Below are 230,686 nucleotides of genomic sequence, written 5' to 3'. Positions count from 1 at the left end.
CTTGCGGACAGCCTCATTGGAGGTTCGAAGGAGTCTCCGCTGTATGCATCGAACGAGCCTATACAAGTTTATGACACGTCAGGTTCATACACTGACTCAAGCCATAATGTGAATGTCTATTCTGGTCTACCTAAGGTAAGAGATGCGTGGATAGAAGAGCGTGCTGATACTGAGCTCTTAGAAGGTGTTAGTTCAGTCTACTCGAAAGGGCGACTAGAAGATGAAACACTGAATGATCTGAGATATGGGAACTTGCCAAGTATACGCCGTGCCGCAGCAAACCAGTGTGTGACACAATTGCATTACGCACGTAAAGGCATTATCACCCCAGAGATGGAATTCATTGCGATTCGAGAAAACATGGGCCGACAGAAATTCTCTGATGGCCAGTTAAATCACCAACATGCAGGGCACAGCTTTGGTGCTAACTTACCCAAAGAAATCACACCTGAATTTGTGCGTAAAGAGGTTGCTGAAGGTCGAGCGATTATTCCTTCAAATATCAACCACCCAGAATCCGAGCCAATGATCATTGGTCGAAACTTTCTTGTTAAGGTAAACGCCAATATAGGTAACTCATCAGTGAGTTCATCGATAGAAGAAGAAGTTGAAAAACTGATTTGGGCAACTCGATGGGGGGCTGATACTGTCATGGATCTCTCCACTGGTCGAAACATTCATGAGACACGTGAATGGATACTAAGAAACAGCCCTGTACCTATTGGCACCGTTCCAATGTACCAAGCGCTAGAAAAAGTGAATGGCATTGCTGAAAACCTTAATTGGGAGGTGATGCGGGATACATTAATTGAGCAAGCTGAGCAGGGCGTTGATTACTTCACCATCCATGCGGGTTTGCTTCTTCGTTATGTGCCTATGACCGCTAAACGTGTTACAGGCATTGTTTCGCGCGGTGGTTCAATCATCGCTAAGTGGTGTTTAGCGCATCATCAGGAGAGTTTCCTCTATACTCATTTTCGTGAAATTTGCGAGATTTGCGCCAAGTACGATGTTGCTCTTTCTCTCGGAGATGGTTTACGACCGGGTTCTATCGCTGATGCAAATGATGAAGCACAGTTCTCTGAATTAAAAACATTAGGTGAGTTAACTAAAGTTGCATGGGAATACGATGTACAAGTAATTATTGAAGGCCCCGGACACATTCCAATGCACATGATTAAAGAGAATATGGACGTGCAATTGGAGCACTGTCATGAAGCGCCATTTTATACATTGGGGCCACTGACTACTGACATTGCACCAGGTTATGATCACATCACTTCAGGTATTGGTGCTGCAATGATAGGTTGGTATGGCTGTGCGATGCTCTGTTATGTCACCCCGAAGGAACACCTTGGTCTACCAAATAAAGAAGATGTCAAAACAGGGATGATTACTTACAAGCTTGCCGCACATGCTGCCGATCTTGCTAAGGGGCATCCTGGGGCTCAAATTCGTGATAACGCGTTATCGAAAGCTCGATTCGAATTTCGCTGGGAAGATCAGTTTAACCTAGCACTCGATCCCGAAACCGCACGAGCATTTCATGACGAAACCTTACCCCAAGAGTCGGGAAAAGTAGCGCATTTCTGTTCAATGTGCGGCCCTAAATTTTGCTCGATGAAGATATCTCAAGAAGTCCGAGAATATGCGAAAGACACCAAGCAGGTAGCGGCAGATCAAGCAATTGACATCAAGATGCTGAATGATCCTTTAGAAGGCATGCGTCAAAAATCACACGAGTTTCTATCTTCAGGTTCTGAGTTGTATCACCCTATATCTTCAGCTCAACCTAAACCAAGTATGAACGTGATTGTGGAGGAGGAGTAAGCATGAAATTGCAAATTCCTGCTCAGCACGTTGAGTTAACAGGGAAGGTGCAGCGATGTTTGCTGATAGCTGAACAGCATGGGTTTAGCATTGGGGATATCGAGTTGGGTGTTAGCCAAACTCGTGCCTTCCGACTTTTATCCGATGATACGAATGTTGAATTTGCTTTAGCGAGTGCTTTGAAGGCTGAAGAAAGAGCAACTCATATACTCAAATTTGTGTTGGATTACGACTCGCAACCATCGTTGTTTGACGCAACGAATCTTCTCGCCGAAAAGCCATCTGTCATATTTATTGGTAGTTTTCACGAAAATCATGCTGTTGATATTTGGCGATGTGGCGATGAAACTCGCAGTCAAATCACTTCTGATAAACAAAAAGACTTGCGTGATGAAAGCCAAGGAACTCATTCTACTTTGGAAAGTCACCTCGCTTGGTTGATTACATCGTTATGTTTAGGCTTTCCAATTGAAGACGCGCTTGTTCTGGCGAGAGCGAGTATCTCCGTAAAAACAGATTCAGATGTTTATGATGTTTCACGTGAAACATGGCCAGTCGATTTTAGTAGCTTTCCTGTACCTGCTTTGATGCCGAGTAAGCTCAATGCTGAACTGAAACCATCACAAGCTGATACATTGCACCAGTCTCAATCTATCTCACCTATAGTTTTTAAGGCATTGAGTAAAGATAGTTTAGGTTTGTACCCGGTCGTGAGTAATGCCGAATGGATTGAAAAGTTACTATTACTTGGTATTAAAACCATTCAACTCAGAGTTAAAGACCCATCAACGGCCGATTTAGAAGAGCAGATCGTTCAAGCTATTCGACTCGGAGAAAAATATCAGGCTCAGGTATTCATCAATGACTATTGGGAGCTGGCTATCAAGCATGGCGCTTTTGGTGTGCACTTAGGACAAGAGGACATCGAAACTGCCGACTTACAGAAGATTGCCACAAGCGGAATGTGTTTAGGCGTTTCCACGCACGGGTATCATGAACTGCTCCGAATTAGCCAACTGTCACCAAGTTACATTGCGCTAGGGCATATTTTCCCAACCACGACGAAACAAATGCCATCTAAACCTCAAGGCCTTACGAGGTTGAAACTGTATCAAGGTTTGATTAATCAGATGAATGACAACTCTCAGAAGTCCGGTATACCGACAGTAGCGATTGGTGGTATTGATTTATCGACCGCAAACATGGTCTGGTCGTGTGGGGTTTCAAGCCTAGCGGTGGTTCGAGCGATAACCCTATCAACGAATCCAAAGGAAACCATTGCAGACTTCAACAATATTATGAATGCGAACCATGAGCGTACAGAGGAGGTTTTATGCTAAGTCCTTCTCTTACTGACCAACAATTTTTACGCTATCAGCGACAGATATCACTGTCTGAGATACAAGAAATAGGGCAATCAAAATTAAATAAAGCGTCAGTACTTATTGTGGGATGTGGTGGCTTGGGTTCTGCTTCAGCCCTTTATCTCTCAGCTTCTGGGGTAGGACAACTCGTCATCGCAGATAGTGATGCGGTCGAGAGTTCTAATTTACAACGACAGGTCATCTATCAAGAGAAGGATATTGGCAGTCAGAAAGTCATCGCGATGAAGCGCCAACTATCGGCATTGAACTCTGATACTAATGTTCGGAGTGTGGATGCTCTTCTTAATGGTCAGCAATTGGATATAGAAGTGATGATGGCGGATATCGTCGTCGATTGCAGTGATAATATAGAAACTAGACAGGCAATAAACCTGGCTTGTTATCAGCATAAAACGCCACTGGTATCAGGTTCTGCGATTGGTTGGAAAGGGCAGTTAACAACATTTAGCTATCAAAAAGGTACCCCTTGCTATCACTGCTTGTTTCCCTATCAGAACCTCCCTCAAGCCAGTCGCTGCAATGAACTGGGGATTATGGGGCCAGTGGTTGGCGTCATAGGCAACCTTCAAGCACTGCAAGTCATCAAGTTGCTTACTCAGCCTTGCCGAATCAATTCCGGAGAAATACACCTGTTTGATGGACAGGAGCTGAGCTGGGAAACATTAACTTTCAGCCAAGACTCCGATTGCTCTGTTTGCCAAGTGACAACTCAGTCAGTTCAACAACATCATATAAAGGAATAATAAGTTGATGATCAATCTAACACTCAATAATAGGCCAATCACTATTGAGTCATGCCAGACACTTGCTTGGCTGCTTAATGATCTAGGTTTGAAGACGGAAGGCTGCGCGGTTGCTGTGAATGAGAGCATTATTGCAAAGTCACAATGGCAGCATTTCACATTTAATGACGGTGATTCAATCTCGCTGTTTCAAGCTATTGCTGGAGGTTAATAATGCTTACGATTGCAGGAAAAAAATTTCGTTCTCGTCTTTTTACCGGAACTGGAAAATTCGCAAGTAATGAATTGATGACGCAAGCGATACTCCAATCTGAATCTGAGTTGGCAACTATAGCGCTTAAAAGAGTCGATATTAATGACCAGTCAGACAATATTCTCCAGCCATTGGCGCAGTCTGGAATTAACCTTCTCCCCAACACTTCGGGAGCTAAAACCGCGCGGGATGCCGTTTATGCTGCTCATCTTGCAAGAGAGGCTCTTGGTACAAACTGGTTAAAGTTGGAGATACACCCAGATCCGAAATATCTAATGCCAGATCCTATTGAAACATTGAAGGCCGCAGAGCAACTCGTCGATGATGGATTTGTTGTGCTGCCTTACTGCCATGCCGATCCTGTATTGTGTAAGCGGCTTGAAGAAGTAGGTTGTGCAGCTGTCATGCCGTTAGGATCGCCAATAGGGTCGAATAAAGGGATCGCATCGAAGGATTTTCTGGAGATTATTATTGATCAAGCAAACGTACCTGTTGTGGTAGACGCTGGCATTGGCGCTCCATCTCATGCCGCGCTGGCGATGGAAATGGGTGCGGATGCTGTTCTTGTGAATACCGCTATTGCTTCCTCCCCAAATCCTATCCAGATGGCAATCGCATTTAAGCTGGCAGTAGAGTCAGGTCGTTTGGCTTATGAATCAGGTCTGGCAGGAGTTGTGAAGCAAGCTGTTGGGTCAAGTCCATTAACCTCGTTTCTAGATTCAGTTTAGGGGCGATGATGAGCTTTATTGATGAATTTAAAAAACTGAAGTGGGATGACGTCAGACTGTCTATTTATGCTAAGACCGCTGCCGATGTTGAGCTGGCGTTGAGTAAACCGAAATGTACATTAGAGGACTTTAAAGCCTTAATCTCTCCTGCTGCGGAACCTTACTTAGAGCAGATGGCACAACGGTCACAGGCTATGACTCGGAAGAGATTTGGTAATACTGTCTCCTTCTATATACCTCTTTACCTGTCAAACTTATGTGCGAATGCATGTACTTATTGTGGGTTCTCCATGGAGAATCGAATAAAGCGTAAAACACTCGATAGCAAAGAGATAGCTGAAGAGGTTGAAGCGATTAAGCAGATGAATTTCGATAGTGTCCTGTTAGTGACGGGAGAGCATGAATCGAAAGTTGGGATGAGTTATTTTCGCAAAACATTACCTGAGATTAAAGAGCGATTTAGCTATGTGGCAATGGAAGTTCAACCGCTAGAGTGGCAACAATATGTTGAGCTCAAATCTCTGGGCTTAGATGCTGTCATGGTATACCAAGAAACCTATCACCCTAGCACCTATTCACAACACCATCTTCGAGGAAACAAAACCGACTTTCAGTTTAGGCTTGAAACGCCAGATCGGCTTTCAAAGGCTGGCATAGATAAAGTGGGTATTGGTGCATTGATTGGTTTAGAAGAGTGGAGGACGGACTGTTTCTTTACTGCTACTCATTTGGAGTATCTGGAGAGAAAATACTGGAAAACTCGCTACTCAATTTCATTTCCTCGATTAAGGCCATGTGAAGGAGCATTGCAACCAAAGTCTGTGATGACAGATAAACAGCTGGTTCAATTAATATGTGCGTATCGAATACTGAACCCTGAAGTGGAGCTTTCTCTATCGACGCGGGAATCCGCAGTGTTTAGAGATAATGTTATCCCTCTGGGTATTACCAGTATTTCAGCCGCTTCAAAAACACAGCCGGGAGGCTATGCGAACCCGGCAGTGGAGTTGGAGCAATTTTCTATCAATGATGAACGCAGTGCCGAAGAGGTTGCCGAATCAGTGCGGTCTATTGGGCTTGAGCCGGTTTGGAAGGATTGGGATAAAGCTTATTCAGGCTGATGAAAGGTTCACTAATCTTGATTCTCCAAAAGGTTTCACGTGAAACATAAGAGCCCCAAGCGATTACTCATTTGGGGCTTTTTACATATTGGTGTGAGTGGTTAACCGTTGTTATGGCTTAATGGTGCCGTTGCTTGTTTTAGCCACTGTTTCACATCACCTTCAACCAGAGGGCTCACTTCATCCCATACTATTTGATGGTACTGGTTAAGCCATGCCAGTTCAGGACGAGTCAACATATCGACATTAATGTTTCGTTTGTCGATTGGACAGCGAGTTAAAGACTCAAATGCAAGAACAGAGAAGTCACCTTGTGTTTCAACTTCCTGTACTAACTCTAGGTTTTCAATTCGAATACCAAACTCTTCAGCTCGGTAGTAACCAGGCTCATTAGAAAGGACCATGCCTTTCAATAACGCTACGGGTATCATTTTTTTAGAAATACTTTGTGGGCCTTCGTGAACACTTAAGAAGTGTCCAACACCGTGACCAGTGCCGTGATCGTAATCGTATCCATTTGCCCATAAGTGTTGACGAGCTAATACATCAAGGTGGCAACCAAATGTCCCTTTAGGGAAGCGAGCACGAGCGATACCAATATGGCCCTTTAGTACTAAAGTAAACTGTTGAATCATTTCAGCAGTAGGTTGGCCAATCGCAATAGTACGTGTGATATCTGTTGTACCATCTAAGTACTGGCCACCTGAATCAACCAAATACAAGGTGTTCATTTCTAGTTGACCTGGTTCAGGTTGATTCTCATGATTGTAATGACACATTGCCGCGTTGCCGCCAGCAGCCGAAATCGTATCGAAACTTAAATCCATTAATGTTGGGTCTTGTTGGCGAAAGCTTTGAACTTTATCTGCTAGCTCAGCTTCGTTATGCAGTTTGCCTGCTGCTACTTCAGCATCAATCCAAGATAGGAATTTTGCCATCGCTGCACCATCACGAATGTGACAAGCTTTCATTCCCGCAATCTCAACATCATTTTTTTGTGCTTTCGGTAGCAGGCATGGGTCGGCAGCTTCAATGATAATGGCATCGGCATTTTGCAGAGCAAGGGTAAACCAAGCATTACTGGTCGCAGGATCCACGCAGACATGTTTGCCTTTTAAACCATCAAGGTAATGCTTAAGGTTATCTGGGTGGTGGACACGAACATCAGAACCAACATGTTCGATGAACTCACTGACAACGCGTGCAGGGTCTAAAAAGAAATCTACACTCGCATCGCGGTGAATAATGGCATGTGAGAGCAAGACCGGTAGTCGAGAAACATCAAGACCACGAATATTCAAAAGCCAGCAGATCGAATCAAGCTCGGTTAGAACGGCAGCATCCGCTTGGTTGCTTTCAATAATGGCAGCAATCTCTTTGCGTTTAGATTGGCAAGATTGGCCCACTTTATCGGTTGGCATTAAACGCATCTCAGATACAACAGGTTGCGGTCTGTCTTTCCATGCTAACTCTATCGGATTCTCATCAATGGCCGATAGGGCGTAATTTGAACCTAATTGAGATTGTGCTGATTTCATCCAAGCAGCGGTATGCATTCGAGGGTCAAATGCAATGCGGCTTCCATGAGGAAGGCTGTCCGTAATCCAGTTTAGAGCTGGCTCATCAATCAAGTGACGATATTCAAATAATTCAGCGGGTACTTGCTTACGAACTTGAACGGTATAGCGGCCATCGACAAAAATAGCGGATTTTTCTTTGGTGATAACCGCCGCGCCAGCAGATCCTGTAAAGCCTGTTAGCCAATGAAGTCGTTCATTATGAGCGGGTACGTATTCACCTAAATACTCATCTTCGTGAGGAACGATAATTGCGTCGAAGTCATTGGCAATCAGCCATCCACGAATGGCATCCACTCGTTCAGAAATCATGTTTTGCATTTCTCTTTATCCTTATTGGTAGGAGTCCCTTACTCTCGCTCCTGTCATGCAAGCGCATTTGGACTATTAGGACAATAAGCTAGCGCTTTTACTCTCTGGCTGCAATTGCTCAGCATGATATTTATCTAAGATGTAAGGTTTTATCTTTGATTATATTTCGTAGCCAGTTTAATGCGGGGTCATTCTCTCTGTCTCTATGCCAAAATAGAGTGTATGCCATAGGAGGGAATTCCATCGGTAGAGGCAGAACCACTAGATCCATCTGTTTGGCTATCCAATCGTTGAAATGACTTGGTGCGGTGAAGATAAAATCAGTATAGGTACATAAGCTCGCAGCACTATTGAAGTCGGGAACCGTGATGGCAATATCACGCTCTTTGCCAATATCAGCTAAGCGATAGTCAAGAAGCCAACGATCGTTACCATCGCATCGAACTTGTACATGACGAAGGGATAAGTAATTCGCCATGTTCCAGGGTTGCTGAAGTATTGGATGATCTCGACGAACAATGCATTTTTGTTCATCACGATAGATCTCCTGCTCACAAATATTACTTGGAGGCAGCATGGTGAGCTTGGCATCATTGATATCGATATCCTTACCCGTGATACCAAAATCCAATTCACCAATTTGCAGCTTACTGAAAGTATCTTCTGCCCATGAATGGGTGCTGATGTTGATGTTCGGTGCTTGCTTGAAAATGGCGGGCAAGAAATGGGGAAGTATCAGCGGATAGACACTTTCCACTGCCGCAATATGAAATCGATATTCACTGGTTGCGGGCTCGAAACTTTCCGGTTGAGTGATGAGCTCCAGTTGGTTTATCAATATGTCGAGCTTAGGCTTCAAGAATAATGATTTTGGTGTTGGCCTTAATCCGTGCGCATGTCGAATGAAAAGAGGGTCATCAAATTGCTCTCTTAGCTTTGCCAGTGATTTACTGACCGCGGATTGGCTTAAACATAAACGGTGGGCCGATCTCGTTACACTGAGCTCCTCAATAAGGACATTGAGACAAACCAACAAGTTGAGATCAATTCGCGCCAACTTTCCTAAATCCATAATCAAATTTCCATTTTGGAATAATACGCATGAGTATATGCCATTATGATTCATATCTGTAATTCTCTATGATGGCGGCACATTCGACATGATTGGAGAGAGTCGTGCAAAACCTGACCCCACAAAGAAACAGCAAAATGCAAATGGCATTACTGACAATGTTAGTGCTTTTTAGTCCGTTAGCGATTGATATCTATTTACCAGCACTACCTCTGATCTCAGAAACGTTTCACGTGGAACACGCTCTTTCACAAGACACAATCACATATTTCTTATTTGCGATGGGTATTGGTCAGCTGTTTGCTGGGCCTTTGGCAGATAAAATAGGACGTCGAACTGTTGCATTAGGGGGAATTAGTATCTACGCGATGAGTGCTTGCTTGGCGTGGGCCGCTCAAAGCATAGAGTGGATGCTAGTCGCTCGGCTGCTACAAGGCTTCGGTGCGTGCGCGACATCGGTAGCAGCATTTGCAACAGTTCGCGACATTTTTGGACCGAAGAAAAGTGGAAAAATGATCAGCTACCTAAATGGCGCGATCTGCTTTATTCCTGCTTTGGCTCCAATTCTTGGCAGTTGGTTAACTCAGCAATTTGGTTGGCGCTCCAACTTCAGCTTCATGGCGGGCTTTGCTGTTCTTGCTGGTTTGGCTATTTTGTTGAAGATGAAAGAGACGAACCCTGCAACAGAAAAGCAGGCGGTATTTAAGCTTTCTCGTTATTGGGCTGTATTGAAAACACCAACATTTATCTTCCACGCTTCTCTGTGCATGTTAGCGATGTCAGTGATCCTTGCTTACGTTACCTCTGCTCCTGTTGTGCTCATGGAGCAACTTGGACTAAGCATGAATGAGTTTACGTATTGGTTTGGTATTAATGCGGCAATTAATATTGCAGCGGCTTTCTCTGCTCCAAAATTTATGGACAAATTTGGTACCCATAAAACGTTATTGGTTGGAATATCAACGTTAACTATTGCTGGTCTCGTGATGTTCTTGCTTGCGGAACAAGCGACAGCCTTCTCATTTATGTTTCCAATTTTCATGTCTTCTGTTGGTTTTGCTTGGATTTTAGGCGCATCAGCAGGCAAAGCTCTCGAACCGTTTGGGGATAAAGCTGGAACTGCGGCGGCACTGCTAGGTCTGTTTCAAATGAGTGGTTCTGGTTTTATTGTTGGCTCAATGCAAAGGTTATCACTAGAACCGCAAATGATGATTGCCCTGCAAATGTGGCTCATTGCACCTGCATTGTTGATTCTATTTTCTAAAGCTGGTCGTGATTGGCATTATGCTGAAGCTTAGTGATGACGAGCGGCAATTATCCTTATATTGGTTGTTTTCCTAATACGTAAACAAGTGTATATTTGTCGTTCAAATAATCGTGTCTCACACAGCGGAAACTAGAAACTAATGTCGTTAACAACCTATGAAATGGCTCGCGTCCTAGAGCAAATGGAAGAGTCGCCTGAAAAGGTTATGTTCGGTAAGTTACTCAGTGAATTAGGCAATCAAAGCGAAGAGCGTATTCGTAGCGCAGCTAAGCAAGTGCCACTTCATACACTGCGCGATATCATTTATCAATTTCAGCAAGTGGCTGAATCTCGCAAAGGTGAGCAGGTTGGTTTGTTAGCGAAAGAGCTAGCAGAACAAGGTATTTCTGCTGACGAATTGAAAGATTTTATTGAGCAATCAAAGCGAAAATAACGCTTATCTGAATAAAATAAAAAAGCGCGATCATTATGGTCGCGCTTTTTTTAGGTCTGTGTCATGGGTTAGCGAGTCAGCTTCATCTTTAGATACTTGTCAGCAGAAAGCGGACCTGGGCCCCATACCACTACAATTAAAATCATCAATCCCCATAATTGGTGATCAAAGAAACCTTGCTCCCATAGAACAGGATAAGACACCACGGCGATAATGTTGAATACAAATAGAATGGCCGCCATTGGTCGAGTGAGTAATCCCAATGCTAAAAAGATGGGGAGGATCAATTCTGCAGCGGTTCCCATATAAGCCGCAATTTCCCAAGGTAACAGTGGAACTTGATATTCCAACTCGAAGAGATACAGCGTGCTATCCCAAGTCGCGATTTTTGTGAGTCCTGAATTGAAGAATACCCACGCGACCCAGAGTCGGCAAAAGAGCAGCAATAATGGGACGAAACCACATTGAGCCTTTGCGACTAAATCATCGTATATTTCTATCCATCTTGATATTGAATTGAGCATAATGGTTATCCTTATTATTGTGTGGCTGTTCTACTCGCTTGCTAACAAATCAAATCCCGTGATGGAGGATAGGGCAACTAAGTTATTTAGCTGCGAGAGAGAGTCGGGAGAGATTTGTCCCAAAGGTAGCCCCGCTTTTAAATCTAAAACAAGCTGGTAGCTCATCTCTGAAAGTGGTGAGAGTTGAATTTCACCTTGAGCGTTGCACCACATCATTCCAGATTGTGGGGTGTGTATTTCTAGTCCATCAAAATCATTTTTTTGGATAGCATCATGAAGAGAAAAAAGCGCATAGCAGGAATTGAAACTGATCAGTGACGGCTCAAGCTGCAATTGAATATTGGGCTGTTGCTGTTCTGAAATACTCGCGAGTTGCTCAAGCGTATGAGTAGGATGTGAACATGAGATCGCAAAGCGTTGCTGAGTAATATCGATGCTCCATTCGAAACGAGCCACTTCAGGCAAATAGGGCGCGGCCTCTATTACCGTAGAAAACTGAGTGATTGTGGAATCAAAACCTTGACCATAGGCAGTGACATCTCCTTCTAATAATGGATTAGTTAGGACATGCTGACGCGCGAGCTGCTGAAAACATTCATCACCGACAAGAGCAAATACCATCGGATAGGTAGCTTCAAGTACTTCACTTAAGCTGATAATGAAATTATTACGATAGATCTGAATACGCTGTTGTGAGGTAAAGTGATCGCTATTGATGTCACAATCATCACCTGAAGAGTGGTGATTCAGAGCATTGGCAAAATTATGCTGAATTTCAGCTAATGAAAGATTCATGACACCTTCCTTGATTCCTGCTGGTGGAAAAGGATCTGACTCGCTTTCGTGGCTTCATCTAACAACACTTGTGGTTCTGGAATGTCTAAATCCCACTCAATTAAGGTGTGACGCTCTCCGTGCTGGGTTGTCCATGAATTAAAGAGTGCCCACACTTCATCATTGACTGGCTTACTGTGAGTATCTATCCATATTTCACCTTGCTCTAATTGTTTGATGGTGAAGCCTGCAAGATGGATCTCATCAACAGCATGTGCAGGTATTCCTTCTAGATAAGTGTCACAACTAAAGCCATGATTGAAAGCGGAGACATGGATGTTGTTGAAATCGAGAAGCAGTCGGCAATCGGTTCTTTTTTGCACTTCACTCAGAAAATCCCACTCACTAATGGTTGAGTGGTTGAACTTCAAATAACTGGAAGGATTTTCGATAAGCAGTGGACGCTTAATTGAATCTTGCACTTCAAGTACATTACGGCAAAAAACCTGTAACGCCTCTTCTGTGTATGGCAATGGAAGGAGATCATTAAAGTAGTGGCCGCCATTTTCGCTCCAACTCAAATGATCTGAAACTAAAATTGGATCCACTTCTGAAATAAGCGCATTAAGTTGAGCAAGGTGTGTCGAACTTACCCTTGATACAGAACCGAGAGAAAGGCCAATGCCATGACAACTTATTTGATGGTTTTGCAAAATGGAACGTAGGCTCTGTCGAGCGATTGAGTTTGGTTGAAAGTAATTTTCACTGTGTATTTCTAGCCAAGTCAGTTGCTCATGGTGCTGTTCAAAGTAGTTAAGGTGAGGCATTCGCAAACCAACCCCAACTTTTGGATGAAAAAGAGGTGAATTCACAGTGTTGGCTCTCCTAATTCTATCGTGAACTTAACGTGTTAAATTTAAAGGAGTATTACGTTGAGCGGTAATACTCCTTTAATGGCTAGTGAAAGCGTGTTTATGAAGATTGAGTGCTTCCGCCAGCAAGTTTTCCGCATAGCCCTTTAGGAACCACAACAAATGCATCTTTTTGATGATCTTCTTTCGCTGTGCCTGCACACGAGCTCGTTTTGGTTGCACAGTCATTTTTACCTGCTTTTGTCACGCCATAGCACTTCTCTTTTTCTGCCGCGACAGCGTGAGTAGCAGTAAGCATTGTTCCACCAAGAGCCAGTAAACCAGTAACAGCAGCAGTAACAGCAAGATTAGATTTTTTCATAGTAATTCCCTCAAGACTTTATTTTAGTTTCCAATATGACAAGTTAATTGTTTGTTAATAATTTAACTTGCTTATCAAATAGGATAGGAAAGAGCGCAGAAAACTTTCATGAAATGGATGAAAAAATTTCAAATTTTTATAGGTCTTAATCTAATTCTTTGATTTTTAATCAAAAAGTGTAATGCGCTTTGGTGAATGTTTTCTGAAAATTAAAATGAATTCGGGTTATAATCTGCTCTTATGTATAAATAACCAGTAGCTGACTCTCATGATTGATGCATCTTTATTACTCGATGGCCTAAATGACAAACAGCGAGAAGCCGTAGCGGCTCCGCTAAGCAATTTACTTATCCTTGCCGGTGCGGGCAGTGGTAAAACCCGAGTGTTGGTGCATCGTATTGCTTGGTTACAGTCGATAGAGCAAGCTTCTCCGTTCTCTATCATGTCGGTAACCTTTACCAATAAAGCTGCCGCTGAAATGCGGGGTCGTATTGAAGAGTTAATGATGGGTAGCGCTTCTGGTATGTGGAATGGTACGTTCCACGGGATCTGCCACCGTATTTTAAGAGCACACTATTTAGATGCTAGATTGCCTGAAGGTTTTCAGATTTTAGATTCTGAAGATCAAGTTAGATTACTAAAGCGTTTGATTAAAGCGCAAAACTTGGATGAAAAGCAGTGGCCTGCGAAGCAAGCATCCTGGTGGATCAACGGTAAAAAAGATGAAGGGCTGCGTCCTAAACATATTGATAGTTATGGTGATCCGGTTGCGAAGACGTGGCTAAAAATTTATACCGCTTATCAAGATGCTTGTGATCGTGCAGGTTTGGTTGATTTCGCTGAAATTCTATTACGTGCACATGAACTGCTGCGCGATAAACAACATATCCGCGAGCATTATCAAGCTCGATTCAAACATATTCTGGTGGATGAGTTCCAAGATACCAACAACATTCAGTACGCGTGGCTACGCATGATGGCAGGGCCTGATTGTCGCGTGATGATTGTTGGTGATGATGATCAGTCCATTTACGGCTGGCGTGGGGCGAAAATTGAGAACATTCAGAAGTTCTTAGATGAGTTTCCAGGGGCATCAACTATTCGATTGGAGCAAAATTACCGTTCAACCAAAACCATTCTTCAAGCTGCGAATGAGTTAATCTCGAACAATACCGAGCGAATGGGTAAAGAGCTGTGGACGGATGGTAATGATGGTGAGCCAATTTCTGTCTACTCCGCTTATAACGAATTGGATGAAGCGCGTTTCACGGTCAGTAAAATTAAAGAGTGGCAAGATAAAGGCGGGATGCTGGAAGATTGCGCGATGCTCTACCGAAATAATGCTCAGTCACGAGTATTGGAAGAGGCTTTAATTCAAGGCGGACTCGCGTATCGAATTTATGGGGGTATGCGATTCTTCGAACGATTGGAAATCAAGGATGCCTTGAGCTATCTACGTTTGATCGGTAACCGTAACGATGATGCCGCGTTTGAACGTGTGGTGAATACTCCAACTCGTGGATTAGGTGACAAGACGCTAGAAACCATTCGTTTTGCTGCTCGTGAGCGTGGGGCAACCATGTGGGAAGCCAGTACCGCATTAATTGAAGAGAAAGTATTACCAGGACGTGCGGCGACGGCATTGAGTCGATTTATCGAACTGATTGTGGCACTGGAAGACGACACCTTAGAACTGCCTTTACATGAACAAACCGACCATGTAATCAAATACTCCGGTTTATTTGCAATGTATGAGCAAGAGAAGGGAGAGAAGTCTAAGGCTCGAATTGAGAACTTGGAAGAGTTAGTCACGGCGACTCGTCAGTTCGAAAAGCCAGAAGAGGCGGATGAGATGTCGATGCTTACGGCATTTTTGACCCATGCGGCTCTAGAGTCAGGCGAAGGGCAGGCAGATGAATTTGATGATGCAGTGCAGCTAATGACCCTACACAGTGCTAAGGGACTAGAGTTTCCGATGGTATTTATGGTTGGGGTGGAAGAAGGTATGTTCCCAAGCCAGATGTCGGCAGAAGAAGCGGGGCGTTTAGAAGAAGAGCGCCGCCTATGCTATGTCGGTATGACACGTGCGATGGAGAAGTTATACATTACTTATGCTGAAACACGCCGTTTATACGGGCAAGACAAATTCCATAAACCGTCTCGATTCATTCGTGAGTTACCTGAAACCTGTTTAGATGAAGTGCGCATGAAGGCACAAGTGAGCCGACCAACAAGTTCGGGTCGATTCAGTCAGTCTGCAGTGAAAGAGAATTTTAATGAGACTGGATTTAGCTTGGGTTCACGTGTGAAGCACCCTAAATTTGGTGAAGGGACCATTATCAACTTTGAAGGAAGCGGTCCTCAAAGCCGAGTCCAAGTTGCTTTCAATGGTGAAGGTATTAAGTGGTTAGTTACTGCATATGCTCGTTTAGAGCTGTTATAGCGAGACTTACTACTGTTCGCTTGATTTTCTTGCTGCGGTAATTTGATTCTAGATTGCTAAAAAGTCACGTTGATGTGGCTTTTTTTGTTTTTGAGATTTGATAGATGGTCATAAAAAGCGCAGGAAAAATGCTTGAGAACAAGGCAGAAATTTTCGATAAGTAGTTATTCTATAATCAAAATTTCTAACACCGTTATCGAGTATTTTAACAAGCTAGGATGACCAGTTATTTACTACGATTGGTATTAGGTTCAGATAAAGAAAAACCCCGAGAGCTTGCGCTCTTCGGGGTCGTAGTCTTACTTGCAGCAATCCAGCTACTAAAGTGCTCCATGCATCAAATCCATGATAGTGTGCTGTAATCCGTCAGCGTATTCCTTTCGTCGCCATCCTAGCGGTGTCCATGATCTTATCCTGATCTGCCAACAATCCTCGTTAGCTCGCTTCACTTGATCCTTGAGCGGTGTCCTTTACATCGTCCTGATGTTCAATCCTTTCCTCGTCCAGAGGTGTCCATTGTCTTTCCCTAGTAGCAACCATCCTAGTTACTATTGCGTCCATTCAATGTCCAATTTGCTTTCCATGCCGACTATTCATCCTGAATAATCGAATCTTCATCCTGAAGATAACCTAATCCGTGGCTGTTTCCTGTTCCGTGTCAGACTCCTTCCGACAGGGTTAATATTACGTTTTTTCTCAATCGAGACAAGATAACGAAAACGTTTTCTTTATCGACATCTTGTTTAAATAATAGACATACCTTTATTTATCAGTGCTTTAAATTGATTGTGATTACAAGCTCTTAGAGACAAAGCGAGTTTCACTCACGCTCTTGTAAGAGATCTCGCACAAAGATGATGCACTATGACTGAGTAAGGCTGCTGAGTGAATAAATAGCTTGGTAGAGAATTCCGCCACCAACGATTGAAAAGACCAGTCCACATAGCCCATCAATGTAGGTTGTTGCTTTGATTAGGCGCTGTTGAAGTCTATTGGTTGATAGTACCCAGGCTAAAAAAGAGAACCAAGCGAGTGATAATCCCCATAAGATCACTAGAGCGGTCCCTTTTCCGGCTAAAGACATGCCCGCAGGAATTAAGCTCGACATGAGACTAACAAAAAACACCAGTGCCTTCGGATTCAAAATATTGGTCGTCAGCCCACGCGAGAAAGCTTGTCTTTTATTACTCAATATTAGGTTTGGCTTGGTTTCTGGTTGCGATTGACCTGGATCTTGATCGTGTCGATTCTGCCAGGTGCCTTTTAAAGCGTTCACACCAAGGTAAAGCAAGTAGCTCCCCCCCGCCGTTTGTAATAGAGAAAAGAGAACGGGCTGCTGGTGGACTAAATAACTTACTCCGGTGAGGCTGAGAATCGAGTGAAGTAAAATGCCACAAGAGAGGCCAAGCGCAATATACAGACCCGTTTGTCGACCATGGCGACTGGCATTTTGTACAACTAAGGCGAAATCTGGGCCGGGACACATAAGGGCGATAAAGTGGACGGTAGCGAGTGTTGCTAAGATGGAGAGTTCGTTCATAACGTAATTTAGACTTGTCGTGAGTGCTTTTAAGTCACGCATCATGTCAAAATAATAGAGGAGGAGCTTGTAAATTCTAGACAGTAACTTAAATCGCCATATGAAATTTCCCTAGATTGCCTAACCATGTTTCTACTAATACGAGTTCAACGCACTTCCGATGGCGGTATACCGTAGGTCTGTTTAAAGGCTTTAGTGAAATGAGCTTGGTCATAAAATCCGACTTGCTGAGCGACATCTGTCCCGCATACCCCAGATTTAATCAATTTCATCGACTGTTCCATTCGTAATCGACTTAGCCATGCATAAGGGGCAATACCCATTTTACATTTAAAGTGGCGTTGAAACTGGCTAGGGCTCAGTTGGCATAGTTGAGATAGGCTCTCTAACCGAATCGGCTGGTCTAGATTTTCCATCAGGTAATCTTTCAGTGTTAACAGGGTTTGGTTGCCTAAACCTATGATTGGAGATGGTTTTATTTGAGCATAACGATCTAACATGATCGAAAATTGGTCATATGGTAAACAATCTTTAGCAAGCTGACTGAGGTTGTCTTGGATAAGTAACTCATGAAGGTTACTTAATTGTGAAAAAAGCACAGGATCCGAGATGATCAGCTCAGAAAAGCTTACTATTTGTCCGTTTTGGGTAAGATCTTGTTGATCGCTAAACCAGTGCGGAGCGATCGAAAACACGCGAACTTGGTAGCCTGAATCTAATAAAGAGTGACCGTCATGCAATTCATCAGGTGGCATGATTACCATTTGCCCATGACCAACACTGTGGTGGTTGCCTTTATAGATAAACTTCTGCTGGCCGTGAGTGATTAGCCCTATGTGGAAATCGAGATGATAGTGACGTTGGAAAGCAAATTTGTGGTAATTCGCCTGAATAAGTCCAATATCTTGATCGGCTGTCGAATAGTGAGAAATGTTATCCATAGGGAATAAAAAAGCTTGACCAAATTGATGAATATTTGGTCAAGCTTAGCGGTGTCATTGCTGATTGTCTTGTAAAAAACGAACACTCATCAAATGTGATTATGATTTTTTCTTTTTTCTACTACTTTTAATGCCATCAAAACTAAATACAAACAATGCTGCCCATATGAAAGCAAAAGTGATCGCTTTATCGCTGCTGAACGCTTCGTTGTAGACCAATACCGCGAGTAAAAACATTAAACTCGGTCCAATATATTGGAAAAAACCGAGTGTTGAGAGTTTCAATCGTGTCGCGGCCCCAGTAAAACACAACAAAGGTAAAGTAGTGATGGCACCTGCTGAAACGAGCAATAGGTTTAGTGTCATCGGGTTACTTGCTAAATCTGATGTTGCGGTGTCTGCAATAAACAGTAAGTAGAAGGCTGCGATAGGTAATAAAACCAGAGTCTCAATAAATAAGCCGGTTTGAGCATCTAAACTCACTTTTTTGCGTAACAATCCATATAAACCAAAACTCATTGCAAGAGAGATGGCGATGATCGGCACTGAACCGAAAGCGATGAGCTGAATTAAGACTCCCACCGCCGCGAGAGCCACAGCAAACCATTGGAGTTTTCTTAATCGCTCTCCTAGAAAGACCATTCCTAGTATCACGTTAAATAACGGATTAATGTAATAACCAAGGCTGGCGTCTAACATTTTGTTGGCATTGACTGCCGATATAAAAATTAGCCAGTTGGCTCCAACCAATATTGAGGTTGAAACGAGGTACATCATTTTTGGCTTCGAGCGCAATGTGTCACGGACCGTTCGCCATCCGTGATTAAAATGGATCAAAAAGGCAAGTAAAAAGAATGACCAGATAATTCGATGACTGAGGATCTCTAAAGGGGAGACTTCCGCAATGGATTTGAAATAGATAGGGGCAATACCCCAGATGGTGTAAGCGCCGATGGCGAGAAATATGCCTTGGCGAGCTCTTTGGTCTTCTTCTTGTGTCATTGAGTGCTTCTCTGGTACGAATGTACCTAGTTATAAGATTTATAAACGGAGTTGGTCAGTATAGAAGCGATAATCGTATACGCCTAACAATTTGCGGTTTTATTCACCATCATTCCCCACTACAATGTGGCGCTCACTGATTTGACGTGAATGCAATCTCAACCCCTATAGGATTTTCGATGACCGCAACCTTAACTGCTGAACAGACCCAACCCCAGCCAAGTAGCGCAAAAGATATCTTACAAGATGTTTTTGGTTACCAGAGCTTTCGTGATGGGCAGCAAGAGGTGATTGACTTGGCTATCTCTGGTCAAGATAGCTTAGTGATTATGCCGACAGGTGGTGGTAAATCTCTGTGTTATCAGATCCCAGCTTTGGTGAGAGAAGGTATTACGCTGGTGATTTCACCTTTGATCTCATTAATGAAAGACCAAGTGGATCAGCTTAAAGCCGATGGTGTCGCGGCTGAGTGTATTAACTCAACCATGTCGCGCGACGATCTGATTAGCGTTTACAACCGCATGAATTCGGGGCAGATTAAGTTAGTGTATGCTTCGCCTGAGCGAGTTTTGATGCACGACTTTATTGATCGTTTGCATAATTTACCGTTGTCGATGATTGCAGTGGATGAAGCGCACTGTATTTCACAATGGGGGCACGATTTCAGACCTGAGTACGCACTGCTAGGTCAATTGAAACAGCAATTTTCTCATGTCCCATTTATGGCGTTAACTGCAACCGCTGATGATGCAACACGTGTCGACATTATCCATCGTTTACAACTTAATGAGCCGCATACTTATCTTGGCAGCTTTGACCGACCAAATATCCGCTATAACTTAGTCGAAAAACATAAGCCTGTTTCACAGGTGATTCGTTACCTTGATACTCAGAAAGGCAACTGCGGCATTATCTACTGCGGTAGCCGTAAAAAAGTCGAAATGCTGACTGAAAAGTTATGTAACAACCATATTCGGGCGGCGGGTTATCACGCTGGTATGGACATGGATGAGCGCGCGTATGTTCAAGAAGCTTTCCAGCGCGATGATATTCAAATTGTTGTGGCGACCGTTGCTTTTGGCATGGGAATAAATAAACCCAATGTTCGATTTGTGGTGCATTTTGATATCCCACGCAATATTGAATCTTACTATCAAGAGACAGGTCGAGCAGGGCGTGATGGCCTACCTGCTGAAGCGATGATGTTGTTCGATCCTGCTGATATTAACTGGCTCCGTCGGATGTTGGATGAAAAAGACGATGGGCCGCAGAAACAGGTCGAGAGCCATAAGCTTAATGCGATGAGTGCATTTGCCGAAGCGCAAACGTGCCGACGCCAAGTGTTGTTAAACTATTTTGGTGAATATCGAGATAAGCCGTGTGGTAACTGTGATATTTGTCTCGACCCACCGAAGCACTTTGATGCAACGGAAGAAGCGCAAAAGGCACTTTCTTGCGTGTACCGAGTGAATCAAGGTTTTGGTATGGGTTATGTGGTGGAAGTGATGCGTGGGATGCAGAATATTCGTATCCGCGAAAATGGCCACGACAAACTAACGACTTATGGCATTGGTCGTGATCATAGCCATGATTACTGGATCAGTATTGTGCGTCAACTTATCCATAAAGGACTGTTGTTTCAAAACATCACCCGAAACTCGACTCTGCAACTGACGGAAGAAGCAAGGCCACTATTACGTGGTGAGATGGCGTTAGAACTTGCGGTTCCTCGTCTAGACACCGCCGTACGATCTGCCAAAGCCGATAAACTGTCTAATCGTCAATACGATAAAAAACTGTTTGCGAAGTTACGTAAGTTACGTAAAACCATCGCAGACAAAGTGGGTCTTCCTCCATATGTGGTCTTTAGTGATGCAACATTGATTGAGATGGCCGAAATGCTGCCGACCTCTTACGGTGAAATGCTGGCTGTTAATGGTGTTGGACAACGTAAACTGGAAAAATATGCCGATCCTTTCTTAGATTTAATTCAGGAGCACATTACCACTCATGGCTGATTTTGGACTGCGAGAATACCTTGCCGAAGATGGGCGTCTGCTTATCACAACACCAAGTTTCGACTTCGATACTTTTCCTCTGCTGGGGGACAAACTTGTGGGTTTACTCTCTGCTACCGTGATAGAAAAACAGTGGGATGCCGATATGCATTCATGGTTAATCGATTTTGAAGGTTGTCAGTTATTTCTGCGCTCTGAGCATTACAGTGAATCTGTATGGTTTGAAACCTTATCGGTTCTAGAAAGTCGTGAAGAACTTGATTATTTAGCGGGACTATTTGCTCAAGGTTTTTAACTTAGAGGGTCGTTAGAGAAGGAAATACCACGCTTAAACGTTTGCTATTTCATCATCTATTGTCGTGCTAATTGATTAATGTATAATCGCTCGCCGCTGAACATTAGAGTTTGGCGACTTTAAATAATTGGAAGAATTGTTCTTCAATTTGGGTTCCCTCAACCCCAAACCAAACTAAAAAGGTACAATATGAGTAACTTTACCCCTGCGCAACAGCGCAAAGCCCTAGCATTTTTAGTTTTGTTCCATTTAGTGATCATTGCATCAAGTAACTATTTGGTTCAGCTACCATTTACCATTTTTGGTCTGCATACCACATGGGGCGCATTCACTTTTCCGTTCATCTTTTTAGCTACCGATCTCACGGTTCGTGTGTTTGGCGCTAAACTTGCGCGTAATATTATCTTTTTGGTGATGATCCCTGCGTTAGCGGTGTCTTACTTTTTATCTGTCGTCTTCTTCGAAGGGCAGTTTCAAGGTTTTGCACAGCTAGGTGAGTTTAATTTGTTTGTGGCGCGTATTGCCATTGCAAGTTTCATGGCTTATCTGCTTGGTCAGATCCTGGATGTTCACGTATTTAATCGCCTGCGCCAAATGAAGCAGTGGTGGATAGCACCAACGTGCTCAACACTGTTTGGTAACGCATTAGATACCGTGGCTTTTTTCGCGATTGCATTCTATCAAAGTCCAGATCCATTTATGGCTGAGCATTGGACGGAAATTGCGATGGTAGACTACGGCTTCAAACTCGTGATTAGTTTAGGCTTGTTCGTACCTATGTACGGCATGCTATTGAACTACCTGACGAAGAAATTAACGGCTGTAAACCCGGAATTTAAAGTCACTGGTGTGAATGCTTAACGTTGATTGCGTTGGTTTCGTTGACTTCTTAGGCGTCTGAGAGTTAAAAGTTGTCTGAGAGTCAAAAGCCATGTGAGTGTCAAAAATAAAAAGAGCCCATCGTGATGATTGGGCTCTTTTTTTTGTCGATAATTAGGCTAGTGGCTATTTAGTAATAATAGTCAGTGGCCAACCGATATCCGTTTGACGGTTCGACTCTAATTCTAGTTCAGCGGCAGTTAATGGATTGCTGTTTAGCCATTTCTGGTCAATCGTCAATGTTAGCTTGTCGCCTTTTGCAGACAGTTGAACTTGAGGTTGGAGATCGATACTACGACGATGGCTAAGTAATACCGCCAGGCGAAGCAATCGAAGTACTCGCTTACCGCTGCCACTTGATAGAGCATGTTGCTCTGGAAGTGACGTTAATTGTTCGCGGTAGCGTCGGGCCACTTCTGCAATAAAGTGTTTCTGTGCTCGGGTATAACCGGGTAGATCTAAATGTTGCAAAAGGTAAGCGCTGTGCTGGCCACCTTTTTTGAAATCGATGGTTAAACCAATTTCATGTAAATTCGCAACAGTATGCAGTAGCGTTGCCGCTTGAGGTTCCTCAATCCAGCGTTCTCCGCCACATTGAGCGAGTAGAGTGCTGGCAAGAGTTGAAACTTGCTGTCCATACTGTGTATCGAGTTGGTAGCGAGCTTGTACACTACAAATGGTTCTGGCACGAATGTCAGTTTGACGCAGTTCATCAACCATTTCGTAAACCAAACCTTCACGTAATGCACCACCTGCGAGTGTCATTGAATCGATTTCAAGCAGTTCAAATATAGCGATAAGAATAGAAAGGCCACTTGGGAAAACTAATGCTCGTTCTAAAGTTAGCCCCTCTATCTCTAATTCTTCTAAGTGATCAGCAAGCATCGCCTGTTTCTGCAATCGCTTAAGTTTGGAGTGAGTAATTACTTCGTCCATACCTTGCGCTAGCATTATTTCTTGAAGTGCTTGCACGGTTCCGCTAGCACCAACACATACATCCCAACCCAAATCTGTATACTGTTCGAGGATTGGAGCCAGTGTTGCTTTCGCTGCTTCAATAGCATTGTTGAAATTCATCTGGGTGAGCTGTCGATCTTTAAAGTGGCGTTCAAGCCAAGTAACACAGCCCATCTTTAAGCTCGTTAATGCGTTAGCTTCAAATCCTTCACCAATAATCAGCTCAGTACTCGCGCCACCAATATCAACGACTAATCGACGGCCTAAACCGCCTGAAGTATGCGCGACACCTTTATAGATAGTTGCCGCTTCTTCTTCACCTGCAATCACTTCAATGTCGTGACCTAGGATTTGGTTTGCCTTTGCTAAAAACAGATCGACATTTGTTGCGGTACGCAGCGTTGCAGTACCTACGATGCGAATGTTTTCAGTCGGAATATCTTGTAATCGTTCTGCAAAAAGACTCAAACAATCCCAGCCGCGCTGCATGGCTTCTTGGCTCAGAGCATTACTATCGTCTAAACCGGCGGCTAAACGAACCTTTCTCTTAATCTTGGCCATGGTTTGGACGCTGCCGTCTATATGACGTACAACGAGCATATGAAAGCTATTCGATCCTAGATCGATAGCGGCATAAAGCGGAGATGAAATTGTTTGGCTCATAGACGAATTAAGCTTCCTTTCTAGGGCGGTTCGAATGAGGGCGACGTTGAGAATTACGGTTCCCAGAACGTTGACCACCATTATTAGTACGACGCTGTTGAGGGTTACGAGTGCGCATACGAATTGGCGCAGGTAAATCTTCAATCAACGCTGATGCATCGTAATCCGACATTGGGATTGCGTGCTCAATGTATTCTTCGATTGCTGGAAGGTTAATGGCGTAATCTTCACAAGCAAAACTGATTGAATGACCACTTTCGCCAGCGCGGCCAGTACGGCCAATACGGTGAACGTAATCTTCACAATCATCAGGTAAATCAAAGTTAAATACATGCGTTACTTGAGGGATATGCAAACCACGAGCGGCAACATCTGTTGCAACGAGGATATCAACTTGACCTTTTGTGAACTCTTCAAGAATCTTCTCGCGTTTCTTCTGTGGTACATCACCAGTTAATAGACCTACACGGTGTCCATCGGCTGCAAGGTGTCCCCAAACTGAATCACACTTATATTTAGTGTTAGCGAAAATAATCGCACGATCCGGCCACTCTTCTTCGATTAACGTTTGTAGTAAAGCCATCTTGTGTTCATTTGAAGGGTAAAACAACTCTTCTTGAATTCGATGACCTGTTTTTTGATCCGGTTCAACAACCACATGTTCAGGGTTATGCATGTGTTCAAAGGCAAGTTCTTGTACTCGGTAAGACAAGGTTGCAGAGAAAAGCATGTTCAAACGGTCTTTAGGTTCAGGCATACGACGGAACAAAAAGCGAATGTCTTTAATGAAACCAAGATCGAACATGCGATCCGCTTCATCAAGAACAACAGCTTGAATACAGTTTAGATCAAACGCTTTTTGCTTGTAGAAATCGATAATACGTCCAGTTGTACCAATTAATACATCCACACCGTCGTCAATTTTAGCAAGCTGCTTGTCGTAGCTTTCGCCACCGTAAGCAAGTGCTGCTTTAATACCAGTCGTCGCAATGATCGACTCTGCATCGTTATAAATCTGGATCGCTAACTCACGAGTTGGCGCCATGATTATTGCACGAGGCTGGTTTGGCTTACGTCCTTCAGGCGCAGCTGTTTTTAGTAAATGGTTAAAAGTAGCAGTAAGAAACGCAAGGGTTTTACCAGTGCCCGTTTGGGCCTGGCCTGCAATGTCTTGGCCGGTGAGCAGTACCGGCAACGCCAAGGCTTGGATAGGGGTACAAAATTCGAACCCTTTTTTGTCCAATCCTTCAATGACTTGGGGGTGTAAATCCAAATCGGCGAACTTTTGCTCTGTGATATGTGTCTTTTTCATTGCTATAGAATATCAGCTTAAGCTTGCAATACGAAAGTAAATACATTCCAATAGGGCATCTATTTACTGGTTATCATCCAACCAGTTCAGAAATAAACATTGGAGTGGAAGATGAGTGATAAGATTTTGCAGCTAACTGATGACGGTTTTGAGAACGATGTGATCAAAGCTGCAGGCCCTGTACTTGTAGATTTTTGGGCGGAATGGTGTGGTCCTTGTAAGATGATTGCGCCTATTCTTGATGAGATTTCTCAAGAGTACGAAGGTAAGCTCACTATCGGTAAATTGAATATCGACCAGAATGCAGGTACTCCACCTAAATTCGGTATCCGTGGTATTCCAACGTTGCTTTTATTTAAAGATGGCGGCGTAGCAGCAACTAAAGTTGGTGCATTATCTAAAACTCAACTTAAAGAGTTTTTAGATGCAAACCTGTAAAATAGGTTAATAATTGAAAAAGAAACCGTGCATCTTAACAAATGCGCGGTTTTGTTTTTTCAAAACTAGACTAAAATAACTTTTAGTGCTAATTTATCGCACGTTAATTGAGCAAATCTCTCCTCTTGGTCGCTCCTTAGACCAAATCCATCTTAACTAGAAAACAGATCTTATTTTGACTAAACAAGTATCAACTACAATGAATCTAACAGAACTGAAGAACAGACCTGTGTCTGAGCTTGTGAAGCTTAGCGAAACATTAGGCCTTGAAAACCTAGCTCGTCTAAGAAAACAAGACATCATCTTCTCCATCCTTAAAGCACACGCTAAAGGTGGCGAAGACATATTCGGCGATGGGGTTCTGGAAATTCTTCAAGACGGCTTTGGTTTCCTACGTAGCGCAGACAGCTCCTACCTTGCTGGACCAGATGATATTTACGTATCTCCTAGCCAAATTCGCCGTTTTAACTTAAGAACTGGCGATTCAATCTCTGGAAAAATTCGTCCACCTAAAGATGGCGAGCGCTATTTTGCATTGTTGAAAGTTAACATGGTTAACCACGACAAGCCTGATAACGCACGTAATAAAATCTTATTCGAAAACTTAACACCTCTTCACGCGAACGAGCGTATGGTGATGGAAGTTGGTAATGGTGCGACTGAAGATATTACCGCTCGAATTCTTGATCTTGCCTCTCCGATTGGTAAAGGTCAGCGTGGTTTGATTGTTGCTCCGCCAAAAGCGGGTAAAACCATGCTATTGCAAAATATTGCACAGAGCATTTCTCGCAACCACCCTGAATGTGAATTGATGGTTCTACTTATCGATGAGCGTCCAGAGGAAGTAACGGAAATGCAGCGCTTGGTTAAAGGTGAAGTGGTTGCTTCTACTTTTGACGAACCAGCATCTCGTCACGTACAAGTGGCCGAAATGGTGATTGAAAAAGCGAAACGTCTAGTTGAGCACAAAAAAGATGTTGTGATTTTGCTGGACTCTATCACTCGTTTAGCTCGAGCTTACAACACCGTTGTTCCTTCATCAGGTAAAGTTCTTACTGGTGGTGTTGATGCGAACGCTCTACACCGTCCTAAGCGTTTCTTTGGTGCGGCTCGTAACGTAGAAGAAGGTGGTAGTTTAACTATCATCGCAACCGCATTGGTTGATACGGGTTCTAAAATGGATGAAGTTATTTACGAAGAGTTTAAGGGGACAGGTAACATGGAACTGCACCTAAACCGTAAAATTGCAGAGAAACGTGTTTTCCCTGCTATCGACTTTAAACGTTCAGGTACTCGTCGCGAAGAGCTATTAACGAAAGCCGACGAGCTGCAGAAGATGTGGATCCTGCGTAAGATTGTTCATCCAATGAATGAAACAGACGCAATGGAATTCCTTATCGATAAGCTTGCTATGACGAAGACTAATAATGAATTCTTTGACGCGATGCGTCGTCAATAAATTTTATTGAAAATATTCGTTTATGAACGCTGCCTTTATTGGCAGCGTTTTTGTTTGCATTTCTTGTTATTAGCCTGCAAAATGAATGCAAATGTTACAGGGAGGTTAACATGCAACAAGGAATGTTGTCGTCACTACTCCTGTCTATGTCATTAGTGTTTGGTTCTTCTGGAGCTTACGCAACGGAAATGAAACCAGTAACGGCTCAACAATGGCTTCAGGATGAGCAAATTAATACGAAAGTATCGGAACTTCTATTGCTTGTGATGCAAGATGAGGTCGAGACTCTTCGCTTTTCACTCCAACGTTTAGCTCTTCCTCAGCAGGAGGTTGCACGCTATCTCTTATTACAAAAAATTGAACATCAAAATATTAGCCTGACACCACGAATGGCTATATTTATTGAATCACAGAGCCAGTTAGTACCAACCTATCAGATCCTAGAAAGAGGTGATGGATATGAGTTTACTGTACCTGCCTTTAATTTCCCCGTGATTGCAAACCGCTTACTTCAGCACTGGAAAAAAGATCAAAACACCTTGGCTTTTGTTATTAAAGCAGAACAGAAAGAGTTGGTACTTCAAGAGTGGTTATCAGGTAGTGAACACCAAATTAAAGCACGCGAAGCTCTGTTGATTCGAGAGTTGGATGGACTATCTGCTGAAGCGGTTGATGCTCTGGCCAAACAGTTAACGCAAGGTCTTGTTATTAGTTGGTTACCATCTACCTCTGTTGTCGTTCGCTTAGCTCAGGTCAGTCGAGATGCTGATGTGTATAAAATGCTGTGGCGCATGAAAGCGGACAGTGATAGCCAATATGAACTACAGCGCCTTGCTAATGATGGTGACTCTTTTTCTGTTGAGCAATTAATGAATGCGACTCAAAACCCAAGCCTTAAGCGGCAAGCGATTGAAAAACTCACCCAACTTCACCCTTTACCTGAAAATGTAAAAGTATTTCTGATCTCCCGCATGGGGCTTGCAGAAGAAGCTTCTATGGTGGCACAAGAGCTAGTCAATCAAGGTCATCAAAGCTGGTTGCGTGAGTTGGTCTCTAGCAATAGGCAAGTTAAGGTGATTTCGATTCAAAAAGTTCTTTCAAATTAGCCTTACTAAAAAAGGGGGGTAGGGCTACTCTCCTTTTTGATATACTGCTTGCAGTTTAACCAGTAAATTAGAAGGCCTATGAGTTTGAAGGATTTACGCGACTTTATCGATCATCTTGAAGCAGATGGCAAACTTAAGCGCATTACTCACCCGATTGACCCACATTATGAAATGACTGAAATCAGTGATCGAACCCTACGAGCTGGTGGACCCGCATTACTGTTTGAAAACCCCATTGGTTATGAGATGCCAGTATTGACCAACCTGTTTGGCACTCCTGAGCGAGTCGCGATCGGAATGGGTCGTCAAGATGTGAAAGAGTTACGTGAAGTAGGAAAACTATTGGCGTATTTGAAGGAGCCAGAGCCACCAAAAGGCTTTAAAGATGCAATAGATAAGCTACCAGTTTTCAAACAAGTCTTAAATATGCCAACGAAGAAGCTTCGTAAAGCCGCATGTCAGGAAGTGGTGTGGCAAGGTGACGATGTTGATTTAGATAAAATACCAGTGATGAGCTGCTGGGCGGGTGATGTCGCGCCTTTATTGACATGGGGGCTGACTATTACAAAAGGCCCTAACAAAAAGCGCCAAAATCTTGGGATCTATCGCCAGCAAAAAATCGCAAAAAATAAAATCATCATGCGATGGTTAGCTCACCGAGGTGGTGCTCTTGATTTACGAGATTGGATGGAGACTTATCCTGGGAAGCCCTTTCCAGTATCCATTGCATTTGGTGCTGACCCCGCAACAATATTAGGCGCGGTAACCCCTGTTCCTGATACATTATCTGAATATGCTTTCGCAGGGTTACTCCGTGGTAGTCGAACTGAAGTTGTTCAATCTATTAGCAATGACCTTGAGGTACCAGCCAGCGCTGAAATTGTGATGGAAGGTTACATTGATCCTTCCGAATTTGCCGATGAAGGCCCGTATGGGGATCATACTGGCTATTACAATGAAGTTGAACAGCACCGAGTATTCACAATCACTCACGTCACCATGCGTGAGAAACCGATTTATCACAGCACTTATACAGGGCGTCCACCAGATGAACCGGCTGTGCTTGGCGTTGCTTTAAATGAAGTTTTTGTTCCTATTCTGCAAAAACAATTTCCTGAAATAGAAGACTTCTATCTACCTCCAGAAGGTTGCTCGTACAGAATGGCGATTGTGACCCTGAAAAAACAGTACCCAGGACATGCCAAGCGGGTAATGATGGGGGTGTGGTCATTCTTACGACAATTTATGTATACCAAGTTTGTCATTGTTTGCGATGAAAGTGTGAATGCTCGTGATTGGAGTGAAGTTTGTCGAGCCATTTCTGTCAATATGGACCCTAAGCGTGACAACACCTTTATTGATAATACACCAATAGATTCGCTCGATTTTGCTTCACCTGTAGTTGGGCTTGGATCCAAAATGGGACTTGATGCAACAATAAAGTGGGATGCCGAACTGGCAATGGGAAATAAGCTTCATTCAGTTACAGATAATCAGCAAGCCGTAGAAAATCTTGTCCATGAGAAAAACAAACAAGTTGAAGCGGTATTGAATCACTTTCCTGAGGTGATTGATTTTCACTTTCCTGAAGGTTCAGATGGTGGAGAAATTGCCATCGTGACCATAAATAAAAAGCATGAAGGACATGGGCTGAAAATTATGGATGATATATGGTCTTTGATTACGCCGTATGTTGATAATAAATGCTTAATTGTGTGTGATGAAGATGTGGATGCTAAAGATTGGAATGACATTATTTGGGCGGTAACAACGCGGATGGATCCTGCTCGCGATACAATAATGGCATCGAGCCGGATGGGATTAGACGCAACAAACAAATGGGCAAGTGAATCTCATCGAGAGTGGGGTACACCAATAAAGAAAGATCCTGAAGTTGTGGCTAAGATCGATAAGATTTGGAATCAATTAGATATTCTATGACCTACCAAGTAATCTTGTTACCCGATAATCTTCAGTTTGAAGTGCGAGATGGTAAAACGGTGTTGGAAGAGGCGCTCAACCAAGGTATTAATTTCCCTCACCGTTGCCAAGTTGGGGCGTGTGCCATGTGTATGTGTCGAAAAATTGAAGGCTTGGTAAGTTACGACCTTGAACCAATGCTCACAGAGAAAGAGCAACAGCAAGGTTGGATATTTCCCTGCCAAGCATTTGCAGAAAGTAATTTAATACTTACCTTTGCAGATTAAGTAGAGAGTAAGCTCAGAGGAAGAAGATGACCATTAAATGTAAAGTAAAGTCTATTGAGCCTTTAGCATGTAACACCTTTCAGATTTTGTTGCATCCTGAATCACCAGTCCCTTTTAAAGCGGGACAATATTTAATGGTAGAAATGGGAGAAAAGGATAAGCGTCCTTTTTCAATTGCCAGCAGTCCTTGCCGTCATGAAGGCGAGCTAGAATTGCACATTGGTGCTGCAGAACATAATGCTTATGCGCTGGAAGTTGTTGAAGCCATGAAAATGGCGCTAGCAAGTGATGGCAACATTCTTATTGATGCACCACATGGTGATGCGTGGATAAAGGAAGAAAGTGATCGCCCACTGCTGTTAATCGCAGGTGGTACGGGATTCAGCTATGTACGTTCTATTCTTGATCACTGCATTAGCCAAAATATGCAAAACAATATACATCTATATTGGGGCGCTAAAGATGAAAATCAGCTTTACGCGAAGCAAGAGTTAGATGCGATTGCCCAAGTAAACCCAAACATACAATTTATACCTGTTGTCGAACACGCATCTGAACCGTGGGATGGACAGGTAGGAAATGTATTACAAGCCATTAGTGCTGACTTTGAATCTCTTGAAGATTATGACATCTATATAGCAGGAAGATTTGAAATGGCAGGCGCAGCCCGAGAATTATTCACTCAAACCAAACAGGCAAAGAGTGAGCGTATGTATGCTGATGCTTACGCTTTTATCTGATTGTTAGTGATATGTAAGAAAAGAGAGTGTATTTATACGCTCTCTTTTCATTTTGATGAATTAAACAGCGATTAAACTGAAAAAAACAATTAAGTAAGAAAAGGGGTTGCGTCTGAGGATATTCTGCCTATAATGCGCAACTCCTAACAACGAGACCTTATTCAATAAGGGATTAGCAGTTAGGTTAGACGAAAATTTGAAGTGAAATAAATTAAGAAAGTGTTTGACACTATCGCTTATATCGCTAAAATGGCCGTCCACTTCAAACGAAAGCTGAAAGGCTTAAAACTTGAAGTAAAGCTCTTTAACAATTTAGACCTATCAATCTGTGTGGGCACTCGTTGATGATAATCACTAGTTTCGTACTGTTTGTTTTCGCTTTTTAAAGCGAAAGTAAATTAAGTCGAAACAAAAGATATCAATGAACTGAGTGACCAATACAAGTTCTTAGAACTTGGCACAGTCAATTCATTATCATTCTGTTGGAATGGTAATAGCTTTAAAATTACATAGTAGTTTTGAAGTCAGTATTCATTGAGCCGCATCTTAGGATGCAAAAAACTTTAATTGAAGAGTTTGATCATGGCTCAGATTGAACGCTGGCGGCAGGCCTAACACATGCAAGTCGAGCGGAAACGAGAAGTAGCTTGCTACTTCGGCGTCGAGCGGCGGACGGGTGAGTAATGCCTAGGAAATTGCCCTGATGTGGGGGATAACCATTGGAAACGATGGCTAATACCGCATAATGCCTTCGGGCCAAAGAGGGGGACCTTCGGGCCTCTCGCGTCAGGATATGCCTAGGTGGGATTAGCTAGTTGGTGAGGTAATGGCTCACCAAGGCGACGATCCCTAGCTGGTCTGAGAGGATGATCAGCCACACTGGAACTGAGACACGGTCCAGACTCCTACGGGAGGCAGCAGTGGGGAATATTGCACAATGGGCGCAAGCCTGATGCAGCCATGCCGCGTGTATGAAGAAGGCCTTCGGGTTGTAAAGTACTTTCAGTCGTGAGGAAGGTGGTGTTGTTAATAGCAGCATCATTTGACGTTAGCGACAGAAGAAGCACCGGCTAACTCCGTGCCAGCAGCCGCGGTAATACGGAGGGTGCGAGCGTTAATCGGAATTACTGGGCGTAAAGCGCATGCAGGTGGTTCGTTAAGTCAGATGTGAAAGCCCGGGGCTCAACCTCGGAACTGCATTTGAAACTGGCGGACTAGAGTACTGTAGAGGGGGGTAGAATTTCAGGTGTAGCGGTGAAATGCGTAGAGATCTGAAGGAATACCAGTGGCGAAGGCGGCCCCCTGGACAGATACTGACACTCAGATGCGAAAGCGTGGGGAGCAAACAGGATTAGATACCCTGGTAGTCCACGCCGTAAACGATGTCTACTTGGAGGTTGTGGCCTTGAGCCGTGGCTTTCGGAGCTAACGCGTTAAGTAGACCGCCTGGGGAGTACGGTCGCAAGATTAAAACTCAAATGAATTGACGGGGGCCCGCACAAGCGGTGGAGCATGTGGTTTAATTCGATGCAACGCGAAGAACCTTACCTACTCTTGACATCCAGAGAAGCCAGCGGAGACGCAGGTGTGCCTTCGGGAACTCTGAGACAGGTGCTGCATGGCTGTCGTCAGCTCGTGTTGTGAAATGTTGGGTTAAGTCCCGCAACGAGCGCAACCCTTATCCTTGTTTGCCAGCGAGTAATGTCGGGAACTCCAGGGAGACTGCCGGTGATAAACCGGAGGAAGGTGGGGACGACGTCAAGTCATCATGGCCCTTACGAGTAGGGCTACACACGTGCTACAATGGCGCATACAGAGGGCAGCAAGCTAGCGATAGTGAGCGAATCCCAAAAAGTGCGTCGTAGTCCGGATTGGAGTCTGCAACTCGACTCCATGAAGTCGGAATCGCTAGTAATCGTAGATCAGAATGCTACGGTGAATACGTTCCCGGGCCTTGTACACACCGCCCGTCACACCATGGGAGTGGGCTGCAAAAGAAGTGGGTAGTTTAACCTTTCGGGGAGGACGCTCACCACTTTGTGGTTCATGACTGGGGTGAAGTCGTAACAAGGTAGCCCTAGGGGAACCTGGGGCTGGATCACCTCCTTATATACGAAGATTTTCACGATGAGTACCCACACAGATTGATTAGGTTTAAAAAGTAAAAGAGACGATATTGGGTCTGTAGCTCAGCTGGTTAGAGCGCTCGCCTGATAAGCGGGAGGTCGGTGGTTCAAGTCCACTCAGACCCACCAATCCTTTTTAGGTTTGGAACAATATCGACAAACACAGATGGGGCTATAGCTCAGCTGGGAGAGCGCCTGCCTTGCACGCAGGAGGTCTGCGGTTCGATCCCGCATAGCTCCACCATCTTTAAGCACACTTCTTTGAAATATGAAGAATTAAGTGTTTTTAAAAATGGTTTCGAAAGCTTTATGTTTAGAAATCAAGCTCTTTAACAATTTGGAAAGCTGACTGATTTGATTACTTACGAGTAACTCAAATCAAATTTAAAAGTTCTCAATGTTTATCTTTATTGATAAACACACAAACACATTCAAGTGTCTTGTATTCGGAATAATGTTTACATTGTTCCATTATTGAGTCCGGCAAACAGTCATTGAGAATTAACCCTTCTTAATGACAACCAAAAACCTTGGTTAGTTGCCATACACAAGACCCTTTCGGGTTGTATGGTTAAGTGACTAAGCGTACACGGTGGATGCCTTGGCAGTCAGAGGCGATGAAGGACGTATTAACTTGCGATAAGCCCAGATTAGACAGTAAAAGTCTTTTGAGTCTGGGATTTCCGAATGGGGAAACCCACTAGCATAAGCTAGTATCGTTACGTGAATACATAGCGTAACGAGGCGAACTCGGGGAACTGAAACATCTAAGTACCCGAAGGAAGAGAAATCAACCGAGATTCCGAAAGTAGCGGCGAGCGAAATTGGATTAGCCCTTAAGCTTTTAATGATGCAGGTGAAGACTCTGGAAAGTGTCGCAGCAAAGGGTGATAGCCCCGTAACCGACGCATCATAATCAGTGAAATCGAGTAGGGCGGGACACGTGATATCCTGTCTGAATATGGGGGGACCATCCTCCAAGGCTAAATACTACTGACTGACCGATAGTGAACCAGTACCGTGAGGGAAAGGCGAAAAGAACCCCTGTGAGGGGAGTGAAATAGAACCTGAAACCGTGTACGTACAAGCAGTAGGAGCACCTTCGTGGTGTGACTGCGTACCTTTTGTATAATGGGTCAGCGACTTATATTCAGTGGCAAGGTTAACCGTTTAGGGGAGCCGTAGGGAAACCGAGTCTTAACTGGGCGACACAGTCTCTGGATATAGACCCGAAACCGAGTGATCTAGCCATGGGCAGGTTGAAGGTTGAGTAACATCAACTGGAGGACCGAACCGACTAATGTTGAAAAATTAGCGGATGACTTGTGGCTAGGGGTGAAAGGCCAATCAAACTCGGAGATAGCTGGTTCTCCCCGAAATCTATTTAGGTAGAGCCTCGGACGAATACTACTGGGGGTAGAGCACTGTTAAGGCTAGGGGGTCATCCCGACTTACCAACCCTTTGCAAACTCCGAATACCAGTAAGTACTATCCGGGAGACACACGGCGGGTGCTAACGTCCGTCGTGAAGAGGGAAACAACCCAGACCGCCAGCTAAGGTCCCAAATTATTACTAAGTGGGAAACGATGTGGGAAGGCTCAGACAGCCAGGATGTTGGCTTAGAAGCAGCCATCATTTAAAGAAAGCGTAATAGCTCACTGGTCGAGTCGGCCTGCGCGGAAGATGTAACGGGGCTAAGTAATAAACCGAAGCTGCGGCTGCACACTTAGGTGTGTGGGGTAGGGGAGCGTTCTGTAAGCGGTTGAAGGTGGTTCGTAAGGGCTGCTGGACGTATCAGAAGTGCGAATGCTGACATGAGTAACGATAATGGGAGTGAAAAACTCCCACGCCGGAAGACCAAGGGTTCCTGTCCAACGTTAATCGGGGCAGGGTAAGTCGACCCCTAAGGCGAGGCTGAAAAGCGTAGTCGATGGGAAACGGGTTAATATTCCCGTACTTCTTATAATTGCGATGGGGGGACGGAGAAGGCTAGGTGGGCCTGGCGACGGTTGTCCAGGTTCAAGTGCGTAGGCTAAGAGTTTAGGTAAATCCGGACTCTTGTTAGGCTGAGACACGATGTCGAGCACCTACGGGTGTGAAGTCATTGATGCCATACTTCCAGGAAAAGCCTCTAAGCTTCAGATTATAAGAAATCGTACCCCAAACCGACACAGGTGGTCGGGTAGAGAATACCAAGGCGCTTGAGAGAACTCGGGTGAAGGAACTAGGCAAAATGGTACCGTAACTTCGGGAGAAGGTACGCTCTTGGCGGTGAAGTCCCTTGCGGATGGAGCTACTAGGAGTCGCAGATACCAGGTGGCTGCAACTGTTTATTAAAAACACAGCACTGTGCAAAATCGTAAGATGACGTATACGGTGTGACGCCTGCCCGGTGCCGGAAGGTTAATTGATGGGGTTAGACTTCGGTCGAAGCTCTTGATCGAAGCCCCGGTAAACGGCGGCCGTAACTATAACGGTCCTAAGGTAGCGAAATTCCTTGTCGGGTAAGTTCCGACCTGCACGAATGGCGTAATGATGGCCACGCTGTCTCCACCCGAGACTCAGTGAAATTGAAATCGCTGTGAAGATGCAGTGTACCCGCGGCTAGACGGAAAGACCCCGTGAACCTTTACTACAGCTTGGCACTGAACATTGACCCTACATGTGTAGGATAGGTGGGAGACTTTGAAACCGCGTCGCCAGATGCGGTGGAGTCAACCTTGAAATACCACCCTTGTATGCTTGATGTTCTAACGTAGGTCCCTTATCGGGATTGCGGACAGTGCCTGGTGGGTAGTTTGACTGGGGCGGTCTCCTCCCAAAGAGTAACGGAGGAGCACGAAGGTGGGCTAAACACGGTTGGACATCGTGTGGTTAGTGCAATGGCATAAGCCCGCTTGACTGCGAGAATGACAATTCGAGCAGGTACGAAAGTAGGTCATAGTGATCCGGTGGTTCTGAATGGAAGGGCCATCGCTCAACGGATAAAAGGTACTCCGGGGATAACAGGCTGATACCGCCCAAGAGTTCATATCGACGGCGGTGTTTGGCACCTCGATGTCGGCTCATCACATCCTGGGGCTGAAGTCGGTCCCAAGGGTATGGCTGTTCGCCATTTAAAGTGGTACGCGAGCTGGGTTTAGAACGTCGTGAGACAGTTCGGTCCCTATCTGCCGTGGGCGTTGGAAGATTGAAGGGGGCTGCTCCTAGTACGAGAGGACCGGAGTGGACGAACCTCTGGTGTTCGGGTTGTCACGCCAGTGGCATTGCCCGGTAGCTAAGTTCGGAATCGATAAGCGCTGAAAGCATCTAAGCGCGAAGCGAGCCCTGAGATGAGTCTTCCCTGGCACTTTAAGTGCCCTAAAGGGTTGTTCAAGACTAGAACGTTGATAGGCAGGGTGTGTAAGTGCTGCGAGGCATTGAGCTAACCTGTACTAATTGCCCGTGAGGCTTAACCATACAACACCCAAGGGGTTTTGATGGACTCGATATATACAGACAAACTTGAATGAGTTTAGAGAACAAAAACAGCTTTCCAGATTACTTTTCTGAAAGAAAATCAGAGAAGAAAGAATTTGCTTGGCGACCATAGCGTTGCGGACCCACCTGATCCCATGCCGAACTCAGAAGTGAAACGCAGTAGCGCCGATGGTAGTGTGGGGCTTCCCCATGTGAGAGTAGGACATCGCCAGGCTTGTTTACTTGTTTTTAGATTTTGAAAAATCTAAAGGCAAAACTAGATAAAGCAATCTAACCATAAGACTTTATTTAGTAAAAGATACCACTGCGGAGTGGTAGTTCAGTTGGTTAGAATACCGGCCTGTCACGCCGGGGGTCGCGGGTTCGAGTCCCGTCCACTCCGCCACTTATTTTAAAAAGCCCTAATCGAAAGATTAGGGCTTTTTTACGTCTGTAACTTAGACAAAATTATAGTCTTTATGCTTATATAGACGGTATAGGTGATACTACATGTGTCGCTAATACAAAAGCCAAAGTGGATCAATCTAGACCTAGAATGCATTTGAAACACTAAGACATCCTACCTCGACGAGCTCGAGATGTTATGCGATTGGTTATCCGTTGATCTTTTGGATGTATGCAAAGATATTCTTTACATCTTTTTCTTCCAATACACTTCTCCAGGCCGGCATGCCTTCATTACCGTTTAGCACAGTATCGATAAGTTCATACTCAGGCTCAAACCACGAGTTTAGACCTTCGTAAATATTTGAGGGTTGCTCTGATAAAGCCTTTCCAGCTAGGCCGTCGCCATGACCTAATTCACCATGGCAAGAAACACATAGGGTTTTGTAAGTACTCTCACCTGCGCTGATATTAATGTTGTCGGCATAAGCACCAGTACTGATAGTTGCAATTAGTAAAATGGCAGTGATCTTTAGCATAAGCTAGGCCTTCTGTATAATTGGATTACCTATAGTGTATGCTATGTTTGATGAATGAAGACTGAATGAAATGTTCAAAAAAGCCGATGATAAACATCGGCTTAATCACGATAATGGCTAATGATATTTTAAGCGGGATTCATTAGCTCTAGAGCTTTACGAGACACCTCATGGGCTGCTTTCGTTAAGTTTTGCTTCTCTAGCGCGTCAGAAAGATAACTGTAGTCAGACACGCTTGCACGTAACTCTAGTGCTTTTTCAAAGTGGTCTTGTGCTTCTTTCCACTTTTGATCTCGTAAGTAGAATTGAGCTAGAGCACTGTGCGCTTCCGCATTGCTACTGTCCTTATTCAATGTTTTTTCCAATAGGATCGTCGCAGGATATGCATCAGGAAGATTCATTTCAGGCAATAGGGTAAAAAGCTCAGGGCTTGGGTTCTTTTTCAGAGCTTCTTTGACAACCGTATAGGCTTCAGAATCAGCTTTTCTTGCAATAAGCTGTTTAACAAAGCAATGAGTTAGATGTTGGCTCTGCTTTACTTTGCGAGGTAGGGAGTCCCAATGGCTAATTAAGCCTTCACTTCCTTGTTGTTGAGCAACCTCTGTTAATAAACCGCACTGCGCCGTTTGAGTTAAGCTCGCGTGCTCTTCACTATCGATTTGCTTAGCTTTAACAAGTTTAGGCAGCAAATCCAATAGTGGTTGCCATAGGCTTAATTCCATGTAGGTGGTTTTCAGTAGGTTCAATACAATGCTGTTATTTGGGTAACTTGATTTAAGTGATGACAAGATATCGAATGCTTTATCAAATTCACTATCGCGTACCGATTGCTTCGCCTTAGTTAGCTCAACAGCAAGGTGAGAGTTTTCTTCTTTACTTGCTAACGCTAAATAGTTATCACGCTTCTCTTTATCGCCCATGCCTTGTGCTGCTTCAGATGCGACTAAATAGCAGAGTAAAGGCATATCGTGGTGGTTTGCCCAGCGAGTGACTTTTTTCTCAGCCCCTTTCCAATCACCTTCTAGCAATTTTATGATGCCTTCGTTGGTATAGCGGCGAGAACGCTTCAACTTACGGACGCTAAACCAGTTCCATGTTGTTGAGCTTGCGTACAATGCTTTTTTAAATAGGAACTCTAAGCCAAATAAGATAGCAAGCAGTGCAATAATCATTAGCACTAATGTAGTGACACTCATCTCTATGGTTTTTTCAGCGATAGAGATCAGTACGTAACCCTGCTGTCCTGAAAATTGGGTTCCGACGAATAGTCCAGCCCCAAGGATAATGAAAAGAAAAATCCAACGTATCATTATTTCTCCTCCGTAATGATGGTTGTCACTTCACGGCGCAGACGATCGGTTATTACATCGGATAGAACATTTTGTGTTTGCAGTTTCACTGGGTATTCAACCTGAACATTCTGCTTACTTAGCTGATTCAAACTCTTATTGAACTCTTTTACGGCATTATCATCTTGATTGAAGAAAGCTTGAGACCAATCATTCGCGACCGATAAAGCCGTGGTGTATATCTCTTGTTGGTCAACATAAACAGCTTTGATTGCTGTTTCTAATTTGGCTTTAATGTTCTCTCTTAAATAGAAGTGCTGCTCAGGAGAGAGAAGAGGGATGACATTACCATCACGAGTTCGGAAGGTAATAAACTGCTCGGAGAATGCTTTGAGTGAGGTCGTTAAGTTAGTCTGCCAATCATTGATATCTTGAGATACTTCTTTTTTAACTTCTTGAGGTGCGTCAGGAAGAATTGCATTGGCTAATGGAAGTTTATTCACTTGCTGTTGAAGGCTTGTTAAGCGTAGAACGAGACCATCTCTATCAATGAGTGGAATGGTTCTTAATTTGGTGATGTCGTTAGCCATTGCTTGACGCAGAGGGACAAGGCTTGGATCATTCAATGCCGCTATGCGCTGATCCGCACTTTCCATTAGCTTAGTTGCACTTACCACGTCCTGTTCTAGGAATAATTTACGGCCTGCAAGTTTTACTAGGTAATCGGCTTCTGCTAGCAACCAATCATTTGGTCGGCGGCCTTTAACATCGGCAATCGCAAGTTGAAGGCTTTCAATGCTTTTTTGTTGTTGACCTAAAATGACTTCAGCTTTATGGCTCGCAACCGTCGCTTTCTCGATGGTTTCATTTTTAACGTTATTAAGCTCACTCTGCATTGATGTTTGAGCTTGTCCTAGCTGATCTTTTAATGCTGAGATTTGTTGTTGGTACTCGGCATCTTTTTGCTGCATTTGGAATGTTAATCCGCCACCAAAAATAATGGATAAAATAATCGCAACAGTACCGAGTTTGACGCCGCGTTTTCCTTGTTTTTCTACAAATTCAGCAGGTTGTGCTGGCGCATTTTCTTTCTCAGGTTGAGGAGGCATGCTTTGCTCTTCTTGCTTGGCTTCAGGCGTAAGGCTTTCGGCTTCAACAGAAGTTTCGTCAACTACGGGGTGGTTTTTTTCGTTCTTATCTTCAGGTTCAATATGCTGATTGTTTTTTTTACTTGTCATACTTATATCCTGTTGTGCTATGGCTGGAGAGTAGCCAGTAAATCTGAATTTGATGCGCTACCTACGTTCAGCGCGTTTATAAAGCCTAAATTTATTGCTGTTTCTACAATACGTTGACTTGGAACGAGCAGTTGAAGGTTAAACAGCCAAGTCTGATAAATTGGTGGTGTTTGAGAGACAAGAAACGCGAGTTGTTCACTACTTGTTATCACAATGCGAGTAACGTCATGTTGTTGCCAATAAGGGAATGCTGATTCTGCAGAAAATGAGATAAATTCTCTGCAGTAGGTTTCACAATATTCAACCTTTGCTTGGCGTTGAACTAAGCGTTGATAAATTAACTCACGGCCACCATTACCGCGTAAAATTAAAATTCTTTTTCCATCAACATCTTGTAGTTCTGGTATTTCCAACAAGTGCTCACTATCCCCTACAAGCGGATAGTTTACTTTTTGTTTCGATAGTTTGCTTAAATAGTGTGCTGTTTTTTGACCAACGCCAAGGTAAATAATACCCGCAGGCCAGTTTGAAGAAGCATTTGAGAGCAATTGCTGGGCGAAATTTACAGCGTGTTGGCTTATGGCTATTAAGATGTCACATTCCGCAAGTTGGTGAGCTAAATTGTTTCCATTAGGGTTTGCGACAATATTAATGAGCGGATGGTGGATTGCAGGAATCCCCACCCCCACCAATTGCTGGCAAAGTTCTCGCCCTTGTTGATCGGGTCTAGTGACCAACACAGTCATGATTAATCGTGTTCAGAGTAAAGTTTTTCTAGAATTTCACGCGCACCATCTTCTAAAAGTTGGTTGGCTAAAGTCACACCTAGAGTTTCCGCGTCTTCTCTATGGCCTTTAATTTCACCACGTACAATTTTTGAACCGTCTGGTTCGCCAACAAGCGCACGTAGCCAAATATCATCGCCATCGAGTAAAGAGTAACTGCCAATAGGAACTTGGCAGCCACCTTCTAAGGTGAGGTTCATCGCTCGCTCACATAGAACGCGATCGGCTGTGTCTTTGTGATTTAATGCACTAAGTAGTGAAATAACGCGTTCGTCATCTAGGCGACATTCAATACCAACAGCACCTTGGCCAACAGCAGGCAATGATTGTTCCGGTTCGATAAAGCTGCGAATGCGTTCTTCAAGTTCAAGGCGCTTTAGCCCCGCAGCCGCAAGTACAATAGCATCATAATTACCAGCATCGAGTTTGCCTAAGCGAGTTCCAACATTACCGCGCAACTCTTTGATGATTAAATCAGGACGCTGCTCTTTCAATTGACATTGACGGCGTAAGCTACAAGTCCCAACGGTTGCACCTTGAGGTAAGTCTTCAATGCAATCATAAGTATTTGAAACAAAGGCATCACGTGGGTCTTCACGTTCACAAATCGTCACTAAGCCTAAGCCTTCAGGAAAATCGACTGGCACATCTTTCATTGAGTGAACAGCCAGATCAGCACGGCCTTCTAGCATCGCGACTTCAAGCTCTTTTACGAACAAACCTTTGCCGCCAACCTTTGCAAGTGGTGTATCAAGAATGATGTCACCTTTAGTTACCATGGTAACCAATTCGACTTCTATACCTGGATGGGCCGCTTCAAGTTCGGCTTTAACAAAGTATGCTTGCCATAGTGCTAGAGGGCTTTTGCGAGTCGCAATGCGGATAGGGGAAGAGTTTGTCATTTGAGTTCCGATACTTATCTATTAATGGGGTAATCGTACCATTCAAATATCGAAAGTATTACTGTTAGATCGAGTCTGTGATAATTCGGTGATTGAATATGAATAATTAGCCAAAATAGTGTGACAAAGTTCTCATTTGATAGATGGACTATTATTAGTGAAGAGCATTAGAGTGGACACTATCGGCGCTCAAGCGTTTGTCAGTTTTTATCTCTTTGTTCGCTGAGATATGAAATTGCAAATTCTTTACCATTCAGGATAAAAGTGTTAAATTGATCACGTTTTGTTGTCGCTTTAGAATAAAACATAAACAAAACGTGCGTTTATACTCAAACCAAGGAAACACCTTGCAGGCTTACACTCAAACGTTAATCCAAAGATTAGATAACCTTAATCAACAGCGCATTGATCGTGCGTTAGCTCTCATGGATTTAGCCAGTCAGCGAGTGTTCCATCTCATTCCTACCCTATTTCATTTTAATCACCCTGTGATCCCTGGTTACTTCGATCAACAAGTGCCTTTTGGTATCCATAATTTTGAACTTAATGATATTCAATCGCAGTTTATTGAAGATACCCAACTAACTATTTCCCAAGAGCTTAATACAGCAGAAAAGCCTGCGATATTGGGCTTGTATACCATGGGCAGTACTTCATCTATTGGGCAAAGTACATCAAGTGATTTAGATATTTGGGTATGTGTATCACCACAAATGAGTAGTGATGATAAAGAGAATCTGAGTAATAAATGTTTACTAATCACTGATTGGGCGAAAGGTTATGGTGTTGAAGCGAACTTCTTTTTAATGAATGAAGAGCGTTTCAGAAGTAACCATTCTGAGGAGATGACCGGAGATAACTGCGGGTCTTCTCAGCATTTACTTTTGCTTGATGAATTCTATCGTTCGGCTGTGCGCTTGGCGGGCCAGCGATTGCTGTGGCAAATTGTGCCTCCAGAAATGGAAGAGTGCTACGACGAATATGTGCAAGGCTTGTGTGACCAAGGTTACATTGATTGTTCTGACTGGATTGATTTTGGCCAATTGAACCATATTCCAGCAGAAGAGTATTTTGGCTCAAACTTATGGCAGTTATACAAAAGTATCGATTCGCCATACAAATCCGTATTGAAAGCCATTTTGCTTGAAGCCTATTCGTGGGAGTACCCTCACACTCAGTTATTAAGTATTGATACAAAGCGTCGTTTTTTCGCCCATGAACCCGATCTCTATGGCATGGATGCGTATTACTTGATGCTTGAGAAAGTGACTCGTTACTTGGTTCGTATCAATGATACGACTCGCTTGGACTTAGTTCGACGTTGTTTCTACTTAAAAACCCATGAGAAGTTGTCCCGAGAGCCTAGTATGGGATCGGTAGCTTGGCGTCGTGAAGCGCTCAGTGACATGATCCAAAAATGGGATTGGAATGAGTCGGTTATTGAAGAATTAGATTCACGCCGTAATTGGAAGGTTGAGCTCGTTCAAATTGTACATCATTCATTACTAGATGCTTTGATGTTGAGTTATCGAAACCTGATCCAATTTGCTCGTCGTAATGGCATAACGTCTGCGATTAGTCCGCAAGATATCAGCATATTAGCTCGAAAACTGTATGCCGCTTTTGAAGTGCTTCCAGGAAAAGTCACCTTACTTAATCCACAGATCTCGCCAGATTTACATGAAGAAGATCTTAGCTTTATTGAAGTTCGAGAAGGGCGCAGTAATAAAGCCGGTTGGTATCTATATAAACAGCCGTTGATCGCTCATCGAATTATAGGTCAACCAGCGTTAGAGCATCATGAATACTTAAGCAAGCTAGTTGCGTGGTCATTTTTTAATGGCTTGATCACGGAGTCGACCCGTTTGCATTCGGTTGTTCGTGACGCGCATATTGATATTGATAAGTTTTACCAGATGGTCAGCGACTTGAGAAATACCTTCTCGCTTCGTAAGCGTCGCCCAAGTATGCAAGCGTTAGCGAGCCCGTGTGAAATTAGCCAACTGGCGATGTATATTAACTTTGAAGATGATCCGACTGCTGAATTAAGTGGTAAGTCTCTTAAGGTTGATTTGAAAAATATCGATATTTTTAGTTTCGGGCCTGAAGCAAAAAGCTTAGTGGGCAGTGTGGATTTGGTGTATCGAAATTCATGGCACGAAGTCAGAACCCTGCATTTTAAGGGTGAAACCGCCATGCTAGATGCATTGAAAACGGTACTCGGAAAAATGCACCAAGATGCGATTCCCCCTGAATCCGTTGATGTGTTCTGCTACAGCAAGAATTTGCGCGGTGTGATGCGTAATATGGTGTATCAGCTTTTGGCTGAATGTATTGATTTGCGCCTTAAACCCGTAGAGCAAGAGAAACGTCGCCGTTTTAAAGCGATTCGTCTGGCTGATCAAATGTATGGCCTGTTTTTTGAACGCCGTGGCGTATCGGTACAAAAACTCGAAAATTCCGTCGATTTCTATCGCAGCATTTCGACCAATAAGCTGAAAGGCTCACCGCTGTTGATGTTGGATCGTGATCAGGAGTTCCAATTACCACGAGTAGTGGATGGCTTTGCGAGTGAAGGTTTGATTCAGTTTTTCTTTGAAGATACAGATCAAGGTTTCAATATCTATGTATTAGATGAAGCGAACCAAGTGGAAGTGTATCACCAGTATAATGGTGAAAAAGATGAAATGATCGCAAGCGTAAACAGCTTCTATACCTCGGTTAAAGATGAGAACCAAGTTTCGTCGAAATACATTAACTTCAACTTACCGCAGTACTACCAAATCGTACATCCGGAAGATGGAGAAGCTTACGTCGTGCCTTATCGTAATGATTCATCACCGCACTCTAAACCCTCTAAAGCGGTGAATGCTTAGGTTTCAGCTTTTGGGTATGAAAAAGGAGTGATGATTCACTCCTTTATTGATTTCATTGCTTATCAAGTGATCTAAATGAGCAGGTTAAACCCAATCAATCGCTTCACCAGCGTGTTTTACGCACTCTTCCTTAACCATCTCAAAGAGTTCGATACCCGTTTTCGAGCATGTCCATTTATCATCAATTAATTTGAAGTGAAAACCACCCGAACGAGACGCTAACCAGATCTCATGCATTGGCTCTTGGCGATTAATGATGATCTGACTGCGATCATCAAATTCAAGCGTCATCACATTGCCAGATGTCTCAAAATCAATATCCGCACCCGATTCATCGATCGCTTCTTCAATGTTTTGCATCTGTGTATCTACAAGTTGATGAAATTCCGTATCGTTCATCCCGTCTATCCTATTGCTTTTCTTGAGTGTGGTGCGATTATAGGGGGCATTGAATCAATAATCACGATATGCAAAATGAAAAAATCAATCGCAGCCTTGTTTATGCTCTCTTTACTTGCCCTTTCAGGGTGTGGTCAAACCGGTGCGCTCTATCTACCAGAGCAAGCTCAACCAAGTGAACAGACGCAGTAATTGCAGTCGTTTTTTATAAGGGAAAAGAATTTTGGATTACTTCAACTATCAGGACGATGGCCAACTTTGGGCCGAAGATGTGGCGCTTTCAGAGCTTGCTCAGCAACACGGAACACCTTTGTACGTATACTCTCGCGCAACATTAGAGAGACACTGGAATGCCTTCGATCAATCTGTTGGAGAGCATCCGCATTTGGTGTGTTATGCCGTTAAAGCGAACTCTAACCTTGGAGTACTTAATGTTTTAGCTCGTTTAGGCTCGGGGTTTGATATTGTCTCTGCGGGCGAACTTGAACGAGTGATCGCTGCTGGTGGTGATCCCGCTAAAGTCGTTTTTTCTGGTGTGGGTAAAACTGAAGCAGAAATGAAGCGAGCTTTAGAGTTAAAAATAAAATGCTTTAATGTTGAATCTGAACCAGAGTTAGAGCGATTAAATGACGTTGCGGGAGAATTAGGGGTGAAAGCACCTATTTCACTTCGTATTAATCCCGACGTTGACGCTCATACCCACCCTTATATTTCGACGGGCTTACGTGATAATAAATTTGGTATCGCTTTTGATCGAGCACCACAGGTTTATCAGTTTGCGAAAACGTTAAGCAACCTAGATATCCAAGGTATTGATTGCCATATTGGTTCCCAACTGACAGATCTTGCGCCATTTATTGACGCGACAGACCGTTTGCTTGCACTGATTGATCAGCTTAAGGCGGATGGGATTAATATCAAACATCTCGATGTTGGCGGAGGCTTAGGGGTAACGTATCGTGATGAATTACCGCCGCAACCGTCTGACTACGCAAAAGCGCTACTTGCTCGTTTAGAAAAGCATGCAGATCTAGAGCTGATTTTTGAGCCAGGACGTGCGATTGCGGCAAATGCTGGTGTACTATTGACGAAAGTTGAGTTCTTAAAACCAACAGAGTATAAAAACTTTGCCATTATTGATGCGGCCATGAATGATTTAATGCGCCCAGCACTTTATCAAGCATGGCAAGATATTGTGCCTGTCAAACCACGTCAAGGCGAAGCGGTGACTTACGATTTAGTGGGGCCGATTTGTGAGACGGGAGACTTCTTAGGAAAAGATCGAGATCTTGTTCTTGAGCAGGGTGATTTGTTGGCTGTCCGTTCTGCGGGTGCTTATGGGTTTGCGATGTCGTCAAACTACAATTCTCGTTCCCGTGTGGCAGAAGTGATGGTCGATGGCAAAAAAGCGCATCTTGTTCGCCAGCGTGAAGCACTATCAAGCCTATGGGCTCTTGAAAATATTATCCCGGAGTAAGTTGAAGCATTATGCATTTCCATTTTTCTAAAATGCATGGTTTGGGTAATGACTTCATGGTCGTTGACTGTATTACCCAAAACATATTTTTTTCTCCTGATTTGATTCGCCGCTTGGCGGATCGTCATACAGGGGTCGGCTTTGACCAGTTGTTAGTGGTTGAAGCCCCTTACGATCCTGAAACTGATTTCCACTACCGTATTTTTAATGCAGACGGTAGTGAGGTGGAGCAGTGTGGAAATGGCGCTCGCTGTTTTGCCCGTTTTGTTCGTATGAAAGGTCTTACCAATAAATACACCATCAATGTCAGCACCAAAAAAGGCAAGATGGTATTAAAAATTGAAGACAACGATTTGATTACGGTGAACATGGGTGAGCCTGTGTTTGAACCGGCTAAAATCCCATTCAAAGCCAAGCAGACGGAAAAAACCTACATTATCCGCACTGATGAACACACCCTGTTCTGTGGTGCGGTAAGTATGGGTAACCCTCATGTCGTAACGGTCGTTGATGATGTTGATACCACCGATGTCGATAAACTGGGGCCTCTACTTGAATCACATGAACGATTCCCTGAGCGAGTTAATGCTGGTTTTATGCAAGTCGTCAATCGCGAAGAGGTTCGCTTGCGAGTGTATGAACGTGGCGCGGGTGAAACTCAAGCGTGCGGCAGTGGTGCATGTGGCGCCGTTGCTATTGGTATTAACCAAGGTTTACTCGCTGAGTATGTGACGGTTCAGCTACCTGGTGGTGAATTGCAAATCAGCTGGCAAGGTCCGGGTTCTCCTCTGTATATGACAGGCCCTGCCACTCATGTATTTGATGGTCAACTTTCCTGTTAAGTCTTTCCATTATATAAAAATAAATTGTAGAGGATGAGTTTTGTCTCAAGTAGAAGCGAATGCCCTGACGGCTGAAATTGTTGCGGAGTATTTGCGTGATAACCCCGATTTTTTTCTCCAGCGCCGCGAGCTTGTTGATCGTCTATCGTTACCGAATCATCAACAAGGCGCGGTTTCGTTAGTTGAAGTTCAACTGAAGCGTCAGCGTCAACGAATTGAAGAACTAGAAGAAGAAATTACAACGTTAATGTCGTTGGCGGCCAATAACGACAGAACGTTTTATGAATTTATGGAGCTTCAAGAGCAAATTTTACAGTGTGATAATATTGCTCAAGTGGTTAAGGCGATAAAGCTAAAAGCGAAAGATTTAGGCTTGAAGGCTTATGTCCGTTTGCTTAACCAAGAGGTTCCAGAACTTCGTCTTAGCCCAGAACTGAATCTTAGCAAAGAAGGTTGGGCTCGGTTTTCAACCAATCACTTAAATGGTAAAGATGCGTATTTAGGTCGGTTACGTAAAGCCGATCGAGAAGCGCTATTGGGTGAGCATTCAGGGCCAGAACTCGGATCTTATGTGGTTTTACCTTTAGTTAAGCAATCTTCATTAGGGGCTTTGGCTTTTTCAAGTGAAGATGGCGGCCATTTTCAACCTCATATGGATACCCTTTTCCTGCGCCACCTTGCATTAGTTGTGGCTCACCTTATTGAGACCTTAACTTGGCCAGAGAATGACGAACGAATCCAACACACCTCTTCCTTCTAGCTTGCAAAAGCCCTTAAACCGCTTCTATGAATACCTTAGAAGTGAAAAAGGGCTTAGCTTGCATACTCAGCGTAATTACAAACAGCAACTTGAAACCATGGGCAGCCATTTACTCCAAATGGGGCAAGATGAGTGGCAACAAGTGGATGCCGCTTGGGTGCGCCAGCTTGCAAGTAAAGGGATGCGAGAAGGGATGAAAGCCAGCAGTTTAGCGACTCGCCTCTCCTCATTACGTAGTTTCTTTGATTTTATGATCTTACGTGGAGAGATGACGGCCAATCCCGCAAAAGGGGTGTCGGCTCCTAGAAAGCAACGAACGCTACCAAAGAATTTAGATGTAGATGAAATGAACCAGTTGCTTGAGGTGAATGAAGATGATCCTTTAGCTATCCGCGATCGAGCGATGATGGAGGTGATGTATGGTGCGGGCCTGCGTCTGGCTGAAATGGTTGGGATTAATGTAAAAGACATTCATGGTAGCCGTGGTGAAATTCGCGTGATTGGTAAAGGCGATAAAGAGCGGAAAGCGCCGTTTTCTGGACAAGCCAAAGAGTGGGTCGCGAAGTGGCTTAAAGTCCGTGGTGATATTGCTGCACCGGGTGAACCCGCACTGTTTGTCTCTAAACTCGGCAGTCGGATCTCTCATCGAAGTGTGCAAAAACGAATGGCTGAGTGGGGTCAGAAGCAAGCTGTTGCCAGCCATATTAGCCCTCATAAATTACGCCACTCATTTGCGACACACGTATTGGAGTCGAGTAATAATTTACGTGCAGTTCAAGAATTGCTGGGGCATGAAAATATCTCGACCACACAGATTTATACGCATTTAGATTTTCAACACCTTGCTCAAGCGTATGATGACGCTCATCCTAGAGCTCATAAAAATAAGAAACCGAAAGAATCGTGAGTGAATTGGCACATCCACTCATTGAAAATTTGGCACAGTAACGTAGGAGTTAAGCATGCACATCTATCGCCGAACATCAGTCGTCAAAGCCATGACATTTGATCTTGATGACACCCTATATGACAACTGGCCTGTGATTCAAAATGTAGAGCAGAAGATGGTGGTTTGGCTGCATACTCATCACCCGGTATCGGCACTGATGAGCATTGAGCAATGGCAGGTGCTGAAACATGAACTGGCGATTCAAAACCCGAATTTAAAGCATGATGTCACTTTATGGCGCGAAACTCAGATTCAGCAGGGATTAATTCAATTAGGTTATGGTGAACCTGAAGCTACATCGGCAGCCAAAGAAGGGATGGAGCATGCATTGTGGTTGCGAAACCAGGTCGATGTCCCGGAACTTACTCACGAAGTGATGACCATTTTGGCAGAGAAGTTCCCACTGATCGCGATTACCAATGGAAATGTGGATCCTGATAAAATTGGATTGGGGCAATACTTTTCACATGTATTGAAAGCGGGGCCTGATGGTCGAGCGAAACCTTATGCAGATATGTTTGCTCGGGCGGTGGATTTGTTGGGCTTGCCTGCTGAGTCTATTTTGCATGTTGGCGATCATTTGATCACTGATGTATACGGGGCTAAGAGTAACGGCTTTCAAGCATGTTGGTATAATGACCAACGGAAAAATATTCAACATTGCGAAAAAGTGAGAGTTCTGCCTGATATAGAAGTAAATTCTTTGCGTGATCTCTTATACTTCAAATAGAAAAATTCCCATTTATGATAACTTATTGATAGATTAGATATTCTTGTACTCAATGTTTATCTGTTTTTTCTTGATCTGCCTCGAAGAATGCGGACGGTGTCTAGATTTATGTTGGTATTGATTCAAATCTTTAACCGTACTTTATAGACAGACATTAGGCTTTCATGAAAACACACTCAATACTGCTTGATTCCATCGAACAGTTAAATGCCCAGTTAGAAAACTCAGCTTGGAATACAAACAAAAATTATCTAATCCAAGTCTTTTCAACTCAAGCGCCAGAAACAGTCCAACAATACGCCGAAATGCTTCAAATCAAATATCCTAACGGCGTTATCATAGGACAGAGCACAATGAATATCATCTGTGCGAATCAACTTGAGAGTGCGGGAACGTTATGCTTGGTGAGTGAGTTTGATGACACGACATTTTCAGCGACACGGCAAGAGTACAGTTTCTCCCCTAAGCACGATAGCGCCCAACTACTCAATTCATTGAACCTTAAGCCTAATACTCAAGCTATTATCAGTTTTTCAGATCAAATCGAGGATGGTGATTATCCCATCTATTGTGCTTTCAATCAGTCTGACAATTTACCACCTATTTCTGGGGGCCAAGCGCAAGAAAATAGGCATGGCTGTTGGGTTCTATTTGGAACCAAGACATATCAAAAAACGTGTGTCGCAGTGGCATTACACAGTGATAGCTTAAAAGTGTGGCGAGATGCTTACTCTGAGTGGAACCCGATAGGAATGAAACTGAGGGTGACAGAGGCACAAGGTAATCGAATCGATACCATCGAGTACAAACCCGCTTATGACGTCTATAAACATTACCTTTCCGATGGGCATAAGCTCTCTTTTGGTCAGTTGGTTCATTTCCCGTTGTATCGAGAATCCGGTACTTGTAAAGGCGTATGCACCGTCAAACAGGTGCTCGATAATGGCAGTATAGAGTTTGATCAAGCGTGGGAAATCGGTGATGAAGTTCGTTTTTGCTATAACCACCCTTCGTTAACGGTTGAACAAGTTCGTCATGGTACCGAACGTTTAGCTCTGCATCAGCCTGAATCCGTATTCATCTATAACTGCGCATCTCGACTTGATTTTATTGATGGTGCCGAAGAGTTAAAAACCTTTGAAGGGGTGGCAAGTAGTCACGGCGTCTACTGCATGGGTGAGCTGTATCGCTCAGAGCAGAAGCAAGAAATTTTGCATCACAGTATGACCTATTTGGCGATGCGAGAATCGTCTGTGATTGCCAAAATGACCAAGTTTGTTCCTCAAAATGAGCATGTCATTTCTCCACTATTCAGTTTAATCCGTAACGCAATTTCTGATTTAGACACGATGAATGCGCGTATGGAATACAAGCTTGATAAGCAATCGAAGAAACTATTAGACAGCTATCGCTATGATTCCCGAACAGGATTACTAAATCGCGCAGCGTTAAAAGAACACTTAGTTCATATTGATCCTGATGAGCATTTATTAACGTTAAAACTGGTGAACTTTACGCAGGTGAACGAAAAGTATGGTTACCAAGTGGGTGACCAATTGCTGTGTGATTTATCCCAAAACTTCCAATCCCGCTTGGCGGATGTGGTTGGGGAGAAGAGTAGTTTTCGTCTGTTCAGTATTGGTGTTGGTGAGTGGGCGGTTATGTTCAAATCGAACATGCCGAGTTATACCATTAAGGCCCAGTTCGTCCAATTTGCGGATGAAATTGAACACATGAACTTTGAACCTTATGGGTTATCCGATGTGGATTACTTATCCGTCTCTCTGTGTGGAGGGTTGGCAAGTCGTCGTGATTTTATGTCTGACAGCGGTGATGAATGGCTGCTGAAGGCGATAGAAGCTCGTCGTGAGGGGGTCAGAAATAATACACACATCTTTAATGCCAATGAGATTGAGTTGGGTGATGAAAAGCGAAGAGAGCAACTTGGCTGGTTAAGCTGTGTAAGCCGAGCGATCTTAGAACAGAAGATTGTCACCTTTCATCAGCCGATTGTCGCCGCCCACACTCACGACGTGGTTTCACATGAGTGCTTGGTGCGAATTATTGAAGATGATCAGATTATTCTTCCCGGTAAATTCCTACCGATTATTGAAGGGACTCATCTTTACACTCGATTAAGTCGACATATGATTAAAAAAACACTCGATTACATGTCAGATAAGAATCAGTCATTTTCAATCAATTTATCCCCTCAAGATCTGATGAGTGATAAAACGCTGCTATTACTTGAAGCATCAATTAATAATTTGCAGCACCCAGAAAATATTGGGTTGGAAGTATTAGAGTCGGAACAGATTAAAGATTACGGGCGGATGATTGAAGTTTGTAACCATTTCAAATCATTAGGTGCGCGGATTATTGTGGACGATTTTGGTTCGGGTTATTCGAATATCGATGAAATAATTAAACTTGAACCGCAAGTCATTAAGCTTGATGGAAGCCTTATTCGAAATATTGATACGGACTTAAAACAACGTAAAATTGCGTCACAACTTGTTAGATTATGCCAAGTGATTAATGCCAAAACCGTGGCTGAGTTTGTGCATAATGAAGAAGTGTGTCGCATTGCTGAAGGGATGGGCGTCGATTACTTACAGGGTTTTTACCTCGGTGAACCTAGCCGTCTGTTTTGATGGAGGGTTAACTTTTTACACTGCAAGGCATGTATCACGAATGAGAATTTAGGTTAGACTTAATCGTTAAATTCACATAATTAAAAAAATCTATAACCATTCAGTGCTATAGCGACGTTACCATTGCATAATGTTACGTATTACCACTCGTAACTGCTATGTGATTATGATATCTCAGTCTTACTTGATACACGATATTGAACAATTAAGAAGTGAATTGGCTCGCCTTGATAGCCAATTCACGGGTTCAGTGCTGGTTCAAATATTTTCATCACAGCCTCGTTCACTCGTCACGCAGTATAGCCGTGAAATTCAGCAATATTTTAATGACGTCACCATTATTGGGGCCAGTGGAAAGTACGCGATTAAGAGTGGCACGATCCAAAGTGAGAGTTCGTGTTTCGTCTTTACCTACTTTAAACAGTCGACATGTACATCATCGGTCGTGTCATATAGCGCTAATGCGGCGAGCGATAGCCAGTTACTTGCTAAAAACCTAAACCTGTCCTCATCGACAAAAGCCATCATCTGTTTTGCCGACCGTCTTTCAGTTAGTGAACGCTCACTTTTTTCAGCCTTCAGTGAAGGGGATTATCGTATCCCTGTCGCGGGCGGAGCATCTGCTGATACCGATACTGGCCGCTGGATATTACATAACCATACGATCTATGAGAATGCTTATGTTGCTGTGGCGTTGCATGGCGCGGAATTATCGGCATGGACAGGAAGTTACTATGAGTGGAACCCGATAGGTAAAAAATTTCGAATCACTCATGCCGATAAGCATCGAATTTACAGTTTGGATGATCAGCCGATTCAGCATATTTACAATCGTTATTTAGCGGATGGGCTTGATGTGCCTTATGCGCAGATTACCGACTTTCCTTTAATGATTGGCGATCCTCGTGAACAGAATGTGTACTTACCATTAGCTTGTCATCAAGATAATTCCATAACGTTTGACGGTGAGTTCAATGTGGGTGATGAAGTTCGATTTTGTTATGATCATCCCTCACTGACCATTGAACAAGTTCGTTTGGGGTTGCAGCAAGTTGCGTTGCATCACCCACAACAGTTTTTTATCTATAACTGTATATCTCGTTTGGATTTCATTGAGGGAAACCAAGAGTTAGAGCCTTTTCAACAGGTCGCGAATAGTGATGGATTCTTTTGTTTTGGGGAGTTTTGCTATGAGAATGACCATCAACAGATTCTACATCATAGCCTGACGTATTTAGCTCTGCGAGAAGGGCCTGCCGATAATGTGGTTCGTTCAATTCCGCATCATGAACACACGAGTTCTATTTCGCCGCTATTTTCTCTGATTCGAAACGCTTTATTAGATGTTGATATTATGCACCAGGATATGGCACAGAAAATTCAACATCAAGCGAAGGCATTAACAACAAGCTATCGAATTGAAAGAAGAACGGGGTTACCCAATCGAACGGTACTGCGTGAACACCTTGCTAAAATGAAAAAAAGTGAGTATTTGCTAACATTAAAAGTCACGAATTTTCATCAAATTAATGAGAAGTATGGTTACCCGGTTGGGGATATGCTGCTTAGTGATTTAAGCCAATACTTTAAAGATAAGTTACACAGGGTATTTGATAAAAAATGCCAACTATATGGGGTTGGCATTGGTGAATGGTCCATCATCTTCGAAAGCCAAAATAAAATGTCACATATTCAGCAGCGTTTTTCTGAGTTTGCTGAAAATATTGAGCATGTAAATTTTGAGCCGATGGGCTTGCCCGATATTGATTATCTCTCTGTCTCAGTGAGTGCAGGTATCATAAGTAAAGCCGACTTTCCAAATAGCTCTGTAGATGATCTATTATTGCGTTCAATTGAAGCGCGTCGTTATGCGGTGAGCAATAATCAACACTGTTGCAATGCCCGTACTTTGAAAGAGCAAGAGCAGAAACGTCAAGAGCAGTTAAGGGTGTTATCTTGTGTTAGCCGAGCGGTGTTAAATCAAAATGTGATCGCCTATGCTCAACCTATCGTGGCTGCGCATAGTCATGAGGTGCAATCTTTAGAGTGTCTGGTTCGAATCGAAGAGGAAGGGGTGATTATTCCGCCAGGCAAATTCCTCCCGATTATTGAAGACACTCATCTTTATACTCGTTTGAGTCGCCAAATGATCTCACGCACTTTCGATTTCATGAGTAATACAACGGATTCATTTTCGATAAATTTATCCCCCCAAGACTTAATGAGTGATAGAACACTGCAACATCTTGAAGCCGCGATAAGCAAAATTAGCCACCCTCAACGCATTGGTTTAGAGGTGCTTGAAAGCGAGAAAATAAAAGATTACGGACGAATGATAGAAGTCTGCGATCACTTCAAAGATTTAGGGGTGAGCATTATTGTGGATGATTTTGGCTCGGGTTACTCGAATATCGATGAGATCATCAAATTAGAGCCGCAAGTGATTAAGTTAGATGGCAGTTTGATCCGTAATATTGATACCGATAAAAAGCAGCGTAAGATCGCGCAGCAATTGGTGAGTTTGTGCGGCATATTTAAGGCGAAAACTGTGGCTGAATTTGTTCACAACCAAGAAGTATGCAACATCGCAGAAGACATTGGTGTGGATTATCTACAAGGTTACTATTTAGGAAAACCGAAGCGGTTGTTTTAAATCGGTGGTGAAACTATTGCTGGTGGCAGTGTTGGTAAAAATGAAACAAAGGCTCGAATTTTCGGGCCTTTGCTTTTTCTTCGATGCGATGCATGGTTACTTTTTGAGAAGGTGACCGCATTTGTCAGCTTTGAACATGGCCATGTAATGATCAAAATACTGGCTGAGCTGTATTGATGAAGATGTCTCTCCTAGCTGACTGAGTAACTCAATAGCGACTTCACAGGTACATAAATGACCATCATCTTGATTACGTCGGAGCTGATAGCGTGAAGAGGCGGTCGATGACAAATGCACATGAGGTAATGCTTTTAGCCATGGGCTACGACGAAGCATCTTCTTGGCTTCTTGCCAGGTCCCGTCCAAGATAATAAAAAGTGGCTTAATGGCTTGGTGTTGAGATGACGTATCTGACTCTGCCGAATTTTGGGCAGCGGTAGTGTCATGCAGTGTCGTGACATCTACGCTGTGTTCATTGGGGAACAATAAGTAGGGCTGAAGACCTTGAATCTTTATTCGATTGAATAACGCTTCAGGCTGCTCTTTTCTGACCCAAACATGTTGGCTGCATTCGGGCAGCGTTTGTAGCAGTAGACGCCCAGTATTGGTATCTCGCGATAGCTCATTTTCATGCATCAGCAATGCAATCGGTAATGACGAGTGAATGTTAGGTATATCATTACAGATGCATTGATGTTGGAACCCACAATGAGGGCATGGTGTAGTCTTGGTCATTCTGATTGTGTCTTATTCTAAGCTTAACGATGATGATTCGAGTGAAAGTCTTAATTCCCTTGTTCCTGAAATAACACCAATCCGCCATTCGCGATGGGGTAGATAGTGTCACCGACTTTCTCTTTTTGTGCCGTTATTTTTCCATTATGACCCGTAAAGATGCGTTCTGACACTAAGTATTGCCGTTGGTGGCGTGTCATCACCACTTGAATTTGATTGGCATTGAGTTGCTGCCAGAACCCCGTTTCAATCGTAGGAGAGTCACCGTTAGCATAATCATAGGTGGTGATTGCGGTGTGATCTGACTTTAGTTCTAAATTGATACTGAAGTTGACGGATTGAGTGTGACTTGCAAAATAATTGCCTACCCAAGCTAACGTAGGATCTTGATTCGCAAGTGTCGCGCACCCGGTATAATCTTGCTTGTTAATATTCAGCTTTGCTTTCCATCCATACATAGAATCACTCATGGTGTCATTACAGGTGGTTTTATTAAGGCTCAGTTGCCCACCACTAAAAGAATACTTTCGGCTTGCCTGTTGTATAAGGGTTTTATCTAACGCGACGGTTTTCGTCTCTTCTCCCATCGGCTCAAAGTTTATATGCCCTTTAGAAAAAGAGAGAGTCCAAAATGGTTCGTTACCAAATGCGCGAGTAGAACGTAAGGATTGGTCACAGCGGTTCGGATTTTCTGCGGTCAGGAAATTTACATGGTCGACAACAAAACGAGCGGTGTAATCAGCATCAAACCCCATTTGAGTTGGACGCTCTAAATGACCGATAACTTCCCCATATAAAGGTTGATATGGGCGGGAAGTTAAGTTCATCACTTGTTGAGCATACGTTTGAGGTAATGTGAGCCAGAATTGTTTATTACTGCCACAAGGTGTGATGGTTTGAGCTTCATGACCAATAACAACTTCACCTCGCATGATAAATGTAGGAGGCGAAATGGATGATGGGCTATCTAAGCTCGCTTTTGGCATAGGCGTTGGGCTAGGCTCTGATTCTTGTGGAGTAGAGCAAGCTTGTAAAGTGAGTAAAACAAGCAGCAAGCCTGAGATTTTAAGCGTTTTCATGCCATTCATTCCTTATGCGGAGACAAGTCTGCAATCATTATGGCATATCAGTGGTTTAAAATAGAGCGATAGGGCTTCAATTGACCGTTTCCAGACATTGAGGTAGCAGGTGTGAGGATAAAAATGTAGGCATGAAAAAGGCAACCTAAGCTGCCTTTGATTTCGTTACCCTGGATATGGCTTGTATTTAGAAAAGGTTATCTCGTAAGTAATGCGCAACGGCATCATCAGCATGGCTGCCAATGACCTGATTATTCGGTAGTGCTTTCATTACTTTTTCATGAGAAGTGGCCATGACTAACCCTTTTCCTGCCATTGAGAGCATTTCAACATCGTTCATGCCATCTCCGAAAGCAATACAGTTCTCTAGCGTCTTGCCAAGTGATTCAGCCACGACTTTGAGTGCTTCGCCTTTTGACACTTCAGCGGCCATCACTTCTAAACACCAAGGCGTTGAAAATGCGATATTCAATTTATCACCAAAAGAGGCGTTGAGCTCCTCTTCAAACTTAACTAAGTATTCGTGATCTTTTTCGGGATGGGTAAGAAAAACTTTGGCAATGCCATCGGTCGGTGCATTGTCTTTATCGAATAGCGTGTAAGTAAAGCGTGAATCTTCATGAAAGTTTTTCATGTATTCATCTTCTTGGTTGAGTAACCAGTTGTCATCCTGATAGATGTGTATCATCAAATTAGGATCTTGCTTCATGATATCGACGACGGGCTGGATTAGATCTTGGGGTACATTCTGGCTGTACATTAACTGGTCATTTTTATCATGAACACGAGCGCCGTTTGAGGTAATCATGTAAGCAGGGATCCCTGTTTGCTCACGAATACCGGCTACATCTACATGATGGCGACCAGTCGCAAAAATAAAAGTGAACCCTTTTTGATGCAACTCTCGCAAGGTTTGCTTGGTAAAGTCACTAAGCTGATGATTTGGTGCCAGTAATGTTCCGTCTAAATCTGACGCTACAAGTTTGATCATTGCGTGATTATCTTCAATACAGTTTTTGCTTAGTGCGCTAGTGGTCATGCAACCCTCTTTGAACATCAATCGATGACAGTAGTTAATAAATATAGCCCGATTTAAAGCGTGGAAAGCCATCGGTTAAGCTAAGGATTTTACGCCAAATTAAACAGGAAAAAGAGGGTAAAAGTCAGGTGGTTGATTTCCTTATTTCGTCATTAATTGTTTTTAAAAAATTAAACAGCGCATCTAATGTTTGATTACGATACCGATCTTGTTCGAACAGTAGCTCATGTTTAGAGCCCGTAACACGGATCATTTGGCTGCAATGATTCGTTTTATTGAGTTTAGTAAAGAAGGTCTCTTGAGCGGTGTTACTGACGATCTGATCATTACCTGCCTGCAATAGAAGCAGAGGAATATGTATTTGTCGGGTTTGCTGAATGCACTGTTTTGCCGCCATCAAGCCTTGCCAAACCCAACGAGTACTTGGGCCTCCAAGTTTTAACTCAGGCTTTTTCTCATAAAGGTCTCGGAACCAGTGGTAGCGAATGGCACTTTGGGTAAGCAAGCTATCTTTAAAAGGCTTGGCATAATAGGCTTTATGGCCGGGAGCGTAATTTGGGGTTGCATGAACTTCGGTAAGCAGTTGGCTTAATCCCATCGCAATTGGGCGTAAGTACCAAGCAACGTTAATGCCGTACATTGGGGCACTTAACGCGATCGCATCAAAGCTATGCTGTGGTGTTGTCTCTAAGTAACGGGTCGCAATGGCACCACCCATAGAGTGAGCTAGTAGATAACGCTTTTGATAGTGGCCGAGTTTAAAATGGTCGACCATAGCAACGAGATCCACTAGGTAGTCATCAAATTCATCTACGTATCCCATCTGTTTATCGTCAATCAGGCGATCGGATAAGCCTTGACCTCGATGATCAAAAGAGTAGATGTCATAACCCTGTTGGTAAAGGTCATAAAACAGCTCTTGATATTTCCAAGCGGACTCAATACGCCCATTGACTACCACAATGGCTTTAGTATGCGACGCTGAGGTAAGAGAGCACCAGTAGAGTGATTTTTTGTCGCTACTTTTGATATAGCCATCATTACGCTGCTGCCACAGTTCTGCAATCTGATGATTGATTGCTTGCTCAAAATTGCTCTCTTGGGTATAACGAGAATTCACAGAGCTCGAATTGACCATAAAACTACCTATTGTATGGATTGATCTTGAGTGGCGATTAATATTCGCTAGATTAAAGCAGTAGAGAGGAAATGCAATGGATACTCATGTTTGGTTGGCATATGTTGCTACCGCTATTATTTTTAGTTTAGCGCCGGGCTCTGGAACCGTAAATTCGATCAGTAATGGCTTAAGCTACGGCACTCGAAAGTCACTCGCGGCCATCGTTGGGTTACAGTTAGGCATGATTTTCCATATCATTTTAGTTGGAGCTGGCATCGGTGCATTAGTCGCGCAATCGGCATTGGCATTTTCAATCATTAAATGGGTTGGTGTGGTTTACTTGGTGTGGTTGGGTATCCAAAAGTGGCGAGATCGTTCGAGCATGGTTGCGAGAATGGGTGATGATGGTCTCTCAAGCATGACATTAATGCGTAAAGCGATACTGATCAATTTAACCAATCCTAAGTCGATAGTCTTCCTCGTCGCGCTTTTCCCTCAATTTTTAGACCCAGCGAAAGACCAACTTACTCAGCTTTTAATTCTGGGTGCCACTACGGTATTTATTGATGCGGTTGTTATGTTAGGTTACACATCATTAGCGTCACAAATGGGACGATTTATTCGCTCAGATGCCGTGATGGGTAAAATAAATAAAGTCTTTGGTTCAATGTTTATCGGTTGTGGTGCATTATTAGCGGCAGCTAAAGCGTAGCAGATCAAAATAATCAAATAGTTATATTGAGTGGATCGATGAATAACACCTATGTGGCAAGACAGCCTATTTTTAACCGAAAACAGAATACTATCGGGTATGAGCTGTTATTTCGTGACGGTGAAAATAATGCTTACCCAGCCCATATTGATTCAAACCGGGCCACTTATCGGCTGATTGTCGAAAATTTCTTATCGATAGGCGTTAATCCGACGATTCAAAGTTCGCGTTGTTTTATTAATTTCCCTCAAGCTAGCTTATTGCGTGGCTTGCCTCTGACTCTGCCTAAAGAAAGTATTGTGGTAGAAATTCTAGAGACGTGCGAACCGACGGATGAATTGCTTGAGGCGATACGTGAACTTTATCGCCGTGGTTATATTCTGGCTCTTGATGATTTTACCTTTCTTCCTGAATGGGAACGTTTTCTACAGTACGCCCATATTATTAAACTCGATATTATGGCGTTAGGCTTAGACAATGCTTGCCAAATTGTGCGTGAACAGCAGTTAAAAAGGACTAAGTGTCAGTTTCTCGCTGAAAGAGTCGAAACGGAAGCTGAATTTGAAAAAGCAAAAAACTCAGGTTTTAAGTTTTTCCAAGGTTACTTTTTTAGCAAACCTGAAGTGATGAAAACGCAATATGTCGGGCCAGAACAAGCGATTGCAATGGAGCTATTTCAAGAAGTTTGTAAGCCCGGAGTTGACTTTAAACAGGTGGAAAATATTGTCGCTAAAGATGTGGCGTTGTCATATAAATTATTGCGCTTTGTTAATACGATGTCACCGCGCCTTGAAGTCACTATCTCCTCTTTTCGCCAAGCTTTAGTCTATTTAGGGCAAGATAAGCTTAAGATTTTTGTCTCTTTGGCTGTTGCGTCTTATGTTTCTGATAAGAAGCCGAAAGAGCTATACAATATGTCACTGCATCGTGCTCAATTTTGTCAATTGATGTCTCGGTATCGCCCTTTTCAAGATCATCAAGAACAAGCCTTTATGATTGGACTGTTTTCAATGCTTGATGCTCTGCTTGATCTCTCCTTAGACAGTTTGGTTGAACAACTTCCGTTAAGCCATGTTATCAAGGTCGCACTACTCAGACGAGAAGGGCCCTACGGAAGCTTACTAGCATTGGAAGAGTGTTATGAACATGCTGATTGGAGTGGCATGGAGGAGCACTGTAAAATATTAGGCTTAAATATGGATGATGTGCGCTATGAATTAGTGGCGGCACAGAAATGGAGCCAAGACATGGTCAGTCTTTCTTAATTGCTCGACGCCACCTTATCATTTTTGGATATGAATTTTTGATGACAAGAACGCACTCGCATTGACGGGTGCTTTTTTTTATCTATTATATATGGATATGCGTATATGTGAGATTTAAGTATGTTACCTCATCAATTTTTTAAAATGCTTGCGGATGAAACTCGCATGCGCTGCCTGCTAATTATTGCTCGTGAAGGCAGTTTGTGTGTGTGTGAATTAACGCAAGCTTTAGGTGAAAGCCAGCCGAAAGTATCGCGTCATTTAGCACAGTTACGTCAATCCGGCGTGCTGGTGGATGAGCGAAAAGGGCAGTGGGTGTATTACCAAGTCTCAAGCGATCTTCCTGGTTGGATGAGGAAAGTGATCACCAGCTTGAAGGAGTCAAATTGCTTGCAGCAACAGTATTTAACCGATAGTGAACGATTGAAATCGATGAGCGATCGACCTTGTGTTTAATGGATTGAATTGAGTAAAGATTGAGAGAGAAAGAGTATGACGATTAAGATTGGTATCAATGGATTTGGACGAATTGGTCGCTTGGCTTTAAGAGCGTCATTTGATTGGCCAGAAGTGGAGTTTGTGCAAATAAATGATGTGGCTGGAGATACCGCGACTTTAGCGCATTTGTTGGAATTCGATTCTATTCAAGGCCGTTGGCACCATGCTGTAACGGCTAAAGATTCAGATATTGTTATTAATGGCCATAAGGTTGCGACTTCGCAAGAGAAAGAGATTAATGCCGTTGATTGGTCTGGCTGTGATGTTGTGATTGAAGCGACAGGCGTACATCGCAAAACGGCTTATTTGAACCAGTACCTTGAGCAAGGAGTGAAGCGCGTTGTGGTTTCTGCTCCGGTAAAAGAGGACGGTATTGCCAATATCGTTGTCGGTGTGAATGACCATATTTTTGACCCTGCAGTACATAAGATTGTAACAGCGGCATCTTGTACGACGAATTGCTTGGCTCCTATCGTTAAAGTGATTCATGAAAAGTTAGGCATTGAGCAAGCCGCGTTCACGACGATTCATGATTTGACCAATACTCAAACCATTTTGGATGCACCTCATAAAGACCTACGCCGTGCTCGTGCATGTGGTATGAGTTTGATCCCAACCACCACAGGGAGTGCTACTGCAATTGTTGAAATATTCCCTGAGCTAAAAGATAAGATCAACGGTCATGCGGTACGTGTACCTTTAGCGAATGCGTCACTGACAGATATTATTTTTGATGTTCAGCGCGATACAACCGCTGAAGAGGTGAATGCGTTACTGAAAGAGGCGTCAGAGAATGAATTAAGCGGCATTCTTGGCTTTGAAGAGCGTCCATTGGTCTCTATTGATTACAAAGGGGATCAACGTTCAACGATTGTGGATGCGCTTTCAACGATGTTGGTCGGTAAGCGTATGGTGAAAATTTATGCTTGGTACGATAACGAAATGGGGTACGCGACTCGTACTGCTGAATTAGTTCGTACTGTTGGTTTGGCATAAGGAGCAAACATCATGACAAATTCTACTGTTCACCCAACGTGGCAACTGGATGTAGAGACGGGAGCCTTAGTGCTCACACCGTGTCCAGGTACTAAAGGGGTCGATCTCGATACTTCTTTAGCCCAGCTTAAAGCTCAAGGTGTTGAAGCGATTGTCACAGCACTTGATGATGCTGAACTGGCAAGTAAAGGCGTGAGCGAACTCGGTGAGAAGACCCAGGCTCTAGGCATGCGATGGTTTCAGATTGAAATTGAAGATGACTGTGCGCCAGGGGCTGATTTTGCCAAAAAATGGCAAGCCGTGAGTCCAATACTGCATCGTATTGTGGAAGATGGCGGCAAGGTGGCGATGCACTGCATGGGTGGGTCAGGTCGTACAGGGCTATTTGCAGCGCACTTTCTATTAGAGAAAAACTGGGCATTAGAAGAGATTATTCGTGATGTTCAAGCTCTTCGTCCGGGAGCGTTTACCAAATCCGTTCAAGTTGAATACATCAACAGTGTCGCGGCTCAATAATTTTTGATTCGTTAGCGAAAAGAGCTTTAGGATCACCATGTCCCTAAAGCTCTATGAGCGACAGCTCGGGGAATAAAAGCTCCATGAACTACCTGAATCATTTTCCTTCGATAGGTATGACGTTATGTTTTCAAGCCTAAGCAAAAGCGTTCGCCAATATATATTGGTCACTTTTAATTATTGGAATTTTACATTAACCGATGGTGCGCTTCGCATGTTGGTGGTGCTCTACTTCCATGATTTAGGTTACGGAACGTTAGCGATCGCGTCTCTGTTCCTTTTCTATGAATTCTTTGGAGTGGTGACGAACCTCATTGGTGGCTGGTTGGGTGCTCGATTAGGGCTAAATCGAACCATGAATGTCGGTTTAGCAATGCAAATTATCGCCTTACTCATGCTCGCGGTGCCAAGTGGGTGGTTGACGATACCATGGGTGATGGCGGCTCAAGCATTATCAGGAATCGCCAAAGATTTAAATAAAATGAGTGCAAAAAGCGCGATCAAGACACTAGTGCCAGATAACCAACAAGGTGCGTTGTATAAATGGATTGCGATTCTCACGGGGTCTAAGAATGCACTTAAAGGTGCGGGTTTTTTCCTAGGTGGGTTGCTGTTATCGATGATTGGCTTTCAAGCCTCGGTTCTGTTGATGGCTTCTGTCCTCGCGGTGGTACTGATTGGCAGTTTATCGTGGTTAGAAAGCGATATGGGCAAAGCGAAAAATAAACCTAAATTTACTCAGATCTTCTCTAAGTCTGAACCGATCAATATTTTGTCCGCCGCGCGAATGTTCTTATTTGGTGCCCGTGACGTATGGTTTGTCGTTGCTCTGCCTGTCTACCTGGGTAGCGTGTTTGGTTGGGATCACTTGTGGGTCGGTGGTTTTCTCGCGACATGGGTTATTGCGTATGGTGTGGTTCAAGGCTTTGCCCCTAAGATCACAGGGAAAGCGCAAGGACGAGTGCCAGATGGTCATGCGGCTCTACGATGGGCAGGGTTACTTGCCATCATTACAGGGCTGATTGCTTATGCCGTACAAATCGGTTGGCAGCCACAATTAGTGATTGTATTGGGGTTGATGATCTTCGGTGCGGTATTCGCGGTCAACTCATCATTACACTCTTACCTTATTGTGAGTTATGCCAAGGGTGATGGCGTATCAATGGATGTCGGTTTTTACTACATGGCGAATGCGATGGGCCGTTTGATTGGTACGATTCTGTCGGGTTGGGTATTCCAAGTGGCGGGGCTGGCAGCGTGTTTGTGGGTTTCGTTTGCTTTTCTATTGGTGACGACACTCATTTCACTCAAACTCCCGACACTTTCGAAAGATAGAGCCATTCAGTAGGGGATCTTATTGGTTGGCATGAGTGATGAAGAAGCCGCGTATGGTTATCCTACGCGGTTTTTTTTCTATTCATCGTAACGAGCGTTAATTGGATAATTTAATTTACTCGTTATGCTCTCGACTTAGCGCTTTTAAGATCAGTTGCAATGCTGGTTGTAAGCTCGTTGTGGCGGGGTAACATAGCCCTAAGCGGCGAAACATTCTTGGTCCATTGAGCGGGCGAGTGATCAGTTTTTGAGAGGCTTCTAATACACCAGTCGGTAGAAATGAAATACCTAACCCAGACTGCACCAAGTGCATGACTTGAGTTTTGTGTTCTGCTTTTGCCACCATATTCAGGGCGAGTCCATCACAAGCCAGTAGTCCAACGGTTTGTTGATGCGCTTGGCAAGGTGGACACTCAATAAAATCGTGCTGGTGGAGTTGATATGGCTCGACACTCTCTTGTTCGGAAAGTGGGTGATCAGGCAACATACAAAGAACGTAGTCCTCATCCCATAGCGGTAGGAATATCTCATCTTCCCCCTGAAATAGATCTAGGGTGATTCTCGCATCGCACTCTGCATCATGATCGACAATCTCTATCAGTAGGTTTGGGATCTGCTGAGTTAATCTTTTGAGCAGTTTTGCCATTTCAAGCTGGCTGATATCAGGGAAATTTGCCAGCTTGATCGGTAAGCATTCGGTTCTTTCTTGGAATAAGCTAGGTAACTTATTTATGTCATTAAGTAAACGAATGGCAAGAGGGTAGAGGTAATGCGCCTCATCAGTGAGGTCGACCCCTTTTTTATGTCGAACAAAGAGCGACGTATTTAACTCTTCCTCTAGCTGTTTTACGGCATTTGAAATGGAGGGTTGAGAGACAAAACAACGTTCAGCCGCTGCCGTGATATTTTTCTCTTCATAAACAGCAACAAAGCTGCGTAACAGGCGTAAGTCCATCCTCATTCCTTTTCTAAAAATCAAACCATAAGTTTAACTTATCATAACTCTAAGAAAACGATATTTATCATTTACTCTTGTTATCCATATAGTAGCGCCATCCACACAAAACGTGTGACTCAAACAAGATAGGAAGAATCAGAATGTCTAAATTAATCGTCGTTACAGGTGCAAGCTCTGGTATTGGTGAAGCAACAGCGAAGCAACTTTCATCTGAAGGTTTTTCATTACTGCTTCTTGCTCGTCGCGTTGAAAAACTAGAAGCATTAAACCTACCAAACACACTTTGTCGTCAAGTAGATATCACAGATCTAGAAAGCTTCCGCAGTGCAGTTGCTGAAGCAGAAGAAAAATTCGGCCCAGTTGACGGTTTAGTTAACAACGCTGGCGTAATGCTGCTTGGTAATGCTGATGTTCAAGATCCAGCAGAATGGAAGCAAATGTTTGACGTGAACGTACTTGGTCTTCTAAACGGTATTCACTTAGTTCTAGAGAAAATGAAAGCGCGTAAAACAGGTACGGTTATCAACATCAGTTCTGTTGCAGGTCGTAAAACATTCCCAAGCCATGCGGCTTACTGTGGTACTAAATTTGCGGTTCATGCGATTACTGAAAACATCCGCGAAGAAGTGGCAGATGATAGCGTACGCATGATCACGATTGCACCAGGTGCGGTAGAGACAGATCTTCTTAGCCACACAACTAACGAAGATATTATTTCTGGTTACCAAGAGTGGAAAGAAGGCATGGGTGGTGCAATTGCTCCTCAAGATATCGCTAATGCCATCAGCTACGCTTACAACCAACCACAAAATGTCTGTGTACGTGAAATCGTGATTGCTGCGACTCGTCAACCTGCATAATTTTTTGCAACCGACATAAGCTTTTACTTATCGCTGACCTTGTGTATTCACAGGTCAGCTTTTTTGTTGTTATAGTTTGATGACGCCACTTATTCGGCTCGACTACAGGTCATCAATTTATATGAGACAAAGAGTTCAATTTTTCGATTTATTGCGATGTGTGGCAGCGATTGCCGTTATTGCCATTCATGTACTCGCCCCTTACCGTTCTGAGTTAGGTTCGATTCCATTCGACCAGTGGTTAACGGCGGTGAGCATTAATAGTATGAGTCGTTGGGCTGTCCCAGTGTTTATTCTTATCACTGGTGCATTAATGCTGAGTGATACACGCTCTTTTGATGCGAAGTATTATGTCAAAAGACGCTTAGGAAAAGTGCTGCTTCCTTTTATTATTTGGTCTCTTTTCTACACTTATCTTTCAGGCTGGTCGGCTGCAGGATTTGATGGTGCGGTGAGTTGGGGTGTGCTGCTTAATAGTTACCACCATTACACTTACTACCATTTAGGCTTCTTTTACTACTTTATTCCACTCTATTTTGTGATCCCATTCCTGCAGATCTTAGTCAGGAAAACAGACGACTCCGCCATATATGCGTATACCGCAATATGGTTACTGACCACCACGCTATTTCTATTTAAAATTGATGGCCCTTGGAGTCACCAGTTATGGCTGTATAGTGGGTACTTACCATTGGGGTATCTGCTGTTTAAAAAAGTGCCGTTAAATAAAATGACCCTCTTCCTTTCGGTAACGTTAGGGGTCATTGCTTTGGCTGCAACGATTGCAATGGTGGTTTCAGGAAGTATCACTGCTGAAAAATATACGGTAGGGCGCTGGTTATCTTACAAAACGCTGAATACGGTTTTAGCGGCGAGCATGGTGTTTGTGCTGTGTCGTTATTATGGTGAAAGGCTATCTCACCGTAGTCATCAAGTGGTGAGTTTCATTAGCCAACATAGTTTAGGGATTTATATTCTTCATCCGATTTTTTTATGGCCGATGAAAGCGTTTAACTGGCATCAAGGCCATCCTGCTTGGGTTATCCCTCTGTGGGTCATCATTGGAGGCGCTGGTGCCTTAGGGTTAAGTTGGTTGTTGTCTCGTTCAGCCAAAACGCGCTGGTTATTACCATAGATAGCGAGTGCGATTAATAAAGGTGCTTAGCTTTCTCTCTGTTTCGCAAAATGTAGAAAGCGAGTTCCTTGGTATGTCATCGCCCCTTTATCCCCCGGTTGAAGTGCATGAAAGTAGTGAATGCCAACTTGAAATTCTCGTTTTAATCCCATGCGGCCTCGCTGTACATAAATCCAATACTCTTGGTCATCTTCTCCTGGCTGAGCGTCTTCTATCTGAATGGATTGCTTATCAAGAATCGTTACATTCGCAGTTTGTTCTGGTGCATTCTCACCTTGAATATGTTGTTGGTAGAATCGACTGAACCCCCAACCTGCGAGGATAGCTAAAGTAATAAGAGAGAGTAAAAGTGAGACTGGCATGGTGATGACCCCTATTGTAATAAGTCTATATTCTATATGGAGAAGTGCTCTGAAAGTCGGACTTTGATATTTATCTGCGATTTTACTTAGACATGGGGAGTTATTTTTCGGCTCACTTCACAATCTTTGGTGTGGTATATGCATCGTATTTACTCAAATTTACGCTTAAGTGCTCGAAAATGTGTTCTATTTATAGAAGAATGGAAAGTAGCTCGACTAGAATTATGATGAGTTAAGGAGAACTGCGATGTCTGATATTGAGAAAGTCGTCACGCACACTCGAAAGATCGAGAAGCTGTTGAGAGTTCAATACCATGCCGATGGAAAGGGTTTGCATCAACTGATTACCAGTAGTGAAGAGAGGTTACCTCACGACGTTATCGGTAAGTTGAGATATATCGCGACGATTCGTAATAAGATTGTTCACGAGGATAATTATAAGCTTGATGACCGAAAACAGTTTTTATCGGTGTGTGATGAATGTGAAAGAGAGTTAACCCCGAGAAGTAGCCGATTCATTTGGCGAGTTGTGGTGTTATTGATGGGGCTGATCACTTTTGCAGCATTGGGTGTTTATTACTTACACTGGGATGAATTAATGAATCATCTTTCATAATAATGAGAATAAAACAAAAAAGGGACGCAATCGCGTCCCTTTTTGTATTTTTGATAGTACTGATTAGTACATCATTGGCAGTGTCATTAGGCCAACAACTACTGCGATCATTACAAGCCCTTGTTTTTGCGACGAAGAAATCATAACACTGCTCCTTTGTTTGGTGGATGTTCTCTATGTCTTTAACAATAGCATTACTTTGGTGGTTTGATCAACTAATTTGTTGTCAAGCTTTCGTAAATATACATTATCTACCCAGTAATCTTGTTTATATCCTTACTTTTTTTGTATTTTTGATGTGTTTTTTATTTGTGCGTTAAGTCTAAAAAACATACGGCAATGGTTTTAACTTGTTGTTTTTGTTGGTGGTATTTAGTGTTTTTATTGTGTTAATAGATGTAAAGTTTGCTTAATTGCGCTTTCCTTATCTGAATCTTGTTTTGGTCGGTAAATGATACTTTTAATTATTCCTGTTGGTTCTGTTTGTAAGGTGAGTGTCAAAAAAAAGATGCAATGACAATAAATCGTCATCAATTACATTGTTTTGTTGGCTCTGGATAGGTTGTGGAGTCTGTCTCTGTGTAAGTTGTTATTTTTGTTTTAACTATATGAAATTAATAATTATTTGTTGGGTGTTTCTGGTTTTTTTTAGGATTTCAAAGGACAAAAGTAGGCATGACCATGCTCGCAGATGGAGGTTGCTAGAGAGTAAGCGCTGTAATCGTTTGCTTTTGGTGTCTTACTTTAATTTTTGAGCCGAAGAGGCCGCTATAAAAGGCTTGAGCGTTGTGAGGAATACGCGGCTAGATTATTTATAAACTCGTAATGCCAATAAATACTTATTCACAATCAAGATCCAACTTTTTCTCTATATCGCTTTACATCAAATCATAGCTCCCTAGACTGACGGCGATGAATCATCAGAGGTAATGATATGTGGAGTTGGCTAGCTGTTAGCCTATCAGGCTATATTTGTATTTCGGCCGCTAATCGAGGCGAGCGAACTCACTCTTTAGCAGCGAAAGTATTTACGCTGTTGTTACTGATTTTGATTGTTTTGACCGAAGTTCAGACTCAAAGCACTGCGTTCTGGATGGTTTCGGGTTTAGCGCTCTTCATGTTCTCAGATGTGTTGCACGTACTGACAGAAAAAAGAGTCTTACCTTTTATTGGCTTTCTGATTGCACAAATATGCTATAGCAAACTATTTTGGTTGCAGCTTTCTGGCGATATTGTGTGGTGGTTACCTGCATTGTTGTTGGCGACCAGTATCGTGGCGTTTCTGTTGCTTCTTCCCCAGCTTGATAGTTTTCTATTTCCAGCCACAATTATGGGGATTGTCTTAATACAGTTAAGCTGGGCGAGTGGAGAGTTGTGGTTACTAGAACCCACGCTAGGGCATAGTCTTGGGTTTATTGGCTGTTTTATTCTTATTTTTTCGGGGTTAATGTTTGTTATTAACAGTTATCGAAAGCCGATAAGAGGTGCGAACTACTGGATATCAGGTAGTTATTTTCTTGCCCATGCGCTTATTGTGTCTTCTATCATTTTCTAAAATTAAACTGTGATAAATCAAAACAGAGCATTGATAATTCGCTATGCTGTGTGCCTCAAAATAGGAGTGGATAAAATGACTGAAGTTCATGGCCATAATGTGCTGAATTTATTAAACGAAACCCCAATGTCTAAAGAAGACCTACATGCACATGTTGCCGCTGAACATGGTCAAGATACTCGCTTTTGTACTTGTCAGCACAGCGATCTTACATTAGATGATCTGCTTGAGTTCCTACTATCAAAAGGAAAGCTGGTGGAAGTGGATGGAAAACTGGCAACAAATATAGAGCGTGTTTGTCATCACTAATACGTTTTCATTCTAAATAGTATTCCCGCTTTTAGCATCGAAAAGCCAGAATTAGGCTGTTATACTGCGCCAATTCTGGCTTTGTGAGACTATCTTCATGGAAATCTTATCTGCTGCAACCATGTTGTTCCTTATTATGGATCCACTTGGTAACTTGCCTATCGTTTTATCGATCCTAAAACACTTAGATCCAAAGCGTAGAAGAATGGTTTTAATTAGAGAGCTTTTCTTTGCTCTAATTATTCTCATGGTCTTTCTATTTGCAGGTCAGGGGATCTTGAGTTTCCTTCACGTCCAGCCTGAAACATTAAGTATTTCTGGTGGTATCATTCTATTTATCATTGCGATTAAGATGATATTCCCGCAAGCAGGAAGCATTACTGGTTTGGCGGCGGGTGATGAACCTTTCATCGTACCAATGGCCATTCCCATGATTGCTGGGCCATCGGTTCTTGCATCTTTGCTTCTGCTTTCAAGTAAAGAGCCCGATAGACTTTTTGACTGGTCTATCGCTGTGTTACTCGCTTGGGGGGCTACTTTCTTTATTTTGATGTTCTATAACTTCTTCCATAAATTACTTGGTGAGAAGGGACTGAAAGCCATTGAGCGACTCATGGGGCTCATGCTAGTGATGATTTCAACTCAAATGTTCCTCGATGGTGTGAAGCTTTACCTAGGCTAGACTACGAATAGAGTGTATTGAATAAAAAAACGGAGCTCGATAATGAGCTCCGTTTTTATTTGGTACGATGAAAGATCACATCATATGTTTACGACGTATATCCAGCAGAGCGAAAATACCAAAGAAAAGAATCGACCATCGTTCCCAGCGACTCATTTTGACTTTATCGCCGAAAGCTCCAATGAAGATAAGCATTTGCAAGCCATGCATAATGAACAGAAAGGCCGTCATGATATATAGAGCAATGGCTGCTTTGCCTGGGAAAGGCTGAAAAATATTAAACAGCAATACAAACCACACAAAAGCAATAGACGCTTTCGCTAATAAAATTAGAATTTTCATTCAGTTACCCTTTCAAATAATCGATAGCAAACTTGGCCTGCGGTTTTCTCGCGGTGTAAGTTCCAATGCTGAGGTATCCCCTCTAACAGCAGTTCTTTTTCTGTCTCAATATAGATCATCGCGCCATCACTGAGCCAACCATTTTGCTCTAAAAGTGTAACGGTTTCTGTCAGTAAGCCTTTATGAAAGGGAGGATCAATAAAAACCACATCATAAGGGGTACCTGATTGGCCTAAAAAAGCTAAAGCATCGGTTTTTACTGCCGTTATGTTATTGGCTTTCAACGCGGTGATGTTAGTCTTAATCTGTTGGAAAGCCGCAGGGTTTAACTCCAATAAGGTCACTTTGTCTGCTTGACGAGAGGCGGCTTCAAAACCTAGCCCTCCTGAACCAGAAAAAACATCCAAGCAGTTAGCATGTGGGATATCTTGTGCTAACCAATTAAATACCGTTTCTTTCACACGATCGGTCGTTGGTCGTAGACCTTCAGCATCATGGACAGGAAGTTTTCTGCCTCTCCATAAGCCACTAATGATACGCACAAAGCCAGTTGAAGGCTTTTTTTGTGATGTGTTTTGCTGACGACGTCTTACCATAGATTTTTTGACCGCTAATAAAGTGATACTATACCGAGCCCCATGACATTGGAGTGGGTGTTAAACAAATTTGTAATGGTGAAGTGTAGCAAGCTAAATGAAAAATTTTCACTGCTTTATCATTTTTCTTTGTCGAAAAGGCAGAGAGTTGTAATTATTTAAGTAGATCTAGGAAGCTCCTCAGATGACAGAAAAAAAGAAGCGCGGATTACTCTCGTGGCTTGGCTTTGGTGATGATGATCAAAAAGCCCCAGTAGAAAAGCAAGAGATTGAAGAGTCAGCATTAGAACAAGAAGCCGTTGAGCAAGAACTTGCCCAGCAGGAATTGGTCGATGAGCTTAAAGAAGAGGTTTCTGAGGTTGAAGAAACTACACAAAATAGTATTGAAGAAGAGGCGACTGCAGATAATGCTGACCTAGCAGAAGCAGAAGCAGAAGCAGAAGCAGAAGCAGAAGCAGAAGCAGAAGCAGAAGCAGAAGCAGAAGCAGAAGCAGAAGCAGAAGCAGAAGCAGAAGCAGAAGCAGAAGCAGAAGCAGAAGCAGAAGTCAGAGTTCAAGAGCAAGAGAAACCAACGGAAAGCTTTTTTGCACGCCTAAAACGCAGCTTAAGCCGCACGAAAGCCAATATTGGTGCAGGGTTCTTTGGCTTGTTTAAAGGCAAAAAAATCGATGAAGATCTTTTTGAAGAACTCGAAGAACAGTTGCTTATTGCTGATGTGGGAATGAACACCACAGTCAAAATCATCGAAAACCTAACGGAAAAAGCATCGCGTCAAGATTTGAAAGATGGTGAAGCGTTATATGGCCTATTAAAAGAAGAGATGTCAGACATCTTGACTCAAGTCGACCAGCCACTAGAAGTGGATACCACCAAAACACCTTACGTTATTTTGATGGTGGGTGTGAACGGTGTTGGTAAAACCACGACAATTGGCAAACTTGCGAAGCAGTTCCAAGGCCAAGGTAAAAAAGTCATGCTTGCGGCGGGTGATACTTTCCGAGCGGCAGCCGTTGAACAACTGCAAGTTTGGGGTGAGCGTAACGACGTTCCTGTGATCGCGCAACATACCGGAGCAGACAGTGCTTCTGTTATTTATGACGCCATTGAAGCGGCGAAAGCGCGTGGTGTTGATGTTGTGATCGCCGATACCGCTGGTCGTTTACAGAATAAGAGCAACCTGATGGAAGAGTTGCGTAAGATTGTTCGAGTGATGAAGAAAATTGATGATTCAGCACCGCACGAAATTATGCTAACCCTTGATGCGGGTACAGGACAAAACGCAATTAGCCAAGCAAAGTTGTTTAGTGAAGTTGCGCCAGTAACCGGTATCACATTGACTAAATTGGATGGCACAGCAAAAGGCGGCGTTATCTTTGCGATTGCAGACCAATTCCAGATCCCTATCCGTTTTATTGGCGTGGGTGAAGGCATTGACGATTTACGTCCGTTTGAAACTCAAGATTTTATTGAAGCGCTATTTAGCCGAGAAGAGTAATAGTTCGCCGTTAATGGTGACTAACTTGTAAGAGGATATATTCGGTGATCAAATTTCAACAAGTGAGTAAAGCTTATCGCGGTGGGCGACAAGCATTGCAGAAAGTGGATTTTCATTTACGTCGCGGTGAAATGGCGTTTTTGGGGGGGCATTCTGGTGCAGGTAAAAGTACCTTGTTGAAATTGATCTGCGCGATTGAAAGACCAACTGATGGCAAAATCAGTTTTAATAATCACGACATCACGCGAATCCCAAACAAAGATATCCCATTTTTGCGTCGTAACATTGGTATTGTCTTCCAAGAACACCGCTTGTTAATGGATCGCAGTGTATTTGAGAACGTCGCGCTACCAATGCGAATTGAATCTATCTCTGAAAATGAGATAAAACGCCGAGTGTCGGCAGCATTAGATAAAACCGATCTATTAGATAAAGCGCGTTGTTTGCCAAGCCAACTGTCTGGCGGTGAGCAACAGCGCGTTGGCATTGCACGAGCAGTGGTTAACCGACCAACGCTACTATTGGCCGATGAACCTACTGGTAACTTAGATACCGAACTTTCCAGCCGAGTACTTAAGCTATTTGAAGAGTTCAATCGTGCAGGTGTCAGCATTCTATTAGCGACGCATGATGTCAGCCTTGTGAATTCTCGACCTCAGTATCGTCACTTAGAGTTGAATCAAGGTTTTTTGAGTGAGGTCGAAGATTATGGCCGCTAATCGTCGTAATAAAAAAGTCCAAAATAAATCTCGAACGGGCTACCGACCAAAAACAGATGGTTTCATTCGCATCCACATCAACCAAGCAAAATCCTCATTTTCAGCATTGTGGAGCCGCCCTTTAGGCAACTTATTAACCCTAGCCGTTATTTCAATGGCATTGAGCATGCCAGCTTGTCTTTACTTATTGGGTAAAAATATTTCAGTTGCGGCACAAGATGTTACGGGCTCTTCGCAAGTGAGTGCTTATATAGAAGAAGGAATGCCAGACGCCCGGGTCATGGTGCTTAAAGATGAAATTGAACGATGGGATGTGGTGGCGGGGGTCGAATATATCTCTCCACAACAAGGTCTCAGTGAATTAAGTCAGTATTCTGGTTTTGATCAAGCGATCAGTCTGCTTGATGACTACGCCTTGCCCGGTGTCCTTGTTATTACTCCTAATGTGAGTGATAACACAGAAGTAAAAGGTATCGCTAAGCAGGTTCAAGCGAAACAAGAAGTGACAGATGTGCGTTTGGATGAAGATTGGTTGGCTCGGTTGAGTGCCATTCAGACGTTAGCTACGGCAATCGTCATTGCATTAACGATTTTGATGGTTGGTGCCGTATTTTTGATTGTAGGTAATACATTACGCTTTAATGTATTGGCGAATAAAGATGAAATCCAAACCATGAAGCTTATCGGTGCGACTGATAGCTTTATATTACGCCCATACCTTTATTCAGGAATGTGGTTTGGTCTGTTAGGTGCGGTAAGTGCGTGGGTATTAACCGCATTAATAACCGTATTACTTAACAGTACTGTCGCCGATCTTGCTCGGCTTTATGACAGTCAATTTCGATTAATAGGCTTGAGTTGGGATGAGTCCTTATTGTTGCTCATGCTTGGGACGTTACTCGGTTGTATGGCTGCGAAGCTTTCTGCACAAAGGCACCTAAAAGAAATTGAACCTGTATAAGTGAATGGGGTCATATTTAAGCAATAAGTAAGCTCTGTGGTTTATTTATTGACTTGTATCAGGGGAAAGTTTATGCATAATAACTTCCCCCAACTTGAATCCTGTTCATTTTAGGTTCAAGATAGGCGGTTAGAATACTCAATCGATGTAAGTTTAATCGATTCGAAGTAGGTAATACTCCAGATCAGAGATTGATGAGGAATTGAATGACAAAGCAAGCATACCCAATGGCTCTAGTCACACAAGACAGTTTAGACAGCTATATTCGTTCTGCTCACAGCTACCCAATGCTGACACCAGAAGAAGAGCGCAGTCTAGCTGAGCGACTACATTACAAGGGTGAAATCGATGCAGCGAAAGGTTTGATCCTTTCTCACCTTCGATTTGTTGTCCATGTGGCTCGTGGTTATTCCGGTTACGGACTGCCAATGGCCGACCTTGTCCAAGAAGGTAACATCGGTTTGATGAAAGCGGTAAAACGCTTTAACCCAGAAGTGGGCGTCCGACTGGTCTCTTTTGCTGTTCATTGGATTAAAGCTGAAATCCATGAGTATGTATTACGTAACTGGCGTATCGTAAAAGTAGCAACGACAAAAGCTCAGCGTAAATTATTCTTTAATCTACGTAAGTCAAAAAAACGCTTAGGTTGGTTTAATAATGGTGAAGTTGAGACGGTAGCGAAAGAGTTGGGTGTCGACCCTTCTGAAGTTCGCGAAATGGAATCTCGCTTGGCTGCTCAAGATCCAACGTTTGAAATGCCTTCTGACGATGATGATTCAGCTTCTGCTTATACTGCTCCTGTTCTGTATCTTGAAGATCATGCTTCAGATGTTGCAGAAAACATTGAGGCGGATAACTGGGAGTCGCATACTAATAACCGCTTAGGGCTCGCTTTGGCTACTCTTGATGAGCGCAGTCAGCATATCGTGCGATCTCGTTGGTTAGAAGATAATAAATCGACCTTGCAAGAGTTGGCCGAAACTTACAGTGTTTCTGCTGAACGAATTCGCCAACTAGAAAAAAATGCCATGAAGAAATTGAAACTGGCGGTTGGAGAGTTCTAACGACCTCAAACAGATATTATGAAAAAGCCGAGATCATTTGATCTCGGCTTTTTTGTGGGTGATCGAAAATAAATCGAAATAAGATCGTATATGACAACTTTACCTGTGGGTAAGTCTGTGGGGTAATTCTTCAACAGTAGTGAAAAAGCAGGGTGTATCAAGGCAGGAGAGCGGTTTGTCTTGTGGGGATACTTTCCATCTTACACACAAATAAATAAGGATCATTACTATATATAGTGGATCTAATTTCTAGGTGACACTTTATCAACGCAATCCACAGCTTTATCCACAAACGATGGTTTTTTGAACGTTAGTGGATAACCCTACTGAGTGTCTGTGCTTGTTTGTCTTGGGATAGGTTACAATGACGAAATAATAATTAGCCTAAGAGAAAGTCAATGGAACAGTTTCAACACATTAATGTTCAAGATGCCAACAACCTGATAGATCAAAAAGGCGCTCGCCTTGCCGATATTCGAGACCCACAGTCTTTTGCTGTTGCTCATGCGAAATCGGCTTATCATTTGACCAATGACAGTATGGTTTCCTTTATGGATGAAGTAGAATTTGAACAGCCTATTTTAGTTATGTGCTACCACGGAATTAGTAGCCAAGGTGCGGCACAATATCTAATTAACCAAGGCTTTGAACAGGTTTATAGTGTCGATGGTGGGTTTGAAGCTTGGCACCGTGCACAGTTACCAATAGAGAATCACTAAATGATAAGACTGATCACATTAAATAATCCTCGAGTTGCCCAATCGTTCATTGATTATATGGCAACGCGTCAAATTGAAGTTCAGATGATGCCAGAAGGAAGTGGTCAGTTTGCATTGTGGCTCAGGGATGCGCAATTTCAAATTGAGGTCGAATCTGAACTGAATCAATTTTTGCAAAACCCTCAGCAGAGTAAATACCAAGCTGCATCGTGGGATGTGGCTGAAACGAGAAAGAACGTACTACATTATCCAATGCCAAGCATGCTAGCCATGATAAAAGCAAAGGCTGGACCTTTTACTCTTGTGATTATGCTGACTTGTATTGTCGTTTTTATTTTGCAACAAGTTGGTTTTGGACAGCAGATATTTTCTGCTTTGCATTTCCCAGCAATTGAAGGACAACAATGGCAAATTTGGCGTTGGTTGAGCCATGCTGTATTGCACTTTTCTGTCATGCACATCGCATTTAATGTTCTGTGGTGGTGGCAACTTGGCGGCGATATTGAGAAAAAGCTGGGTGCGTTCAAGCTCGCCCAGATATTCGTCATTTCTTCCGCTTTATCAGGAGCAGGGCAATACTGGATTGAAGGGGCTAATTTTGGTGGGCTCTCAGGGGTTGTGTATGCATTGGTTGGCTACTTATGGGTCTTTGGCACTCGTGCGCCACATCAAGGTTTATCGATTCCAAAACCAATAGTGGGGTTCATGCTGGTATGGCTCGTTCTGGGGTTTGTTCAACCATTTATGGCGATAGCAAATAGTGCACACTTAGCAGGTTTGCTCAGCGGTGTTGTTCTTGCCTACATCGACAGTGCTAAATATAAGAAAGCGTAATAGCCTTTCTGTTGGGTTTGAATATAAAAAAAGCGACATGAAGTCGCTTTTTTGGTTCTTTCATCGGTATAGACCTCATTGGTCTAGAGCTAATAGATGGTTTATTAATAGAAAGCTTTACTGGTGACGCGTTTTATTGATAAAGATATTTTGTGAAAAGTAGATCGGCGATTAACGTTTTTCCCGTTTCAGGGAGTAAAATCGTATTTAGGTGATCAACTAACACTTTTCTCAAATCTTCACGTCCTGAGAGTGATTTTACGGTATCTTCTGATTGTTGGCCAAGTAGCTCAATAACAGCATCACGAATTAATGGTTGGTGAAGCTCCACCGTCGCTAAGTCTGCTGAATTAGCGACCATGATATCGATACGAACTTGAATATAGCCAAGCTTCTTACCTTTGGTATGAAAATTGGTTGTTAGATCCGGTTCTAATGTAAAGTAAGCCAATGTTGGAGCCGCTTCTTCTTCCGCAATGGTTGGGAGCGACATAAGAACGCTGAATGCGAGAAATATCTGGGTTATATAACGTTTATACATAGTGCTAACTTTTCTTTCTCTTATCTCGATATTCGAAACGCCTTTGTCTTGGTACAATGGAGAGTCAAAAATTTATAATAAACAATATGGTCAGAGTGACCACTCATTGAAGCTTTATTGTACGATATAAAGCCACTAATTGAATACTAGTATGAATCAACTTACAGCACCTTATCTATCTTATTTATTAGAGGTAGAGTGGCAAAAAATAGAAAATTTCGTGTTTCCGAGTGAATTTGCCAAGCAATGGCTTTTAGAGCAAGGATCACTTTCACGTCGATTAGGTGAGCATTGTCAGAATTTGACGGTTGAACTGTTACATAACCAGATTGTTGATATGTCCGTACTCAAGGATGACGAAGCGAGCTTATTATCTCCTCAAGAATGTTTATTACGAGAAGTGGTGTTGAGTGGTGATAAACAAGCTTGGGTTGTCGGTCGAACACTGATCCCACGTTCAACATTGATTGATCAGCAGTATGATTTAGCAAGGCAAGGAGATATCCCATTAGGGCTGACTGTGTTCAGTGCTGATGCCGTTAAGCGAGATGGCTTACAAGTGGGAGTGGTTATGACTCCTGATGGTCCATTATTGGCTCGTCGCTCTCGGTTATGGATGAACCATAAGCCGATGCTCGTGGCTGAACTATTTTTACCGACATCCCCAATTTACTCTAAGGAGAGAGTGTAAATGACAGCATCGAAAGCTCGCGCCTATTGGCAGTTGATGCGTATGGACAGACCGATTGGAACCTTGTTGCTCTTATGGCCGACCCTTTGGGCATTAATTATTTCAGCACAAGGCATCCCAGATGTAAGCGTGCTTGTGGTATTTGTCGCAGGTGTGATTCTAATGCGTGCTGCTGGTTGTGTGATTAATGATTTTGCCGACCGCAAAGTCGATGGGCATGTAAAAAGAACCAAGTCACGTCCATTACCCGCAGGAAAAGTGAGCTCGAAAGAGGCGGTAGGGCTGTTTTTAGTGCTCGCAGTGGTCTCTTTTCTGCTGGTATTAACCATGAACCCACTCACCATTCAGCTCTCTTTTGTCGGGCTTGTGTTAGCGTTCATCTATCCATTCATGAAACGCTTTACCCACTTACCACAACTGTTCCTCGGTTTGGCATTCAGTTGGGCGATTCCTATGGCTTGGGCTGCACAGTCTGGTGAATTACCGACGTTAGTGTGGTTTGTCTTTGGTATTAATGCACTATGGACAATTGGCTACGATACTCAGTATGCCATGGTGGATAGAGATGATGATCTTAATATCGGCATCAAATCGACGGCTATATTATTCGGTCGTTTTGATAAGATGGCGGTAGGGTCTTTTCAGTTAATATCGCTAGCGATGCTGATTGTGCTGGGTAACTGGTTAACGCTAGGGGCGAGTTATTATTGGGCATTGTTAATCGTTGGCGCTCTGTTTGTCTATCAGCAGCACCTAATTCGTCATCGAGATCGTGATCTCTGCTTTCAAGCTTTTTTGAATAATAACTATGTCGGCATGCTTGTCACATTGGGTTTGTTTATTGCTTACTGGTAACCAAAAGCTATAGAAAGATAGAAAGATAGAAAGATAGAAAGATAGAAAGATAGAAAGATAGAAAGATAGAAAAAAGGCATCCCTCGGTAGGATGCCTTTTTGATCATGGTGTTACCAACGCTCACTTAAGCGTGGTAAGCACTTTCTTGAATGGTTAGGCGTATCTCTGGGTAAAGCATAGAAAACAGTAGATTAGAGAATTCACGCGTTTTCTCTAAGTCACAGTTACCATCTTGGTCGAGATAATCTTGTTCTTTCAATGTATTGAACATCGCAGAGAACACGCCTTTATCGAAGAATTCTGGTGCATTGATACCGTGTAGGCGACCTAAGCGCTGAGCGATATCTTGGCTCTTCTGTTCTAAATCTGATTTACCTAGCTCAGGGTTTGATACCAATAAATTCATCGTAATCGAGTAGCGTTGTAGCGTCTCTGTAATCGTGCGTCCTAGCAGCATTAACGTCTGGCTATTTGATTCATTGATTGAGATGACATCGTCATCAATCGTGAGCATTTTCTGTTGAGAAAGTTCATTCACAATCGCCGTTACTACGCCATCTAACTGCTCATCTTCATAGCTTAAGAACAGCTCTTTCTTTAAGAAAGGATAAATGTTCGCAACATTCTCTTGGACTTGTTGAATCGATAAGTGGCGATGACGAATCAACATCTGTGCAATGAGCGAAGGCAAGGCAACTAAATGAATGATGTTATTGCGATAGTAAGTCATCAAAATCGACTGGTTGCGATCGAGTGAAATGATGTCACCCATGCTGTCAGATTCGATTACAAACTTATTCAGTGACTCCGCGTGTTTCACTAACTCAGCCGCACTCTCACTTGGAATTGTACTGGTTGCTGAGTAAGGGATGTTTCTTAAGATCGATAGATAACAGTCAATCTGAGAGATCAATGAATCACGAGATAATGCACGCTGACGAGAAGCCAATAGAGCGGTGGCACATAAAGTTAACGCGTTGGTGGCAGCAGCATCATTGATATGCGTCATCATCTTAGTGGCAAGTTGATTAACCACAGGGTTTAGCCATTGTGGTTTGGTTGTGCCCATCGCATCAATATCTTTATTCCACTCAGGAGCATGTTCATTTAGGTATTGATTCAGAGGAATTGGCTCACCAAAGTTCACGTACCCTTGGCCGAAATTACGCAGTTTACGAATGGTTCGTAGAACTAAACTCGCATTCTCTTTCTCTTTGCGTTTACCGCGTAGCTCTTTGGCGTAAGTGCCCACTTCCATTACGTGCTCGTAGCCGATGTAAACCGGAACTAACGTAACAGGGCGATCCAATCCACGGAGCATGGCTTGAATCGTCATCGCAAGCATACCTGTTTTCGCTTGCAGCAAGCGGCCAGTACGAGAGCGTCCACCTTCACTGAAATATTCGACAGAGTAACCTTTAGTGAACAACTCTGCTAAATACTCACGGAAAATAGTCGAATATAATTTATTGCCTTTAAAGCTACGGCGAATAAAGAACGCGCCACCACGGCGGAAAATAGGACCCGCAGGGAAGAAGTTTAAGTTAATACCAGCGGCAATATGTGGTGGAACCATACCTTCATGATAAAGCACATAAGAAAGTAGTAAGTAGTCCATGTGGCTGCGGTGACAAGGAACATAAACGATTTCATGTCCATCTTGTGCTAAACGACGCACGGTTGCCGCATTATTAATATTCAGACCTTGATAGATTTTATTCCATACCCAGCCCAATATTTTTTGACCATTTCGGATGAGCGAATATGAGAAGTTCGCAGCAATTTCATCCATGATCGCTTGAGCTTCTTTGCGCACTTTCTCTATCGGGATGTTTTTGGCTTGTGCTTCTTCTTCAATCGCTTTCTCAATAACCGCTGATTTCAGTAAGCGATCAAACAGCACCATGCGATTAGGTAAGTTAGGGCCAGATGCTGCCAGTTTTTGGCGAGAAAAGTGAATTCGAGCCACTCGAGCTAATTTGTGCGCGATAGTTTCGTCGGTGCCGTGGGTATCTGCCATATGGCGTAGTGATACCACAGGGCTAAAGCGAACGAGGCAGTCTCGGCCAGATACGATAACGGCTTTCGCTTTTTGTAAACCATTCATCGCTTGCAAGTACGGCTTCTGTTTATCTTCTTTACCTGGCTTGCGACCCCAAAGTACCGTCGCAGGGATAACCTGTACGTCTAACTCAGAATCCAAGCTATGTAATTTTAGTAGCTCTGAGAATAACGAAATTGAATCACTTGGAACATGCTGATCATTTTGAACAATCGTAGGTCGTGATGAGATAAACACAAAACGTTTAAAGGATTGGCCATTGATCTCTAAAGGTGAAAGTGGATCGGGTAGCCCGAACTCTAGAGCATGTTTTTGAAGAGTCAGTAGGTCGACACTGGAGCGAAAAGGCAATGCATAAACAATGGGTTTATTGATATCAATACTATGGTCTTCAATAGGATCTGAAGGAATAGCCGTTCCTTTTACCAATAATGACATGGGTAATTTTAGTAATGAACGTGAGAAAGAGTGCCCTGAAGACATAAAGGTTCGCAGCCTCGAAAGTTATAAAAAATACATAGGCGTATCTTTACTTTCAACCACATAAGACAGAAAGGCTTAGGAAAAAAATAGAGATAGGCATAAGCGTTAAATTTAAGCGATGCAAGAATACCAGAAACTGGTCTAACCTTTTAATGGTATTAGTCATGTGAGCATCAATTAATGTAAAAGTATTCACTCACTAAATTTAAGTATACGCGATAACGGGTTAAAAAATATTAAACCATCGTTCTAGAAGCATTAATGTTTAATCGGCTGAATGTATGAATAGTTCAGTCGTTCTCGCAATGAATGAAGAGATTAAAAGACTAAAAAAGAGAGGTTTTTCCTCGGTAATGATGCAGGAACTCGTGCGTCTTTATGAAACAAATTAAAAAACAACCAATTAGCTTTTCATTTCACCACTTACTGGATATACTCACAGTCAACTGTATAAAAAGACAGGTGACTTATGAAGCCGTTAACGCCCCGCCAGCAACAAGTTTTCGATCTAATCAAAAGTAAGATTGAAGAAGCCGGAATGCCACCAACACGAGCCGAAATTGCCCGTGAACTTGGCTTCCGTTCTGCGAATGCTGCAGAAGAACATTTAAAAGCGCTTGCTCGAAAACAAGCTATTGAAATCATTCCGGGAGCTTCACGCGGTATTCGTATCCTTCTGGAAGATGCCCCTGATGAGGGTTTGCCTCTCATTGGACAAGTTGCCGCAGGTGAGCCAATTTTAGCCCAGGAGCATGTTGAGACTCACTACAAAGTGGATCCTGGTATGTTCAAGCCTCAAGCGGATTTCTTACTGCGCGTAAATGGCGAAAGCATGAAAGACATCGGAATTATGGACGGAGATTTACTTGCGGTTCATAAGACACAAGATGTGCATGATGGACAAGTGGTCGTGGCTCGTGTCGATGAAGATGTAACGGTTAAGCGCTTAGAGCGTAAAGGTTCTACCGTACTATTACATGCTGAGAATGAAGAGTTCTCGCCAATTCAAGTTGACCTCACATCTCAACATCTTGCGATTGAAGGCATCGCCGTTGGTATTATTCGTAATACAGACTGGATGTAGTTTATGGGATTTATTCTCAATAACTTGCAAGTGTAATTGATATTCATTATCATCTTCTTTATGGTGACATAAGGAAGATGATGATGCCCCAATCAAATAAAAAAACTGACTCTAGTTATCAAATTCCAGCCAATTTGTTACAACCTCTTTGGCTTCGAAGCCGAGAAAGTTTAGTTGATAATGGACTGGTGTATGACCCTATCGCAGCCCAAGCATGTCAACGTTGCTATCTTGCTGCTGAATGCTTATCTGGGAATGTTGACCAGAAACAACTCCTTCATGCCACTCTTACTCAATTATGCGATGCACAAGTACTCTTGTTCTTACAACAATACCCAGATGCGTGGGTGATTAACGTTGGAGCTGGGCTCGATACTCGTTTTTATCGTATTGATAACGGTCGTTGTCATTGGCTTGAGCTGGATGTCACTGAAAACCTAGTGTGGCGACAGAAACTATTTCACAAGAATGAACGTTACCAATTGAGCTGTGGATCTGTGAATGATTTATCATGGCTCGATAAGTTGAACATTCCTGAGCAAGCCCCTGTGATGCTCTTGTGTGAACAAGCGTTGTTAGATTGTTCAGAAAAGCAGGTTGCCAACTTTGTACAAGCTCTAGGCCGTCATTTTGTTCAAGCTCATGCGTGCTTGGTTCTCGCGGGAGATCAAACCTCTTCCCGTATTGGTCAAGGTTTAGGTTCTAGTGATTATCAACACGGCTTTTCATCTCCTAGTGAGAAAGTACTGAATTGGCTGCCATGGGCGCAGTGGGTTCGACAATTTTCGCCACTCGATAAAAACTGCAGCCGTTGGAAATTTTGGCAGCGATGGTTATGCCGTTTCCCCTCATTAAAGCAGAGGTTAACCCCCGTTCTTATTCAACTTCGCTGGTAGGTGAGTTAGAGCCTTGCTTTGATGTCGCTGATTGTCGCGTATGAGATCACCGCTGAATGAGTAGCGGCTGAAATTCGACTAAGCTACACTCGCTCATCAACCAAAGAGGTGAGCGTGCAGAATCTATTCTTCCAAACTTTATCCAATCAAGCAGTACACAAACGCGTGTTGTTGCTTGCTATCCCAATGGTGTTATCCAATATCACGATTCCTTTATTAGGTTTAGTGGATGCTGCGGTTATCGGTCATCTTGAGCATGCTTGGTACCTCGGCGGTGTGGCTTTAGGTAGCATGATGATCAGCGTGACTTTCTGGTTACTTGGTTTCTTGAGAATGTCGACAACAGGACTTGCTGCTCAAGCATATGGCGGTGACGATAAACGCCAACTGGCTTTGGTTTTTGTTCAGGGTGTTGGAATGGCATTGAGTTTTGCATTTATTTTCTTGCTATTACACAGCGTCGTCGCCGATATTATTTTCGCTTTTAGCGATGCGAGTGAACAAGTTAAGCATTACGGAGAGCAATACTTTTCGATTCGAGCTTGGAGTGCGCCAGCAGCGTTAGCTAATTTTGTCATTTTAGGCTGGTTACTCGGAACGCAAAATTCGAAAGCGCCTATGTGGATGGTGATTATTGCCAATGTCACTAATATTGCACTCGATATTCTTTTTGTAATGGGGTTAGGGTTAAAGGTCGAAGGTGCTGCCTTTGCTTCCGTTATAGCTGATTATGCAGGGATGAGCTTCGGTTTGCTATGTGTCGTTCGTGTGTGGCGACAAAAATCACTGCCTTCCCCAATGGCGATTTTGTCTCAAGCTCGTTCTGGTTTAAGCCGATTCATTAATTTAAATCGTGATATTTTCTTACGTTCACTTTGCTTGCAGGCCGCGTTTAGCTTTATGACCTTTAAAGGTGCGAACTTTGGTGATGAAGTGGTTGCTGCTAACGCGGTATTGATGAGTTTTCTAATGATGATCTCTTATGGCATGGATGGTTTCGCATATGCGATGGAGGCCATGGTTGGAAAAGCGATTGGAGCCAGGGATCGTGCGGAGCTAAATCAATCGCTCATCGGTACTTTTTTCTGGAGCTTGATCATCTGCGTTGGGCTGACCTTTGTTTTTGCTTTTTTGGGATCGCACATGATCCTGTTGATCACCTCTATCGGTGAGGTCCAAGAGCTTGCCAATACCTATTTACCTTGGCTTGTAGCTATGCCTCTCGCGGCGATGTGGTGTTTTTTGTTGGATGGTATCTTTGTTGGTGCAACGAAAGGCAAAGAGATGAGAAATAGTATGTTTATAGCAACCAGCGGTTTCTTTTTACTCTTCTTTCTTTTTTCTTCACTTGGTAATCATGCGCTATGGTTGGCGATGATCGGTTTTATGCTAATGCGTGGCATTGGTTTGGGAACTATTTTTATCTATCAATGGAAGAAAGGGACGTTTTTAGGTGATGTTGACATGAAGAGCAGTGTTGCCTGATTAATTAAATTTTATAATAAAAGCGCCCTCACTGACGAGGGCGTTGTTATTTGAAGGATGAACTCTACGTTACATCTGCTTATAGCGACTTAATCTCATCGCGGCCTAACCGATATCGGTTTGCAAATATGAAGGTTAAAATAAGCGATTCAGCCCATTTAATGCGGCAACACGATAAGCTTCAGCCATTGTAGGGTAGTTAAAGGTAGTGTTGACGAAGTACTCAATCGTATTCGCCTCTCCTTTCTGTTCCATAATGGCCTGACCAATGTGAATAATTTCCGCTGCACGCTCTCCGAAAACATGGATGCCTAAGATCTCTTTTGTTTCTCGGTGGAATAGTATTTTTAAGCTACCCAAATCTTTACCTGAGATCTGTGCGCGCGCTAAATGTTTAAACGCAGATCGTCCCACTTCATAAGGCACTTTTGCCGCCGTGAGCTCTTGTTCTGTTTTACCTACTGAGCTGATTTCCGGGATGGTATAAATGCCCGTCGGGATATCTTCAATCAGGTGACCTTTTGCTTGACCATGAGTGATCGCTTGAGCGACAAAACGACCTTGGTCATAAGCGGCACTGGCTAGGCTAGGGTAACCAATCACATCCCCGACAGCGTAGACATGGTCTATCTCAGTTTGATAGTTTTGGTTCACCGCAATTTGACCACGAGAGTCTGCAGATAACCTCGTCGCTTCTAAATTGAGTTTATCGGTGTTACCGGTTCGTCCATTGGCATAGAGAATACAGTCGGCTTTCATTTTTTTGCCAGACTCTAAATGAACGATCACACAATCATCTGTGCCCTCAATCTTCTCAAAGGTTTCGTCGTTACGGATCACGACACCGCTATTCCAAAAGTGATAAGACAAAGCGTCTGAGGTTTCGTTATCTAAGAAGGAGAGAAGTCGATCGCGAGTATTAATCAAGTCTGTTTTGACGCCTAAGCCACGGAAAATCGAAGCATATTCACAGCCGATAACTCCCGCACCGTAAATGATGATGTGTTGAGGGTCATGCTTTAACGATAGAATTGAATCGCTGTCATAAATTCGTTCATGTAAAAAATCGACATTGTCGGGTTGGTAAGGGCGCGAGCCTGTGGCAATCACAAATTTATCGGCACTGTAGATTTCAATGGTTCCATCGGCTTGAGTGACCGAGATTGTGTGAGAATCAGTAAATCGGGCGGTACCAAATACCAAGGTGCATTGGTTTCGATCGTAGAAACCTTGGCGTAAGCGAGTCTGTTTATCAATGACTGATTTGGCATGACCAAGGATGTTAGAAAACGTCGAGTGAATGCTGGAGTTGTTATTACAGAATAGGGGGTTGTTATTGAATTCAATAATACGACTGACCGCATGACGCAATGCTTTCGATGGGATCGTGCCCCAATGGGTACACCCTCCTCCAACGCTGCTCTCCTTTTCAATAATAGCGACATTCAATCCCGCTTTGGTTAATCCCATTGCTGCCCCTTCACCTCCGGGGCCACTACCAATTACGATCACGTCAAAGTGATTGGAATGTGCCATAATTCATCCTTGTTATAATTATTAACATTGCTGTAGCGAGATTTTAACTGATTAGTAGTCTTGGTAAATGAAAAGCACCCCAGAGAGTGGATCGGATCACGCAGATTCATCTAATTCTCAAATTTGGTATGCGGTATGTCTCCAAATACAGAGTTGTCGATTGCAATTGGATCTCTGGGTGTATTAACTTCTTTGGGTTATTCAAGTGGGTGAATGTAAAGCTTAAATTACGTCGTTATTCGCGTTATATTAAACACTACACATCATTCAATGATAGCCAACAGAAGACCTAGTTAACTATGAAGTCCATGGGAATCCGCGCACAGCAAAAAGAGAAAACTCGTCGCTCATTGATTGACGCTGCATTTAGTCAGCTGAGTGCAGATAGAAGTTACTCGAATTTAAGCTTACGAGAAGTCGCTCGTGAAGCGGGTATTGCACCTACCTCTTTTTATCGTCATTTTAAAGATATGGATGAGTTAGGCTTAACTATGGTTGATGAGGGCGGATTACTATTAAGACAGCTGATGCGACAAGCTCGTCAAAGAATAGTCAAAGAAGGCAGCGTGATCCGGACATCGGTAGAGACCTTTATGGAGTTTATCGAGAGTAATCCTAACGTTTTTCGCCTCTTATTACGTGAACGCTCTGGTACCTCATTTGAATTTAGAACTGCGGTAGCTCGAGAAATCCAACATTTTGCCGCAGAATTGACAGAATATTTAATTACCACTGGTATGAATAGAGAAGAGGCGATGACTCAAGCTGAGGCGTCGGTCACTCTTGTTTTTAGTTCTGGTGCTGAAGTATTAGATGTAGAAAAACATGAGCGAGAAGAGCTCGAAGAAAGATTGATTATGCAGTTGCGAATGATTGCCAAGGGCGCTTTTTGGTATCGAAAAGAACGTGAACGTAACCGATTAAAAGGCAGGATTGAATAATGTCGAATGAAAATAATGCTACAACTCGTAAGTCTGAAAAAAAAACGTTGGTATTAGCACTCATCGCGGGTGTATGTGGTGATGCTCTTTTGTCTTGGATGACAATGAGCGAAGTTTCGTTTTCTATTTTTCCACTAATTGCATTGGTACTATCTGTTCAGATGCTATACCAAGAGTATCTAAGCCGTCCTGTATCTGAAGATATTCCATTAGTTGGTTTGGCATGTTTCTTTGTCGGGATGTTTGGCCACTCCGCTTTCGTAAAAGCACAATATCCAGAAGCAGGCTCAAACTTTTTCTCGATTATGGTCATGCTTGTTCTGTTGGCTTGGGTCGGCAAGAAACTTGGCTTTATGGATCGTCCAACGGCTGAGTAAGTGATTTTTAAAATAAAAAACGAGCCGAAAGTGGCTCGTTTTTTTTGCTTTCAATTCTGTTCTATGCTTTGCGCTCTAGGAACACGCCTGCTTCCATGTGGTGCGTATATGGAAATTGGTCAAATAGAGCAAAGCGAGTCACGTTGTGAGTTTCACTTAAAATATCTAGGTTTTCTTGTAGTGTCTCAGGGTTGCAAGAGATGTACATGATTCTCTCGTAGCTTTGAACCATCTTACAGGTATCGACATCCATGCCAGAGCGAGGTGGATCAACAAAGATGGTGTTGCAGTTGTAGCTCTTTAAATCAACGTTAGCTTGCTTCAAGCGACGGAACTCACGTTTGCCTTCCATTGCTTCTGTGAAGTCTTCAGCAGACATTCGGATGATTTGCACGTTATCGATATGGTTTGCTTCAATATTGTATTGTGCAGACACAACCGATGGCTTTGCTAATTCAGTCGCTAATACACGGTCAAAGTTTTGAGCTAAAGCTAATGAGAAGTTACCGTTCCCACAATACAGCTCAAGTAAGTCACCACTGCTATCTTGAGTACAATCGATAGCCCATTCTAGCATTTTCGTTGCAACTACACCGTTGGGTTGAGTAAAGCTATTTTCGACTTGTTGGTAGATATAAGGCTTGCCGTTTACGTCCAGTTTTTCGATGACATAATCGCGGTCTAATACAATTTTCATCTTACGCGCACGGCCAATAATGTTTAGATTGAACCCTTCATCATTAAGTCGCTGTTTTAGAGCTTTGGCGTTCTCGATCCATGCTTCATCTAATTGGCGATGGTAAAGCAGAGAGACTAAGATCTCACCACTGAGTGTTGATAAGAAATCGACTTGGAATAATTTATGACGCAGTGTCTCACACTCTTTCATTGCATCAGTAAGCAGTGGCATTAAATCATTTATTAATCGACTTGCTGCTGGGAATTGATCGACGCGATATTTCTCTTTAGTCTCTTGATTGAACATGACGTAGTAGAGATCGTCACCTTCATGCCAGACGCGAAATTCTGCACGCATACGATAATGCTGCTCTGGAGATTCGAAGACTTCCAATTCAGGCACGTTGTATTGAGTAAACATTTGAGTAAGGCGTTCAACCTTCTCGGCCAATTGTTCTTGGTAGCGTTGCGGGTTTACATCTAGAGTCGCCATGTTCATGCCTTTTTGGTCGCGTGCATTTAAATCAGAGCGCAGATTTTATTCAATCCCTCGCGCTTGTCCAGTGCTGTTGTGTAATCCGTCTAAATTGTGTCCTAAAAACTATAGCTTATGCCTATCTTTAACTAGACAAACTATCAATAGCTTAATACTATCCTCGCGAGCTGGTGCCATTTTAGATGTATAGATGGCCGAAAAGGGAATCTGGTGCAAATCCAGAACTGACGCGCAGCGGTAAAAGAGAACGAGTATTTGTCAAACACTGCACATAGGTTTGTGTGGGAAGTTAAATATAAGGTGGCCTATTGGCTGTGCTCTTAAGTCCGAATACCTGCCAGCAGCTGAGTCATATCGGATGATTTAGTCGGAATTTACGCGATTTAGGAATACAAAATGAACAAATCCCTTTTAGCGATCGCTGTAGCATCGCTGCTTACCCCTATCTCTTATTTACATGCCCAAGAAGCCTCTGCTGATGAAACCATGGTGGTGACGGCTAATCGCTTTGAGCAGCCCCTAAATGAAGTTATTGCTTCAACTACTGTTATTACCAAACAAGAATTTGAAGAGTACCAAGCAAAGTCATTAGTTGATGTATTAAAACGAGTGCCTGGAATTGAGGTTTCTCAAACGGGTGGCCGTGGGCAAAGTGCCTCTATTTTTATGCGTGGCTACAATAGTGATCATGTCTTAGTCTTGGTTGATGGTGTAAGAATTGAAACATCGGCGGGCAAAGTTAGCTTTAATCACTTTCCAATTGGCTTAATCGAGCGTGTAGAAATTATTAAAGGAGCTGGTGGCGCTCTGTATGGTTCTGATGCGATTGCTGGTGTCATCAATATAATTACAAGCACACAAGATGCAGAAGAAAGAACATCTGTAAATATTGGTGCGGGTAGTGACAACCAGCGTGAAGCTAGCTTCTCGACAACAAAAAAAGTAGCGGCAAGCGGTACGCTTAAACTTGCTGGTGGTTTTGAAGAAACTGAAGGTTTTGATATTAAAGACCCTGCAACAGGGCTGGATTATGGATATGAAAGCAGCAATATTTTTGCAGGCTATTCGCATCAAATTTCAAAACAGTGGTTAGGTTCACTTTCTGTTCGTTGGTTTGATAGCTTGGCGGAGTACGATTCATTTGGGAAAAAATTTGGTTATACAGAAAACTTAAGTGTAACCGGAGAAGTACAATATCAAGGTGATAAACTCAATTCCGTGTTTCGAGTAAATCAACAGGGCATTGATTCCCTGGAATATACTTCTGCAGAAGGTAAAGATGGAGCGGGAACTAAGAAATTTATTGATCAAACTAGTGTTCAATTCCTCAATCTTTATGCAATAAACAATTTGGTTTCTCTTGGTGCTGGTGCGGATTGGAGACAAGAAAAGCTCAGTGATGATTCTGTCGGGTGGGGGTTAGACCCACTAGTCGGGGAGACTCAAAATACGACTGGTGTTTATGTTTCTGGTGATATTAAAGATGAACGCTTTCATGTAAACGCGAGCGTTCGTAATGATAAGCATGATAAATACGACAATTATACCACTTGGAGTTTAGGTGGATCTTATAGTGTCGCTAAGAATCATCAAGTGCGAGCAAATATAGGTACGGCTTTTAAAGCGCCTAGCTATTCTGATTTATCAAGCAACCCAGATTTGAAAGCCGAAGAGTCTATCAATCGTGAAATTGGATATAGTGGCCAATTTGATCTCATTGATGTTGATGTCACTTATTATAACAATGAAGCCGACAATTTGATTATCTGGTACCAAGGAAGCCCATGGTATGCCGAAAATGTAGATGCGAAGCTGAAAGGTATCGAGATTTCAGCTGGATTTGATACCGGATTTATTCATCACACGATAGTTGCTGAATTTAAAGATCATAAAGATTCTAGAGGCAACAAACTCGCTAAAAGAGCAGATGAAAATTATAAATGGTTGCTAGATGCTTACTATGAAGATGTTGAGTTCAACTTAACTTACCTTTATACCGGTGAGCGATTGGGGAATCCTGATGAAACCAATATTTCCGGAAATATGCTGCCATCAGTTAGCCTTTGGGATGTGTCTGTTGGCTACTGGATCAGTCCTGAACTAGTTGTTCGCGGTAAAATTGATAATTTAACTGATGAAAAATACCAAACGTCGCTGGGCTATAATGCTCCAGAGCGTCGGTTCTTTACTAATTTAAGCTATCAATTCTAAATATCTAAACCGCCTTCGGGCGGTTTTTCATTAGGGATAATTATGAAAAAGAACGTTGTTATTAGTTGGTCATCAGGCAAGGACTCAACTTTAACCTTAGAGAGACTAATTGAAGATCCAGATTATGATGTGGTTGGCCTCTATACAACATATGTTGGAAACCAGGTTCCCTTTCAAGCAACACCAATCGCTGTCGTTGAGATGCAAGCCCATCTTATTGGTTTACCTCTAATCTTAATAGAGCTGCCTGAAGTCTTTCCAAGTAATGAGGTATACCAATCAGCAATTGTTGATGGTTTAAAGCAAAGCTCATTAGACATTCAAGCCGTAGCGTTTGGGGATATGTTTTGTAACGGTATTGCCGAATACAGAAAAGAATATATTGAACCTGCTGGCTGGGAATGCGTTTTCCCACTGATGGGTACACCAAGCGAAGAACTTGCTGAAGAGATCATTCAACGTGGTATTCAAACATTTATCGTGACGGTCGATGGCCAGCATTTAACGAATGATTGGTGTGGAAAAGCGTATACAAAGGAATTACTGAAGAACTTGCCAAGTTCGGTTGATCCATGTGGCGAAGATGGCGAGTTCCACACGTTGGTGACGAACGCTCCTTGCTTTAAAGGGAGCATTGATATTGTGCTACAAAATATCGATAGTGAAGGGCGTTTTAGTCATCAAAAATATTTAGCAACCTTGAACGAAAATTCGAGGTGATTGCCAAAATATTAGGAGCGAGTATTATTGCTGCGTATTTTTCTCGAGGCTGAAGCGTGTCTAAACAAAGTAAACGAGTGCTGGTTTTTGATTCGGGTGTTGGTGGCTTATCTGTATATCAAGAAATCAAGTTCCTCTTACCTCAACTTGATTACATCTATATTTTTGATAACGAAGCTTACCCATACGGTGAGCTCGAACAAAGTGTATTAATACAGAGAGTCAAAGCTCTTGTGCTTGATTTTGTAGCCAAGCATGAGGTTGATCTTGTTGTTATTGCTTGTAACACGGCCAGCACAATAGTACTCCCGACTCTTAGAGAAGAGTTAACTATACCGATTGTCGGTGTGGTTCCTGCCATTAAACCTGCATCATTGCTATCAACCAAAGCCGTGGGACTTATCGCTACACCAGCAACTGTCACTCGAGAGTACACACATGATCTCATTAAGAGCTTCTCTCTAGACAAAAACGTAAAACTCCTTGGCTCTACAAGATTAGTTGATATGGGAGAAGAAAAGCTAAGAGGCGAAAGTGTCAATATCGATGAACTTGCGACGATTTTATCGCCTTTAGTTAATCATATTGATGTTGCGGTTTTGGGATGTACTCATTTCCCTCTAATTAGAGATGAGATTCAACAAGTGTTAGGGTCGAATGTTGTATTAATCGATTCAGGAAAAGCAATTGCGCGGAGAGTTGAAGAGTTGCTCGAACTCACCGAGATAAAAGAGAAAAGTCAGGTAGGAATGAATCAAATTTTTTGTAGTGCGCCTCCTATAAAAGAGGACGCACTAAATATTATATTGAATCAGCTAGGCTTTATTCCTGTTCAGCTTCATCAATTTCAGGATGTTTAGGGTCATTTGCAATACGTACTTTCAGAGTTCGCTGCATATAATCCTTATCATTTAATGCTGAAATAGCCGTTTGCACATCATTGCTTGCCATAACAACAAAACCAAAACCTCTACGTTTACCAGTACGCTTATCTTTCATTAGGCGTACAGCAAACACTTCACCCTGCTCAGAGAACAATTCGCGAACATGAGATTCGTTGGCTTTATAAGGTAAGTTACCTACATAAAGTGTCTTAGTTGATGGGTTTTGTTCAGGCTCACTTGCCGACTTGGTGCTTGAAAGATTAAGAATAAAAGCGGAAGCCAAAACACCGATAACAAAAGTTAGCGCAGGGGAAATAGCAACCTGCGAGAATACAATGCCACCTAGAACAGCTAGAGCGACGGTTAACAAGATAGATTTTTTTGAGTTCATATATGAATACTACATTTTAAGTAACGAAATAGACGCATCTACTATTAACATAATAGATACATGAATCTTACGTACATGCTTGACGTTTTTCCAACCCATTGCTGTGATGCGTTTCAAATGTTGAAATTTTATTCGATAAACAATGGATTGTTTGTATTTTAAACGAACAGAAATTTATTGCAAAAAAGTACTTGTCATAAATTCATTCATCTCTATAATGCCGCCTCACTGACACGGAACGAGACGCAAGTCACGATTCGAAATCAGTAGAGAAAATAAGTTTTTTTAAAAACATATTGACTCTTAAATTGGGAAGCGTATTATTCGCACCCCTAGCGACATGCCGAAAGGCAAGCTAGAAAAGCTCTTTAACAATTTAGACCTATCAATCTGTGTGGGCACTCGTTGATGATAATCACTAGTTTCGCTTTGTCGAAACAAAAGATATCAATGAACTGAGTGACCAATACAAGTTCTTAGAACTTGGCACAGTCAATTCATTATCATTCTGTTGGAATGGTAATAGCTTTAAAATTACATAGTAGTTTTGAAGTCAGTATTCATTGAGCCGCATCTTAGGATGCAAAAAACTTTAATTGAAGAGTTTGATCATGGCTCAGATTGAACGCTGGCGGCAGGCCTAACACATGCAAGTCGAGCGGAAACGAGAAGTAGCTTGCTACTTCGGCGTCGAGCGGCGGACGGGTGAGTAATGCCTAGGAAATTGCCCTGATGTGGGGGATAACCATTGGAAACGATGGCTAATACCGCATAATGCCTTCGGGCCAAAGAGGGGGACCTTCGGGCCTCTCGCGTCAGGATATGCCTAGGTGGGATTAGCTAGTTGGTGAGGTAATGGCTCACCAAGGCGACGATCCCTAGCTGGTCTGAGAGGATGATCAGCCACACTGGAACTGAGACACGGTCCAGACTCCTACGGGAGGCAGCAGTGGGGAATATTGCACAATGGGCGCAAGCCTGATGCAGCCATGCCGCGTGTATGAAGAAGGCCTTCGGGTTGTAAAGTACTTTCAGTCGTGAGGAAGGTGGTGTTGTTAATAGCAGCATCATTTGACGTTAGCGACAGAAGAAGCACCGGCTAACTCCGTGCCAGCAGCCGCGGTAATACGGAGGGTGCGAGCGTTAATCGGAATTACTGGGCGTAAAGCGCATGCAGGTGGTTCGTTAAGTCAGATGTGAAAGCCCGGGGCTCAACCTCGGAACTGCATTTGAAACTGGCGGACTAGAGTACTGTAGAGGGGGGTAGAATTTCAGGTGTAGCGGTGAAATGCGTAGAGATCTGAAGGAATACCAGTGGCGAAGGCGGCCCCCTGGACAGATACTGACACTCAGATGCGAAAGCGTGGGGAGCAAACAGGATTAGATACCCTGGTAGTCCACGCCGTAAACGATGTCTACTTGGAGGTTGTGGCCTTGAGCCGTGGCTTTCGGAGCTAACGCGTTAAGTAGACCGCCTGGGGAGTACGGTCGCAAGATTAAAACTCAAATGAATTGACGGGGGCCCGCACAAGCGGTGGAGCATGTGGTTTAATTCGATGCAACGCGAAGAACCTTACCTACTCTTGACATCCAGAGAAGCCAGCGGAGACGCAGGTGTGCCTTCGGGAACTCTGAGACAGGTGCTGCATGGCTGTCGTCAGCTCGTGTTGTGAAATGTTGGGTTAAGTCCCGCAACGAGCGCAACCCTTATCCTTGTTTGCCAGCGAGTAATGTCGGGAACTCCAGGGAGACTGCCGGTGATAAACCGGAGGAAGGTGGGGACGACGTCAAGTCATCATGGCCCTTACGAGTAGGGCTACACACGTGCTACAATGGCGCATACAGAGGGCAGCAAGCTAGCGATAGTGAGCGAATCCCAAAAAGTGCGTCGTAGTCCGGATTGGAGTCTGCAACTCGACTCCATGAAGTCGGAATCGCTAGTAATCGTAGATCAGAATGCTACGGTGAATACGTTCCCGGGCCTTGTACACACCGCCCGTCACACCATGGGAGTGGGCTGCAAAAGAAGTGGGTAGTTTAACCTTTCGGGGAGGACGCTCACCACTTTGTGGTTCATGACTGGGGTGAAGTCGTAACAAGGTAGCCCTAGGGGAACCTGGGGCTGGATCACCTCCTTATATACGAAGATTTTCACGATGAGTACCCACACAGATTGATTAGGTTTAAAAAGTAAAAGAGACGAAGAACTCCCAAGTTCTTCAATATCCAGTGTCCCGTTCGTCTAGAGGCCTAGGACACCGCCCTTTCACGGCGGTAACAGGGGTTCGACTCCCCTACGGGATACCATTGGGTCGTTAGCTCAGTTGGTAGAGCAGTTGACTTTTAATCAATTGGTCGCAGGTTCGAATCCTGCACGACCCACCATTCTTCTCCACTGAAGAATTAAAACTTAATGTGGGCGATTAGCTCAGTTGGGAGAGCACCTGCCTTACAAGCAGGGGGTCACTGGTTCGAGCCCGGTATCGCCCACCATTCTCTAAGTATTTTGTTTATGTTATCCAAACCAGTTCGCGAGAAGTTGGTTGGATTTTCTGACGATAAAGTCTTTAGAAAATGTCTATTAAGTTAGATGTTGCTCTTTAACAATTTGGAAAGCTGACTGATTTGATTACTTACGAGTAACTCAAATCAAATTTAAAAGTTCTCAATGTTTATCTTCATTGATAAACACACAAACACATTCAAGTGTCTTGTATTCGGAACAATGTTTACATTGTTCCATTATTGAGTCCGGCAAACAGTCATTGAGAATTAACCCTTCTTAATGACAACCAAAAACCTTGGTTAGTTGCCATACACAAGACCCTTTCGGGTTGTATGGTTAAGTGACTAAGCGTACACGGTGGATGCCTTGGCAGTCAGAGGCGATGAAGGACGTATTAACTTGCGATAAGCCCAGATTAGACAGTAAAAGTCTTTTGAGTCTGGGATTTCCGAATGGGGAAACCCACTAGCATAAGCTAGTATCGTTACGTGAATACATAGCGTAACGAGGCGAACTCGGGGAACTGAAACATCTAAGTACCCGAAGGAAGAGAAATCAACCGAGATTCCGAAAGTAGCGGCGAGCGAAATTGGATTAGCCCTTAAGCTTTTAATGATGCAGGTGAAGACTCTGGAAAGTGTCGCAGCAAAGGGTGATAGCCCCGTAACCGACGCATCATAATCAGTGAAATCGAGTAGGGCGGGACACGTGATATCCTGTCTGAATATGGGGGGACCATCCTCCAAGGCTAAATACTACTGACTGACCGATAGTGAACCAGTACCGTGAGGGAAAGGCGAAAAGAACCCCTGTGAGGGGAGTGAAATAGAACCTGAAACCGTGTACGTACAAGCAGTAGGAGCACCTTCGTGGTGTGACTGCGTACCTTTTGTATAATGGGTCAGCGACTTATATTCAGTGGCAAGGTTAACCGTTTAGGGGAGCCGTAGGGAAACCGAGTCTTAACTGGGCGACACAGTCTCTGGATATAGACCCGAAACCGAGTGATCTAGCCATGGGCAGGTTGAAGGTTGAGTAACATCAACTGGAGGACCGAACCGACTAATGTTGAAAAATTAGCGGATGACTTGTGGCTAGGGGTGAAAGGCCAATCAAACTCGGAGATAGCTGGTTCTCCCCGAAATCTATTTAGGTAGAGCCTCGGACGAATACTACTGGGGGTAGAGCACTGTTAAGGCTAGGGGGTCATCCCGACTTACCAACCCTTTGCAAACTCCGAATACCAGTAAGTACTATCCGGGAGACACACGGCGGGTGCTAACGTCCGTCGTGAAGAGGGAAACAACCCAGACCGCCAGCTAAGGTCCCAAATTATTACTAAGTGGGAAACGATGTGGGAAGGCTCAGACAGCCAGGATGTTGGCTTAGAAGCAGCCATCATTTAAAGAAAGCGTAATAGCTCACTGGTCGAGTCGGCCTGCGCGGAAGATGTAACGGGGCTAAGTAATAAACCGAAGCTGCGGCTGCACACTTAGGTGTGTGGGGTAGGGGAGCGTTCTGTAAGCGGTTGAAGGTGGTTCGTAAGGGCTGCTGGACGTATCAGAAGTGCGAATGCTGACATGAGTAACGATAATGGGAGTGAAAAACTCCCACGCCGGAAGACCAAGGGTTCCTGTCCAACGTTAATCGGGGCAGGGTAAGTCGACCCCTAAGGCGAGGCTGAAAAGCGTAGTCGATGGGAAACGGGTTAATATTCCCGTACTTCTTATAATTGCGATGGGGGGACGGAGAAGGCTAGGTGGGCCTGGCGACGGTTGTCCAGGTTCAAGTGCGTAGGCTAAGAGTTTAGGTAAATCCGGACTCTTGTTAGGCTGAGACACGATGTCGAGCACCTACGGGTGTGAAGTCATTGATGCCATACTTCCAGGAAAAGCCTCTAAGCTTCAGATTATAAGAAATCGTACCCCAAACCGACACAGGTGGTCGGGTAGAGAATACCAAGGCGCTTGAGAGAACTCGGGTGAAGGAACTAGGCAAAATGGTACCGTAACTTCGGGAGAAGGTACGCTCTTGGCGGTGAAGTCCCTTGCGGATGGAGCTACTAGGAGTCGCAGATACCAGGTGGCTGCAACTGTTTATTAAAAACACAGCACTGTGCAAAATCGTAAGATGACGTATACGGTGTGACGCCTGCCCGGTGCCGGAAGGTTAATTGATGGGGTTAGACTTCGGTCGAAGCTCTTGATCGAAGCCCCGGTAAACGGCGGCCGTAACTATAACGGTCCTAAGGTAGCGAAATTCCTTGTCGGGTAAGTTCCGACCTGCACGAATGGCGTAATGATGGCCACGCTGTCTCCACCCGAGACTCAGTGAAATTGAAATCGCTGTGAAGATGCAGTGTACCCGCGGCTAGACGGAAAGACCCCGTGAACCTTTACTACAGCTTGGCACTGAACATTGACCCTACATGTGTAGGATAGGTGGGAGACTTTGAAACCGCGTCGCCAGATGCGGTGGAGTCAACCTTGAAATACCACCCTTGTATGCTTGATGTTCTAACGTAGGTCCCTTATCGGGATTGCGGACAGTGCCTGGTGGGTAGTTTGACTGGGGCGGTCTCCTCCCAAAGAGTAACGGAGGAGCACGAAGGTGGGCTAAACACGGTTGGACATCGTGTGGTTAGTGCAATGGCATAAGCCCGCTTGACTGCGAGAATGACAATTCGAGCAGGTACGAAAGTAGGTCATAGTGATCCGGTGGTTCTGAATGGAAGGGCCATCGCTCAACGGATAAAAGGTACTCCGGGGATAACAGGCTGATACCGCCCAAGAGTTCATATCGACGGCGGTGTTTGGCACCTCGATGTCGGCTCATCACATCCTGGGGCTGAAGTCGGTCCCAAGGGTATGGCTGTTCGCCATTTAAAGTGGTACGCGAGCTGGGTTTAGAACGTCGTGAGACAGTTCGGTCCCTATCTGCCGTGGGCGTTGGAAGATTGAAGGGGGCTGCTCCTAGTACGAGAGGACCGGAGTGGACGAACCTCTGGTGTTCGGGTTGTCACGCCAGTGGCATTGCCCGGTAGCTAAGTTCGGAATCGATAAGCGCTGAAAGCATCTAAGCGCGAAGCGAGCCCTGAGATGAGTCTTCCCTGGCACTTTAAGTGCCCTAAAGGGTTGTTCAAGACTAGAACGTTGATAGGCAGGGTGTGTAAGTGCTGCGAGGCATTGAGCTAACCTGTACTAATTGCCCGTGAGGCTTAACCATACAACACCCAAGGGGTTTTGATGGACTCGATATATACAGACAAACTTGAATGAGTTTAGAGAACGAAAACAGCTTTCCGAATTATTTTACCTTTAGCTTTTTTAAAAGCTGAAAGTAGAAAAAGAATTTGCTTGGCGACCATAGCGTTGCGGACCCACCTGATTCCATGCCGAACTCAGAAGTGAAACGCAGTAGCGCCGATGGTAGTGTGGGGCTTCCCCATGTGAGAGTAGGACATCGCCAGGCTTTAATTTCGACTTATCTTGTAAGAGATGAGTCAACATAGTTTTTTAAGTGATTACTTAGAATATTATGTTGACTTTCAAAGTAGAAAGCGTATTATACGCCTCCTGCTTAGGTGCTAAGGCACTGAAAGCAAAGCTCTTTAACAATTTAGACCTATCAATCTGTGTGGGCACTCGTTGATGATAATCATTAGTTTCGCTTTGTCGAAACAAAAGATATCAATGAACTGAGTGACCAATACAAGTTCTTAGAACTTGGCACAGTCAATTCATTATCATTCTGTTGGAATGATAATAGCTTTAGAATTACATGTTTACTTCGGTAAATATTAGTTTTGAAGTCAGTATTCATTGAGCCGCATCTTAGGATGCAAAAAACTTTAATTGAAGAGTTTGATCATGGCTCAGATTGAACGCTGGCGGCAGGCCTAACACATGCAAGTCGAGCGGTAACAGGAAGTAGCTTGCTACTTCGCTGACGAGCGGCGGACGGGTGAGTAATGCCTAGGAAATTGCCCTGATGTGGGGGATAACCATTGGAAACGATGGCTAATACCGCATAATGCCTTCGGGCCAAAGAGGGGGACCTTCGGGCCTCTCGCGTCAGGATATGCCTAGGTGGGATTAGCTAGTTGGTGAGGTAATGGCTCACCAAGGCGACGATCCCTAGCTGGTCTGAGAGGATGATCAGCCACACTGGAACTGAGACACGGTCCAGACTCCTACGGGAGGCAGCAGTGGGGAATATTGCACAATGGGCGCAAGCCTGATGCAGCCATGCCGCGTGTATGAAGAAGGCCTTCGGGTTGTAAAGTACTTTCAGTCGTGAGGAAGGTGGTGTTGTTAATAGCAGCATCATTTGACGTTAGCGACAGAAGAAGCACCGGCTAACTCCGTGCCAGCAGCCGCGGTAATACGGAGGGTGCGAGCGTTAATCGGAATTACTGGGCGTAAAGCGCATGCAGGTGGTTCGTTAAGTCAGATGTGAAAGCCCGGGGCTCAACCTCGGAACTGCATTTGAAACTGGCGGACTAGAGTACTGTAGAGGGGGGTAGAATTTCAGGTGTAGCGGTGAAATGCGTAGAGATCTGAAGGAATACCAGTGGCGAAGGCGGCCCCCTGGACAGATACTGACACTCAGATGCGAAAGCGTGGGGAGCAAACAGGATTAGATACCCTGGTAGTCCACGCCGTAAACGATGTCTACTTGGAGGTTGTGGCCTTGAGCCGTGGCTTTCGGAGCTAACGCGTTAAGTAGACCGCCTGGGGAGTACGGTCGCAAGATTAAAACTCAAATGAATTGACGGGGGCCCGCACAAGCGGTGGAGCATGTGGTTTAATTCGATGCAACGCGAAGAACCTTACCTACTCTTGACATCCAGAGAAGCCAGCGGAGACGCAGGTGTGCCTTCGGGAACTCTGAGACAGGTGCTGCATGGCTGTCGTCAGCTCGTGTTGTGAAATGTTGGGTTAAGTCCCGCAACGAGCGCAACCCTTATCCTTGTTTGCCAGCGAGTAATGTCGGGAACTCCAGGGAGACTGCCGGTGATAAACCGGAGGAAGGTGGGGACGACGTCAAGTCATCATGGCCCTTACGAGTAGGGCTACACACGTGCTACAATGGCGCATACAGAGGGCAGCAAGCTAGCGATAGTGAGCGAATCCCAAAAAGTGCGTCGTAGTCCGGATTGGAGTCTGCAACTCGACTCCATGAAGTCGGAATCGCTAGTAATCGTAGATCAGAATGCTACGGTGAATACGTTCCCGGGCCTTGTACACACCGCCCGTCACACCATGGGAGTGGGCTGCAAAAGAAGTGGGTAGTTTAACCTTTCGGGGAGGACGCTCACCACTTTGTGGTTCATGACTGGGGTGAAGTCGTAACAAGGTAGCCCTAGGGGAACCTGGGGCTGGATCACCTCCTTATATACGAAGATTTTCACGATGAGTACCCACACAGATTGATTAGGTTTAGATAAGTTAAAGCAGAGCTTTAATGAATGACTTCGGTTATTGATTAAAGCTTTTGTGCTTTATGCTCTTTAACAATTTGGAAAGCTGACTGATTTGATTACTTACGAGTAACTCAAATCAAATTTAAAAGTTCTCAATGTTTATCTTCATTGATAAACACACAAACACATTCAAGTGTCTTGTATTCGGAACAATGTTTACATTGTTCCATTATTGAGTCCGGCAAACAGTCATTGAGAATTAACCCTTCTTAATGACAACCAAAAACCTTGGTTAGTTGCCATACACAAGACCCTTTCGGGTTGTATGGTTAAGTGACTAAGCGTACACGGTGGATGCCTTGGCAGTCAGAGGCGATGAAGGACGTATTAACTTGCGATAAGCCCAGATTAGACAGTAAAAGTCTTTTGAGTCTGGGATTTCCGAATGGGGAAACCCACTAGCATAAGCTAGTATCGTTACGTGAATACATAGCGTAACGAGGCGAACTCGGGGAACTGAAACATCTAAGTACCCGAAGGAAGAGAAATCAACCGAGATTCCGAAAGTAGCGGCGAGCGAAATTGGATTAGCCCTTAAGCTTTTAATGATGCAGGTGAAGACTCTGGAAAGTGTCGCAGCAAAGGGTGATAGCCCCGTAACCGACGCATCATAATCAGTGAAATCGAGTAGGGCGGGACACGTGATATCCTGTCTGAATATGGGGGGACCATCCTCCAAGGCTAAATACTACTGACTGACCGATAGTGAACCAGTACCGTGAGGGAAAGGCGAAAAGAACCCCTGTGAGGGGAGTGAAATAGAACCTGAAACCGTGTACGTACAAGCAGTAGGAGCACCTTCGTGGTGTGACTGCGTACCTTTTGTATAATGGGTCAGCGACTTATATTCAGTGGCAAGGTTAACCGTTTAGGGGAGCCGTAGGGAAACCGAGTCTTAACTGGGCGACACAGTCTCTGGATATAGACCCGAAACCGAGTGATCTAGCCATGGGCAGGTTGAAGGTTGAGTAACATCAACTGGAGGACCGAACCGACTAATGTTGAAAAATTAGCGGATGACTTGTGGCTAGGGGTGAAAGGCCAATCAAACTCGGAGATAGCTGGTTCTCCCCGAAATCTATTTAGGTAGAGCCTCGGACGAATACTACTGGGGGTAGAGCACTGTTAAGGCTAGGGGGTCATCCCGACTTACCAACCCTTTGCAAACTCCGAATACCAGTAAGTACTATCCGGGAGACACACGGCGGGTGCTAACGTCCGTCGTGAAGAGGGAAACAACCCAGACCGCCAGCTAAGGTCCCAAATTATTACTAAGTGGGAAACGATGTGGGAAGGCTCAGACAGCCAGGATGTTGGCTTAGAAGCAGCCATCATTTAAAGAAAGCGTAATAGCTCACTGGTCGAGTCGGCCTGCGCGGAAGATGTAACGGGGCTAAGTAATAAACCGAAGCTGCGGCTGCACACTTAGGTGTGTGGGGTAGGGGAGCGTTCTGTAAGCGGTTGAAGGTGGTTCGTAAGGGCTGCTGGACGTATCAGAAGTGCGAATGCTGACATGAGTAACGATAATGGGAGTGAAAAACTCCCACGCCGGAAGACCAAGGGTTCCTGTCCAACGTTAATCGGGGCAGGGTAAGTCGACCCCTAAGGCGAGGCTGAAAAGCGTAGTCGATGGGAAACGGGTTAATATTCCCGTACTTCTTATAATTGCGATGGGGGGACGGAGAAGGCTAGGTGGGCCTGGCGACGGTTGTCCAGGTTCAAGTGCGTAGGCTAAGAGTTTAGGTAAATCCGGACTCTTGTTAGGCTGAGACACGATGTCGAGCACCTACGGGTGTGAAGTCATTGATGCCATACTTCCAGGAAAAGCCTCTAAGCTTCAGATTATAAGAAATCGTACCCCAAACCGACACAGGTGGTCGGGTAGAGAATACCAAGGCGCTTGAGAGAACTCGGGTGAAGGAACTAGGCAAAATGGTACCGTAACTTCGGGAGAAGGTACGCTCTTGGCGGTGAAGTCCCTTGCGGATGGAGCTACTAGGAGTCGCAGATACCAGGTGGCTGCAACTGTTTATTAAAAACACAGCACTGTGCAAAATCGTAAGATGACGTATACGGTGTGACGCCTGCCCGGTGCCGGAAGGTTAATTGATGGGGTTAGACTTCGGTCGAAGCTCTTGATCGAAGCCCCGGTAAACGGCGGCCGTAACTATAACGGTCCTAAGGTAGCGAAATTCCTTGTCGGGTAAGTTCCGACCTGCACGAATGGCGTAATGATGGCCACGCTGTCTCCACCCGAGACTCAGTGAAATTGAAATCGCTGTGAAGATGCAGTGTACCCGCGGCTAGACGGAAAGACCCCGTGAACCTTTACTACAGCTTGGCACTGAACATTGACCCTACATGTGTAGGATAGGTGGGAGACTTTGAAACCGCGTCGCCAGATGCGGTGGAGTCAACCTTGAAATACCACCCTTGTATGCTTGATGTTCTAACGTAGGTCCCTTATCGGGATTGCGGACAGTGCCTGGTGGGTAGTTTGACTGGGGCGGTCTCCTCCCAAAGAGTAACGGAGGAGCACGAAGGTGGGCTAAACACGGTTGGACATCGTGTGGTTAGTGCAATGGCATAAGCCCGCTTGACTGCGAGAATGACAATTCGAGCAGGTACGAAAGTAGGTCATAGTGATCCGGTGGTTCTGAATGGAAGGGCCATCGCTCAACGGATAAAAGGTACTCCGGGGATAACAGGCTGATACCGCCCAAGAGTTCATATCGACGGCGGTGTTTGGCACCTCGATGTCGGCTCATCACATCCTGGGGCTGAAGTCGGTCCCAAGGGTATGGCTGTTCGCCATTTAAAGTGGTACGCGAGCTGGGTTTAGAACGTCGTGAGACAGTTCGGTCCCTATCTGCCGTGGGCGTTGGAAGATTGAAGGGGGCTGCTCCTAGTACGAGAGGACCGGAGTGGACGAACCTCTGGTGTTCGGGTTGTCACGCCAGTGGCATTGCCCGGTAGCTAAGTTCGGAATCGATAAGCGCTGAAAGCATCTAAGCGCGAAGCGAGCCCTGAGATGAGTCTTCCCTGGCACTTTAAGTGCCCTAAAGGGTTGTTCAAGACTAGAACGTTGATAGGCAGGGTGTGTAAGTGCTGCGAGGCATTGAGCTAACCTGTACTAATTGCCCGTGAGGCTTAACCATACAACACCCAAGGGGTTTTGATGGACTCGATATATACAGACAAACTTGAATGAGTTTAGAGAACGAAAACAGCTTTCCGAATTATTTTACCTTTAGCTTTTTTAAAAGCTGAAAGTAGAAAAAGAATTTGCTTGGCGACCATAGCGTTGCGGACCCACCTGATTCCATGCCGAACTCAGAAGTGAAACGCAGTAGCGCCGATGGTAGTGTGGGGCTTCCCCATGTGAGAGTAGGACATCGCCAGGCTTTAATTTCGACTTTGTCTATTTAATAGACAAGTCACCATAGAGTTCTAAGTTTCTTAGAGTTTTATGTTGACTTTCAAAGTGGAAGGCGTATTATACGCGTCCTGCTTACGTGCTAAGGCACTGAAAGCAAAGCTCTTTAACAATTTAAACCTATCAATCTGTGTGGGCACTCGTTGATGAATATCAAAACGTTATTGGTTCTTTTTCGAAAGAGCGTAATAACAGTTACTTCGGTAACAAAATTGATTTCAATGAACTGAGTGACCAATACGTTTAACTACTTGTAGTTATTCGGCACAGTCAATTCATTACCATTCTGTTGGAATGGTAATAGCTTTAGAATTACATGTTCATTTTCGAATGAATATTAGTTTTGAAGTCAGTATTCATTGAGCCGCATCTTAGGATGCAAAAAACTTTAATTGAAGAGTTTGATCATGGCTCAGATTGAACGCTGGCGGCAGGCCTAACACATGCAAGTCGAGCGGAAACGAGAAGTAGCTTGCTACTTCGGCGTCGAGCGGCGGACGGGTGAGTAATGCCTAGGAAATTGCCCTGATGTGGGGGATAACCATTGGAAACGATGGCTAATACCGCATAATGCCTTCGGGCCAAAGAGGGGGACCTTCGGGCCTCTCGCGTCAGGATATGCCTAGGTGGGATTAGCTAGTTGGTGAGGTAATGGCTCACCAAGGCGACGATCCCTAGCTGGTCTGAGAGGATGATCAGCCACACTGGAACTGAGACACGGTCCAGACTCCTACGGGAGGCAGCAGTGGGGAATATTGCACAATGGGCGCAAGCCTGATGCAGCCATGCCGCGTGTATGAAGAAGGCCTTCGGGTTGTAAAGTACTTTCAGTCGTGAGGAAGGTGGTGTTGTTAATAGCAGCATCATTTGACGTTAGCGACAGAAGAAGCACCGGCTAACTCCGTGCCAGCAGCCGCGGTAATACGGAGGGTGCGAGCGTTAATCGGAATTACTGGGCGTAAAGCGCATGCAGGTGGTTCGTTAAGTCAGATGTGAAAGCCCGGGGCTCAACCTCGGAACTGCATTTGAAACTGGCGGACTAGAGTACTGTAGAGGGGGGTAGAATTTCAGGTGTAGCGGTGAAATGCGTAGAGATCTGAAGGAATACCAGTGGCGAAGGCGGCCCCCTGGACAGATACTGACACTCAGATGCGAAAGCGTGGGGAGCAAACAGGATTAGATACCCTGGTAGTCCACGCCGTAAACGATGTCTACTTGGAGGTTGTGGCCTTGAGCCGTGGCTTTCGGAGCTAACGCGTTAAGTAGACCGCCTGGGGAGTACGGTCGCAAGATTAAAACTCAAATGAATTGACGGGGGCCCGCACAAGCGGTGGAGCATGTGGTTTAATTCGATGCAACGCGAAGAACCTTACCTACTCTTGACATCCAGAGAAGCCAGCGGAGACGCAGGTGTGCCTTCGGGAACTCTGAGACAGGTGCTGCATGGCTGTCGTCAGCTCGTGTTGTGAAATGTTGGGTTAAGTCCCGCAACGAGCGCAACCCTTATCCTTGTTTGCCAGCGAGTAATGTCGGGAACTCCAGGGAGACTGCCGGTGATAAACCGGAGGAAGGTGGGGACGACGTCAAGTCATCATGGCCCTTACGAGTAGGGCTACACACGTGCTACAATGGCGCATACAGAGGGCAGCAAGCTAGCGATAGTGAGCGAATCCCAAAAAGTGCGTCGTAGTCCGGATTGGAGTCTGCAACTCGACTCCATGAAGTCGGAATCGCTAGTAATCGTAGATCAGAATGCTACGGTGAATACGTTCCCGGGCCTTGTACACACCGCCCGTCACACCATGGGAGTGGGCTGCAAAAGAAGTGGGTAGTTTAACCTTTCGGGGAGGACGCTCACCACTTTGTGGTTCATGACTGGGGTGAAGTCGTAACAAGGTAGCCCTAGGGGAACCTGGGGCTGGATCACCTCCTTATATACGAAGATTTTCACGATGAGTACCCACACAGATTGATTAGGTTTAAAAAGTAAAAGAGACGATATTGGGTCTGTAGCTCAGCTGGTTAGAGCGCTCGCCTGATAAGCGGGAGGTCGGTGGTTCAAGTCCACTCAGACCCACCAATCCTTTTTAGGTTTGGAACAATATCGACAAATACAGATGGGGCTATAGCTCAGCTGGGAGAGCGCCTGCCTTGCACGCAGGAGGTCTGCGGTTCGATCCCGCATAGCTCCACCATCTTTAAGGGTTTTTCCTTAAGAATCTTTAAAAATGGTTTCGAAAGAAATCAAGCTCTTTAACAATTTGGAAAGCTGACTGATTTGATTACTTACGAGTAACTCAAATCAAATTTAAAAGTTCTCAATGTTTATCTTCATTGATAAACACACAAACACATTCAAGTGTCTTGTATTCGGAACAATGTTTACATTGTTCCATTATTGAGTCCGGCAAACAGTCATTGAGAATTAACCCTTCTTAATGACAACCAAAAACCTTGGTTAGTTGCCATACACAAGACCCTTTCGGGTTGTATGGTTAAGTGACTAAGCGTACACGGTGGATGCCTTGGCAGTCAGAGGCGATGAAGGACGTATTAACTTGCGATAAGCCCAGATTAGACAGTAAAAGTCTTTTGAGTCTGGGATTTCCGAATGGGGAAACCCACTAGCATAAGCTAGTATCGTTACGTGAATACATAGCGTAACGAGGCGAACTCGGGGAACTGAAACATCTAAGTACCCGAAGGAAGAGAAATCAACCGAGATTCCGAAAGTAGCGGCGAGCGAAATTGGATTAGCCCTTAAGCTTTTAATGATGCAGGTGAAGACTCTGGAAAGTGTCGCAGCAAAGGGTGATAGCCCCGTAACCGACGCATCATAATCAGTGAAATCGAGTAGGGCGGGACACGTGATATCCTGTCTGAATATGGGGGGACCATCCTCCAAGGCTAAATACTACTGACTGACCGATAGTGAACCAGTACCGTGAGGGAAAGGCGAAAAGAACCCCTGTGAGGGGAGTGAAATAGAACCTGAAACCGTGTACGTACAAGCAGTAGGAGCACCTTCGTGGTGTGACTGCGTACCTTTTGTATAATGGGTCAGCGACTTATATTCAGTGGCAAGGTTAACCGTTTAGGGGAGCCGTAGGGAAACCGAGTCTTAACTGGGCGACACAGTCTCTGGATATAGACCCGAAACCGAGTGATCTAGCCATGGGCAGGTTGAAGGTTGAGTAACATCAACTGGAGGACCGAACCGACTAATGTTGAAAAATTAGCGGATGACTTGTGGCTAGGGGTGAAAGGCCAATCAAACTCGGAGATAGCTGGTTCTCCCCGAAATCTATTTAGGTAGAGCCTCGGACGAATACTACTGGGGGTAGAGCACTGTTAAGGCTAGGGGGTCATCCCGACTTACCAACCCTTTGCAAACTCCGAATACCAGTAAGTACTATCCGGGAGACACACGGCGGGTGCTAACGTCCGTCGTGAAGAGGGAAACAACCCAGACCGCCAGCTAAGGTCCCAAATTATTACTAAGTGGGAAACGATGTGGGAAGGCTCAGACAGCCAGGATGTTGGCTTAGAAGCAGCCATCATTTAAAGAAAGCGTAATAGCTCACTGGTCGAGTCGGCCTGCGCGGAAGATGTAACGGGGCTAAGTAATAAACCGAAGCTGCGGCTGCACACTTAGGTGTGTGGGGTAGGGGAGCGTTCTGTAAGCGGTTGAAGGTGGTTCGTAAGGGCTGCTGGACGTATCAGAAGTGCGAATGCTGACATGAGTAACGATAATGGGAGTGAAAAACTCCCACGCCGGAAGACCAAGGGTTCCTGTCCAACGTTAATCGGGGCAGGGTAAGTCGACCCCTAAGGCGAGGCTGAAAAGCGTAGTCGATGGGAAACGGGTTAATATTCCCGTACTTCTTATAATTGCGATGGGGGGACGGAGAAGGCTAGGTGGGCCTGGCGACGGTTGTCCAGGTTCAAGTGCGTAGGCTAAGAGTTTAGGTAAATCCGGACTCTTGTTAGGCTGAGACACGATGTCGAGCACCTACGGGTGTGAAGTCATTGATGCCATACTTCCAGGAAAAGCCTCTAAGCTTCAGATTATAAGAAATCGTACCCCAAACCGACACAGGTGGTCGGGTAGAGAATACCAAGGCGCTTGAGAGAACTCGGGTGAAGGAACTAGGCAAAATGGTACCGTAACTTCGGGAGAAGGTACGCTCTTGGCGGTGAAGTCCCTTGCGGATGGAGCTACTAGGAGTCGCAGATACCAGGTGGCTGCAACTGTTTATTAAAAACACAGCACTGTGCAAAATCGTAAGATGACGTATACGGTGTGACGCCTGCCCGGTGCCGGAAGGTTAATTGATGGGGTTAGACTTCGGTCGAAGCTCTTGATCGAAGCCCCGGTAAACGGCGGCCGTAACTATAACGGTCCTAAGGTAGCGAAATTCCTTGTCGGGTAAGTTCCGACCTGCACGAATGGCGTAATGATGGCCACGCTGTCTCCACCCGAGACTCAGTGAAATTGAAATCGCTGTGAAGATGCAGTGTACCCGCGGCTAGACGGAAAGACCCCGTGAACCTTTACTACAGCTTGGCACTGAACATTGACCCTACATGTGTAGGATAGGTGGGAGACTTTGAAACCGCGTCGCCAGATGCGGTGGAGTCAACCTTGAAATACCACCCTTGTATGCTTGATGTTCTAACGTAGGTCCCTTATCGGGATTGCGGACAGTGCCTGGTGGGTAGTTTGACTGGGGCGGTCTCCTCCCAAAGAGTAACGGAGGAGCACGAAGGTGGGCTAAACACGGTTGGACATCGTGTGGTTAGTGCAATGGCATAAGCCCGCTTGACTGCGAGAATGACAATTCGAGCAGGTACGAAAGTAGGTCATAGTGATCCGGTGGTTCTGAATGGAAGGGCCATCGCTCAACGGATAAAAGGTACTCCGGGGATAACAGGCTGATACCGCCCAAGAGTTCATATCGACGGCGGTGTTTGGCACCTCGATGTCGGCTCATCACATCCTGGGGCTGAAGTCGGTCCCAAGGGTATGGCTGTTCGCCATTTAAAGTGGTACGCGAGCTGGGTTTAGAACGTCGTGAGACAGTTCGGTCCCTATCTGCCGTGGGCGTTGGAAGATTGAAGGGGGCTGCTCCTAGTACGAGAGGACCGGAGTGGACGAACCTCTGGTGTTCGGGTTGTCACGCCAGTGGCATTGCCCGGTAGCTAAGTTCGGAATCGATAAGCGCTGAAAGCATCTAAGCGCGAAGCGAGCCCTGAGATGAGTCTTCCCTGGCACTTTAAGTGCCCTAAAGGGTTGTTCAAGACTAGAACGTTGATAGGCAGGGTGTGTAAGTGCTGCGAGGCATTGAGCTAACCTGTACTAATTGCCCGTGAGGCTTAACCATACAACACCCAAGGGGTTTTGATGGACTCGATATATACAGACAAACTTGAATGAGTTTAGAGAACGAAAACAGCTTTCCAGATTACTTTTCTGAAAGAAAATCAGAGAAGAAAGAATTTGCTTGGCGACCATAGCGTTGCGGACCCACCTGACTCCATGCCGAACTCAGAAGTGAAACGCAGTAGCGCCGATGGTAGTGTGGGGCTTCCCCATGTGAGAGTAGGACATCGCCAGGCTCCTATTTATTTTTACTTTTTAATAAAAGTAAAATCAAAAATAGCTTTATGCTGAATAGACACTGCGGAGTGGTAGTTCAGTTGGTTAGAATACCGGCCTGTCACGCCGGGGGTCGCGGGTTCGAGTCCCGTCCACTCCGCCACTTATTTTAAAAGCCCTAATCGAAAGATTAGGGCTTTTTACGTTTGTCATTTGGGAAAATAATACCAATTCGGTTAATTAAGTGGTCAGATTTAACCAATCTCTAAAGCAGAGTGAGATGACTCTGCTTTTATCTTCACAAAAACGATGCCACGCTCCACATAATGTCTCTACGATATCGTCATAGTTTTCGAAGCACCTATTTGCTACTTCATTTTGACGGAGCCAACTCCATACCTGTTCTATAGGGTTAAGCTCGGGAGAATAAGGTGGGATATGGATGACGGTGAGGCTCTCAAATTCATCTGCAAGATAGCTCTGATGCCAACTCGCTTGATCCATGATAACAACGGCAGGCTTGGCAACCCGTGTGGCTTGAGCAATCAATCTGAGTTGCTCTTTCATTGCTTCCATATTGCTCAGGGGAACCACTATAGCTTCAGCACATACAGCTCCGAAAAGGTATGCATACTCAAATTGCTGCTGTTGTACTACTCTGGGGCTGCCCATATTCGCGTTGTTGTATTACGTTGACCAAATCTAGCCTCGTCTTGAAACCATATTTGAACATCTTTTAAGGGGACATGACCAGGTCGTTTCGATTGGTTTTTTTTTAAAGCTGCTTGGGCTTCAACTGACTGCTTAGAATGTTTAGAACGAGTAATGATCCAACTCAGACCTATGTCATGTAATAACTGATAGAGCGCCGACTTTTTATATGATGTATCGAAATGGCTTTCTATATAAAGCCCAATGTCTCTCACTTGAAAGCGGTCGCCACTTTCATTAGCTGCGTGCTCGATAACATATGCTTTGACCCATTTATTGACGCTTACTCTGCTAACTTTAAGATACTTAGCTATTTAGTGCGATTTTTATCGTCAACAAAGTGAGAAACGGCTAAATAACGCATTCTAAGTGGAATTAATCAAACTCGGAAAGTCATGCTTCATAAGGACTCCTTTTAAGAGTCTTTATTAGATCATAAAATTAACGGAATTAGTATTATTATGCCTATCCATTACTATTCAACCCTTAGTTAACTCTAACTAGATCATATTGGTAATAAGTTAATTAATAGTCTTGGCATAAAAAAGCACCAAACTTGTAAGTTTAGTGCTTCTGTTTACCATGGATATTTCGTCTAGAGGATTTGTTTTAAAACTCGATCTGCTTTTACCCGAGTGACTTTTTTAATTAGTTTCTGCACTGTATCTGGATAACGCTCAACTTTGTCTAGCTGACGATAAGTACAAATTAACTGGGTATGCTGCAAAATATTGTCAACTTCAGAGGAAAACTTGGCAACTAGGTGCTGATGGTGATCTTGAATTAAAATGCCATTTTCTAAATCTAGCTTCCAAGCTCGTGGGTTTAAATTATTCCCTGTGAGTAGCATGTAGCGTTTATCTATCCACAAACCTTTAAGGTGGAAACTGTTCTCTTCATGTTTCCATAAATGTATGGATAGATTACGACTGGCAATGTGAGCTTCATTGGCTTTGGCAAAACTACGAAGATTTACTTCATACAGATAAGGCAATCCGCCAATTGTCTTAAAATCTTCCTCAGGAGAAATAAAGAAATCATTAGCTGTTTTATCTCCTACAACTATGGTGACTTTTACACCACGTTTTAGGGCCTTTTTCACTTCTTTTCCGATGCTTTTAGGGAAATTGAAGTATGGAGTACAGATGAATACTTCTTCTTTAGCTTCCGCTATTAAATGATTTATTGTCTGGTTTAACTTATTGCGTCTTTTTCCAACGCCAACAAGAGGTGTTACTGCAATTTCATTTTCACCAGTAGGTTGATGCGCAAATTGATACTCAGAGTTTGCTAGTGACGCTCTAAGTTGGCGGATATCAGCCTTAATCTCTTTGGTACTTGGTTTATCTCGATCGGTTAAATCATTAACTGCAGAGTTTGCGATCATTTCAGATTGCACGAACTCTACCATACTGTTTGCTAGATCTTTATTCTCAAAGGTATGGTAACGATCGAATCGATAGCGTTCTTGGTAATTTAAATAAATATTATTAAGGCTAGCACCGCTGTATATAACAGTGTTATCGATAATAAAGCCTTTTAAATGTAAAACACCAAAGACTTCTCTACCTCGAACAGGGACACCGTAAACCGGTACTTTGTGTTCGTATTTTTCGCTGAAAGATTTGTACATTGCCGCATTGCCATCAGAAGAATCCGCGCCAATAAGACCACGTTGCGCTCGGTGCCAGTCAACACAAACATTGATATCCAAACCAGGGTTTTGCTGTTTGGCTTCGTACAGTGCAGTCAGAATTTCTCTACCAGCTTCATCATCCTCTAAATACAATGCAATAAGGTAGATACGACTTTTTGCCGTCTTAATTGCATCTAATAAACGAATTCTAAAGTCTCTAGCGGATAGAATTACTTCAAACTTGTTAGGGTCTTGCGCGATAGTTGGCAAGTGTTCGAATGGATTTCTATTAGCGATCATCTTGAATTTTTTACCTTAGAGATATGCAAAATTGCGAACCTTCAATTTTACCAAAAACTACTAGCATATGACTAGTAAAGCGGGTTGTATCTTTATTTTTATCCTACAAATTGCATTGGAATGAGATCTTTCCCACTGTTTACATATCGGAGAAAGAGGCATTTTACCGAGTTTGGCATGTCATCAACTTCTACCCGAATAAAACAATGCTTTTGGTAAAAGAGTTCAAGGTGGCTGTATGCGAAACAATAATCAGTTCGTGTGAGAATATTTGACTTGCAATGCGCCATCAACTTATTCGCTAGACCCATTCCTCTTTTTTCTGGAATCGTGAGCATGCCAGTTAGCAGCCGGAAATCTTCGATCTCTCTAAATCTCACGACACCACTAAGTTGGTTTGATTCTGAAATGGTGACGATAAGTTCACTTTTCTTTGCTTTAGCTGAAGGGTAGTGATCCTTATACAATTTTTTGATCAGTGGAATTTTGATTGGGTCGAGCTGTTCTATCTTTACTTCTGACATTCAGTCACTGCGCTATTGGTTGGAGTCATGTAGAATTGAATGAGTGTAAGTTAACTCATAAAGACCATGCAATCATATCCTGACGTAAATTTAGATAAATATCATACATTCGGCATTAAGCAGAAAGCTCGTTTTCTTGTAGAAGTGACGTCAATAGAACAATTAATTGACGTTTTTCAAGATCCTGAATGGGAGGCTTTACCTAAGCTTGTTTTAGGTAAAGGGAGTAATGTTCTTTTTACCGATTATTTTGATGGTGTAGTGATCGTAAATCGAATTTTGGGGCGAGATATTAGTCGTGATGAAGATGATCTTTACTTACACGTTGGTGCAGGGGAAGACTGGCCAACACTGGTAAAATGGACAATCGAGCAATCTATTGGTGGTCTGGAGAACTTAGCATTAATACCAGGGTGTGCGGGATCTGCGCCTGTTCAAAATATAGGCGCTTATGGTATTGAGCTAAAAGATGTCTGTACGTATGTTGATGTTCTTTGCCTTGATACATTTAAGATCAAACGCCTAACAAACGAAGAATGTAAGTTTGGCTATCGTGAGTCTATTTTCAAACATGAATTATACCAAAAGGCTGTTGTCGTCGCGCTAGGTATTTGTCTATCGAAACGATGGGTGCCAAATAATCAATATGGCCCACTTCAAAAGATATCGGTAGACGAATTATCACCTAAAGCTATTTTCGATGAAGTATGTCGAGTGCGTATGGAAAAGTTACCGGACCCTGCGCTGCAAGGTAATGCTGGAAGCTTTTTTAAGAACCCGGTCATTAGCCGTGAAAAATACGAAGGCTTGTTAAGTCAATTTCCTTCGTTAGTGGCTTATCCGTTCGATAATCAATTTAAAGTTGCGGCAGGGTGGCTTATTGATCAATGTGCGTTCAAAGGTGTTGTATGCGGTGGTGCTCAAGTCCATCCTAAACAAGCCCTGGTTTTAGTTAACTCTGATAATGCAAGTGCTGATGATATTATAAAGCTTGCAGCGAACATTTATCAAACAGTCAAGGATACGTTTGGTATAGAGTTGGAACATGAAGTTCGTTTCATTGGTCGGCAGAGAGAAGTGACACTAACTGAAATCGCGAGTATTAATGCATGAAAGAGCACCAAGTTAAATTATCAATATTGAACTCACTTGCTGATGGAAAATTTTATTCAGGTGAAACACTTGGTGAGCTTTTGGGTATTTCGCGCGCAGCGATTAGTAAACATATCAATGGGATCCAGGAGTGGGGGCTTGATATATATCGTGTTCAAGGAAAAGGTTACTGTCTATCTAAGCCGCTAAACCTACTAAATCGAGAGCTATTATCGGAAGGGTTAATTCAGCCTTTTGAGTTGGTACCTATCATCGACTCAACAAATCAGTACTTATTAAATCAAGTTGGAAGCATTGATTCAGGGACAGTTTGTCTTGCAGAGTATCAATCGCAAGGGCGTGGCCGAAGAGGACGGCAATGGATATCACCTTTCGGTAGTAACCTTTATTTATCAATGTACTGGCGTCTTGATGCAGGTATGGCAGCTGCAATGGGGCTGAGCCTTGTTATTGGTATCGCAGCGGTTGAAGCTCTTGAACAGTTAGGTTTCGAAGGGATTAAATTAAAATGGCCAAATGACCTGTATTACCAAGATAAAAAACTTGGTGGAATATTAGTAGAAATGTCAGGGCAGGCAGGCGGAGCGGCGCATATAGTGCTAGGGATGGGGCTTAATATCTCAATGCGACCTGATATCGATGGTATTGATCAACCTTGGACATCTCTAGATGAACTCGCAGAGTCTCAGTTAGTTGATCGAAATATACTTGCATCCACTCTGATTGATTCTTGGACAAGCGCACTAAACGAATACGAACAGTTTGGGATGAAGGGATTTGTAGAACGATGGAATCGACTAGATAACTTTGTTGGAAGAAGCGTTCGCTTGCTTATTGGACCAAGGGAAGTGACAGGTGTTGTAAAAGGAATCGATGACCGTGGCGCAGTGTTACTTGAGACAGATAATGGAATAGAACCCTATATCGGTGGTGAAATATCGTTAAGAAAGCACGAGATATAAGGTTTAACTGATTATTGTCTGCAAGCTCTATTTACGTAATAAAACTTGCTCTACCGTATGGTTTTTTCCTTTACGCAAAATAAGGTGGGCTCTCTCTCTTGTGGGTTGAATATTTTCTGAAAGGTTTTTACCGTTAATGGATTGCCAAATGTTTCGGGCTTTCAATTCCGCATCTTGTTTAGTGAGTTGAGTGTAATGACTAAAATAAGATCCTGGTTTCGCAAATGCACCGTCTCTGAATTTCATAAATCGCTCGATGTACCACTGTTCAATCAGAGTGCTATCAGCATCGACATAAAGAGAGAAATCCAAAAAATCTGATATAAACACGTGATTGGCAGATTGGTTCTGTTCCGGCCCCCCTTGCAACACATTTAACCCTTCAATAATTAACACATCGGGTAAATCAACATTTTTCACTTCTGGTGTGATGTCATAAGTTAAATGTGAGTAGATCGGCGCTTGCACATTGCGTTTACAAGCCTTCACATCAGAGACAAATTGGATAAGGCGCTTAGTATTATAAGATTCTGGAAATCCTTTTTTGCTCATCAAATTGCGTTGCTCAAGCACCTTGTTTGAATACAGAAATCCATCCGTTGTGATGAGTTCAACTTTTGGGTGGTTTTCCCAGCGAGACAAAAGAGCGCACAATAGTCGAGCGGTTGTACTTTTGCCTACCGCAACACTGCCAGCAATGCCAATGACAAATGGTGGTGCGTGCCCTGTATTGCCGAGAAACTGGTCTAGTACTGAATTACGATTCTGACGAGCGGCAACGTATAGATTGAGTAGCCTTGATAGTGGAAGATAGATATCAACGGCTTCTTTCATGGTTAAGTTTTCATTGATACCTTGTAGCTCGGCTAAGTCATCCTCTGAAAGTGTCATTGGTACTGAGTTTCTTAACTCCGTCCATTGGCAACGGTCAAAAGACATAAATGGGCTCATATCAACTCTTTAGATAAATGAAAACGTAGAGAATGGAAAATACATCAAGAAGAGCAGAATGAAAATAATAATGCGCCTAGAATTTCTATGAAACGCTTGAATTGGTAAAAAATAAGCCGTATCAGAAGAAACTCGGAAAAAATATTATTTTTTTTCGCTTTAGCTATTGCAAGGTGGAAAATCATTCAATAGAATGCGCCCCACTTGTGCCGACTTAGCTCAGTAGGTAGAGCAACTGACTTGTAATCAGTAGGTCACCAGTTCGACTCCGGTAGTCGGCACCACTTTTTCCTTTATTGAGAAAAAGCTAAAAAATTTGGAGGGGTTCCCGAGTGGCCAAAGGGATCAGACTGTAAATCTGACGGCACTGCCTTCGATGGTTCGAATCCGTCCCCCTCCACCATATTCTAAAGGTAAAATAGCTCCAAAGAGTTGCGTATCGCGTGCATCGTATAATGGCTATTACCTCAGCCTTCCAAGCTGATGATGCGGGTTCGATTCCCGCTGCACGCTCCAATTCTAACGCGCTGGTTTGCTTAGTTGTTTATTTGTCCTTTTCAATAATGGCAAATAAACCTCAATACTGAGTCATTAATATCAGCGCGCTTTTAGCAAACTTTTCCTTTTGATATATACTTAATTGCCATATTTTTTGGTTACGTGGTCGTCAAAGCCACTTATATCCGTACCTAGAGGGACTATTCATGTCTAAAGAAAAATTTGAACGTACGAAACCGCACGTAAACGTTGGTACTATCGGCCACGTTGACCACGGTAAAACAACTCTAACTGCTGCTATCTGTACTACACTTTCAAAAGTGTACGGTGGTGAAGCTAAAGACTTCGCATCTATCGATAACGCTCCAGAAGAGCGTGAGCGCGGTATCACAATCGCAACTTCTCACGTTGAGTACGATACTCCAGAACGTCACTACGCACACGTAGATTGCCCAGGACACGCGGATTATGTTAAAAACATGATCACTGGTGCTGCGCAAATGGACGGTGGTATCCTAGTTGTTGCTGCGACAGATGGCCCTATGCCACAAACTCGTGAGCACATCCTACTTGGTCGTCAAGTTGGTATTCCTTACATCATCGTATTCATGAACAAATGTGACATGGTTGATGATGAAGAGCTTCTTGAGCTAGTAGAAATGGAAGTTCGTGAACTTCTTTCTGAATACGAATACCCTGGTGATGATCTTCCAGTAATTCAAGGTTCTGCTCTTGGCGCTCTAAACGGCGAAAAACAGTGGGAAGATAAAATCGTTGAGCTTGCAGAAGCTCTAGATTCTTACATTCCTCTTCCAGAGCGTGCTGTAGACCTTCCGTTCCTACTTCCTATTGAAGATGTATTCTCAATTCAAGGTCGTGGTACTGTTGTAACTGGTCGTATCGAGCGCGGTATCCTACGCGTAGGTGACGAAGTAGAAATCGTTGGTATCAAAGAAACTACAGTAACTACATGTACTGGTGTTGAAATGTTCCGTAAACTGCTTGACGAAGGTCGTGCAGGTGAGAACGTTGGTGCACTTCTACGTGGTACTAAGCGTGATGACGTTGAACGTGGCCAAGTACTTGCTGCTAAAGGTTCTATCAACCCACATACTAAGTTTGAGTCTGAAGTATACGTACTTTCTAAAGACGAAGGCGGCCGTCACACTCCTTTCTTCAAAGGTTACCGTCCACAGTTCTACTTCCGTACAACTGACGTAACAGGCGATATCACACTTCCAGAAGGTGTTGAAATGGTAATGCCTGGTGACAACGTTCAAATGACGGTTGAGCTAATCGCTCCAATCGCAATGGACGACGGTCTACGCTTCGCAATCCGTGAAGGTGGCCGTACAGTTGGTGCTGGTGTTGTTGCTAAAATCTTTGCTTAAGATTTGACTAACTACTAGTAAAAAGGGCATCATTTGATGCCCTTTTTTCTGTGTTAACCTTTAAGGTTATATAAAAGAGTAGATTTGATGGTTTTTTCATCAGTTTTTACTTTAAAAGCATAGAAAAAAGGTTAAGTTTATCTTAATCGATAAATAAAGTAGCGGCTCTGTGAATGTTTTGGAGTAGTTACAAGGAAATAGCCCTGCAACAGCGGGGTATTGTCGTCTATATTTATGACTTATCACAGGTTGGTTTTATGAAAGCAAATGCTGAAACTCCTGATAGCTCAAGTGCAGCAGATACTTTTAAGTGGTTTATCGCTTTTGCTCTGTTAGCCGCCGCTGTTGTGGGTAATTACCTGTATGGTGAATTATCGGTAGTAATTCGCGTTGCAGGTGTCGTTGTTCTTATCGCAGGTGCATTAGGCACTGCGGCAACAACAACTAAAGGTAAAGCTGCGATCTCTTTTGCTCAAGAATCTCGAGTAGAAGTTCGCAAAGTTGTTTGGCCTACTCGCCAAGAAACTATGCAAACTACGTTGATCGTATTAGCTGTATGTATTGTAATGGCATTAGTGCTATGGGGCATTGACGGCATTATGGTTCGTCTTGTTGCATTCGCAACTGGTGTGTGAGGATTCTAATTCATGAGTGAAGCTCCAAAAAAACGTTGGTATGTAGTTCAAGCCTTTTCTGGTTATGAAGGTCGTGTATCTCAATCGTTACGCGAACATATTAAAATGCATGACATGGAAGAATTCTTTGGTGACGTACTTGTACCGACTGAAGAAGTGGTAGAAATGCGTGCAGGACAACGTCGTAAAAGCGAACGTAAGTTCTTCCCTGGTTACGTACTTGTGCAAATGATCATGAATGATGAATCATGGCACTTAGTTCGTAGCATTCCACGTGTTATGGGCTTCATTGGTGGTACCTCTGATCGTCCGGCACCAATCACCGACAAAGAAGCTGATGCTATCTTGAATCGTTTAGAGAAAGCGAGCGAAGCTCCACGTCCTAAAACGATGTTTGAAGCTGGTGAAGTGGTTCGAGTTAATGATGGTCCATTTGCAGATTTCAACGGTACAGTTGAATCAGTAGATTACGAGAAAAGCCGCATTAAAGTGTCAGTATCGATCTTTGGTCGTGCTACGCCTGTTGAACTTGAATTCGGTCAAGTGGAAAAACTTGATTAAAAACTGGTCTTTTAGACTTGTTATAGGCGTGAAATGTGATTATAATTTCGCGCCTTTTTACGCTATTGCGGAAAAGAATTTTACAAACGGGGAGCTCACCAATAGGTTGGCGTTAGTACCCAAAATTTAGGAAATATCATGGCTAAGAAAGTTGAAGCTTATATCAAACTGCAAGTAGCAGCTGGTATGGCAAACCCAAGTCCACCGGTTGGTCCTGCTCTAGGTCAACACGGCGTTAACATCATGGAATTCTGTAAAGCGTTCAACGCAAAAACAGAATCAGTAGAGAAAGGTCTACCGACTCCAGTTGTTATCACAGTATACAGCGATCGTTCTTTCACGTTCGTAACTAAGACTCCACCTGCTGCAGTTCTTCTTCTGAAAGCTGCTGGCATTAAGTCTGGTTCTGGTCGTCCGAACACTGAGAAAGTTGGTACTGTTACTGACGCTCAAGTTCAAGAGATCGCAGAAACTAAAGCTGCAGACATGACTGGCGCAGACATCGAAGCGATGAAGCGTTCTATCGCAGGTACTGCTCGTTCAATGGGCCTAGTGGTAGAGGGTTAATAAAATGACAAAACTTACTAAGCGTATGCGCGTTATCCGCGACAAAGTTGAAGTGACTAAAGAATACGAAATCAACGAAGCAGTAGCTCTTCTTAAAGAACTAGCAACAGCTAAATTCGTAGAAAGCGTTGATGTAGCAGTTAATCTTGGTATTGACGCTCGTAAATCTGACCAAAACGTTCGTGGCGCAACTGTGCTACCACACGGTACTGGTCGTGATATCCGCGTTGCTGTGTTCACTCAAGGTGCAAACGCAGAAGCAGCTAAAGCAGCTGGCGCAGACATCGTAGGCATGGAAGACCTTGCTGAGCAAGTTAAGAAAGGCGAAATGAACTTCGACGTAGTTGTTGCATCTCCAGATGCAATGCGTGTTGTTGGTCAACTAGGTACAATCCTAGGTCCTCGCGGTCTTATGCCAAACCCTAAAGTTGGTACTGTAACTCCTAACGTTGCTGAAGCAGTTAAAAATGCTAAAGCTGGTCAGGTTCGTTACCGTAACGACAAAAACGGTATCATCCATACTACTATCGGCAAAGCATCTTTCGAAGCTTCACAGCTTCAAGAAAACCTAGAAGCTCTTCTAGTTGCTCTTAAGAAAGCTAAGCCTTCTTCAGCGAAAGGTACTTTCCTGAAGAAAGTAAGCATCTCTACTACTATGGGTGCTGGTGTTACTGTTGATCAAGCAAGCTTGAACACTACAGTAAACTAATTTGCATAGGCGATGAGTTAGTGTATAATTCGTCGCCTAATAAATTGTGGTTGGGTGAATTTTGAAGCAATTCAATTCTCATCTATCTCCAAGACCGTAGGCGCTGTTATTTATCGAATGATATTTGATGGCTTAATGCAACCTACGTAGGCGATTTAGGATTGTAGGTCATTTTTTGGCGTTCATGAATATATCGTAAACGCTCTCTACATAACGTAGTGAGTGCTGTAATCACAACCAGAGGTTAATCCAAATGGCTTTAAATCTTCAAGACAAAAAAGCAATTGTTGCTGAAGTCAACGAAGCAGCCAGTGGTGCACTTTCTGCAGTTGTAGCTGACTCTCGTGGCGTTACTGTTGGCGCGATGACTTCTCTACGTAAACAAGCGCGTGAAGCGGGTGTTTACATGAGAGTTGTTCGTAACACACTAGCACGTCGTGCAGTAGAAGGTACTGAGTATGAGTGTCTACAAGACACATTTACTGGTCCATCTCTACTTGCATTCTCTAACGAGCACCCAGGTGCTGCAGCACGTCTTTTTAAAGACTTTGCTAAAGAGAATAAAGACTTCGAGATCAAAGCTGCTGCATTTGAAGGCGCAGTTACTGATGCTGATGTACTAGCGACACTACCAACTTACGACGAAGCAATCGCACGCCTAATGATGTGCATGAAAGAAGCTTCTGCTGGTAAACTGGTACGTACTATCGCTGCTGTTCGTGACCAAAAAGAAGAAGTTGCGGCATAAGCCCTGCTTTAAATTGGTTACTATTTAAACTTATTGTTGACTTAAAAGAGAATTGTTATGTCTATTACTAACGAGCAAATCCTAGACGCAGTTGCAGAAATGTCTGTAATGCAAGTTGTTGAGCTTATCGAAGCTATGGAAGAGAAATTCGGTGTAACTGCTGCTGCTGCAGTTGTTGCTGGTGGCGCTGCTGCAGAATCTGCAGAAGAGCAAACTGAATTCGACGTAGTTCTAACTGCAGTTGGCGGAAACAAAGTTTCTGTAATCAAAGCTGTACGCGGCGCAACAGGTCTTGGCCTGAAAGAAGCTAAAGGTCTAGTTGACTCAGCTCCTGCATCTCTAAAAGAAGGCGTTGAAAAAGCTGAAGCTGAAGCGCTTAAAGCGACTTTAGAAGAAGCTGGTGCAACTGTTGAAATCAAGTAATTATTACTTGATTTCTTAGCCTAACGGCTAATGGCTGGTGGTTTATTAACCACCGGCCTTTTTGCGCTGTAGGGTATAGGTGAATTTTCCGCTGTTTTTGCACCTTTATCTGAGCAAAAGTATTTCGCATAAACTTTGTCGAAATACCACTACTGGAAAACAGTTGTTAGTCACTACCCCCCTCCTTAGCAAAAGATTAAGGAGCAGAGATTGGGTAGTTTGGGTCACTTATCAGCGAGCTGAGGAACCCCATGGTTTACTCTTATACCGAGAAAAAGCGCATCCGTAAGGATTTTGGTACTCGTCCACAAGTTTTGGACATTCCATACCTGCTATCGATCCAGCTTGATTCTTTCGATAAATTTATTGAACAGGATCCAGAAGGACAATACGGTCTTGAGGCTGCTTTTCGTTCTGTATTTCCAATTCAGAGCTATAACGGCAATTCCGAGCTGCAATACGTTAGCTATCGTCTTGGTGAGCCAGTTTTTGATGTTAAAGAATGTCAAATCCGTGGTGTAACTTATTCAAAACCACTACGCGTAAAATTACGTTTAGTTATTTTTGATCGAGATGCACCGGCAGGTACCGTAAAAGACATTAAAGAACAAGAAGTCTACATGGGCGAAATTCCGCTTATGACAGACAATGGTACCTTCGTAATTAATGGTACCGAGAGGGTTATCGTATCCCAGCTGCACCGAAGCCCAGGCGTGTTCTTCGACAGCGATAAGGGTAAGACCCACTCTTCTGGTAAAGTTCTATATAACGCACGTGTAATCCCTTACCGTGGCTCATGGTTAGACTTTGAGTTCGATCCTAAGGATAACTTATACGTACGTATTGACCGTCGCCGTAAATTACCTGCGTCGATCATTCTTCGTGCACTTGGTAAAACGACAGAAGAGATCCTAGATCTGTTCTTCGACAAAGTGAACTTCGAAGTTAAAGATCAAACGCTACTTATGGAACTTGTTCCAGAGCGTTTACGTGGTGAAACTGCATCATTTGACATTGAAGCAAATGGTAAAGTTTATGTAGAAACTGGCCGTCGCGTAACTGCGCGTCATATCCGTCAACTTGAAAAAGATGGCGTTGATTTCATCGAAGTACCTGTTGAGTACATCGTTGGCAAAGTTGCGGCTAAAGACTACATTGATGAAGCGACTGGCGAAGTTATTGTTGGTGCAAACCAAGAAATCAGCTTAGAAGCTCTTGCTAACTTGTCACAGGCAAGTCATAAGCAACTAGAAGTATTATTTACTAACGACCTAGACAATGGTTCGTTCATGTCTGACACATTGCGTGTTGACAGCACAGTAGATCGTATTTCAGCTCTAGTTGAAATCTACCGCATGATGCGTCCTGGCGAGCCACCAACGAAAGAAGCAGCTGAATCTTTGTTTGAAAGCTTATTCTTCTCAGAAGAACGTTATGACTTATCGACTGTTGGTCGTATGAAGTTTAACAGTTCAATTGAGCGTGAAGATGCTGGTGAGCAAGGTACGCTAGACGAAACTGACATCATCGCAGTAATGCGTAAACTGATCGGCATTCGTAACGGTAAAGGCGAAGTGGACGATATCGACCACCTTGGCAACCGTCGTATCCGTTCTGTTGGTGAGATGGCAGAAAACCAATTCCGTGTTGGTTTAGTTCGTGTAGAACGTGCAGTTAAAGAGCGTTTGAGCCTTGGTGACCTTGATGCAATCATGCCTCAAGACCTGATCAATGCTAAGCCTATTTCTGCCGCTGTTAAAGAATTCTTTGGCTCTTCACAGCTTTCACAGTTTATGGACCAAAACAACCCATTGTCAGAAGTAACGCATAAGCGTCGTATTTCTGCTTTAGGTCCTGGTGGTCTTACTCGTGAACGCGCAGGCTTTGAAGTACGTGATGTACACGTAACTCACTACGGTCGTCTATGTCCGATCGAAACGCCTGAAGGTCCAAACATCGGTTTGATTAACTCACTTTCAGCATTTGCACGTTGTAACGATTTCGGTTTCTTAGAAACGCCTTATCGTCGTGTTGTTGATGGTGTAGTTACTGACGAAGTTGATTACCTGTCTGCTATTCAAGAAGGCCAGTTTGTTATCGCTCAGGCGAACGCTGCTCTTACTGAATCTGGATCTTTTGCTGATGAGTTGATTACTGCTCGTCAAAAAGGTGAATCAGGTCTTCACCCTCGCGACCATGTAAACTACATGGACGTTGCAACAAACCAAGTAGTATCTATCGCTGCTTCGCTTATCCCGTTCCTAGAACACGATGATGCGAACCGTGCATTGATGGGTGCGAACATGCAACGTCAAGCTGTACCAACACTAAAAGCTGATAAGCCGTTAGTAGGTACAGGTATCGAACGTAACGTAGCGGTTGACTCAGGTGTAACTGCAGTCGCTAAACGTGGCGGTATGATTCAGTCTGTTGACGCGTCTCGTATCGTAGTTAAGGTTAATGAAGACGAGTTAGTACCTGGCGAAGCGGGTATCGACATCTACAATCTAACTAAGTACACACGTTCGAACCAAAATACATGTATTAACCAACGCCCAACCGTGCTACCTGGTGAACCAGTATCTCGCGGTGATGTAATTGCTGATGGTCCTTCAACAGACCTTGGTGAGCTAGCGCTTGGTCAAAACATGCGTATCGCATTTATGCCTTGGAATGGTTACAACTTCGAAGACTCGATCTTAGTATCTGAGCGCGTAGTTCAAGAAGACCGTTTCACGACAATTCACATTCAAGAACTATCTTGTGTGGCTCGTGATACTAAGCTGGGTTCTGAAGAGATCACTGCTGATATTCCAAACGTAGGTGAATCTGCTCTGTCTAAACTAGACGAGTCAGGTATCGTTTACATTGGTGCTGAAGTTAAGGGTGGCGACATCCTAGTTGGTAAAGTAACCCCTAAAGGTGAAACACAACTGACTCCTGAAGAGAAGCTACTACGTGCTATCTTCGGTGAGAAAGCATCAGATGTTAAAGATACATCACTACGTGTACCTAACTCTATCTCAGGTACGATCATTGATGTTCAAGTTTTCACTCGCGATGGCGTAGAGAAAGACAAGCGTGCGCTTGAAATTGAACAAATGCAGCTGAAAGATGCTAAGAAAGACTTAACTGAAGAATTCCAGATTCTTGAAGGTGGTCTACTAGCTCGTGTTCGTACTGCACTACTCAATGGTGGTTACTCTGAAGCTAAGCTTGATGCGATTGATCGTAAGAAGTGGCTAGAACTAACGTTAGATGACGAAGCACAACAATCACAGCTTGAGCAACTTGCTGAGCAGTGGGATGAGCTTAAAGCAGACTTCGATAAGAAGTTTGAGACTAAACGTCGTAAAATCACTCAAGGTGATGATCTAGCGCCTGGCGTTCTTAAGATTGTTAAAGTTTACCTAGCGGTGAAACGTCGTATCCAGCCTGGTGATAAGATGGCGGGTCGTCATGGTAACAAAGGTGTAATCTCTAAGATTAACCCTGTTGAAGACATGCCATACGATGAGAAAGGTCAACCTGTAGACATCGTGTTGAACCCACTGGGTGTACCATCACGTATGAACATCGGTCAGATCCTAGAAGTACACTTAGGTTTGGCTGCGAAAGGTATCGGTGACAAGATCAACCAAATGCTGAAGGAACAACAAGAACTGCATAAGTTCCGTAACTTCCTACAGACGGTTTATGATCTCGGTAACACTCGTCAGAAAGTTGATATTGCTGAACTGTCTGATGATCAAGTGCGTACCTTGGTTCAGAACCTACGTGGTGGTCTACCAATCGCTACGCCTGTGTTCGACGGTGCTTCTGAAACGTTGATCAAAGAGCTATTGAAATTAGGTGACCTTCCTGAATCTGGTCAACTAAAATTATTTGATGGCCGTACAGGTGATCAGTTCGAGCGTCCTGTAACTGTTGGTTACATGTACATGCTAAAACTGAACCACTTGGTTGATGACAAGATGCACGCGCGTTCGACTGGCTCTTACAGCCTAGTAACTCAGCAACCACTTGGTGGTAAAGCTCAGTTCGGTGGCCAGCGTTTCGGTGAGATGGAAGTATGGGCACTAGAAGCATACGGTGCTGCATATACTCTACAAGAAATGTTGACTGTGAAGTCGGATGATGTGAATGGCCGTACTAAGATGTATAAGAACATCGTAGATGGCGATCACAGCATGGAACCAGGCATGCCAGAATCGTTCAACGTATTGTTGAAAGAGATTCGCTCGCTAGGTATCAACATCGAGTTAGAAGATAAAGAGTAATCCTTAGGGATTATTTGTTAGAAAGGCGCTCGCCGAGCGCCTTTTCACTCCTTACAGGGGCTGATCGTGAAAGACTTATTAAACTTTCTAAAAGCACAGCATAAGACCGAAGAATTTGATGCAATCAAAATCGGTCTTTCTTCACCGGACATGATTCGTTCATGGTCTTTTGGTGAAGTTAAAAAACCAGAAACAATTAACTATCGTACGTTCAAGCCTGAGCGTGATGGTCTGTTCTGTGCGCGTATTTTTGGTCCAGTAAAAGACTACGAATGTCTTTGTGGCAAATATAAGCGTCTGAAGCACCGCGGTGTTATCTGTGAGAAGTGTGGCGTAGAAGTTACACAAACTAAAGTTCGTCGTGACCGTATGGGCCACATTGAACTCGCTTCACCAGTTGCTCACATCTGGTTCTTAAAATCACTACCGTCTCGTATCGGTCTACTAATGGATATTCCATTACGTGATATCGAACGTGTTCTTTACTTCGAAATGTACGTAGTAACAGAACCGGGTATGACGGATCTAGAAAAATCTCAGATGCTTACTGAAGAAGAGTATCTAGATCGCCTAGAAGAGTGGGGTGACGAGTTCACTGCTAAGATGGGTGCAGAAGCGATCAAAGATCTGCTGTCTACTATGGATATGCACCAAGAAGCTGAACAAATGCGCGAAGAGTTAGAAACAACTAACTCTGAAACTAAGCGTAAGAAACTGACTAAGCGTCTTAAGTTAGTTGAAGCATTTATTCAGTCTGGCAATGATCCACAATGGATGATCCTTACGGTTCTTCCAGTACTTCCGCCAGATCTACGTCCTCTAGTACCACTAGATGGCGGTCGTTTTGCGACTTCTGATCTGAACGATCTATACCGTCGTGTGATCAACCGTAACAACCGTTTGAAGCGTCTTCTAGAGCTAGCTGCTCCGGACATCATCGTACGTAACGAAAAGCGTATGCTGCAAGAGTCTGTTGATGCACTTCTTGATAACGGTCGTCGTGGTCGTGCGATTACAGGTTCTAACAAGCGTCCTCTGAAATCTCTTGCTGATATGATCAAGGGTAAACAGGGTCGTTTCCGTCAGAACTTGCTTGGTAAACGTGTAGATTACTCTGGTCGTTCTGTAATCACAGTAGGTCCAACTCTACGTTTGCACCAGTGTGGTCTTCCTAAGAAGATGGCACTTGAGCTATTCAAACCATTCATCTACAGCAAGCTAGAAACTCGTGGCATGGCGACGACAATCAAAGCAGCTAAGAAAATGGTAGAGCGCGAAGAAGCGATCGTTTGGGATATCCTAGACGAAGTAATTCGTGAACACCCAGTACTATTGAACCGTGCACCAACACTTCACCGTCTTGGTATTCAAGCGTTCGAACCAGTACTAATCGAAGGTAAAGCGATTCAGCTTCACCCACTAGTGTGTGCGGCATATAACGCCGACTTCGATGGTGACCAAATGGCGGTACACGTACCACTGACTTTGGAAGCTCAACTAGAAGCTCGTACCCTAATGATGTCGACGAATAACATTCTGTCGCCAGCATCAGGTGATCCGATCATCGTACCTTCTCAGGACGTTGTATTGGGTCTTTACTACATGACACGTGACAAGATCAACGTGAAAGGTGAAGGTATGTACCTTGCTGGCCCTGAAGAGGCTGAGAAGGCATACCGTACTAAGACTGCTGAGCTACATGCTCGCGTTAAAGTACGTATCACTGAAACAGTAGTAGACGAAGACGGTAACAGCACAACAAACACTGGCTTAGTTGATACAACTGTTGGTCGTGCAATGCTATGGCAAATCGTACCGAAAGGTCTTCCATACAGCATCGTTAACCAAAAGCTTGGTAAAAAACAGATCTCTAACCTGCTTAACGAGGCATATCGTAAGCTTGGTCTGAAAGATACCGTTGTTTTTGCTGACCAAATCATGTACGCAGGTTTCGCATACGCAGCACTATCTGGTGTTTCTGTTGGTATCGACGATATGGTTGTACCTCAAGCGAAGTACGACGAAATCGACGCAGCTGAAGAAGAAGTTCGTGAAATCCAAGATCAGTTCCAATCTGGTCTAGTTACTGCTGGTGAACGTTACAACAAAGTTATCGATATCTGGGCGTCTACCAACGACCGTGTTGCGAAAGCGATGATGGATAACCTATCGTTCGAAACAGTAGTTAACCGTGATGGTGATGAAGAACAGCAAGAGTCGTTTAACAGCATCTACATGATGGCTGACTCGGGCGCTCGTGGTTCTGCTGCACAGATTCGTCAGTTGGCGGGTATGCGTGGCCTGATGGCGCGTCCAGATGGTTCAATCATCGAAACGCCAATCACAGCGAACTTTAAAGAAGGTCTAAACGTACTTCAATACTTCATCTCAACGCACGGTGCGCGTAAAGGTCTTGCCGATACAGCACTGAAAACGGCGAACTCGGGTTACCTAACTCGTCGTCTAGTAGACGTTGCACAAGATGTTGTAGTACATGAGCACGATTGTGGCACTCACGAAGGTATCGACATGATGCCTCACATTGAAGGTGGTGACGTTAAAGTTGCACTTTCTGAGCTTGCTCTTGGTCGTGTTGTTGCTGAAGATGTTCTTAAGCCTGGTACTGAAGATGTACTGATCCCACGTAATACTCTAATTAATGAGAAGTGGTGTCAGATCATGGAAGATAACTCTGTAGATAGCATGAAAGTGCGCTCAGTAGTTACCTGTGATGCAGACTTCGGTTGTTGTGCACAGTGTTACGGTCGTGACCTAGCACGTGGTCACCTAGTGAACCAAGGTGAGGCAGTTGGTGTTATTGCTGCTCAATCTATCGGTGAACCGGGTACACAGCTAACGATGCGTACGTTCCACATCGGTGGTGCGGCATCTACTGCAGCAGCAGAGAACAGCATCCAAGCGAAAACAACTGGTACTGTGAAGCTTCACAACGCTAAGTTTGTAATCAACAAAGACAAGAAACTGGTTATCACCTCTCGTGCATCTGAGATGACGATTGTTGATGAGTTCGGTCGTACTAAAGAGAAGCACAAACTTCCTTACGGTTCGATTCTGAGCAAAGCAGACAACGATTCAGTAGAATCTGGTGAAGTTGTTGCTAACTGGGAAGCGCACACCATGCCAATCATCACTGAAGTGGCAGGTCGCATCCAATTTGTTGACATGATCGATGGTGTTACCGTTACTCGCCAAACAGATGACCTAACAGGTCTATCTTCAAGTGAAGTGACTGACGCAGCCGCTCGTCCAGCAGCAGGTAAAGATATGCGTCCAGCTATCAAACTTGTTGATGCAGCAGGCAACGATGTAATGATTCCTGGTACTGATATGCCAGCTCACTACTTCCTACCTGGTAAAGCGATTGTTAACATCGAAGATGGCGCAGAAGTTGGCATCGGTGACACATTATCTCGTATCCCTCAGAAATCTGGCGGAAACAAAGATATCACCGGTGGTCTACCACGCGTAGCCGACCTATTCGAAGCTCGTAAGCCGAAAGAGCCTGCGATCCTTGCTGAACACACAGGTACTGTGTCGTTCGGTAAAGAAACGAAAGGTAAGCGTCGTTTAGTTATTACTCGTGATGGCGGTGACGCTTACGAAGAGATGATTCCTAAGCACCGTCAGCTAAACGTATTTGAAGGTGAGAAGATTGAACGTGGTGATGTAATCGCCGACGGTCCTGAAACTCCACATGATATTCTACGTTTACGTGGTATCCGCGCAGTAACTCAGTACATCGCAAACGAAGTACAAGAAGTATACCGTCTACAAGGCGTTAAGATTAACGATAAGCACATTGAAACTATCGTTCGTCAAATGCTTCGTAAGTGTACTATCACTAAAGCGGGTGACTCTGAGTTCCTACCTGGTGAGCAAGTTGAATACTCACAAGTTAAGATCGCTAACCGTGTACTAGAAGCAGAAGGCAAGGAGCTAGTGAGCTTCGAGCGTGAACTACTAGGTATCACTAAAGCATCTCTTGCAACTGAGTCATTCATCTCAGCAGCGTCGTTCCAAGAAACGACTCGCGTACTAACAGAAGCTGCGGTTTCTGGTAAACGTGATGAGTTACGCGGCCTGAAAGAGAACGTTATTGTTGGTCGATTGATTCCAGCTGGTACTGGTTTCGCTTACCACCAAGAGCGTCAAAAACAGCGTGAAGAAGAGCAAGAAGGTCCATCTGCTGAACAAGCAACAGATAACCTAGCGGCACTTCTAAATGCAGGTTTCTCTTCTAACGAGTAAGCTAGTGTAGAGATAAAGGCAGCGTAATGTTGCCTTGATAGATAAATCCTCGGGCCATGCTCGGGGATTTTTTTTATCTTTAGAAAATGAGCCATTTAATGCTGGTGGCTTTCTATCTGTAGGGAACAACTAAAGAAGAAAGAAGAAAGAAGAAAGAAGAAAGAAGAAGGTTAAGGAAAGGAGCTAAATCGCTGATGAGAAGCGATAAATCGACCTCCTAAGCTGATTAGAGCTCTTAGGCTAGCATTGCGGTGCACAAAACCCTCTTACCATCGTAAGAAGGTTTCTGTATCTAATATTATCTTAGATATCGTGTTATCAAGCGCCTGGTGGAACGGCTAAGCTGTCAGCGATGAGTCGAATGAGCTGATCTTCAACTTCAAAGCGAGCTTCCGTTACTTCGCCAATAAATGAGAGATCGCTGTCTAGATTCTCAAGTAAATCTTCGCTCTGTATCGCTGCGTATTTGTCCGTAAAATTCAGTAGGGGCTCTGTGGTTAACACAATCTTGCCATAAGCTTGATTGATCTCTTCTGTCACTTCGAAACCTGTAGAACGCCACTTATCCATGACCATATCGTAAATTTTGAAATGTCCTTCAGAAATATAATCAACGAGATGTTGGCAAAATACCTGAAGCTCTTTTGGTGAAGGGAGCTCTGAGACAGCGCTGTTTGTTGTACAGGGCTGTAAAGTTGCGAGTTTACAGTATTCAACAATCAGTGATTGTCTGGTCTCGAGCCAATGGTCGATGACCTCACTTGAGCCACCCCACTGTTCTTGTACTTGTTTGAATTTATTTAGCATGACCATGTCCTCATGATCGGACCACAAGAGTGGTGATCGTCATCCGTGAAAAGCAAAGTATCCATAACACAATTTAAATTCTTATCTACCTGAGTTTTCGTTGATATTTCAATCTAAATTCTGGTATGAATTTAGATTGCCAGTAAAATGGAATAACTGCAAGTGGAGAGGAACAGAGATGTTAAAAAAAAGTGACAAAGGAACCAGCGACGTTTATTGGTGCATCGTTCTTGGCAGTGACTTATGGGTTGTAGATGGCACGCTTCCTTTAGGGAGTGCAAGTGAACTCGGCTTACCTTATGAAAAAGCCGTAAACATTGGAACCTATCAGGGGATTCCAGTGATGTGGTTAAACGATGCTGATGTGGATTGTCGCTATCCATTGACCTCTTTGCGCGAGTTACTGTTATTACCTGAAGCACTTTTTCTTCTCGCAAGCAAAGCTGTGCAGTATGGATACATGACACAAACTATGCGTTTCTGCGCTCAGTGCGGAGGACGCAATCACCTAAACCATAATCAGTTAGCTATGCAGTGTGGAGATTGCCGGACATTGCATTATCCGCGTATTTTTCCATGCATTATTGTTGGGGTAAGAAATAGTAAGCAGATACTTTTAGCGCAACATCCAAGGCACCGTAATGGTATGTACACAGTTATTGCAGGCTTCTTAGAAGTGGGCGAGACGTTAGAGCAATGTGTAGCGAGAGAAGTAAAAGAAGAAACTGGAATTGATGTGAAAAATATTCAATATTTCGGTAGCCAACCATGGGCATTTCCATCCAGTATGATGATGGCTTATATCGCAGAATATGAGTCAGGGGAGTTAAAACCAGATTATAGCGAGCTGACCGATGCGCAGTGGTTCTTGCCGAGTGAGATGCCAGCTGTTGCGCCTGAAGGGACGATTGCTCGTGCGTTGATTGAACATACGCTCGATCTGCTACATGAACCGACCACGTGAAAACGATGGTAATTCAACAAAATAGCTTTCAAATGATAAAAAAACCCCTCCGGTCAAGGAGGGGGTAAGTAAGATGTCGTTATGAGATGCTGAGTACTCTCATACTCAGTATTTATTATTTTAATTTTCGCTAGCGAGCAAATTTTTATCACGCTCTATAAACAGGTGCAAATTAAGCATTGATTTAAAAGTTAATAACTTGATCTAGGTTGCAAAGCACACAGCTTTTACAGTTAAATCAGTGTTAGAATAATGGCAAATAAATAGATATAGCTTTAATTGGAAGAACGGAATGACAGAATTAAAAAATGATCGCTATCTACGCGCCTTACTTAAGCAACCTGTAGATTGCACTCCGGTTTGGATGATGCGCCAAGCAGGCCGTTACCTACCAGAATATAAAGCTACGCGTGCACAAGCAGGCGATTTCATGTCTTTGTGTAAAAACGCAGAGCTAGCATCAGAAGTGACGCTTCAGCCTTTGCGTCGTTTCCCTCTTGATGCTGCGATCTTATTCTCAGACATTTTAACCATCCCTGACGCTATGGGACTTGGCCTATACTTTGAAACTGGCGAAGGTCCGAAATTCGAGCGACCAATTACTTGCAAAGCAGATGTAGAAAAAATCGGTGTGCCAGATCCTGAAGGTGAACTTCAGTACGTAATGAATGCAGTACGCCAAATTCGTAAAGATCTAAAAGGCGAAGTGCCTTTGATTGGTTTTTCTGGTAGCCCTTGGACACTAGCGACATACATGGTTGAAGGTAGCAGCTCTAAAGCCTTCACAAAGATCAAAAAAATGATGTATGCAGAGCCAGCAACCTTGCACCTGCTGCTAGATAAACTGGCTGACACGGTTATTGAATACTTAAATGCACAGATTAAAGCAGGCGCTCAGTCGGTGATGGTATTTGATACGTGGGGTGGAGTATTAACGCCTCGTGATTACAATGAGTTCTCACTTCGTTACATGCATAAAATTGTTGATGGACTGATTCGTGAAAACGAAGGTCGCCGTGTTCCAGTTACTTTGTTTACCAAAAATGGTGGCATGTGGTTAGAATCAATTGCGGCAACAGGTTGTGATGCGGTTGGCCTAGATTGGACGATTAACATTGCTGATGCAAAAGCTCGCATTGGTGACAAAGTCGCTCTACAAGGCAATATGGATCCATCGATTCTTTACGCTCAGCCTGAACGTATTCGCCAAGAAGTTAGCTCTATTCTTGAAGGGTTTGGTGATGCAGGAACAGGACATGTTTTCAACTTAGGTCACGGTATCCACTTAGATGTTCCACCTGAGAATGCAGGTGTGTTTGTTGAAGCGGTGCATGACTTATCTAAGCCATACCATAAATAACGAATTGGTTATTTAATTGATTTAAAACGCCGACTTATCACAAGTCGGCGTTTTTATTTATCAGTTCCAAGGGTGGCTAAATGAGTGCGAACATAAGGAAGAACGCTCTGCTCGAACCAGTTATTTTTCTTGAGCCAAATATTAATAGCCCTTATCGAAATCAATTATATTATTGAGTTGGAAGCCATCTCGCCAAAGCTGGTAGTTGTGTGCGAATATATTGACCACCTGACGAGGTTCACTCAAGGCCGCGATATGTGGAGTCACTGTTATCTGATTAAGCTTCCAGAAAGGGTGCGTAGGAGACAGCGGCTCATTTTCAAACACATCCAGAAAAGCATGTTCAATCCAACCGTTTTTTAGTGCCAATAAAAGAGATTTATTATCTAAAGTCTCACCTCGCCCAACATTAAATAGCAACGCTCGTTTGCAGTAACTCAATGTCTCTTCATTTAAGAGTGAACGGGTATTTTCAGTTGCAGGTAACGTATTTACAATAATATCCGCTTGCTGAAAGGCGGCTTTTATTTCATTGATATGGAAAGTGTCTTTAAAGCCAAACTTTTCATTCACACTTAGGTTTTTGGTTGGGATCCCTGTTCGATTTATTCCAATAGTATGCAACCCGAGAGCTGACGCAGTTTGAGCAAGGTGGCTACCAATGGATCCCGTGCCCAGAATAACCATCACTTTTCCGGTCAGTGACTGATAGAAGTGGGGTTGCCATTGCTGTTTGGCTTGTTGCTGGTGGTAGAGAGCAAAATGGCGGTGGTGGCTCATTGAGTAGCCCAATACATATTCTGCTATCGCGGGTCCAAAAATGCCTTTGATGTTCGTTAGCGTATAGTCTTGGCGCAAATCACCCGACACTAAAGCATTAATTCCTGCATAAGTGGATTGGAGCCAATCGAGTTGCGTGAACTCATTGAGTTTAGCCGCTGCAAGTGGGGGAGAAGCGAGTACAATTTCAGCTTGAGCAGGATCCTCACAGATCTCTAAATCGGGTAGAGACTGATTTTGAATGAGTTGTTTATAGGTGTCATCGTGTTCTGTGAGAATATACAGCTTATTCGAGAAATTGTTCATAGGCTTGTCTTTTTTCCCTAAGGTTTATCAAGTACACTTCTGCTGTCCTTTTCTGCAACTATTGAGTCACTATGCTACAGAATCCACTTCAGGTTCGTCTTGAAAAATTTGAACCTTGGCAACAAATTACTTTTATGGCTTGCCTGTGCGAGCGTATGTACCCTAACTATGCCATGTTTTGTGATAATACGAAATTTGCAGAAGCTCGCGTATATCGTGACGTGCTTGATAGTATCTGGGAAATTTTGACGGTCAAAACGGCTAAAGTTAATTTTGAACGTCAATTAGAAAAATTAGAAGAGTTATTTCCAAGCGCTGATGATTTTGATATCTACGCTGTCTATCCTGCAATGGATGCGTGCCAAGGGCTATCTACGTTATTGCATGGATTACTGGATCGTGAACAGCTATTTGACTGCATGATTAAGCTGAGCCAACAATCAGTACTGACGGTTGCTCATTTAGAGCAAGCTCAAGGCGAAGATGAAATCACAAACGACAATCAAAAAGATAATGAAGCGGTTTGTGAGGAGTGGGACGTTCAATGGGCTATTTTCAGACCATTACGTGAAGCGGAAGCTCGTGACATTGAGTTGATCAAAGATTTGCGTCAAGAATTGCGCGATGAACCGTTAAGTAATATCGGTATCACGATCGATTACTAATCACGGAAACCATGTCTAAAACAAAAAAAAGCTCCTCGTAGGAGCTTTTTTTATATTGATGCTATTCGTGATTGTTTTTAGTCTGTTCGTTCTCATTTGAGATGCTGTCGTCGTCATCTCGACTTTCAATCACACCATGCTTGGTTTTCCATACTTCCCAGCGCTGAAACGCGAGTTCCTGCATATCCGTATTTTTATCCGCTTCATCGATAATCTCTTCCCCTAGTAGGTATTCAAAAATATCTTCTAAGGTGATCAAGCCTTGAATTGTTCCGTACTCATCCACGACGAGAGAGAGTTGCAGTCGATTAGCCATCATTTGGTCGAATGCTTTAGGAAGCGCTAAGTTATTGAGCATGACGTGAATCGGGCGCATGACCGCACCGAGTCGCTTCTCACCTTGGCCTAACTGCTGGAGCCTGAATAACTCAAGTCTGTGTACAAACCCGATGATATTGTCTTTCTGCTCGCTGTATATCAAAGGGCGAGAGAATGGTGTGTCTTTATGATGATTAAGAAAATCATTGATGCTTATCTCTGCATCGACCCGAAAAACGACCGTTCTTGGCGTCATGACTTGGGTGACCGGTACTTCTTGGATACCCAGTAAATTACTTAGAATTTTAGATTCACCTTCTGCAAATTCTCCGCTTTCTTTGGCGAGAATTGCCATTGCGGATAATTCATCACGCATTTTGGGCGCTACATGCCCTCGCGCCAAACGTTTGGTGATTTGTTCTGAGAACCATACAAAAGGAGTCAATGCCCATACCATCCAGCGCAGTGTGGTTGCCGTCATTGGAGAGAGTTGACGCCAATAAGTGGCACCGATTGTTTTCGGAACAATTTCAGAAAAAACTAAAATCCCCAGAGTTAACACAGCTGAAAAAACACCAAGCCATTGACTGCCGAAAACAACAGAAGCTTGAGCACCTGCCGTCGCGGCACCAATAGTGTGTGCGATGGTATTTAAAGTTAAGATCGACGCTAATGGTCGGTCAATGTCTGATTTCAGTTTAGATAACGCTTCAGCCGCAGGGTGTTCTTGTTGGCGCAGTTGTGCGATGTAACTAGGGCTGATACTCAGTAATACCGCTTCGAGAACTGAACAGATGAATGACACTCCAATTGCGATGGAGATGTAGATAATTAACAGCAGCATAATGCCTCTATATAAAAATAATTAAGGTCTCAATTGCACACGTTTTCAACGGTTTTACTGCAACTGAGACTCTATAAATTGGTTCTCAAAGCAGTAAAAACAAGGCATGGAGAAGGTTAATAGGTAACAAATTGTGAGTTATTACTCATATTATGGTTAAAAGTACGGCATTGGGACTAAAGATCGATGACAAACCTTTGCCAGATGGGGCATTTATGTTTTAGAGTGAGTTGAATTCGATAACCTATGAGAAGGGAAACCTAATGAACAAGACCCAATTAATCGACTTTATTGCTGAAAAAGCAGACCTTTCTAAAGCACAAGCAAAAGCGGCACTTGAAGCAACTCTTGGTGGCGTAACTGACGCTCTTAAAGAAGGTGACCAAGTCCAACTAATTGGTTTTGGTACATTCAAAGTGAACCATCGCAATGCACGTACTGGCCGTAATCCTAAGACTGGTGATGAGATCCAAATTGCTGCTGCAAATGTTCCTGCGTTTGTTGCTGGTAAAGCACTGAAAGATTCAGTGAAATAATTTAGACTACGCCGAGGTACTTTTATCTCGGCGTGATTCCTTAATGAAAAAACTTCTTTTAGCTTCTGTACTCACTTCTTTCCTACTTGGATGTTCCACGACATCACCACGCCCTAATTTAGATCAGTTTTCAGAGTATTCTGGCGGCCTGTCTATGGGTGATGCAACAAGCTTCTATTGGTACACCGAAAAGTTAACCAAACCAAACACCGCCGCTGATTATGTGAGTGCCGGGGATTACGGTTGGTATAAATCTGATTACCGATGGGATGAAAATCAACTGCGTGAATTCATCCGAGAAGGTCAACAGCTCAGCTTTTCTGACAACGGCTTGGTGCCATATCGCATTCATGTTCGTTTTAATAAAGAAGGTGACGCGATTTATCAGCAATACCGTTTGAATGGAAAAGTATTGCCTTTGCAACGTGAACAATTGCAGCGTTATCAACAAGAGTCGCTCGCTATTATTGATACAACAAAACAGCAGAATAGAGATGGTGTAGAGCTCATTCAAGGTTATTGGGACGGCAGCGAATTTGAAACGTGCTCTGGACGCGAGTTTAATAAATTTGAATTTAATCAAACGTTACCGAGCTTTGTGATAAACCGTTTAGCCTCCATTGATAGCTATGTGGCGTTTTTAGGTAGGCAATCAAATCGTAAGCTTGAAGTGACAGAGTTGTTGATGCTTGCCGATGACGATCACGACTGTATTGAAAGAACATCGTTGCTTGACTAGCAAGAAGATGATTAAGAATTAAAAAAAGGCGCTCATTGAGCGCCTTTTTTGTGTCACATTAACGGGCCGGATTATTTTAGCTCGTTTTCGCGCTCAATCGCACGGTAACCAATGTCATTGCGGTGGAACATGCCGTTCCAGCTTACTTGCTTTGTTAACGCGTAAGCACGTTCCTGAGCTTCAGATACGCTATTTCCCAGAGCGGTAGCACATAGTACTCGTCCCCCGTCGGTGATCACGTCACCAGCAGTGTTATTCGCAGTACCAGCGTGGAAAACCTTTTGGCCTTCAACTTCGCTTGTTGGTAGTGAAATTACATCACCTTTTGCGTAGTCAGCAGGGTAACCGCCAGCCGCAAGAACCACACCGATAGACGCTCGTGGATCCCATTTAGACTCTGCTTCATCGAGTTTCTCGTCGATAGCCATTAGGCAAAGCTCAACAAGATCCGATTCCATACGCATCATGATAGGTTGCGTTTCTGGATCGCCGAAGCGGCAGTTGTATTCGATAACCTTAGGTGTGCCGTCAGCATCGATCATTAGGCCTGCGTAAAGGAAACCGGTGTAAGGTGCACCTTCTGCATCCATGCCACGTACCGTTGGGTAGATAACTTCCTCAAGAATACGGTTATGGATTTCAGGAGTTACTACTGGAGCTGGAGAATAAGCACCCATGCCACCTGTGTTAGGGCCAGTGTCTTTGTCGCCAACACGTTTGTGGTCTTGGCTGGTGGCCATAGGCAGAACGCTAGAACCGTCAACCATTACGATGAAGCTTGCTTCTTCGCCTTCAAGGAACTCTTCGATAACCACGCGGCTGCCTGCTTCGCCAAATGCGTTGCCCGCTAGCATATCTTTGATTGCGTCTTCAGCTTCTTTAAGCGTCATCGCAACGATAACGCCTTTACCCGCCGCAAGACCGTCAGCTTTTACGACGATTGGTGCACCTTGCTCACGTACGTAAGCGATAGCTGGGTCAATCTCAGTGAAGTTTGCGTAATAACCCGTTGGGATGTCATGACGAGCTAGGAAGTCTTTGGTGAATGCTTTAGAGCCTTCAAGCTGTGCCGCCGCTTGAGTTGGGCCAAAGATTGGTAGGCCAACTTCGCGGAATGCATCAACCACACCAATAACCAGTGGCGCTTCAGGGCCAACAATAGTCAGTTCGATTTTTTTCTCTTGAGCAAACGCGACTAAACCTGCGATGTCTTCAACACCGATGTTTACGTTCTCAAGTTTCGGCTCAAGTGCAGTACCTGCGTTACCTGGAGCGATGAATACCGTTTCAACGTTTGGGTTTTGTGCTGCTTTCCAACCTAGTGCGTGCTCACGACCGCCGGCACCAATAATCAATACATTCATTTATTTATCCCTTGATAGCTGCGCCATATTGCTAATCTCTGTGTCGAGCTTGCTCATTTATACTTATAAACTCCGCGAGCTCTCCTTGACCTTATCAATATGGCTTTGCTCTAAAATGAAAATTTCTAAATTAAGAGTATTTCAAATTAGCTAAATTAAATAAGTTTTGCTCAAAGTAGTTGGCGCTTGCGTCATTCAACTATTCGAGGCCGCTTTAAATCAGTGGGAGCGCTAACAGGGCGACAAGCGAGCTTATCCCTATGAGCATAGCCCGCTATGTGATTAGGGTAAGCGAGCGTAGTCAACGCAGTTACCGCCCCAATGATGACAAGAGAATTAGTGGCGGAAGTGACGCATACCAGTAAAGATCATCGCCATGCCATGTTCGTCTGCTGCTGCGATAACTTCATCATCACGCATAGAGCCGCCTGGCTGGATAACACACTTGATGCCCGCGTCTGCTGCCGCGTCGATACCGTCACGGAATGGGAAGAATGCATCCGATGCCATTGCACAGCCTTCAACAACTAGACCTTCGTCAGCCGCTTTGATGCCTGCTATTTTCGCAGAGTAAACGCGGCTCATTTGGCCAGCGCCGACACCAATCGTCATGTCACCTTTCGAGTAAACGATAGCGTTAGACTTAACGTACTTCGCTACTTTCCAGCAGAATAGAGCGTCTTTTAGCTCTTCAGCTGTAGGTTGGCGCTTAGAAACGACTTTTAGGTCGTCTTCAGAAACCATGCCTTGGTCGCGGTCTTGAACTAGCAGGCCGCCGTTAACGCGCTTCACGTCAAAGCCAGTCGTCTTCGTTGTCCACTCACCACACTCAAGTAGGCGAAGGTTTTTCTTAGCCGCAACGATTGCTACTGCTTGTGCAGAAACAGACGGTGCAATGATAACTTCAACGAATTGACGCTCAGTGATAGCCGTTGCCGTAGCTGCGTCTAGTTCACGGTTGAATGCGATGATGCCGCCAAATGCAGACGTTGGGTCTGTTTTGAATGCACGGTCGTAAGCTTCTAGGATGTCTTCACCTAGTGCTACACCACATGGGTTAGCGTGCTTAACGATCACACATGCTGGCTGGTCGAATTCTTTCACACATTCAAGTGCTGCGTCAGTATCAGCGATGTTGTTGTAAGAAAGGGCTTTGCCTTGGATTTGGCGAGCCGTTGAAACTGATGCCTCTTCAGGGTTTGCTTCAACGTAGAATGCGGCTGCTTGGTGGCTGTTCTCACCGTAGCGCATATCTTGTTTCTTCTCGAACTGTTGGTTGAACGTGCGAGGGAATTTCGATTCAGTATCGCCTTCCTTGTTCTCGCCGTAGCTAGGAACCATAGTACCGAAGTAGTTAGCTATCATGCCGTCGTAAGAAGCTGTGTGCTCGAATGCTGCGATAGCGAGGTCGAAGCGAGTCTCTAGCGTTAGAGATTTCTCGTTCGCGTCCATTTCAGCAACAACGCGCTCGTAGTCGTGTGCGTTAACCACGATAGTTACATCTTTGTGGTTTTTCGCTGCAGAGCGAACCATTGTAGGGCCACCGATGTCGATGTTTTCAACAGCGTCAGCGAGGGTACAACCTTCTTTAGCAACGGTTTCTGCGAATGGGTATAGGTTTACCACAACCATATCGATAGGGTTGATACCGTGAGTGGCCATCACGTCATCATCTTGGCCACGACGGCCAAGTACGCCACCGTGAACTTTCGGGTGCAGAGTCTTAACACGGCCATCCATCATTTCAGGGAAACCAGTGTAGTCAGATACTTCTGTCACAGAGATGCCTTTTTCAGCAAGCAGGCGAGCGGTACCGCCTGTCGATAATATATCTACACCACGGTTAGTTAGAGCTTGTGCAAACTCAACGATACCAGTTTTGTCTGATACGCTGATAAGAGCGCGGCGAATAGGGCGAGCGTTATTCATGCTTCCATCTTCCTCAAATTCACGGAGTTAAAGTTAAACTAAAGATATTTGCCAAAAAATGAACCTGTTCTTATTGCATTTTAAAGTCATACATTAAAAACTGGGTTTATTTTGGTAAAGACCTTTTGCGTTAATGGAGTGTATCTGTAACTCAAATTTGATGGCGCACATTCTAACCAATTAATGACATAAAAGCTCGCGCAATCGATTGGCATCTCAAAAATAATTATAAAAAAGTGCATTTAGGCGCTTAAAAGTAACGAAATGGTTAATAGAGGACATTATGTTTCAGATAGGAGAATTGGCAAAACGTTGTGGTGTAAGTACTGATACGCTACGTTTCTATGAGAAAAACCTGTTGCTTCATCCTGCTGGGCGAAGTGAATCTGGGTATCGTCTATATAATGAAAAAAATCAGCAACAAGTTACCTTCATCTTAAAAGCAAAATCTCTAGGGTTAAGTTTGGACGAGATAAAAGAGCTATTAGAGATTAAGTTGGAAGCAACACAGCATAGTTGTGCGGAAGTAAAATCGATCACGTCTTCTAAGCTCGATATGATTGATGAGAAGATTGCAGAATTGACGAAGATCAGAAGTGCATTGAAAAAGATTAATGACGCCTGTTGTGGGCATGTTGACGATGATGCGAGCCACTGTTCTATCTTGGCTGCATTAGAATAATGAGGGTTTTGTCTAGGCTCTTTCGATATTTGACGGCGAGATCAACTACACTGCTATAGTGTGTTTTATTTGGAGCAAAAAATGGCAGATCAAAATGTAGCGCAAATTTTAACGGCGTTTAGCAAAATTGAAGCTCAGCTGACGGCTCAGAATCGCACCTTGTCTGAATTGGCTGGAAAAGTCGATAAGCTTGAAAAGCAAAATATACAGCTGGTTAAGATGATTCAAGAAAAAACACACCTTGATAAATCAATGCAACAGTTAGATGGTGAGGGTAAAGTTGAAGTTACTCGACGCTTAAAGGTGTTGGAAGATAAATCAAAGAAAATTATCGATATGCTACAAGCGGGTGGTATTGGTGGTAAGAAAAGAGCTTGGCCTTAATGAATTCTATTTAGTCTTTGATACTTCAGATAGAATACGTGCCCATTTGTTGTTCAGTTAGTAGACGTGAAAATGAAATTAACGAAAGGTTTTACATTAATCGAGTTGGTTGTTGTGATTGTTGTTTTGGCTATATTAGCCGTTGTCGCTGCGCCAAGGTTTTTATCTATTAATGAAGATGCCGACGTATCCGTGGTTAAAGGTCTTAAAGGTGCATTATCATCATCGTTTGGGATCGCCTATGGAAAGTTGATTGTTGATGAGCATGATGTGACAAATCGCGTAATACTATTGGACCCACGAGATCCGGAAGATGCTTGGTGTAAGCCAATAGCACCAGAGGTTCAATGTTCATTTGCTTATGGCTACCCTTCAAGCCGTGGCACGATTAAATCGGTAACTGAACTTGGTGATGATTGGAATATTAACCAGAGTGGTGGGGATCAAAAAGTATTTAAAATATATCTTAAAAAAGATGCTGATACGACGAGCACCGAAGGTACTTATAGTGATTTTTCACCATTAGCAGGCTCTTGCTATGTTGAATATATCGTGGATTACACACTGGGTTTAGAACTCGATGACCGGATCCGAATAGCAAATAAAAACTGCGGCTAATGTTATACCGTTGATGGTTATTTGTCGCAGTTAGTCTAGTTCACTTTCATTGTTTCATTTACAAAAAAAGCCAAACTATAAATAGCTTGGCTTCAAAGTAAAATAAACAGAAGAACTGTATTAGTTCATGCCGTATTTTTTAAGTTTCTTACGAAGAGTACCACGGTTGATACCCATCATAGTTGCTGCGCGAGTTTGGTTGCCGCGAGTGTATTGCATGATAGTGTCTAGTAGTGGCTGTTCAACTTCTGCCAAAACTAACTCATATAATTCGCTGACTTCCTGACCATTTAATTGAGCAAGATAGTTTTTCAACGATGCTTTAACAGAGTCACGTAGTGGCTTCTGAGTGATTTGATCTTGTGATGTAACTGTAGTCACTGTTAATGCTTCTGAAGTCAGATTTTGTTCGAACATATTTGGTCTAGCTCTTCTCGTAATTATGATGCAACGTTATCAAAATAACCTTCTAACGCTTCAAGTTGCAGCGGTGCTGCTTCTATCGCATTGAAGGTACGGCGAAACTCACTGGCTTGCTCATGCTCTTTTAGATACCAACCCACATGCTTGCGAGCAATGCGAGGGCCTAAGTACTCCCCATAAAATTGGTGAAGTGCGTCAACATGACCAAGTAAAATGCTTTTTACTTCCTCAAGAGGAAGTGCAGGCATCGTGGTACCGTTTACCAAGTAGTGTTGGATTTCCTGAAAAATCCAAGGTCGGCCCTGGGCGGGACGTCCTATCATTAAAGCGTCTGCACCTGTGTACTCCAGCACATACTTCGCTTTCTCAGGACTGTCGATATCACCATTGGCGATAACCGGAATCGAGATAGCTTGTTTAACCGCTTTAATGTTGTCGTATTCGGCCTCTCCTTTGTACATACAAGCTTTTGTGCGCCCATGTAGCGCTAAAGCTTGGATGCCGCAGTCTTCGGCTAATTTCGCAATATGGACACAGTTTCTGTTTTCTGTATCCCAGCCAGTACGGGTTTTCAACGTCACAGGAACATCGACTGCATTGACTACCGCCTTAAGAATATCTTCGATAATCTCTGGATACTGTAGCAAAGCAGAACCGGCTAGCTTTTTATTTACTTTTTTTGCTGGACAACCCATGTTGATATCGATGATTTGCGCACCGTTTTCAACACTAAATTGAGCCGCCTCGGCCATAAGCTGTGGGTCAGCACCTGCAATCTGTACAGAGCGAATGCCCGATTCGCCCTCATGTACCATGCGTTGTTGCGACTTCGATGTTTTCCATACTTTGGGGTTAGAGGACATCATTTCACTGACAGCCATCCCCGCACCATAGCGAAGACATAACTCACGGAACGGTCTATCCGTCACTCCAGCCATAGGGGCCACGATTAGATTGTTCTTAAGTTTATAATTTCCGATTTTCAAAACATCATCACAGTTCTGTACCAGCAAGGGCGCGCATTTTACGCATTTTTTCGCTCCGTGAAAAGACTAATATTTGAGCATTTACAATTTGTTTATGTAATTTGTATAAATTTCAGTCAATTAGGGCGTAAAGTCTTATCTAGCCTTGCTTGTAACCAGATATACGACACCACTCTTGCTGCTCTACTATCGGATCTATGTGAAGCTCATCACGATAATAATTGGCAACATCTTCAGCTTGTGTATCTAAAACACCCGACATGGCAAGTTGACCATTTGGCTTAATTAAGCCTTTGATGATGCCTGAAAGTTCACGCAGTGGACCAGCAAGAATGTTGGCAACGACCACATCAGCAGTGAAATTTTCAGGTTGGTCTTGAGGTAGGAATAGCTCAAGTTGATCGGCAACACCATTGCGTTGTGCATTATCTTTAGAGGCCGTTAATGCTTGAGGATCGATATCGATCCCAACCACTTTTGCCGCACCAAGCTTGATCGCCGCGATCGCAAGGATCCCTGAACCACAACCAAAATCAAGAACCGTTTTTCCTTTTAGGTCTAGGCCCTCTAGCCACTCTAAGCAAAGTGATGTTGTTGGGTGAGTACCTGTACCGAACGCTAAGCCAGGATCAAGCATCACGTTAATCGCATCAGGTTCTGGAACTTCACGCCAGCTAGGGCAGATCCATAAACGCTCACCAAACTTCATTGGGTGGAAGTTTTCCATCCATTCACGTTCCCAATCTTTGTCTTCGAGCTGTTCAACTTTATAAGCGAAACCTGCTTCAAGCATGCCGCTACTCTTGATTTGCGTGATGATGAAGTCTGTATTGGCTTCTGCGTCATATAACGCGACGATATCAGTATCACCCCAAAGTCGAGTCTCACCCGGCAGAGGTTCAAATACAGGCGTATCGTGTGCATCTAAAAAGGTGACAGATAACGCGCCTGTCTCTTCCATTAGCATGTCGCCAATTTGCTCTGCGTTGGCGTTAGTCGCATTAAGTTTGATTTGAATCCAAGGCATGATATTTGCTCTTTCGTTTCACGATGATTGAAAATTTGCTGCAGAGTCTACCAGAGTTCTACACAATTCAGAAAATAGAATAAAAAATGCCCACCGAAGTGAGCATTTTATGCGTTTCATGTTTCAATATTTAATACGTCAGTATCGAACACTTAAGCTTTTGCGTACAAGCTAAAAGTGATTATTGAAGACCAAGTTTTTTCTCAAGGTAGTGGATGTTTGCACCACCGTGTTGGAAATTCTCGTCATTCATAATGGCTTGCTGTAGCGGTACGTTCACGTGAATACCTTCCACAATCATTTCTGAAAGGGCGTTCTTCATGCGAGCGATAGCAACGTCGCGGTTCTCACCGTAAGTGATAAGCTTACCGATCATTGAATCGTAATGTGGCGGTACTGTGTAGCCCGTGTAGATATGAGATTCCCAACGAACGCCCATACCACCTGGAGCGTGGAAGCGTTGAATTTTGCCTGGAGAAGGTAGGAATCGTACAGGATCTTCAGCGTTAATACGGCACTCAATTGAGTGACCACGCAGTTTGATATCATCTTGTGTGAATGATAACGGTTGACCAGCAGCAATGCGTAGTTGCTCTTTTACCAAATCGATACCAGTCACCATTTCAGTGATAGTGTGCTCAACTTGGATACGAGTATTCATTTCGATGAAGTAGAATTCGCCATTTTCGTATAGGAATTCAAATGTGCCAGCACCACGGTAACCAATTTCGATACAAGCACGGGTACAACGCTCACCAATGTATTTACGCATCTCTTCAGTGATGCCTGGTGCCGGAGCTTCTTCCACTACTTTTTGGTGGCGACGTTGCATAGAACAGTCACGTTCACCTAGGTGGATTGCATTACCTTGGCCATCTGCAAGAATTTGAACTTCAATGTGACGAGGGTTTTCTAGGAATTTCTCCATGTAAACCATGTCGTTGTTGAAACATGCTTTTGCTTCAGCACGCGTCATCGCGATAGCTTCTGTCAGTTCTGCTTCAGAACGAACAACACGCATACCACGACCGCCGCCGCCGCCAGATGCTTTAATGATAACTGGGAAGCCGATGCGTTTTGCGTGAGCTTTGTTTTTCGCTTCATCATCGTTAAGAGGGCCGTCTGAACCTGGTACACAAGGAACGCCCGCTTTCTTCATTGATGTGATAGCCGATACTTTGTCGCCCATCATGCGGATGGTTTCCGCTTTAGGGCCAACAAAGATAAAGCCAGAGCGTTCTACTTGCTCTGCAAAATCTGCGTTTTCAGATAGGAAGCCGTAGCCTGGGTGAACCGCAACCGCACCAGTTACTTCCGCTGCACTAATAATGCGAGGAATGTTCAGGTAGCTGTCGATACCGCGAGCAGGACCAATACAGATGGTTTCGTCAGCAAGAAGTACGTGTTTTAAATCACGGTCAGCAGTTGAGTGTACCGCAACGGTTTTAATACCAAGCTCTTTACATGCACGCAAAATACGTAGCGCAATTTCGCCACGGTTTGCGATAACTAATTTATCTAACATATCGAGTGACCTCTATTATTCGATCACAACAAGTGGTTGATCAAATTCAACGGGTTGGCCATCTTCAACAAGAATTGCAACCACAACACCAGATTTATCGGCTTCGATTTGGTTCATCATTTTCATCGCTTCAACGATGCAAAGAGTTTCGCCAGCAGTAACTTGTTGGCCTACTTTTACGAATGGTTTTGCATCAGGGCTTGAAGCACCGTAGAAAGTACCAACCATTGGCGAAAGAACTTGGTGTCCTGCTGGTGCAGCTGGAGCTGATTCTTCTGCTGTTGCTGCAACTGGTGCCGCGGCTACTGGTGCTGCTACAGGAGCGGCCATCGGTGCTGCTGCGTATTGGATTGGAGCTGGTGCACCAGTGTGGTTACGACTGATTCGTACCGACTCTTCACCTTCAGAGATTTCAAGTTCAGCAATACCAGACTCTTCTACTAGTTCGATAAGTTTTTTGATTTTACGAATATCCATCTTTTCTTTCTCTTTGTCTTGTTAAGTGACCTAAACTCTATGACCGAGTAGGTAAGTATTAGTTCTATCTATTCATATGTAATGAATAGATTACTTTGACTGGAGCTTGTTCAGCGCCGCAGCCAAAGCGAATTGATAACCTTGCGCGCCTAATCCACAAATAACGCCTTCTGCTTTATCGGATAGATATGAGTGATGGCGGAATGGTTCACGTGCATGAACATTGGATAAGTGCACTTCAATAAATGGGATCGCAACCCCGAGCAATGCATCACGTAGTGCTACGCTCGTATGAGTAAAAGCGGCAGGGTTGATGATGATAAAATCAACCTTTTGGTATGCGGCATGGATTGCTTCGATCAGTTCATATTCACGATTTGATTGCAGGTGGGTTAACTCCACCTCGGCTTCCTTGGCTTGTTCTGACAGGGCCGTCACTATTTGATCTAACGTTTGAGAACCGTAATGTGCGGGCTCTCTTAAACCGAGTAGATTAAGATTTGGGCCATTCAGAAGTAGAATGCTTAACTTTGCAGGCATCTTGGGCTTATCTTCCTTTATCGTGAAACGAATACCAATATTCCCATATTATTTACAAATCAGCGTTAATTTCTAGTGAAAAAAACACTGATTTTTAAATTTAGAACCAGATTATAGCTAATTCAGCGCAAATGGCAGCAATTTACTGGTCTTATCTCTCTGTTAGGGGGATGGTTTTTGTAACCAAGTTAACAAAAATGGTCGTTATCCTGCCATTTAATACGGATATTTGTGAGCTGGAATGGATCAAAAAAGCCGCCAATACGCTGGCGGCTTGTGATTAATTAAATGTCTTAGGCAAGTTCTGCTTTTTCAGCAATCAGCTTATCAACAACACTCGGGTCGGCAAGGGTGGATGTATCTCCGAGGTTACTGGTGTCTCCGGTAGCGATTTTACGCAGAATACGACGCATGATTTTACCTGAACGTGTTTTTGGTAAGGAGTCAGTCCAATGCAGTACGTCTGGCGTAGCTATCGGGCCAATCTCCTTACGAACCCAATCTTTGACTTCTTTATGCAGCTCTGCACTTGGGAATTCACCATCATTAAGAGTGATGTAAGCGTAGATGGCTTGGCCTTTTATGTCATGTGGCACACCAACAATCGCAGCTTCAGCAATTTTATCGAATGCAACGAGCGCGGATTCGACTTCTGCGGTTCCCATTCGGTGACCTGATACGTTGAGAACATCATCCACACGACCGGTGATCCAGTAGTAACCGTCTTCATCTCGTTTTGCACCGTCACTGGTGAAGTACATGCCCTTGAAGGTTGAGAAGTAGGTCTGTTCGAAGCGCTCGTGATCGCCATAAACGGTACGCATTTGGCCTGGCCATGAATCGAGAATAACCAGGTTACCTTCAGCGGCGCCATCAATGATATTCCCCATATTATCGACTAACGCCGGTTGTACACCGAAGAATGGGCGAGTGGCTGACCCCGGTTTTAGGTCGGTTGCTCCTGGTAGTGGGGCAATGAGGATCCCGCCTGTTTCTGTTTGCCACCAAGTATCAACAATCGGTGAATTTTCATTACCTATGGTTTTGTAGTACCACTCCCATGCTTCAGGGTTAATCGGTTCACCAACCGATCCCATGATGCGTAAGCTACTACGTGAGGTATCTTCAACCGCTTCGTTACCTTTCGCCATTAATGCTCGGATAGCAGTCGGCGCAGTATAAAGAATATTTACTTGGTGTTTATCGACCACTTTACTCATGCGATTGGTGTTCGGGTAATTAGGAACACCTTCAAACAGAATGGTTTTCGCCCCGTTGGCAAGTGGGCCATAAATGAGATAAGTATGCCCTGTAATCCAACCCACATCGGCGGTACACCAGAACACTTCGCCTGGCTGGTAGTCAAAGACATATTTGAATGTCATTGTGGCATAGACGAGGTATCCACCTGTGGTATGCAGCACGCCTTTAGGTTTGCCTGTTGAGCCGGATGTGTAGAGGATGAATAGTGGATCTTCCGCTTTCATCTCTTCTGGGGGGCAAATTTCAGAAACCGTTGATGTTGCTTCATGCCACCATACATCACGATGATCGTGCCATTCCACATCACCGCCAGTACGTTTGAATACGATGACCTTATCAATGGTTTTTACATCAGGGTTGGTCAGCGCTTCATCGACGTTTTTCTTCAGAGGTACTGCTCGTCCACCACGAACACCTTCATCCGCAGTGACGACAATTTTTGAATTCGAGTCAATGATACGACCAGAAAGTGCTTCAGGTGAGAACCCGCCAAATACGACGGTATGGACTGCGCCAATACGAGTACAAGCTAACATTGCGACAGCCGCTTCGGGCACCATTGGCATGTAAAGACAAACGACGTCACCTTTACGAACTCCTTGCTCTTTGAGAGCGTTTGAGAACAGGCACACTTCTTTGTGAAGTTGATTAAAGGTTAGGGTTTTATCATCGGCTGGGTCATCGCCTTCCCAAATAATCGCCACTTCATCACCGCGTTCCGCTAGGTGGCGATCAATACAGTTGGCTGACACATTGAGTGTACCGTCATCAAACCAGCGAATATCAACATGACCCGTATCGAAAGACGTACTTTTTACGTGAGTAAAGGGTTTAATCCAGTCTACTATTTTCCCGTGTTCGCCCCAGAATCCTTCTGGATCTGAAACGGATTGCTGGTACATCGCTAGGTAGGTATCTTCATCGGCGTGGGTTTGCGCTTTGATGTTCTCTTTTACTGGATAAATATGGGCTTCACTCATTGCATCTCTCCTTGTGCCTTGATCTTTTATCTTCTGGGCAAATTCCGTTTAGGCGTTGTTGTGATTGTTTGATATTGAATACCGCTATGCCTATAACTCTCTGCCAGTAGGCGAGTTTCTACAATTAGACTTTAGGATGAGTGTGAGATTTATGCTTAATTATCGGGAGGTTAACTAGGTTATAAATGAGAGGTTGATCGGCTCCTGCGGGTTTTAGTTGGCAGATAGGGTTAATGTTTAAAGTAAGCTGATGTGAATTCGGGTAAGTCACCTTTGGTCAGGCGAACAAAAACCAGTGCGGCAGATATCGCATCTTGTAGTGCGTCATGTTTGTCTTGAATGGGTAACTGAAGGTGATTACAGATCGCATCTAAGCTTAAGTCGATATAGGCATTTGGCAGCCGCTTTTCGAGCTGATCATGATAGATTTGACTGACTTCAATCAACTGATTGGGGAGGGGGAAGCCGAGTTGTTTTTTACACGCGATATCGAGAATCGTTTTATCGTAGCGGATGTGATAACCGACAAGCGGTCGATTGCCGATAAAGGCGAGTAGTTTTTCTAAGGCTTGTTTTTCACTGACGCCATCGAGAAGATCTTGATGGCGTATTTTGTGAATCTTTACTGAGCCAGAATCTAGCGATTGTGGGGCTCTTAAACGAACTTCAAAAGGTTGACTGGTGATGATCCGGTTATCGATAATTTTAGTGGCGGCAATGGTGACGAGTTCGGCTCGCTTGGGATCTAAGCTGGTCGTTTCACAATCTAAAGAGACAAACTCGCCTTGTTGTGGCGCAGCGAATAGCGACTGATAAGCGGAGCCTTGCAGTTTATAGTGCCACCATTTTCGAGAGAGCCAGTTCATTGGTTTAATCTCTCACTTGGTAGTGATAGCCAAGCCATTGCTTAAACTTTTTGACCACATGCAAGCTGTGGCGAAGCAAATCACGTTCGGTTCGCTCTAATAGCTTAATGTCGATTTTATTGCCGCTATGTTGTTCTGAAAGTTGCTGAGCCAGACGTAGCTTAAAGAACTGTTTGAGAGCTTCACTGAGATTGTCCGCGGTCTCTTGCTCCAATACTTTTTGTTGGACTAAAGCGTCGATACGTTCAAATGTGTTATTCACCCTGATTTTGTGCTCTAAACTCAAAGCCCGAACACCATGAACAATCGGAAAAATACCCCCTTGCTTGATATCGACGCCTGATTTTGATTTTTTCACATTGCCAAAGAGGGTGAGTGGCACGGAGAAATTTAAGGCAGGGCGAATAAACTCCATGAGGATTAGCTCTTGATCCGCCATGAGTTCACTTAAATGCGTTTTAATCGGTGCTAAGAGCTCTCTATTTCCCGCCACGGCATGAGCGTCGGCGACAATTGCAATATCCATCACTTGCTCTGAACGCGCCTTTTTTACCCATTTTGACAGTGTCGACTTCCATTCTGTTTGGCTCTTCACCCACTTTTCGTTATTCACCATGACATTACCGGGGCAGAGTGGGTAACCAAGCTGTTGCAGCGTGTGGGTTAAAGTATTCATGACCGATTCACACTGTTGCCACTGTAATCCATCTTTAAGGATGAGCGCATTGTCTTGGTCGGTTTTGATGATCTGCTCGCCGCGACCTTCGGAACCAAGCACGATAAGGCAGCACTGATCATGCAGAGCTGGTGGAACCACGAGTTCGAATGCTTTCTCTATGATCTGCTCATTGACCGCCGAGATGAGTTGCATGATGAAGCGAGTACGTATGCCATTGCCCAATAAACTTTCAACCAATTGTCGTTGTTTATTGGAAGCCAGTGCAAGCTCTTCAACGCTGGATGCTCGTGCAATCGTCAGGCTTAGCACGTGCGAATGGGTAGAGAATGAACTCAATATTTGAGTCATATCGAGCATGCCGACCGCTTCATTTCCATCGCATACCATCACGCGTTTCATGCGGTTACGAGTCATGGTGATCATGGCGTTAAATAGGAAATCACCATCATCGACATGAAAGACAGGGAAGGTGGCGATTTGACTGACGGGCGTATCGAGTGGACGTTGATCTAGCATGACCGCATGCAACATATTGGTCCGAGTCACGATCGCATAAGGGTGAAGGGTTGGGTTCTCTATGCGTCGAGGGTCGTCTTCAGACAGTTGAACAAGTGCTGAATCTAAAGCGTGCTCTTTTAGCTGCTTGGTGACGTCATTGATCGGCTGATCTGGTTGCAAAATCATTGGGGGGTGATAAATGCTGGCATCCACTTTGGTTAGAATGAATTCAGCAAGATTTTGCTGTTGCTGAGCCGATTCAATTAATGCTTGTCGCTTGGCTAAGTTGTTATCAAAATAGGCGGCAAACTGGCCGTTTTGATTATAGAGATCAATGAATACCTCTTTGGACAGTAAATAGCACAGCGTATCTTCTAGGGTGATGTATTGGTGTTTGGTGTGAGAATCAAATAGCGCACGAACATCAAACATATCGTCGTTAGCGTAGTGAGCGAAAACCTCTTTGCCATCTGCAGATCGCTCTTCTACGGCCCCTTTAATTAAAATATAAAGGTAATGGGACGGCTGCTCGGCGGCGATGATGGTCTCTTTATCTCGGTAGTAAGCGACATCTAATGAAGCGCGTAGCGTTCGCTGCTGCTTTTCTGTGAGTCGGTCAAAAGGAGGCGCTTGCATATTGAATTTTTCAGGCATAGCAGAGTTCACTTACATTAAGAGGCTGACTCTAGTGTGGCAAAATACCGTTTAACCTCCAGACGACTTTGGTCTAATAACGAAATTTGTTTCTCTTCTGAGAGAAAAATATCGCCCTTATTGTTTGATTTATAGAATGCGGAAATACGCTTACGATTTTATTCCCTTTTTTCATGTTGTCTGACAGTGCATAATTGCGCGGATCTTTCTTCCCATGTGACTTTTTGTAGGACACGCCAATGTTTAACCCTTCTCCTTATGGCTGGATTTCTCAGTATTTTCTTGGTTTCTTCTTTGCGTATGGGGTGTATCTGCCTTTTTGGGCGCTATGGTTTGAGGGGCAAGGTGTATCGCCGACCGATATCGGTATTTTAATGGGGATTGGTTTTGCAACCCGTTGTGTGGCGAATTTAGTGTTAACGCCACGGATTCATAAAGTGGAACATTTGATGCCCGCCCTTCGGTGGTTAAGCTTCGCAGCGTTAATTTTTGTTGGTTTTCACTTTTTCACTGGTGGCAGTTTCTTGCTCATGGTGGCTGCGACGATCTTATTCAACCTATGTTGTGGTCCCATTATTCCGTTGTCCGATGCCATGGCAAACTATTACAGTCGCTTAAAGATGCTTGATTATGGGCGCACTCGCTTGTGGGGCTCAATTGCGTTTATTGCTGGTTCAACTGCAGTTGGTTTTTTAGTCGCGCAGTATGGTTCGGATATGATTTTGTATACCGCAATGGCAGGGGTGTTGTTCTCGATGCTGGTCGCAATGCGTAACCCTAATGTGATGCCTGTGACCGAACATGAAGAGCATGCAGAAAGACCGAAACTGACAGAGTTACTCAAAGAGTGGCCGATTATCCGCTTTCTGACTTTAATTGCTTTGATTCAAGGAAGCCACGCCGCCTACTACAGTTTTAGTGCTATTTATTGGAAAGAAGCAGGGCATTCCGAAGTCATCATCGGCTATCTATGGAGTCTTGGGGTGGTAGCCGAAGTTGCAGTTTTCGCATTCAGTAAACGTTTTTTCTCTGGTTGGTCATTACGAACGCTATTTTTGGTTGCTTCTTTTGGTGTGATTGCTCGTTGGGGGTTAACGGCTTCAACGACGATGCTGGTGGCTCTGGTTGTTATCCAGTTGCTGCACGGTGTGACTTTTGCGCTTGCTCATATCGCGGCCATTCAATATATCCAATCGGCACCACAGCATAAAATGGTGGCACTACAGGCACTGTATAATGCACTTCCATTAGGGGCGGTAATTGCACTGATGACGACATTAAGTGGTTGGGGGTATGAACAGTGGGGCGCCAATGTATTCTGGGGGATGGCATTGATGGGTGTATTGGCTCTATTTGTGCGAGTAGATGCAACGGATACACAAGATGATGCAATTTTAGCCACAAAATCTGAGCCTAAACCACAGAATTAGAGCCAGTTGATTGAGTTCAAAAACTATCCTTAGTTAAATGAAAAGCCAGAGCATGATGATTGCTTTGGCTTTTTTTGTTACATGGACTGTAACGCCACTTGATGTAACGGCTGACGCGCGGTTAATTGGGCGGTGTGAAAACAAGGATATACTGGATGCAAGGTTGGATTGTCGTTCCTGTTTCTCTCGCCTATTTGGGTGTGCTGTTTTTGATCGCTTGGTATGGTGATCGGCAAACCAAGTGGCTGGCACGTTGGCGACCTTGGATTTATAGTCTGTCGATCGCGGTGTATTGTACCTCATGGACCTTTTACGGCACCGTAGGCCAAGCCAGTAATAACCCGTGGTCATTCTTGCCCATCTATATCGCGCCAATTCTTGTCTTCACCTTAGGGTGGCGACTCCTCGCTCGGTTGATTCTAATTGCCAAGCGTGAACATATTACGTCGATAGCGGATTTTATTGCTGCCCGTTATGGTAAATCTCAAGGCTTAGCGGTGGCGGTGACGTTAATTGCGGTGGTGGGCATTTTGCCTTATATCGCGTTGCAACTTCGTGGAATTACCATGGGGCTGGATATTGTTGCCCCTCAGTTAGCCGAACAGTTCGGATATGGTAATTATCATGTCTCTTGGTTTGTTGTCGGGGCACTTGCCATCTTTACCATGCTGTTTGGCACCCGCCATATTGATAATACCGAGCATCATAGAGGCATGATGATGGCGGTGGCATTTGAGTCCATCATCAAGCTGGTTGCTTTTCTGACGGTCGGCTGCTTTATCATCTATTTAGCGTGGAATCGGGACAGTATTGATCTGTTTGAGATTGCGTCGCTGACCTATCAATCCCCTAATATACCGACACTGATCATCCATACTATTTTAACCATGCTGGCGATTGTCTGCTTACCACGCCAATTTCATACCATGGTGGTTGAAAATGAACGCGCGCAAGATCTGCACACCGCGCGTTGGTTATTTCCGATTTATCTGATTTTGATGGGGCTGTTTGTGCTGCCTATCGCTTGGGTCGGACAAGGTTTACTCGGCTCAAGTCCTGCTGATACTTTCGTAATCAGTATTCCGATGGCGGTCGGAGCCAGTGACATTGCTCTTTTGGCATTTTTAGGTGGAACTTCGGCGGCCAGCGGTATGGTGATTGTATCGACCATCGCCTTGGCAATCATGGTTTCCAATGACTTGGTGATGCCTCTTTTGCTGAGAAGAATGCGTTTAACTCAGCGTACTCACCAACACTTTTCTGGCCTGTTACTGATGATCCGTCGGGCGCTCATTTTGTTACTGCTTCTTGGTGCTTGGGGCTTCTATCAAGTTCTCGACAGCATTCACTCTTTATCCGCTATCGGCTTCCTATCATTTGCCGCAATTGCACAATTTTCACCGGCACTCATTGGTGGATTGTATTGGCGACAGGGGAACCGAAAAGGTGCTTATGTCGGGTTACTTGTGGGTTTCATTATTTGGTTGATGACCTTAATGAGCCAGACCGACATGCTCGCTGGAGACGCTGGAAGTAATGTGTTGCTGTGGGTGATCACACCGCCTGAGTTTCTGGCTCAATTTAACCTTCAAGCCTCGGATTGGGGCATCGTTCTGAGTGTGACGCTAAATGCACTCTGCTACGTGTTGATCTCCATGGTCACTCGTCCAAGTCTAAGTGAGCGCTTACAATCGGCTTCCTTTGTTGGCACACCGATGCCAGAAAACGAAAACATCAGCTTGTATCAAAGCCGCGTTACGGTCGCGGAACTAGAAATGTTGGCATCTCGTTTTGTTGGACGAAAGCGAGTGAAAACGGCCTTCAAGCACTACTGGACACAGCACAGCAAGGTACTATTGCCCAATCAGCAAGCCCCTTCCGGTTTGATTCGGCATACCGAAAGAGTGTTGGCTGGTGTGTTTGGAGCCTCGTCTGCAAAGTTAGTGCTTACTTCGGCATTGCAGGGTAAAAACATGCAGCTAGAGGAAGTGGCGACCATTGTCGATGAAGCGTCTGAACTGTATGACTTTAGCCGGGGGCTACTGCAAGGGGCGATTGAACACATAGGCCAAGGCATCGCCGTGGTGGATAAACAGCTACGGCTGGTGGCTTGGAATCAGCGTTATTTAGAGTTGTTTGAGTTTCCGGCTGGGCTCATTCAAGTTGGGCGACCGATTTCAGATGTCATTCGCCATAATGCAGAGCAAGGTTTATGTGGACCCGGAGATCCAGAAGAGCATGTTAAGCGTCGGGTTTATCATTTAGAGCAAGGTTCTCGGCACACCTCTTCTCGAACCCGAGCGGATGGACGAGTGATTGAAGTGCAAGGTAACCCCATGCCGGGCGGTGGGTTTGTGATGAGCTTTACCGATATCACCGTATTTAGAGAGGCCGAAAAGGCACTTAAAGATGCCAATGAGACGTTGGAGTTTCGAGTGCATGAAAGGACTCAAGAGTTAGAAACCCTGAACCGAAAATTAGTCTCAGCGACTCAAAAATCCGAACTGGAGTCGCAGTCTAAATCACGATTTTTGGCGGCGGTGAGCCATGATCTTATGCAGCCGTTGAATGCGGCTCGTCTGTTTTCATCTTCATTAACGGAAGTCGCGCAAGATAAAGAAGTGAAGCGCTTGGCCAGTTACATTGAAAGTGCATTGGAAGCAGGGGAAGATTTGATTGGCGACTTGCTTGATATTTCGCGGTTAGAATCTGGAAAGATGGACGTAAATGTACACAGTTTTGCTATTAATGATGTCTTAGCTAATTTAAATGCTGATTTCAGTGCTCTCGCCAAGCAACAAGGGATCGATTTCCACATGATGCCCTCTTCGTTGTATGTCATGTCTGACCCTAAATTACTGAGACGGGTAGTGCAAAACTTTCTGACCAACGCCTTTCGATACAATCCTAAAGGCAAAGTGGTTCTTGGGGTAAGGCGAGTGAAAGGTCAAGTTCGCATTGATGTGTGGGATAACGGCATTGGAATCGAGCAAGATAAACAGCAAGAGATATTCGAAGAGTTTAACCGAGGTAGCCAAGTTCGTTCCGATCAAGGGTTAGGGCTTGGTCTTGCGATTTCAAAAGGGATTGCTCATGTTCTGGATCATCAAATATCAATGCGTTCATGGCCAGATAAAGGCAGCGTCTTCTCTCTGACGCTAGAGAAGTCACAGTATGTGGAACCCGAGCAGCAAGCTTTGAAACAGGAAACGAATTCAGACCTTAATCATATTCGAGTGTTGTGTGTCGATAATGAAACGGAGATTTTATTGGGGATGGAGGATTTATTGGCTCGTTGGGGATGTGAAGTGAAAACCGCGACCGATTTAATGCAAAGTCTTAAAACGTTAGAGAATGGCTGGGTGCCCGATGTCATTTTCTCTGATTATCGACTCGACAATGGCAGAACCGGGCTTGAGGTATTGCAACAGTGTCGTCTGCGTTTGGGTGATAGTTTTGAAGGCGTGATCATTAGCGCAGATCGTACCGACGACATGATGGACGGAATTAAAGGTAACGGCTTTAGTTTCATTGCCAAGCCAGTCAAGCCATTGAAGTTAAGGACGATATTGAATCGAGTCGATAAAGGGTAAATCATAACATTAGGCATAGCCCATATTATTTCAACAAATAAAAAAGCCGATGCAATGGCATCGGCTTTGGTTTCCGTGAGGGGCTGAGCTACCTACAAGCTCAGTCCTTATTGGATTAATGGTCGTGAGCTTCACCCGCACCTTTAGGGAAACGGATAGACTCAACCATCTCTTGTACATCTTCAGGAACTTCAGCCGTTACTTTGTTTACCGCAATAGAGATAATAAAGTTTAGACACATACCTAGCGTACCGATGCCTTCTGGGCTGATACCAAACCACCAGTTTTCAGGTGAGCTTGCTGCTGGGTTGATGAACTTGAAGTAGATAATGTAGCTTGCTGTGAAGGCGATACCTGCCAACATACCTGCAATCGCACCTTCTTTGTTCATCTTCTTATAGAAGATACCTAGGATAATTGCAGGGAAGAAGGACGCCGCAGCAAGACCGAATGCGAACGCTACCACCTGTGCAACAAAGCCTGGAGGGTTAATACCTAAGTAACCCGCACCAACAATCGCAACCATTGCAGCCAATCGAGCGGCGAGCAACTCTTGTTTGTCGGTCATGTTAGGTCTAAAGCCTTTCTTCAGTAAATCATGTGAGATAGACGTTGAGATAACCAGTAATAGACCCGCAGCGGTTGATAGTGCAGCCGCTAAGCCACCTGCCGCCAGTAAGCCAACAACCCAGTTTGGTAGTTTTGCAAGTTCTGGAGATGCTAGTACGATAATGTCACGGTTGATTTTCATCTCGTTACGCTCATCGCCCGAGTAGAACATCTTGCCATCGCCGTTCTTATCTTCCCAGCCAACAAGACCTGTGCTTTCCCAGTTTTTATACCAGCTTGGTGCTTCTTCACCAGAGACACCTTGCATGTCCGGGCCATTAATTGTTTCAATCATATTTACACGAGCAAAGGCAGCAACACCTGGTGCGGTTGTGTAAAGCAATGAGATGAACAGTAGTGCCCAACCTGCTGAGATACGCGCATCACGAACACGAGGAACGGTGAAGAAACGAATGATTACGTGTGGCAGACCCGCAGTACCAACCATTAGAGCAGCACAGATGAAGAAGACATCGACCATGCTCTTATTACCTTCGGTATAAGCGGTAAAGCCGAGCTCTTCCGTTAAGCCATCCAGTTTGTCGAGTAGGTAAACATCGCTACCCGTAATTGTAGAACCCATACCGACTTGTGGTAGTGGATTGCCCGTCATCATAATTGAGGTAAAGATCGCAGGGACAAGGAAAGCGAAAATGAGAACACAGAATTGAGCAACCTGCGTATAAGTGATGCCTTTCATGCCACCAAGCACTGCGTAGAAGAACACAATACCCATACCGATGATGATGCCGAGGTTAATATCAACTTCGAGGAAACGGGAGAATACAACGCCCACACCACGCATCTGACCTGCAACGTACGTAAACGATACGAAGATTGCACAGAATACCGCTACCATACGAGCTGTTTTCGAGTAGTAACGCTCACCAATGAAATCAGGCACCGTAAACTGGCCGAATTTACGTAGGTAAGGGGCTAAACATAGCGCAAGTAGTACGTAACCACCTGTCCAACCCATAAGGTAAACCGCACCGTCGTAACCAACGAATGAGATGATACCTGCCATAGAGATAAAGGATGCTGCTGACATCCAATCAGCGGCGGTTGCCATGCCGTTTGCTACAGGGTGTACGCCACCGCCTGCAACGTAGAACTCACTGGTTGATCCAGCACGAGCCCAGATAGCAATACCGATATATACCGCAAAGGTAATACCGACCAATATAAACGTCCAAGTTTGAATATCCATGTTCTAGCCTCTAGTCTTCCTGTACGTTGTATTTTTTGTCGAGCGCATTCATGCGAACAACGTAAATAAAGATTAAGGCGACAAAGGTATATATTGAACCTTGTTGTGCGAACCAAAACCCTAGCTTAAAGCCACCAAACTGAATGACATTCAAAGCATCGACAAATAAGATGCCTGCTCCATATGACACGACAAACCATATGGCAAGTAGTGACCCCATTATCCCCAAGTTTTCCTTCCAGTAGGCTTGAGCATGTTCTGTTGATTCGAACGACATGACCTTCTCCTTGATTCCATTTCGTAGAAACTGTTTTTGTAGATAATTACCGTGTTAACGTAATGTTACGATTTAGAAGATAGCAGCCTAAAATCAAGAGATCTGTGCAACTTTAGTCGGGAGGAATAAAACAAAAAACGCCCGAAAAATGGGCGCTTAATCAGATAGGAGGGGTAAAGTGTGATGTTAATTTGTTGTTAAATTAGCCTAAGGTCTAACGTTCAATAGGAATCAGAGAAGATTTATCTTAAGACGATCGTCTAGAGCTCACTTTCCATTTGTTGTAAAACAATGACCGCTTGAGTTCGGTTCTTAACATCGAGTTTTCTAAATATTGCGGTCATATGCGCTTTGATGGTGGCTTCGGAGACATGTAACTCATAAGCGATTTGCTTGTTGAGCAGGCCATCAGACAGCATGCCGAGCACTTTGTATTGCTGAGGGGTAAGAGTGGCGATCTTCTCTGCAAGGTCATTGCAGGCCGCATTGTTGGTAATTAATCCTTCAGGGAAGAAAGGGTCGCCTGCGAGGACTTGATTGAGCGCGCTAATCAGTGATCGCATATCGCTCGATTTAGGGATGAAGCCAAATGCACCATGACTTTTCACTTGTGCGACAACACTTGCATCTTCACTTGCAGAGATAACCACAATGGGTAGATCGGGATGTTCTGCACGTAATTGAATTAACCCTGACATCCCGTTTGCTCCTGGCATTTTTAAATCCAGCAGTAGCAGATCAGGTTCTTCACCTTTAGCAAGAAGATCAAGCAGCGCACTGAGTGAATCTGCTTCTAAGAGATTTGCGCCACTGATCGCCATATGTACAGACTGGAATAGGGCGTTACGGAATAAGGGGTGATCATCGGCAATGATAATGGTGTAGGTCGAATCCATGACGTTATACACTTTTTATAATTTAGTTAAATTTATTATTATCGCTAAACCTGTTTTGAACAATATTTATGCACTAAAAGTCTGAAGCATATCGACTTTTATTCATATGCATCCATGATCTTGCATTGGATTCAAAAAAAAGCCGTTCACGCAGAGGTAAACGGCTTAATTACGGGTATCAATCAACTCTGAAAAGTCGATTCTGTTTTATAAGTTATGAGCTTGAATGTGGTGAAGAAAAGGTTTTGCTTGCATAAAACCGGTAATTCGAGCATTTGGAACATGGTTACCCTTACCGTCCCAGAACTCGATAGTTGGTAAGCCAAGAACATTCAATTGCTTTAATAATTCAATGTCTTGTGGCTGGTTCTTAGTCACATCGGCCTGGAGTAATACGAACTCTTTTAGCTTCTGTTCAACCTCTTGCTGGTGGAAGGTGTATTTCTCAAACTCTTTACAAGCGACACACCAATCTGCATAGAAATCGAGCATGACTGGCTTGCCTGACTTTTTCGCTTCCACTAGTTGTTGTTCTAGCTCAGTAACATTGTTCACGCGGATAAAACTGATCGTCGTTTCTGTTCTAGTTTGTGGTGAGCTACTGTCTGAGAACCAATAGTTGAGTGCTGGCTGCGCCGAGGAAAACAGACCTAAAACCGCAATAATACCGATCAAGCTCTGTTTCCATCCTCCAAATGGTAAGGCGTTTTTGGTGTGATACAGCCAACCAAATGCCGCAAAACCTAGTGTTGACCAAAGCACGGTTGACCAAAACTCAGGAAGAATACGTTCAAGCAAAAATATTGGAGCCGCGAGTAAGATAAAACCGAAAACAGTTTTCACTTTATCCATCCAACCACCGGCTTTAGGAAGTAACTTATTTCCGAATACGGCAACTAATATGAGAGGTATCCCCATCCCCATTGCGAGCGCATAAAGGGCGATACCACCCGTAAGTAGATCACCACTTTGCGCGACATAAAGCAGTGCGCCAGATAAGGGTGCCGTCGTACACGGAGAGCAGACTAGCCCTGAAATTGCCCCCATGACAAATACACCGAAACTATTGCCGCCTTGCTGCTTATTACTTTGAGTATTCAACCATGTCTGCACGCTGCTTGGGAGTTGCAAGTTATAAACGCCAAACATCGACATCGCTAACCCAACAAATAGCACGCTCAAACCTATTAATACGTAAGGATGTTGCATTGCGGCTTGAAATTGCATTCCAGCGGAAGCAACCACTAGCCCGAGCAAGGTATAAGTGAGAGCCATTCCTTGCACATAAATAAAAGATAGCCCTAATGCTCGTCGATGATTGAGCTTGCCGCTCCCTAATACGATACCCGTTAAAATAGGGTACATAGGTAAAACGCACGGAGTGAAAGCAAGGCCAACACCTAGCGCGAGAAATAGGAAAGGTGTCCACCAATTATTGCCAAGTTTATCGGCTAAGCTTGAATCGTTTGAAGCCGGAGTGACATTCGCAGAATTAGGATTCAAAGTAGTCGATGGCACTACGGCAACAGGAGTCTCGGACTGAGTTATTGCTGAGGTTGCCTTTTGAGGTGGGCGTGGATCAGTCGCCGTTTTATCGCCATTAGTATTGAATGGGCTGAGGTCTATCACTCGGGTTTCTGGTGGGTAACAAAATCCCGCTTTTGCACAGCCTTGATATTGAACAATCAAGCGTGCGCCAGTTTGGTATTCGCTCAGCGGAACGTCAACAAACAGTGGCTGAGTGTAGATGTTTACCTTGCCAAAAAATTCATCTTGGTAAGGTTTCCCATCGCGCATTTGAATATCGCCTAAAGTGACGTTTTCTGCACTGATTGAAATACGATCTTGGTAGAGGTAGTAATCTTCTTTGACTTGCCAATCCAAAGATATTTGGTTGCCTTGTTGATAAAAGTTCAATGGGAAGGCTTGATCAACAGGCACAAAACTATTGTCTGTTGGAGCAAAAGCAGCGGATTTATCGCTGTTACCAAATAGAGCAAGGGCAGGGCTAGATACGGTCATTAACCCAATGAAAAACAGAGTGACGAGTGCGCGCATAATGAAATTTACTAGAATTAAGTTAAAAGTATATTAACTCAATGAGACCCGATTTTATGGGGATAAGTTTCATTATTAAAAAATAAATATGATTTATGTGGTGGGGGGGGGGAACACAGAGATGCGAGTTGCAGAAGAGCAATGGCCTAATGATTAGGCCATTGTATAGAATGAAAGCTTATAGTACGCCAAGACGCTCTTTTACGACGCGCTCACATGCTTCAATATTGCTGACATCTTTTGGTGCGACGATCACGGTGTCATTACCACCGACAGTCCCTAAGATCTCTCCGTGTGGATCGATATCAATTAAGCGCGCAACAAGCTGTGCACTGCCAGGGTGAGTTTTAATCACAACCATTAATTGGTTATGTGTAATAAATTCAATTTGAGAAGAGATCGACGAGCCAACACGAACTGGCGCACTTTCCACTGTCATGCAGTACACTTTCTTACCGCAAGCGTTTTGCACTTTAACGACACCCAATTGGGATAATAAGCGTGATACTGTTGATTGACTTATCCCTTCATACCCAAGTTCAATTAAACGCAAACGTAGGTCATTTTGCGTCGCAAAACTTTGTTGTTGAAGTAAACGCTTACATGCAGCGGTTAATGTTTTATCGTCGGCAGTTAGCGCCGTAGCCTGTATGTTTTCAGTATTCACGGACAACTCCTTATTAGTCTGCTTTTAGTCACAAGCTTAGGTTCAGTGTTGAACGAAAAGGCTAAAGGCGATGAGAGAGGCAAATATTATTAACTAGTATGCCGATGTTATCAGTATCTTTATATTGGTTTATTGAGCTTAATCACCAAATAAAAAACTATAATTAAGCTTTTTGATGGGTTCTTTGTTCTGAATTTTAACATCTAAAGTGCGCTAAAATAGTTGAAGTTATTGCAAAGGTGTTAAATATAAAAAACGGCCCATACTGACTATAATATCAGTATGGGCCGAGTTAGCATGTTTGTCTTTAAATCGACTTAAATTAGCGTTTTTCTGTCATGATTCCACGTGAAAATACTTTCTCACAGTATTTACATTTAAGCTGTACACGCTCTTTTTTCAGTAGAACTTTGAAGCCACTTTCCACTGGTTCGCCATGAGAAATACAGTTGCTGTTTGGGCACTCAAAAATCGCGTTGATTTGCTCTGGTAACGATAGTGTGAGCTTATCGACAACTTTGTAATTTTCGATTTGGTTTACTGTTGCTGCTGGGGCGTAAAGCGCCAATTGGTTCGCTTGTTCATTAGTAATGAACACATTCTCAATTTTGATTAAATCTTTATGACCTAGTGCTGATGACGGTAGGTTTAAGCCAATCGTAACGCGCTCGTTGGTTTTATGCATATTAAAAAGCTTCAGAACTTTTATGCCAACGTGAGCAGGGATGTGGTCAATTACTGAACCATTACAGATTGCTTCTACTTGTAGTTGAGTCTCTTTTACCATGATAAATTCCCCCTGCTTAAAGTTCTTTGTTTAGGACTAGTGCTAACAATGCTTCACGAGCATAAACGCCATTTTCGGCTTGCTCAAAATAGTATGCGTGTTTGGTCTTATCGACATCTGTTGTGATTTCATCCACACGAGGTAGCGGGTGAAGAATCTTCAGATTATCTTTTGCAGGCTCTAGCATTGATGCCGTTAAGATATAAGCCGCTTTCATGTGCGCGTATTCAGATTCATCAAAGCGTTCTTTCTGTACGCGAGTCATGTACAGAACATCCAATTCAGGTACTACTTCTTCGATGTTTTTGTGCATGCTGTATTTAATGCCAGCATCATCCAACTCTTCACAGATGTAATCAGGCATAGATAGAACTTCAGGAGCAATAAAGAAGAAGCGAACGTTGTTGAATTTTGCAAGCGCTTGGGTCAGTGAGTGAACCGTACGTCCGTATTTCAAGTCACCAACAAAAGCTACATTCAAGTTATCCAGTGTTCCTTGAGTCTCATAGATTGAGAACAAATCTAACAGTGTTTGAGTTGGATGTTGGTTCGCACCGTCGCCGCCATTCACAATTGGCACGCCATTTGAGAATTCAGACGCTAAACGTGCAGCCCCTTCTTGTGGGTGACGCATAACAAAGGCATCCACATAAGATGAGATAACTTGCACTGAATCGGCAAGAGTTTCGCCTTTCTTCGCTAGTGATGTATTGCCACCGTTATCAAAACCAATGACAGTTCCACCTAAGCGTTGAACGGCGGTTTCAAAAGAGAGGCGAGTACGAGTTGAAGGTTCGAAGAAGCAACTTGCTACCACTTTGTTTTTTAATAACTCAGGGTTTGGTTCTGCTTTAAGTTGCCCAGCGGTCTCTACGATCAACTCTAGCTCACTACGAGATAGCTCTGGAATTGAAATGATATGTTTATTAAATAACGAATGCGCCATAACGTTTTTCCTTTAACAACGAAACAAACTGATGAATCAAAGCTGCCCTATAGCGGGCCGCACCAAATTTAAGACAAAAAAAAGCCTCCAATAATAGGAGGCTTTTAATAGGATCTTTTCAATAACAACCAAAATTCGAAAAAATATGAAATAGATAACGACGCCATTTTCAGGCTCTGTGCAATCAAATATTGTAGATTGGTCGTCTTCATTTCTTTCTCTATTTTGGCAAATTGCGAAGGATTATACGTAGAATTCTATACAGTGCAAACGTTTTCGTAAACTAATTTTCAGGTGAAAGTTTATGCGGGAAGTATGCGAATTACTTGTCAGGAGGGTTGGCGTTAAGGTTTTGAATTTTATTGATTTTGTTGGGCTTTAACTTTTATCGGTGCAAAAAAATATGCGAGTAATATCCAAGATATTACTCGCAATATGACAGTTAAGAACAATAGGAGAGCCTAATAATATGCGCTTAACTGTGGTTCATGCATCAAACTATAATCAATTACTGACCTAGTGTCGCAACCATGATTGCTTTGATTGTGTGCATGCGGTTTTCAGCTTCATCGAATACGATAGAGTGCTTAGATTCAACCACTTCATCTGTTACTTCAACGCCGTCTTTAAGCATTGGGTATTCTTGAGCAAGTTCTTTACCAACTACTGTATCTTCACCGTGGAATGCAGGTAGGCAGTGCATGAATTTAACATGTGGGTTGCCAGTTGCTTTTAGCATTTCCATGTTTACTTGGTAAGGCATCATTAGGTCGATACGTGCAGCCCAAGCTTCTTTCGCTTCGCCCATTGATACCCAAACGTCAGTGTAAAGGAAGTCACAACCTTCAACACCTTCTTGAACGTTTTCAGTAACAGTGATTTTCGCACCAGTTTCTTCAGCGATTTCACGACATTGAGCTACTAGCTCTTCTTCAGGCCAGAATGCTTTAGGAGCAACTAGACGAATGTCCATACCCATTTTCGCAGCACCAACCATTAGAGAGTTACCCATGTTGTTGCGAGCATCACCTAGGTAAGCGAAAGTCATTTCGTGTAGCTGTTTACCACGGCCGTGCTCTTGCATAGTTAGGAAGTCAGCAAGAATTTGAGTTGGGTGGAACTCATCTGTTAGACCATTCCATACTGGAACACCAGCGTATGCGCCAAGATCTTCAACGATTTCTTGACCGAAGCCACGGTATTCAATGCCATCGTACATGCGGCCAAGAACACGTGCTGTATCTTTCATTGACTCTTTGTAACCGATTTGAGAACCAGAAGGGCCTAAGTAAGTTACGTTAGCGCCTTGGTCATATGCAGCAACTTCAAATGCACAACGAGTACGAGTAGATGCTTTTTCAAAGATAAGCGCGATGTTTTTACCCGTTAGGCGAGGCTGCTCGTAACCGTTGTACTTCGCTTTTTTCAACTCAGCTGCTAGTTCTAGCATGTGTTGGATTTCACGTGGAGTGAAGTCTAGAAGTTTTAGGAAGTTACGGTTGCGTAGGTTAAAAGCCATGATGTATTCCTTCTTGTATTATGACTCCCTACGACAATAGGTGTAGGGAGCATGTCTAAATTAAGTATGGGGTTTAAGTATTTTTATCTTTCTAAACTATTAAGCGTCGCGTTTGATGTTAGTTCCCGCTTCGCCCTTCAAGATGCGTAGGCCATCTTCAAGTGCGCCGATACCAACTAACTTGCCGCCTTGTTTGATGAATTCACATGAAGCTTCAATCTTAGGCCCCATTGATCCTGCATCGAATTCGTACTGAGATAATTCGCTTGGTGTGGTTGCGCTTAGAGCATGTTGCGTTGGTTTGCCCCAGTCTAGGTATACCGCGTCAGCGTCAGTTAAAATAAGTAGTGCATCTGCGTCTAGCTGTTTCGCAAGGAAAGCTGCTGACATGTCTTTGTCGATAACTGCTTCAACACCGACTAATTTACCGTTCTCTTCTTTTACTGGGATGCCGCCACCGCCAGTACAGATTACTAAGTGGCCTTGATCGATAAGCGTAGTGATAGCGTCGCTTTCGATGATGCCTGTCGGTTGTGGGCTAGGCACAACACGACGGAAATGTTTGCCGTCTGGCTTAATTGACCAGCGGTATTTTTCAGCCAATTCTTTCGCTTCCGCTTCTTCGTAAATTGGACCGATTGGTTTTGTTGGGTCTGCAAACGCTGGATCTTTTGGATCAACAGTCATTTGAGTCAACATGCAAGAGATATGCGTTTGAGGAAGGTAGTTTCTAAATTCCTGCATCAACATGTAGCCGATCATGCCTTGAGTTTCTGCTCCCAGAACGTCTAATGGGTATGGACTTACTTTTTTGTATTCCAAACCTTGTAGTGCTAATAGACCAACTTGTGGGCCGTTTCCGTGCACTAGAACTACGTTGTACTCTTCGGCGATCTTAGAGATAGTTTTAACTGCGGTTTCAATATTTTCACGTTGGATATCAGCTTCAAGTGGCTGACCACGGCGTAGTAGTGCATTACCACCCAACGCTACGACAACAGTTTGCTTAGTCATAATCGATTCTCTTTGAATTCTGACTAAGGTCGAAATCGTTATTCCGACCTTAGTATTTAGCTTAGTTTTTGTTGCTTTAACACGAATTGCTTAGTTGAAGGTGGCGATTAGATACCGTCACGTTCGATTGGGCAGCTCATGCAGCGTGCGCCGCCACGGCCACGACCAAGTTCGTCACCTGGGATAGGTAGAACTGTGATGCCCGCTTTGTCGTATTTTTCGTTAGTGTAAGTGTTACCTTCGTAACCAATTACAACACCTGGTTTAACAGTTAGTACGTTGTTAGCATCGTTCCATTGCTCACGTTCTGCAGTGAAGTTGTCACCACCAGTTGTGATTAGGTTTAGCTTGTCTACGCCTAGTGCTTTTTCGATAGCAGTAACGAAGTAACCTTCTTCTTTAACGTTAACAGCGCCAGTTTCGTCGCCAGTTAAGCTCCAGCATTGAACGTCTTTACGAACCACTTCTGGGTAAACAGAGAATGTATCTTCGTTCATGTGCGTCATTACTGTATCTAAGTGCATGCAAGAACGGTGTTTAGGAAGTTCCATTGCAATAACTTGTTTCGCTTGGCCATGTTTGAATAGGTTAGAAGCTAACTGCTCAACACCTTGTGGCGTTGTACGCTCAGACATACCGATAAGTACAGAACCTTTACCAATTACAAGAACGTCGCCGCCTTCAATTGTAGAGTGGTCGTACATTTTTTCTTCGTCGCCGTAGTACTTAACAAAGTCTGCACCAGCGAACGTTGGGTGCCAGCGGTAAATTGCACGAACGTGGTTAGTTTCACGTTGACGAGCTTCTTTAGCCATTGGGTTGATAGAAACACCGCCGTATACCCAGCAAGAAGTATCGCGAGTAAATAGGTGGTTTGGTAGAGGCTCGATGATGAAGTCTGTCGGAGCGTGCATGCTTTGCATCATAGAAGATGATTTCATTGGCATTTCAGCGTAAGACAAACCACCCGTTAGGATTTTAGCAAGTTCAACGTTTGGTAGGTCAGCTAGGTAGCAACGTACGTCATTTGCAAATGTTTTACCTAAACGGTAATCAGAAACTTGACGAGTCAGCAACCATTCTTTCGCTTCAGCTACTGCTAGAGTGTCAGCAAGAAGGTCTGTTAGAAGTAAAACTTCAACGCCTTGGTCACGTAACGTTTTAGTAAATGCATCATGCTCTTTACCTGCACGTTCTACTGCTAACACATCATCAAATAATAAGTCGTGGCAGTTAGATGGTGTTAGGTGGCTAAGTGAACGTCTTGGACGGTGAACTAGAACGCGACGTAGTTGGCCAACTTCAGAACCTACATAGAACTTACTCATAATCTTATCTCTCTATTTGAATGCTTTTATATTTAAAAGCACATTATTATTTCGTAGGGAATAAAGGATTAATTTAAATATCCAGTTTTTCTTTCTGGAGCCCATATTACTCCAGAGTGAATAGGATTCTTAGAGGTTAGTCACAAATAGATTATTCACGTGAAACCCTTGTGTGGCGGGGCTTGTAACAAATTTTATGCAGCAATTTACTTTAAATTGACATGGGTTTTTAGTGGCTTTTTCGCGTAATTATTCGCTATTTATGCCGTTGTTGGTTGAATGCTGGATTTTTATGGGAAATTTATTCAATAATAATTTCTGTGGCAATGCGGATATGCAATTTTCTTATTCACTATAACTGTGTATCTATATGCATTTAGATTGGATTGTGTGTTTTTTTAACAAAACTTTTTTACGTAAAGTGCTTGTAGGTCACATTTTATATTTTGGGTTAGTTGTGTTTTTTTTAGCGAATTAGAGTCGTTTTTATTATTCAAAATGAGTCGGCGATAATATTGTAATATTTCTTTTTTTATAGTTATTCAAAAATACTCATTAATTATGTTCCAACCATTTAATTAGCCATAAATGTTATGGATGAATGGCCGTGATATATATAAATCTATCAAAATCAATTAATAAACACGCATAGATAATAGGGGTTTACTTACACTGTTGGTCTACTTCTTCTTCTACTTCTTCTACTTCTTCTACTTCTACTGTTGATGTCGATGTTGATACGACCATGGCTTGATGGTACGTATCCGTGTGTATGCTTGATTTGAAGATTTGAAGATTTGAAGATTTGAAGATTTGAAGGAGAGGCCTATGGGCTGAATAGGCTGGGCAGTTTAATGGCCCACGCCGATCTAGCGGCTCGCATGTCGATACCTGTAGATTGATGGCCAGGCATCACTGGCGATAAGAAAAGAGAAAAGGGTCAGCATGACGACTCATGGGTCAGCATGCGGTAGAAGAGGTAATGCCCATGAGTAAGAGCTGGGGCATGTGATGGACGATAGGAAAGGACGTTGAGCAAGACAAATACAGAGCGAAAAAAAACCGCCCGTAGGCGGTTTTTACAGTCAAGACTGTGATTACATGATAGCGCCGATACTTAGCGTAACCATGATTACAACCAATAGGATTGCAAGTAGCGGAGCGACCCATTTAACCCAGCGAACGTATGGTACACGAGCGATAGCAAGACCACCCATAACCACTGCAGACGTTGGTGTCATTAAGTTCACTAGACCAGATGCAGATTGGTAAGCCGTTACAACGAGTTCACGTCCTACGCCAGCAAAGTCAGCTAGAGGTGCCATGATAGGCATTGTTAGTACCGCTAGACCTGAAGATGAAGGAACTAGGAATGATAATAGAATTTCTAGTAGGAACATCACGTTGATGAACACGATAGATGACAAGCCAGTTACTGCGTTTTCTGCAGCGAACAGGATAGTATCAGTGATCATACCGCGGTCCATTACTACCACGATACCACGTGCGATACCGATGATTAGCGCAACACCTAATAGGTCACGAGCACCATCAATGAAGCTAGTGGTGAACTCTTCTTCACTCATGCGAGCGATAAGGCCGATAAGGATAGTTGAACCTAGGAACATTGCAGAGATTTCTGCCATCCACCAGCCAGCAACCGATACACCGTAAATCATTACACCGAATGAAGCTGCGAAGATAGTTAGAATGATTTTACGAGTGGTTGTGAAATCAAGAAGCTCACCAGTTTGGTTTCCAAGGAAGTGCGCTTTGTTTTCTTCGTATTTGTCGTAAACGATTGATTTAGTTTGGTCTGCACGCACCATTTTTGCATAGCGCATAACGTAACCAACACAGATAACCCAACCGATAACAAGCATAAGAACACGTAGCACGATACCGTCAGTGAACGGGATGCCTGCTGCGTTTGCTGCGATAACAGTAGCGAACGGGTTAATCGTTGAACCTAGAGTACCGATACCAGCACCTAGTAGAACCGTTGCTGCTGCCACTAATGGGTCAAAGCGAGCGGCCATCATTACTGGAACAAGTAGCGTGTAGAATGGTAGAGACTCTTCCGCCATACCATAAACCGTACCACCAGCAGCAAAGAGCGCCATGAGTATCGGAATCATTAACTCTTCTCGCCCCTCAAGACGAGCGGTTACACGTTCGATACCTGCATCGATAGCACCTGTTTTAGTTACTAGGCCAAGGAAGCCACCGATAACTAGAATGAAAAGTGATACATCAATCGCAGCCGCTTCATAGCTGTTGTGATCGTAGAAACCATCGATTGGAGCCATTAGTACATCAACAACGCCTTGCGGGTTACCGTCAGTCGCTTTATAGGTACCAGTAATTGGCACTTCACGGCCTAGGTCTTCGTTCATAGCTCGGTCGTATTGACCTGCTGGAACGATCCAAGTTAGAAGTGCAACAGTTGCAATCAGTAGGAATAAAATAGTGTAAGCAGAAGGGAATTTAAAGTTAGCAAAAAAGCCGCCTTTTTCTTCCTTTTGAACAGTTTCGGTAGTCATAGCAATCTCCTTTCACGTCATTGCTCTAAAGGCAGTTCAGTGTGAATTCGCGAGTCAAAAATAAATAGCTGATCCAAAATTGGGTAAATAAAGAATTTTAATCAAAATGCGAAATGATTAGTTAATTAAATAATGCATTAAACCAATAATTTATATTTGTGATTATTAAATTAAATCCGATATTAAATTTAAAGTTTCATTTATCTGGCGGCTATTTTAAATCCCATTGTGAAATCTATCCTAGGCGTTGTTCACACTTTTATTGTGCTAACTTTATACTCAATAGCTGTTCTTGGAATTATCAGGGTATTAGTGTGCTTAAAGTGGTTATCTATGCTGCTGGTTGAGGCGTGTTCTTTTATTTTCGGGTCTCTAGGGGCTGGTGTGCATAAATGTCTGGAATTTTATGCAAAAGAAAATTTGGCTATGTTTTTGGTGTTATTTCGACAATGTTTGATGCATGTCAAATCTGAAGCGTGATCTAGATTTGTTTTGTGCTTTGAGTAACTAAAAATATAAGAATTTACACTAAGTTACGCAAATTATGGCTGAATAAAAGTGGGTGGTAATTAAGCGTATGATTCGTTGAATAAAAGCGTGGAACTACGTAGGAGAAATAAAAAGAGGAGCGATATTCGCTCCTCTTTATTCAATACAAAATCTAGTCGATTAGATCATGATGTTCGATAGGATCAGACCAAATATGATGCTAAATACCATGCTGAGTAAGCCTGGGATCATAAAGCTGTGGTTGAAGATGTACTTACCAATATTCGTGGTACCAGTTCGGTCAAAGTCAATCGATGCGATGATAGGACCGTAGTTTGGAATAAAGAAGTAACCGTTAACCGCAACGAAGGTTGCAATGATGATTGTTGGTGGAAGACCTAGAGCTATCGCGACAGGGACAAGAACCGCAGTTGTTGCACCTTGGCTGTTTACCATTACCGATAAAGCAAATAGTGCGAATGCAAATGTCCATGGTGCCACTTCAACTAAACCAGATACTGCTTCTTTTACCATTGCAGCATGGCCGCCAATGAAAGTATCGCCTAACCAAGCAATACCGAAGATAGCCACAATCGCACGCATACCAGCATGGAACACGGAGCCTTGGCTAATCGCATTGCCGTCTGGTTTACAGATCAAGATGATAAGAGCAGCAACCGTTAGCATTACGATTTCAATGGTGTGCGCCATACCCATAGGAGAGCCATCAAATTGAGGGCGAAGTGATGGGAAAGCACCCATGATAACTACCGTTAGCGCACCAAATAGGAACATGCCTACTGATTTTTTCGCTTGTGGTGTGATGATGATATCTTCAACCGCTTCCTCTTGTTCCATCTCTTTACGGAACTCAGGATCTTGCATGCGGCGTTGGAATTCAGGATCGTCTTTTAGCTCTTTACCAAGCTTGTTAACAATGACACAAGCACAAGCAAGGCCAAGGAAAGTACTTGGGATCGTCACAGAAAGCACGTTACCTAGCGTGATGCCTTGTGGTTCTAGGAAGGCAACCAAAGCGACAACAGCGGCTGCAATTGGGCTTGCAACAATCGCAAATTGTGATGCGATAACAGCCATACCCAGTGGGCGTGCAGGGCGAATACCACTACGACGGCTCACTTCTGCAATAACAGGTAGAACAGAGTAAGCAACGTGGCCAGTACCTGCCATCATTGTGAAAAAGTAAGTCACTAAAGGTGCGATGAAAGTGATGTGACGAGGGTTTTTACGCAGAATGCCAGATGCAATCTTGATCATGTAATCCAAACCACCAGACGCTTGCATTGCTGCTGCCGCTGCAACCACCGCCATGATCATTAACATTACGTTAATTGGTGGGCTTGTTGGTTGGATGCCGAAAATAAAACTTAATACCGCAAGACCGACACCGCCCATAACGCCGAGGCCGATCCCCCCGATACGAGCACCGATCAGGATACATCCCAATACGACGATTAGCTCAAGTAAAAACATGAGTGACTCCTAAATATATAGTTATTGATAATTTGGTCAGAAACGAAAAAAGGCTCTGTCTCCAGAGCCTTTATTCTTTAATCTATTATTCGTAGCGTTTGCCTTTGTACTGCGGACGCATAAGGTTCTCGACAGAGAAGATGTCATCTAACTCTTCTTCAGTCAGTAAGCCACGCTCTAGAACAACATCACGAACGCTCTTACCGGTTTCAGCACAAATCTTACCAACAATGTCACCTTCATGGTGGCCAATGTATGGGTTTAGGTAAGTCACGATACCGATAGAGTTGAACACGTGCGCTTCACAAATTTCTTTGTTTACCGTAATGCCGTCTACACACTTGTCACGTAGGTTCACACAAGCGTTAGTTAGAATGTCTAAAGATTCAAACATGCTTTGCGCGATAACTGGCTCCATTACGTTCAATTGAAGTTGACCGCCTTCAGCAGCAAAAGAAACCGTGTTGTCATTACCTAGAACTTTAAAGCAAACTTGGTTTACTACTTCAGGTACTACAGGGTTAACTTTTGCAGGCATGATAGAAGAGCCCGCTTGAAGTTCAGGAAGGTTCAGTTCATTCAGACCAGCGCGAGGGCCAGAAGAAAGAAGACGTAAGTCGTTACAGATTTTAGACAGTTTAACGGCTAGGCGTTTTAGTGCACCGTGGATCATCACGTAAGCACCACAGTCAGACGTTGCTTCGATCAAGTCTTCTGCTGGTACGCACTCAAGACCAGTCACTGCTGCTAAGTGTTTTACTGCTAACTCTTGGTAACCAGGAGCGGCGTTAAGACCAGTACCAATCGCTGTCGCACCTAAGTTCACTTCTAGAATCAGTTTAGATGTGTAATCTAGGTTTTTAATTTCTTCATTTAACGTGACAGCCCAAGCATGGAACTCTTGGCCAACTGTCATTGGAACGGCGTCTTGCAGCTGTGTACGACCCATTTTTAGAATGGTATCAAATTCTTGGCTCTTAAGTTCGAAAGCACCTTTTAGGTAGCCAATCGCTTCAGTTAGCTTAGTTACGCTGTTGTATACCGCAATACGGAAGCCCGTTGGGTAAGCACAGTTAGTCGATTGGCTCTTGTTCACATGATCGTTAGGGTTAACGAAATCGTATTCGCCTTTCTCTTTACCCATAAGCTCTAGAGCAACGTTAGCGATAACTTCGTTGGTATTCATGTTTACAGAAGTACCAGCACCACCTTGGAAAACATCCGATGGGAATTGATCCATACATTTGCCTGTTTCAAGAATCAGGTCACAAGCTTGGATGATGAATTTTGCTACGTCACTTGGGATAACACCTAACTCTTTGTTTGCTAATGTAGCGGCTTTCTTTGTCATGACCATGCCACGAACAAATTCAGGTACATCTGAAATAGTCACATTAGAGATATTGAAGTTTTCCACTGCACGTAGAGTATGGATGCCGTAGTAAGCATCAGCAGGAACATGACGTTGACCAAGAAGGTCTTCTTCTAGACGAGTTGCTTGATTTGCAGTGCAATTTTTTTCAGATAGGGTAGCCATAACAGGATCCTTAGAGATTTATTCTGACAATATAGTAGTTTATTAGCCAATTCTGTGCGTAAAGAATCCATTCGCTAGAGTTTTTGGCTGTAAAATCCGTCCTGACTTATGTGGCACATAATACTGTACTGTGCGCATAAAAATAGTAACTAGATCACCTTTTCTGCTTTTGTTTTGTCATTCTTTTGCAAAGTTCGTTGACTTCGTTTTGATAAGCTTTTTTACAGGATAAATTTGAGCTTGTAAGGGGTTTCGGCATACACTGAAGAAAACCAAAGGAGGACTTGTGTTTCCGATTTTACTTTTACTATTTATATTTGTGCCAATCATTGAAATTGGCTTATTTATCCAAGTGGGTGGCTTCCTTGGTTTATGGCCAACTATCGCCTTGGTTTTGATCACTGCATTTGCGGGCGCTTCTCTGGTTCGTAGCCAAGGTATTCAAACCCTGATGTCGGTTCAAGGCCGTTTGCAGCAAGGTGAAATGCCAGCTCAACAGATTCTTGAAGGTGTCATGCTTGCCGTAGCAGGTGTGTTGCTCTTAACGCCAGGCTTTATGACGGATGCATTTGGTATGTTGGTATTACTGCCTGCGCCACGAGCTATGATTGCAAAACAGCTAATGAGCAAAATGGTGGTGAATAACATGTCGGGTGGATTTAACGCCGGTTCATTTGGCTCAGGCCCGATGGGAGGAAATGCAAATCAAAGTGGGCATAACCCATTTGAGCAAGACCCTTTTCATCGCGACCCGTTTAATTCACAGCAAAGAGATGATGGTAATACCTTCGAAGGTGAGTTTGAAAAAAGAGAAGACGATGAAGGCAAACGCTTGAAATAGTCATCTCTACTAAGATTACCGATAATAAAAAAGGATTGATGCGTGATGCTCAATCCTTTTTTGCTTTTTGCTTTTTGCTTTCAGCGATTTGTCTGATCATTCACGAAAAATGGATGACGTCTTTGACGCGATCTGCATGAGAATGAATTAGGTTCGATTAAACCGCGCCGTTAAAGCCCATTTGTCGCCAAGCTTCAAACGCAATAATAGCCACGGCGTTAGACAGGTTTAAACTGCGGCTATCTGGCATCATTGGAATACGAATTCGCTGTTCCATTGGTAAGCTTTCAATATATTCAGCAGGTAGGCCGCGAGTCTCTGGCCCAAACATCAACACATCTCCCGCTTGGAAAGAGGCATCCACGTGATGACCCGTTGTCTTCGTTGTACAGGCAAAGATTCGGAAATCACCTTCACGCTCATTCTGTAAATACTCTAGAAAGGCTTCTAAGCTTTTATGACGCTTTACTCGTGCGAGATCATGATAATCCAACCCTGCACGGCGAACTTTCTTCTCTTCTAAATCAAATCCTAGCGGCTCGATTAAATGCAAGTTTGCTCCGCAGTTGGCACAAAGACGAATTATATTGCCAGTATTTGGCGCGATTTCAGGTTCGTAAAGAGCGATATCAAACATATGAGTCCACGATATAAATAAGATAGGCAAGGAGTATAAGACGGCTATAGTCGGAAATACAGCCGATTTATTCTTGCAGTGGAAGTTCAATTTGGACTTTTAATCCACCGAGAGCGCTTTTGCTCGCTTGAATCGTCCCACTATGTTGCCTGATCGCGTTCTCAGTAATTGCTAAACCTAATCCGGTTCCTCCTGAATGACGATCTCTGGCGGTTGACACGCGGTAGAACGGTCGGAAAATCTCTTTGAGTTCACCTTCGGGCACACCGTTTCCATCATCTTCAACACATATGGTCAAACACTCTTTATCGACATTCATCGCCACATTAACCGTGGTTTTCCCATAGCAAATGGCATTACGGATAATGTTCTCTACCGCACTCATTAATAGCTTAGGGCTACCTGAGATGTGTCTTTCAGGAATGGCGCTGTAAGTTAACGTTTTATCCATCTGTTCAGCTTCAAATTGAGCATCGACAAGGATCGCTTCCCATAAGCTTGAAAGTGGCTGGATCTCCCTAGCAAGGTGGCTGTCGACTTGCATTCGAGATAGCGCTAATAGCTCACCTATCATCTGCTCAAGTCGCTGTGCTTCCGTATCGATTCGTTCTAGCTCCGAGCTTTCCCCCTGTTTACGTGTCGCCAATGCGTTAGCCATTCTCAAACGCGTAAGTGGGGAACGCAATTCGTGGGAGATATCAGACAGAAGTCGTTGTTGCCCAGACATCATTTGATTCACCGCCAGTACCATCTGGTTGAAGCTTGCGCCCGCTTGCCTAAATTCTGACGTCCCTTTTTCTAATTCAGGATCAGCCACAAATTCACCTTTGGCGACTCGCTGGGCGGCTTTTTCTAATTTACGAGCAGGCTGGCTTAATGCCCATGCTAACCATAATAAGAGTGGGGTACTGACGATCATGACGGCAAACAACAATTGAAAGGGTTTATCAAACAGTCGCAATAGAAACGGTGGAGGCCGATCCCACTTGACCCCGACAAACATCTGCAGTTCTTGATTCGCTAAAGTAATAGGAATTGGGCCTGCTAGCATATATCGGCCATACAGTTTCTGTTTCGGTTGGCTATTGTCATCAATGCTGGAGATAAAGTTCTGCACCGCTTTGAATTTAAAATCCTTATGCTTTCTGATCGTGAGAATGTTGCCTTCTAAATCGGTGATGAAAAAGCGTGCTTTACCGCTACGATGATCGCTCTTTTCTAAGCTGTATATAATAGAGGTGAGATTATCGTTATTTTGAAAGCGAGCCTCGGTATTCTTTTGGATGGAGAATAAGCGACTTAAATGATCAGGGGGAACATCGCGAGCCACACGAGGATCTAAATGGGGCAGGGTTAACACGGCCAGAAGAACGAGTAACATCGTGAGCCAGAAAATGGCAAAGATGCGCCCGTATAAGCTGGTAATTTTAGGTACGCGCATTACCCTTCCTCCACCAACAAGTAGCCGCGTCCACGCAATGTTTTGATTCGAGGTTTTCCATCCGCTCGCTCTGGGAGTTTCTTGCGCAAATTAGAGACATGCATATCAATAGCGCGATCAAAAGCGGCCAGACGTTTGCCTAGCACATCTAAGCTTAAGGCCTCTTTGGTTAACGTCGTTCCCGGGTTTTGAATGAAGTGAGCCAATAATGAGAATTCGGTGGTGGTTAAATCGATCAATTCACCTTTACAGTAAGCTTCCTGTTTTCCTGGGTAAACGTGGATATCTTGATACTCAATACCATCACTGTTTTTGGTATTTGGTGCTGTTTGTGTGCGGCGTAAAATAGCTTTAATACGCGCCAGTAATTCGCGGTCACTAAATGGTTTTGGTAGGTAATCATCCGCCCCAAGCTCTAAGCCTATCACGCGGTCGATCTCTTCCCCTTTAGCGGTTAGCATGAGTACAGGAGTTTCCCACTGAGTGCGCAGGCGCTTAAGAGTCTCCATTCCATTAAGCTTTGGCATCATCACATCAAGAAGAATTAAATCGATGTCATCTGTGATAGCGTCAAGCCCTGCTTCACCATCGTTTGCTTCTGAGACCGTAAAACCTTCAAAGCTCAAAATGTCTTTTAGTAGACTGGTGAGTTCAGTATCGTCGTCGATGAGAAGAATATGTGCCATTGCTTTGCCTTTATCCAGGTGATTACCTATTTATATTACTGTTAAACCTTAGCCGATTAACAGTCTTTACGATTCTTTACGCTCTCTATACGCCACTTTACATCGAAGGTTCTATTCTATACTCAACCGCTGTGAAGACAGCACGCCAACGAATCATTGATGAAGGTATCTATTATGAAAAATGCAAAGAAAATAATTTTAGCCGCTGTTGTTCTTCCACTTACTCTTGGTACCGCAAGTGCATTCGCATTCGGTGGTGGTAAAGGTCACCATAAAGGTCCTGACGGTAAATGTGGTGGATTCGATAAAGGCATGATGCGCCAATTGGATTTAACGGATGAGCAGCGCGATCAACTAAAAGAGATGCGTGAAGCTGGGCGTAAAGAAATGAAAGGTAAGTACGCAGAGAAACGTGCTGAAATGCAAGCGCATCATGCGAAGGTTCAAGCTCTTGTGCTGGCGGATAACTTTGATGAAGCGGCGGCTAACGATCTTGCGAAAGAGATGGTTGAGCAACAATCTGAGCGTCGTGTACAAATGATGAAGAAAAAGCATGAGATGTTCAGCGTATTAACGGCTGAGCAAAAAGCAAAAGTGCAGGAGCTTCAGCAAGAGAGAATGCAAGAGTGTTCAGCTAAAATGGAAAAGCGCATGAAAAATAATTAATACGGTATTTCGTATTAATAGCGTCATACATTCATGATAAAAAAGCGGCTTAGCGTCGCTTTTTTTGTGTCTGCTGTTTGGAGCTCGCTAATGGGGCCACTCTAACGCTCTGATTTTCTGTCAGTGATGCTGTTATTGCCATACAACGCTACTGCTATACAACTTAGTTTTTTCAGCGTTCGCTTTTTTGGATATATATTCAAGCATCGATTTGCAGGTTATACTTTGTTCACTTCACACTCATTATTGGCATTATGAAACAAGAATACGCACGTTTGGTTACTATGGCCGCTTGGGCTGCAACGACAATTGCTTCGCTATTATTGATTGTAAAAATGGTGGCGTGGTGGATGACAGGATCGGTAAGCTTATTGGCTTCAGTGATCGATTCGCTGCTTGATATTGCAGCCTCGGTCGTCAACTTAATTGTGGTTCGATACTCCCTTCAGCCAGCAGATAAAGAGCATACTTTTGGTCATGGTAAAGCCGAATCATTAGCGGCGCTGGCTCAAGCGATGTTTATTTCGGGTTCGGCTTGTTTCTTGATCCTCAACGGCGTAGAGCGTTTCTTTAGACCGCACGAACTGAATTCTCCAGAGTACGGTATTTATGTCAGTTTCTTTGCCATTATCATGACGTTTGGACTGGTTCGTTTTCAAAAACACGTGGTGCAGAAAACCGGTAGCCAAGCCATTGCTGCGGATTCTTTGCATTATCAAACTGACCTCTATATGAATGCGGCGATTATGATTGCGCTAGGATTAAGCTGGTTTGGTATTGGTCAGGCGGACTCAGTATTTGCTGTCGGTATTGGGCTTTATATTCTCTATAGTGCATTTCAAATGGCCAATGAAGCGGTGCAATCTCTACTGGATCGCCAATTACCAGAAGAGGAGATCGAACAGATAAAGCAGGCTTCTATTTCAATTGATGGGGTTTTAGGTGTACACCAAGTTCGCACACGTATGTCTGGCCCTGTTCGCTTTATTCAACTGCATTTAGAGCTTGGAGATGAGATCGTGCTTATTGAAGCGCATCGCATTTCTGATCTCGTTGAAGCAAAGCTAATACACCTTTTCCCAGAAGCTGATGTATTAATTCATCAAGACCCATATTCCGTGGTGTTTGGCAGTGAAAAAGAGCAGAAGACTCAAGATTGGTGATGATTTTTATATAAGAAAAGAAGACAAATTTGTAGCCATTGACTATCTTTTCTGCAATATAAAGAAAACAAAGTGATTCTGATATGAATCAACAAAGTAAATGAGTAAAACTGTAATACTCTTACATAAGTAGATAAATTACATGATTTAGTGCGATTTGAGTGGTATTCCTGTTTGGTAAATGTAACATAGCGCACAAAATAACAGATTTAGTGAGTGGCAAATTACATGCGGCTCACACTAAAATTAATAATAGATTCCCAATAATCGAGGGTGAGCATGATTAAGAAGATCGGTGTTTTAACAAGTGGCGGCGACGCACCAGGTATGAATGCTGCAGTTCGTGGCGTAGTTCGTACTGCACTATCCGTTGGCATTGAAGTTTACGGTATTTATGATGGCTATTTAGGTCTTGTTGAAGACCGCATTGAGAAACTTGACCGTTCAAGTGTTTCTGATGTAATTAACCGTGGTGGTACTTTCTTAGGTTCTGCTCGCTTCCCTGAATTCAAAAATGTAGAAGTACGTGAAAAAGGCATCGAAAACCTTAAAAAACACGGTATCGAAGCACTTGTGGTTATTGGTGGTGACGGCTCTTACATGGGAGCGAAGAAACTAACTGAAATGGGTTATCCTTGTATCGGTCTTCCTGGCACTATCGATAATGATATCGCAGGTACGGATTACACTATCGGCTACCTAACGGCGTTGAACACTGTTATCGATGCGATTGACCGTCTACGTGATACATCTTCATCTCACCAACGTATCTCTATTGTTGAAATCATGGGTCGCCACTGTGGTGATTTGACTCTGACTTCAGCGATCGCTGGTGGTTGTGAATACATCATCACACCAGAAAATGGTTTAGACAAAGAAGCGTTGATCAAAAGCATTCTTGCGGGAATCGAAAAAGGTAAGAAGCACGCTATTATTGCCCTTACTGAATTGATGATGGACGCTAACGAACTAGCAAAAGAGATTGAAACGGCAACAGGTCGTGAAACTCGTGCAACGGTTCTTGGTCACATTCAACGTGGTGGTCGTCCAACGGCATTTGACCGTGTTCTTGCTTCTCGCATGGGTAACTTTGCGGTACATCTTCTTATGGAAGGTGAAGGTGGTCGTTGTGTTGGTATCCAAAAAGAAGAGTTGGTTCACCACGATATCATCGACGCTATTGAGAACATGAAGCGTCCAGTGCGTAATGACCTGTTCAAAGTTGCTGAAGAGTTGTTCTAAGGTTTAGTTCAATTTAATGCAATATAAGCCGCTGCACAGTCAGCGGTTTTTTTGTATTTGTTGATTGGAGCTCCTGCTGCTTGGTCTTTTGTTCTCTCTTTTTCTATTTGTTTTGCTAAATATCTCAAAGCATTACCTTGTGATTTCTCGTCTTTCAGAACTTAACGTATACTCGTTGGCTACTCTTTTGTTGTATTTGGATATACCAAACGGATGATGCTTTCTCAATCAAATGGCTGCATGCCTTCTCTATCTTTGATGAACCGTATTTATGCAGCACTATTGCCACTACTTCTCGTACTTGCAACGACGTTGAGTTCGCTTGCATTTGCCGCCGACTCGAATCAATTAAGCGGTGTGAAAAGTGAAATATCTCGTCAGAAAAAAACACTCACCTCTCAGCAAAATCAATTAGATAAACTGCAAAAATCGCTAAAGAACCAAGAGCTGAGTATTGTTAATTTAGAGAAAGAGATTAAGCAGACTCGCAAGCACCTGGCAACGTCTGATGCGAACATCAAGAATTTGAAGAAGAAGATTCAAACTCTAGAAACTCAGAAGAAACAACAAACCGCTAAATTGGAGCAGTTAATTCAAGCTTATTATGTCACTGAAAGAGCAAAAGCATCGACGAGCATTCTGAATAATGGAGTGGAAGAGGATAGGATCAGCCAATACTTCCAACATCTTGCTCGTGCTCGTTCTGAAACCATCACCGCGCTAAATCACACCAGTGAGCAACTGATTAAAAGTCAACATCAGCTCAATTTAGAAAAAGATCAGATAGCGACACTGCTTAAGCAGCAAACGAAAAAACGCGATCAACTCACGAAAACGCAGTCCAAGCGTAAAAGTACTGTTGGAAGTATCAAAAGAAGTATTTCGGGAGATAAGAACTACTTAGCGGAGTTGCAGCGTAATGAGACGCGCTTGAAAGCTGAAATCGCCGCAGCAGCCAAACGAAACTCAATCCCGATGGACGGGCTGGCAAAGAAAAAAGGGCGCTTACCTTGGCCATTGAAAGGCAGAGTTCTACACAACTTTGGAACGAAGCAGACAGGGCAAATTAACTGGAAAGGGATGGTGATCAGTGCCAAATCGGGTCAGGCGGTTAAGTCGGTCTATTCTGGTACTGTCGTTTTTGCTGAGTATTTACGTGGGTACGGACTGGTGGTGCTGCTGGATCATGGCAAAGGTGATATGACGCTCTATGGTTACAATAAAGCGTTACTAAAAAAAGAGGGAGATAAAGTCGCAGCTGGAGAAACGATCGCCCTTGCAGGGGATACTGGTGGACAATCTCGATCTTCGCTTTACTTTGAAATTCGTCGTAATAGCCAAGCACAAAACCCTAAGCGTTGGTTGGTGAAATAGAACCCTTTACATCGTAACCGCTAATTGATCTTCGATATTAGCGGTTCATTTCACTATTTATTGCGCGGTATCTATTGATAACAAGCCGTGACCGCTTCAATAAAACGTGTGATATCTTTCGCGGGTAAAGCGTTTATGCCTGCCGCCGCTTCTCTTCCTCCCCCCGTTGGGAATTGACTACAAATCTCGCCAGCCTTCCGCTTATTATTTAACGGTGCTCGTAATGAGACTTTAAAACTGCCATCACTGTTTTCTGTTAGTACCGCATGAGCGGAGTTCGGGCTTTCATTGGCGAGTTGGTTTCCAAATACGCCACTGATGCGTCTAGAGGTTGCCGTGTTTGGCAGTGAAAATACAGATAAAATAGAAGACTGGTAGAAGGGGGCTAAACTACAAATCGTTTTTATATCGTCTTGATACGCTTGTTGTAAAACATAGAAAGGGGAGTGGTGATCGTCTATGACTGCAAATGGTGATGAATACTGGAGCAGAGCTTGATATAAATCGGCAGGATGAAAGTGTAGATCTTCTAACTGCTCACCATAACCGTTGTAGTTAATTAAAGTGCCAAGCTCTTTCAATTGTGATTTTTGTAATGCATCAAACCCAGCGGTATCGGCTAATGCGTCGGCAATAGAAAGTAAGTTATCCCCATACGCCGCCGTAATGGCCCATGCATGGTATTTTCCATTTAACAGCTTATCGACAATCAAACCTGTGCATGTGTTCGGAGCCAGATCGATGTGTGCATCTAGGTTGTCTGCTTGAGGAATCTCCCCAGATTGGTGGTGATCAGCATAAAAAACATCAGCGCCTGAATCGATTAATTGATGCAGTGCTTTGCTGTTTTTTACCATCGAAATATCTAAGACCGTCACGCTATCTTCGCCACTCGTCGTGGGTAACTGAGCGAGTAAATTAATGTCGCGCTTTACACCTGTGATCAAGGTTGCGGTTTGAGGGGTAGCGAGGCGTAACTGTAGCAGAGCAATAATACCGTCGGCATCACCATTGAAGATATCGTAGTTCATGAAGCTCCATTTCTGATTGAATTTATCAGCCTCTATCTTATGCAAGATAGGCGGTAAGAGGAAAATACGGATGTGTTATAAGGTAGAAGGAGTCAGAAGCGGTGAGAAAAGTGATTGTTACTCACAATCACTCATCATTTAAAGGATCAATTAAGCATTCATGACCTTTACGCCATCTTCTAATAGCTGTAATTGCTCAAACCCTTTCGCGGTTGCTTTAGGCTTCATCACGGTAATCATTTGTAGCATGCCTTGATGTACAACGGATTCTGTTATTTGAATTTTTGGCGACATCGCAGATTGATAACCAAGCCAACTTGAGGCAATTAAATGCAGCGTTGTCACCAATGGTTTTATCTCTTCTTCACTGACGGAAAGCAGTTCGATTTCAACAAATGCTCTTGTGATACTGACAAGGTTCGCTTGTAACTTGTCCTGCACTTCGATGTACTCTTCATGCAGTTTTTCATCACGAGAGAGAATTTCAGGCAGGTTTGCGTAGAAGAAGCGGTATTTCCACATTAAGGTGAAAATTGAATCGAGGTAGCTACGCAGCAACACTAGCGTCTCTTTTTGGCCTTCGATTGGGGTAAAACGCTCCAATAATTCAGCGGAGTAGAGAGCAAAAATTTCACGCACTATCTCTTGTTTGTTATTAAAGTGGTAGTAAAGGTTCCCAGGGCTGATCTCGATGTGCGCCGCAATGTGGTTGGTCGTGATATTACGTTCACCATTTTCATTAAAAAGATCTAGTGCTGCGAACACAATTTTATCGCGTGTCTTCATTTTCGTTAAATGCCCCTATCCATGTATATCGCAAGTATACCCACAGAACTCACTAAGAGCGAATCTCAGCCTGTGTTTTATCACTCATCGTACTTGCTGAGGATGTAAACACCGAACGACGCACTGGCGGAAAAATGGCGCAAAAAAAAGCGCCCGTAGAAATACGGACGCTCTGTTTTGCGATTAAAAAGCCTTAAAAGAGTAAGTCTCTTTAATTATTTTAGTTTGAACGATTATTTAGTTAGAACTTCACCAGACATTTCAGCGGGGATTTCTAAACCAGATAGTGCAAGCATCGTTGGAGCTAGGTCAGAAAGCTTACCGCCTTCTTTAAATTCTAGATCTTTGTTACCCACGTAGATTAGCGGAACTGGCAAGTTAGTGTGCGCAGTGTGAACGCCGCCTGTTTCTGGGTTAACCATCATTTCAGCATTACCGTGGTCAGCCGTGATTAGCATTTGGCCATCCACTTCATTAATTGCAGCAACCACTTTACCGATGCACTCATCCAGAGCTTCCATCGCTTGAACTGCTGCATCGTATACGCCAGTGTGGCCAACCATGTCACAGTTAGGGAAGTTACAAACGATAGCGTCGTATTTGCCGCCCTTAATTGCTGCAACCAATTTTTCTGTTAGCTCAGGAGCACTCATCTCAGGTTGTAGGTCGTAAGTCGCGACTTTTGGAGAAGCCACAAGTTGACGCTCTTCGCCTTCAAATTCGTCTTCTTTACCGCCGTTGAAGAAGAAAGTTACGTGTGCGTATTTTTCAGTTTCAGAAATACGTAGCTGAGTTTTGCCTTCTTTAGACAACCACTCACCGTAAGTGTTTTCTAGTGATGCTGGTGGGAATGCGCAAAGTAGAGGGATGTTTGCAGCGTATTGAGTCAGCATAACAAAGTCGATTGCTGGGAATACGTTACGAGCGAAACCATCGAAATCAGGAACGAATGCACGAGTGATTTCACGCGCACGGTCAGCACGGTAGTTCATGAAGATAACCGCATCGCCTTCAACGATTGCTGCTGATGCTTCGCCTTCTGCTTTGATTTCAGTTGCTTGTACGAACTCATCGTTCTCTTCACGAGCGTATGCGGCTTCAAGGCCTGCAACCGCTGAATTAAAAGTGAATTCTGCTTTTGCTTCAGTAAGTAGCTCGTAAGATTTTTGTACGCGATCCCAGTTGTTATCACGATCCATTGCGTAGTAACGGCCAATTAGAGAAGCCACACGGCCTTTACCTAATTTAGCGAATAGATCTTGGAAGCGTTGTAGTGAGTTTTCTGCGCTACGCGGTGGAGTATCACGTCCGTCTAGGAAGCAGTGTAGGTAGATTTTCTCTGCGCCACGCTCTGCTGCTGCTTCTACTGCTGCATAGATGTGATCTTCATGAGAGTGAACGCCACCAGGAGACATAAGACCCATGATGTGAACCGCTTTGTCTGCTTTAACGGCTTTGTCGATAGCGTTAACTAGCGTTTCGTTTTGTTGGAACTCGCCATCTGAGATAGATTTAGTGATGCGAGTAAGATCTTGATAAACAACGCGACCAGCGCCGATGTTAGTGTGACCAACTTCAGAGTTACCCATTTGACCATCAGGTAGACCTACATCTAAGCCAGAAGCTGAGATGAGAGTGTTAGGCTGGCTTGCCATTAGACCGTCAAGTACTGGTGTTTTTGCATTTGCGATTGCGTTGTCTTGGTTGTCTTCACGGTAACCGTAACCGTCAAGGATCACTAGAGCCATTGGCTTCTTAGCTGACATAGGACTGACCTCGTTCAATTCAAAGTAATTTTAAGAAATAAATTAGCGTAATATTCAATACAAGATAAAACTCTACGTTATCAGTGAGTTATTCTTCGCTGTGTTACATCTGGTATTGCCAATTGTGTGACACTAACTGTATTAGTTAAATGTGACTCAAGTCTAATTCTTTTATTGGCTAGAATCTAGCCCCTAAACTTGACTTGAATTAAGTAAGTTTACATCAGTTTTTATTACGAATGCTGGTGGGAGTGTGATGACCCTCTCAATAGACTTAGACCCTATGATAATTTGTTGTCAAAATACAAAAACAGCCCTAATGACATAATCATTGGGGCTGTTCTGGTTTTATCACTAGGCTATGCTCTAGTGATAACATCACATTTGTTGGTCACTATATGTGTGAATTTGCTCAATCAGGTTTAGACCATCCTTTTCAATCACCATTGTTTAATATTGGATTAGTCGAAATTAGAATTCTACTTTCCAAAGATAGTTGGATACAGTTTCGCCGTGTTCGTTATCAAGCGTTACAATATCGTTTCCGTTCATAACTTTTTTAACCAGCTTGTTCGAAGCAGTATTGTTAACATTTACGATTGCTTCGAACGCTATGCCACGCCCCTTAAATGCGCCAGAAAAGCGGTGTGTCATTTCCTTGATAGATCTGTAAACCACTTGATAACCCTGACTCTGGTTTCTCATATAATCTGCAACAAACCAGGAAACGGAAAACACCATGTAACCATCATTATCAACGCCTTTCATAATGAATTGAGCTACGGCAATGGGTAAGCTTTCTTCCGTTGTGGAAGGGGTGAAGTAAGTGAATCGATTCTCACCTTCTGGTTGGTCGAAGTGCACGAACACATTAGAAAAAAGCTGTGTTTGTTCCCATTCGATAAGCCCGTTTTCAGTGGCGTGAACGAAACTGTCGAACATTTGTTTCGCCATGTCTGCGCCAATATCATTGTTTTTTTGTTTCTTTTTGAAAATGTTAAACATCACTTCACCTATAACCTTAGAAAATTGTCGAACCTGTTCGTATATCAACTTAACTGCCTACAATATTAAGCTCTTAATCTGTTGAATCTCTTCTGAACTCAGTTTTTTTGCCTCTTTAAGTGGCAGTAAAGCAAGCAGCATTTCCTCTGGCTCAACAGGTAGTGATTTTTCTATAAGTAATCCTATAGCTTGTTTTTTTCGCTCAGAGAATTCAGACTCAGAAATTAACTCCCCTTGAAATAGACGCCAACTCTTATCAATCATAGAGATGAACTCGGTAGGAGAAATTTCTTTTTGCCTTCTGGCTTCTTCTTGAGCCTGACGCAAAGCTTCTTGTTTCAAAGCTTCTTCTTTCTCTACCTCTTCTATTCTAATTTTATTTAATAGTGACTCATTAATTGTATTTGCTTCGCTGTACGCATCAACCATTCCCCATATCCATAGGATAAATAAAATAATCAATGGAATGACAAGAGCTCCTGACGCCCAACAGACGACGTAAACCACAACCATAATGATCCCCTTTGAGGTAGAACCATTGTATATTTGCCCTAAGCCACTAATTAAAAAGCTTAACAGCAGGGCTACCAAAGGTGACTTTTCTTGACTATTCATAATTAATTCACTTTCTCAATTCGATAAACACTTGAAAGGCTGAGACCTAGTTCTTTCGCTACTTGCGATTTGCTCATACCACCAGCTAACAGTTCGAGAACTTTAGTTTGCTTAGCTCTAGCCGTAGGCTTTCTTCCTTTGTACTTGCCTTTCGATTTTGCCAGTGCAATACCTTCTGCTTGGCGTTCAAGTAGTAGCTGTCGCTCAAACGTAGCGATAGCACCGATAAGTGTGACCATTAAGCGGCCTGTTGGTGAGGCTGTATCAATTCCTAAATTCAATACTTGAAGCGATACCTTCTTGCTATCGAGTAGCTCAACAACTTCAAGTAAATGCTTTGTATTCCGTGCAAGCCTGCACAACTTAGTAACTTTTACCGTATCACCTTCCCGAATATATTCAAGCATTCGAGCTAACTCCTGACGCTCTGAATGCGCACCAGAAGCTTTCTCCTGAAAGATAAGCTCACAATCAGCTAGTGCACTAAGCTGAGTCTCTAAGCTCTGTCCCGTGGTGCTCACTCGAGCGTACCCAACGATTGCCATATCTGTTTCTCCTTATAGGAATAAGAAATCGGCAACCAATAAGGCTGCCGAATATATCACTTAACGGATGATGCTTTCTATTTTATTGAGTGATTAAATCGTTTAGTTAAGTAGTCGTTGACCTCGCTCAAAAGTAGTTCGACGACAGCTGATGCGACTAAGGTGATAAGTGTATTTCTCATATTAGAGTTCTCCGTGATGTTTGCGTTATCTGACTTATAACGAAAGTACGGCTCGATATTGAATTTGAGGAGCAGAAGTGGTGCATAGCGGTTCGTAGTTGTTCAATCTCATTAAAATACGAGTGGGAATACAGCAAACATGGAGGAAATCATGCTAACGAACCGCATTACTCGCACTAAACGTGCACGAATCATTGAGCTTCGCGATTTGAATTGGACTCATCAAGCTATCGCTAGCTCTTTGGGGTGTCACCGCAATACCGTGGGGCGAGTTTTACGAACAGAAGGACTGAAGTGAGGCAATTATGTATTTATCACTGAAGCAAACAATATATGAACAGCTGTTACGAGAGGCCAATCAGGCCGATATGCCACTAGCAAGTTATATTAATCAATTATTAGAACAGAAAATTACCCAGCAAGGAGTAGAACATGGATGTTATGGAGGAGCTGGCAGCAGAAGCCAGCAAAAATGAATGGGTTTCACGCTTGAAAGCCGAGGGATGGTTTTGGTTTGAGGATGATAAACCTCAACCTCGTTTATGGAATCACAGGACGGACACATCAAGTAGTGTTTCTAATATGAAAACCAGAGCGATTAAGGCCGATTTGAAGCCTTCCGATGCTATATACGCGCTTCAGAGGCGATTACCATTAGTGTCAGGCACTCGATTTATGCCGAACAAATCGCAGTTTATTTCCGAAAATGGTTGTAATTTCGTCAATACATTCAAGGCATGGAAGGAGGATGATTACAAGCCTCAAGGTGACGCTAAAACTCTAGCTCAAATACTAGAACAACCATTCCTTCCAGAAGATCCACTGGTACAAAAGATGTGTGTGGAGCCGTTTATCGAACTTATAAACAGGTTAACGATAGGATCCGGTGATACCGAGTGGTTGATGTGTTGGATGGCGCATATGATACAGAAGCCGGAGGAGCGCCCTAGCGTGCACCCATTATTTAGAACAGAGCATGGCGTAGGTAAGAACGTTCTCGTTGAGCGTGTACTAAATAAGTTGCTTTGTAAACAGACCGTGACCACCAATTTGAAAGAGATTCGAGGGACGCATAGTGAGAGTGTTGCGAATAATCTGCTAGTTTTCGTGGATGAAAGCAAGGCTAAGGGTATGAACGTTTACCTTGAGATGAAAAGTTTGCTGACTACTAGCGAGGTCTTGGTGAACCCAAAGCATGTTAGACCTTACAAGCAGGAGATATTTAGCCGCTTTATGTTCGCTGATAATACTCAAGGTCGAGCCTTTAATATTGAGCAGGAAGACCGCCGTATCTATGTCATGGCATACGTTATCCATGAGATTGATAAGGAAGACACGCAAGAATTTATCGGTGAGTTTTTGGATTGGTTCAGCGTGAGTTGGGAACTGGTACATGGGTACTTACTTAATTACGACATATCGAAGTGGTCGCCTCACTCTTGTCCTATGACAGAAGCCAAAAAGGAATATTTGGCAATGTGTGAAGACCCTGTGGAACAGATAATTAAGGAATATAGAAATGCTGGCTGGGAGTCAATCGACGAAGGGCGTTGGAACTCTCTTATTATCGGTGCAAATCTTGGTGAAAACTTCATTTGGAGCAAGTTGAGCCAGAATACGAGCTTTAAATATCAGCTTGAGGATGCTGGGTATCAGAAGAAAAGAGTTGGTAGGAGCAAGGCAACTGGATACTTCCTTGATGGCTTGAAAGGCGAGGCGGCATACGCTGTCTTGATAGATGAGCGAGAACGCTTTACTAGGGCTGGTGATTCTATCGATGAGCAAGCAAGTCAGTTCTCGGTATAGTCCTATATATAGAAATAAGTTAATGAAGATGTGTACCCTCGTACTTTTAGTCTGACTTTTGATATTCGATAGAGTATCCGCTAAATATTTTGGTACGAGGGTTCGGGCATTGGCACGTATTTAGTACGTACTAGGTACGTACCTCAAGATAGATCACTTGTGGCTGTTAGAAGCAACAAGCGGTTTTCTTTTATTTGGATAGCTCGGTTTTTAGCGCCTTCATCATAGGAGCATTTATAACCTTATCCACTGACGGCTTTATGCGTTTTATTACATCAGGATTGACGCTGTAAAGTCCATAGCTCAATGTTGGAGAACGATGCCCCATCATAAAGTTTGCATCTGCTTCTGGGCAGCCTACTTCTTGAAGTGCGGTCGCAAACATTTTGCGGAAACTGTGTGTTCCGTATTCTCCACCAGCCCATCCCCATTTCTCTTTGTTACGCATCAATGTAGTTTGTACACTTCTAGGACTTGCATGAGGGATTAGCTTTCCATCTACGGGGGTTATCTCATCAAGTATTGCTTGTACTTCTTTAGATATCGGAATCTGACGAATTGCGTTAGCCGTCTTTCCTTGTTTGATGTGAATCATTCCGTCTTTTATATCTTCAGGAGTTAAAGATAGCATTTCGGAAATGCGCAATCCGGTAAGGGGTAATAAACGAGGCAGAGCGAACTGCCAATCTCGTCTAGACTCTGTTTCTTTCAAAATGATACCGTGTATGTCCGTGGGAAGTGGCAATTTTCCCTTCGGTGCTCCGTTTTTCATCAACGATGATACATTTAGATTCTCGAATGGATTTTTTCCACTTAGCTTATCTTCATCACAAGCGTAGGTGACGATGAGCTTCAAATACCGAATCCTTGCCTTAACCGTATTTTGCATAAGGGTTGTATTTTTGATGAGATCTTTAATGTCATTACGATTCAATTGCTCAACAGGTGTGGAATGCATTCTTTTTGGTAGGAAATTGAGAGCTTGCTTATATTGGTTGACTGATGTCTCTTTCAGTTTTGGATGGTCATTCATATATAACGAATATACCTGACTTAAATTAAGCCCATACTGTTTCTTTCGAAGTTCAACGCTGTCTTGTACTCGTTTAATTTGAATTAGTTCGTTACTAGCAACCTTATAAGCATCGACATAGACGCTATCATTCGATTTTTTAGTGTCGTCTGGGTTGAGAATATCGAATTCATCTGGGGCTGAATCTCTATCGATTCTTAGCTCAGTCAGTAGTTTTTCGAATCGAGATGAGCCTGAATTTCTAGAATTCACCTCATCTTCTAGTTTATGTAATTCAGCTAGTTTTGCAGTCCGTAGACGCTGCGCTTCTTTTAGAGATCCTGTTTTAAGGGATTGGCGGAAGAATGCTCCGCTGACTTTCAGTTCGGATTTAAGAGATTCAGGAATGCGGTAGTTAAAGTAATAGGTGTCGTGACGACGGATTAAGTACTTAGTATCGGGCATGTGTATTTCACTTTGTTGTACAGTTTGTGTGACACATAGTTGCTCTTCAGGCCTTATACCGTGTGGGCTTTGGGGCTTTTGATGGCAAAAATAAAATTAGCGTAATTTTACTACAGTTTGTAGTGGAAACTGTAGGCTAAGATCAAATAATGTTCGCAGTTTATCGTTACTCGCTTTCATATATTATCATTTTTTCTTTTGAACTCAGAGATTAGTACCACAATTCAACTGGATGGATGCAAGATAGATATCAAGAAGGTTTAAAGGCGATGTTGTTCTTTTCGATGAGTTCTGCCGATACGAATAATCATTTACAACAGATCTCAATTATTGCTTAGAAATATTTTCCTCTCTCGCTTCGCGCTTATAACCTCGCTATACTCCCTGTCTAACTTTTTAGCCCGATATTGTAGAGTGCAGATATGCAAGAATACGTAGCATTTTTTCAAGAGAATATGATCCTAGCAATTGCGTGGATTGGTTTGGTTGTTGCAGTGATCATGAATATTGTGAAATCAACGACAGCAGCATACAAAGAGATCAACTCAGCGGAAACCACACAACTGATGAACCGTGAAAATGGTGTGGTTGTGGATATCCGTACTAAAGATGAGTTCAAGAAAGGGCATATTACGGACGCAGTTCACATTTTACCGTCTGATATCAAAGCGGGTAACTTTGGTAGCCTTGAAAACCATAAAGCTGACCCAATCATTGTTGTATGTAAGACAGGCCAAACGGCTGTCGAAAGTGCAAACCTTATGGCAAAAGCAGGTTTTGAAAATGTTAACTTGCTGCAAAATGGTTTAGCAGGTTGGAGCGAAGCAAACATGCCACTAATACGTGGTAAAAAATAGTTCGCTCTATTAATTGGTTTTATTTATGCAATGACTGGGCAAAATCTCGGCACTTATCCCTAAGAGTTGTGATGCTTTCCACGTAATGGAGGCTTAATCTAGTCATTGTAATGGAGCTCGGGTAGTCTCTTTTTATTCGCTTAAAGGCAGACACACCAACAGATTCTCTATTTTGAGTAAGTATTTTAAGGATTAAGAAAATGGCTGAAGCAGCACCTCAAGAAGCACAACAACAATTTGCAATCCAACGTATCTTCCTAAAAGACGTTTCATTTGAAGCGCCTAACTCACCAAACATGTTCCAAAAAGAGTGGAACCCAGATGTTAAGCTAGATCTTGACACTCAAAGCCGTGAGCTAGGTGAAGGCGTTTACGAAGTCATTCTACGTTTAACGGTAACGGTTAAGAATGAAGAAGAAACAGCATTCTTATGTGAAGTTCAACAAGGTGGTATCTTCACTGCTGGTGAAATGGAAGCTGGACAACTTGCACATTGCCTAGGCGCTTTCTGCCCGAACATCCTATTCCCATATGCTCGTGAAACAATCTCTAGCCTAGTGGTTAAAGGTACGTTCCCACAATTGAACCTTGCTCCAGTTAACTTCGATGCATTGTTCATGAACTACCTACAAAACCAAGCTCAACAAGCTGAAGCTCAACCTGAAGCATAATTGAGACCAGACATCAGAGAAGGTTAGAGCCGCGATGTAATGTTGCAATAATCTTCTCTTGAAAGCTTTTTAAATGCACAGAGCAACAATGATTTATTGAGATCATTAGAGCGATGTGCATTTTTTATTTATACTAGCCAATAAATAACGCTGAACGTAGCGACCAATAATCAGGTGAAACAATGACAGATTCTCAAGACTCTAACTCTCAAAAACCGAATTCTCAAAAACTGAATGCTCAAAATTCGCTAGACCAGCAAAACGCAAAAGCATCTGGTCATGACGTTTATGGTAAAGAGATTGCGATGACCGTGATTGGTGCTGGCTCTTATGGGACATCTCTGGCGATCTCTTTAGCGCGTAATGGGGCTAATGTTGTCATTTGGGGACATGAAGAGAGCCACATGGCGAAATTAGAAGCCGATCGTGCCAACCATGAGTTTTTACCAGGAATCGATTTCCCCGAAACACTGATTGTTGAATCGGATTTAGAAAAAGCGGTGCAAGCCAGCCGAGATTTATTGATTGTAGTACCAAGCCACGTATTCGGTATTGTACTTAATAGCCTGAAGCCTCATTTGCGCAGTGATACTCGTATCTGTTGGGCAACCAAAGGTCTTGAACCTGAAACGGGTCGCTTGCTTAAAGAAGTGGCGCATGATGCGGTCGGAGATGGCTACTCATTAGCGGTACTATCTGGCCCAACGTTTGCGAAAGAGCTTGCGATGGGAATGCCAACGGCGATTTCAGTGGCCTCTCTAGACGAACAATTTGTCGCTGACCTTCAAGAGAAAATCCACTGTAGTAAAACCTTCCGTGTATACGCGAACAGCGACTTTACGGGAATGCAGTTAGGCGGAGCCGTGAAAAACGTAATCGCTATTGGTGCTGGCATGTCCGATGGTATTGGTTTTGGTGCTAATGCTCGTACAGCGCTGATCACGCGTGGTCTGGCTGAAATGTGCCGTTTAGGCGCTGCATTAGGAGCGCAACCTGAAACCTTTATGGGTATGGCTGGATTAGGCGACTTGGTGCTCACTTGTACCGATAACCAATCGCGTAACCGCCGCTTTGGGCTAGCGCTAGGTTCGGGTAAAGATGTCGATACCGCACAACAAGAAATTGGTCAGGTGGTGGAAGGCTATCGCAATACCAAAGAGGTGTGGATGTTGGCAAATCGCATGGGTGTTGAGATGCCAATTGTTGACCAAATTTATCAAGTATTGTATCAAGGTAAAGATGCACATCTTGCTGCTCAAGATCTGTTAGCGCGAGATAAGAAATCAGAAGCATAAAAACAGAAAAGAATAGCTAAAGGGAGCGAAAAGCTCCCTATGGTGAAATGAGTGAGCTAGAGCTTAAAACACGGACGACTGGAACCGATTCATGAAACATTGCGAAAAACAGAAAGTATGGAAATCAATCGTACGCGAAGCGCGTGAACAGTCGGAACAAGAGCCGATGTTAGCAAGCTTCTACCATGCGACGATTATTAATCACGATAGTCTTGCCTCTGCATTGAGCTATATTTTGGCGAATAAGCTAAAAACCGCGTCTATGCCTGCAATGGCGGTTCGTGAAGTGGTTGAACAAGCCTTTGAGCAAGACCCGAAGATCATGGAATCCGCAGCTTGTGATATTTGTGCGACTGTTACGCGAGATCCTGCTGTTGCAATGTATTCAATGCCACTGTTGTACTTGAAGGGTTATCACGCGCTACAAGGCTATCGCGTTGCGAATTGGTTGTGGAAACAGGGGCGAATTGCTCTTGCGACCTACTTACAAAACCAAATATCAGTCGCATGCCAAGTTGATATTCACCCTGCTGCGCGTATTGGCCGCGGGATCATGCTCGATCATGCTACAGGTATTGTGATAGGCGAAACTGCAGTGGTTGAAAATGATGTGTCTATCCTGCAAGACGTGACGCTAGGTGGTACGGGTAAAGAGTGCGGTGATCGTCATCCTAAAATTCGCGAAGGCGTCATGATTGGTGCTGGGGCTAAAATTCTAGGTAACATCGAAGTGGGAGAAGGGGCGAAAATTGGCTCATGCTCGGTTGTACTTCAAGCGGTTCCTGCACATACAACGGTTGCGGGTGTTCCGGCTAAGATTGTGGGTAAACCTAAGAGCAGTAAGCCTTCGCTCGATATGGACCAGCAGTTTAACGGTAAATCACAAAGCTTTACGGGTGGGGATGGTATCTAGACATTCTGTTCAGAGTTTCATCCTTGTTTGATGTTAGTGGTGGCGTCTTCTATTAAAGAGTTCGCTGCTAACATCGATATTGCGACAACTTATGACTCTATCTCGGCACTCTATATTGAAACCCTACATTGACATTAAGCGTGATGAGTCTCGATACCATGCTCCTCTCTTCTTAGCTTCAATGCATAGAGATAACCGCAAACGCCACCAAGTACATTCCCCAGAGCGATACCTATAAATAAGCCTTCAATACCGTAGAGTAAACTCCCGACCCATGCAGTTGGTAGAGTGAATACAAACAGACGCATGAAGCTCCAACGAAATGCTTTCATCGGTTGATGCATCGCATTTAACCCGCTCACTAACATCATCAAAATCCCCTGAAAACCGTAGCTAAAAGGCACGACTAAAAGGTAGTGCCACAGTAAATCTCTCACGCTTTGCTCTTGAGAAAACAGAGCGGAAAGTGGAATGCTAAGCGGCACCATCATGACAAAAATGATCAGTTGGAAAACAATTGAAAAACGCATACTCAGGAAAAGAGCATTGAAACTACGTTGTGGTTTCTTGGCCCCTAGATTTTGAGCCATAAAAGGGGTGAGGGCGGAAGTGAGCGCCATTAATACGATAATTAAGATAGATTCAATTCGTTGTGCTGCGCCATAAGCCGCGACAGCAGCCGTACCATGACTCGCAAGCAGCATCATCAAGATAGCACCACAAAGAGGATTCATTGCACTCGATAGAGCCGCAGGCGTGCCGACTTTTAGGATTAACTTCCAATCATTGAACATAGTTGATAAGCGAGGGGGAGCCAGTAGTTTTTCACGCAGAATCAGAACATAGAATGATCCCCCTAACGCTCCAAACCAACTGAAAGCACTTGCAATCGCTGCACCTTGAATCCCAAGTTCAGGGAATGGGCCATAACCAAAAATAAGCAATGGGTCGAGAATTCCGTTGATAAGTCCAGCGAGCATCATGATTTTGGCGGGGGTTTTGGTATCTCCAGTGGCACGAATGGCGCTATTGCCCGCCATAGGGATCACTAGCAATGGGATGGTGAGATACCAAACCTGCATATATTGCTCAATCAGAGGGATCAGCTCTTGCTCTGCACCAAGCATTAAGAACAGAGGTTCAATGGTGAAAAAACCGAGCGTTGACGTTAGCGCGACAAGTAACACCGCAAGTAATAAACCGTGGCTAGTAAATCGAGCCGCAGAGTGTGCATCGCCCTGTCCAAGTAGACGACCAATGCTTGTCGATAACCCAATCCCGATACCCATGGTGATGCAGTTCACACCAAACGTGACGGGAAAAGTAAAACTGATCGCCGCGAGCGCTTGAGTACCGAGTAACGAGATAAAGAAAGTATCCACTAAGTTAAACATCAAGATCGCCACCAAGCCGAAAATCATCGGGATGGTCATTTGGCGCAGCACATTGGTGATAGGGGCGGTCAGTAAGCCGTGCTTATCTTGCATGAATAACCTTTACTCTATGGAAATCCGCTCTGTAGCCAGTTAGCTCGTAGCTATTAGTTTTAAGACAATTAGCTTTATGGCTATTAGTTTTATGACAATTAGCTTTATGGCAACTAGCGTTATGAAAAAATGAGCGTTATGAAAACGTGTCTCTGGGAAGTGAGTAGGATACAGGATACAAAGTGGAGATTATAGAATGCACCGCGCTTATTTAAACACTCATCAAGCTCTTATCTATTCCCCCTCGAAGTCGGCAGGAAGAGTTGAAAATCTCTCTTGCGTGGATTCCTTATTCAATACGATTAAAACTTTGATCTATTTCGTTATATTAATCACACTTTTTAATTGCTGACCCCTTGGGTTATCAGGGATCGCACCCCACTTAATATTCACTAGTCGACAAATCGACATTCATCAAATTAACCTCAATCAGGAGAGACGACCAATGAACATTCGTCCTTTACACGATCGCGTAATCGTTGAACGCCAAGAAGTTGAATCAAAATCTGCTGGTGGCATCGTGCTAACTGGTGCTGCTGTTGAGAAATCAACTCGCGGTATTATTCTAGCGGTAGGCAAAGGCCGCATTTTAGAAAATGGCTCAGTTCAACCACTGGATGTTAAAGTTGGTGATAGCGTTATTTTTGCAGAAGGCTACAGCACTAAATCTGAAAAAATCGACGGCAAAGAAGTGTTGATCATGTCTGAAAACGACATCATGGCTATTGTTGAATAACCAGCACTCGTTGAGTAATTCGTTTTTCGAATTCTACTAATTAGATAAAAACAGATTTAAAAAGGAAAATAAAGATGGCTGCTAAAGACGTTAAATTTGGTAACGACGCACGAATCAAAATGCTAGAAGGTGTAAACGTTCTGGCTGACGCGGTAAAAGTAACATTAGGTCCTAAAGGCCGTAACGTTGTACTAGACAAATCATTTGGTGCTCCAACCATCACTAAAGATGGTGTTTCTGTTGCTCGTGAAATTGAACTTGAAGATAAGTTCCAAAACATGGGCGCACAAATGGTTAAAGAAGTTGCTTCGCAAGCGAATGACGCGGCGGGTGACGGTACAACAACTGCAACAGTACTTGCACAATCAATCATTGCTGAAGGTCTTAAAGCCGTTGCCGCTGGCATGAACCCAATGGATCTTAAACGTGGTATCGACAAAGCGGTTGTGGCTGCTGTTGAAGCACTTAAAGAGCTATCTGTGCCATGTGAAGATACTAAAGCTATCGCACAAGTAGGTACTATCTCTGCTAACTCTGATTCTACTGTGGGCAACCTGATTGCTGAAGCAATGGAAAAAGTAGGCCGTGATGGCGTTATCACTGTTGAAGAAGGTCAAGCTCTACAAGATGAGCTAGACGTTGTTGAAGGTATGCAGTTCGACCGTGGTTACCTATCTCCTTACTTCATCAATAACCAAGAAGCAGGCAGTGTTGATCTAGAAAGCCCGTTCGTTCTTCTTATTGATAAGAAAGTATCGAACATCCGTGAACTACTTCCAACACTAGAAGCAGTAGCAAAAGCGTCTCGTCCACTGCTTATTCTTGCTGAAGATGTAGAAGGCGAAGCGCTTGCAACTCTTGTTGTTAACAACATGCGTGGCATCGTGAAAGTGGCTGCTGTTAAAGCGCCTGGTTTCGGTGACCGTCGTAAAGCTATGCTTCAAGATATCGCTATTCTTACTGGTGGTACGGTTATTTCTGAAGAGATCGGTCTAGATCTTGAAAAAGTAACGCTAGAAGATCTTGGTCAAGCAAAACGTATCTCTATCACTAAAGAGACATCAACGATCATCGATGGCGCTGGTGAAGAAGTGATGATCCAAGGTCGCGTTGCTCAAATTCGTCAACAAGTTGAAGATGCAACTTCAGACTACGACAAAGAGAAACTTCAAGAGCGCGTAGCGAAACTAGCTGGCGGTGTTGCAGTAATCAAAGTTGGCGCAGCAACTGAAGTTGAAATGAAAGAGAAAAAAGACCGCGTAGAAGACGCACTTCACGCAACTCGCGCAGCGGTTGAAGAAGGTGTGGTTGCTGGTGGTGGTGTTGCACTGATCCGCGCTGCATCTAAAGTTGCTGACCTTGTTGGTGATAACGAAGAGCAAAATGTGGGTATCCGCGTAGCACTTCGTGCGATGGAATCTCCTATCCGTCAAATTACGAAGAATGCAGGCGAAGAAGATTCTGTTGTTGCTAACAACGTTCGCGCTGGCGAAGGTAACTACGGTTACAACGCGGCAACGGGCGAATACGGTGATATGATCGCAATGGGTATTCTTGACCCAACTAAAGTAACGCGCTCTGCACTTCAGTTCGCAGCATCAGTTGCGGGTCTTATGATCACAACAGAAGCGATGGTAACAGATAAGCCTCAAGATTCTGCTGCTGCAATGCCTGATATGGGTGGCATGGGCGGTATGGGTGGAATGGGCGGCATGATGTAAGCCGAAAGACTTCCTGTCTTGATTCGAAAGCCGAAGGTTTATGCCTTCGGCTTTTTTATTGCTTGCGGTTTTGTTGTGCGCGTTTAAAAAGTCTGCACTTACAATGATAAGGGCTATAGTTATATAAGTGGTAAGTTGCACATCTAGTGTTGTTTTTGAGTACTTACCTCAACGATCAATCATGACTTGGTATTAACATTAGTGATTGATAATACATATAAAATAAAGCCTTAAATAAATAGGGCTAACTATAGCCAGTGGAGATTTTTATCATGAATAAACTACTTTCAGTTCTTGCTGTATCGGCAGCAGTCGCTTCTCCTATTGCTCTTGCTGATAGTGCGCCTGTCATGTTCTCATCAATCAATGACTTTAATGCACCATCAAACACCAGTGTAAAAGGTGTTCGTGTTGCAGCGCTTCATGGTCAAGTTGATGAAGTAAAAGGCCTTGATATCGCAATAATTGGTATGTCGGAAACTCAGAAAACTACGGGTGTTAACTTAGGTTTCTTTGGTGCGGCTAAAGTTAACCAAGAGATGACGGGTGCGTCGTTGGGTTTCTTTAACTGGATGGGCGGTGATATGACGGGAGCGAACATTGGTGCTGTGAACATTACTAATAATGTGAAAGGCGCTAACGTGAGTTTTGTGAACTATTCAGAAGGTAACACTTTGGTTGATTTTGGTGCGGCAAACTTCTCTGATGCATCAACTGTCCAACTTGGCTTCTTCAATAAAACGGCGAAAATAGAAGGCGTTCAAGTTGGCTTGATCAACTGTGCTGACAATGGCTTCTTTAAGTGCTTCCCAATCATTAACTTTGCGAAGTAATTGAAATATTAGGGCGTTTGAAGTCAAATTTCAGATGCCTCTTGATACGAAATGTTTCTTGATACGAATAGATAAGCCCAGACGCGCGTTGTGTGTCTGGGCTTTTTTGATTACGGCTTGTTGGGTTTATTTTTTATTGGGCGGTACTGGTCTTTGGCGAAACTTTTGGTGTACGCCTCGGCGTAAGCTTTTAAAGGAGTTCTCGGCTTTATCAACACCTAAAAGAACGGAAAGCGCTAATAGAGTGATCACGACAGATTGCTGTAAGTAACCTAGACCTATCATCATGCCAAGCGCGGCCAGCATCCAAATGATAGCGGCAGATGTCACGCCATGTATTTTCCCATCGAGTGTCATCATTACTCCCGCGCCTAAAAAACCGACGCCAGTAATAATTTGGCCTAGTACTCTCGCTTGATCAAGTGTGTTCGGTGATAAAGATATCGCCATCGACATGAAGAAGTAGGTGCCAGCTATAATGAGTATCGATGTTCTTATTCCTACGGGTTTACCACGAGTTTGTCTTTCAACCCCAATGAGTACTCCGTTTATCGCACAACACATTAAAGCTGACCAACTAAACGGGCCAAGATCTAAAACTGAAACGATGGGTTGCATGGTCAGCTCCTAAATTGCGGAGTATGCATGGAAAAGTATAGCTAATCGAATCAGAAAATTAGTAGTGACGATAAAAATATCGACTTACTCTAAATGCAGATCGAGTGGTGTTTTGCTTTTTCTTCCTCCTATCTCCCGTGTGAGCTTTGGCACTAGGTAGCCAGACACTTGCTCCATCACTTCTGCCATTATTTTTTTCGCCTCATTATCTGAGATATAAAAATGAGCAGCGCCTTGAACTTTGTCTAAAACATGCAGGTAGTATGGCAATATACCTGCATCAAATAGGGTATTGCTTAAATTGACTTGTGCTGATGCTGAGTCGTTGACACCTTTTAGCATGACTCCTTGGTTGAGAAGAGTGACATTGGCTGCTTTGAGTTTCGCGAGCCTTCCTTTTAGCTCAGCGTTGATCTCGTTGGCGTGGTTGATATGCGTAACTAGGATCGTCTGTAGCGATGTCTGTTTGAGTATGGAGCATAGCTCATCAGTAATTCTAGCGGGAATCACCACTGGTAATCGACTATGAATACGCAGACGTTTGACGTGAGGAATCTTTTCTATTTCGGCCACTAACCATTCAAGTTCGTGATCTTTCGCCATGAGAGGATCGCCACCTGACAATATGATTTCATTGATCTCAGGTTGCTGAGCAATATAGCTAAGGCTCTGCTGCCAAACTTGTTTGCTGCCTTTGTTATCTTGATAGGGAAAATGGCGACGGAAGCAGTAGCGACAATTAACGGCGCAGCCACCTTTCACTATCATTAATGCTCGATTCTTATATTTATGCAGCAACCCTGGTGTTTCGTTGCCTTGCTCTTCCAGTGGATCTGTGGAGTAGCCAGGGTGAACTTCAAACTCTTCGCTTAGAGGAAGCACTTGGCGTAGCAATGGATCGTGAGGGTTGCCTGTTTCCATACGATCAATGAAGCTTTGTGGCACACGTTGAGCAAATAAATGTTTCGCTTCGAAGCCTTTTTTCCAATGCAGAGGGTCAATTTCTAGCTGTTCTAGGAGTTTTGCGGGGTCTGAGATCGCATTCGATAGCTGTTTGAGCCAGTTTTGCTCAACAGATTCGGCTTTTCGGGTTATTATATGCGGCATTGAAATTAACTCAAAGATGTGGAAGATATAATCATGGCGACAGTAAGCACCAATGAATTCAAAGGCGGTTTAAAGTTCATGTTAGATAACGAGCCTTGCTCAATTATCGACAATGAATACGTTAAGCCAGGTAAAGGCCAAGCGTTTAACCGTGTAAAACTTCGTAAACTGCTGTCAGGCAAAGTGTTAGAGAAAACATTCAAATCAGGTGAAAGCTTCGAGCTTGCTGATGTTGTTGATATCGAATTAGCTTACCTATACAACGATGGCGAATTCTACCACTTTATGGACAATGACACATTTGAACAAATCGCCGCTGATGTAAAAGCTGTGGGTGATATGACTAAATGGTTGGTTGAAAACGATGTTTGTACTCTAACATTGTGGAATGATAACCCTATCACGGTTACTCCACCAAACTTTGTTGAAATCGAAGTAACAGAAACTGATCCTGGCCTAAAGGGCGACACTCAAGGTACTGGTGGTAAACCAGCGACGCTTGCAACAGGTGCTGTTGTTCGTGTTCCTCTATTCATTGCGATTGGCGAAGTCGTTAAAGTTGATACTCGTAGCGGTGAATACGTTGGTCGTGTGAAGTAATCTTCTTTAAGTAAGGTTACTAAGCATAAAGGTCACTTCGGTGGCCTTTTTTGTTACCTGAAACATTTTTGTTATCTGTATTTTTTATCTGAAACCTATAGTTATCCGGAACATGGATAAAAAAAGAGCCCAGTAACGAATGACTGAGCTCTTTGATTTTCTATCTATGAATTAGATCATGAAGATGAAAATAACCGCTAATGCTGAGATTAAGCCAGCAAAGAAGTAACAAGCAATTTTGCCTGCAACACCTGCATGAATCTTAAGATCGTGCATACCGTGATGTACGCGGTGCATTGCATGCCACATTGGCAACGCTAGAGTACCGATAATGAATAGAGCGCCGATGATGCTCGTTGCAAATTCAGATACACGTTCGTAGCTCATCGCTTCAGCATCAATAATACCCAGAGGAGCAAGGATACCAAGAACCAAAATAGTCACTGGTGTGATCATTGCAAACCATGAACCGCCAGCGCCAAACAAGCCCCACCATACTGGTTCATCTGAACGTTTTGGGTTTTTATTTACCTGATAATTGTTAGACACACTCAGCTCCTTAAACCACAATGAGAACAATCAGTGAAATGAACGCAACAGCGGCCCACTGAGTTAGAACGATAATCTTCTTATCGACAAGTTTGCCTTTTATGCGAATAGGCATTACTTGAGGCATCATGCTGAAGAAGGTTTGCGCGTGTAATAGGCTACCTAATAGAGCGACGATGTTAATCGCCACAACAATTGGGTTTGCCATAAAACCTAACCACGTATCCCATGCTTCAGGGCCTTTTACTAAGCTACCTAAACCAAAGGTCAGGAACAGAGTAAATAGGATCAAAGGTAATACAGTGGCTTCACGCATCATGTAAAAGCGGTAGAAAGAGCTAGATTTCCACCACGTGCGCTTCATTTCACGAACATAAGGCTTACGATTAGTCATCTTATGCGTCCTCTTTGCTTGTTTCTACTGATGTTGGTTGGCCATCAGGTTTAAGCATTGCGATCACGAAATCCATTGAAGATTCGATTTTGCCTTGGTTTACCGCTGCCGCAGGATCAACGCTCTTCGGACAAACTTCAGAACAGTAACCGACGAAAGTACAGCCCCAAGCGCCGTTTTCACCATTGATAAGCTTCATACGTTCAGCTTTACCGTTATCACGGCTATCAAGGTTATAACGGTGAGCCATCGTTAATGCCGCAGGGCCGATGAATTCAGGGTTTAAACCAAATTGCGGACATGCTGCGTAGCACAGACCACAGTTAATACAGCCAGCGAACTGTTTGTATTTTGCCATTTGCGCAGGCGTTTGGTTATTTGGACCATCTTCTACAGTGCGGTCATTACCAATGATGTAAGGTTTAATTGCTTCTAAACGCTCAATGAATGGCGTCATATCAACGATTAAATCTTTCTCAATAGCAAAGTTTGCTAGAGGCTCAATGGTTACGCCATCTGGGTAATCACGTAGGAAGCTCTTACATGCTAATTTAGGAACGTTGTTCACCATGATGCCGCAAGAGCCACAAATCGCCATACGACAAGACCAACGGTAAGATAGGTCTTTGTCTAGGTTGTCTTTGATATAGCCAATTGCATCAAGCACTGACATGGTTTCATCAAACGGTACATCAAAAGATTGCATGTACGGTTCGTTATCTTTTTCAGGGTCGTAGCGCAGAATGTCTACTTTTTGGATACGATTTGCTGACATTATTTTTGCTCCTCGGCAGACTGTTCTTGGTTTGCTTTCGCTTCTTCAGCTGCGGCTTTCTCGGCAGCTTCACCATACAGACGTGCTTTTGGTTGCGATTTAGTAATAGTTACACCGCTGTAATCGATCGTTGGTGCAGCGTCTTCTTGGTAGAATGCTAAAGAGTGCTTGAGGAAGTTAACATCATCACGCTCTGTGCAACCTTCATCTAGACGTTGGTGTGCACCGCGAGACTCTTTACGAAGGATTGCTGAACATGCCATTGCTTCTGCAACTTCAAGGCCGTATCCCACTTCAATTGCATAAAGAAGGTCAGTATTGAATACTTTGCCTTTATCTTTAATGCTGATGCGTTTGTAACGTTCTTTTAGCTCGCTGATCTTATCGATCGTCGCTTGCATTAAATCTTCTTGACGGTAGATACCACAACCCGCTTCCATGGTGTGTCCCATTTCAGTACGGATTGTTGCCCAGTTTTCGTCGCCTTCTTGATTCATCAAACCTGCAATACGATCTTCAACCGCTTTTACTTGCTTAGCGATAGACTCATCGTTCCAGCCTTTGAATTCTGCTGCACGTTTCACGGCGTTTTCACCGGCAACGCGACCGAATACAACGAATTCTGCTAGAGAGTTAGAGCCAAGACGGTTTGCACCGTGAAGACCAACTGAAGCACATTCACCTACTGCAAACAGACCTTTAATGCGAGTTTCACATAGGCCGTCAGTTTCAATACCACCCATGGTGTAGTGAACGGTAGGACGAATTGGAATCGGTTCTTTTGCTGGATCAACGTTAACGTACGCTTTTGCCAATTCACAAATGAACGGTAGACGTTCTTGCAGGTAATCTTCACCTAGGTGACGAAGATCTAGGTGTACAACATCACCTAGTGCATGCTTGATTGTGTTGCCTTTTTGCTGCTCATGCCAGAATGCTTGAGATACTTTGTCTCGTGGGCCAAGTTCCATGTACTTGTTCTTTGGCTCGCCAACGGGTGTTTCTGGTCCCATGCCGTAATCTTGTAGGTAACGGTAACCATTTTTGTTGACGATAATACCGCCTTCACCACGACAACCTTCAGTCATCAAGATGCCTGTACCTGGTAAGCCAGTTGGGTGGTATTGAACAAATTCCATATCACGCAGTGGAACGCCGTGACGATAAGCCATCGCCATGCCGTCGCCCGTTACGATGCCACCATTTGTATTACAGTGGTAAACTCGACCTGCGCCACCTGTTGCTAATACAACAGATTTTGCTTTGATCGTAACCAGTTCACCTTCCGACATATGGATAGCGATAAGGCCTTGAACTTCGCCGCCTTCAACCAATAGGTCAACCACGAAGTATTCATCAAATCGGTTGATTTGATCGTATTTCATCGATGTTTGGAATAGAGTGTGAAGCATGTGGAAGCCAGTTTTATCAGCCGCGAACCACGTTCTTTCGACTTTCATGCCTCCAAATCGGCGTACATTGACGTCGCCGTTCTCTTTACGACTCCATGGGCAACCCCATTGTTCCATTTGAACCATTTCACGAGTTGCACTTTTTACAAAGTATTCAACAACATCCTGTTCACATAGCCAGTCACCACCGCCAACGGTATCGTTGAAGTGATTGTCTAGGCTGTCTTCTTCCTTGATAACTGCTGCTGAACCACCTTCTGCAGCCACCGTGTGAGAGCGCATTGGGTAAACTTTAGAAATCAGAGCGACCTCTAAGTCAGGGTTTGCTTCTGCGGCTGCGATTGCAGTACGTAAACCAGCGCCGCCAGCGCCGATGACTGCGATATCTGTGGTGATAGTCTTCACAGTTATCCTCCAGTGTATGTGAGTTTTAAATTAACTCACTTGTTATAGTAAAAGGCTTGCTTATCGAGTTTTTTAATAATAAGCCTTAAGTGGTAGTGGGTATTCTAAAAGAGCCATGTGAACAAAAAATTGATGCTGCTAGGTTTTTTCTTCGGTAGTGAAATCGTAAGCATACTATTTGTTTTTTGTGTGATTTGAATCACATTCAATTGTGGATTTATTGGATGGTAGCGTTAGAATTCGCATAACTTTTGTTTATGTGTAACTCGATATGATTGGTTCAGATTGGCAACCCTCCGCTTCAATAGCTAAATTACAACAACGTGCATTATTGCTGGCTTCAATTCGACAGTTTTTTGCAGAACGTCAGGTTCTTGAAGTTGAGACACCTGCGATTAGTCATGCAACCGTAACGGATGTACACCTACATACTTTTCAAACTGATTTTATTGGCCCTGGCTATGCTGACGGTAGCCATCTTTATCTGATGACCAGTCCTGAATTTCATATGAAACGCTTACTGGCGGCTGGAAGTGGTTGTATTTACCAGATAGGAAAAGCATTCCGTAATGAGGAGAATGGTCGCTATCATAATCCTGAATTCACGATGTTGGAGTGGTATCGCGTTGGATTTGATCATCATGATCTAATGGCTGAAATGGACGCATTATTACAGCAAGTTCTTCAATGTGAAGCTGCTGAGAAAATGACGTATCAGAACGCATTTTTACAGGTTCTAGGGGTTTGCCCACTTGAAGCGTCGATGCAGCAACTTAAAGTTGTGGGGAATGAATTAGGCTTGAGTGATATTGCGGAGCCTGAAGAGGATAGAGATACACTACTGCAACTTCTGTTCAGTGTTGGGGTTGAAAGTAAAATTGGATTGCAAGTTCCTGCCATTGTGTATGATTTCCCTGCGTCACAAGCGGCATTGGCTCGAATTAATAAGCAAGATCCGAGAGTTGCCGATCGTTTTGAAGTCTATTTCAAAGGTATTGAGCTTGCGAATGGTTTTCATGAGCTTGATGATGCAAAAGAGCAATTGGCTCGGTTTGAAGCGGATAACCAAAAACGAATTGAAATGGGATTACAACCGCAGCCGATAGATCATAATTTGATTGCGGCGCTGGAGGCTGGATTACCAGCATGTGCGGGCGTTGCTCTGGGGATTGATCGCTTAATTATGCTCGCGTTGAATTGTGATCACATTGATGATGTCACGGCATTTCCGTTCCCAAAAGCCTAGTCATCGGTCAATATAGTGTGACTGATTAAAGCCATTGCACTTAGTGTGTTATGGCTTTTTTTGTTTTCAGTATTCGATTTCTAGCTCACTAATATTCCCGTTCCGACAACGGCTAAAATCGCCCCGCACCATGCATATCGATTGGGTCTTTTTTTTGTATATACCCAGAGAAGAGGCAACAGCATGATAGGTGTGGTAGAAGAGAGCAGGGCGACCATTCCTACGTTTCCTTCTTGTAGCGCATACAAAATCAGAGTCATCCCCACGGCCATTGCTAAAAAGCCATTGAGAGCGGTGATACCTAACATCTTTCCTGTCATTGGGTTTATTGGACGAGCCAACTTCGCGCCACTGAGACGGAATAGACTGTGGGCAAGAAAAGCGGTGATCATACGAATGGCGGATGCCGCAACGGGATCGATACTTGTTTGCATGACGGGTTTGGCAATAATTCCCCCTAAAGCTTGGCATATCGCGGCGGTAAGACCTAATCCTACGCCCACCCAAATCTTCCCTTTGATTGATTCCAGTTCATGGGTATTCGCTTTTTTTCCGAAGAAAATGGCGGTGATGACTCCTAAGAAAACCAATACGGCCCCAACAAGCTCAGTGCCTTGCATGGTTTCGCTAAATAGGAAGTACCCTAAAATGGCAGAGAAGACCGCATGGCAAGAGAATAGAAGCCCAGCTTGCCTTGGACCCATTCGATTTAAACAAGCGAAAAGAGCGGTGTCACCGATAAAAATGCCAATTAAACCTGACAGCATCATTGGAGTGATAAGGTGAGGTTCAACGCTTGACCACCCTCCAGTCGCAAAAGCCATGGATGAAAGAATTAAAGCGGTGCAACCCATACGCCAACGGCTATAGGCAAATGTTCCAAGATGACGAGCAGGAGAGACAGATAATAGGCTTGAGATCGCCCATAGAAAAGCCGCTGCAAGCGCTAACCATTCAAATCCCATGTGAACAACATCCTTGTGATTGGGATAAATTAGCTCATAAATATGCATGAAACCGAGCTGAGAACAAAGCGATTCTTATGAAAAGGATCGCTTTGTTTCAGTCTCGGTAGCGGTATTACGGATATTAAAAGATGTACGTTTGGGCGTTATACCTTAAAACGTTCCACATCTTGACGCATAGATTCAGCGGCTTTGCTCATATCGTTCGAGCTATTACGGCTACTCTCTGCTTGATGGGCAAGATCGTCAGAAGCATCTTTAATACCTTGGGTGTTACGGCTGATATCTTCACTTACCGCGCGTTGCTCTTCGGCAGCACTTGCGATTTGTAGAGCCATATCATTGATTTCAGTGATTGCTTGAGTGATTTTGGTTAAGCTGCCATGTGCTTGCTCAGCAAAGCCAACGCTGTTCTCTGCCAGTTGAGTACTGGTTGTCATGCTTTCAACGGCATGTTCAGTATTCTTCTGCAGAGTATCAATCATAACGCGGATCTCTTCTGTTGAGCCGTGCGTTCTTTGGCTGAGTACTCGTACCTCATCAGCAACTACAGCAAAGCCTCGACCTTGCTCACCAGCGCGAGCCGCTTCGATTGCCGCATTTAATGCAAGTAAGTTGGTCTGCTCAGCAATACCTTGGATGGTTGATAGGATCTGGTTGATGCTTTGCGCGTTACTTTCTAGTTCTCGAATAACGTTAGCGGCATCTTCTACCTGAGTTGCAAGACCAGTAATCGCATCACGGTTTTGTTGAATCACCTCTTGGCCTTCATTACATGCGGTTGCTGATGCTTGAGACGCTGATGCGGTTAATTCTGCGTGGCTTGCTACTTCTGCCGCCGTTGCTGACATCTCATGGATAGCCGTTGCTATTTGATTGATATCGTTTTGCTGGTTTTCAACTCGAATTGAAGATTGAGTGGCCAGTTGATTCGCTTGCTCGGCATGATTGTTTAAGTCATGGCTGTGCTCAATGACTCCTTTTAGCATGCTCTGCATTTGGCTTAAGAACTGGTTAACAAGCTCGGCAAGTTTTCCAATCTCATCCATGCGAGTAATATCAATACGCTGAGTCAGATCGCCTCGGCCCTGTGCGAGTTGAGTGAGTGCTTCAGATAGAGTTTGTAATGGGTAAAGCAAGCGGTTGATGACCATGGTACTTGCGATTGAAATGACGATGTACAAAATAAATGAAGTTAGCGCGATGAACTGGATAGCATCAGATACCGCAGAAAACGCCATCTCTTTATCGATAACAATACCCAGTGACCAATCGGTATTCGGTACATTGGCGATGTAGATCATCTTCTCATTCTGTTTAGGCCAAGCGAGAGTCGTGATCGTTTGGTTTTGAATCAGTTGTGAAACTTTGCTTGCCGTAAGTTCAGGGTTCAGACTTGTTAGTGGTTTTTGGCTTAACTCTTCATCACTGTAAGCCACGATGTTGTTGTTACCATCGACCAAGAATGCAAAACCATCGTTATCAAGTTTTACGTTAAGAACGGCATCAATAATGCTCGTCACGGTTAAGTCAGCGGCGAGAACACCTTTTTGTTCACCGTTAAATGCTTTGGCGAAACTGATGACAATGCTGCCATCAAAGTCTTGATAAGGTTCAGTAATAATGAGCCCTGACGCTGCATTTGCATCTTTATACCAAGGGCGAGTTCGTGGGTCGTAGCCTGCTGGCCAATCTTCACCCTTATCACCGTATGCGATAGTGCCATCACTAAACCCGGCGTAGACAGATAAGAATTGCCCCGCTTGCTTGGTGATGAGGAGTTCGCGATCTGAATTTTCATTGCTAGAAACGGTTGGTTCATTCGCAACCATCATATCGCTACGAATAGAGAGCCAATCGGCAATATAGTTGGTTGTACTTACACTTACATTCTTCATTTCTTGGCTAATCGCAACTTCAGTCTCTTGGGTGAGCTGATTGACGGAAATCCAAGCTTGAGCGCCACTAACTACGGCGATAATAACCGCTATTGCGATTTGAATTTTAAATTTGATGGTATGCCTCAAGGTCTATTCCTCCCTCTTAGAAAATCGATAGTCAAAATGATGCATGGTGCTGGTGGATGCGTGATTGACGCGCGTGTAGTGTCGTTGTATTGATGTATAAAAAATGTGTTTAGAATCAAATAAATCCAAACCTATAAGCGGTTTGTTGGATAAAATGTGAAGCGAAATCACAGTTGTCTATTAAATTAAAATCGCGGTTATGTAGGCTTATAAATGTTACATGCTCATTCAAGCCTACGTATATCCCACTATTGATAATTTAGGTAATAATGAGGGCGGCAATATAAACAATGAGTAAGCCAATTACGCCCATGATTAAACCTGTTTTTGCCATGTCCTTACTTTCGATAAGTCCTGTTGAATAAGCCAAAGAGTTTGGTGGCGTAGAGACCGGAAGGATCATCCCTAATGACGCAGAGAAGGCGACAACAACCAGTAAACCTTGCAATCCACCAATGCTGACTAAGCTTTCCATTGATGCTCCAATCGCGGCAGCAATGGGCATTAATAAGTTGGCGGTGGCGGTATTTGACATGAAGTTCGCCATTAACCAACAGATTATCGATAAGGTGAAAACCACTGACATTGGAGAAAGAGATTCATAATCAATAGCGTGAGCAAGCGCTGCGGCTAGGCCTGTTTTATCTAAACCGATCCCGATAGCAATACCGCCTGCAACTAACCACAATACATCCCAGTTAATCTGCTTAAGTTCCTCTTTGCCCATGATCCCAGTCAGCGTAAATACGGCTAGCGGGATAATGGAAACCACATAGGTATTCATCCCATGTAGCTTAGTCGTCATCCATAGAATAATGGTGGCCGCAAAGGTGACATAGACGACGATCGCGCGCCAACTCTTCTTGAATTTTCCGTCGAGTTTTAAAATCATCTCTTTCTCTGACGATGGAAAGAATTTCTGCAATAAAAACCAAGCGATGGTGAGTTGGATAATGACGAAAGGTAGCCCCATCATCATCCATGAAAGGAAATCGATACTGTTTTCACCGGTTAAATATTGAAGAGCGATGGCGTTTGGAGGGGTTCCTATTGGTGTGGCTATGCCACCTGTATTCGCGGCAATCGGAATACATAAAACCAATGCTTTTATACCTAAATCACCTCTTGGTGCAGACGCGACGATGGGGCCGAGTAGCGCCAGCATCATAACCGTGGTCGCGGTATTGGACATAAACATAGAGAAGACAGCAGTGATCAACATGAGCCCAAGCATAATAAAGCGAGGCTGGGTACCAAAAGGTTTGAGTAACACTCGGGCTAAGTTGTTGTCGAGTTCATATTTGGAGGCTGCAATCGCAAGAGCAAATCCCCCCATAAATAGAATAATAATAGGAGACGAAAATGCACTGAATATGTCGGTGTATTTCATTAACTCTCCAAGATCATGTCCCGCAGGGGGCGATCTAAAAAGATGAAGCCCTTTGTCTGAGATCATCACTAGCTCTAAAGCGATAATGAGAATTGAGGTGGCAAATACGGGAACAGGCTCAAGCACCCACAAAAGAGCGGCAAGTAGGAAAATAGCGAGTAGCCGATGCTGAATTAAAGTGAGGTCGTCGATAGGGATAGCATCTATTGGCATAAAGAGCACAGCTAAGGGGATTGAAAAGCAGACTAGCAGCTTCAACAGCACTCCTGAACGTAATTTCGGCATAGATGACCAACCTCATAAATAAATGAACTCAAAATAGAATAAATTATCAACGATTTAGGTACCTAGACGGGAGTATGACTTTTACAAACTTGTAGCATATTTCGGTGAGAGGTTTGTCTTTGGTCAAGAAAATGAACTGATGCTTTTATCGATAGATATAAAAAAGTTGATACCGAAGTACCAACTTTTTAAAGAGAGTTAAGGATGGTTGGTTACGCTTGTGTCTTATTTTCAGCACTCTTAATGTGTGCGTAAGCGGTACCCATTACGGTCGCTTCACCATTTTTCATTGATTCATCAAATTGAATCGAATCCTTAGCAAAAAGGTTGATAACAGTAGAGCCAAGTTTAAAGCGGCCCATTTCTTCACCTTTCTTCAAGCTCACAGCGGTATTGCCTTCTGATGGATAGTCCCATTTGTAAACGGAATTACCGCGTGGAGGGGTGATGGTTCCCGCCCATACTTGTTCGATGCTTCCTACAATGGTTGCGCCTACAAGAACTTGAGCAAGAGGACCGAATTCAGTATCGAAGATACAGACAACACGTTCGTTACGAGCAAATAGATTCGGAACATTTTCTGCAGTTAATGGATTGACTGAGAAAAGGTCGCCAGGAACATAAATCATCTGGCGAAGCGTACCGTCACATGGCATGTGAACACGGTGGTAATCGCTTGGCGATAAGTAAAGTGTCGCAAATTCACCATCTTTAAACTCTTCAGCAAGGTTAGCGTCGCCGCCAAGTAGCTCCTGTGCTGAGTAATTGTGGCCTTTCGCTTGAATTAACTGACCGTCAGTAATTGGTCCGAATTGACTAACGCGAGCATCTGCTGGGTGAGAAATTACCGTTTCACCTTCAGCGATTGGGCGCATGCCTTCTTTAAGCTCACGGACAAAAAATTCGTTGAACGTTTTGAAATGTTTAGGATCGCTGTGCAGAGCTTCATCCATGTTGACTTTGTATTGCTTAATAAACCAATTAATAATCGCGGTGGTTAAAGCGCCTGCTTTTGCAGATGCAATTTTACCGACTAGGCGAGTTAGCCCGTGCTGTGGAATACAGTATTGCAATCCAACTTTGATTTTATCCATGGTGCGAGTTTCCAGTGCTCTATGTTTAGGTTTTAAAAGAGGATGCCCAGCCTACAATGAGTAGGCGTGGTATCAGTTGTTCATAATATGGTGCTTATTTACCGATATTCTAGTCTTAGAGGTCAGCTTTTTTTCCACGAGAATACTGACGATTCGCTTTGTTTTCACCCATGCTTTCGATGATGCGGTGATAATTATCAAATCGTAGCTTGCTTATTTTCCCGCTTTCTACGGCTTCTCTTAGGAGGCAACCAGGATCGTCCATGTGCGTACAATCTCTAAATTTGCATCCCCCTAAATATGGGCGGAACTCGATGAAAGCTTCTGTGATCTCTTCGGGTTCAAGGTGCCATAAACCGAACTCTCGAACTCCAGGGGAGTCAATTAAATCACCACCAGATGGAAAATGGTATAAACGAGCAGCCGTCGTAGTATGTTGACCAAGCCCTGAGTTTTCAGAAACCACGCCCTCTTCAATATCGAGAGTTGGCATTAATGCGTTAACCAGACTGGATTTACCTACGCCTGATTGACCTACGAAAATATTAATTCTGCCTTTAAGTTCAGCTTCAAGCTCAGGAATGCCGTAGCCAGACTCTTTACTGACAAGAAGCACTTTATAGCCAATTTTTTCATAAGCTTTTAATGTTTCTTGGTATTCAGCGATCTGCTTCTCTGTGAGGAGGTCGACTTTATTAAGTACGACAAGTGGGGCTATGTTTACTGTTTCTGATGCAATTAAGTAGCGGTCAATAATGTTAAGGGATAGCTCTGGTAACACGGCTGATACAATGATCATTTGGTCAACGTTTGCTGCAACAGGCTTTAGGCCATCATAGTAGTCGGGGCGAGTTAGCATTGATGTTCTTGGCTCAACGGCTTCAACAACACCAGAAATACCAGCCATTGATTCCAGACCTGCGCGCCAAATGACCTTGTCGCCAGACACTAAAGTTTCAATACTACGGCGTAAGTTACAGCGGTGAACTTCATTGGTTTCTAGATCTTCAATGTCAGCATGTTGCCCAAAGCGAGTAATCACTAAACCACGTTTAGTGCCGCCCAGCATGTTTTCGTCCCACTGAACAGAGTCTTCTTTTTTAAGTCGCTTATTCTGGTTGCTGCGTACGCGTCGTACTTGACCTTTGGTTAACTTTTTCTTTTTAGCCACAATTTTCCACTTAACACATCTAAATTGATGATTGAGTACTCAACGCTATGTTATTGACACTACGATATTTCGGTCGTGCTAAACCTAGTTTGAGTATACATATTTGGGTATAGTACCTCTTTTATACCTAAACAAATAGGCAGCTCCCTTATGTCCTTTAGCGATCAGAACTTAATTTGGGTCGATCTGGAGATGACAGGCTTAGATCCTGAAACTCATAAAATCATTGAAATTGCATCCATTGTTACCGATAGCGAACTAAATATTCTAGCAGAAGGGCCTGTTTTGGCTATTCACCAATCTGATGATGAATTAGCGAAAATGGATGAGTGGTGTACGACAACGCATACCGGTAGCGGCTTAGTTAAGCGAGTTCAAGAGAGCCAAGTCACCGAGCAAGATGCAATTGATCAAACGATCGCGTTCTTAGAAAAATGGGTCTCAAAAGGAAAATCGCCAATTTGTGGGAATAGTATTGGGCAAGATCGTCGCTTCCTTTACAAACATATGCCTGAATTAGAGCAATACTTCCATTACCGTTATATCGATGTGAGCACTTTGAAAGAGCTGACTCGTCGTTGGAAACCAGAGGTTCTTGATGGCTTTTCAAAAACAGGTAGCCATTTAGCACTGGACGATATTCGTGAGTCGATTGCGGAATTGCAGTACTACCGTAAAACAATTATTAGTATCTAGTTGATTGTAAAAGCGGGTTTTATGGTACGCGTCATGGTTACACTTGGTTAAAAAATGCGTTTTTTGCATGCTTTTCCATCAAAATAGTAGAAAATTAATTTTTTTTGAAGGAAGGACTTGCATCACAAAAAAATGCTCTTATAATTCGCAGCCCTGAACGACGAAAGACGTTTCAGTTTGCGATACTAGCTCAGTTGGTAGAGCGCAACCTTGCCAAGGTTGAGGTCATCGGTTCGAACCCGATGTATCGCTCCAATTTTTCTCTTTGAGTTTTGCTCAGAAAGAATAGAAAAGAGTCATTGTCTTAAACAATGCATCCGGACGCGGGATGGAGCAGCTTGGTAGCTCGTCGGGCTCATAACCCGAAGGTCGTAGGTTCAAATCCTGCTCCCGCAACCACATTTAGATTGAACGCTTTAGCGGTCGATCATGCGATACTAGCTCAGTTGGTAGAGCGCAACCTTGCCAAGGTTGAGGTCATCGGTTCGAACCCGATGTATCGCTCCAATTTCTCTCTTTGAGCTTTGCTCAGAAAGAGTTGGAAAAGCGTCATTGTCTTAAGCAATGCATCCGGACGCGGGATGGAGCAGCTTGGTAGCTCGTCGGGCTCATAACCCGAAGGTCGTAGGTTCAAATCCTGCTCCCGCAACCACATTTAGATTGAACGCTTTAGCGGTCGATCATGCGATACTAGCTCAGTTGGTAGAGCGCAACCTTGCCAAGGTTGAGGTCATCGGTTCGAACCCGATGTATCGCTCCAATTTCTCTCTTTGAGCCTTGCTCAGAAAGAGTTGGAAAAGCGTCATTGTCTTAAACAATGCATCCGGACGCGGGATGGAGCAGCTTGGTAGCTCGTCGGGCTCATAACCCGAAGGTCGTAGGTTCAAATCCTGCTCCCGCAACCACATTTAGATTGAACGCTTTAGCGGTCGATTATGCGATACTAGCTCAGTTGGTAGAGCGCAACCTTGCCAAGGTTGAGGTCATCGGTTCGAACCCGATGTATCGCTCCAATTTCTCTCTTTGAGCCTTGCTCGGAAAGAGTTGGAAAAGCGTCATTGTCTTAAGCAATGCATCCGGACGCGGGATGGAGCAGCTTGGTAGCTCGTCGGGCTCATAACCCGAAGGTCGTAGGTTCAAATCCTGCTCCCGCAACCACATTTAGATTGAACGCTTTAGCGGTCGATCATGCGATACTAGCTCAGTTGGTAGAGCGCAACCTTGCCAAGGTTGAGGTCATCGGTTCGAACCCGATGTATCGCTCCAATTTCTCTCTTTGAGCCTTGCTCAGAAAGAGTTGGAAAAGCGTCATTGTCTTAAACAATGCATCCGGACGCGGGATGGAGCAGCTTGGTAGCTCGTCGGGCTCATAACCCGAAGGTCGTAGGTTCAAATCCTGCTCCCGCAACCACATTTAGATTGAACGCTTTAGCGGTCGATTATGCGATACTAGCTCAGTTGGTAGAGCGCAACCTTGCCAAGGTTGAGGTCATCGGTTCGAACCCGATGTATCGCTCCAATTTCTCTCTTTGAGCCTTGCTCGGAAAGAGTTGGAAAAGCGTCATTGTCTTAAACAATGCATCCGGACGCGGGATGGAGCAGCTTGGTAGCTCGTCGGGCTCATAACCCGAAGGTCGTAGGTTCAAATCCTGCTCCCGCAACCACATTTAGATTGAACGCACCCGCGGTCGATTATGCGATACTAGCTCAGTTGGTAGAGCGCAACCTTGCCAAGGTTGAGGTCATCGGTTCGAACCCGATGTATCGCTCCATTTTCTTATCAAGAGAGTGGATACAGTTAATATCGCTCTTTCTAATGCTGTGAAAGCATAAATCCCAAATAAACATTAAAAATTCACCCTTCGGTGGATATTTTTTTGTCTTTATCTTTTCAATAACCATTGAAATGCTACTTATACACACGGTGATCTGATGATTTACTGTGGTCTTTGTATATTCGTTAACAGACTTACCCACAAAAAATTAGCTGTGGATAAGTTGGTTGATAAGGTGTTTTGTTGCGTGTGTTTGATTTTTCGTTTAAAAGATCTTTTTGTGGCAAATAGGTTGTCATATCGGCAGGGATTTCTTTATCTTATTGTTTTTTAAGGGTTTGGTCGGTTTTTATTCGACATTTCCCCTCTGTATTAAAGATCATTAACTTGTTGTTTTTTGATCCTAATCATTTCTTTAGACTGTGTTTAACTTTTCTAAGCGTATATCAAACCGTCGCTATTAAATTTATTGTCCACATTTGTGGTTTTGAGATGAATATCAAATATTGAGAGAGGGTTTTGTGCAAAAGACAGCCTTAATCAAGCTCGAAATTAGGCGTCCCTTGGTAAACCTTTTTGAACGATACGAATAAGCCTCTGCTTTTTCGTACTATGGCGGGCGCTATCTACTGGAAGCTGCTGTAGCTGTTGTTGAATAGCCCACTGAATATGAGTATCCAGAACATCACTTAGCCCGAACTGCGACTCTAAAGCTTCTACAATCGCAAGCTTGTACGGAGCATTACCTAATGCGATAGAGATGTTGCGTAGCCACTGTAGATGCCCGATACGACGAATCGCGGAACCTTCCATTTTTTTGAGAAACATATCTTCATCCCAGCTAAATAGCGAGAGAAGATCGGGTTCTTCAAATGAGGTTCGGCGGTGGAAATCTGTTTGGTCTGTTAAATCAGAAAATCGATTCCACGGGCAAACTAGCTGGCAATCATCGCAACCATAAATACGGTTTCCAATAGCGGCTCTAAACTCTTCAGGAATGACACCATCAAATTCAATGGTTAAGTATGAAATGCAGCGGCGACCATCAACGATTTTCTCATCGACGATAGCGTTGGTTGGGCACGATGTGATGCAGGCTTTGCATTTACCGCACTCATCTTCGCTTGGGGTATCAACAGGCAGAGGAAGATCGATCAGTAGTTCTCCTAAGAAGAACCAAGAACCCGCTTCTTTATCTAGTATGAGTGAGTGTTTTCCTGTCCAGCCGAGCCCCGCCTTTTGAGCCAATGGCCGTTCAAGGATCGGCGCTGAATCAACAAAAGGGCGATGTCCAAACTGTCCGACTTCTTGCTCAATAAGCTGTCCTAGCTTTTTGAGTTTGTTGCGAACCAATTTATGGTAATCACGCCCGAGTGAGTATCGACTGATATACCCAAGGTTAGGATCACTCAAGTTAGAAGCAAACATAGCTTCAGGTGGCAGATAGTTCATTCTTGCGCTGATGACTCTTACCGTTCCCGGTAACAGTTCATCTGGTCGAGCTCGCATCATGCCATGACGCGCCATCCAATCCATATCTCCGTGGTAACCATTATCTAACCACTTCTGTAATGGACCTTCATGTTCTCGTAAATCAACATCGCAGATCCCTACCTTTTGAAACCCTAATTCACGGGCCCAAATTTTAATTTGAATCGCTAGTTGATCGTAGTTCATGAGTGGATTGCTCTGAAAAAATGGGGTCGGATCTTAACGGATCTTCAACTTAGAATCTAGAATCATTTATTGAGTTAATCACTTTTGCTAGAGAAAATGCTGATTAACGAAGGAAAGTCATGAGTATCGTAAATAAAGTGACATTTTTACGGATTACTTACACTTGATATCTTGTCTCTCAAAACCAACAAGGTTTACTATTCGTACTCTTTTGATTTTTATATAGTCGACAGTCAATATTTAGAGAATGTATCTATGAGCACAAAACAATTCACCTTGAAAGATGAACAGGCAACCATTCAAATGGGCAATGCGCTTGCTGGCATTTGTTCTCAACAAACAACCATTTATCTACATGGTGATCTTGGGGCTGGAAAAACAACATTTAGCCGTGGATTTATTCGCGCTCTTGGACACGATGGTAATGTAAAAAGTCCAACCTACACCTTAGTGGAACCTTACCAGTTAGCTGATTGGCAAGTGTATCATTTTGACTTATATCGTCTTGCCGATCCTGAAGAGTTGGAATACATGGGGATTCGTGATTATTTTACTGACGATGCTATTTGCTTGGTAGAGTGGCCAGAAAAAGGGCAAGGACTATTACCGCAAGCGGATTTAGATATTGAATTACGTTATGACGACCAACAGCGAGTGGCGTTATTAATGGCAAATAATGATTATGGTCGAGTTTTATTAAGTCAATTGGAGCTATGTTGATCAGCATACGAATTCCAGCAGTTGTTATTGCTGCTATCACTTTCCTACTTAGTTTCTCAACTTTAGCGTCTGCCAATGCGCTTGAAGGGCTGCGAGTGTGGCCCTCTCCAGATGAAACTCGTGTTGTCATTGATTTAAAATCTGAGGCTGATTTTAGCTATTTTACTTTAAGTAGTCCCAGCCGCTTAGTGGTCGATCTGAAAAAGACATCATTAAGCACAAAGTTACCGCTAGTGGTCTCTGATAGCCCAGTGTTGTCAAAAGTGAGAAAAAGCAGCGCTCCAAGTAAGGGGACGTATCGCCTCGTTTTTGAATTAAAGAAGCACTCTACTCCTGAGTTATTCAAACTCAGCCCGACTCCAGGTGGCCAATATGGGCACCGTTTAGTGGTCGATTTTCCACATGGTAAAACAGCAGTTAAAGGCAAGGTGCCATCGAAGCCTGTGGTGAATAAAGACATCTCACAAATTCAGCGCAAGAAAGATATTCTGATTGTGATCGACCCTGGCCATGGGGGAGAAGATCCCGGCTCTATCGGGCCGTCTAGAAAATACGAAAAGAACGCGACATTAAGTATTTCAAAGAAGATCGCAGCACAGTTAAATGCGATTCCTGGTATCAAAACACGTCTAACACGTAACTCAGATTACTTTGTGAACCTGAATCGTCGTGTTGCGATTGCACGTGAAAATGATGCCCACCTGCTGATCTCCATTCATGCTGATGCCTTTACTACGCCTAAGCCGCGTGGTGGCTCTGTGTTTGTGTTAAATACAAAGCGTGCCAATACCGAAATTTCGCGTTGGGTCGAAAACCATGAGAAACAGTCGGAATTACTGGGTGGTACGGGAACGGTTCTCACTAAGAATATTAATGATAAAAATGTAAACCAAACCTTGCTTGATTTACAGTTTAACCATTCTCAGAAAGAGGGGTATAAGCTGGCGAAATCTATTTTATCTGAGATGGGAAAAGTCGCTAAACTGCATAACTCTAAGCCGATTAATACCAGCTTGGCTGTTTTACGCTCACCGCAAATCCCTTCAGTTTTAGTGGAAACTGGCTTTATCTCTAATCCAACTGAGGAGCGTTTACTTTTCCAACGTTCTCACCAAGATAAATTAGCGAGGGCGATTACCCAAGCGGTGGTTCGTTATGTTCAAGCTAATCCTCCAGAGGGAACCATTTTAGAGGCTCAAGGAAAAGCGGTTAAGCATAAAGTCAAAGCCGGTGAGTCATTATCGGTTATCGCGAAGCGTTACGGGACATCGGTAGCCACAATAAAATCCGCTAACCGATTAAAATCGTCCGGCTTAGCTGTTGGGCAAGTATTAACGATTCCGGGATACTCCATGCCGACCGTTGTGCCTAAAGCGAAAAACCCAATAGAGACGAAGACGGTGACGCATATCGTTCGAAAAGGGGATTATTTAGGCAAAGTAGCAAAACGCTATAAAGTGAGTGTCGCGAGCATTAAACGAGAGAACCGACTTAAATCGGATACGTTGAAGTTAGGGCAAAAACTAAGAATTACAGTGAGTTTGAAAGATCTTCCGCTTAGAAAACACAAAGTTAAACGCGGTGAATTTTTAGGTAAGATCGCCACTAAATATGGTGTTACGGTAAATAGCCTTCGCCAAGCGAATAAGTTGCGCTCCGATTCACTAGCGGTTGGCCAAGTGCTAATCATACCGAATAAGTAGGCGGCTTCTTACGATGACAATTAAAATATTACCCGCCCGGTTAGCCAACCAAATTGCCGCAGGTGAAGTGGTAGAAAGACCAGCCTCAGTCGTGAAGGAGTTGGTTGAAAATAGCTTGGACTCAGGTGCGACTCGAATCGACATCGATATTGAGAAAGGCGGAGCTAAGCTCATTCGGGTGCGCGATAATGGTAAAGGCATTGTAAAAGATCAATTGGCTCTGGCGTTGAGTCGACATGCGACCTCTAAGATTCATACTCTTGATGATCTTGAAGCGATCATTAGTTTAGGTTTTCGTGGAGAAGCGCTAGCCAGTATCAGTTCCGTTGCTCGCCTGACGATGACTTCTCGACCTGCCACGCAAGATCAAGCTTGGTCGGCGTACAGTGAAGGCCGAGATATGGCGGTAAAATTACAGCCAACGGCTCACCCAATTGGCACCTCTGTTGAAGTATTGGATCTCTTCTTTAACACGCCTGCTCGCCGTAAGTTCTTACGCACTGAAAAAACAGAATTTACCCATATCGATGAATTGCTTAAACGCATTGCTTTAAGTCGTTTTGATGTGACGATCAATCTTCGTCATAACGGGAAAATGATCCGTCAATACCGAGCATCAAAAAACGATCTCCAAGCAGAGAAGCGTATTGCAGCTGTGTGTGGGGCCTCTTTTGTTCGTCATATGCTTAAAATTGAGTTGGAGCATCAAGGGCTAAAGCTTCATGGTTGGGTAACGACGCCTGAAGGGGCTAGGCAACAAAGTGATTTGCAGTACTGCTATGTGAATGGTCGAATGATGCGTGACAAGCTGATTAATCACGCAATTCGACAAAGTTATGCCACCAGTTTGAAGCCTGAGCAGTTTGCTACTTATGTTCTATTTATCGAAATAGATCCCCATCAAGTCGATGTGAATGTACACCCTGCAAAACATGAGGTTCGCTTTCATCAAGCTCGCTTAGTGCATGATTTCATTTATCAGGCTTTAACTAGTGCCTTGGCACAAAGTGAACATATTGACGAGCCTAGAGTCACAGAATCAGCCTTTCATCAGGAGGAGTGCGAGACTCAGCGTGCTGAGGTGGCAGGTGCAGAGCTTTCTGCATCCGAACGTGCAGCAGAAGTGATAGATCAAATGCCTTCTTACCCCGGTAAAGCTGAGAGTGAACGATCGCCTTCGGTTGCTGATGGAGTGAGTGAATCTTACCCGAATCGAGATTGGGTAACTAAACCTCATCATGCAACCCAAAACCCTCAGCCTCATAGCACTAAGAATCTAAGTTCTGGTTCTCAAAGTTCGTCGCATCAAAGCTCATCGTATCAAAGCTCGTCGCATCAAAGTCCATCGTCTCAAAATACAGCGCTTTCTAAAGATAAGCGTTACCACGCTCAACCTGCGCCATCAAAGCAAGAAGTACGCGCTTACCATCAGTTAATGAAAACGACTGAAGGTGAAGGTGCGTTTCAGGATCCAAAAGATCAGAATGAAGTCGTTACTGATGGGAAGGCGAGCTCTGAGGCGAAGAATCAGCAAGAGATTGTCGAATTAGGCAAAGCACTCTGCGTTGTTGAGCAGCAATATTTGGCGATGGGCTCAAAATCGGGTTGTTTGCTCGTATCACTGATTCGTGGTGAGTGGTTGCGAGTTAGAGGCCAACTTAATACAAGTGTGAATCCCTTAACGAGCCAACCACTGTTAGTGCCGTTATCGATAAAGCTTGGTAAAGATATGATAGTGCTGGTTGAAGCGAATCAATCTTTATTAGGGACATTTGGTATCCAGCTTAAAGCCAGAAATTACGAAACAATACTGGTTATGGGGGTTCCGCAGCCATTAAGGCAGCAAAACCTGCAACAGTTGATCCCAGATCTGTTATCTTATCTGCTCTCAGACGATCAAGTGAATGCCGATTCGTTAGCTTCTTGGCTGGCAAATCAAATAACACAAGTAAAAAGCAGCTACACTTTATCTGAAGCAATTCAAATTGTTGCGGAACTCGAACAGCTTTGGCAAGGTCAATTACCATTAGACGATATAGATTTCGTTAAACCGATTGATTTTTCAGCCACCGTTGCAGCATTTAAGCTGTAAACGGTAAGCTATTGATTAAAAATATAAATAAAAAAGTGAACATGAATCAGAAGTTACCTTTAGCGCTATTTTTAATGGGGCCAACAGCATCAGGAAAAACGGATCTTGCGATACGTTTACGCCAAAAGTATCCAGTCGAAATTATCAGTGTGGATTCTGCATTGATCTACAAAGGGATGGATATTGGAACCGCGAAACCTGATGATCAAGAGCTCGCGCTTGCCCCTCACCGTTTGATCGATATATTAGATCCTAGCGAAGCGTATTCTGCCGCCGATTTTCGACGCGATGCATTGGAAGCAATGAATGATATTGTTTCTGAAGGTAAAATACCGTTATTGGTTGGCGGTACAATGCTATATTACAAAGCATTACTTGAAGGTTTATCACCACTTCCAGCGGCCAACCCTGAAATACGTCATCAAATAGAACAACAAGCGCTGGAGAATGGCTGGGCAGCGTTACATGATGAATTAAAAGCGATCGATCCTGTATCTGCAGAAAGAATTCATCCAAATGATCCACAAAGGTTGTCTAGGGCATTGGAAGTTTACCGAATTTCAGGTAAAACTCTAACTGAGCTTACTCAAGTGAAAGGTGAAAGCCTGCCATTTAGAGTAAAACAATTTGCGATAGCTCCCAAGGAAAGGGCAGAACTCCATCGTCGTATTGAATTACGTTTTGATAAGATGCTAGAGGCTGGGTTTGAAGATGAAATGCGTACTTTGTATGCCCGAGATGATCTTCATCCAGATCTTCCATCGATTCGATGTGTTGGATATCGACAGATGTGGGACTATTTAGATGGGCAGTGCGATTTAGATGAAGCGGTATTCCGTGGTGTCTGCGCTACTCGTCAATTGGCCAAGCGACAAATCACCTGGTTACGCAGCTGGGATGATTTAACTTGGTTAGATAGCGAAAACATTGAACAAGCGTTAGAAACTCTTTCAGATGCAATAGCATCCGATTGAATTAGCTGTGTATAATGTGATCGTTTTTGCGTGAATATACCCTGAAGGATCTGTCATTAAGATTTAACAATGATCCTTAATTCTAAATGACAATAGGGTGTTTATTATTCATTTAGCTCAGATGCAAAGGCCGCACACTTTTTAGTGCACCACTAGCTAAATAATTACAACTAAAAAATCAAATAAGGAAAATAAAATGGCTAAGGGGCAATCGCTACAAGACCCATTCTTAAATGCTCTACGACGTGAGCGCATTCCAGTGTCTATCTACCTTGTGAATGGCATTAAGCTACAAGGTCAGAGCGAATCTTTTGATCAATTTGTGATCTTGCTGAAAAATACAGTTAACCAAATGGTATACAAACATGCGATTTCAACTGTTGTCCCAGCTCGAGCAGTGAGTCACCATACTGCAGAGCGTCCAGCAGATCGCCCTCAAGAGAAGTCTGAAGATTAATATTCAAATCTCAAAAGTAATAAGGAGTTGGTTGCTTGTTTGACCGTTATGAAGCCGGCGAACGAGCCGTACTTGTTCATATCAACTTCACGCAACAAGGTGAGTGGGACGATCTCAGCGAGTGTGAAATGCTGGTGTCTTCTGCTGGGGTGACGACGCTACAAGTTGTGACGGGTAGTCGTCAGTCACCACACCATAAATACTACGTTGGAGAGGGGAAAGCTCAGGAAATCGCCCAAGCTGTACAGCTAACGGGTGCTGATGTGGTGATATTTAACCACGCCTTATCTCCAGCCCAAGAACGTAACCTAGAAATGTTGTGCAAATGCCGAGTGTTGGATCGTACCGGTTTAATACTTGATATTTTTGCTCAACGAGCTCGGACACATGAAGGGAAATTACAGGTTGAGCTTGCTCAGCTTCGTCATATTTCAACTCGATTAATCCGTGGTTGGACCCACCTTGAGAGACAAAAAGGTGGTATTGGTTTACGTGGTCCGGGTGAAACGCAGTTAGAAACCGATAGACGTTTATTGCGTGAGCGAATTAAAGCGATTCTACGCCGTTTAGCTAAAGTGGCGAAGCAGCGTGAGCAAGGGCGGCGAGCTCGGAATCGAGCAGAAATCCCAACCATTTCATTGGTAGGTTATACCAATGCGGGTAAATCGACACTGTTTAACTGCATTACAGATGCGGGAGTGTATGCGGCAGACCAATTATTTGCGACGTTAGATCCTACATTGCGTAAGATCGAATTAGCCGATGTTGGGCCTGCGATTCTCGCGGATACTGTTGGTTTTATTCGTCATTTACCTCATGATTTAGTTGCAGCATTTAAAGCAACATTACAAGAAACGCAAGAAGCTGACATTTTGTTACATGTTGTTGATGCCAGTGATGAGCGTTTTCGTGAGAACATTCAAGCGGTTCATGATGTACTAGAAGAGATCGATGCCCATGAGGTACCGTCTTTAGTCGTGATGAACAAGATCGACAGCCTTGATGATCAAAATCCTCGTATCGAAAGAGATGAGGAAGGCTTACCTCGTACTGTTTGGGTTTCTGCTATGAATGGCATCGGTATGGATCTTCTATTTGAAGCTCTAACTGAACGCTTAGCGAAGCAGATGGTACAGTATCAGTTGCGAATTCCACCTCAATATCAAGGTAAAATTCGTAGCACATTCTTCGAGTTAAATTGTATTCAACAAGAAGAATATGATACAGATGGTAACTTGTTGATAGATATTCGAATGCAACAAGTAGATTGGTCTAGGATTGAAAAAAGAGAAGGGGCAGTTTTGAGTGACTTTATCGTTACAGAAAGGACTGCTACAGTATAACGTCATATCAAATGATGGAGCTTTCTAATGGCGTGGAATGAGCCTGGTAATAACAACGGCAATAACGGCCGCGATAATGACCCTTGGGGTAATAAAAATAATCGCGGTGGCCGAGATCAAGGACCGCCAGACCTAGATGAAGTTTTTAATAAACTGAGTCAAAAGTTGGGTGGCAAGTTTGGTAAGAAAGGTGGCAATGGCCCGAGTATTGGTGGTGGTGGCGCAATTGGCTTAGGTCTAATTGTTGTCGTTGCGATTGCGGTATGGGTATTTTCTGGTTTCTATACAATCGGTGAGGCTGAGAGAGGGGTTGTCCTTCGTCTTGGTAAATATGACCGTATTGTTGATCCAGGCCTAAACTGGCGACCTCGTTTCATTGATGAATACGAAGCGGTAAACGTACAAGCAATTCGTTCATTGCGAGCTTCTGGCACAATGTTAACGAAAGACGAAAACGTAGTAACAGTAGAAATGGGTGTTCAATATCGTGTTGCTGACCCATATAAATACTTGTTCCGCGTAACGAGTGCTGATGACAGTTTGCGTCAAGCGACAGATTCTGCATTACGTGCCGTTATTGGTGACTCATTGATGGACAGCACGCTTACCAGCGGTCGTCAGTTGATTCGTCAAACAACGCAAGAGACACTAAATAGTATCATTGATAAATATGATATGGGTCTTATCGTTATCGACGTTAACTTCCAGTCTGCTCGTCCGCCTGAAGAAGTTAAAGATTCGTTTGATGATGCGATTGCTGCGCGAGAAGATGAAGAGCGTTTCATCCGTGAAGCTGAAGCATATAAGAATGAAATTTTACCGAAAGCAACAGGTCGTGCTGAGCGTCTGAAAAAAGAAGCGCAAGGTTATACTGAACGCACGGTGAATGAAGCTCTTGGTCAAGTGGCTCAGTTTGAGAAACTACTACCAGAATATCAAGCGGCACCAGAGGTTACTCGTAACCGTTTGTACCTTGATACAATGGAAGAAGTGTACACCAATACATCGAAAGTACTGATTGACTCTGAATCGAGCGGTAACTTGCTGTACTTGCCAATTGATAAGCTAAGTGGCCAGGACGGTGACAGTTCTAAGCGTAAGACTAAATCGTCTTCTGCTTATGACAGTATTGAACTTGAATCTCAACGTACAGATACTCAAACCGAGACTCAAACCCGTTCAACTAACTCACGTCAAGGGAGATACTAATAATGCGTAAGTTAATGATCCCTGTATTGGTCGTTGCGTTAGCGATTATGTTGATGTCATTGTTTGTTATTCCTGAAGGTGAACGTGGTATCGTGATCCGTTTCGGGCGTGTACTTAAAGATAACAATGATGTGGCTGCACGTATTTACGAACCTGGTTTGCACTTTAAGATGCCAATGTTTGATCGTGTGAATCGTCTTGATGCGCGTATCCAAACGATGGATGGCCGTTCAGACCGATTCGTAACGTCTGAGAAAAAAGACGTCATCATCGATACCTACGTGAAATGGCGTATTGAAGATTTCGGTCAATACTACCTAGCGACAGGTGGTGGCAATGTTCAGACTGCTGAAGCTCTGTTAGAACGTAAAGTAACGGATGTATTACGTTCTGAAATTGGTTCTCGTGAAATCAAGCAGATTGTTTCTGGTCCTCGTAACGAAAAAGTTTTACCTTCAGTTGAAGATGCAGAATTAATCCCAGAAGCATCTAAAGAAGCATTGGAAGTTGATGGTCAGCGTGACATCATCATGGATAACGTACTTGCCGATACAAGTGAGAGCGCTCTGACAGACTTAGGTGTAAGAGTGGTTGACTTCAGAATGAAGAAAATCAACTTACCTGACGAAATCAGTGAATCGATCTACAAACGTATGCGTGCGGAACGTGAATCGGTTGCTCGTAAGCACCGTTCTCAAGGTCGTGAAAAAGCCGAAGTTATTCGTGCTCAAGCGGAACTTGAAGTGGCGACAGTACTTGCAGAGGCAGACAGAACTGCGCGTGTAACACGTGGTGATGCCGATGCAAAAGCAGCCGCTATCTATTCAAATGCTTATAACAAAGACCCTGAGTTTTATGGATTCTTACGTTCACTGAAAGCATATGAGAAGTCTTTTGGCTCTAAGAGTGATATCTTAGTTCTTGATCCAAAGAGTGATTTCTTCAAATACATGAATGACGCAAAAGGTGTTACTTCTAAGTAATGACTTATCGTCTTCAGTATTAAGAAAAAGGCTCCGCAAGGGGCCTTTTTTGTGCCTGTTGATTTATTAATGGCGTTTTTAAGAGAGTTAGGTTGGTGTATGTCGAGTTCGATTTGGTTAGCGATAGGCTTGGTTTTAATTGTGGAAGGGCTTGGACCGTTGATTGCTCCAAATGGTTGGAGAAATATGGTGGCTCAATTGAGTGAACAACCAGACAATCAACTACGCCGTATTGGTGGTTGTTTAGTGGTTGCGGGAGCGGTTATCGCAATAATGATGAGTTAAACAAGCTGATTGATTTCTACATGCTTATCAATCCGTTATCCGTGAAGATTCTAGAATGCCTAAAAAATGACTGCAAGAAATGTGATTCAGTGCTAGAATCCATTTTTAATTAGCAACAGAATTGGAAAGATGGGAAATAACGTAGTCGTGCTAGGCACCCAATGGGGTGACGAAGGTAAAGGTAAAATTGTTGACCTTTTAACTGAAGATGCAAAATACGTGGTTCGCTACCAAGGCGGTCACAATGCTGGTCATACTCTTGTCATTGACGGTGAAAAAACCGTTCTTCACTTAATTCCATCAGGTATTCTTCGCGATAAGCTTAAGTGCGTTATCGGTAACGGTGTTGTTCTATCACCAGAAGCCCTGATTAAAGAGATGAAACCTTTAGAAGAGCGCGGCATCCCTGTTCGCGAACGTCTTTTCATTTCTGAAGCATGTCCTCTAATTCTTCCTTACCACATTGCTCTAGACCAAGCGCGTGAAATCGCTCGTGGTAAAAAAGCAATTGGTACAACTGGTCGTGGTATCGGTCCAGCTTATGAAGATAAAGTTGCTCGTCGCGGTCTTCGCGTTGGCGATCTATTCGACAGAGAAGCATTCGCAGAGAAACTAAAAGAAGTGATGGAATACCATAACTTTGCATTAGTTAACTACTACAAAGCGGAAGCGGTAAGCTACGAAGAAGTACTTGAGCAAGCTATGGGCTATGCAGACCTACTAACTTCAATGGTTATTGATGTAACTGATGAGCTAGATGCTGCACGTAAGCGCGGTGATAAGATCATGTTTGAAGGTGCGCAAGGTACTCTACTTGACATCGACCACGGTACTTACCCATACGTAACGTCTTCTAACACTACTGCTGGTGGT

General features: G+C 43.7%; 186 protein-coding genes, 25 tRNA genes, 12 rRNA genes, 1 pseudogene and 1 riboswitch (2 of these 225 only partly in view). Of the genes and pseudogenes, 140 read left to right on the top strand and 84 right to left on the bottom strand.

Annotated elements, in window-relative coordinates:
• The 6 genes in view from thiC to thiH are tightly spaced (at most 8 nt apart) and all read left to right on the top strand, a layout consistent with a single transcriptional unit that may run on beyond the window.
• Positions 1–1,830, top strand: partial view of a phosphomethylpyrimidine synthase ThiC gene (gene thiC, locus OCV39_RS14190; protein WP_261888661.1) — the 3' portion only. 141 nt of this gene lie to the left of the window's left edge; the window shows 1,830 of its 1,971 coding nt (coding positions 142–1,971); its start codon lies off the left edge, out of view; its stop codon occupies positions 1,828–1,830.
• A gap of 2 nt (positions 1,831–1,832) precedes the next feature.
• The gene (locus tag OCV39_RS14185; protein WP_261888660.1) at positions 1,833–3,170 is read left to right on the top strand and encodes a thiamine phosphate synthase; all 1,338 of its coding nucleotides are present in this window, start codon (positions 1,833–1,835) and stop codon (positions 3,168–3,170) included.
• Positions 3,164–3,958 (top strand): HesA/MoeB/ThiF family protein, encoded by a 795-nt coding sequence (locus tag OCV39_RS14180; protein WP_171757489.1) that lies wholly within the window; start codon positions 3,164–3,166, stop codon positions 3,956–3,958. The genes OCV39_RS14185 and OCV39_RS14180 overlap by 7 nt, the downstream gene beginning before the upstream one ends.
• A gap of 7 nt (positions 3,959–3,965) precedes the next feature.
• Positions 3,966–4,169, top strand: a complete 204-nt coding sequence (thiS, locus tag OCV39_RS14175; RefSeq protein WP_171757488.1) for a sulfur carrier protein ThiS — start codon at positions 3,966–3,968, stop codon at positions 4,167–4,169.
• Positions 4,170–4,171: 2 nt separating this feature from the next.
• Positions 4,172–4,939: a thiazole synthase gene (locus OCV39_RS14170; protein ID WP_261888659.1), complete on the top strand. Its 768-nt coding sequence runs from the start codon at positions 4,172–4,174 to the stop codon at positions 4,937–4,939.
• 8 nt (positions 4,940–4,947) lie between these two features.
• On the top strand, positions 4,948–6,060 hold the full coding sequence (gene thiH / locus OCV39_RS14165) for a 2-iminoacetate synthase ThiH (RefSeq protein WP_261889525.1): 1,113 nt from the start codon (positions 4,948–4,950) through the stop codon (positions 6,058–6,060).
• Between the two features lie 101 nt (positions 6,061–6,161).
• On the opposite strand, the gene OCV39_RS14160 is transcribed toward thiH, so the two are convergent.
• Complete coding sequence (locus tag OCV39_RS14160; protein WP_261888658.1) at positions 6,162–7,958, bottom strand: aminopeptidase P family protein; 1,797 nt, start codon at positions 7,956–7,958, stop codon at positions 6,162–6,164.
• 121 nt (positions 7,959–8,079) lie between these two features.
• The gene (locus OCV39_RS14155) at positions 8,080–9,021 is read right to left on the bottom strand and encodes a LysR family transcriptional regulator (protein ID WP_261888657.1); all 942 of its coding nucleotides are present in this window, start codon (positions 9,019–9,021) and stop codon (positions 8,080–8,082) included.
• Positions 9,022–9,158: 137 nt separating this feature from the next.
• Here OCV39_RS14155 and OCV39_RS14150 point away from each other — a divergent pair, with 137 nt between their 5' ends.
• Positions 9,159–10,319, top strand: coding sequence for a multidrug effflux MFS transporter (locus OCV39_RS14150; protein ID WP_113797027.1), 1,161 nt, complete (start codon positions 9,159–9,161; stop codon positions 10,317–10,319).
• Between the two features lie 108 nt (positions 10,320–10,427).
• On the top strand, positions 10,428–10,721 hold the full coding sequence (gene tsrA, locus OCV39_RS14145; protein WP_017054347.1) for an H-NS-like global regulator TsrA: 294 nt from the start codon (positions 10,428–10,430) through the stop codon (positions 10,719–10,721).
• 68 nt (positions 10,722–10,789) lie between these two features.
• Here the strand turns inward: tsrA and OCV39_RS14140 are convergent, their stop codons facing one another.
• The 4 genes from OCV39_RS14140 to OCV39_RS14125 all read right to left on the bottom strand — a co-directional run bounded on the left by OCV39_RS14140 (position 10,790) and on the right by OCV39_RS14125 (position 13,252).
• Positions 10,790–11,245 (bottom strand): DoxX family protein, encoded by a 456-nt coding sequence (locus OCV39_RS14140; protein WP_171757485.1) that lies wholly within the window; start codon positions 11,243–11,245, stop codon positions 10,790–10,792.
• A 30-nt stretch (positions 11,246–11,275) separates the two neighbouring features.
• Positions 11,276–12,040, bottom strand: a complete 765-nt coding sequence (locus OCV39_RS14135) for an HvfC/BufC N-terminal domain-containing protein (RefSeq protein ID WP_261888656.1) — start codon at positions 12,038–12,040, stop codon at positions 11,276–11,278.
• Positions 12,037–12,891 (bottom strand): MNIO family bufferin maturase, encoded by an 855-nt coding sequence (bufB, locus tag OCV39_RS14130; protein ID WP_261888655.1) that lies wholly within the window; start codon positions 12,889–12,891, stop codon positions 12,037–12,039. Before bufB ends, OCV39_RS14135 begins: the two co-directional genes overlap by 4 nt.
• A gap of 100 nt (positions 12,892–12,991) precedes the next feature.
• Complete coding sequence (locus OCV39_RS14125; RefSeq protein ID WP_017054351.1) at positions 12,992–13,252, bottom strand: BufA1 family periplasmic bufferin-type metallophore; 261 nt, start codon at positions 13,250–13,252, stop codon at positions 12,992–12,994.
• Between the two features lie 268 nt (positions 13,253–13,520).
• Between OCV39_RS14125 and uvrD the strand changes: the two genes are divergently transcribed.
• On the top strand, positions 13,521–15,695 hold the full coding sequence (uvrD, locus tag OCV39_RS14120) for a DNA helicase II (protein WP_261888654.1): 2,175 nt from the start codon (positions 13,521–13,523) through the stop codon (positions 15,693–15,695).
• Positions 15,696–16,557: 862 nt separating this feature from the next.
• On the opposite strand, the gene OCV39_RS14115 is transcribed toward uvrD, so the two are convergent.
• The 3 genes from OCV39_RS14115 to rarD form a co-directional block, all read right to left on the bottom strand.
• Complete coding sequence (locus OCV39_RS14115; RefSeq protein WP_261888653.1) at positions 16,558–17,235, bottom strand: LysE family translocator; 678 nt, start codon at positions 17,233–17,235, stop codon at positions 16,558–16,560.
• Positions 17,236–17,381: 146 nt separating this feature from the next.
• Entirely contained in the window at positions 17,382–18,176 is a 795-nt protein-coding gene (locus OCV39_RS14110) for a helix-turn-helix transcriptional regulator (RefSeq protein WP_017051678.1), read from the bottom strand.
• A gap of 99 nt (positions 18,177–18,275) precedes the next feature.
• Positions 18,276–19,178: an EamA family transporter RarD gene (gene rarD / locus OCV39_RS14105; RefSeq protein ID WP_261888652.1), complete on the bottom strand. Its 903-nt coding sequence runs from the start codon at positions 19,176–19,178 to the stop codon at positions 18,276–18,278.
• Between the two features lie 179 nt (positions 19,179–19,357).
• Here rarD and recQ point away from each other — a divergent pair, with 179 nt between their 5' ends.
• The 3 genes from recQ (at position 19,358) to OCV39_RS14090 (ending at position 22,352) form a co-directional block, all read left to right on the top strand.
• On the top strand, positions 19,358–21,196 hold the full coding sequence (recQ, locus tag OCV39_RS14100) for an ATP-dependent DNA helicase RecQ (protein ID WP_261888651.1): 1,839 nt from the start codon (positions 19,358–19,360) through the stop codon (positions 21,194–21,196).
• Positions 21,189–21,491, top strand: a complete 303-nt coding sequence (locus OCV39_RS14095; RefSeq protein WP_017051681.1) for a DUF3630 family protein — start codon at positions 21,189–21,191, stop codon at positions 21,489–21,491. The genes recQ and OCV39_RS14095 overlap by 8 nt, the downstream gene beginning before the upstream one ends.
• Before the next feature lie 189 nt (positions 21,492–21,680).
• Complete coding sequence (locus OCV39_RS14090) at positions 21,681–22,352, top strand: 7-cyano-7-deazaguanine/7-aminomethyl-7-deazaguanine transporter (protein ID WP_017051682.1); 672 nt, start codon at positions 21,681–21,683, stop codon at positions 22,350–22,352.
• 144 nt (positions 22,353–22,496) lie between these two features.
• Here the strand turns inward: OCV39_RS14090 and gppA are convergent, their stop codons facing one another.
• Positions 22,497–23,990: a guanosine-5'-triphosphate,3'-diphosphate diphosphatase gene (gene gppA, locus OCV39_RS14085; protein WP_113796997.1), complete on the bottom strand. Its 1,494-nt coding sequence runs from the start codon at positions 23,988–23,990 to the stop codon at positions 22,497–22,499.
• A gap of 7 nt (positions 23,991–23,997) precedes the next feature.
• Positions 23,998–25,302 (bottom strand): ATP-dependent RNA helicase RhlB, encoded by a 1,305-nt coding sequence (gene rhlB / locus OCV39_RS14080; RefSeq protein ID WP_113796995.1) that lies wholly within the window; start codon positions 25,300–25,302, stop codon positions 23,998–24,000.
• Positions 25,303–25,413: 111 nt separating this feature from the next.
• On the opposite strand from rhlB, the gene trxA reads away from it, so the two are divergent.
• The 12 genes from trxA (at position 25,414) to OCV39_RS14020 (ending at position 37,244) form a co-directional block, all read left to right on the top strand.
• The gene (trxA, locus tag OCV39_RS14075) at positions 25,414–25,740 is read left to right on the top strand and encodes a thioredoxin TrxA (protein ID WP_017051685.1); all 327 of its coding nucleotides are present in this window, start codon (positions 25,414–25,416) and stop codon (positions 25,738–25,740) included.
• Positions 25,741–25,939: 199 nt separating this feature from the next.
• Positions 25,940–27,199: a transcription termination factor Rho gene (gene rho / locus OCV39_RS14070; protein ID WP_029203263.1), complete on the top strand. Its 1,260-nt coding sequence runs from the start codon at positions 25,940–25,942 to the stop codon at positions 27,197–27,199.
• A gap of 110 nt (positions 27,200–27,309) precedes the next feature.
• Positions 27,310–28,305, top strand: coding sequence for a hypothetical protein (locus OCV39_RS14065; protein WP_261888650.1), 996 nt, complete (start codon positions 27,310–27,312; stop codon positions 28,303–28,305).
• Positions 28,306–28,383: 78 nt separating this feature from the next.
• Positions 28,384–30,246, top strand: coding sequence for a 4-hydroxy-3-polyprenylbenzoate decarboxylase (ubiD, locus tag OCV39_RS14060; protein WP_261888649.1), 1,863 nt, complete (start codon positions 28,384–28,386; stop codon positions 30,244–30,246).
• Positions 30,243–30,512, top strand: a complete 270-nt coding sequence (locus OCV39_RS14055; protein WP_017051689.1) for a 2Fe-2S iron-sulfur cluster-binding protein — start codon at positions 30,243–30,245, stop codon at positions 30,510–30,512. The genes ubiD and OCV39_RS14055 overlap by 4 nt, the downstream gene beginning before the upstream one ends.
• Positions 30,513–30,538: 26 nt before the next feature.
• Positions 30,539–31,252 (top strand): NAD(P)H-flavin reductase, encoded by a 714-nt coding sequence (fre, locus tag OCV39_RS14050; RefSeq protein WP_017051690.1) that lies wholly within the window; start codon positions 30,539–30,541, stop codon positions 31,250–31,252.
• Between the two features lie 564 nt (positions 31,253–31,816).
• A 16S ribosomal RNA gene (locus OCV39_RS14045) occupies positions 31,817–33,361 on the top strand.
• 69 nt (positions 33,362–33,430) lie between these two features.
• A tRNA-Ile gene (locus OCV39_RS14040) sits at positions 33,431–33,507 on the top strand.
• 39 nt (positions 33,508–33,546) lie between these two features.
• Positions 33,547–33,622, top strand: a tRNA-Ala gene (locus OCV39_RS14035).
• 325 nt (positions 33,623–33,947) lie between these two features.
• Positions 33,948–36,838, top strand: a 23S ribosomal RNA gene (locus OCV39_RS14030).
• A 119-nt stretch (positions 36,839–36,957) separates the two neighbouring features.
• Positions 36,958–37,073 (top strand): 5S ribosomal RNA (gene rrf, locus OCV39_RS14025).
• The 16S, 23S and 5S rRNA genes sit together here with 3 tRNA genes alongside, the layout of an rRNA operon.
• Positions 37,074–37,167: 94 nt before the next feature.
• Positions 37,168–37,244: transfer RNA gene (locus OCV39_RS14020), tRNA-Asp, on the top strand.
• 208 nt (positions 37,245–37,452) lie between these two features.
• Here OCV39_RS14020 and OCV39_RS14015 read toward each other — a convergent pair.
• The 5 genes from OCV39_RS14015 to hemC form a co-directional block, all read right to left on the bottom strand.
• The gene (locus OCV39_RS14015) at positions 37,453–37,782 is read right to left on the bottom strand and encodes a c-type cytochrome (protein WP_171757347.1); all 330 of its coding nucleotides are present in this window, start codon (positions 37,780–37,782) and stop codon (positions 37,453–37,455) included.
• 128 nt (positions 37,783–37,910) lie between these two features.
• Entirely contained in the window at positions 37,911–39,092 is a 1,182-nt protein-coding gene (locus OCV39_RS14010) for a heme biosynthesis protein HemY (RefSeq protein WP_261888648.1), read from the bottom strand.
• On the bottom strand, positions 39,092–40,309 hold the full coding sequence (locus OCV39_RS14005; RefSeq protein ID WP_136995770.1) for a uroporphyrinogen-III C-methyltransferase: 1,218 nt from the start codon (positions 40,307–40,309) through the stop codon (positions 39,092–39,094). Before OCV39_RS14005 ends, OCV39_RS14010 begins: the two co-directional genes overlap by 1 nt.
• Positions 40,310–40,326: 17 nt before the next feature.
• The gene (locus tag OCV39_RS14000) at positions 40,327–41,055 is read right to left on the bottom strand and encodes a uroporphyrinogen-III synthase (RefSeq protein ID WP_017052857.1); all 729 of its coding nucleotides are present in this window, start codon (positions 41,053–41,055) and stop codon (positions 40,327–40,329) included.
• Positions 41,056–41,057: 2 nt separating this feature from the next.
• The gene (gene hemC / locus OCV39_RS13995; protein ID WP_261888647.1) at positions 41,058–41,996 is read right to left on the bottom strand and encodes a hydroxymethylbilane synthase; all 939 of its coding nucleotides are present in this window, start codon (positions 41,994–41,996) and stop codon (positions 41,058–41,060) included.
• 347 nt (positions 41,997–42,343) lie between these two features.
• Here hemC and OCV39_RS13990 point away from each other — a divergent pair, with 347 nt between their 5' ends.
• A complete protein-coding gene (locus OCV39_RS13990) occupies positions 42,344–44,872 on the top strand; it encodes a class I adenylate cyclase (protein WP_261888646.1) in 2,529 nt (842 codons plus the stop codon).
• 84 nt (positions 44,873–44,956) lie between these two features.
• Here the strand turns inward: OCV39_RS13990 and cyaY are convergent, their stop codons facing one another.
• Complete coding sequence (gene cyaY, locus OCV39_RS13985; protein WP_017052860.1) at positions 44,957–45,271, bottom strand: iron donor protein CyaY; 315 nt, start codon at positions 45,269–45,271, stop codon at positions 44,957–44,959.
• Between the two features lie 75 nt (positions 45,272–45,346).
• On the opposite strand from cyaY, the gene lptM reads away from it, so the two are divergent.
• The 8 genes from lptM to OCV39_RS13945 all read left to right on the top strand — a co-directional run bounded on the left by lptM (position 45,347) and on the right by OCV39_RS13945 (position 55,336).
• The gene (gene lptM / locus OCV39_RS21250) at positions 45,347–45,463 is read left to right on the top strand and encodes an LPS translocon maturation chaperone LptM (RefSeq protein WP_017052861.1); all 117 of its coding nucleotides are present in this window, start codon (positions 45,347–45,349) and stop codon (positions 45,461–45,463) included.
• A 31-nt stretch (positions 45,464–45,494) separates the two neighbouring features.
• Positions 45,495–46,748: a diaminopimelate decarboxylase gene (lysA, locus tag OCV39_RS13975; protein WP_017052862.1), complete on the top strand. Its 1,254-nt coding sequence runs from the start codon at positions 45,495–45,497 to the stop codon at positions 46,746–46,748.
• An 11-nt stretch (positions 46,749–46,759) separates the two neighbouring features.
• Positions 46,760–47,590 (top strand): diaminopimelate epimerase, encoded by an 831-nt coding sequence (gene dapF / locus OCV39_RS13970; protein ID WP_261888645.1) that lies wholly within the window; start codon positions 46,760–46,762, stop codon positions 47,588–47,590.
• A gap of 40 nt (positions 47,591–47,630) precedes the next feature.
• Positions 47,631–48,350 (top strand): DUF484 family protein, encoded by a 720-nt coding sequence (locus tag OCV39_RS13965; RefSeq protein WP_017052864.1) that lies wholly within the window; start codon positions 47,631–47,633, stop codon positions 48,348–48,350.
• Positions 48,316–49,257: a tyrosine recombinase XerC gene (gene xerC / locus OCV39_RS13960; protein WP_113798809.1), complete on the top strand. Its 942-nt coding sequence runs from the start codon at positions 48,316–48,318 to the stop codon at positions 49,255–49,257. The genes OCV39_RS13965 and xerC overlap by 35 nt, the downstream gene beginning before the upstream one ends.
• Before the next feature lie 55 nt (positions 49,258–49,312).
• Complete coding sequence (gene yigB, locus OCV39_RS13955) at positions 49,313–50,029, top strand: 5-amino-6-(5-phospho-D-ribitylamino)uracil phosphatase YigB (protein WP_136995775.1); 717 nt, start codon at positions 49,313–49,315, stop codon at positions 50,027–50,029.
• A 164-nt stretch (positions 50,030–50,193) separates the two neighbouring features.
• Positions 50,194–52,683, top strand: a complete 2,490-nt coding sequence (locus tag OCV39_RS13950) for a bifunctional diguanylate cyclase/phosphodiesterase (RefSeq protein WP_261888644.1) — start codon at positions 50,194–50,196, stop codon at positions 52,681–52,683.
• A gap of 166 nt (positions 52,684–52,849) precedes the next feature.
• Positions 52,850–55,336 (top strand): bifunctional diguanylate cyclase/phosphodiesterase, encoded by a 2,487-nt coding sequence (locus OCV39_RS13945; RefSeq protein WP_261889524.1) that lies wholly within the window; start codon positions 52,850–52,852, stop codon positions 55,334–55,336.
• A gap of 96 nt (positions 55,337–55,432) precedes the next feature.
• Here OCV39_RS13945 and OCV39_RS13940 read toward each other — a convergent pair whose 3' ends face one another.
• The 4 genes from OCV39_RS13940 to OCV39_RS13925 all read right to left on the bottom strand — a co-directional run bounded on the left by OCV39_RS13940 (position 55,433) and on the right by OCV39_RS13925 (position 59,327).
• Positions 55,433–56,071 (bottom strand): tRNA-uridine aminocarboxypropyltransferase, encoded by a 639-nt coding sequence (locus OCV39_RS13940; RefSeq protein WP_029203402.1) that lies wholly within the window; start codon positions 56,069–56,071, stop codon positions 55,433–55,435.
• Positions 56,072–56,121: 50 nt separating this feature from the next.
• A complete protein-coding gene (locus OCV39_RS13935; protein WP_261888643.1) occupies positions 56,122–57,150 on the bottom strand; it encodes a COG3650 family protein in 1,029 nt (342 codons plus the stop codon).
• Positions 57,151–57,337: 187 nt separating this feature from the next.
• Positions 57,338–58,189, bottom strand: a complete 852-nt coding sequence (locus OCV39_RS13930; RefSeq protein WP_261888642.1) for a Cof-type HAD-IIB family hydrolase — start codon at positions 58,187–58,189, stop codon at positions 57,338–57,340.
• A gap of 124 nt (positions 58,190–58,313) precedes the next feature.
• The gene (locus OCV39_RS13925; RefSeq protein ID WP_261888641.1) at positions 58,314–59,327 is read right to left on the bottom strand and encodes an alpha/beta fold hydrolase; all 1,014 of its coding nucleotides are present in this window, start codon (positions 59,325–59,327) and stop codon (positions 58,314–58,316) included.
• Positions 59,328–59,403: 76 nt separating this feature from the next.
• Here OCV39_RS13925 and rhtB point away from each other — a divergent pair, with 76 nt between their 5' ends.
• The 6 genes from rhtB (at position 59,404) to arsJ (ending at position 64,644) form a co-directional block, all read left to right on the top strand.
• Positions 59,404–60,021, top strand: coding sequence for a homoserine/homoserine lactone efflux protein (gene rhtB, locus OCV39_RS13920; protein WP_017052873.1), 618 nt, complete (start codon positions 59,404–59,406; stop codon positions 60,019–60,021).
• 38 nt (positions 60,022–60,059) lie between these two features.
• Positions 60,060–61,286, top strand: a complete 1,227-nt coding sequence (locus tag OCV39_RS13915; RefSeq protein WP_017052874.1) for an EAL and HDOD domain-containing protein — start codon at positions 60,060–60,062, stop codon at positions 61,284–61,286.
• Between the two features lie 120 nt (positions 61,287–61,406).
• Positions 61,407–61,742, top strand: coding sequence for a metalloregulator ArsR/SmtB family transcription factor (locus OCV39_RS13910; RefSeq protein ID WP_017052875.1), 336 nt, complete (start codon positions 61,407–61,409; stop codon positions 61,740–61,742).
• A 36-nt stretch (positions 61,743–61,778) separates the two neighbouring features.
• The gene (locus OCV39_RS13905; RefSeq protein ID WP_017052876.1) at positions 61,779–62,780 is read left to right on the top strand and encodes an ArsJ-associated glyceraldehyde-3-phosphate dehydrogenase; all 1,002 of its coding nucleotides are present in this window, start codon (positions 61,779–61,781) and stop codon (positions 62,778–62,780) included.
• A gap of 12 nt (positions 62,781–62,792) precedes the next feature.
• A complete protein-coding gene (locus OCV39_RS13900; protein ID WP_261888640.1) occupies positions 62,793–63,296 on the top strand; it encodes a cyclin-dependent kinase inhibitor 3 family protein in 504 nt (167 codons plus the stop codon).
• Positions 63,297–63,420: 124 nt separating this feature from the next.
• Positions 63,421–64,644: an organoarsenical effux MFS transporter ArsJ gene (gene arsJ, locus OCV39_RS13895; protein ID WP_017052878.1), complete on the top strand. Its 1,224-nt coding sequence runs from the start codon at positions 63,421–63,423 to the stop codon at positions 64,642–64,644.
• Positions 64,645–64,746: 102 nt separating this feature from the next.
• Here the strand turns inward: arsJ and OCV39_RS13890 are convergent, their stop codons facing one another.
• Entirely contained in the window at positions 64,747–65,586 is an 840-nt protein-coding gene (locus OCV39_RS13890; protein ID WP_113798830.1) for a LysR family transcriptional regulator, read from the bottom strand.
• A 143-nt stretch (positions 65,587–65,729) separates the two neighbouring features.
• Between OCV39_RS13890 and OCV39_RS13885 the strand changes: the two genes are divergently transcribed.
• Both OCV39_RS13885 and OCV39_RS13880 read left to right on the top strand, forming a co-directional pair.
• A complete protein-coding gene (locus tag OCV39_RS13885) occupies positions 65,730–66,449 on the top strand; it encodes an SDR family oxidoreductase (protein WP_017052880.1) in 720 nt (239 codons plus the stop codon).
• Positions 66,450–66,570: 121 nt separating this feature from the next.
• Entirely contained in the window at positions 66,571–67,584 is a 1,014-nt protein-coding gene (locus tag OCV39_RS13880; RefSeq protein ID WP_261888639.1) for an acyltransferase, read from the top strand.
• A gap of 26 nt (positions 67,585–67,610) precedes the next feature.
• Here OCV39_RS13880 and OCV39_RS13875 read toward each other — a convergent pair whose 3' ends face one another.
• Complete coding sequence (locus tag OCV39_RS13875) at positions 67,611–67,946, bottom strand: DUF2500 domain-containing protein (protein WP_113798834.1); 336 nt, start codon at positions 67,944–67,946, stop codon at positions 67,611–67,613.
• Between the two features lie 247 nt (positions 67,947–68,193).
• On the opposite strand from OCV39_RS13875, the gene OCV39_RS13870 reads away from it, so the two are divergent.
• The 4 genes from OCV39_RS13870 to OCV39_RS13855 all read left to right on the top strand — a co-directional run bounded on the left by OCV39_RS13870 (position 68,194) and on the right by OCV39_RS13855 (position 71,108).
• Positions 68,194–68,562, top strand: coding sequence for a DUF4145 domain-containing protein (locus OCV39_RS13870; protein ID WP_261888638.1), 369 nt, complete (start codon positions 68,194–68,196; stop codon positions 68,560–68,562).
• A 934-nt stretch (positions 68,563–69,496) separates the two neighbouring features.
• On the top strand, positions 69,497–70,117 hold the full coding sequence (locus OCV39_RS13865; protein ID WP_113798836.1) for a lysoplasmalogenase: 621 nt from the start codon (positions 69,497–69,499) through the stop codon (positions 70,115–70,117).
• A gap of 75 nt (positions 70,118–70,192) precedes the next feature.
• Positions 70,193–70,426 carry a YecH family metal-binding protein gene (locus OCV39_RS13860; protein ID WP_261888637.1) on the top strand — a complete coding sequence of 78 codons (234 nt, stop codon included), beginning with the start codon at positions 70,193–70,195 and terminating at the stop codon, positions 70,424–70,426.
• Positions 70,427–70,523: 97 nt separating this feature from the next.
• Positions 70,524–71,108, top strand: a complete 585-nt coding sequence (locus OCV39_RS13855) for a YhgN family NAAT transporter (RefSeq protein WP_017052886.1) — start codon at positions 70,524–70,526, stop codon at positions 71,106–71,108.
• 75 nt (positions 71,109–71,183) lie between these two features.
• Here OCV39_RS13855 and OCV39_RS13850 read toward each other — a convergent pair whose 3' ends face one another.
• Both OCV39_RS13850 and rsmD read right to left on the bottom strand, forming a co-directional pair.
• Complete coding sequence (locus OCV39_RS13850; RefSeq protein ID WP_017052887.1) at positions 71,184–71,450, bottom strand: DUF1145 domain-containing protein; 267 nt, start codon at positions 71,448–71,450, stop codon at positions 71,184–71,186.
• Positions 71,447–72,046, bottom strand: a complete 600-nt coding sequence (gene rsmD, locus OCV39_RS13845; RefSeq protein ID WP_017052888.1) for a 16S rRNA (guanine(966)-N(2))-methyltransferase RsmD — start codon at positions 72,044–72,046, stop codon at positions 71,447–71,449. The genes OCV39_RS13850 and rsmD overlap by 4 nt, the downstream gene beginning before the upstream one ends.
• 184 nt (positions 72,047–72,230) lie before the next feature.
• Between rsmD and ftsY the strand changes: the two genes are divergently transcribed.
• The 6 genes from ftsY (at position 72,231) to glpG (ending at position 77,838) form a co-directional block, all read left to right on the top strand.
• A complete protein-coding gene (gene ftsY / locus OCV39_RS13840; protein ID WP_261888636.1) occupies positions 72,231–73,541 on the top strand; it encodes a signal recognition particle-docking protein FtsY in 1,311 nt (436 codons plus the stop codon).
• 44 nt (positions 73,542–73,585) lie between these two features.
• On the top strand, positions 73,586–74,260 hold the full coding sequence (gene ftsE, locus OCV39_RS13835; RefSeq protein ID WP_017051804.1) for a cell division ATP-binding protein FtsE: 675 nt from the start codon (positions 73,586–73,588) through the stop codon (positions 74,258–74,260).
• Positions 74,250–75,221, top strand: coding sequence for a permease-like cell division protein FtsX (ftsX, locus tag OCV39_RS13830; RefSeq protein WP_113798840.1), 972 nt, complete (start codon positions 74,250–74,252; stop codon positions 75,219–75,221). The genes ftsE and ftsX overlap by 11 nt, the downstream gene beginning before the upstream one ends.
• A 206-nt stretch (positions 75,222–75,427) precedes the next feature.
• A complete protein-coding gene (gene rpoH / locus OCV39_RS13825; protein ID WP_017051806.1) occupies positions 75,428–76,285 on the top strand; it encodes an RNA polymerase sigma factor RpoH in 858 nt (285 codons plus the stop codon).
• A gap of 398 nt (positions 76,286–76,683) precedes the next feature.
• Positions 76,684–77,004, top strand: coding sequence for a thiosulfate sulfurtransferase GlpE (gene glpE, locus OCV39_RS13820; RefSeq protein ID WP_113798842.1), 321 nt, complete (start codon positions 76,684–76,686; stop codon positions 77,002–77,004).
• Entirely contained in the window at positions 77,005–77,838 is an 834-nt protein-coding gene (glpG, locus tag OCV39_RS13815; protein ID WP_113798843.1) for a rhomboid family intramembrane serine protease GlpG, read from the top strand. It begins immediately after the preceding gene.
• 133 nt (positions 77,839–77,971) lie between these two features.
• Here the strand turns inward: glpG and OCV39_RS13810 are convergent, their stop codons facing one another.
• A complete protein-coding gene (locus OCV39_RS13810; protein ID WP_261888635.1) occupies positions 77,972–78,379 on the bottom strand; it encodes a flagellar basal body-associated protein FliL in 408 nt (135 codons plus the stop codon).
• Between the two features lie 151 nt (positions 78,380–78,530).
• On the opposite strand from OCV39_RS13810, the gene OCV39_RS13805 reads away from it, so the two are divergent.
• A complete protein-coding gene (locus OCV39_RS13805) occupies positions 78,531–79,070 on the top strand; it encodes a chorismate lyase (RefSeq protein WP_261888634.1) in 540 nt (179 codons plus the stop codon).
• Entirely contained in the window at positions 79,071–79,925 is an 855-nt protein-coding gene (ubiA, locus tag OCV39_RS13800) for a 4-hydroxybenzoate octaprenyltransferase (protein WP_017051811.1), read from the top strand.
• 125 nt (positions 79,926–80,050) lie between these two features.
• On the opposite strand, the gene plsB is transcribed toward ubiA, so the two are convergent.
• Positions 80,051–82,471 carry a glycerol-3-phosphate 1-O-acyltransferase PlsB gene (gene plsB / locus OCV39_RS13795; protein ID WP_261888633.1) on the bottom strand — a complete coding sequence of 807 codons (2,421 nt, stop codon included), beginning with the start codon at positions 82,469–82,471 and terminating at the stop codon, positions 80,051–80,053.
• Positions 82,472–82,940: 469 nt separating this feature from the next.
• Here plsB and lexA point away from each other — a divergent pair, with 469 nt between their 5' ends.
• The 3 genes from lexA (at position 82,941) to dinF (ending at position 85,936) form a co-directional block, all read left to right on the top strand.
• A complete protein-coding gene (lexA, locus tag OCV39_RS13790) occupies positions 82,941–83,555 on the top strand; it encodes a transcriptional repressor LexA (protein ID WP_029203273.1) in 615 nt (204 codons plus the stop codon).
• 83 nt (positions 83,556–83,638) lie between these two features.
• Positions 83,639–84,451, top strand: a complete 813-nt coding sequence (locus OCV39_RS13785) for a class I SAM-dependent methyltransferase (protein ID WP_261888632.1) — start codon at positions 83,639–83,641, stop codon at positions 84,449–84,451.
• 114 nt (positions 84,452–84,565) lie between these two features.
• Entirely contained in the window at positions 84,566–85,936 is a 1,371-nt protein-coding gene (dinF, locus tag OCV39_RS13780) for an MATE family efflux transporter DinF (protein ID WP_261888631.1), read from the top strand.
• Between the two features lie 135 nt (positions 85,937–86,071).
• On the opposite strand, the gene sthA is transcribed toward dinF, so the two are convergent.
• The gene (gene sthA, locus OCV39_RS13775) at positions 86,072–87,472 is read right to left on the bottom strand and encodes a Si-specific NAD(P)(+) transhydrogenase (RefSeq protein WP_261888630.1); all 1,401 of its coding nucleotides are present in this window, start codon (positions 87,470–87,472) and stop codon (positions 86,072–86,074) included.
• 299 nt (positions 87,473–87,771) lie between these two features.
• Between sthA and fabR the strand changes: the two genes are divergently transcribed.
• Complete coding sequence (gene fabR, locus OCV39_RS13770) at positions 87,772–88,413, top strand: HTH-type transcriptional repressor FabR (RefSeq protein WP_029203275.1); 642 nt, start codon at positions 87,772–87,774, stop codon at positions 88,411–88,413.
• Entirely contained in the window at positions 88,413–88,790 is a 378-nt protein-coding gene (locus OCV39_RS13765; protein ID WP_017051817.1) for a YijD family membrane protein, read from the top strand. Before fabR ends, OCV39_RS13765 begins: the two co-directional genes overlap by 1 nt.
• A 61-nt stretch (positions 88,791–88,851) precedes the next feature.
• Here the strand turns inward: OCV39_RS13765 and trmA are convergent, their stop codons facing one another.
• The gene (trmA, locus tag OCV39_RS13760) at positions 88,852–89,961 is read right to left on the bottom strand and encodes a tRNA (uridine(54)-C5)-methyltransferase TrmA (RefSeq protein ID WP_136995788.1); all 1,110 of its coding nucleotides are present in this window, start codon (positions 89,959–89,961) and stop codon (positions 88,852–88,854) included.
• A gap of 154 nt (positions 89,962–90,115) precedes the next feature.
• Positions 90,116–90,320, top strand: a riboswitch (cobalamin riboswitch).
• Between the two features lie 40 nt (positions 90,321–90,360).
• Between trmA and OCV39_RS13755 the strand changes: the two genes are divergently transcribed.
• From OCV39_RS13755 to murI, 3 genes are read left to right on the top strand one after another with little or no spacing between them, the layout of a single operon-like run.
• Positions 90,361–92,175, top strand: a complete 1,815-nt coding sequence (locus tag OCV39_RS13755; RefSeq protein ID WP_261888629.1) for a TonB-dependent receptor domain-containing protein — start codon at positions 90,361–90,363, stop codon at positions 92,173–92,175.
• Positions 92,176–92,217: 42 nt separating this feature from the next.
• On the top strand, positions 92,218–92,895 hold the full coding sequence (locus OCV39_RS13750; protein WP_261888628.1) for an adenine nucleotide alpha hydrolase: 678 nt from the start codon (positions 92,218–92,220) through the stop codon (positions 92,893–92,895).
• A 56-nt stretch (positions 92,896–92,951) separates the two neighbouring features.
• A complete protein-coding gene (gene murI, locus OCV39_RS13745) occupies positions 92,952–93,755 on the top strand; it encodes a glutamate racemase (RefSeq protein ID WP_171757327.1) in 804 nt (267 codons plus the stop codon).
• Here the strand turns inward: murI and OCV39_RS13740 are convergent.
• The gene (locus OCV39_RS13740; protein WP_171757326.1) at positions 93,718–94,170 is read right to left on the bottom strand and encodes an RNA recognition motif domain-containing protein; all 453 of its coding nucleotides are present in this window, start codon (positions 94,168–94,170) and stop codon (positions 93,718–93,720) included. The two genes, murI and OCV39_RS13740, sit on opposite strands and share 38 nt — an antisense overlap.
• A 593-nt stretch (positions 94,171–94,763) precedes the next feature.
• Here OCV39_RS13740 and OCV39_RS13735 point away from each other — a divergent pair.
• The 15 genes from OCV39_RS13735 (at position 94,764) to OCV39_RS13665 (ending at position 111,359) form a co-directional block, all read left to right on the top strand.
• Positions 94,764–96,308, top strand: a 16S ribosomal RNA gene (locus OCV39_RS13735).
• A gap of 93 nt (positions 96,309–96,401) precedes the next feature.
• A tRNA-Glu gene (locus OCV39_RS13730) sits at positions 96,402–96,477 on the top strand.
• Between the two features lie 2 nt (positions 96,478–96,479).
• Positions 96,480–96,555: transfer RNA gene (locus OCV39_RS13725), tRNA-Lys, on the top strand.
• A 32-nt stretch (positions 96,556–96,587) separates the two neighbouring features.
• Positions 96,588–96,663, top strand: a tRNA-Val gene (locus tag OCV39_RS13720).
• Positions 96,664–97,010: 347 nt separating this feature from the next.
• Positions 97,011–99,901 (top strand): 23S ribosomal RNA (locus tag OCV39_RS13715).
• 130 nt (positions 99,902–100,031) lie between these two features.
• Positions 100,032–100,147: ribosomal RNA gene (gene rrf, locus OCV39_RS13710) — 5S ribosomal RNA — on the top strand.
• A 380-nt stretch (positions 100,148–100,527) separates the two neighbouring features.
• Positions 100,528–102,072, top strand: a 16S ribosomal RNA gene (locus OCV39_RS13705).
• A 356-nt stretch (positions 102,073–102,428) separates the two neighbouring features.
• Positions 102,429–105,319, top strand: a 23S ribosomal RNA gene (locus OCV39_RS13700).
• Between the two features lie 130 nt (positions 105,320–105,449).
• A 5S ribosomal RNA gene (gene rrf, locus OCV39_RS13695) occupies positions 105,450–105,565 on the top strand.
• Positions 105,566–105,986: 421 nt separating this feature from the next.
• Positions 105,987–107,531: ribosomal RNA gene (locus tag OCV39_RS13690) — 16S ribosomal RNA — on the top strand.
• A 69-nt stretch (positions 107,532–107,600) separates the two neighbouring features.
• Positions 107,601–107,677 (top strand) — tRNA-Ile (locus tag OCV39_RS13685).
• Between the two features lie 39 nt (positions 107,678–107,716).
• Positions 107,717–107,792, top strand: a tRNA-Ala gene (locus OCV39_RS13680).
• A 298-nt stretch (positions 107,793–108,090) separates the two neighbouring features.
• Positions 108,091–110,981 (top strand): 23S ribosomal RNA (locus OCV39_RS13675).
• Positions 110,982–111,100: 119 nt separating this feature from the next.
• Positions 111,101–111,216: ribosomal RNA gene (rrf, locus tag OCV39_RS13670) — 5S ribosomal RNA — on the top strand.
• 66 nt (positions 111,217–111,282) lie between these two features.
• Positions 111,283–111,359, top strand: a tRNA-Asp gene (locus OCV39_RS13665).
• A 77-nt stretch (positions 111,360–111,436) separates the two neighbouring features.
• Here the strand turns inward: OCV39_RS13665 and OCV39_RS13660 are convergent.
• The 3 genes and pseudogenes from OCV39_RS13660 to OCV39_RS13650 all read right to left on the bottom strand — a co-directional run bounded on the left by OCV39_RS13660 (position 111,437) and on the right by OCV39_RS13650 (position 114,367).
• Positions 111,437–112,271: pseudogene (locus tag OCV39_RS13660) on the bottom strand (IS630 family transposase).
• 231 nt (positions 112,272–112,502) lie between these two features.
• A complete protein-coding gene (gene pssA / locus OCV39_RS13655; RefSeq protein ID WP_261888627.1) occupies positions 112,503–113,843 on the bottom strand; it encodes a CDP-diacylglycerol--serine O-phosphatidyltransferase in 1,341 nt (446 codons plus the stop codon).
• Positions 113,844–113,941: 98 nt separating this feature from the next.
• Positions 113,942–114,367, bottom strand: a complete 426-nt coding sequence (locus tag OCV39_RS13650) for a GNAT family N-acetyltransferase (protein ID WP_261888626.1) — start codon at positions 114,365–114,367, stop codon at positions 113,942–113,944.
• A 66-nt stretch (positions 114,368–114,433) separates the two neighbouring features.
• Here OCV39_RS13650 and murB point away from each other — a divergent pair, with 66 nt between their 5' ends.
• Positions 114,434–115,480 (top strand): UDP-N-acetylmuramate dehydrogenase, encoded by a 1,047-nt coding sequence (gene murB / locus OCV39_RS13645; RefSeq protein WP_261888625.1) that lies wholly within the window; start codon positions 114,434–114,436, stop codon positions 115,478–115,480.
• On the top strand, positions 115,477–116,442 hold the full coding sequence (birA, locus tag OCV39_RS13640) for a bifunctional biotin--[acetyl-CoA-carboxylase] ligase/biotin operon repressor BirA (protein ID WP_171757551.1): 966 nt from the start codon (positions 115,477–115,479) through the stop codon (positions 116,440–116,442). Before murB ends, birA begins: the two co-directional genes overlap by 4 nt.
• A gap of 27 nt (positions 116,443–116,469) precedes the next feature.
• On the opposite strand, the gene coaA is transcribed toward birA, so the two are convergent.
• Entirely contained in the window at positions 116,470–117,393 is a 924-nt protein-coding gene (gene coaA, locus OCV39_RS13635) for a type I pantothenate kinase (protein ID WP_261888624.1), read from the bottom strand.
• Between the two features lie 208 nt (positions 117,394–117,601).
• On the opposite strand from coaA, the gene OCV39_RS13630 reads away from it, so the two are divergent.
• The 12 genes from OCV39_RS13630 to rpoC all read left to right on the top strand — a co-directional run bounded on the left by OCV39_RS13630 (position 117,602) and on the right by rpoC (position 131,474).
• Positions 117,602–117,677, top strand: a tRNA-Thr gene (locus OCV39_RS13630).
• Positions 117,678–117,711: 34 nt separating this feature from the next.
• Positions 117,712–117,796 (top strand) — tRNA-Tyr (locus OCV39_RS13625).
• A gap of 38 nt (positions 117,797–117,834) precedes the next feature.
• Positions 117,835–117,909: transfer RNA gene (locus tag OCV39_RS13620), tRNA-Gly, on the top strand.
• Between the two features lie 188 nt (positions 117,910–118,097).
• Positions 118,098–119,282 carry an elongation factor Tu gene (tuf, locus tag OCV39_RS13615; protein ID WP_261888623.1) on the top strand — a complete coding sequence of 395 codons (1,185 nt, stop codon included), beginning with the start codon at positions 118,098–118,100 and terminating at the stop codon, positions 119,280–119,282.
• 257 nt (positions 119,283–119,539) lie between these two features.
• The gene (gene secE / locus OCV39_RS13610) at positions 119,540–119,917 is read left to right on the top strand and encodes a preprotein translocase subunit SecE (RefSeq protein ID WP_017053176.1); all 378 of its coding nucleotides are present in this window, start codon (positions 119,540–119,542) and stop codon (positions 119,915–119,917) included.
• A gap of 12 nt (positions 119,918–119,929) precedes the next feature.
• A complete protein-coding gene (nusG, locus tag OCV39_RS13605; RefSeq protein WP_017053177.1) occupies positions 119,930–120,478 on the top strand; it encodes a transcription termination/antitermination protein NusG in 549 nt (182 codons plus the stop codon).
• Between the two features lie 138 nt (positions 120,479–120,616).
• Positions 120,617–121,045, top strand: coding sequence for a 50S ribosomal protein L11 (gene rplK / locus OCV39_RS13600; RefSeq protein WP_113795395.1), 429 nt, complete (start codon positions 120,617–120,619; stop codon positions 121,043–121,045).
• 4 nt (positions 121,046–121,049) lie between these two features.
• A complete protein-coding gene (rplA, locus tag OCV39_RS13595; RefSeq protein ID WP_113795396.1) occupies positions 121,050–121,754 on the top strand; it encodes a 50S ribosomal protein L1 in 705 nt (234 codons plus the stop codon).
• Between the two features lie 253 nt (positions 121,755–122,007).
• Positions 122,008–122,502: a 50S ribosomal protein L10 gene (gene rplJ / locus OCV39_RS13590; protein WP_045103110.1), complete on the top strand. Its 495-nt coding sequence runs from the start codon at positions 122,008–122,010 to the stop codon at positions 122,500–122,502.
• A 57-nt stretch (positions 122,503–122,559) separates the two neighbouring features.
• A complete protein-coding gene (gene rplL, locus OCV39_RS13585; RefSeq protein ID WP_113795397.1) occupies positions 122,560–122,925 on the top strand; it encodes a 50S ribosomal protein L7/L12 in 366 nt (121 codons plus the stop codon).
• 251 nt (positions 122,926–123,176) lie between these two features.
• A complete protein-coding gene (gene rpoB, locus OCV39_RS13580) occupies positions 123,177–127,205 on the top strand; it encodes a DNA-directed RNA polymerase subunit beta (protein ID WP_017053182.1) in 4,029 nt (1,342 codons plus the stop codon).
• A gap of 66 nt (positions 127,206–127,271) precedes the next feature.
• Positions 127,272–131,474, top strand: a complete 4,203-nt coding sequence (gene rpoC, locus OCV39_RS13575; RefSeq protein WP_113795399.1) for a DNA-directed RNA polymerase subunit beta' — start codon at positions 127,272–127,274, stop codon at positions 131,472–131,474.
• A 318-nt stretch (positions 131,475–131,792) separates the two neighbouring features.
• Here the strand turns inward: rpoC and OCV39_RS13570 are convergent, their stop codons facing one another.
• The gene (locus OCV39_RS13570) at positions 131,793–132,287 is read right to left on the bottom strand and encodes an Rsd/AlgQ family anti-sigma factor (protein ID WP_040887246.1); all 495 of its coding nucleotides are present in this window, start codon (positions 132,285–132,287) and stop codon (positions 131,793–131,795) included.
• A 172-nt stretch (positions 132,288–132,459) separates the two neighbouring features.
• Here OCV39_RS13570 and nudC point away from each other — a divergent pair, with 172 nt between their 5' ends.
• Positions 132,460–133,245, top strand: coding sequence for an NAD(+) diphosphatase (nudC, locus tag OCV39_RS13565; protein ID WP_261888622.1), 786 nt, complete (start codon positions 132,460–132,462; stop codon positions 133,243–133,245).
• Between the two features lie 292 nt (positions 133,246–133,537).
• Positions 133,538–134,605 (top strand): uroporphyrinogen decarboxylase, encoded by a 1,068-nt coding sequence (hemE, locus tag OCV39_RS13560; RefSeq protein ID WP_017053186.1) that lies wholly within the window; start codon positions 133,538–133,540, stop codon positions 134,603–134,605.
• 141 nt (positions 134,606–134,746) lie between these two features.
• On the opposite strand, the gene OCV39_RS13555 is transcribed toward hemE, so the two are convergent.
• Positions 134,747–135,691, bottom strand: coding sequence for a D-2-hydroxyacid dehydrogenase (locus OCV39_RS13555; protein WP_261888621.1), 945 nt, complete (start codon positions 135,689–135,691; stop codon positions 134,747–134,749).
• A gap of 71 nt (positions 135,692–135,762) precedes the next feature.
• Between OCV39_RS13555 and OCV39_RS13550 the strand changes: the two genes are divergently transcribed.
• Entirely contained in the window at positions 135,763–136,356 is a 594-nt protein-coding gene (locus OCV39_RS13550) for a YjaG family protein (protein ID WP_113795403.1), read from the top strand.
• Between the two features lie 61 nt (positions 136,357–136,417).
• On the opposite strand, the gene OCV39_RS13545 is transcribed toward OCV39_RS13550, so the two are convergent.
• Complete coding sequence (locus OCV39_RS13545; RefSeq protein ID WP_171757088.1) at positions 136,418–137,518, bottom strand: CNNM domain-containing protein; 1,101 nt, start codon at positions 137,516–137,518, stop codon at positions 136,418–136,420.
• Positions 137,519–137,781: 263 nt separating this feature from the next.
• On the opposite strand from OCV39_RS13545, the gene hupA reads away from it, so the two are divergent.
• Together hupA and OCV39_RS13535 are read left to right on the top strand one after the other, a co-directional pair.
• Positions 137,782–138,054 (top strand): nucleoid-associated protein HU-alpha, encoded by a 273-nt coding sequence (hupA, locus tag OCV39_RS13540; RefSeq protein WP_017053190.1) that lies wholly within the window; start codon positions 137,782–137,784, stop codon positions 138,052–138,054.
• A 43-nt stretch (positions 138,055–138,097) separates the two neighbouring features.
• On the top strand, positions 138,098–138,793 hold the full coding sequence (locus OCV39_RS13535; RefSeq protein ID WP_017053191.1) for a DUF1481 domain-containing protein: 696 nt from the start codon (positions 138,098–138,100) through the stop codon (positions 138,791–138,793).
• A 71-nt stretch (positions 138,794–138,864) separates the two neighbouring features.
• Here OCV39_RS13535 and purD read toward each other — a convergent pair whose 3' ends face one another.
• Both purD and purH read right to left on the bottom strand, forming a co-directional pair.
• A complete protein-coding gene (purD, locus tag OCV39_RS13530) occupies positions 138,865–140,157 on the bottom strand; it encodes a phosphoribosylamine--glycine ligase (RefSeq protein ID WP_261888620.1) in 1,293 nt (430 codons plus the stop codon).
• A 336-nt stretch (positions 140,158–140,493) separates the two neighbouring features.
• Positions 140,494–142,086 (bottom strand): bifunctional phosphoribosylaminoimidazolecarboxamide formyltransferase/IMP cyclohydrolase, encoded by a 1,593-nt coding sequence (purH, locus tag OCV39_RS13525; RefSeq protein WP_261888619.1) that lies wholly within the window; start codon positions 142,084–142,086, stop codon positions 140,494–140,496.
• Positions 142,087–142,369: 283 nt separating this feature from the next.
• Here purH and zntR point away from each other — a divergent pair, with 283 nt between their 5' ends.
• From zntR to OCV39_RS21120, 3 genes are all read left to right on the top strand, one after another.
• Complete coding sequence (gene zntR, locus OCV39_RS13520) at positions 142,370–142,768, top strand: Zn(2+)-responsive transcriptional regulator (protein ID WP_261888618.1); 399 nt, start codon at positions 142,370–142,372, stop codon at positions 142,766–142,768.
• An 81-nt stretch (positions 142,769–142,849) separates the two neighbouring features.
• Positions 142,850–143,152, top strand: a complete 303-nt coding sequence (locus OCV39_RS13515) for a hypothetical protein (protein WP_113795407.1) — start codon at positions 142,850–142,852, stop codon at positions 143,150–143,152.
• 72 nt (positions 143,153–143,224) lie between these two features.
• Positions 143,225–143,770, top strand: coding sequence for a prepilin-type N-terminal cleavage/methylation domain-containing protein (locus OCV39_RS21120; RefSeq protein ID WP_290268837.1), 546 nt, complete (start codon positions 143,225–143,227; stop codon positions 143,768–143,770).
• 120 nt (positions 143,771–143,890) lie between these two features.
• On the opposite strand, the gene fis is transcribed toward OCV39_RS21120, so the two are convergent.
• The 9 genes from fis to OCV39_RS13465 all read right to left on the bottom strand — a co-directional run bounded on the left by fis (position 143,891) and on the right by OCV39_RS13465 (position 153,688).
• Positions 143,891–144,187: a DNA-binding transcriptional regulator Fis gene (gene fis, locus OCV39_RS13505; RefSeq protein ID WP_004729744.1), complete on the bottom strand. Its 297-nt coding sequence runs from the start codon at positions 144,185–144,187 to the stop codon at positions 143,891–143,893.
• Positions 144,188–144,210: 23 nt separating this feature from the next.
• On the bottom strand, positions 144,211–145,179 hold the full coding sequence (gene dusB / locus OCV39_RS13500) for a tRNA dihydrouridine synthase DusB (RefSeq protein ID WP_040887248.1): 969 nt from the start codon (positions 145,177–145,179) through the stop codon (positions 144,211–144,213).
• 139 nt (positions 145,180–145,318) lie between these two features.
• Positions 145,319–146,206 (bottom strand): 50S ribosomal protein L11 methyltransferase, encoded by an 888-nt coding sequence (prmA, locus tag OCV39_RS13495; protein ID WP_261888617.1) that lies wholly within the window; start codon positions 146,204–146,206, stop codon positions 145,319–145,321.
• 181 nt (positions 146,207–146,387) lie between these two features.
• Complete coding sequence (gene accC / locus OCV39_RS13490; protein WP_113795411.1) at positions 146,388–147,731, bottom strand: acetyl-CoA carboxylase biotin carboxylase subunit; 1,344 nt, start codon at positions 147,729–147,731, stop codon at positions 146,388–146,390.
• Positions 147,732–147,746: 15 nt separating this feature from the next.
• Positions 147,747–148,208 carry an acetyl-CoA carboxylase biotin carboxyl carrier protein gene (gene accB, locus OCV39_RS13485; protein ID WP_113795412.1) on the bottom strand — a complete coding sequence of 154 codons (462 nt, stop codon included), beginning with the start codon at positions 148,206–148,208 and terminating at the stop codon, positions 147,747–147,749.
• A 90-nt stretch (positions 148,209–148,298) separates the two neighbouring features.
• On the bottom strand, positions 148,299–148,748 hold the full coding sequence (gene aroQ / locus OCV39_RS13480; protein WP_113795413.1) for a type II 3-dehydroquinate dehydratase: 450 nt from the start codon (positions 148,746–148,748) through the stop codon (positions 148,299–148,301).
• A 293-nt stretch (positions 148,749–149,041) separates the two neighbouring features.
• Entirely contained in the window at positions 149,042–150,991 is a 1,950-nt protein-coding gene (gene acs, locus OCV39_RS13475; protein ID WP_017053201.1) for an acetate--CoA ligase, read from the bottom strand.
• 230 nt (positions 150,992–151,221) lie between these two features.
• Positions 151,222–151,857, bottom strand: coding sequence for a 3'-5' exonuclease (locus OCV39_RS13470; RefSeq protein ID WP_017053202.1), 636 nt, complete (start codon positions 151,855–151,857; stop codon positions 151,222–151,224).
• Between the two features lie 4 nt (positions 151,858–151,861).
• Positions 151,862–153,688 carry a DUF294 nucleotidyltransferase-like domain-containing protein gene (locus OCV39_RS13465; RefSeq protein WP_261888616.1) on the bottom strand — a complete coding sequence of 609 codons (1,827 nt, stop codon included), beginning with the start codon at positions 153,686–153,688 and terminating at the stop codon, positions 151,862–151,864.
• Positions 153,689–153,927: 239 nt separating this feature from the next.
• Here OCV39_RS13465 and OCV39_RS13460 point away from each other — a divergent pair, with 239 nt between their 5' ends.
• Both OCV39_RS13460 and OCV39_RS13455 read left to right on the top strand, forming a co-directional pair.
• On the top strand, positions 153,928–155,118 hold the full coding sequence (locus OCV39_RS13460) for a 3-phenylpropionate MFS transporter (RefSeq protein WP_261888615.1): 1,191 nt from the start codon (positions 153,928–153,930) through the stop codon (positions 155,116–155,118).
• A 155-nt stretch (positions 155,119–155,273) separates the two neighbouring features.
• Positions 155,274–158,711 (top strand): PAS domain-containing hybrid sensor histidine kinase/response regulator, encoded by a 3,438-nt coding sequence (locus tag OCV39_RS13455; protein ID WP_136995238.1) that lies wholly within the window; start codon positions 155,274–155,276, stop codon positions 158,709–158,711.
• Positions 158,712–158,826: 115 nt separating this feature from the next.
• On the opposite strand, the gene OCV39_RS13450 is transcribed toward OCV39_RS13455, so the two are convergent.
• From OCV39_RS13450 to aspA, 13 genes are all read right to left on the bottom strand, one after another.
• Complete coding sequence (locus tag OCV39_RS13450) at positions 158,827–160,530, bottom strand: sodium:solute symporter family protein (protein WP_017053206.1); 1,704 nt, start codon at positions 160,528–160,530, stop codon at positions 158,827–158,829.
• Positions 160,531–160,540: 10 nt separating this feature from the next.
• The gene (locus OCV39_RS13445; RefSeq protein ID WP_017053207.1) at positions 160,541–160,807 is read right to left on the bottom strand and encodes a DUF4212 domain-containing protein; all 267 of its coding nucleotides are present in this window, start codon (positions 160,805–160,807) and stop codon (positions 160,541–160,543) included.
• Between the two features lie 260 nt (positions 160,808–161,067).
• Positions 161,068–161,703, bottom strand: coding sequence for a response regulator transcription factor (locus tag OCV39_RS13440; RefSeq protein ID WP_017053208.1), 636 nt, complete (start codon positions 161,701–161,703; stop codon positions 161,068–161,070).
• 207 nt (positions 161,704–161,910) lie between these two features.
• Entirely contained in the window at positions 161,911–163,761 is a 1,851-nt protein-coding gene (locus OCV39_RS13435) for a protein-disulfide reductase DsbD (RefSeq protein ID WP_261888614.1), read from the bottom strand.
• 178 nt (positions 163,762–163,939) lie between these two features.
• Positions 163,940–164,428, bottom strand: coding sequence for an arginine repressor (locus OCV39_RS13430; protein ID WP_017053210.1), 489 nt, complete (start codon positions 164,426–164,428; stop codon positions 163,940–163,942).
• Positions 164,429–164,750: 322 nt separating this feature from the next.
• Entirely contained in the window at positions 164,751–165,215 is a 465-nt protein-coding gene (gene pyrI, locus OCV39_RS13425) for an aspartate carbamoyltransferase regulatory subunit (RefSeq protein ID WP_017053211.1), read from the bottom strand.
• Between the two features lie 16 nt (positions 165,216–165,231).
• A complete protein-coding gene (gene pyrB / locus OCV39_RS13420) occupies positions 165,232–166,161 on the bottom strand; it encodes an aspartate carbamoyltransferase (protein ID WP_017053212.1) in 930 nt (309 codons plus the stop codon).
• Positions 166,162–166,669: 508 nt separating this feature from the next.
• Complete coding sequence (gene argF, locus OCV39_RS13415; RefSeq protein ID WP_017053213.1) at positions 166,670–167,680, bottom strand: ornithine carbamoyltransferase; 1,011 nt, start codon at positions 167,678–167,680, stop codon at positions 166,670–166,672.
• Positions 167,681–167,779: 99 nt separating this feature from the next.
• Positions 167,780–168,694 (bottom strand): carbamate kinase, encoded by a 915-nt coding sequence (gene arcC / locus OCV39_RS13410; RefSeq protein WP_017053214.1) that lies wholly within the window; start codon positions 168,692–168,694, stop codon positions 167,780–167,782.
• A gap of 107 nt (positions 168,695–168,801) precedes the next feature.
• A complete protein-coding gene (arcA, locus tag OCV39_RS13405; RefSeq protein WP_261888613.1) occupies positions 168,802–170,022 on the bottom strand; it encodes an arginine deiminase in 1,221 nt (406 codons plus the stop codon).
• Between the two features lie 1,097 nt (positions 170,023–171,119).
• A complete protein-coding gene (locus OCV39_RS13400; protein ID WP_113795422.1) occupies positions 171,120–172,565 on the bottom strand; it encodes a YfcC family protein in 1,446 nt (481 codons plus the stop codon).
• 669 nt (positions 172,566–173,234) lie between these two features.
• Positions 173,235–174,548: an anaerobic C4-dicarboxylate transporter family protein gene (locus OCV39_RS13395; protein ID WP_017053360.1), complete on the bottom strand. Its 1,314-nt coding sequence runs from the start codon at positions 174,546–174,548 to the stop codon at positions 173,235–173,237.
• Positions 174,549–174,633: 85 nt separating this feature from the next.
• Positions 174,634–176,085 (bottom strand): aspartate ammonia-lyase, encoded by a 1,452-nt coding sequence (gene aspA / locus OCV39_RS13390; RefSeq protein ID WP_017053361.1) that lies wholly within the window; start codon positions 176,083–176,085, stop codon positions 174,634–174,636.
• Between the two features lie 286 nt (positions 176,086–176,371).
• On the opposite strand from aspA, the gene OCV39_RS13385 reads away from it, so the two are divergent.
• Positions 176,372–176,926, top strand: coding sequence for an FxsA family protein (locus OCV39_RS13385; protein ID WP_017053362.1), 555 nt, complete (start codon positions 176,372–176,374; stop codon positions 176,924–176,926).
• 157 nt (positions 176,927–177,083) lie between these two features.
• Here OCV39_RS13385 and trmL read toward each other — a convergent pair whose 3' ends face one another.
• The 3 genes from trmL to OCV39_RS13370 form a co-directional block, all read right to left on the bottom strand.
• Positions 177,084–177,563: a tRNA (uridine(34)/cytosine(34)/5-carboxymethylaminomethyluridine(34)-2'-O)-methyltransferase TrmL gene (trmL, locus tag OCV39_RS13380; RefSeq protein ID WP_261888612.1), complete on the bottom strand. Its 480-nt coding sequence runs from the start codon at positions 177,561–177,563 to the stop codon at positions 177,084–177,086.
• A 67-nt stretch (positions 177,564–177,630) separates the two neighbouring features.
• Entirely contained in the window at positions 177,631–179,004 is a 1,374-nt protein-coding gene (gene cpxA / locus OCV39_RS13375; RefSeq protein WP_261888611.1) for an envelope stress sensor histidine kinase CpxA, read from the bottom strand.
• Entirely contained in the window at positions 179,004–179,690 is a 687-nt protein-coding gene (locus OCV39_RS13370) for a response regulator (RefSeq protein WP_113795425.1), read from the bottom strand. Before OCV39_RS13370 ends, cpxA begins: the two co-directional genes overlap by 1 nt.
• Before the next feature lie 174 nt (positions 179,691–179,864).
• Between OCV39_RS13370 and OCV39_RS13365 the strand changes: the two genes are divergently transcribed.
• The 4 genes from OCV39_RS13365 to OCV39_RS13350 all read left to right on the top strand — a co-directional run bounded on the left by OCV39_RS13365 (position 179,865) and on the right by OCV39_RS13350 (position 184,135).
• Entirely contained in the window at positions 179,865–180,356 is a 492-nt protein-coding gene (locus OCV39_RS13365) for a CpxP family protein (protein WP_017053366.1), read from the top strand.
• Positions 180,357–180,610: 254 nt separating this feature from the next.
• A complete protein-coding gene (gene fieF, locus OCV39_RS13360) occupies positions 180,611–181,519 on the top strand; it encodes a CDF family cation-efflux transporter FieF (RefSeq protein ID WP_261888610.1) in 909 nt (302 codons plus the stop codon).
• Between the two features lie 279 nt (positions 181,520–181,798).
• Positions 181,799–182,761: a 6-phosphofructokinase gene (gene pfkA, locus OCV39_RS13355; RefSeq protein WP_113795427.1), complete on the top strand. Its 963-nt coding sequence runs from the start codon at positions 181,799–181,801 to the stop codon at positions 182,759–182,761.
• A gap of 240 nt (positions 182,762–183,001) precedes the next feature.
• Positions 183,002–184,135, top strand: coding sequence for a murein hydrolase activator EnvC family protein (locus tag OCV39_RS13350; protein WP_390903252.1), 1,134 nt, complete (start codon positions 183,002–183,004; stop codon positions 184,133–184,135).
• Positions 184,136–184,206: 71 nt separating this feature from the next.
• Here the strand turns inward: OCV39_RS13350 and OCV39_RS13345 are convergent, their stop codons facing one another.
• From OCV39_RS13345 to OCV39_RS13320, 6 genes are all read right to left on the bottom strand, one after another.
• Positions 184,207–185,166, bottom strand: a complete 960-nt coding sequence (locus OCV39_RS13345; protein WP_261888609.1) for a DHHA1 domain-containing protein — start codon at positions 185,164–185,166, stop codon at positions 184,207–184,209.
• 150 nt (positions 185,167–185,316) lie between these two features.
• Positions 185,317–185,952 carry a TetR/AcrR family transcriptional regulator gene (locus OCV39_RS13340; protein WP_113795430.1) on the bottom strand — a complete coding sequence of 212 codons (636 nt, stop codon included), beginning with the start codon at positions 185,950–185,952 and terminating at the stop codon, positions 185,317–185,319.
• Between the two features lie 233 nt (positions 185,953–186,185).
• Entirely contained in the window at positions 186,186–187,718 is a 1,533-nt protein-coding gene (gpmM, locus tag OCV39_RS13335; RefSeq protein WP_261888608.1) for a 2,3-bisphosphoglycerate-independent phosphoglycerate mutase, read from the bottom strand.
• A 471-nt stretch (positions 187,719–188,189) separates the two neighbouring features.
• Positions 188,190–188,723 carry a hypothetical protein gene (locus OCV39_RS13330; RefSeq protein ID WP_261888607.1) on the bottom strand — a complete coding sequence of 178 codons (534 nt, stop codon included), beginning with the start codon at positions 188,721–188,723 and terminating at the stop codon, positions 188,190–188,192.
• Positions 188,724–188,780: 57 nt separating this feature from the next.
• Positions 188,781–189,338, bottom strand: coding sequence for a DUF5683 domain-containing protein (locus OCV39_RS13325; RefSeq protein ID WP_261888606.1), 558 nt, complete (start codon positions 189,336–189,338; stop codon positions 188,781–188,783).
• A 2-nt stretch (positions 189,339–189,340) separates the two neighbouring features.
• Positions 189,341–189,883: a recombinase family protein gene (locus tag OCV39_RS13320; protein WP_261888605.1), complete on the bottom strand. Its 543-nt coding sequence runs from the start codon at positions 189,881–189,883 to the stop codon at positions 189,341–189,343.
• A 321-nt stretch (positions 189,884–190,204) separates the two neighbouring features.
• Between OCV39_RS13320 and OCV39_RS21190 the strand changes: the two genes are divergently transcribed.
• On the top strand, positions 190,205–190,363 hold the full coding sequence (locus tag OCV39_RS21190) for a helix-turn-helix domain-containing protein (RefSeq protein WP_390903225.1): 159 nt from the start codon (positions 190,205–190,207) through the stop codon (positions 190,361–190,363).
• Positions 190,364–190,497: 134 nt separating this feature from the next.
• On the top strand, positions 190,498–191,871 hold the full coding sequence (locus OCV39_RS13315) for a primase-helicase family protein (protein ID WP_261888604.1): 1,374 nt from the start codon (positions 190,498–190,500) through the stop codon (positions 191,869–191,871).
• A gap of 190 nt (positions 191,872–192,061) precedes the next feature.
• On the opposite strand, the gene OCV39_RS13310 is transcribed toward OCV39_RS13315, so the two are convergent.
• Positions 192,062–193,348 (bottom strand): tyrosine-type recombinase/integrase, encoded by a 1,287-nt coding sequence (locus OCV39_RS13310; RefSeq protein WP_261888603.1) that lies wholly within the window; start codon positions 193,346–193,348, stop codon positions 192,062–192,064.
• A gap of 422 nt (positions 193,349–193,770) precedes the next feature.
• Here OCV39_RS13310 and OCV39_RS13305 point away from each other — a divergent pair, with 422 nt between their 5' ends.
• The 4 genes from OCV39_RS13305 to cysE all read left to right on the top strand — a co-directional run bounded on the left by OCV39_RS13305 (position 193,771) and on the right by cysE (position 197,084).
• Positions 193,771–194,205: a rhodanese-like domain-containing protein gene (locus OCV39_RS13305; protein ID WP_136995684.1), complete on the top strand. Its 435-nt coding sequence runs from the start codon at positions 193,771–193,773 to the stop codon at positions 194,203–194,205.
• A 200-nt stretch (positions 194,206–194,405) separates the two neighbouring features.
• On the top strand, positions 194,406–194,876 hold the full coding sequence (secB, locus tag OCV39_RS13300; protein WP_017053374.1) for a protein-export chaperone SecB: 471 nt from the start codon (positions 194,406–194,408) through the stop codon (positions 194,874–194,876).
• A gap of 305 nt (positions 194,877–195,181) precedes the next feature.
• On the top strand, positions 195,182–196,171 hold the full coding sequence (gpsA, locus tag OCV39_RS13295; protein WP_261889522.1) for an NAD(P)H-dependent glycerol-3-phosphate dehydrogenase: 990 nt from the start codon (positions 195,182–195,184) through the stop codon (positions 196,169–196,171).
• A 91-nt stretch (positions 196,172–196,262) separates the two neighbouring features.
• Entirely contained in the window at positions 196,263–197,084 is an 822-nt protein-coding gene (cysE, locus tag OCV39_RS13290; protein WP_017053376.1) for a serine O-acetyltransferase, read from the top strand.
• A 134-nt stretch (positions 197,085–197,218) separates the two neighbouring features.
• On the opposite strand, the gene OCV39_RS13285 is transcribed toward cysE, so the two are convergent.
• On the bottom strand, positions 197,219–198,571 hold the full coding sequence (locus tag OCV39_RS13285) for an MATE family efflux transporter (RefSeq protein WP_136995685.1): 1,353 nt from the start codon (positions 198,569–198,571) through the stop codon (positions 197,219–197,221).
• Between the two features lie 445 nt (positions 198,572–199,016).
• On the opposite strand from OCV39_RS13285, the gene OCV39_RS13280 reads away from it, so the two are divergent.
• The 3 genes from OCV39_RS13280 (at position 199,017) to OCV39_RS13270 (ending at position 201,861) form a co-directional block, all read left to right on the top strand.
• Complete coding sequence (locus tag OCV39_RS13280) at positions 199,017–199,307, top strand: co-chaperone GroES (RefSeq protein WP_017053378.1); 291 nt, start codon at positions 199,017–199,019, stop codon at positions 199,305–199,307.
• A 74-nt stretch (positions 199,308–199,381) separates the two neighbouring features.
• Positions 199,382–201,028: a chaperonin GroEL gene (gene groL, locus OCV39_RS13275; RefSeq protein ID WP_017053379.1), complete on the top strand. Its 1,647-nt coding sequence runs from the start codon at positions 199,382–199,384 to the stop codon at positions 201,026–201,028.
• 272 nt (positions 201,029–201,300) lie between these two features.
• Positions 201,301–201,861, top strand: a complete 561-nt coding sequence (locus tag OCV39_RS13270; RefSeq protein WP_017053380.1) for a VC2662 family protein — start codon at positions 201,301–201,303, stop codon at positions 201,859–201,861.
• A gap of 126 nt (positions 201,862–201,987) precedes the next feature.
• Here OCV39_RS13270 and OCV39_RS13265 read toward each other — a convergent pair whose 3' ends face one another.
• Both OCV39_RS13265 and epmB read right to left on the bottom strand, forming a co-directional pair.
• Positions 201,988–202,479 (bottom strand): MgtC/SapB family protein, encoded by a 492-nt coding sequence (locus tag OCV39_RS13265; protein WP_113798996.1) that lies wholly within the window; start codon positions 202,477–202,479, stop codon positions 201,988–201,990.
• A gap of 84 nt (positions 202,480–202,563) precedes the next feature.
• Positions 202,564–203,586 (bottom strand): EF-P beta-lysylation protein EpmB, encoded by a 1,023-nt coding sequence (gene epmB / locus OCV39_RS13260; protein WP_113798995.1) that lies wholly within the window; start codon positions 203,584–203,586, stop codon positions 202,564–202,566.
• A gap of 33 nt (positions 203,587–203,619) precedes the next feature.
• Here epmB and efp point away from each other — a divergent pair, with 33 nt between their 5' ends.
• Positions 203,620–204,186, top strand: coding sequence for an elongation factor P (efp, locus tag OCV39_RS13255; protein WP_017053383.1), 567 nt, complete (start codon positions 203,620–203,622; stop codon positions 204,184–204,186).
• A 171-nt stretch (positions 204,187–204,357) separates the two neighbouring features.
• Here efp and frdD read toward each other — a convergent pair whose 3' ends face one another.
• Genes frdD through frdA form a run of 4 tightly spaced genes read right to left on the bottom strand, consistent with a single transcriptional unit; the run spans position 204,358 to position 207,721 of the window.
• Entirely contained in the window at positions 204,358–204,735 is a 378-nt protein-coding gene (frdD, locus tag OCV39_RS13250; RefSeq protein ID WP_017053384.1) for a fumarate reductase subunit FrdD, read from the bottom strand.
• A 10-nt stretch (positions 204,736–204,745) separates the two neighbouring features.
• Positions 204,746–205,129: a fumarate reductase subunit FrdC gene (frdC, locus tag OCV39_RS13245; protein ID WP_017053385.1), complete on the bottom strand. Its 384-nt coding sequence runs from the start codon at positions 205,127–205,129 to the stop codon at positions 204,746–204,748.
• Position 205,130: 1 nt separating this feature from the next.
• Entirely contained in the window at positions 205,131–205,904 is a 774-nt protein-coding gene (locus OCV39_RS13240; RefSeq protein ID WP_017053386.1) for a succinate dehydrogenase/fumarate reductase iron-sulfur subunit, read from the bottom strand.
• A complete protein-coding gene (frdA, locus tag OCV39_RS13235; protein ID WP_017053387.1) occupies positions 205,904–207,721 on the bottom strand; it encodes a fumarate reductase (quinol) flavoprotein subunit in 1,818 nt (605 codons plus the stop codon). Before frdA ends, OCV39_RS13240 begins: the two co-directional genes overlap by 1 nt.
• Before the next feature lie 274 nt (positions 207,722–207,995).
• On the opposite strand from frdA, the gene epmA reads away from it, so the two are divergent.
• On the top strand, positions 207,996–208,967 hold the full coding sequence (gene epmA, locus OCV39_RS13230; protein WP_261889521.1) for an elongation factor P--(R)-beta-lysine ligase: 972 nt from the start codon (positions 207,996–207,998) through the stop codon (positions 208,965–208,967).
• 80 nt (positions 208,968–209,047) lie between these two features.
• Here epmA and OCV39_RS13225 read toward each other — a convergent pair whose 3' ends face one another.
• From OCV39_RS13225 to rsgA, 5 genes are all read right to left on the bottom strand, one after another.
• Positions 209,048–209,932, bottom strand: a complete 885-nt coding sequence (locus OCV39_RS13225; protein ID WP_113798993.1) for a DMT family transporter — start codon at positions 209,930–209,932, stop codon at positions 209,048–209,050.
• Positions 209,933–210,078: 146 nt separating this feature from the next.
• Positions 210,079–211,959, bottom strand: a complete 1,881-nt coding sequence (locus OCV39_RS13220; RefSeq protein ID WP_136995689.1) for a methyl-accepting chemotaxis protein — start codon at positions 211,957–211,959, stop codon at positions 210,079–210,081.
• Positions 211,960–212,218: 259 nt separating this feature from the next.
• On the bottom strand, positions 212,219–213,634 hold the full coding sequence (locus OCV39_RS13215; protein ID WP_113798989.1) for an SLC13 family permease: 1,416 nt from the start codon (positions 213,632–213,634) through the stop codon (positions 212,219–212,221).
• 212 nt (positions 213,635–213,846) lie between these two features.
• Positions 213,847–214,728, bottom strand: coding sequence for an archaetidylserine decarboxylase (gene asd, locus OCV39_RS13210; RefSeq protein ID WP_017053392.1), 882 nt, complete (start codon positions 214,726–214,728; stop codon positions 213,847–213,849).
• Between the two features lie 115 nt (positions 214,729–214,843).
• Positions 214,844–215,899, bottom strand: coding sequence for a small ribosomal subunit biogenesis GTPase RsgA (gene rsgA, locus OCV39_RS13205; protein ID WP_136995692.1), 1,056 nt, complete (start codon positions 215,897–215,899; stop codon positions 214,844–214,846).
• Between the two features lie 150 nt (positions 215,900–216,049).
• Between rsgA and orn the strand changes: the two genes are divergently transcribed.
• From orn to OCV39_RS13135, 14 genes are all read left to right on the top strand, one after another.
• The gene (gene orn, locus OCV39_RS13200) at positions 216,050–216,595 is read left to right on the top strand and encodes an oligoribonuclease (protein ID WP_017053394.1); all 546 of its coding nucleotides are present in this window, start codon (positions 216,050–216,052) and stop codon (positions 216,593–216,595) included.
• 179 nt (positions 216,596–216,774) lie between these two features.
• Positions 216,775–216,850, top strand: a tRNA-Gly gene (locus OCV39_RS13195).
• Positions 216,851–216,917: 67 nt separating this feature from the next.
• Positions 216,918–216,994 (top strand) — tRNA-Met (locus tag OCV39_RS13190).
• A gap of 32 nt (positions 216,995–217,026) precedes the next feature.
• A tRNA-Gly gene (locus tag OCV39_RS13185) sits at positions 217,027–217,102 on the top strand.
• 68 nt (positions 217,103–217,170) lie between these two features.
• A tRNA-Met gene (locus tag OCV39_RS13180) sits at positions 217,171–217,247 on the top strand.
• Positions 217,248–217,279: 32 nt separating this feature from the next.
• Positions 217,280–217,355: transfer RNA gene (locus OCV39_RS13175), tRNA-Gly, on the top strand.
• Positions 217,356–217,423: 68 nt separating this feature from the next.
• Positions 217,424–217,500, top strand: a tRNA-Met gene (locus tag OCV39_RS13170).
• A 32-nt stretch (positions 217,501–217,532) separates the two neighbouring features.
• Positions 217,533–217,608 (top strand) — tRNA-Gly (locus tag OCV39_RS13165).
• Positions 217,609–217,676: 68 nt separating this feature from the next.
• Positions 217,677–217,753 (top strand) — tRNA-Met (locus tag OCV39_RS13160).
• 32 nt (positions 217,754–217,785) lie between these two features.
• Positions 217,786–217,861 (top strand) — tRNA-Gly (locus OCV39_RS13155).
• 68 nt (positions 217,862–217,929) lie between these two features.
• Positions 217,930–218,006: transfer RNA gene (locus OCV39_RS13150), tRNA-Met, on the top strand.
• 32 nt (positions 218,007–218,038) lie between these two features.
• Positions 218,039–218,114: transfer RNA gene (locus OCV39_RS13145), tRNA-Gly, on the top strand.
• Positions 218,115–218,182: 68 nt separating this feature from the next.
• Positions 218,183–218,259 (top strand) — tRNA-Met (locus tag OCV39_RS13140).
• A 32-nt stretch (positions 218,260–218,291) separates the two neighbouring features.
• Positions 218,292–218,367, top strand: a tRNA-Gly gene (locus tag OCV39_RS13135).
• Between the two features lie 555 nt (positions 218,368–218,922).
• On the opposite strand, the gene queG is transcribed toward OCV39_RS13135, so the two are convergent.
• On the bottom strand, positions 218,923–220,047 hold the full coding sequence (gene queG / locus OCV39_RS13130) for a tRNA epoxyqueuosine(34) reductase QueG (protein WP_261888602.1): 1,125 nt from the start codon (positions 220,045–220,047) through the stop codon (positions 218,923–218,925).
• A 255-nt stretch (positions 220,048–220,302) separates the two neighbouring features.
• Here queG and tsaE point away from each other — a divergent pair, with 255 nt between their 5' ends.
• The 10 genes from tsaE to OCV39_RS13080 form a co-directional block, all read left to right on the top strand.
• Positions 220,303–220,767 (top strand): tRNA (adenosine(37)-N6)-threonylcarbamoyltransferase complex ATPase subunit type 1 TsaE, encoded by a 465-nt coding sequence (tsaE, locus tag OCV39_RS13125; RefSeq protein ID WP_261888601.1) that lies wholly within the window; start codon positions 220,303–220,305, stop codon positions 220,765–220,767.
• Positions 220,761–222,470: an N-acetylmuramoyl-L-alanine amidase gene (locus OCV39_RS13120; RefSeq protein ID WP_017051375.1), complete on the top strand. Its 1,710-nt coding sequence runs from the start codon at positions 220,761–220,763 to the stop codon at positions 222,468–222,470. Before tsaE ends, OCV39_RS13120 begins: the two co-directional genes overlap by 7 nt.
• A 13-nt stretch (positions 222,471–222,483) precedes the next feature.
• Complete coding sequence (gene mutL, locus OCV39_RS13115; protein WP_261888600.1) at positions 222,484–224,562, top strand: DNA mismatch repair endonuclease MutL; 2,079 nt, start codon at positions 222,484–222,486, stop codon at positions 224,560–224,562.
• 41 nt (positions 224,563–224,603) lie between these two features.
• Complete coding sequence (gene miaA / locus OCV39_RS13110; RefSeq protein ID WP_017051377.1) at positions 224,604–225,536, top strand: tRNA (adenosine(37)-N6)-dimethylallyltransferase MiaA; 933 nt, start codon at positions 224,604–224,606, stop codon at positions 225,534–225,536.
• 196 nt (positions 225,537–225,732) lie between these two features.
• The gene (gene hfq, locus OCV39_RS13105; RefSeq protein ID WP_261888599.1) at positions 225,733–225,993 is read left to right on the top strand and encodes an RNA chaperone Hfq; all 261 of its coding nucleotides are present in this window, start codon (positions 225,733–225,735) and stop codon (positions 225,991–225,993) included.
• 35 nt (positions 225,994–226,028) lie between these two features.
• Positions 226,029–227,336 (top strand): ribosome rescue GTPase HflX, encoded by a 1,308-nt coding sequence (hflX, locus tag OCV39_RS13100; RefSeq protein WP_113796831.1) that lies wholly within the window; start codon positions 226,029–226,031, stop codon positions 227,334–227,336.
• 27 nt (positions 227,337–227,363) lie between these two features.
• Positions 227,364–228,545 carry an FtsH protease activity modulator HflK gene (hflK, locus tag OCV39_RS13095; protein ID WP_113796833.1) on the top strand — a complete coding sequence of 394 codons (1,182 nt, stop codon included), beginning with the start codon at positions 227,364–227,366 and terminating at the stop codon, positions 228,543–228,545.
• 2 nt (positions 228,546–228,547) lie between these two features.
• Positions 228,548–229,528 (top strand): protease modulator HflC, encoded by a 981-nt coding sequence (hflC, locus tag OCV39_RS13090; protein ID WP_113796835.1) that lies wholly within the window; start codon positions 228,548–228,550, stop codon positions 229,526–229,528.
• Between the two features lie 99 nt (positions 229,529–229,627).
• Positions 229,628–229,813 carry a DUF2065 domain-containing protein gene (locus OCV39_RS13085; RefSeq protein WP_113796863.1) on the top strand — a complete coding sequence of 62 codons (186 nt, stop codon included), beginning with the start codon at positions 229,628–229,630 and terminating at the stop codon, positions 229,811–229,813.
• A 129-nt stretch (positions 229,814–229,942) separates the two neighbouring features.
• A protein-coding gene (locus tag OCV39_RS13080) for an adenylosuccinate synthase (protein ID WP_017051383.1) crosses the window boundary here: on the top strand, positions 229,943–230,686 show its 5' portion. 573 nt of this gene lie beyond the right edge of the window; the window shows 744 of its 1,317 coding nt (coding positions 1–744); it begins with the start codon at positions 229,943–229,945; its stop codon lies beyond the right edge, outside the window.

Origin of the sequence: Vibrio cortegadensis, from assembly GCF_024347395.1 — a bacterium.
Lineage (GTDB): Bacteria > Pseudomonadota > Gammaproteobacteria > Enterobacterales > Vibrionaceae > Vibrio > Vibrio cortegadensis.
Note: the sequence above shows the minus strand (reverse complement) of the source record. Positions and strands in the feature narration are given on the sequence as shown.

What these genes read in the sequence shown, in the direction of transcription:
- OCV39_RS13330 (WP_261888607.1), bottom strand. Translation starts at nt 188,723, where the DNA reads ATGTTTAACATTTTCAAAAAGAAACAAAAAAACAATGATATTGGCGCA.
- rsmD (WP_017052888.1), bottom strand. Translation starts at nt 72,046, where the DNA reads ATGGTAAGACGTCGTCAGCAAAACACATCACAAAAAAAGCCTTCAACT.
- pssA (WP_261888627.1), bottom strand. Translation starts at nt 113,843, where the DNA reads ATGATCGCTAATAGAAATCCATTCGAACACTTGCCAACTATCGCGCAA.
- OCV39_RS13755 (WP_261888629.1), top strand. Translation starts at nt 90,361, where the DNA reads ATGAACAAATCCCTTTTAGCGATCGCTGTAGCATCGCTGCTTACCCCT.
- pfkA (WP_113795427.1), top strand. Translation starts at nt 181,799, where the DNA reads ATGATTAAGAAGATCGGTGTTTTAACAAGTGGCGGCGACGCACCAGGT.
- OCV39_RS13455 (WP_136995238.1), top strand. Translation starts at nt 155,274, where the DNA reads ATGCAAGGTTGGATTGTCGTTCCTGTTTCTCTCGCCTATTTGGGTGTG.
- purH (WP_261888619.1), bottom strand. Translation starts at nt 142,086, where the DNA reads ATGAATAACGCTCGCCCTATTCGCCGCGCTCTTATCAGCGTATCAGAC.
- hflC (WP_113796835.1), top strand. Translation starts at nt 228,548, where the DNA reads ATGCGTAAGTTAATGATCCCTGTATTGGTCGTTGCGTTAGCGATTATG.
- OCV39_RS13440 (WP_017053208.1), bottom strand. Translation starts at nt 161,703, where the DNA reads ATGGATTCGACCTACACCATTATCATTGCCGATGATCACCCCTTATTC.
- OCV39_RS13940 (WP_029203402.1), bottom strand. Translation starts at nt 56,071, where the DNA reads ATGACCAAGACTACACCATGCCCTCATTGTGGGTTCCAACATCAATGC.
- OCV39_RS13810 (WP_261888635.1), bottom strand. Translation starts at nt 78,379, where the DNA reads ATGTATAAACGTTATATAACCCAGATATTTCTCGCATTCAGCGTTCTT.
- prmA (WP_261888617.1), bottom strand. Translation starts at nt 146,206, where the DNA reads ATGCCTTGGATTCAAATCAAACTTAATGCGACTAACGCCAACGCAGAG.
- OCV39_RS14150 (WP_113797027.1), top strand. Translation starts at nt 9,159, where the DNA reads ATGCAAATGGCATTACTGACAATGTTAGTGCTTTTTAGTCCGTTAGCG.
- OCV39_RS14095 (WP_017051681.1), top strand. Translation starts at nt 21,189, where the DNA reads ATGGCTGATTTTGGACTGCGAGAATACCTTGCCGAAGATGGGCGTCTG.
- ubiD (WP_261888649.1), top strand. Translation starts at nt 28,384, where the DNA reads ATGAGTTTGAAGGATTTACGCGACTTTATCGATCATCTTGAAGCAGAT.
- xerC (WP_113798809.1), top strand. Translation starts at nt 48,316, where the DNA reads ATGACGAACGAATCCAACACACCTCTTCCTTCTAGCTTGCAAAAGCCC.
- plsB (WP_261888633.1), bottom strand. Translation starts at nt 82,471, where the DNA reads ATGTCTTCAGGGCACTCTTTCTCACGTTCATTACTAAAATTACCCATG.
- rplL (WP_113795397.1), top strand. Translation starts at nt 122,560, where the DNA reads ATGTCTATTACTAACGAGCAAATCCTAGACGCAGTTGCAGAAATGTCT.
- OCV39_RS13890 (WP_113798830.1), bottom strand. Translation starts at nt 65,586, where the DNA reads ATGGACTTACGCCTGTTACGCAGCTTTGTTGCTGTTTATGAAGAGAAA.
- OCV39_RS13325 (WP_261888606.1), bottom strand. Translation starts at nt 189,338, where the DNA reads ATGAATAGTCAAGAAAAGTCACCTTTGGTAGCCCTGCTGTTAAGCTTT.
- tsaE (WP_261888601.1), top strand. Translation starts at nt 220,303, where the DNA reads ATGAGCACAAAACAATTCACCTTGAAAGATGAACAGGCAACCATTCAA.
- fabR (WP_029203275.1), top strand. Translation starts at nt 87,772, where the DNA reads ATGAAGTCCATGGGAATCCGCGCACAGCAAAAAGAGAAAACTCGTCGC.
- coaA (WP_261888624.1), bottom strand. Translation starts at nt 117,393, where the DNA reads ATGAGCCCATTTATGTCTTTTGACCGTTGCCAATGGACGGAGTTAAGA.
- OCV39_RS14055 (WP_017051689.1), top strand. Translation starts at nt 30,243, where the DNA reads ATGACCTACCAAGTAATCTTGTTACCCGATAATCTTCAGTTTGAAGTG.
- OCV39_RS13395 (WP_017053360.1), bottom strand. Translation starts at nt 174,548, where the DNA reads ATGTTTTTACTTGAGCTAATCGTCGTATTGGGATGTATCCTGATCGGT.
- OCV39_RS13935 (WP_261888643.1), bottom strand. Translation starts at nt 57,150, where the DNA reads ATGAAAACGCTTAAAATCTCAGGCTTGCTGCTTGTTTTACTCACTTTA.
- OCV39_RS13270 (WP_017053380.1), top strand. Translation starts at nt 201,301, where the DNA reads ATGAATAAACTACTTTCAGTTCTTGCTGTATCGGCAGCAGTCGCTTCT.
- purD (WP_261888620.1), bottom strand. Translation starts at nt 140,157, where the DNA reads ATGAATGTATTGATTATTGGTGCCGGCGGTCGTGAGCACGCACTAGGT.
- OCV39_RS14005 (WP_136995770.1), bottom strand. Translation starts at nt 40,309, where the DNA reads ATGACAAGTAAAAAAAACAATCAGCATATTGAACCTGAAGATAAGAAC.
- arsJ (WP_017052878.1), top strand. Translation starts at nt 63,421, where the DNA reads ATGTTTTCAAGCCTAAGCAAAAGCGTTCGCCAATATATATTGGTCACT.
- OCV39_RS13240 (WP_017053386.1), bottom strand. Translation starts at nt 205,904, where the DNA reads ATGTCAGCAAATCGTATCCAAAAAGTAGACATTCTGCGCTACGACCCT.
- nusG (WP_017053177.1), top strand. Translation starts at nt 119,930, where the DNA reads ATGAGTGAAGCTCCAAAAAAACGTTGGTATGTAGTTCAAGCCTTTTCT.
- birA (WP_171757551.1), top strand. Translation starts at nt 115,477, where the DNA reads ATGAAAGAGCACCAAGTTAAATTATCAATATTGAACTCACTTGCTGAT.
- arcC (WP_017053214.1), bottom strand. Translation starts at nt 168,694, where the DNA reads ATGACTAAGCAAACTGTTGTCGTAGCGTTGGGTGGTAATGCACTACTA.
- OCV39_RS13265 (WP_113798996.1), bottom strand. Translation starts at nt 202,479, where the DNA reads ATGCAACCCATCGTTTCAGTTTTAGATCTTGGCCCGTTTAGTTGGTCA.
- rpoH (WP_017051806.1), top strand. Translation starts at nt 75,428, where the DNA reads ATGACAAAGCAAGCATACCCAATGGCTCTAGTCACACAAGACAGTTTA.
- OCV39_RS13085 (WP_113796863.1), top strand. Translation starts at nt 229,628, where the DNA reads ATGTCGAGTTCGATTTGGTTAGCGATAGGCTTGGTTTTAATTGTGGAA.
- nudC (WP_261888622.1), top strand. Translation starts at nt 132,460, where the DNA reads ATGTTAAAAAAAAGTGACAAAGGAACCAGCGACGTTTATTGGTGCATC.
- OCV39_RS13435 (WP_261888614.1), bottom strand. Translation starts at nt 163,761, where the DNA reads ATGCGCGCACTCGTCACTCTGTTTTTCATTGGGTTAATGACCGTATCT.
- OCV39_RS14140 (WP_171757485.1), bottom strand. Translation starts at nt 11,245, where the DNA reads ATGCTCAATTCAATATCAAGATGGATAGAAATATACGATGATTTAGTC.
- dapF (WP_261888645.1), top strand. Translation starts at nt 46,760, where the DNA reads ATGCATTTCCATTTTTCTAAAATGCATGGTTTGGGTAATGACTTCATG.
- rhtB (WP_017052873.1), top strand. Translation starts at nt 59,404, where the DNA reads ATGGATACTCATGTTTGGTTGGCATATGTTGCTACCGCTATTATTTTT.
- cysE (WP_017053376.1), top strand. Translation starts at nt 196,263, where the DNA reads ATGAAACATTGCGAAAAACAGAAAGTATGGAAATCAATCGTACGCGAA.
- OCV39_RS14110 (WP_017051678.1), bottom strand. Translation starts at nt 18,176, where the DNA reads ATGGATAACATTTCTCACTATTCGACAGCCGATCAAGATATTGGACTT.
- OCV39_RS13450 (WP_017053206.1), bottom strand. Translation starts at nt 160,530, where the DNA reads ATGGATATTCAAACTTGGACGTTTATATTGGTCGGTATTACCTTTGCG.
- OCV39_RS13215 (WP_113798989.1), bottom strand. Translation starts at nt 213,634, where the DNA reads ATGCCGAAATTACGTTCAGGAGTGCTGTTGAAGCTGCTAGTCTGCTTT.
- OCV39_RS13805 (WP_261888634.1), top strand. Translation starts at nt 78,531, where the DNA reads ATGAATCAACTTACAGCACCTTATCTATCTTATTTATTAGAGGTAGAG.
- OCV39_RS13345 (WP_261888609.1), bottom strand. Translation starts at nt 185,166, where the DNA reads ATGAACTACGATATCTTCAATGGTGATGCCGACGGTATTATTGCTCTG.
- rpoB (WP_017053182.1), top strand. Translation starts at nt 123,177, where the DNA reads ATGGTTTACTCTTATACCGAGAAAAAGCGCATCCGTAAGGATTTTGGT.
- OCV39_RS13650 (WP_261888626.1), bottom strand. Translation starts at nt 114,367, where the DNA reads ATGTCAGAAGTAAAGATAGAACAGCTCGACCCAATCAAAATTCCACTG.
- OCV39_RS13860 (WP_261888637.1), top strand. Translation starts at nt 70,193, where the DNA reads ATGACTGAAGTTCATGGCCATAATGTGCTGAATTTATTAAACGAAACC.
- OCV39_RS13850 (WP_017052887.1), bottom strand. Translation starts at nt 71,450, where the DNA reads ATGAAAATTCTAATTTTATTAGCGAAAGCGTCTATTGCTTTTGTGTGG.
- cpxA (WP_261888611.1), bottom strand. Translation starts at nt 179,004, where the DNA reads ATGCGCGTACCTAAAATTACCAGCTTATACGGGCGCATCTTTGCCATT.
- secE (WP_017053176.1), top strand. Translation starts at nt 119,540, where the DNA reads ATGAAAGCAAATGCTGAAACTCCTGATAGCTCAAGTGCAGCAGATACT.
- OCV39_RS13465 (WP_261888616.1), bottom strand. Translation starts at nt 153,688, where the DNA reads ATGCCTGAAAAATTCAATATGCAAGCGCCTCCTTTTGACCGACTCACA.
- rplJ (WP_045103110.1), top strand. Translation starts at nt 122,008, where the DNA reads ATGGCTTTAAATCTTCAAGACAAAAAAGCAATTGTTGCTGAAGTCAAC.
- OCV39_RS14015 (WP_171757347.1), bottom strand. Translation starts at nt 37,782, where the DNA reads ATGCTAAAGATCACTGCCATTTTACTAATTGCAACTATCAGTACTGGT.
- OCV39_RS13915 (WP_017052874.1), top strand. Translation starts at nt 60,060, where the DNA reads ATGAATAACACCTATGTGGCAAGACAGCCTATTTTTAACCGAAAACAG.
- OCV39_RS13320 (WP_261888605.1), bottom strand. Translation starts at nt 189,883, where the DNA reads ATGGCAATCGTTGGGTACGCTCGAGTGAGCACCACGGGACAGAGCTTA.
- OCV39_RS13925 (WP_261888641.1), bottom strand. Translation starts at nt 59,327, where the DNA reads ATGGTCAATTCGAGCTCTGTGAATTCTCGTTATACCCAAGAGAGCAAT.
- rplK (WP_113795395.1), top strand. Translation starts at nt 120,617, where the DNA reads ATGGCTAAGAAAGTTGAAGCTTATATCAAACTGCAAGTAGCAGCTGGT.
- frdC (WP_017053385.1), bottom strand. Translation starts at nt 205,129, where the DNA reads ATGACTAATCGTAAGCCTTATGTTCGTGAAATGAAGCGCACGTGGTGG.
- ftsX (WP_113798840.1), top strand. Translation starts at nt 74,250, where the DNA reads ATGGCCGCTAATCGTCGTAATAAAAAAGTCCAAAATAAATCTCGAACG.
- OCV39_RS14000 (WP_017052857.1), bottom strand. Translation starts at nt 41,055, where the DNA reads ATGACTGTGTTGGTCACTAGACCCGATCAACAAGGGCGAGAACTTTGC.
- rplA (WP_113795396.1), top strand. Translation starts at nt 121,050, where the DNA reads ATGACAAAACTTACTAAGCGTATGCGCGTTATCCGCGACAAAGTTGAA.
- lexA (WP_029203273.1), top strand. Translation starts at nt 82,941, where the DNA reads ATGAAGCCGTTAACGCCCCGCCAGCAACAAGTTTTCGATCTAATCAAA.
- OCV39_RS14170 (WP_261888659.1), top strand. Translation starts at nt 4,172, where the DNA reads ATGCTTACGATTGCAGGAAAAAAATTTCGTTCTCGTCTTTTTACCGGA.
- glpE (WP_113798842.1), top strand. Translation starts at nt 76,684, where the DNA reads ATGGAACAGTTTCAACACATTAATGTTCAAGATGCCAACAACCTGATA.
- hupA (WP_017053190.1), top strand. Translation starts at nt 137,782, where the DNA reads ATGAACAAGACCCAATTAATCGACTTTATTGCTGAAAAAGCAGACCTT.
- OCV39_RS13460 (WP_261888615.1), top strand. Translation starts at nt 153,928, where the DNA reads ATGTTTAACCCTTCTCCTTATGGCTGGATTTCTCAGTATTTTCTTGGT.
- OCV39_RS14115 (WP_261888653.1), bottom strand. Translation starts at nt 17,235, where the DNA reads ATGAACGAACTCTCCATCTTAGCAACACTCGCTACCGTCCACTTTATC.
- OCV39_RS14180 (WP_171757489.1), top strand. Translation starts at nt 3,164, where the DNA reads ATGCTAAGTCCTTCTCTTACTGACCAACAATTTTTACGCTATCAGCGA.
- OCV39_RS13305 (WP_136995684.1), top strand. Translation starts at nt 193,771, where the DNA reads ATGCAAGAATACGTAGCATTTTTTCAAGAGAATATGATCCTAGCAATT.
- OCV39_RS13570 (WP_040887246.1), bottom strand. Translation starts at nt 132,287, where the DNA reads ATGGTCATGCTAAATAAATTCAAACAAGTACAAGAACAGTGGGGTGGC.
- pyrI (WP_017053211.1), bottom strand. Translation starts at nt 165,215, where the DNA reads ATGGTAAAAGAGACTCAACTACAAGTAGAAGCAATCTGTAATGGTTCA.
- OCV39_RS14185 (WP_261888660.1), top strand. Translation starts at nt 1,833, where the DNA reads ATGAAATTGCAAATTCCTGCTCAGCACGTTGAGTTAACAGGGAAGGTG.
- rarD (WP_261888652.1), bottom strand. Translation starts at nt 19,178, where the DNA reads ATGACACAAGAAGAAGACCAAAGAGCTCGCCAAGGCATATTTCTCGCC.
- cyaY (WP_017052860.1), bottom strand. Translation starts at nt 45,271, where the DNA reads ATGAACGATACGGAATTTCATCAACTTGTAGATACACAGATGCAAAAC.
- OCV39_RS14135 (WP_261888656.1), bottom strand. Translation starts at nt 12,040, where the DNA reads ATGAATCTTTCATTAGCTGAAATTCAGCATAATTTTGCCAATGCTCTG.
- OCV39_RS13900 (WP_261888640.1), top strand. Translation starts at nt 62,793, where the DNA reads ATGACAAATTCTACTGTTCACCCAACGTGGCAACTGGATGTAGAGACG.
- acs (WP_017053201.1), bottom strand. Translation starts at nt 150,991, where the DNA reads ATGAGTGAAGCCCATATTTATCCAGTAAAAGAGAACATCAAAGCGCAA.
- OCV39_RS13280 (WP_017053378.1), top strand. Translation starts at nt 199,017, where the DNA reads ATGAACATTCGTCCTTTACACGATCGCGTAATCGTTGAACGCCAAGAA.
- OCV39_RS14090 (WP_017051682.1), top strand. Translation starts at nt 21,681, where the DNA reads ATGAGTAACTTTACCCCTGCGCAACAGCGCAAAGCCCTAGCATTTTTA.
- ftsY (WP_261888636.1), top strand. Translation starts at nt 72,231, where the DNA reads ATGACAGAAAAAAAGAAGCGCGGATTACTCTCGTGGCTTGGCTTTGGT.
- OCV39_RS14065 (WP_261888650.1), top strand. Translation starts at nt 27,310, where the DNA reads ATGCAACAAGGAATGTTGTCGTCACTACTCCTGTCTATGTCATTAGTG.
- aroQ (WP_113795413.1), bottom strand. Translation starts at nt 148,748, where the DNA reads ATGCCTGCAAAGTTAAGCATTCTACTTCTGAATGGCCCAAATCTTAAT.
- rhlB (WP_113796995.1), bottom strand. Translation starts at nt 25,302, where the DNA reads ATGAAAAAGACACATATCACAGAGCAAAAGTTCGCCGATTTGGATTTA.
- secB (WP_017053374.1), top strand. Translation starts at nt 194,406, where the DNA reads ATGGCTGAAGCAGCACCTCAAGAAGCACAACAACAATTTGCAATCCAA.
- uvrD (WP_261888654.1), top strand. Translation starts at nt 13,521, where the DNA reads ATGATTGATGCATCTTTATTACTCGATGGCCTAAATGACAAACAGCGA.
- OCV39_RS13555 (WP_261888621.1), bottom strand. Translation starts at nt 135,691, where the DNA reads ATGAACAATTTCTCGAATAAGCTGTATATTCTCACAGAACACGATGAC.
- OCV39_RS13535 (WP_017053191.1), top strand. Translation starts at nt 138,098, where the DNA reads ATGAAAAAACTTCTTTTAGCTTCTGTACTCACTTCTTTCCTACTTGGA.
- OCV39_RS13515 (WP_113795407.1), top strand. Translation starts at nt 142,850, where the DNA reads ATGGCAGATCAAAATGTAGCGCAAATTTTAACGGCGTTTAGCAAAATT.
- mutL (WP_261888600.1), top strand. Translation starts at nt 222,484, where the DNA reads ATGACAATTAAAATATTACCCGCCCGGTTAGCCAACCAAATTGCCGCA.
- OCV39_RS21190 (WP_390903225.1), top strand. Translation starts at nt 190,205, where the DNA reads ATGGAGGAAATCATGCTAACGAACCGCATTACTCGCACTAAACGTGCA.
- trmL (WP_261888612.1), bottom strand. Translation starts at nt 177,563, where the DNA reads ATGTTTGATATCGCTCTTTACGAACCTGAAATCGCGCCAAATACTGGC.
- rho (WP_029203263.1), top strand. Translation starts at nt 25,940, where the DNA reads ATGAATCTAACAGAACTGAAGAACAGACCTGTGTCTGAGCTTGTGAAG.
- OCV39_RS13350 (WP_390903252.1), top strand. Translation starts at nt 183,002, where the DNA reads ATGCCTTCTCTATCTTTGATGAACCGTATTTATGCAGCACTATTGCCA.
- OCV39_RS13950 (WP_261888644.1), top strand. Translation starts at nt 50,194, where the DNA reads ATGAAAACACACTCAATACTGCTTGATTCCATCGAACAGTTAAATGCC.
- miaA (WP_017051377.1), top strand. Translation starts at nt 224,604, where the DNA reads ATGAATCAGAAGTTACCTTTAGCGCTATTTTTAATGGGGCCAACAGCA.
- trmA (WP_136995788.1), bottom strand. Translation starts at nt 89,961, where the DNA reads ATGGCGACTCTAGATGTAAACCCGCAACGCTACCAAGAACAATTGGCC.
- OCV39_RS13365 (WP_017053366.1), top strand. Translation starts at nt 179,865, where the DNA reads ATGAAAAATGCAAAGAAAATAATTTTAGCCGCTGTTGTTCTTCCACTT.
- hfq (WP_261888599.1), top strand. Translation starts at nt 225,733, where the DNA reads ATGGCTAAGGGGCAATCGCTACAAGACCCATTCTTAAATGCTCTACGA.
- tuf (WP_261888623.1), top strand. Translation starts at nt 118,098, where the DNA reads ATGTCTAAAGAAAAATTTGAACGTACGAAACCGCACGTAAACGTTGGT.
- trxA (WP_017051685.1), top strand. Translation starts at nt 25,414, where the DNA reads ATGAGTGATAAGATTTTGCAGCTAACTGATGACGGTTTTGAGAACGAT.
- OCV39_RS13400 (WP_113795422.1), bottom strand. Translation starts at nt 172,565, where the DNA reads ATGACTACCGAAACTGTTCAAAAGGAAGAAAAAGGCGGCTTTTTTGCT.
- gppA (WP_113796997.1), bottom strand. Translation starts at nt 23,990, where the DNA reads ATGAGCCAAACAATTTCATCTCCGCTTTATGCCGCTATCGATCTAGGA.
- fis (WP_004729744.1), bottom strand. Translation starts at nt 144,187, where the DNA reads ATGTTCGAACAAAATCTGACTTCAGAAGCATTAACAGTGACTACAGTT.
- OCV39_RS13470 (WP_017053202.1), bottom strand. Translation starts at nt 151,857, where the DNA reads ATGAACTGGCTCTCTCGAAAATGGTGGCACTATAAACTGCAAGGCTCC.
- thiH (WP_261889525.1), top strand. Translation starts at nt 4,948, where the DNA reads ATGAGCTTTATTGATGAATTTAAAAAACTGAAGTGGGATGACGTCAGA.
- groL (WP_017053379.1), top strand. Translation starts at nt 199,382, where the DNA reads ATGGCTGCTAAAGACGTTAAATTTGGTAACGACGCACGAATCAAAATG.
- hflK (WP_113796833.1), top strand. Translation starts at nt 227,364, where the DNA reads ATGGCGTGGAATGAGCCTGGTAATAACAACGGCAATAACGGCCGCGAT.
- hemC (WP_261888647.1), bottom strand. Translation starts at nt 41,996, where the DNA reads ATGACAAACTCTTCCCCTATCCGCATTGCGACTCGCAAAAGCCCTCTA.
- sthA (WP_261888630.1), bottom strand. Translation starts at nt 87,472, where the DNA reads ATGGCACATTCCAATCACTTTGACGTGATCGTAATTGGTAGTGGCCCC.
- OCV39_RS13875 (WP_113798834.1), bottom strand. Translation starts at nt 67,946, where the DNA reads ATGCCAGTCTCACTTTTACTCTCTCTTATTACTTTAGCTATCCTCGCA.
- OCV39_RS13750 (WP_261888628.1), top strand. Translation starts at nt 92,218, where the DNA reads ATGAAAAAGAACGTTGTTATTAGTTGGTCATCAGGCAAGGACTCAACT.
- gpsA (WP_261889522.1), top strand. Translation starts at nt 195,182, where the DNA reads ATGACCGTGATTGGTGCTGGCTCTTATGGGACATCTCTGGCGATCTCT.
- aspA (WP_017053361.1), bottom strand. Translation starts at nt 176,085, where the DNA reads ATGGCTACCCTATCTGAAAAAAATTGCACTGCAAATCAAGCAACTCGT.
- zntR (WP_261888618.1), top strand. Translation starts at nt 142,370, where the DNA reads ATGTTTCAGATAGGAGAATTGGCAAAACGTTGTGGTGTAAGTACTGAT.
- tsrA (WP_017054347.1), top strand. Translation starts at nt 10,428, where the DNA reads ATGTCGTTAACAACCTATGAAATGGCTCGCGTCCTAGAGCAAATGGAA.
- OCV39_RS13310 (WP_261888603.1), bottom strand. Translation starts at nt 193,348, where the DNA reads ATGCCCGATACTAAGTACTTAATCCGTCGTCACGACACCTATTACTTT.
- OCV39_RS13880 (WP_261888639.1), top strand. Translation starts at nt 66,571, where the DNA reads ATGAGACAAAGAGTTCAATTTTTCGATTTATTGCGATGTGTGGCAGCG.
- accB (WP_113795412.1), bottom strand. Translation starts at nt 148,208, where the DNA reads ATGGATATTCGTAAAATCAAAAAACTTATCGAACTAGTAGAAGAGTCT.
- accC (WP_113795411.1), bottom strand. Translation starts at nt 147,731, where the DNA reads ATGTTAGATAAATTAGTTATCGCAAACCGTGGCGAAATTGCGCTACGT.
- asd (WP_017053392.1), bottom strand. Translation starts at nt 214,728, where the DNA reads ATGGATAAAATCAAAGTTGGATTGCAATACTGTATTCCACAGCACGGG.
- OCV39_RS13945 (WP_261889524.1), top strand. Translation starts at nt 52,850, where the DNA reads ATGATATCTCAGTCTTACTTGATACACGATATTGAACAATTAAGAAGT.
- OCV39_RS13285 (WP_136995685.1), bottom strand. Translation starts at nt 198,571, where the DNA reads ATGCAAGATAAGCACGGCTTACTGACCGCCCCTATCACCAATGTGCTG.
- OCV39_RS13120 (WP_017051375.1), top strand. Translation starts at nt 220,761, where the DNA reads ATGTTGATCAGCATACGAATTCCAGCAGTTGTTATTGCTGCTATCACT.
- OCV39_RS13870 (WP_261888638.1), top strand. Translation starts at nt 68,194, where the DNA reads ATGTCTGATATTGAGAAAGTCGTCACGCACACTCGAAAGATCGAGAAG.
- queG (WP_261888602.1), bottom strand. Translation starts at nt 220,047, where the DNA reads ATGAACTACGATCAACTAGCGATTCAAATTAAAATTTGGGCCCGTGAA.
- OCV39_RS13550 (WP_113795403.1), top strand. Translation starts at nt 135,763, where the DNA reads ATGCTACAGAATCCACTTCAGGTTCGTCTTGAAAAATTTGAACCTTGG.
- OCV39_RS13855 (WP_017052886.1), top strand. Translation starts at nt 70,524, where the DNA reads ATGGAAATCTTATCTGCTGCAACCATGTTGTTCCTTATTATGGATCCA.
- recQ (WP_261888651.1), top strand. Translation starts at nt 19,358, where the DNA reads ATGACCGCAACCTTAACTGCTGAACAGACCCAACCCCAGCCAAGTAGC.
- pyrB (WP_017053212.1), bottom strand. Translation starts at nt 166,161, where the DNA reads ATGGCGCATTCGTTATTTAATAAACATATCATTTCAATTCCAGAGCTA.
- OCV39_RS13865 (WP_113798836.1), top strand. Translation starts at nt 69,497, where the DNA reads ATGTGGAGTTGGCTAGCTGTTAGCCTATCAGGCTATATTTGTATTTCG.
- epmB (WP_113798995.1), bottom strand. Translation starts at nt 203,586, where the DNA reads ATGCCGCATATAATAACCCGAAAAGCCGAATCTGTTGAGCAAAACTGG.
- OCV39_RS14125 (WP_017054351.1), bottom strand. Translation starts at nt 13,252, where the DNA reads ATGAAAAAATCTAATCTTGCTGTTACTGCTGCTGTTACTGGTTTACTG.
- OCV39_RS13885 (WP_017052880.1), top strand. Translation starts at nt 65,730, where the DNA reads ATGTCTAAATTAATCGTCGTTACAGGTGCAAGCTCTGGTATTGGTGAA.
- OCV39_RS14155 (WP_261888657.1), bottom strand. Translation starts at nt 9,021, where the DNA reads ATGGATTTAGGAAAGTTGGCGCGAATTGATCTCAACTTGTTGGTTTGT.
- OCV39_RS13930 (WP_261888642.1), bottom strand. Translation starts at nt 58,189, where the DNA reads ATGACCACTAGCGCACTAAGCAAAAACTGTATTGAAGATAATCACGCA.
- gpmM (WP_261888608.1), bottom strand. Translation starts at nt 187,718, where the DNA reads ATGTCAGCTAAGAAGCCAATGGCTCTAGTGATCCTTGACGGTTACGGT.
- lptM (WP_017052861.1), top strand. Translation starts at nt 45,347, where the DNA reads ATGAAAAAATCAATCGCAGCCTTGTTTATGCTCTCTTTACTTGCCCTT.
- OCV39_RS14160 (WP_261888658.1), bottom strand. Translation starts at nt 7,958, where the DNA reads ATGCAAAACATGATTTCTGAACGAGTGGATGCCATTCGTGGATGGCTG.
- OCV39_RS21120 (WP_290268837.1), top strand. Translation starts at nt 143,225, where the DNA reads ATGAAATTAACGAAAGGTTTTACATTAATCGAGTTGGTTGTTGTGATT.
- arcA (WP_261888613.1), bottom strand. Translation starts at nt 170,022, where the DNA reads ATGAGTAAGTTCTATGTAGGTTCTGAAGTTGGCCAACTACGTCGCGTT.
- argF (WP_017053213.1), bottom strand. Translation starts at nt 167,680, where the DNA reads ATGGCTTTTAACCTACGCAACCGTAACTTCCTAAAACTTCTAGACTTC.
- thiS (WP_171757488.1), top strand. Translation starts at nt 3,966, where the DNA reads ATGATCAATCTAACACTCAATAATAGGCCAATCACTATTGAGTCATGC.
- OCV39_RS13905 (WP_017052876.1), top strand. Translation starts at nt 61,779, where the DNA reads ATGACGATTAAGATTGGTATCAATGGATTTGGACGAATTGGTCGCTTG.
- OCV39_RS13315 (WP_261888604.1), top strand. Translation starts at nt 190,498, where the DNA reads ATGGATGTTATGGAGGAGCTGGCAGCAGAAGCCAGCAAAAATGAATGG.
- murB (WP_261888625.1), top strand. Translation starts at nt 114,434, where the DNA reads ATGCAATCATATCCTGACGTAAATTTAGATAAATATCATACATTCGGC.
- OCV39_RS13340 (WP_113795430.1), bottom strand. Translation starts at nt 185,952, where the DNA reads ATGAAGACACGCGATAAAATTGTGTTCGCAGCACTAGATCTTTTTAAT.
- OCV39_RS13765 (WP_017051817.1), top strand. Translation starts at nt 88,413, where the DNA reads ATGTCGAATGAAAATAATGCTACAACTCGTAAGTCTGAAAAAAAAACG.
- fre (WP_017051690.1), top strand. Translation starts at nt 30,539, where the DNA reads ATGACCATTAAATGTAAAGTAAAGTCTATTGAGCCTTTAGCATGTAAC.
- OCV39_RS13225 (WP_113798993.1), bottom strand. Translation starts at nt 209,932, where the DNA reads ATGGGATTTGAATGGTTAGCGCTTGCAGCGGCTTTTCTATGGGCGATC.
- OCV39_RS13445 (WP_017053207.1), bottom strand. Translation starts at nt 160,807, where the DNA reads ATGTCGTTCGAATCAACAGAACATGCTCAAGCCTACTGGAAGGAAAAC.
- orn (WP_017053394.1), top strand. Translation starts at nt 216,050, where the DNA reads ATGTCCTTTAGCGATCAGAACTTAATTTGGGTCGATCTGGAGATGACA.
- OCV39_RS13910 (WP_017052875.1), top strand. Translation starts at nt 61,407, where the DNA reads ATGTTACCTCATCAATTTTTTAAAATGCTTGCGGATGAAACTCGCATG.
- OCV39_RS13740 (WP_171757326.1), bottom strand. Translation starts at nt 94,170, where the DNA reads ATGAACTCAAAAAAATCTATCTTGTTAACCGTCGCTCTAGCTGTTCTA.
- fieF (WP_261888610.1), top strand. Translation starts at nt 180,611, where the DNA reads ATGAAACAAGAATACGCACGTTTGGTTACTATGGCCGCTTGGGCTGCA.
- OCV39_RS13370 (WP_113795425.1), bottom strand. Translation starts at nt 179,690, where the DNA reads ATGGCACATATTCTTCTCATCGACGACGATACTGAACTCACCAGTCTA.
- efp (WP_017053383.1), top strand. Translation starts at nt 203,620, where the DNA reads ATGGCGACAGTAAGCACCAATGAATTCAAAGGCGGTTTAAAGTTCATG.
- glpG (WP_113798843.1), top strand. Translation starts at nt 77,005, where the DNA reads ATGATAAGACTGATCACATTAAATAATCCTCGAGTTGCCCAATCGTTC.
- hemE (WP_017053186.1), top strand. Translation starts at nt 133,538, where the DNA reads ATGACAGAATTAAAAAATGATCGCTATCTACGCGCCTTACTTAAGCAA.
- ubiA (WP_017051811.1), top strand. Translation starts at nt 79,071, where the DNA reads ATGACAGCATCGAAAGCTCGCGCCTATTGGCAGTTGATGCGTATGGAC.
- OCV39_RS13785 (WP_261888632.1), top strand. Translation starts at nt 83,639, where the DNA reads ATGCCCCAATCAAATAAAAAAACTGACTCTAGTTATCAAATTCCAGCC.
- OCV39_RS14010 (WP_261888648.1), bottom strand. Translation starts at nt 39,092, where the DNA reads ATGATACGTTGGATTTTTCTTTTCATTATCCTTGGGGCTGGACTATTC.
- yigB (WP_136995775.1), top strand. Translation starts at nt 49,313, where the DNA reads ATGCACATCTATCGCCGAACATCAGTCGTCAAAGCCATGACATTTGAT.
- OCV39_RS13545 (WP_171757088.1), bottom strand. Translation starts at nt 137,518, where the DNA reads ATGCTGCTGTTAATTATCTACATCTCCATCGCAATTGGAGTGTCATTC.